Annotated in this window: 237 protein-coding genes, 6 pseudogenes and 1 riboswitch (2 of these 244 cut by a window edge); of the genes and pseudogenes, 105 read left to right on the forward strand and 138 right to left on the reverse strand. The window is 67.5% G+C overall.

Annotated features, from left to right (window positions below; translation table 11 throughout):
- The 31 genes from AQ610_RS29070 to AQ610_RS29210 all read right to left on the reverse strand — a co-directional run.
- Positions 1 to 501: the 5' end (the start) of a DUF3383 domain-containing protein gene (locus tag AQ610_RS29070; RefSeq protein WP_006027843.1), read on the reverse strand. Its footprint begins 975 nt before the window's first position; only the first 501 of its 1,476 coding nucleotides appear in the window; the start codon lies at positions 499 to 501; the stop codon falls past the left edge of the window.
- 9 nt (positions 502 to 510) lie between these two features.
- Entirely contained in the window at positions 511 to 1,101 is a 591-nt protein-coding gene (locus tag AQ610_RS29075; protein ID WP_006027844.1) for a phage neck terminator protein, read from the reverse strand.
- Positions 1,102 to 1,105: 4 nt separating this feature from the next.
- Positions 1,106 to 1,477 carry a hypothetical protein gene (locus tag AQ610_RS29080; protein ID WP_009917277.1) on the reverse strand — a complete coding sequence of 124 codons (372 nt, stop codon included), beginning with the start codon at positions 1,475 to 1,477 and terminating at the stop codon, positions 1,106 to 1,108.
- 61 nt (positions 1,478 to 1,538) lie between these two features.
- Positions 1,539 to 2,018, reverse strand: a complete 480-nt coding sequence (locus tag AQ610_RS29085; RefSeq protein WP_006027846.1) for a hypothetical protein — start codon at positions 2,016 to 2,018, stop codon at positions 1,539 to 1,541.
- Positions 2,019 to 2,046: 28 nt separating this feature from the next.
- Complete coding sequence (locus AQ610_RS29090; RefSeq protein WP_009917276.1) at positions 2,047 to 2,430, reverse strand: DUF4054 domain-containing protein; 384 nt, start codon at positions 2,428 to 2,430, stop codon at positions 2,047 to 2,049.
- Between the two features lie 63 nt (positions 2,431 to 2,493).
- Positions 2,494 to 2,970 carry an STY1053 family phage-associated protein gene (locus AQ610_RS29095; RefSeq protein ID WP_006027848.1) on the reverse strand — a complete coding sequence of 159 codons (477 nt, stop codon included), beginning with the start codon at positions 2,968 to 2,970 and terminating at the stop codon, positions 2,494 to 2,496.
- A gap of 1 nt (position 2,971) precedes the next feature.
- Positions 2,972 to 4,063: a DUF2184 domain-containing protein gene (locus AQ610_RS29100; protein WP_009917275.1), complete on the reverse strand. Its 1,092-nt coding sequence runs from the start codon at positions 4,061 to 4,063 to the stop codon at positions 2,972 to 2,974.
- Between the two features lie 69 nt (positions 4,064 to 4,132).
- Positions 4,133 to 4,639: a structural cement protein Gp24 gene (locus tag AQ610_RS29105; RefSeq protein ID WP_009917274.1), complete on the reverse strand. Its 507-nt coding sequence runs from the start codon at positions 4,637 to 4,639 to the stop codon at positions 4,133 to 4,135.
- A 9-nt stretch (positions 4,640 to 4,648) separates the two neighbouring features.
- Positions 4,649 to 6,013, reverse strand: a complete 1,365-nt coding sequence (locus AQ610_RS29110) for a DUF2213 domain-containing protein (RefSeq protein WP_231749016.1) — start codon at positions 6,011 to 6,013, stop codon at positions 4,649 to 4,651.
- A gap of 273 nt (positions 6,014 to 6,286) precedes the next feature.
- On the reverse strand, positions 6,287 to 6,571 hold the full coding sequence (locus AQ610_RS29115) for a ubiquitination-like system serine protease family protein (protein ID WP_006027852.1): 285 nt from the start codon (positions 6,569 to 6,571) through the stop codon (positions 6,287 to 6,289).
- Between the two features lies 1 nt (position 6,572).
- Complete coding sequence (locus AQ610_RS29120) at positions 6,573 to 7,328, reverse strand: phage head morphogenesis protein (RefSeq protein ID WP_006027853.1); 756 nt, start codon at positions 7,326 to 7,328, stop codon at positions 6,573 to 6,575.
- A complete protein-coding gene (locus AQ610_RS29125; protein ID WP_006027854.1) occupies positions 7,325 to 8,794 on the reverse strand; it encodes a DUF1073 domain-containing protein in 1,470 nt (489 codons plus the stop codon). Before AQ610_RS29125 ends, AQ610_RS29120 begins: the two co-directional genes overlap by 4 nt.
- A 20-nt stretch (positions 8,795 to 8,814) precedes the next feature.
- On the reverse strand, positions 8,815 to 10,368 hold the full coding sequence (gene terL / locus AQ610_RS29130) for a phage terminase large subunit (protein ID WP_009917273.1): 1,554 nt from the start codon (positions 10,366 to 10,368) through the stop codon (positions 8,815 to 8,817).
- On the reverse strand, positions 10,319 to 10,798 hold the full coding sequence (locus AQ610_RS29135) for a DUF2280 domain-containing protein (protein WP_006027856.1): 480 nt from the start codon (positions 10,796 to 10,798) through the stop codon (positions 10,319 to 10,321). Before AQ610_RS29135 ends, terL begins: the two co-directional genes overlap by 50 nt.
- 18 nt (positions 10,799 to 10,816) lie before the next feature.
- Positions 10,817 to 11,482, reverse strand: a complete 666-nt coding sequence (locus tag AQ610_RS29140) for a putative metallopeptidase (protein ID WP_006027857.1) — start codon at positions 11,480 to 11,482, stop codon at positions 10,817 to 10,819.
- A 521-nt stretch (positions 11,483 to 12,003) separates the two neighbouring features.
- A complete protein-coding gene (locus AQ610_RS29145) occupies positions 12,004 to 12,597 on the reverse strand; it encodes a hypothetical protein (protein WP_006027858.1) in 594 nt (197 codons plus the stop codon).
- Complete coding sequence (locus AQ610_RS29150; protein ID WP_006027859.1) at positions 12,594 to 12,923, reverse strand: hypothetical protein; 330 nt, start codon at positions 12,921 to 12,923, stop codon at positions 12,594 to 12,596. The genes AQ610_RS29145 and AQ610_RS29150 overlap by 4 nt, the downstream gene beginning before the upstream one ends.
- Before the next feature lie 9 nt (positions 12,924 to 12,932).
- Complete coding sequence (locus tag AQ610_RS29155; RefSeq protein WP_006027860.1) at positions 12,933 to 13,112, reverse strand: RusA family crossover junction endodeoxyribonuclease; 180 nt, start codon at positions 13,110 to 13,112, stop codon at positions 12,933 to 12,935.
- Positions 13,113 to 13,146: 34 nt separating this feature from the next.
- Positions 13,147 to 13,617, reverse strand: a complete 471-nt coding sequence (locus AQ610_RS29160; RefSeq protein ID WP_006027861.1) for a RusA family crossover junction endodeoxyribonuclease — start codon at positions 13,615 to 13,617, stop codon at positions 13,147 to 13,149.
- A complete protein-coding gene (locus tag AQ610_RS37085; protein WP_006027862.1) occupies positions 13,614 to 13,790 on the reverse strand; it encodes a hypothetical protein in 177 nt (58 codons plus the stop codon). The genes AQ610_RS29160 and AQ610_RS37085 overlap by 4 nt, the downstream gene beginning before the upstream one ends.
- The gene (locus AQ610_RS29165) at positions 13,787 to 14,047 is read right to left on the reverse strand and encodes a hypothetical protein (RefSeq protein WP_006027863.1); all 261 of its coding nucleotides are present in this window, start codon (positions 14,045 to 14,047) and stop codon (positions 13,787 to 13,789) included. Before AQ610_RS29165 ends, AQ610_RS37085 begins: the two co-directional genes overlap by 4 nt.
- Entirely contained in the window at positions 14,044 to 14,277 is a 234-nt protein-coding gene (locus tag AQ610_RS29170; RefSeq protein ID WP_009917271.1) for a hypothetical protein, read from the reverse strand. The genes AQ610_RS29165 and AQ610_RS29170 overlap by 4 nt, the downstream gene beginning before the upstream one ends.
- A complete protein-coding gene (locus AQ610_RS35330; RefSeq protein WP_043282916.1) occupies positions 14,274 to 15,260 on the reverse strand; it encodes a YdaU family protein in 987 nt (328 codons plus the stop codon). The genes AQ610_RS29170 and AQ610_RS35330 overlap by 4 nt, the downstream gene beginning before the upstream one ends.
- A gap of 40 nt (positions 15,261 to 15,300) precedes the next feature.
- Positions 15,301 to 15,777, reverse strand: coding sequence for an XF1762 family protein (locus tag AQ610_RS29180; protein ID WP_006027866.1), 477 nt, complete (start codon positions 15,775 to 15,777; stop codon positions 15,301 to 15,303).
- The gene (locus AQ610_RS29185; RefSeq protein ID WP_009916892.1) at positions 15,774 to 16,634 is read right to left on the reverse strand and encodes a hypothetical protein; all 861 of its coding nucleotides are present in this window, start codon (positions 16,632 to 16,634) and stop codon (positions 15,774 to 15,776) included. Before AQ610_RS29185 ends, AQ610_RS29180 begins: the two co-directional genes overlap by 4 nt.
- A complete protein-coding gene (locus AQ610_RS29190) occupies positions 16,631 to 16,900 on the reverse strand; it encodes a hypothetical protein (protein WP_006027868.1) in 270 nt (89 codons plus the stop codon). Before AQ610_RS29190 ends, AQ610_RS29185 begins: the two co-directional genes overlap by 4 nt.
- Positions 16,897 to 17,061, reverse strand: coding sequence for a hypothetical protein (locus tag AQ610_RS36610; protein ID WP_006027869.1), 165 nt, complete (start codon positions 17,059 to 17,061; stop codon positions 16,897 to 16,899). The genes AQ610_RS29190 and AQ610_RS36610 overlap by 4 nt, the downstream gene beginning before the upstream one ends.
- Positions 17,062 to 17,114: 53 nt before the next feature.
- Positions 17,115 to 17,336, reverse strand: a complete 222-nt coding sequence (locus AQ610_RS29195) for a hypothetical protein (RefSeq protein WP_006027870.1) — start codon at positions 17,334 to 17,336, stop codon at positions 17,115 to 17,117.
- Positions 17,333 to 17,707, reverse strand: coding sequence for a hypothetical protein (locus tag AQ610_RS29200; protein ID WP_009916891.1), 375 nt, complete (start codon positions 17,705 to 17,707; stop codon positions 17,333 to 17,335). The genes AQ610_RS29195 and AQ610_RS29200 overlap by 4 nt, the downstream gene beginning before the upstream one ends.
- A gap of 308 nt (positions 17,708 to 18,015) precedes the next feature.
- Positions 18,016 to 18,468, reverse strand: coding sequence for a hypothetical protein (locus AQ610_RS36615; RefSeq protein WP_156436744.1), 453 nt, complete (start codon positions 18,466 to 18,468; stop codon positions 18,016 to 18,018).
- Positions 18,465 to 18,719 carry a transcriptional regulator gene (locus tag AQ610_RS29210; RefSeq protein WP_009916890.1) on the reverse strand — a complete coding sequence of 85 codons (255 nt, stop codon included), beginning with the start codon at positions 18,717 to 18,719 and terminating at the stop codon, positions 18,465 to 18,467. Before AQ610_RS29210 ends, AQ610_RS36615 begins: the two co-directional genes overlap by 4 nt.
- Positions 18,720 to 18,803: 84 nt before the next feature.
- Between AQ610_RS29210 and AQ610_RS35335 the strand changes: the two genes are divergently transcribed.
- The 32 genes from AQ610_RS35335 (at position 18,804) to AQ610_RS36640 (ending at position 37,449) form a co-directional block, all read left to right on the forward strand.
- Positions 18,804 to 19,148 carry a helix-turn-helix transcriptional regulator gene (locus AQ610_RS35335; RefSeq protein WP_009916889.1) on the forward strand — a complete coding sequence of 115 codons (345 nt, stop codon included), beginning with the start codon at positions 18,804 to 18,806 and terminating at the stop codon, positions 19,146 to 19,148.
- Positions 19,149 to 19,988: 840 nt separating this feature from the next.
- Positions 19,989 to 20,369 (forward strand): Lcl C-terminal domain-containing protein, encoded by a 381-nt coding sequence (locus AQ610_RS29220; protein ID WP_006027873.1) that lies wholly within the window; start codon positions 19,989 to 19,991, stop codon positions 20,367 to 20,369.
- Positions 20,370 to 20,402: 33 nt separating this feature from the next.
- Entirely contained in the window at positions 20,403 to 20,825 is a 423-nt protein-coding gene (locus AQ610_RS29225; RefSeq protein WP_009916886.1) for a hypothetical protein, read from the forward strand.
- A 29-nt stretch (positions 20,826 to 20,854) separates the two neighbouring features.
- A complete protein-coding gene (locus tag AQ610_RS36620) occupies positions 20,855 to 21,043 on the forward strand; it encodes a hypothetical protein (RefSeq protein ID WP_009916885.1) in 189 nt (62 codons plus the stop codon).
- A 28-nt stretch (positions 21,044 to 21,071) separates the two neighbouring features.
- The gene (locus tag AQ610_RS29230) at positions 21,072 to 21,278 is read left to right on the forward strand and encodes a hypothetical protein (RefSeq protein ID WP_006027875.1); all 207 of its coding nucleotides are present in this window, start codon (positions 21,072 to 21,074) and stop codon (positions 21,276 to 21,278) included.
- A gap of 15 nt (positions 21,279 to 21,293) precedes the next feature.
- Positions 21,294 to 21,506, forward strand: coding sequence for a hypothetical protein (locus tag AQ610_RS29235; protein WP_009916883.1), 213 nt, complete (start codon positions 21,294 to 21,296; stop codon positions 21,504 to 21,506).
- 47 nt (positions 21,507 to 21,553) lie between these two features.
- Positions 21,554 to 21,871 (forward strand): XkdD/Y8K6 family phage-associated protein, encoded by a 318-nt coding sequence (locus AQ610_RS29240; protein WP_006027877.1) that lies wholly within the window; start codon positions 21,554 to 21,556, stop codon positions 21,869 to 21,871.
- Entirely contained in the window at positions 21,868 to 22,074 is a 207-nt protein-coding gene (locus AQ610_RS29245; RefSeq protein WP_006027878.1) for a hypothetical protein, read from the forward strand. The genes AQ610_RS29240 and AQ610_RS29245 overlap by 4 nt, the downstream gene beginning before the upstream one ends.
- Before the next feature lies 1 nt (position 22,075).
- Positions 22,076 to 22,321, forward strand: coding sequence for a hypothetical protein (locus tag AQ610_RS29250; RefSeq protein ID WP_009916882.1), 246 nt, complete (start codon positions 22,076 to 22,078; stop codon positions 22,319 to 22,321).
- Entirely contained in the window at positions 22,321 to 22,503 is a 183-nt protein-coding gene (locus AQ610_RS29255; RefSeq protein WP_006027880.1) for a hypothetical protein, read from the forward strand. Before AQ610_RS29250 ends, AQ610_RS29255 begins: the two co-directional genes overlap by 1 nt.
- A complete protein-coding gene (locus AQ610_RS29260) occupies positions 22,500 to 22,856 on the forward strand; it encodes a hypothetical protein (protein ID WP_006027881.1) in 357 nt (118 codons plus the stop codon). The genes AQ610_RS29255 and AQ610_RS29260 overlap by 4 nt, the downstream gene beginning before the upstream one ends.
- Positions 22,853 to 23,020: a hypothetical protein gene (locus AQ610_RS29265; protein WP_009916881.1), complete on the forward strand. Its 168-nt coding sequence runs from the start codon at positions 22,853 to 22,855 to the stop codon at positions 23,018 to 23,020. Before AQ610_RS29260 ends, AQ610_RS29265 begins: the two co-directional genes overlap by 4 nt.
- Positions 23,017 to 23,160, forward strand: coding sequence for a hypothetical protein (locus tag AQ610_RS37090; protein WP_006027883.1), 144 nt, complete (start codon positions 23,017 to 23,019; stop codon positions 23,158 to 23,160). The genes AQ610_RS29265 and AQ610_RS37090 overlap by 4 nt, the downstream gene beginning before the upstream one ends.
- Before the next feature lie 132 nt (positions 23,161 to 23,292).
- Entirely contained in the window at positions 23,293 to 23,589 is a 297-nt protein-coding gene (locus tag AQ610_RS29270) for a KTSC domain-containing protein (protein ID WP_006027884.1), read from the forward strand.
- Complete coding sequence (locus tag AQ610_RS29275; protein WP_043282918.1) at positions 23,586 to 24,395, forward strand: RecB family exonuclease; 810 nt, start codon at positions 23,586 to 23,588, stop codon at positions 24,393 to 24,395. The genes AQ610_RS29270 and AQ610_RS29275 overlap by 4 nt, the downstream gene beginning before the upstream one ends.
- Before the next feature lie 15 nt (positions 24,396 to 24,410).
- The gene (locus tag AQ610_RS29280) at positions 24,411 to 25,691 is read left to right on the forward strand and encodes a hypothetical protein (RefSeq protein WP_009916879.1); all 1,281 of its coding nucleotides are present in this window, start codon (positions 24,411 to 24,413) and stop codon (positions 25,689 to 25,691) included.
- A gap of 30 nt (positions 25,692 to 25,721) precedes the next feature.
- Complete coding sequence (locus AQ610_RS29285; protein ID WP_009916878.1) at positions 25,722 to 26,606, forward strand: DNA translocase FtsK; 885 nt, start codon at positions 25,722 to 25,724, stop codon at positions 26,604 to 26,606.
- Positions 26,603 to 28,369: an AAA family ATPase gene (locus AQ610_RS29290; RefSeq protein ID WP_006027888.1), complete on the forward strand. Its 1,767-nt coding sequence runs from the start codon at positions 26,603 to 26,605 to the stop codon at positions 28,367 to 28,369. The genes AQ610_RS29285 and AQ610_RS29290 overlap by 4 nt, the downstream gene beginning before the upstream one ends.
- Before the next feature lie 53 nt (positions 28,370 to 28,422).
- Positions 28,423 to 28,989, forward strand: a complete 567-nt coding sequence (locus AQ610_RS29295; protein WP_231749018.1) for a 1-pyrroline-5-carboxylate dehydrogenase — start codon at positions 28,423 to 28,425, stop codon at positions 28,987 to 28,989.
- An 89-nt stretch (positions 28,990 to 29,078) separates the two neighbouring features.
- Positions 29,079 to 29,441: an Lcl C-terminal domain-containing protein gene (locus tag AQ610_RS29300; RefSeq protein ID WP_006027890.1), complete on the forward strand. Its 363-nt coding sequence runs from the start codon at positions 29,079 to 29,081 to the stop codon at positions 29,439 to 29,441.
- A 30-nt stretch (positions 29,442 to 29,471) separates the two neighbouring features.
- Positions 29,472 to 29,936: an Lcl C-terminal domain-containing protein gene (locus tag AQ610_RS29305; RefSeq protein ID WP_006027891.1), complete on the forward strand. Its 465-nt coding sequence runs from the start codon at positions 29,472 to 29,474 to the stop codon at positions 29,934 to 29,936.
- A gap of 14 nt (positions 29,937 to 29,950) precedes the next feature.
- A complete protein-coding gene (locus tag AQ610_RS29310; protein ID WP_009916876.1) occupies positions 29,951 to 30,325 on the forward strand; it encodes a four helix bundle protein in 375 nt (124 codons plus the stop codon).
- Complete coding sequence (locus AQ610_RS29315; RefSeq protein WP_445222979.1) at positions 30,300 to 31,658, forward strand: RNA-directed DNA polymerase; 1,359 nt, start codon at positions 30,300 to 30,302, stop codon at positions 31,656 to 31,658. Before AQ610_RS29310 ends, AQ610_RS29315 begins: the two co-directional genes overlap by 26 nt.
- On the forward strand, positions 31,655 to 33,418 hold the full coding sequence (locus AQ610_RS29320) for a DNA cytosine methyltransferase (protein WP_006027894.1): 1,764 nt from the start codon (positions 31,655 to 31,657) through the stop codon (positions 33,416 to 33,418). Before AQ610_RS29315 ends, AQ610_RS29320 begins: the two co-directional genes overlap by 4 nt.
- 18 nt (positions 33,419 to 33,436) lie before the next feature.
- The gene (locus AQ610_RS37770; RefSeq protein WP_006027895.1) at positions 33,437 to 34,936 is read left to right on the forward strand and encodes a hypothetical protein; all 1,500 of its coding nucleotides are present in this window, start codon (positions 33,437 to 33,439) and stop codon (positions 34,934 to 34,936) included.
- Entirely contained in the window at positions 34,929 to 35,162 is a 234-nt protein-coding gene (locus tag AQ610_RS29330) for a hypothetical protein (protein ID WP_009916873.1), read from the forward strand. Before AQ610_RS37770 ends, AQ610_RS29330 begins: the two co-directional genes overlap by 8 nt.
- Before the next feature lie 7 nt (positions 35,163 to 35,169).
- Positions 35,170 to 35,964, forward strand: coding sequence for a DUF551 domain-containing protein (locus tag AQ610_RS37095; RefSeq protein ID WP_009916872.1), 795 nt, complete (start codon positions 35,170 to 35,172; stop codon positions 35,962 to 35,964).
- Positions 35,961 to 36,239 carry a hypothetical protein gene (locus AQ610_RS36635; RefSeq protein WP_144411865.1) on the forward strand — a complete coding sequence of 93 codons (279 nt, stop codon included), beginning with the start codon at positions 35,961 to 35,963 and terminating at the stop codon, positions 36,237 to 36,239. Before AQ610_RS37095 ends, AQ610_RS36635 begins: the two co-directional genes overlap by 4 nt.
- The gene (locus tag AQ610_RS29340) at positions 36,236 to 36,463 is read left to right on the forward strand and encodes a hypothetical protein (protein ID WP_006027898.1); all 228 of its coding nucleotides are present in this window, start codon (positions 36,236 to 36,238) and stop codon (positions 36,461 to 36,463) included. Before AQ610_RS36635 ends, AQ610_RS29340 begins: the two co-directional genes overlap by 4 nt.
- Positions 36,460 to 36,783, forward strand: a complete 324-nt coding sequence (locus AQ610_RS29345; RefSeq protein WP_006027899.1) for a hypothetical protein — start codon at positions 36,460 to 36,462, stop codon at positions 36,781 to 36,783. Before AQ610_RS29340 ends, AQ610_RS29345 begins: the two co-directional genes overlap by 4 nt.
- Positions 36,776 to 37,180, forward strand: coding sequence for an ead/Ea22-like family protein (locus AQ610_RS29350; protein WP_009916871.1), 405 nt, complete (start codon positions 36,776 to 36,778; stop codon positions 37,178 to 37,180). The genes AQ610_RS29345 and AQ610_RS29350 overlap by 8 nt, the downstream gene beginning before the upstream one ends.
- Before the next feature lie 113 nt (positions 37,181 to 37,293).
- The gene (locus AQ610_RS36640; protein ID WP_156436745.1) at positions 37,294 to 37,449 is read left to right on the forward strand and encodes a hypothetical protein; all 156 of its coding nucleotides are present in this window, start codon (positions 37,294 to 37,296) and stop codon (positions 37,447 to 37,449) included.
- Positions 37,450 to 37,502: 53 nt separating this feature from the next.
- Here the strand turns inward: AQ610_RS36640 and AQ610_RS36645 are convergent, their stop codons facing one another.
- Together AQ610_RS36645 and AQ610_RS29355 are read right to left on the reverse strand one after the other, a co-directional pair.
- Complete coding sequence (locus tag AQ610_RS36645; RefSeq protein ID WP_144411864.1) at positions 37,503 to 37,727, reverse strand: hypothetical protein; 225 nt, start codon at positions 37,725 to 37,727, stop codon at positions 37,503 to 37,505.
- 52 nt (positions 37,728 to 37,779) lie between these two features.
- The gene (locus AQ610_RS29355; protein ID WP_006027900.1) at positions 37,780 to 37,989 is read right to left on the reverse strand and encodes a hypothetical protein; all 210 of its coding nucleotides are present in this window, start codon (positions 37,987 to 37,989) and stop codon (positions 37,780 to 37,782) included.
- A gap of 72 nt (positions 37,990 to 38,061) precedes the next feature.
- Here AQ610_RS29355 and AQ610_RS35345 point away from each other — a divergent pair, with 72 nt between their 5' ends.
- Positions 38,062 to 38,295 carry a DUF4224 domain-containing protein gene (locus AQ610_RS35345; protein WP_080595148.1) on the forward strand — a complete coding sequence of 78 codons (234 nt, stop codon included), beginning with the start codon at positions 38,062 to 38,064 and terminating at the stop codon, positions 38,293 to 38,295.
- Positions 38,285 to 39,391 (forward strand): tyrosine-type recombinase/integrase, encoded by a 1,107-nt coding sequence (locus AQ610_RS37775; protein ID WP_009916870.1) that lies wholly within the window; start codon positions 38,285 to 38,287, stop codon positions 39,389 to 39,391. Before AQ610_RS35345 ends, AQ610_RS37775 begins: the two co-directional genes overlap by 11 nt.
- Before the next feature lie 68 nt (positions 39,392 to 39,459).
- Here AQ610_RS37775 and AQ610_RS29365 read toward each other — a convergent pair whose 3' ends face one another.
- Entirely contained in the window at positions 39,460 to 40,986 is a 1,527-nt protein-coding gene (locus AQ610_RS29365) for an AMP nucleosidase (protein WP_006027902.1), read from the reverse strand.
- Between the two features lie 155 nt (positions 40,987 to 41,141).
- On the opposite strand from AQ610_RS29365, the gene AQ610_RS29370 reads away from it, so the two are divergent.
- The 5 genes from AQ610_RS29370 to AQ610_RS29390 all read left to right on the forward strand — a co-directional run bounded on the left by AQ610_RS29370 (position 41,142) and on the right by AQ610_RS29390 (position 44,934).
- On the forward strand, positions 41,142 to 41,540 hold the full coding sequence (locus tag AQ610_RS29370; protein WP_009916869.1) for a hypothetical protein: 399 nt from the start codon (positions 41,142 to 41,144) through the stop codon (positions 41,538 to 41,540).
- A 94-nt stretch (positions 41,541 to 41,634) separates the two neighbouring features.
- On the forward strand, positions 41,635 to 42,630 hold the full coding sequence (locus AQ610_RS29375; protein ID WP_009916868.1) for a homoserine kinase: 996 nt from the start codon (positions 41,635 to 41,637) through the stop codon (positions 42,628 to 42,630).
- On the forward strand, positions 42,621 to 43,433 hold the full coding sequence (locus tag AQ610_RS29380; protein WP_006027905.1) for a BPSS1780 family membrane protein: 813 nt from the start codon (positions 42,621 to 42,623) through the stop codon (positions 43,431 to 43,433). Before AQ610_RS29375 ends, AQ610_RS29380 begins: the two co-directional genes overlap by 10 nt.
- 491 nt (positions 43,434 to 43,924) lie before the next feature.
- Positions 43,925 to 44,377 carry a MarR family winged helix-turn-helix transcriptional regulator gene (locus AQ610_RS29385; RefSeq protein ID WP_006027906.1) on the forward strand — a complete coding sequence of 151 codons (453 nt, stop codon included), beginning with the start codon at positions 43,925 to 43,927 and terminating at the stop codon, positions 44,375 to 44,377.
- 137 nt (positions 44,378 to 44,514) lie between these two features.
- The gene (locus tag AQ610_RS29390) at positions 44,515 to 44,934 is read left to right on the forward strand and encodes an organic hydroperoxide resistance protein (protein WP_006027907.1); all 420 of its coding nucleotides are present in this window, start codon (positions 44,515 to 44,517) and stop codon (positions 44,932 to 44,934) included.
- Positions 44,935 to 45,057: 123 nt separating this feature from the next.
- Here AQ610_RS29390 and AQ610_RS32055 read toward each other — a convergent pair whose 3' ends face one another.
- Together AQ610_RS32055 and AQ610_RS29395 are read right to left on the reverse strand one after the other, a co-directional pair.
- Positions 45,058 to 45,216 carry a DUF3563 family protein gene (locus AQ610_RS32055; protein ID WP_004190391.1) on the reverse strand — a complete coding sequence of 53 codons (159 nt, stop codon included), beginning with the start codon at positions 45,214 to 45,216 and terminating at the stop codon, positions 45,058 to 45,060.
- A 96-nt stretch (positions 45,217 to 45,312) separates the two neighbouring features.
- The gene (locus AQ610_RS29395; protein WP_043282919.1) at positions 45,313 to 46,437 is read right to left on the reverse strand and encodes an extracellular catalytic domain type 1 short-chain-length polyhydroxyalkanoate depolymerase; all 1,125 of its coding nucleotides are present in this window, start codon (positions 46,435 to 46,437) and stop codon (positions 45,313 to 45,315) included.
- Positions 46,438 to 46,686: 249 nt separating this feature from the next.
- On the opposite strand from AQ610_RS29395, the gene AQ610_RS29400 reads away from it, so the two are divergent.
- Entirely contained in the window at positions 46,687 to 47,385 is a 699-nt protein-coding gene (locus tag AQ610_RS29400; protein WP_006027909.1) for a phosphatase PAP2 family protein, read from the forward strand.
- 179 nt (positions 47,386 to 47,564) lie between these two features.
- Here the strand turns inward: AQ610_RS29400 and AQ610_RS29405 are convergent, their stop codons facing one another.
- Complete coding sequence (locus AQ610_RS29405; protein ID WP_006029871.1) at positions 47,565 to 48,680, reverse strand: ISAs1 family transposase; 1,116 nt, start codon at positions 48,678 to 48,680, stop codon at positions 47,565 to 47,567.
- Positions 48,681 to 48,864: 184 nt separating this feature from the next.
- Between AQ610_RS29405 and modA the strand changes: the two genes are divergently transcribed.
- From modA to AQ610_RS29420, 3 genes are read left to right on the forward strand one after another with little or no spacing between them, the layout of a single operon-like run.
- Positions 48,865 to 49,674 (forward strand): molybdate ABC transporter substrate-binding protein, encoded by an 810-nt coding sequence (modA, locus tag AQ610_RS29410; RefSeq protein WP_006027910.1) that lies wholly within the window; start codon positions 48,865 to 48,867, stop codon positions 49,672 to 49,674.
- 12 nt (positions 49,675 to 49,686) lie between these two features.
- On the forward strand, positions 49,687 to 50,361 hold the full coding sequence (gene modB / locus AQ610_RS29415) for a molybdate ABC transporter permease subunit (RefSeq protein WP_006027911.1): 675 nt from the start codon (positions 49,687 to 49,689) through the stop codon (positions 50,359 to 50,361).
- A gap of 1 nt (position 50,362) precedes the next feature.
- Positions 50,363 to 51,064, forward strand: a complete 702-nt coding sequence (locus AQ610_RS29420) for an ATP-binding cassette domain-containing protein (RefSeq protein ID WP_006027912.1) — start codon at positions 50,363 to 50,365, stop codon at positions 51,062 to 51,064.
- A 112-nt stretch (positions 51,065 to 51,176) separates the two neighbouring features.
- Here AQ610_RS29420 and AQ610_RS29425 read toward each other — a convergent pair whose 3' ends face one another.
- From AQ610_RS29425 to AQ610_RS29435, 3 genes are all read right to left on the reverse strand, one after another.
- A complete protein-coding gene (locus tag AQ610_RS29425) occupies positions 51,177 to 52,025 on the reverse strand; it encodes a TOBE domain-containing protein (protein ID WP_006027913.1) in 849 nt (282 codons plus the stop codon).
- A 34-nt stretch (positions 52,026 to 52,059) separates the two neighbouring features.
- On the reverse strand, positions 52,060 to 53,724 hold the full coding sequence (locus tag AQ610_RS29430; protein WP_009915710.1) for a CHAD domain-containing protein: 1,665 nt from the start codon (positions 53,722 to 53,724) through the stop codon (positions 52,060 to 52,062).
- A gap of 214 nt (positions 53,725 to 53,938) precedes the next feature.
- Positions 53,939 to 54,322 (reverse strand): tautomerase family protein, encoded by a 384-nt coding sequence (locus AQ610_RS29435; protein WP_006027915.1) that lies wholly within the window; start codon positions 54,320 to 54,322, stop codon positions 53,939 to 53,941.
- A gap of 97 nt (positions 54,323 to 54,419) precedes the next feature.
- On the opposite strand from AQ610_RS29435, the gene AQ610_RS29440 reads away from it, so the two are divergent.
- From AQ610_RS29440 to AQ610_RS29460, 5 genes are all read left to right on the forward strand, one after another.
- Entirely contained in the window at positions 54,420 to 55,295 is an 876-nt protein-coding gene (locus tag AQ610_RS29440; protein ID WP_006027916.1) for a LysR family transcriptional regulator, read from the forward strand.
- 64 nt (positions 55,296 to 55,359) lie between these two features.
- Positions 55,360 to 56,283: a DMT family transporter gene (locus AQ610_RS29445; protein ID WP_015603218.1), complete on the forward strand. Its 924-nt coding sequence runs from the start codon at positions 55,360 to 55,362 to the stop codon at positions 56,281 to 56,283.
- Positions 56,284 to 56,364: 81 nt separating this feature from the next.
- Entirely contained in the window at positions 56,365 to 57,147 is a 783-nt protein-coding gene (locus tag AQ610_RS29450; protein WP_006027918.1) for a sensor histidine kinase, read from the forward strand.
- A gap of 107 nt (positions 57,148 to 57,254) precedes the next feature.
- Positions 57,255 to 58,595: a hemolysin family protein gene (locus AQ610_RS29455; RefSeq protein WP_006027919.1), complete on the forward strand. Its 1,341-nt coding sequence runs from the start codon at positions 57,255 to 57,257 to the stop codon at positions 58,593 to 58,595.
- A 37-nt stretch (positions 58,596 to 58,632) separates the two neighbouring features.
- Positions 58,633 to 59,238 (forward strand): thiamine phosphate synthase, encoded by a 606-nt coding sequence (locus tag AQ610_RS29460; protein WP_006027920.1) that lies wholly within the window; start codon positions 58,633 to 58,635, stop codon positions 59,236 to 59,238.
- A gap of 154 nt (positions 59,239 to 59,392) precedes the next feature.
- On the opposite strand, the gene AQ610_RS29465 is transcribed toward AQ610_RS29460, so the two are convergent.
- Complete coding sequence (locus AQ610_RS29465; protein ID WP_006027921.1) at positions 59,393 to 61,042, reverse strand: DUF3459 domain-containing protein; 1,650 nt, start codon at positions 61,040 to 61,042, stop codon at positions 59,393 to 59,395.
- Between the two features lie 274 nt (positions 61,043 to 61,316).
- Here AQ610_RS29465 and AQ610_RS29470 point away from each other — a divergent pair, with 274 nt between their 5' ends.
- From AQ610_RS29470 to AQ610_RS37780, 4 genes and pseudogenes are all read left to right on the forward strand, one after another.
- On the forward strand, positions 61,317 to 62,030 hold the full coding sequence (locus AQ610_RS29470) for a class I SAM-dependent methyltransferase (protein ID WP_006027922.1): 714 nt from the start codon (positions 61,317 to 61,319) through the stop codon (positions 62,028 to 62,030).
- 311 nt (positions 62,031 to 62,341) lie between these two features.
- Positions 62,342 to 62,797 (forward strand): YbaK/EbsC family protein, encoded by a 456-nt coding sequence (locus AQ610_RS29475; RefSeq protein WP_006027923.1) that lies wholly within the window; start codon positions 62,342 to 62,344, stop codon positions 62,795 to 62,797.
- A gap of 343 nt (positions 62,798 to 63,140) precedes the next feature.
- Entirely contained in the window at positions 63,141 to 63,995 is an 855-nt protein-coding gene (locus AQ610_RS29480) for an AraC family transcriptional regulator (RefSeq protein WP_006027924.1), read from the forward strand.
- A 39-nt stretch (positions 63,996 to 64,034) separates the two neighbouring features.
- Positions 64,035 to 64,208: pseudogene (locus AQ610_RS37780) on the forward strand (autoinducer binding domain-containing protein); the annotation flags it as partial.
- Between the two features lie 73 nt (positions 64,209 to 64,281).
- Here AQ610_RS37780 and AQ610_RS29485 read toward each other — a convergent pair.
- The 14 genes from AQ610_RS29485 to AQ610_RS29555 all read right to left on the reverse strand — a co-directional run bounded on the left by AQ610_RS29485 (position 64,282) and on the right by AQ610_RS29555 (position 75,934).
- Positions 64,282 to 64,884, reverse strand: coding sequence for a LysE family translocator (locus AQ610_RS29485; protein ID WP_006027925.1), 603 nt, complete (start codon positions 64,882 to 64,884; stop codon positions 64,282 to 64,284).
- Positions 64,885 to 64,921: 37 nt separating this feature from the next.
- Entirely contained in the window at positions 64,922 to 65,329 is a 408-nt protein-coding gene (locus AQ610_RS29490; RefSeq protein ID WP_006027926.1) for a cupin domain-containing protein, read from the reverse strand.
- Between the two features lie 48 nt (positions 65,330 to 65,377).
- Positions 65,378 to 66,421 carry a 4-hydroxy-2-oxovalerate aldolase gene (gene dmpG, locus AQ610_RS29495; protein WP_009915722.1) on the reverse strand — a complete coding sequence of 348 codons (1,044 nt, stop codon included), beginning with the start codon at positions 66,419 to 66,421 and terminating at the stop codon, positions 65,378 to 65,380.
- A complete protein-coding gene (locus AQ610_RS29500; protein ID WP_009915723.1) occupies positions 66,418 to 67,311 on the reverse strand; it encodes an acetaldehyde dehydrogenase (acetylating) in 894 nt (297 codons plus the stop codon). Before AQ610_RS29500 ends, dmpG begins: the two co-directional genes overlap by 4 nt.
- Positions 67,308 to 68,150: a thioesterase II family protein gene (locus AQ610_RS29505; RefSeq protein ID WP_006027929.1), complete on the reverse strand. Its 843-nt coding sequence runs from the start codon at positions 68,148 to 68,150 to the stop codon at positions 67,308 to 67,310. Before AQ610_RS29505 ends, AQ610_RS29500 begins: the two co-directional genes overlap by 4 nt.
- Entirely contained in the window at positions 68,147 to 69,091 is a 945-nt protein-coding gene (locus AQ610_RS29510) for a branched-chain amino acid transaminase (protein WP_006027930.1), read from the reverse strand. Before AQ610_RS29510 ends, AQ610_RS29505 begins: the two co-directional genes overlap by 4 nt.
- Positions 69,092 to 69,105: 14 nt before the next feature.
- Positions 69,106 to 69,789 carry an RraA family protein gene (locus tag AQ610_RS29515; protein ID WP_006027931.1) on the reverse strand — a complete coding sequence of 228 codons (684 nt, stop codon included), beginning with the start codon at positions 69,787 to 69,789 and terminating at the stop codon, positions 69,106 to 69,108.
- A gap of 7 nt (positions 69,790 to 69,796) precedes the next feature.
- Complete coding sequence (locus tag AQ610_RS29520) at positions 69,797 to 70,594, reverse strand: thioesterase II family protein (protein ID WP_006027932.1); 798 nt, start codon at positions 70,592 to 70,594, stop codon at positions 69,797 to 69,799.
- 3 nt (positions 70,595 to 70,597) lie between these two features.
- Positions 70,598 to 71,503: a chlorinating enzyme gene (locus AQ610_RS29525; protein ID WP_006027933.1), complete on the reverse strand. Its 906-nt coding sequence runs from the start codon at positions 71,501 to 71,503 to the stop codon at positions 70,598 to 70,600.
- Positions 71,504 to 71,597: 94 nt separating this feature from the next.
- A complete protein-coding gene (locus tag AQ610_RS29530) occupies positions 71,598 to 71,858 on the reverse strand; it encodes an acyl carrier protein (protein ID WP_006027934.1) in 261 nt (86 codons plus the stop codon).
- On the reverse strand, positions 71,855 to 73,444 hold the full coding sequence (locus AQ610_RS29535) for an amino acid adenylation domain-containing protein (protein WP_006027935.1): 1,590 nt from the start codon (positions 73,442 to 73,444) through the stop codon (positions 71,855 to 71,857). Before AQ610_RS29535 ends, AQ610_RS29530 begins: the two co-directional genes overlap by 4 nt.
- A gap of 882 nt (positions 73,445 to 74,326) precedes the next feature.
- The gene (locus tag AQ610_RS29545; protein WP_006027937.1) at positions 74,327 to 74,692 is read right to left on the reverse strand and encodes an ArsR/SmtB family transcription factor; all 366 of its coding nucleotides are present in this window, start codon (positions 74,690 to 74,692) and stop codon (positions 74,327 to 74,329) included.
- Positions 74,676 to 75,137, reverse strand: coding sequence for an SRPBCC family protein (locus AQ610_RS29550; protein ID WP_006027938.1), 462 nt, complete (start codon positions 75,135 to 75,137; stop codon positions 74,676 to 74,678). Before AQ610_RS29550 ends, AQ610_RS29545 begins: the two co-directional genes overlap by 17 nt.
- 143 nt (positions 75,138 to 75,280) lie before the next feature.
- Entirely contained in the window at positions 75,281 to 75,934 is a 654-nt protein-coding gene (locus AQ610_RS29555; RefSeq protein ID WP_006027939.1) for a DUF1345 domain-containing protein, read from the reverse strand.
- Positions 75,935 to 76,055: 121 nt separating this feature from the next.
- Here AQ610_RS29555 and AQ610_RS29560 point away from each other — a divergent pair, with 121 nt between their 5' ends.
- Positions 76,056 to 76,790: a metallophosphoesterase gene (locus AQ610_RS29560; RefSeq protein ID WP_006027940.1), complete on the forward strand. Its 735-nt coding sequence runs from the start codon at positions 76,056 to 76,058 to the stop codon at positions 76,788 to 76,790.
- 63 nt (positions 76,791 to 76,853) lie between these two features.
- Here AQ610_RS29560 and AQ610_RS29565 read toward each other — a convergent pair whose 3' ends face one another.
- From AQ610_RS29565 to AQ610_RS29575, 3 genes are all read right to left on the reverse strand, one after another.
- On the reverse strand, positions 76,854 to 77,561 hold the full coding sequence (locus AQ610_RS29565) for an RES family NAD+ phosphorylase (protein ID WP_006027941.1): 708 nt from the start codon (positions 77,559 to 77,561) through the stop codon (positions 76,854 to 76,856).
- Positions 77,552 to 77,971, reverse strand: coding sequence for an MbcA/ParS/Xre antitoxin family protein (locus AQ610_RS29570; RefSeq protein ID WP_006027942.1), 420 nt, complete (start codon positions 77,969 to 77,971; stop codon positions 77,552 to 77,554). Before AQ610_RS29570 ends, AQ610_RS29565 begins: the two co-directional genes overlap by 10 nt.
- 284 nt (positions 77,972 to 78,255) lie before the next feature.
- On the reverse strand, positions 78,256 to 79,164 hold the full coding sequence (locus AQ610_RS29575; protein WP_006027943.1) for a metal-dependent hydrolase: 909 nt from the start codon (positions 79,162 to 79,164) through the stop codon (positions 78,256 to 78,258).
- A gap of 330 nt (positions 79,165 to 79,494) precedes the next feature.
- On the opposite strand from AQ610_RS29575, the gene AQ610_RS29580 reads away from it, so the two are divergent.
- Together AQ610_RS29580 and AQ610_RS29585 are read left to right on the forward strand one after the other, a co-directional pair.
- The gene (locus AQ610_RS29580) at positions 79,495 to 79,836 is read left to right on the forward strand and encodes an FKBP-type peptidyl-prolyl cis-trans isomerase (RefSeq protein WP_006027944.1); all 342 of its coding nucleotides are present in this window, start codon (positions 79,495 to 79,497) and stop codon (positions 79,834 to 79,836) included.
- A gap of 45 nt (positions 79,837 to 79,881) precedes the next feature.
- Complete coding sequence (locus tag AQ610_RS29585) at positions 79,882 to 80,670, forward strand: AraC family transcriptional regulator (RefSeq protein ID WP_006027945.1); 789 nt, start codon at positions 79,882 to 79,884, stop codon at positions 80,668 to 80,670.
- Here the strand turns inward: AQ610_RS29585 and AQ610_RS29590 are convergent.
- Genes AQ610_RS29590 through AQ610_RS29635 form a run of 10 tightly spaced genes read right to left on the reverse strand, consistent with a single transcriptional unit; the run spans position 80,640 to position 93,384 of the window.
- Positions 80,640 to 81,806, reverse strand: coding sequence for a glycosyltransferase family 4 protein (locus tag AQ610_RS29590; RefSeq protein ID WP_009915725.1), 1,167 nt, complete (start codon positions 81,804 to 81,806; stop codon positions 80,640 to 80,642). The two genes, AQ610_RS29585 and AQ610_RS29590, sit on opposite strands and share 31 nt — an antisense overlap.
- Entirely contained in the window at positions 81,806 to 82,990 is a 1,185-nt protein-coding gene (locus AQ610_RS29595) for a glycosyltransferase family 4 protein (RefSeq protein ID WP_006027947.1), read from the reverse strand. The genes AQ610_RS29590 and AQ610_RS29595 overlap by 1 nt, the downstream gene beginning before the upstream one ends.
- Complete coding sequence (locus tag AQ610_RS29600) at positions 82,987 to 84,462, reverse strand: glucose-6-phosphate isomerase (RefSeq protein ID WP_009915726.1); 1,476 nt, start codon at positions 84,460 to 84,462, stop codon at positions 82,987 to 82,989. The genes AQ610_RS29595 and AQ610_RS29600 overlap by 4 nt, the downstream gene beginning before the upstream one ends.
- Positions 84,463 to 84,473: 11 nt before the next feature.
- Positions 84,474 to 85,613: a glycosyltransferase gene (locus AQ610_RS29605; RefSeq protein ID WP_043282920.1), complete on the reverse strand. Its 1,140-nt coding sequence runs from the start codon at positions 85,611 to 85,613 to the stop codon at positions 84,474 to 84,476.
- A gap of 43 nt (positions 85,614 to 85,656) precedes the next feature.
- Positions 85,657 to 86,604, reverse strand: coding sequence for a glycosyltransferase family 2 protein (locus tag AQ610_RS29610; RefSeq protein ID WP_009915731.1), 948 nt, complete (start codon positions 86,602 to 86,604; stop codon positions 85,657 to 85,659).
- A 31-nt stretch (positions 86,605 to 86,635) separates the two neighbouring features.
- On the reverse strand, positions 86,636 to 88,855 hold the full coding sequence (locus AQ610_RS29615; protein ID WP_006027951.1) for a polysaccharide biosynthesis tyrosine autokinase: 2,220 nt from the start codon (positions 88,853 to 88,855) through the stop codon (positions 86,636 to 86,638).
- A 50-nt stretch (positions 88,856 to 88,905) separates the two neighbouring features.
- Complete coding sequence (locus tag AQ610_RS29620) at positions 88,906 to 90,084, reverse strand: polysaccharide biosynthesis/export family protein (protein WP_043282921.1); 1,179 nt, start codon at positions 90,082 to 90,084, stop codon at positions 88,906 to 88,908.
- Complete coding sequence (locus AQ610_RS29625) at positions 90,078 to 90,512, reverse strand: low molecular weight protein-tyrosine-phosphatase (RefSeq protein ID WP_006027953.1); 435 nt, start codon at positions 90,510 to 90,512, stop codon at positions 90,078 to 90,080. The genes AQ610_RS29620 and AQ610_RS29625 overlap by 7 nt, the downstream gene beginning before the upstream one ends.
- A 21-nt stretch (positions 90,513 to 90,533) precedes the next feature.
- Positions 90,534 to 91,955, reverse strand: a complete 1,422-nt coding sequence (locus tag AQ610_RS29630; protein ID WP_006027954.1) for a UDP-glucose dehydrogenase family protein — start codon at positions 91,953 to 91,955, stop codon at positions 90,534 to 90,536.
- A gap of 46 nt (positions 91,956 to 92,001) precedes the next feature.
- Positions 92,002 to 93,384 carry an undecaprenyl-phosphate glucose phosphotransferase gene (locus AQ610_RS29635; RefSeq protein WP_009915732.1) on the reverse strand — a complete coding sequence of 461 codons (1,383 nt, stop codon included), beginning with the start codon at positions 93,382 to 93,384 and terminating at the stop codon, positions 92,002 to 92,004.
- On the opposite strand from AQ610_RS29635, the gene AQ610_RS37100 reads away from it, so the two are divergent.
- Complete coding sequence (locus tag AQ610_RS37100) at positions 93,317 to 93,508, forward strand: hypothetical protein (protein ID WP_162486726.1); 192 nt, start codon at positions 93,317 to 93,319, stop codon at positions 93,506 to 93,508. The genes AQ610_RS29635 and AQ610_RS37100 overlap by 68 nt on opposite strands.
- A 302-nt stretch (positions 93,509 to 93,810) precedes the next feature.
- Positions 93,811 to 95,325, forward strand: a complete 1,515-nt coding sequence (locus AQ610_RS29640; protein ID WP_009915734.1) for a mannose-1-phosphate guanylyltransferase/mannose-6-phosphate isomerase — start codon at positions 93,811 to 93,813, stop codon at positions 95,323 to 95,325.
- Positions 95,326 to 95,397: 72 nt separating this feature from the next.
- Here the strand turns inward: AQ610_RS29640 and AQ610_RS29645 are convergent, their stop codons facing one another.
- From AQ610_RS29645 to AQ610_RS29685, 9 genes are all read right to left on the reverse strand, one after another.
- On the reverse strand, positions 95,398 to 96,402 hold the full coding sequence (locus tag AQ610_RS29645) for a DUF6566 family protein (protein WP_006027957.1): 1,005 nt from the start codon (positions 96,400 to 96,402) through the stop codon (positions 95,398 to 95,400).
- Between the two features lie 586 nt (positions 96,403 to 96,988).
- Positions 96,989 to 97,570, reverse strand: a complete 582-nt coding sequence (locus AQ610_RS29650; protein WP_006027958.1) for a DUF3501 family protein — start codon at positions 97,568 to 97,570, stop codon at positions 96,989 to 96,991.
- Between the two features lie 23 nt (positions 97,571 to 97,593).
- Positions 97,594 to 98,934 (reverse strand): heterodisulfide reductase-related iron-sulfur binding cluster, encoded by a 1,341-nt coding sequence (locus tag AQ610_RS29655; RefSeq protein WP_006027959.1) that lies wholly within the window; start codon positions 98,932 to 98,934, stop codon positions 97,594 to 97,596.
- Positions 98,935 to 99,044: 110 nt separating this feature from the next.
- The gene (locus AQ610_RS29660; RefSeq protein ID WP_009915736.1) at positions 99,045 to 99,467 is read right to left on the reverse strand and encodes a rubrerythrin family protein; all 423 of its coding nucleotides are present in this window, start codon (positions 99,465 to 99,467) and stop codon (positions 99,045 to 99,047) included.
- A gap of 253 nt (positions 99,468 to 99,720) precedes the next feature.
- On the reverse strand, positions 99,721 to 100,755 hold the full coding sequence (locus AQ610_RS29665) for an N-acetylmuramoyl-L-alanine amidase (protein WP_006027961.1): 1,035 nt from the start codon (positions 100,753 to 100,755) through the stop codon (positions 99,721 to 99,723).
- A 345-nt stretch (positions 100,756 to 101,100) separates the two neighbouring features.
- On the reverse strand, positions 101,101 to 102,369 hold the full coding sequence (locus AQ610_RS29670) for an RNA polymerase sigma factor (RefSeq protein WP_006027962.1): 1,269 nt from the start codon (positions 102,367 to 102,369) through the stop codon (positions 101,101 to 101,103).
- Positions 102,366 to 102,905 carry an SRPBCC family protein gene (locus AQ610_RS29675; protein WP_006027963.1) on the reverse strand — a complete coding sequence of 180 codons (540 nt, stop codon included), beginning with the start codon at positions 102,903 to 102,905 and terminating at the stop codon, positions 102,366 to 102,368. The genes AQ610_RS29670 and AQ610_RS29675 overlap by 4 nt, the downstream gene beginning before the upstream one ends.
- A gap of 30 nt (positions 102,906 to 102,935) precedes the next feature.
- Positions 102,936 to 103,349: a YciI family protein gene (locus AQ610_RS29680; protein WP_009915738.1), complete on the reverse strand. Its 414-nt coding sequence runs from the start codon at positions 103,347 to 103,349 to the stop codon at positions 102,936 to 102,938.
- Positions 103,350 to 103,514: 165 nt separating this feature from the next.
- A complete protein-coding gene (locus tag AQ610_RS29685) occupies positions 103,515 to 103,868 on the reverse strand; it encodes a YciI family protein (protein ID WP_009915739.1) in 354 nt (117 codons plus the stop codon).
- Positions 103,869 to 104,238: 370 nt separating this feature from the next.
- Here AQ610_RS29685 and AQ610_RS29690 point away from each other — a divergent pair, with 370 nt between their 5' ends.
- The 4 genes from AQ610_RS29690 to AQ610_RS29705 all read left to right on the forward strand — a co-directional run bounded on the left by AQ610_RS29690 (position 104,239) and on the right by AQ610_RS29705 (position 108,782).
- Positions 104,239 to 106,113 carry an ExeM/NucH family extracellular endonuclease gene (locus AQ610_RS29690; protein ID WP_009915740.1) on the forward strand — a complete coding sequence of 625 codons (1,875 nt, stop codon included), beginning with the start codon at positions 104,239 to 104,241 and terminating at the stop codon, positions 106,111 to 106,113.
- Positions 106,114 to 106,501: 388 nt separating this feature from the next.
- Positions 106,502 to 106,882 (forward strand): ElaB/YgaM/YqjD family protein, encoded by a 381-nt coding sequence (locus AQ610_RS29695; RefSeq protein ID WP_006027967.1) that lies wholly within the window; start codon positions 106,502 to 106,504, stop codon positions 106,880 to 106,882.
- A 48-nt stretch (positions 106,883 to 106,930) separates the two neighbouring features.
- The gene (locus tag AQ610_RS29700) at positions 106,931 to 107,515 is read left to right on the forward strand and encodes a BPSL1445 family SYLF domain-containing lipoprotein (RefSeq protein ID WP_006027968.1); all 585 of its coding nucleotides are present in this window, start codon (positions 106,931 to 106,933) and stop codon (positions 107,513 to 107,515) included.
- Positions 107,516 to 107,723: 208 nt separating this feature from the next.
- Positions 107,724 to 108,782, forward strand: a complete 1,059-nt coding sequence (locus tag AQ610_RS29705) for an AI-2E family transporter (protein WP_006027969.1) — start codon at positions 107,724 to 107,726, stop codon at positions 108,780 to 108,782.
- A 60-nt stretch (positions 108,783 to 108,842) separates the two neighbouring features.
- Here the strand turns inward: AQ610_RS29705 and AQ610_RS29710 are convergent, their stop codons facing one another.
- Together AQ610_RS29710 and AQ610_RS29715 are read right to left on the reverse strand one after the other, a co-directional pair.
- Positions 108,843 to 109,271, reverse strand: a complete 429-nt coding sequence (locus AQ610_RS29710; protein ID WP_006027970.1) for a hypothetical protein — start codon at positions 109,269 to 109,271, stop codon at positions 108,843 to 108,845.
- 159 nt (positions 109,272 to 109,430) lie between these two features.
- Positions 109,431 to 111,527 carry a TonB-dependent receptor gene (locus AQ610_RS29715; protein WP_006027971.1) on the reverse strand — a complete coding sequence of 699 codons (2,097 nt, stop codon included), beginning with the start codon at positions 111,525 to 111,527 and terminating at the stop codon, positions 109,431 to 109,433.
- 495 nt (positions 111,528 to 112,022) lie between these two features.
- Here AQ610_RS29715 and AQ610_RS29720 point away from each other — a divergent pair, with 495 nt between their 5' ends.
- Positions 112,023 to 113,228: an MFS transporter gene (locus AQ610_RS29720; protein WP_043282924.1), complete on the forward strand. Its 1,206-nt coding sequence runs from the start codon at positions 112,023 to 112,025 to the stop codon at positions 113,226 to 113,228.
- Positions 113,229 to 113,264: 36 nt separating this feature from the next.
- Here the strand turns inward: AQ610_RS29720 and AQ610_RS29725 are convergent, their stop codons facing one another.
- The 6 genes from AQ610_RS29725 to AQ610_RS29750 form a co-directional block, all read right to left on the reverse strand.
- Positions 113,265 to 114,281: an NADP-dependent oxidoreductase gene (locus AQ610_RS29725; RefSeq protein WP_006027973.1), complete on the reverse strand. Its 1,017-nt coding sequence runs from the start codon at positions 114,279 to 114,281 to the stop codon at positions 113,265 to 113,267.
- Positions 114,282 to 114,371: 90 nt separating this feature from the next.
- On the reverse strand, positions 114,372 to 115,163 hold the full coding sequence (locus AQ610_RS29730; RefSeq protein ID WP_009915743.1) for an SDR family oxidoreductase: 792 nt from the start codon (positions 115,161 to 115,163) through the stop codon (positions 114,372 to 114,374).
- A gap of 139 nt (positions 115,164 to 115,302) precedes the next feature.
- Entirely contained in the window at positions 115,303 to 116,073 is a 771-nt protein-coding gene (locus AQ610_RS29735; protein WP_006027975.1) for an SDR family oxidoreductase, read from the reverse strand.
- Between the two features lie 33 nt (positions 116,074 to 116,106).
- Positions 116,107 to 116,796 (reverse strand): histidine phosphatase family protein, encoded by a 690-nt coding sequence (locus tag AQ610_RS29740; RefSeq protein ID WP_006027976.1) that lies wholly within the window; start codon positions 116,794 to 116,796, stop codon positions 116,107 to 116,109.
- Positions 116,793 to 117,869: a phosphotransferase family protein gene (locus tag AQ610_RS29745; RefSeq protein WP_006027977.1), complete on the reverse strand. Its 1,077-nt coding sequence runs from the start codon at positions 117,867 to 117,869 to the stop codon at positions 116,793 to 116,795. The genes AQ610_RS29740 and AQ610_RS29745 overlap by 4 nt, the downstream gene beginning before the upstream one ends.
- Positions 117,866 to 119,101: an acyl-CoA dehydrogenase family protein gene (locus AQ610_RS29750; protein WP_006027978.1), complete on the reverse strand. Its 1,236-nt coding sequence runs from the start codon at positions 119,099 to 119,101 to the stop codon at positions 117,866 to 117,868. The genes AQ610_RS29745 and AQ610_RS29750 overlap by 4 nt, the downstream gene beginning before the upstream one ends.
- Before the next feature lie 169 nt (positions 119,102 to 119,270).
- Between AQ610_RS29750 and AQ610_RS29755 the strand changes: the two genes are divergently transcribed.
- Entirely contained in the window at positions 119,271 to 120,197 is a 927-nt protein-coding gene (locus AQ610_RS29755) for a LysR family transcriptional regulator (RefSeq protein ID WP_006027979.1), read from the forward strand.
- 97 nt (positions 120,198 to 120,294) lie between these two features.
- Entirely contained in the window at positions 120,295 to 120,696 is a 402-nt protein-coding gene (locus AQ610_RS29760; protein WP_006027980.1) for an OsmC family protein, read from the forward strand.
- Between the two features lie 39 nt (positions 120,697 to 120,735).
- Here the strand turns inward: AQ610_RS29760 and AQ610_RS29765 are convergent, their stop codons facing one another.
- On the reverse strand, positions 120,736 to 121,617 hold the full coding sequence (locus AQ610_RS29765; RefSeq protein ID WP_009915750.1) for a Dyp-type peroxidase: 882 nt from the start codon (positions 121,615 to 121,617) through the stop codon (positions 120,736 to 120,738).
- A 496-nt stretch (positions 121,618 to 122,113) separates the two neighbouring features.
- Between AQ610_RS29765 and AQ610_RS29770 the strand changes: the two genes are divergently transcribed.
- Positions 122,114 to 124,078: an ABC transporter ATP-binding protein gene (locus tag AQ610_RS29770; RefSeq protein ID WP_009915751.1), complete on the forward strand. Its 1,965-nt coding sequence runs from the start codon at positions 122,114 to 122,116 to the stop codon at positions 124,076 to 124,078.
- Positions 124,079 to 124,279: 201 nt separating this feature from the next.
- Here AQ610_RS29770 and AQ610_RS29775 read toward each other — a convergent pair whose 3' ends face one another.
- A complete protein-coding gene (locus AQ610_RS29775; RefSeq protein ID WP_009915752.1) occupies positions 124,280 to 124,957 on the reverse strand; it encodes a DJ-1/PfpI family protein in 678 nt (225 codons plus the stop codon).
- Positions 124,958 to 125,053: 96 nt separating this feature from the next.
- Between AQ610_RS29775 and AQ610_RS29780 the strand changes: the two genes are divergently transcribed.
- The 8 genes from AQ610_RS29780 to AQ610_RS29810 all read left to right on the forward strand — a co-directional run bounded on the left by AQ610_RS29780 (position 125,054) and on the right by AQ610_RS29810 (position 132,182).
- On the forward strand, positions 125,054 to 126,148 hold the full coding sequence (locus AQ610_RS29780; protein WP_045554719.1) for a GlxA family transcriptional regulator: 1,095 nt from the start codon (positions 125,054 to 125,056) through the stop codon (positions 126,146 to 126,148).
- Positions 126,149 to 126,356: 208 nt separating this feature from the next.
- A complete protein-coding gene (trpS, locus tag AQ610_RS29785) occupies positions 126,357 to 127,397 on the forward strand; it encodes a tryptophan--tRNA ligase (RefSeq protein WP_009915753.1) in 1,041 nt (346 codons plus the stop codon).
- A gap of 302 nt (positions 127,398 to 127,699) precedes the next feature.
- A complete protein-coding gene (locus tag AQ610_RS29790) occupies positions 127,700 to 128,317 on the forward strand; it encodes an outer membrane lipoprotein (protein ID WP_006027986.1) in 618 nt (205 codons plus the stop codon).
- A gap of 272 nt (positions 128,318 to 128,589) precedes the next feature.
- Entirely contained in the window at positions 128,590 to 128,730 is a 141-nt protein-coding gene (locus AQ610_RS38465; protein ID WP_009915755.1) for a hypothetical protein, read from the forward strand.
- An 85-nt stretch (positions 128,731 to 128,815) separates the two neighbouring features.
- Positions 128,816 to 130,054 (forward strand): metal-dependent hydrolase family protein, encoded by a 1,239-nt coding sequence (locus AQ610_RS29795; RefSeq protein WP_006027987.1) that lies wholly within the window; start codon positions 128,816 to 128,818, stop codon positions 130,052 to 130,054.
- 94 nt (positions 130,055 to 130,148) lie between these two features.
- Positions 130,149 to 130,574, forward strand: coding sequence for a helix-turn-helix domain-containing protein (locus AQ610_RS29800; protein WP_006027988.1), 426 nt, complete (start codon positions 130,149 to 130,151; stop codon positions 130,572 to 130,574).
- 144 nt (positions 130,575 to 130,718) lie between these two features.
- The gene (locus AQ610_RS29805) at positions 130,719 to 131,033 is read left to right on the forward strand and encodes a DUF4180 domain-containing protein (protein WP_231749020.1); all 315 of its coding nucleotides are present in this window, start codon (positions 130,719 to 130,721) and stop codon (positions 131,031 to 131,033) included.
- Between the two features lie 201 nt (positions 131,034 to 131,234).
- Positions 131,235 to 132,182 (forward strand): CPBP family intramembrane glutamic endopeptidase, encoded by a 948-nt coding sequence (locus AQ610_RS29810; RefSeq protein ID WP_009915757.1) that lies wholly within the window; start codon positions 131,235 to 131,237, stop codon positions 132,180 to 132,182.
- Positions 132,183 to 132,339: 157 nt separating this feature from the next.
- Here the strand turns inward: AQ610_RS29810 and AQ610_RS29815 are convergent, their stop codons facing one another.
- From AQ610_RS29815 to AQ610_RS29855, 9 genes are all read right to left on the reverse strand, one after another.
- Positions 132,340 to 133,623, reverse strand: a complete 1,284-nt coding sequence (locus AQ610_RS29815) for a voltage-gated chloride channel family protein (protein WP_006027991.1) — start codon at positions 133,621 to 133,623, stop codon at positions 132,340 to 132,342.
- Positions 133,624 to 133,705: 82 nt separating this feature from the next.
- Positions 133,706 to 133,772, reverse strand: a riboswitch (Fluoride riboswitch).
- A 98-nt stretch (positions 133,773 to 133,870) separates the two neighbouring features.
- Entirely contained in the window at positions 133,871 to 134,593 is a 723-nt protein-coding gene (locus tag AQ610_RS29820; protein ID WP_006027992.1) for a haloacid dehalogenase type II, read from the reverse strand.
- Between the two features lie 358 nt (positions 134,594 to 134,951).
- Positions 134,952 to 135,980, reverse strand: coding sequence for a chemotaxis response regulator protein-glutamate methylesterase (locus AQ610_RS29825; protein ID WP_006027994.1), 1,029 nt, complete (start codon positions 135,978 to 135,980; stop codon positions 134,952 to 134,954).
- Positions 135,981 to 135,986: 6 nt separating this feature from the next.
- Positions 135,987 to 138,323, reverse strand: coding sequence for a hybrid sensor histidine kinase/response regulator (locus tag AQ610_RS29830; RefSeq protein ID WP_006027995.1), 2,337 nt, complete (start codon positions 138,321 to 138,323; stop codon positions 135,987 to 135,989).
- Positions 138,320 to 139,045 carry a chemotaxis protein CheW gene (locus tag AQ610_RS29835; protein WP_006027996.1) on the reverse strand — a complete coding sequence of 242 codons (726 nt, stop codon included), beginning with the start codon at positions 139,043 to 139,045 and terminating at the stop codon, positions 138,320 to 138,322. Before AQ610_RS29835 ends, AQ610_RS29830 begins: the two co-directional genes overlap by 4 nt.
- Positions 139,026 to 140,630, reverse strand: a complete 1,605-nt coding sequence (locus AQ610_RS29840; RefSeq protein ID WP_006027997.1) for a CheR family methyltransferase — start codon at positions 140,628 to 140,630, stop codon at positions 139,026 to 139,028. The genes AQ610_RS29835 and AQ610_RS29840 overlap by 20 nt, the downstream gene beginning before the upstream one ends.
- A complete protein-coding gene (locus AQ610_RS29845; RefSeq protein WP_006027998.1) occupies positions 140,627 to 141,145 on the reverse strand; it encodes a chemotaxis protein CheW in 519 nt (172 codons plus the stop codon). Before AQ610_RS29845 ends, AQ610_RS29840 begins: the two co-directional genes overlap by 4 nt.
- Positions 141,146 to 141,175: 30 nt before the next feature.
- Entirely contained in the window at positions 141,176 to 142,852 is a 1,677-nt protein-coding gene (locus AQ610_RS29850) for a methyl-accepting chemotaxis protein (protein WP_009915775.1), read from the reverse strand.
- A 170-nt stretch (positions 142,853 to 143,022) separates the two neighbouring features.
- Positions 143,023 to 144,120: a hybrid sensor histidine kinase/response regulator gene (locus AQ610_RS29855; protein ID WP_006028000.1), complete on the reverse strand. Its 1,098-nt coding sequence runs from the start codon at positions 144,118 to 144,120 to the stop codon at positions 143,023 to 143,025.
- A gap of 508 nt (positions 144,121 to 144,628) precedes the next feature.
- On the opposite strand from AQ610_RS29855, the gene AQ610_RS37790 reads away from it, so the two are divergent.
- Entirely contained in the window at positions 144,629 to 144,856 is a 228-nt protein-coding gene (locus AQ610_RS37790; protein WP_009915777.1) for a hypothetical protein, read from the forward strand.
- A 435-nt stretch (positions 144,857 to 145,291) separates the two neighbouring features.
- On the opposite strand, the gene AQ610_RS29865 is transcribed toward AQ610_RS37790, so the two are convergent.
- The 6 genes and pseudogenes from AQ610_RS29865 to AQ610_RS37795 form a co-directional block, all read right to left on the reverse strand.
- The gene (locus AQ610_RS29865) at positions 145,292 to 146,725 is read right to left on the reverse strand and encodes an aldehyde dehydrogenase family protein (protein WP_006028001.1); all 1,434 of its coding nucleotides are present in this window, start codon (positions 146,723 to 146,725) and stop codon (positions 145,292 to 145,294) included.
- A 54-nt stretch (positions 146,726 to 146,779) separates the two neighbouring features.
- Positions 146,780 to 148,420, reverse strand: a complete 1,641-nt coding sequence (locus AQ610_RS29870) for an acetolactate synthase large subunit (protein ID WP_006028002.1) — start codon at positions 148,418 to 148,420, stop codon at positions 146,780 to 146,782.
- A gap of 293 nt (positions 148,421 to 148,713) precedes the next feature.
- Positions 148,714 to 150,294, reverse strand: coding sequence for a Na+/H+ antiporter (locus tag AQ610_RS29875; RefSeq protein WP_009915778.1), 1,581 nt, complete (start codon positions 150,292 to 150,294; stop codon positions 148,714 to 148,716).
- 162 nt (positions 150,295 to 150,456) lie between these two features.
- Positions 150,457 to 151,743: a DUF445 domain-containing protein gene (locus AQ610_RS29880; protein ID WP_009915779.1), complete on the reverse strand. Its 1,287-nt coding sequence runs from the start codon at positions 151,741 to 151,743 to the stop codon at positions 150,457 to 150,459.
- Positions 151,744 to 151,771: 28 nt separating this feature from the next.
- Positions 151,772 to 152,305 (reverse strand): GNAT family N-acetyltransferase, encoded by a 534-nt coding sequence (locus AQ610_RS37115; RefSeq protein ID WP_043283007.1) that lies wholly within the window; start codon positions 152,303 to 152,305, stop codon positions 151,772 to 151,774.
- Between the two features lie 87 nt (positions 152,306 to 152,392).
- A pseudogene (locus tag AQ610_RS37795) lies at positions 152,393 to 152,516 on the reverse strand (ubiquinol oxidase subunit II); the annotation flags it as partial.
- Between AQ610_RS37795 and AQ610_RS29890 the strand changes: the two are divergent.
- Positions 152,478 to 154,106: a phospholipase D family protein gene (locus AQ610_RS29890; RefSeq protein WP_043283008.1), complete on the forward strand. Its 1,629-nt coding sequence runs from the start codon at positions 152,478 to 152,480 to the stop codon at positions 154,104 to 154,106. The pseudogene AQ610_RS37795 and the gene AQ610_RS29890 sit on opposite strands and share 39 nt — an antisense overlap.
- A gap of 36 nt (positions 154,107 to 154,142) precedes the next feature.
- On the opposite strand, the gene AQ610_RS29895 is transcribed toward AQ610_RS29890, so the two are convergent.
- From AQ610_RS29895 to andAc, 5 genes are all read right to left on the reverse strand, one after another.
- A complete protein-coding gene (locus AQ610_RS29895; protein ID WP_006028007.1) occupies positions 154,143 to 154,559 on the reverse strand; it encodes an HIT family protein in 417 nt (138 codons plus the stop codon).
- 207 nt (positions 154,560 to 154,766) lie between these two features.
- Complete coding sequence (gene andAa / locus AQ610_RS29900) at positions 154,767 to 156,011, reverse strand: anthranilate 1,2-dioxygenase system ferredoxin--NAD(+) reductase (protein WP_006028008.1); 1,245 nt, start codon at positions 156,009 to 156,011, stop codon at positions 154,767 to 154,769.
- Positions 155,998 to 156,327 (reverse strand): anthranilate 1,2-dioxygenase ferredoxin subunit AndAb, encoded by a 330-nt coding sequence (gene andAb / locus AQ610_RS29905; RefSeq protein ID WP_006028009.1) that lies wholly within the window; start codon positions 156,325 to 156,327, stop codon positions 155,998 to 156,000. The genes andAa and andAb overlap by 14 nt, the downstream gene beginning before the upstream one ends.
- A 20-nt stretch (positions 156,328 to 156,347) precedes the next feature.
- Positions 156,348 to 156,845, reverse strand: coding sequence for an anthranilate 1,2-dioxygenase small subunit AndAd (gene andAd, locus AQ610_RS29910; RefSeq protein ID WP_006028010.1), 498 nt, complete (start codon positions 156,843 to 156,845; stop codon positions 156,348 to 156,350).
- 14 nt (positions 156,846 to 156,859) lie between these two features.
- On the reverse strand, positions 156,860 to 158,137 hold the full coding sequence (andAc, locus tag AQ610_RS29915) for an anthranilate 1,2-dioxygenase large subunit AndAc (RefSeq protein ID WP_006028011.1): 1,278 nt from the start codon (positions 158,135 to 158,137) through the stop codon (positions 156,860 to 156,862).
- A 394-nt stretch (positions 158,138 to 158,531) separates the two neighbouring features.
- Here andAc and AQ610_RS35420 point away from each other — a divergent pair.
- Together AQ610_RS35420 and andR are read left to right on the forward strand one after the other, a co-directional pair.
- Positions 158,532 to 159,349, forward strand: a protein-coding gene (locus tag AQ610_RS35420) for an IS5 family transposase (protein ID WP_085954781.1) whose coding sequence is annotated in 2 segments (ribosomal slippage) — positions 158,532 to 158,880 and positions 158,880 to 159,349 — 819 coding nt in all. Because the reading frame shifts where the segments join, the coding sequence is not laid out codon by codon here.
- A gap of 182 nt (positions 159,350 to 159,531) precedes the next feature.
- The gene (gene andR, locus AQ610_RS29920) at positions 159,532 to 160,557 is read left to right on the forward strand and encodes an anthranilate 1,2-dioxygenase regulatory protein AndR (RefSeq protein ID WP_041862155.1); all 1,026 of its coding nucleotides are present in this window, start codon (positions 159,532 to 159,534) and stop codon (positions 160,555 to 160,557) included.
- 72 nt (positions 160,558 to 160,629) lie between these two features.
- Here the strand turns inward: andR and AQ610_RS29925 are convergent, their stop codons facing one another.
- The gene (locus tag AQ610_RS29925) at positions 160,630 to 161,517 is read right to left on the reverse strand and encodes a LysR family transcriptional regulator (protein WP_006028013.1); all 888 of its coding nucleotides are present in this window, start codon (positions 161,515 to 161,517) and stop codon (positions 160,630 to 160,632) included.
- 89 nt (positions 161,518 to 161,606) lie between these two features.
- Here AQ610_RS29925 and AQ610_RS29930 point away from each other — a divergent pair, with 89 nt between their 5' ends.
- The 4 genes from AQ610_RS29930 (at position 161,607) to catC (ending at position 165,462) form a co-directional block, all read left to right on the forward strand.
- Positions 161,607 to 162,770, forward strand: coding sequence for a muconate/chloromuconate family cycloisomerase (locus AQ610_RS29930; RefSeq protein ID WP_006028014.1), 1,164 nt, complete (start codon positions 161,607 to 161,609; stop codon positions 162,768 to 162,770).
- A 31-nt stretch (positions 162,771 to 162,801) separates the two neighbouring features.
- Positions 162,802 to 163,704, forward strand: a complete 903-nt coding sequence (catA, locus tag AQ610_RS29935) for a catechol 1,2-dioxygenase (RefSeq protein ID WP_006028015.1) — start codon at positions 162,802 to 162,804, stop codon at positions 163,702 to 163,704.
- Between the two features lie 158 nt (positions 163,705 to 163,862).
- Complete coding sequence (locus AQ610_RS29940; RefSeq protein ID WP_045554718.1) at positions 163,863 to 164,882, forward strand: IS110 family RNA-guided transposase; 1,020 nt, start codon at positions 163,863 to 163,865, stop codon at positions 164,880 to 164,882.
- 289 nt (positions 164,883 to 165,171) lie between these two features.
- Positions 165,172 to 165,462: a muconolactone Delta-isomerase gene (catC, locus tag AQ610_RS29945; protein ID WP_015603854.1), complete on the forward strand. Its 291-nt coding sequence runs from the start codon at positions 165,172 to 165,174 to the stop codon at positions 165,460 to 165,462.
- A 47-nt stretch (positions 165,463 to 165,509) separates the two neighbouring features.
- Here catC and cyoD read toward each other — a convergent pair whose 3' ends face one another.
- The 5 genes from cyoD to AQ610_RS29970 form a co-directional block, all read right to left on the reverse strand.
- A complete protein-coding gene (cyoD, locus tag AQ610_RS29950; RefSeq protein ID WP_006028018.1) occupies positions 165,510 to 165,842 on the reverse strand; it encodes a cytochrome o ubiquinol oxidase subunit IV in 333 nt (110 codons plus the stop codon).
- Positions 165,843 to 166,451 (reverse strand): cytochrome o ubiquinol oxidase subunit III, encoded by a 609-nt coding sequence (cyoC, locus tag AQ610_RS29955; protein WP_006028019.1) that lies wholly within the window; start codon positions 166,449 to 166,451, stop codon positions 165,843 to 165,845.
- Positions 166,451 to 168,457, reverse strand: coding sequence for a cytochrome o ubiquinol oxidase subunit I (gene cyoB / locus AQ610_RS29960; RefSeq protein WP_006028020.1), 2,007 nt, complete (start codon positions 168,455 to 168,457; stop codon positions 166,451 to 166,453). Before cyoB ends, cyoC begins: the two co-directional genes overlap by 1 nt.
- Positions 168,458 to 168,460: 3 nt before the next feature.
- Positions 168,461 to 169,348 carry a ubiquinol oxidase subunit II gene (gene cyoA / locus AQ610_RS29965; protein WP_045554717.1) on the reverse strand — a complete coding sequence of 296 codons (888 nt, stop codon included), beginning with the start codon at positions 169,346 to 169,348 and terminating at the stop codon, positions 168,461 to 168,463.
- Between the two features lie 427 nt (positions 169,349 to 169,775).
- Positions 169,776 to 171,809 (reverse strand): NADPH-dependent 2,4-dienoyl-CoA reductase, encoded by a 2,034-nt coding sequence (locus tag AQ610_RS29970; RefSeq protein WP_006028021.1) that lies wholly within the window; start codon positions 171,807 to 171,809, stop codon positions 169,776 to 169,778.
- 96 nt (positions 171,810 to 171,905) lie between these two features.
- Between AQ610_RS29970 and AQ610_RS29975 the strand changes: the two genes are divergently transcribed.
- The 3 genes and pseudogenes from AQ610_RS29975 (at position 171,906) to AQ610_RS37800 (ending at position 173,692) form a co-directional block, all read left to right on the forward strand.
- Positions 171,906 to 172,997, forward strand: a complete 1,092-nt coding sequence (locus tag AQ610_RS29975) for an AraC family transcriptional regulator (RefSeq protein ID WP_006028022.1) — start codon at positions 171,906 to 171,908, stop codon at positions 172,995 to 172,997.
- Between the two features lie 76 nt (positions 172,998 to 173,073).
- Positions 173,074 to 173,274, forward strand: a pseudogene (locus tag AQ610_RS29980) (hypothetical protein); the annotation flags it as partial.
- Positions 173,275 to 173,337: 63 nt separating this feature from the next.
- Positions 173,338 to 173,692: pseudogene (locus tag AQ610_RS37800) on the forward strand (nuclear transport factor 2 family protein).
- A 198-nt stretch (positions 173,693 to 173,890) separates the two neighbouring features.
- Here the strand turns inward: AQ610_RS37800 and AQ610_RS29985 are convergent.
- Positions 173,891 to 174,103: a DUF1059 domain-containing protein gene (locus tag AQ610_RS29985; RefSeq protein WP_009915794.1), complete on the reverse strand. Its 213-nt coding sequence runs from the start codon at positions 174,101 to 174,103 to the stop codon at positions 173,891 to 173,893.
- 174 nt (positions 174,104 to 174,277) lie between these two features.
- Complete coding sequence (locus AQ610_RS29990; protein ID WP_043283009.1) at positions 174,278 to 175,192, reverse strand: LysR family transcriptional regulator; 915 nt, start codon at positions 175,190 to 175,192, stop codon at positions 174,278 to 174,280.
- 182 nt (positions 175,193 to 175,374) lie between these two features.
- On the opposite strand from AQ610_RS29990, the gene benA reads away from it, so the two are divergent.
- From benA to AQ610_RS30010, 4 genes are read left to right on the forward strand one after another with little or no spacing between them, the layout of a single operon-like run.
- Positions 175,375 to 176,742 (forward strand): benzoate 1,2-dioxygenase large subunit, encoded by a 1,368-nt coding sequence (gene benA / locus AQ610_RS29995; protein ID WP_006028027.1) that lies wholly within the window; start codon positions 175,375 to 175,377, stop codon positions 176,740 to 176,742.
- The gene (gene benB, locus AQ610_RS30000; protein WP_006028028.1) at positions 176,739 to 177,230 is read left to right on the forward strand and encodes a benzoate 1,2-dioxygenase small subunit; all 492 of its coding nucleotides are present in this window, start codon (positions 176,739 to 176,741) and stop codon (positions 177,228 to 177,230) included. Before benA ends, benB begins: the two co-directional genes overlap by 4 nt.
- A gap of 43 nt (positions 177,231 to 177,273) precedes the next feature.
- A complete protein-coding gene (gene benC / locus AQ610_RS30005) occupies positions 177,274 to 178,293 on the forward strand; it encodes a benzoate 1,2-dioxygenase electron transfer component BenC (protein ID WP_006028029.1) in 1,020 nt (339 codons plus the stop codon).
- Positions 178,290 to 179,084, forward strand: coding sequence for a 1,6-dihydroxycyclohexa-2,4-diene-1-carboxylate dehydrogenase (locus AQ610_RS30010; RefSeq protein WP_006028030.1), 795 nt, complete (start codon positions 178,290 to 178,292; stop codon positions 179,082 to 179,084). Before benC ends, AQ610_RS30010 begins: the two co-directional genes overlap by 4 nt.
- 73 nt (positions 179,085 to 179,157) lie before the next feature.
- On the opposite strand, the gene AQ610_RS36655 is transcribed toward AQ610_RS30010, so the two are convergent.
- On the reverse strand, positions 179,158 to 179,307 hold the full coding sequence (locus tag AQ610_RS36655; RefSeq protein WP_156436746.1) for a hypothetical protein: 150 nt from the start codon (positions 179,305 to 179,307) through the stop codon (positions 179,158 to 179,160).
- A gap of 56 nt (positions 179,308 to 179,363) precedes the next feature.
- On the opposite strand from AQ610_RS36655, the gene AQ610_RS30015 reads away from it, so the two are divergent.
- The 4 genes from AQ610_RS30015 (at position 179,364) to AQ610_RS30030 (ending at position 183,582) form a co-directional block, all read left to right on the forward strand.
- Complete coding sequence (locus tag AQ610_RS30015; protein ID WP_009915797.1) at positions 179,364 to 179,849, forward strand: MarR family winged helix-turn-helix transcriptional regulator; 486 nt, start codon at positions 179,364 to 179,366, stop codon at positions 179,847 to 179,849.
- Positions 179,846 to 180,418: a cysteine hydrolase family protein gene (locus AQ610_RS30020; protein WP_009915799.1), complete on the forward strand. Its 573-nt coding sequence runs from the start codon at positions 179,846 to 179,848 to the stop codon at positions 180,416 to 180,418. Before AQ610_RS30015 ends, AQ610_RS30020 begins: the two co-directional genes overlap by 4 nt.
- A 22-nt stretch (positions 180,419 to 180,440) precedes the next feature.
- A complete protein-coding gene (locus AQ610_RS30025; RefSeq protein WP_006028033.1) occupies positions 180,441 to 181,493 on the forward strand; it encodes an FUSC family protein in 1,053 nt (350 codons plus the stop codon).
- A gap of 649 nt (positions 181,494 to 182,142) precedes the next feature.
- Positions 182,143 to 183,582 carry a sialidase family protein gene (locus tag AQ610_RS30030; protein ID WP_015602625.1) on the forward strand — a complete coding sequence of 480 codons (1,440 nt, stop codon included), beginning with the start codon at positions 182,143 to 182,145 and terminating at the stop codon, positions 183,580 to 183,582.
- Positions 183,583 to 183,729: 147 nt separating this feature from the next.
- On the opposite strand, the gene AQ610_RS30035 is transcribed toward AQ610_RS30030, so the two are convergent.
- Positions 183,730 to 185,292, reverse strand: a complete 1,563-nt coding sequence (locus AQ610_RS30035) for an amino acid permease (protein ID WP_009915804.1) — start codon at positions 185,290 to 185,292, stop codon at positions 183,730 to 183,732.
- A gap of 177 nt (positions 185,293 to 185,469) precedes the next feature.
- On the opposite strand from AQ610_RS30035, the pseudogene AQ610_RS37805 reads away from it, so the two are divergent.
- A pseudogene (locus AQ610_RS37805) lies at positions 185,470 to 185,690 on the forward strand (hypothetical protein).
- Positions 185,691 to 185,807: 117 nt separating this feature from the next.
- Here AQ610_RS37805 and AQ610_RS30040 read toward each other — a convergent pair.
- Positions 185,808 to 186,698: a metal-dependent hydrolase gene (locus tag AQ610_RS30040; RefSeq protein WP_006028036.1), complete on the reverse strand. Its 891-nt coding sequence runs from the start codon at positions 186,696 to 186,698 to the stop codon at positions 185,808 to 185,810.
- Between the two features lie 433 nt (positions 186,699 to 187,131).
- On the opposite strand from AQ610_RS30040, the gene AQ610_RS30045 reads away from it, so the two are divergent.
- A complete protein-coding gene (locus AQ610_RS30045; RefSeq protein ID WP_006028037.1) occupies positions 187,132 to 188,511 on the forward strand; it encodes an MBL fold metallo-hydrolase RNA specificity domain-containing protein in 1,380 nt (459 codons plus the stop codon).
- Positions 188,512 to 188,773: 262 nt separating this feature from the next.
- On the opposite strand, the gene AQ610_RS30050 is transcribed toward AQ610_RS30045, so the two are convergent.
- The gene (locus tag AQ610_RS30050) at positions 188,774 to 189,520 is read right to left on the reverse strand and encodes a beta-ketoacyl-ACP reductase (RefSeq protein ID WP_006028038.1); all 747 of its coding nucleotides are present in this window, start codon (positions 189,518 to 189,520) and stop codon (positions 188,774 to 188,776) included.
- A 664-nt stretch (positions 189,521 to 190,184) separates the two neighbouring features.
- Between AQ610_RS30050 and AQ610_RS30055 the strand changes: the two genes are divergently transcribed.
- On the forward strand, positions 190,185 to 190,967 hold the full coding sequence (locus AQ610_RS30055; RefSeq protein ID WP_006028039.1) for a helix-turn-helix domain-containing protein: 783 nt from the start codon (positions 190,185 to 190,187) through the stop codon (positions 190,965 to 190,967).
- Between the two features lie 148 nt (positions 190,968 to 191,115).
- Here AQ610_RS30055 and AQ610_RS30060 read toward each other — a convergent pair whose 3' ends face one another.
- Positions 191,116 to 192,102, reverse strand: coding sequence for a zinc-dependent alcohol dehydrogenase family protein (locus AQ610_RS30060; RefSeq protein ID WP_015603136.1), 987 nt, complete (start codon positions 192,100 to 192,102; stop codon positions 191,116 to 191,118).
- Entirely contained in the window at positions 192,102 to 192,329 is a 228-nt protein-coding gene (locus AQ610_RS30065; protein ID WP_009915813.1) for a DUF3562 domain-containing protein, read from the reverse strand. Before AQ610_RS30065 ends, AQ610_RS30060 begins: the two co-directional genes overlap by 1 nt.
- A gap of 225 nt (positions 192,330 to 192,554) precedes the next feature.
- On the opposite strand from AQ610_RS30065, the gene AQ610_RS30070 reads away from it, so the two are divergent.
- Positions 192,555 to 192,902 (forward strand): c-type cytochrome, encoded by a 348-nt coding sequence (locus tag AQ610_RS30070; RefSeq protein ID WP_006028042.1) that lies wholly within the window; start codon positions 192,555 to 192,557, stop codon positions 192,900 to 192,902.
- On the forward strand, positions 192,884 to 193,318 hold the full coding sequence (locus AQ610_RS30075; RefSeq protein WP_006028043.1) for a DUF3564 domain-containing protein: 435 nt from the start codon (positions 192,884 to 192,886) through the stop codon (positions 193,316 to 193,318). Before AQ610_RS30070 ends, AQ610_RS30075 begins: the two co-directional genes overlap by 19 nt.
- Before the next feature lie 208 nt (positions 193,319 to 193,526).
- On the opposite strand, the gene AQ610_RS30085 is transcribed toward AQ610_RS30075, so the two are convergent.
- Positions 193,527 to 193,814, reverse strand: a complete 288-nt coding sequence (locus AQ610_RS30085; RefSeq protein ID WP_006028044.1) for a hypothetical protein — start codon at positions 193,812 to 193,814, stop codon at positions 193,527 to 193,529.
- Between the two features lie 328 nt (positions 193,815 to 194,142).
- Here AQ610_RS30085 and AQ610_RS30090 point away from each other — a divergent pair, with 328 nt between their 5' ends.
- Both AQ610_RS30090 and AQ610_RS30095 read left to right on the forward strand, forming a co-directional pair.
- Positions 194,143 to 195,099 carry an LOG family protein gene (locus AQ610_RS30090; RefSeq protein ID WP_006028045.1) on the forward strand — a complete coding sequence of 319 codons (957 nt, stop codon included), beginning with the start codon at positions 194,143 to 194,145 and terminating at the stop codon, positions 195,097 to 195,099.
- A 255-nt stretch (positions 195,100 to 195,354) separates the two neighbouring features.
- Positions 195,355 to 195,627 carry a hypothetical protein gene (locus tag AQ610_RS30095; protein ID WP_006028046.1) on the forward strand — a complete coding sequence of 91 codons (273 nt, stop codon included), beginning with the start codon at positions 195,355 to 195,357 and terminating at the stop codon, positions 195,625 to 195,627.
- A 253-nt stretch (positions 195,628 to 195,880) separates the two neighbouring features.
- On the opposite strand, the gene AQ610_RS30100 is transcribed toward AQ610_RS30095, so the two are convergent.
- The 3 genes and pseudogenes from AQ610_RS30100 to AQ610_RS36665 form a co-directional block, all read right to left on the reverse strand.
- Positions 195,881 to 196,531: a BON domain-containing protein gene (locus AQ610_RS30100; protein ID WP_006028047.1), complete on the reverse strand. Its 651-nt coding sequence runs from the start codon at positions 196,529 to 196,531 to the stop codon at positions 195,881 to 195,883.
- Between the two features lie 195 nt (positions 196,532 to 196,726).
- Positions 196,727 to 197,234: pseudogene (locus AQ610_RS30105) on the reverse strand (sulfotransferase); the annotation flags it as partial.
- 11 nt (positions 197,235 to 197,245) lie between these two features.
- The gene (locus AQ610_RS36665) at positions 197,246 to 197,491 is read right to left on the reverse strand and encodes a hypothetical protein (protein WP_009915818.1); all 246 of its coding nucleotides are present in this window, start codon (positions 197,489 to 197,491) and stop codon (positions 197,246 to 197,248) included.
- Positions 197,492 to 197,834: 343 nt separating this feature from the next.
- Between AQ610_RS36665 and AQ610_RS30110 the strand changes: the two genes are divergently transcribed.
- The gene (locus AQ610_RS30110; protein ID WP_043283010.1) at positions 197,835 to 198,656 is read left to right on the forward strand and encodes a polysaccharide deacetylase family protein; all 822 of its coding nucleotides are present in this window, start codon (positions 197,835 to 197,837) and stop codon (positions 198,654 to 198,656) included.
- Positions 198,657 to 198,677: 21 nt separating this feature from the next.
- Here the strand turns inward: AQ610_RS30110 and AQ610_RS30115 are convergent, their stop codons facing one another.
- The 7 genes from AQ610_RS30115 to AQ610_RS30145 all read right to left on the reverse strand — a co-directional run bounded on the left by AQ610_RS30115 (position 198,678) and on the right by AQ610_RS30145 (position 204,736).
- Positions 198,678 to 200,162: an efflux transporter outer membrane subunit gene (locus AQ610_RS30115; protein WP_006028050.1), complete on the reverse strand. Its 1,485-nt coding sequence runs from the start codon at positions 200,160 to 200,162 to the stop codon at positions 198,678 to 198,680.
- Positions 200,140 to 201,225, reverse strand: coding sequence for an HlyD family secretion protein (locus AQ610_RS30120; protein ID WP_006028051.1), 1,086 nt, complete (start codon positions 201,223 to 201,225; stop codon positions 200,140 to 200,142). Before AQ610_RS30120 ends, AQ610_RS30115 begins: the two co-directional genes overlap by 23 nt.
- On the reverse strand, positions 201,222 to 201,926 hold the full coding sequence (locus AQ610_RS30125; RefSeq protein WP_006028052.1) for an ABC transporter ATP-binding protein: 705 nt from the start codon (positions 201,924 to 201,926) through the stop codon (positions 201,222 to 201,224). The genes AQ610_RS30120 and AQ610_RS30125 overlap by 4 nt, the downstream gene beginning before the upstream one ends.
- Positions 201,923 to 203,059, reverse strand: a complete 1,137-nt coding sequence (locus tag AQ610_RS30130) for an ABC transporter permease (RefSeq protein ID WP_006028053.1) — start codon at positions 203,057 to 203,059, stop codon at positions 201,923 to 201,925. Before AQ610_RS30130 ends, AQ610_RS30125 begins: the two co-directional genes overlap by 4 nt.
- Positions 203,056 to 203,307: a DUF2964 family protein gene (locus AQ610_RS30135; RefSeq protein WP_009915824.1), complete on the reverse strand. Its 252-nt coding sequence runs from the start codon at positions 203,305 to 203,307 to the stop codon at positions 203,056 to 203,058. Before AQ610_RS30135 ends, AQ610_RS30130 begins: the two co-directional genes overlap by 4 nt.
- 36 nt (positions 203,308 to 203,343) lie before the next feature.
- Entirely contained in the window at positions 203,344 to 203,814 is a 471-nt protein-coding gene (locus AQ610_RS30140) for a universal stress protein (protein ID WP_009915825.1), read from the reverse strand.
- 226 nt (positions 203,815 to 204,040) lie between these two features.
- The gene (locus AQ610_RS30145; RefSeq protein ID WP_006028056.1) at positions 204,041 to 204,736 is read right to left on the reverse strand and encodes a TetR family transcriptional regulator; all 696 of its coding nucleotides are present in this window, start codon (positions 204,734 to 204,736) and stop codon (positions 204,041 to 204,043) included.
- Between the two features lie 266 nt (positions 204,737 to 205,002).
- Here AQ610_RS30145 and AQ610_RS30150 point away from each other — a divergent pair, with 266 nt between their 5' ends.
- The 5 genes from AQ610_RS30150 to AQ610_RS30170 all read left to right on the forward strand — a co-directional run bounded on the left by AQ610_RS30150 (position 205,003) and on the right by AQ610_RS30170 (position 212,741).
- The gene (locus AQ610_RS30150) at positions 205,003 to 206,532 is read left to right on the forward strand and encodes an efflux transporter outer membrane subunit (RefSeq protein ID WP_006028057.1); all 1,530 of its coding nucleotides are present in this window, start codon (positions 205,003 to 205,005) and stop codon (positions 206,530 to 206,532) included.
- On the forward strand, positions 206,529 to 207,602 hold the full coding sequence (locus AQ610_RS30155) for an HlyD family secretion protein (RefSeq protein ID WP_006028058.1): 1,074 nt from the start codon (positions 206,529 to 206,531) through the stop codon (positions 207,600 to 207,602). Before AQ610_RS30150 ends, AQ610_RS30155 begins: the two co-directional genes overlap by 4 nt.
- On the forward strand, positions 207,599 to 210,568 hold the full coding sequence (gene rbbA, locus AQ610_RS30160; RefSeq protein ID WP_006028059.1) for a ribosome-associated ATPase/putative transporter RbbA: 2,970 nt from the start codon (positions 207,599 to 207,601) through the stop codon (positions 210,566 to 210,568). Before AQ610_RS30155 ends, rbbA begins: the two co-directional genes overlap by 4 nt.
- A 2-nt stretch (positions 210,569 to 210,570) precedes the next feature.
- The gene (locus AQ610_RS30165; protein WP_006028060.1) at positions 210,571 to 211,695 is read left to right on the forward strand and encodes an ABC transporter permease; all 1,125 of its coding nucleotides are present in this window, start codon (positions 210,571 to 210,573) and stop codon (positions 211,693 to 211,695) included.
- A gap of 536 nt (positions 211,696 to 212,231) precedes the next feature.
- Positions 212,232 to 212,741: a hypothetical protein gene (locus AQ610_RS30170; protein WP_006028061.1), complete on the forward strand. Its 510-nt coding sequence runs from the start codon at positions 212,232 to 212,234 to the stop codon at positions 212,739 to 212,741.
- Positions 212,742 to 212,814: 73 nt separating this feature from the next.
- Here AQ610_RS30170 and adhP read toward each other — a convergent pair whose 3' ends face one another.
- From adhP to AQ610_RS30200, 6 genes are all read right to left on the reverse strand, one after another.
- Positions 212,815 to 213,840, reverse strand: a complete 1,026-nt coding sequence (gene adhP, locus AQ610_RS30175; protein ID WP_009915831.1) for an alcohol dehydrogenase AdhP — start codon at positions 213,838 to 213,840, stop codon at positions 212,815 to 212,817.
- 85 nt (positions 213,841 to 213,925) lie between these two features.
- Positions 213,926 to 214,780: a F0F1 ATP synthase subunit gamma gene (locus AQ610_RS30180; RefSeq protein WP_006028063.1), complete on the reverse strand. Its 855-nt coding sequence runs from the start codon at positions 214,778 to 214,780 to the stop codon at positions 213,926 to 213,928.
- Positions 214,777 to 216,483: a F0F1 ATP synthase subunit alpha gene (locus AQ610_RS30185; RefSeq protein WP_006028064.1), complete on the reverse strand. Its 1,707-nt coding sequence runs from the start codon at positions 216,481 to 216,483 to the stop codon at positions 214,777 to 214,779. Before AQ610_RS30185 ends, AQ610_RS30180 begins: the two co-directional genes overlap by 4 nt.
- Positions 216,467 to 217,216 (reverse strand): F0F1 ATP synthase subunit delta, encoded by a 750-nt coding sequence (locus AQ610_RS30190; protein ID WP_006028065.1) that lies wholly within the window; start codon positions 217,214 to 217,216, stop codon positions 216,467 to 216,469. The genes AQ610_RS30185 and AQ610_RS30190 overlap by 17 nt, the downstream gene beginning before the upstream one ends.
- 13 nt (positions 217,217 to 217,229) lie before the next feature.
- Positions 217,230 to 217,478 carry a F0F1 ATP synthase subunit C gene (locus AQ610_RS30195; protein WP_004187193.1) on the reverse strand — a complete coding sequence of 83 codons (249 nt, stop codon included), beginning with the start codon at positions 217,476 to 217,478 and terminating at the stop codon, positions 217,230 to 217,232.
- Positions 217,475 to 218,127: the 3' portion of a F0F1 ATP synthase subunit A gene (locus AQ610_RS30200; RefSeq protein ID WP_006028066.1), read on the reverse strand. 49 nt of this gene lie beyond the right edge of the window; only the last 653 of its 702 coding nucleotides appear in the window; its start codon lies beyond the right edge, outside the window; its stop codon occupies positions 217,475 to 217,477. The genes AQ610_RS30195 and AQ610_RS30200 overlap by 4 nt, the downstream gene beginning before the upstream one ends.

Genomic DNA, 218,127 nt, shown 5'->3' on the forward strand with positions numbered 1-218,127 from the left:
CGACGTAATCACGAACTGCGATCCGTTCCACGCGATCGTCGCACCGGTCAACTTCGCGTTGATCACCGTCGCGACGCCATTCAGGTTCGTCTGCGCGGAAAAATCGAGTGCCGTGACCGTCTTCGCGGTACCGTCGATGGTGATGTTGAACGCGCCCGCTGTCACGGCTTTCCAGACCGTCATGTCCTGCTGCGCGGTCGACAACACGCCGCCGCGCAACGAACCGGACGTCGCGGTCTTCGCCCAGCGACCGATCATCAGCTGCTGCGGTTGCGGCACCTGGTTAAAGTACAACGCGGCCGCGAAGTACTCGGGCGTGTTCGTGCCGAAGTCGGCCGTCACATCATTGATACTGCCGTACGAGCGCGCACGCTCGTTGGTGTCGATCACGGCCGACGGGCCGAGAATCAGCCCTGTGTTCATGTTCGCGCCCTGCGCCGCGAGAGCGGCGAGGTTGATCGTCACGTTGATCAGACGCGATACCGGCAATCCGTTGGACATGCTGGTCCCCTACGAGTGGATGTTCGAAACGCCGACCACCGGCGTCGACGCGTCAGTCGTCGTCGCCACGGTGGCCGATTTGAGGTTGAGGACCGCGTAGGTCCGGGTGATCTTGCGGCGCAGCGTTACCGTCATGTCGTACCGGCGCACCCACTGCTGGTTGACCAGGTCCGGCGCCGCGCGAATCGCGCCGACGCCGACGAACGCCATCTCCTGCAGCTGCAACTGCTCGCGGTTCTGCGGAATCGCGAGGCCGTCGGCGAGCCGCTGCGCATATCCCTTCGCGAGCGGCCCGTAGAACGTGCACATCACATCGATGTCCTGATGTCGGATATACGTGTCGTGGCCGTCGCCGGTGCCGTCGTGCTGGATCACCGGGCCGGCGTCCGGCTCTTGCTCCTGCAGGCCGAACGCACACCAGTTCACGGACGGCTCGGGCTGCTTCGGTACGGTGGACTGCCAGCGCGGCCGCACAAGGTCAGGAGGCAATGCCGTGATGCCCGCGATGAGGTCATGGACCAGATCGTCGAGTTCATCGTCCTCGGCCGGCGGCGCATCGACGGCTGGTGCCAGGTAACCGCCGGTCGAGCTGTCGTTCATGAGGTCATCCCGAGAGGGGTTTCAGGTCACACGTCGCGCAGACGAAGCCGCGGCCGAAGTGCGAGTAGTCGTTCACGTTGACGACGGTGTAGGTGCGGCCCGCCCACACGACTTCGTCGGCGTCGTGGCCGGCGCTGCCGTCGGTCAGCCGGAATATCGTGTGCAGGGTGATCGAGCCGATGATTCGGCTGCCGTCCGCGTTCCGATGCAGGATGTCGCCCTTGTCGCTCGTTACGACGGCGGCGAACGGCGTCGATGCCGCGGCGTTCTGCGCGCGGCCGTGGCTGTCGACCGTCTGCGTCATGCGATTGCAGATCAGGCCGGTGTCCATGAAATCCGGGTCGAGCAGGACCTCGGTTACGTCGAGGAAGGCCATAGCGAGCGCACCAACGAAAAAAGGCCGCACACGGCGGCCCTTGGATCGGGGAGACTGGAAACTATTTCTTGCGGACCACGTACGTGATCGCGTTGCGATACTGGCCGGTGTCGACCAGCGTGTTCTCCCGCGTGACGCCGCGGCGCCGGCGCGCGGCCAGCGTCGAATCGGCCAGTTCGGGAGCGATGTTGCCGTTGATCTTCGCGCGCACGCCGTTTTGCCCGGCGAGACCGGCCAGCTTCAGCCGGCGCTCGACCTGTTCGAGATCGCCGTCGAGCGCCGCTTCGACGCCCTTCAGCAGCTGCGGCTCGAACGTCGGCCGGGCATCCTGCACGCCGGGCACCAGGTGCGGGCGCGCCGGGATGTTGTTCGCCGGCGAGCCGTTTTCCATGATGTAGCCGATCTCGGCGTTGCTGAGCGGCTCGCCCTCGTCCTTCCGGCCGGCGGTGCTGTCGGGCACGCCGACGAGCACCTCCTTCTGCACGAGCCCGCTGATCGACTTCAGCACCTCATCGAGGCGGTCGATTTTCATGCCGTCCATGGGATTCTCCCGACGGGCGGCGACAGCGTTACAGCTGAATACCGCCCGAGCCCATCATCTGCGCGAGGCTGAGATAGCGAACGCCGTACATCGTGGCGTTCCAGAAGCCGCCGTCCTTTATGGCGACAGCCGCGGTGTCGTAGCTCGCGCTCACCTTGTCGACGGCCTTCGACGACTGCGGCCCGGTCACCTGCCCGGGCACGCCGCCGACGGCGGCCGTCTTCTGGTCCTTCAGCGCGAGCGCGAGATGGTGCGCGGTGACCAGCGCGACACCCAGATCCGTCAGCTCGCGCCACCGGTCAGCGTTGACGAGCGACACCGCGACGGTCATCCAGAACTGGACGAGAGGGTCGGGGTACGTCGTTGTATCGTCGAACTCGGGAAACGACTGTCGGAACTGGGCGATGTCCACGTGTCACCTTGCAAAAATGCGGATGCCCGGCGCGCGCCTGCATGGTGCAGCGCCGGGAGGCCATTATGCCTTCTTCCCGCTGCCGGCCTTCTGGGTTGCGCCGTCGGCCGTGCCATCCTTTGCCGCCGCCGCGGCGTCCTTCTGCGCTGCCTCGAACGCGGCGACCCGCGCGGCGAGATCCTGCTCGCCCGCCGCGACCGCAGCTTCGCGCGTGTCGAGTGCCGCCGCACGTTCGTCCAGCCCCTTGCTGAACGTGTCGAGCTCGACCCGCAACTTGTCGAGGCGGTCCGACTCGGCTTGGAGATCGGCCTTCGTCGCGGCCAGCGTGTCAGCCTGATCCGGCGTGCCCCCTTGCGAGCCATCCGAATCGGCGGATTTCTCCGGCAGCGGACCCGTGTGCGCCTTCGCGTACCAGTGGTCGGCGATGAAATGCTCGACCTCCTGCACGCCGGCCTCGACGCGGCGGACGACCTCCTCGCCCTCGTGGAGCAGCCGGATCGTGAACGCCGTCAGAACGTTGATCTTCACCATCTTCGCCATTTCAGATCCCGTCCCGGTAAGCAGCCGTCGTGCCATAGCGCCATTCGACGCGGCCGATACGCGACCAGTAGGTCGTAATCTGGAACAGCGAGCGGTACTCGAGCGGCGTGCGCTGCAGGTCCGTCATCGGGAACTGAACGTACTTCTTGTCGCTGTTGTACGCGACCATCCGGTCCACGGTGTTGAGCTGGCCCTGCGTGCCGCCGGCGCCGGCGCCGATCAGCCACTTCAGCTCGAGGATTTCGAGCGGCGTGCCCTGCTGCGTGCAGATATTGTTCTCGAGCAGGTATGTCAGGATCGACTTGCTGCCGGCCGTGCTGATGAGGCGCGACGCGATGCCGCCGAGCGTGGCCGGCGGCAGCATCAGGCGGTTCGGCTTCACCTTCCAGCCGGACGCTTGCCATGCCGACGTCAGGATCTCGTTGACGTCCTTCAGGATTTCGTCCGGCGTCTTCGTGTTCCACTGCGGCGTGCCGGCCGCGCCGTTCGCGACGTTCGAAACGCTCCCGACGGCGCCGATCGAGTTCACCAGGCCGGTGAAGCTCATCTGCGGATCGCCGTAGTAGACGATCTGGTCGAGGTCCATGTTGCGCTTCATGTTCATCGCCTCGACCTTCTGCGAGTCGATGGGCATGCCGAGCGCCTGCGACTTCACGAGCTCGGGCACCGTGTACTTGACCTCGGCACCCCAGAGCAGCATCGGCTGTGCGGTCTTGCCGATGTCGACCGACGGGCCCGCGAGCGCATTGCCCTCGTTCGAGATCCAGTTCAGGCCGTTCGGGTTGATGCCGCCGCTCATGCCGAACGCCGAGTTCGTGAACGACGCGACTTCGTCGGCCGCCGACACGTCGCTGCGGATGTAGATGTCGCGCGACCAGGTGTACTCGACGAGCGGCTCGTTCAGCGTCTGATCGAGGCGTTCGAGCTGGCCGACGAGGAATGCGCCGGTCGAGTCGATCGTCTGGCGATCGTACGTGTACTGCTGGTCCTGCGTACGCGCGCGGATCAGCCGGCGCGTCGCGTCCGCGACGGCCGCCGACATCGGGATCGAGGCCCCGGCCCGGCGCAGGTGCTTCAGTTCGGACATGTCCATGTAATGGCTCCAGAAATGCAAAAGCCCCGCGATTGCGGGGCTTCGGGTGAAGCGCTGTTCAGCGCCGGATCAGATGTTGACGGCGATTTCGACGATGCCGTATGCGTCGGCCGGGCCGGTGAAGTACCAGTTCGCCGGCATCGCGACGGTGTTCGTGCCGTCGACTGCCGCTTCGAAACCACCGAGCGGCTTGCCGGCGGCCGCTGCCGCGACGCGCACGTACACCGTACCGTTCTTCGTGGCCGGCGCGGTGCCGCCCAGCGCGGCGTTGAAGTAGCCACGCTTCAGGATGTCGGTCGGGCCGCTCGTCGGCGGCGTCGAAGTCCCGAGCGGATCGGTGCCGTTACCCTGAATCGGATACGCGCGCAAGTTCACTCCGTAGACGAGCGCCGCGGTGTCGGCCGCGTTGTTGATCGGCTGAATCTTGCCGTTCACCATCTTCACCGGCACGCCGAACGCCGTCGGCGGTGCAGCCGGATCGATCAGCTGCGTCTCGATCGTGGCGACTTCGGCGCGCTGGAGATCGCCGGCAAAGCCCGCCGGCATGCGGTACTGATAGGCTTGATACGAGGGCATGTCGGCTCCTTACTTGCGGTTCTTCCAGAAATCCGCATGGATTTGGTTGATATCCTTCCGCTCGGTCTGAGTGGAATCGTTCGTCCGGCGCAGCGTGACGCCGGAGTTCTTGCTGCGCACGACCTCCGACGCTGCGTTGAAGAACGCCGCGACGGAATCGCAAGTCATGCTGGCCACGTTCGCGCCGCCGACCACCGACTTGACCAGTTCGGCGTTCTCGTTGTCCAGCGCGGCGCGCAGCGCGCGGCGGCGCAGCACACACATGGCGTCGACCGTCTTCTTGCGGACCGCCTTCGCATCGAACGTCGGCAGCCGCACGCCGGGCGCGAGGATCTCGGCGCGCGAGAGCGCGTCCTGAAACTGGTCGCGCAGCGCGGCGCTGTCGCCGGTACGCGCACCGGACTTGTCGTCGCCTTCGCCGGCACCGCCGTTGTCCATCGTGCCGGTGCCGTCCAGATCGTCGTCGAGGTCATCATCACTGGTCGGCGTCGTGCCGCCGCCTTCGAGCTTCGTCACGCGATCGGCGAGTGCGTCGATCTTCCCGTTGGTGGCTTGGATCGCGTCGAGCACCTGCTTGAGCGGATCGCCTTCACCACCGCCCGTGCCTTCGTCGCCCGTCGTGGAGACACCCGCCTTCGGATCGGCGCCGGTGCCGGGCATGTGGATGTGGATCTGGGGTTGGCCGTCGCCACCCTCGCCGCCTTCGTCGCCGGTCATCTCGCTCGCGACCTTCTCGAACGCTTCGGAATCGCGCGTCATGAACGCCTTGCGCAACGCGTCGACGAACTTGGAGCCTTTCTTGGTTGCCATGCTTGCATCTCCTGTCGGGAGTAGGTTGGAACTGCTATCCCCGATCGAACACACGGGGCCACAGCGGGCGCTTTTCACGAGGGCGACGTGGTTGCCCACGATCACCACCTGTCGCGCCCGCCCAGGCGCAATCTGTTCGTAATCGGCGTCGTAGCCGTTGCTGACCTGCGTGAGCGCGTCCGCACCCTTGCTCTGGACACGGCGGATCGCCTCGGCGTCAGTGATCAGCAGGTCGGCGAGCATCAGCTCGGCCTGGTCGCCTTCGCCTTGCCGCACGTTGCGGACCGTGCCGCGCGCCACCGACATGTAGTTCGCCGGCGTCACGAAATCCGGCGGATGGTCGATCGTGATCGGCTTGCCTTCGAAGCTGGCGAGCGTCTCGGGGCTGAACAGCACGTCGGCCGTGCGTTCGGCGACGATGACGCCGTCCTTCGCCTCGATCTCCGGCAGCTCGAAGTAGGCGTAGTCCTGCGCGCCGACGCGCGCGATCGGCACGGCCTCGCAGAGCAAGAAGCCTTCAGGCGTGATCGACTGCCGCTCGCCGAGCTGCTCGGTCGCGTACACGCCGGACGCCGTGATGCCGTCGCGGGTATGCGCGCGAGCGCGCGCCGCGTGCGAGCCGCAGGTGCACGCGTGGTCAGTGGTGAAAATGCGCATATCAGTCTTCGATGCTGGTTCGGACGCCGCGCGCGATGACGCCGCGGACTCGCTCGTAGTCGGGTTCGGTGCGCGCGAGCCGGCACCAGACGGCCAGGGACCGGACGTACAGCGGCAACCACCATGCGGTGCGCACTCGCAAGCGCAATGTCGTTCGATGTGTCGGCATGCTCAGTCCACTCACTCAGGAATCTCGACGGTCTGTCCGGCGAGTTCGTGTGTGCAGTCGCCGCAGAACTGGATCCGACCGTCCGTGATGAACGAATGGCAGACGTTCTGTCGATCGCCAGGCCCGGGCCACGACACGAGGATCGACGGCGACAACGTCGGGGTTTCGACGCTGCCGTTCCAGCTCCATCGCGCCGGGTTCGGAGAATCGCAACCGTGCGGATAGACGACGTGCAGCTCACCGCATGGGCACTCGAACAGCAGCGATCCGCTGCTGTCCCGCTTCATCTTCGCCATATCACCCCTTCGGAAGCACGACTTCGGCCCAGCATCGGCAGTTGTAGATGCAGCCCGGGTGCGCCCGTGCCCCCGACCGCTTATCCGCGACCGGCGGCTTGTCCCACGTGAAAAACTTGCCTTCCAGCTCGCGATGGTCCTCGCGGACGTCCGAGTCGCCGGACGTCCGCCAGAAGTAGCCGGGGCTGCCGACGTCAAGCGCACGCGCCTCGGTGAGGGTCGCGGCGGTGCGACTGACCTCGGTTCTCGCGATCGTGTCGGCTCGGCTTTTCGCGACCTGCCCGGACTCCTGAATCGCCTTCGAGATCTGCGCGGCGCGCGCGCCGTCGACGATTCCTTCAAGCGTGAGCCGGTGGACGCGCTCGGCTGCATCGAGCGGGATCGACTTGATCAGCCGCACCTGCTCGGACAGGAGCGCACGCATCGTCTCGCCGGTGGCCGCCCCGCGGATTTCGTCGCGAAGCGCGCGCGACATGTCGGCGGCCTGCTTCATCCACATTTGCTCGTCGCGACGATTCAGGTCGGCGATCATGCGCGCCGCGGTCGCTTCGGCCCACGGGGCGAGCGCCTCGGCATACCGACGAAGCAGTTCCTCGATCGTGGGCGCGTACGATGGGTCATCGGGCGGAAAGCCGCTCACCAGCACGCCGACCTGATGGGCGATTTTTCGCAACTGGCTGCCGTACTTCCGCTCGGCGCCGCTCAGCCGGACGGGGTTCTTGCGCCGGTCTCGCTTTCGATCGAGGGTGAGGATCATCGACGTCGGAAAAGCCTGCGAATAAGAGAATCGTTCGTCCGCGCGGGCGTCCCCGGCGCGGCCTGGCCAAGCGGCAGCACCGGATCAATTCCCGGCGGATCCTCGCCCTCTTCGTCGCGCTCGGCCTGCTCGATCGCTTCGTCAGGGATGTCGCCGAACATGCCGGTGTCGGGCGACGATGCCTTCAGCTCGCGCATACCCTGGCTGCGCGGAATCAGGTCCGCGTCGACGGCCTTCGTCACCGAGTCGACCGTCTTGTTGCCGATCTCCGCCTTCTCGGCGGCCGACATCTCCTGCAGCGGGTTGAACTCGTACGAAAAATCCTCGGGCAACGGCTGCCCGATCTCCGACCGGCACATCACGTCGAGCAGGCTGTGCAACGGGTTGCGCAGCCGACGCTCCTGCCGCGTGTGCACCTTCTCGTGATACAGCAGGCGCGACCCTTCGCCGGTGTCGCTCAGGCCGGCCGGCTGCTGGCCGAACAGGCGATCAAGCGGAATTCCGGTCGCGCCGCTAAGCTGCATCGCGAACTGGAGCATGACGTCGGACAGACCGCTGAACGTGTACTGGTGCGTCTCGAACTTGTCGGTCGCATCGATGAGGGTGATGCCCTCGTTCGACTGCCCCAGCCGAATCATTTCGACCTGCTTCAGCAGGCCGTTGAGCGCCGGACCGCCGGCCGCGATGATCTCGCGCAGCTTCTCGACGCTCAGCGTGCGCAGATGTGCCTTGTAGACGAGCTGGCCGGCGCCGACCGTCGCGCTGTCGAACGCGATCAGCCGGTCCCACATCGGCTCGAGGATCGACAGGCCCCAACCGTTCTCGCTGATGCGCTGGTAGAACGGCAGCGCTTCGCCGTCCATTCGCAGCACGCGCGAGTGGTGAATGCGTCCCTGGGGCAAGCCGATCGCCGTCGGCAGCACGTCGTAGAACTTCGGCATGCCGAGATCGGGACCGAACTCGGTCACGACCTCGCCGACCGGCGGCGCAACCATCCAGCGATCGAGCACGAGCAGGCCCTTGAACTGGCCTTTCCCTATGGTCTCGCGCCGAAGCGGCTGCGACATGTCCTGTCCGTCGATCAGCATCACCGCGATCGCGCCGCCGTACAGCTGCGCCCACTTGCCGGTGTCGCAGAGCTGATCCCAGATCGCCTTGCGCGTCAGTGCCGTCTCCATCTTCGACACGTCGGTAGGATCGAGGCCGGACATTTCGATGCCCTTGCGGGTCATGTCCTCCGGGATCGCGTCCACCGCGGCGCGCACAATCCACGATCCGCGATAGGCGGCTTCCAGCCAGACGCGGTTGCGGCTCTGGTACGTCAGCGTGTACTGCGCCGCCGACGCCTGGTTGTCGGCGCCCCATCCGAGCCGCGCTTCGAAGTTGGCGAACGAGTCGACCGTGCGATGGGCGTGCGTCGCCGCCGGCGCGCGCGGCGGCCGGGTCTGCTGTTTCCGTTTCGACATTCCGGGAAATCCTGTCGTGCTCAACCGGCAAGCCGCTCCCAGACCGACAGGTCTTTCGCGCCTCCCAGCATGTCGTTGATCGCGTCGACCATCGGGTCAATCTGGTCGTCGTGCATGTGCGTGTCGTCAGCCGTGAACGAGTCGCACTCGGTCAAGAAGTCGCTGACCCAAGGGGCATCCAGCGGGACGCCGACGTTTCCGGCGTCGATATGGCTGACGACGTCCATGACGCGCGTCAGCTTGTCCTTCACGCGCTCGATGCCCTCGATCGGGATGCCGCCCTCGGCTTGAATATCCTGAATCAGACCCGTGCCGCTGGACTTGTCCTCGACCTTCATCTGGCGCAGCACCGGCGCGCCTGGGTCGTCGGCGCCGATGGCCGCGTGCTTGTTCCAGAAGTCGATCGCGCGGCGCTTCAGCTCGGGCGCCTTCCACTTCCCGCGCACCAGATCGATCAGGTACAGACGGTTGTCGTACCCAAGGCCCCAGCACTCGAACACGCTGTAGTCGTTCCGCTCAGCGGTCTTCTGCGCAGTGTCCGCGAAGATCTTGCGGTACTGGAGCTGCGGCAGCGCGCCGTAGCGCAGGAACTTGCCGCTCTGGATGATTCCGCCGCCCAGCGGCGACGGGCGCTGCATGTACTGGCCGTTGAACACGTACGCGTCGGCCTTCTCGGATGCGAACAGCTCGTGCAGCGGTTCCTTGTACGGCCAGTAGCTGTACCGGCCGTCGGCGTCCCGCTCGTCGCACTCGACACGATCGCGGATGTGCGCCGGCAGCTTCGCGACGTACTCGTCGGTGATCAGCGCCGGGATCTCGATGAACTCCCAGTCGCCCGGCAGTTTGCCGGCCTTGATGAAGCCCGTCGGGTCTTCCTCGGCGAGCCGCTGCATGATTACGATGATCGGCGTGTCCGGATTCGCCTTCCGGCTCTTCACGGTCGACAACAGCTTGCGGTTCGCCTTGTCCCGCGCGGTCTTGCTATATGCGTCGTCGACCTTCAGCGGGTCGTCGATGATGATCGCGCCCTGCCAACCGTCGGTCATGTGCCCGGCACGGAAGCCGGTGATCTGGCCGCCGAGCGAGACCGCGTATACGCCGCCGGCCTTGCGGCCGTCGATCATCACGTTCCACCGCTTCTTCGACTTCGCGTCGTCGGCGATTGCGAGCGGCCAGAGCGCCTGGTATTCGCCGGACGCAACGATGTCGCGTGCCGTCTCGCTGTTCAGCAGAGCCAGGTCGTCCGAGTAGCTGATATGAAGGAACCGCGCGCGCGGGTTCAGCGCGAGGCCGCGCGCGATCAGGTTGATCGCGACCAGCTCGGTCTTCGACGAGCCCGGCGGCACATTGATGACGACGTTCTTCAGCGTACCGTCGATCACGCGCTGCACTGTGTCGGCGATCAGCACGTGGTGCCAGTTGACGCGGAACTTGATCGCCTGCCGGTGCTTGAAGAAGTACCGGCTGAAAAACAGGTGGTCCCGCTCGCACTTCGCCTTCAGGACGGCCCGCTCGATGGCGGGGTCAATACTCGTCTTCGAGCTTGGCGACGGCGGCTGCGACCTGGCTTTCATCGACGACGACCGTCCTGTTCTCGATCGGGCCGCCGTTCTCCCCAGTGAGTTCGTGGCGGCGCTTGTTCGTGAACGCGTCGCCGGATTCCTTCGCAGCCTGTTCGAGCAGCTGCGCCATCAGCGGCAAGTTGTTGCGCCGCTCTGCCTCCGCGACGGCTCGGTCGAGCGCGCGCAGGCGCACGGCGCGGTGCGACACGCCGATGCCCGACGTGTCGTTGAGGAACTTCTCGCGCGTGCGCTCGAAGATCTCGCGGTACTTCTTGCTGAGAGTCTGTCCCGCCCGCTTCGTCGGGTCGTAGCGCTCGCATTGCTGCGGCGACACCTCGACGCCGAACTCTTCGCGCACGGCCTTCGCGGTGCGCGAGATCGTGTCGAAGCACGCCAGCGACTGCACGATGAACACCTTGATCGCGTCGGGAAGTGCTGCCATAGCGGGAAAACGTTCGGGTTATGCGGCCCGCAGGATGCAGGTGCCGCAGGCGCGCGCGATGTCGACGTGACCGACCTCCGGCGCGCGCTGCGCCGCAGCGACCAGCTTTGCCGTATCGCCAGCGCCGCCGGCCACGCCGTAGCGCCGGACGATGCCGACGAACTCCTCAACGTCGTGTCCACGGATGCCGAGCTTCGGCATGCCGTCCTTCGTGAATGCCGGCGCGCCGTAATCGTCGAGGCGCTGGCCGATGTGATACAGCTCGTGCTCGACGAGGGCGCACCACTCCAGATCGCTGCACTCGCGCGCATAATGCGCGTCGAGCGTGATCAGGAAGGCCGGCACGCGGCCGAACCATTCGCAGAGCTGCTGCTCCTGCCGCGCGCGCTGCCAGCCGCCGGCGCGGATCATCACCTCTTCGCACTGGCCGACGACGCGCCGCATCTGGCGTACGTTCTCGACGGCCGCCCAGAGGTAGGCCACGTCGGCGTCGATCAGGTGCGCGTGATCAGGGTTGTGCAGCGGCGCGCCCGCGCGCAGCAGCGTCTCGCTCACCCACTCGGCAACGCCGTCGGCAGGCACGATGCGCCTGGTCCAGTTCGAATCGCCGAAGACGATGTCGGGCGGCGCAGGCCGAGACGCGTGCGCTACCTTTGCGACATCGGTTCGCTTCGAACGAGACATGTTTTTCGTGAGCTCGGAAAGGCCATGCAGCCGGCGTAGAATTACCGAGCCGGAGTTCGCCGGCTCACGCTACGGGAGTGAATCTATGGCAGGAATGGAAGCAAAGAATCGAGCGACCGAACTCGTAAAGGCTGCACTCCAAGCTGGCCTTTCAACCGGGTTCGCCGAATGCATGGCTGACCGAACCTGAGAAAAATGGAGACGCGCTCGGAAAACTCATAGCCGCTGCAGTGAAGGCCGCGACAGACGAACTCGACAAGCTGTAACGAAAAAGCCCGCTGGCTTTCGCTCAGCGGGCTCAACGAATCTGGTGCCAGCAGGGCGGCGGAAACCCGTCTGCACCTTTCGGCGCGCTGGCTGATCACCTCGCTGCGTCTTCCCCGCCGGCGCAGCTGAGGCCGAGTCAAGTATAGCGCGCCGCCATGGCAACAAAAAAGCCCGCTTTCGCGGGCTTCTTTGCTTCGGACGCACGTATGACGTGTATCGAATATGGCGGATTATTGTGTGCCAAACACACATTGTCAAGCGGTCGATCGTTCCTGCAGCAATCCGAGCTCGCTGAACCTTCGCTCGATCACGGACCATGCGAGCCCTTCGACGCCCGCCTCGCCGGCCTTCTTGTCGCCCTCGATCCACTTCCGCACCACGGCGTTCTGCTTGCTGACGGTGTTCACGTGCGCTTCGCAGTCTTGTGCGATGTCGACCAGGTCGCACTTCACCCCGAACAGACGCTCGATAATCGCGCGCCGCACGCGGTAGTGCGAGAACCCCGAGCAGTACGCAGCGGACGCCCGTATCAGCCAGCCGATCGCCGCCTGCCATTCAATATTCGGTGTGCGGCCACTGCAGCATGCCGCACCGCACGAGCACGGCAGGTCGTGCGGCGCCGCCCGCGCGACGATCACGGACAGGTGCAGCTCGGGAAGATCCCAGAGGTGCCGCCGAATCTCGCCGGCCTGCCCGGCACCGTCGAGCCCGACCAGGCCCATGCCAGTGCCGATCGACTCGCCGCGCAACCGCTTCGCCAACATCGTCTCGCCGTACTGCTGCGACGAGTAGCAGAGCGCGAAGCGCACCGCGTCGAACGCCGACTTGAACTCGACGACGTCGCTCATCGTGCACCCCGCGTCGTCATGGCCAGCGCCTGCACGCTGCCGAGCCAGCTACCGTACCCCGTGAGGTGGCTCGTGAAGTCCGGCCGGACCCGCGTGTCGACGTGCGCGTCCGGAGCGCGGCAGGTTCCGGCGATCGAGTACTCGCGGCCGCGGCGCGTGCTGCTCGAATCGAGCCGCGCGAGCGCGACGTCGGTCGCCAGCAGCTGCCGCATCGACGACAGCGGCACCTCCAGCTTCTCGGCGAGACGGGTCGCCGTGTACCGGCTGCCCGGCCTCATGGTCTTCAGCACCGCGTTGATGGTCAGCTTTCCGTTTTTCGTTTTCAAGGCCCGCTCCTATGCTCGCTGCAAATTCAATTCGATGGCTTCGATGCGCACGCCGGGCACGCGCGCGTAGCGCTTCGAGATCCAGAGGTCGACGACCGGGCCGTCGTCCGCATACACGCCCCCGTTCATGCCGTCCTTCAACGCCGGGGCAACGTTGTTGACCGCGCCCCTATCCCATTCGATGCTCATTCCACAACCTCCGAATACCGTTTGCGTCAACTTCCTAGGCACGCTGCAAATTCAATTCGATAACCTCGACTCGCACTCCAGGGGTGCGGGTGTAGCGCTTTGACACCCACCCATCGACGATTTGAGCGTCATCGACGTACACGATCCCGTTCAGGCCGTCTTCGATGGATTTCGCAACGTTCGACCAGTCCGGCTTCTTCGTCGCGCCGATCGCGCCGGCGGCTGCCGCGTCCTGGCGCTTCTGCGACCAACTCGCCGGGATCGGCAGGCCGATGTTTACGATCAGGCGCACCGGGCCCTCGTACGGCTGCGTGTCGCGCATCGCCGCGCGTGCGGCCATCTTCACGAGGTTCTCGTAGCGCTCGGTCGCCTCGGGCGTGAACGTGCGGACGTGCGCTCCGTGGCGCGCGAAGCGTGGTCGGCCCTTCGCGACAGGCTTGCCGGGCACGACGAACACGACGCGGCGCGCGATCGGCGATGGCGTGATGAGGGACTGCTGGGTCACCGAAGCACCTCCAACGAGAGCCGGCCGAACCGGTAGACCTTCCTGTGGCCGTAGCGCTGGGAGAAGTAGCACCCGCGATCGATTTCGAAAGCGAGTCCCTTGCCGCGCAGACGGAAAAAGAAGCCTTTTCGGTGGACGACGAAGAATGTGTCGCTCGAGATTCGGATCTTCATGCCGCCACCTCGTCGCTCACGTCGTCGGTCACCGGCACGCCGCTGATCGGGCGCAGCCAAGCATCGGGAATCCATCCGGTCTTGAGCTCGCACGGTCGAAACGTGACAACGTCCGTCCCCGGGATCGGCGTGGGCGCTTCGACGTACCAGCAGAAGCCGAGGTGCAGGTACTCGCCGTATGGCGCCTTCACCTCGACGATGCGGTCGCGGGCTTCGCCACGCGTGATCACGGCCATGTCGCCAATTTTGCAGTTCATCGCGTGCACTCCCGCAGCAACACCTCGTATCCTTTCGGGCCCATCAAGAGCGCTTCGTCACCGACCGACACCATCCGGTTTTCCGTACCGAAAAACTCACGCATCCAGCCGTTCAGGTCGATCACGAATTGCTCGGGCATCAGTTCGGCGAACCGACTCGACACCTGCATCCGCGGGCAGTCATCGAAGATCGAATCGACAACGATTTTTAGCCCCATAAACGTGTTCATCGCCCTTCCCCCAGCAGTGCGCCAGCCGCGACTGGGCCAGCGCTGTTGCGAAACGCGCGGTTGTGGTCGTCCCACCACGGGCCGTCGCCCGCAGCGCGGAACACGCGCAGCTTGAATTCGAATGCGTGCTCGTCGGGGCCTTGCTCGTGGCCGAGCTGGCGCGCGCGCTCAACGATGCCGGCCCACGAGCGCCACCAGTCGCCCGCGACGCGCGGCGCGCCGCCAGCGTTCGAGGAGCGCGCGGCGATGGCGTCGCTGAGAATCCGGTCGAGGAAGCCGACGTTGATCGGCTGCGTCGAGCCGTCCTTCGCGCGCCGCTGGCGCGCCGTGGCGACGGCGGTCAGCACGTCCTCACGCGTTGCGCCGCGCAGCGGCCAGTTGGCGACGCACTCGTCGCTCGCGGCAACGCTCACTCCCGATGTGCGCAGGATCTCGACGAAAGCGGCGGCGGCGTTTTGCGCATCGTCCGCTACTGCCTGTGCTGTGCCGCCGCCGCTATGGTTTACATATTGGTTCTTGGTTCTTGGTTCTTGGTTAGTTTTAGAACCGGTTATGTCTGGGGGGCCGCTGGCAACCGGATCGGAACCCGACGAAAACCCACTGGGTTTTTCTTGGGTTTCAGCTGGGTTCTGTTTGGTACCCGGCTCGCTAGCCGTCCGCTTTTTCGGCCGGCCGCCCTTTTTCCCGTTCTCCTGGGCGGTTTCGGCGCGCAAACGGTAGGCAGCGATCTCGATTTCGCATCGTTCGTGAACGTATCCGGCGTCCGTCTGCGTGAACTTGAAACGCAACAGATTCGCCACGGCGCGGCGCTCTTCCTCGGCGCTTACGCCCACGGCGTAGCACACTGCATCCAGGTCCAGCGGGAGGGGTTTCTCGGTGTCGTAGTAGACGTCGATCAGGTCACGGTAGATCCATCGCTCGACACGGCTCATGTTTACCGTGCCGGACCGGAAATCGCCGATGTGGTGGGGGTAGTAATTCATCAGGATCCCCGAGCTACGGTGAGAGGATTCGGGAGGTCGTTCATCGTGCTTCCCACAGATTCTTTTGCCCGCGCAGGTGCGCCGCGGTGTCGATGCGCGGCCGCGCGGGCGTGTTCCAGTTGCCGCCGCCGCGCGCGCCGACGAGTCGCCAGCCGGCGCCGCGCAGGCTCGCGCCGCCCTCGCCGGCCAGCGTGTAGGTGATCAGGCGCAGATAGCCGAGCGCGCGGGCCGCGCGCCACGCCGCGCCGTACAGCGCCGAGCAGGCGTTCCGTGTGCCATCGGTGCAGCAGCGCGTCACCTCGAGCGTCAGGCCGTCGTCGTTTCCGCGGGCTACCGGTCGGCCGACGATGGCGACGCCGCAGACCTGCGGGTCCTGCGCCACGATGGAATCGAGTGAAAGCGGATCGACGACGGCAATGCTGAACTTGTGCCCGGCGACGGGCCGATGATGTCGATGGTGAGTGGCGACGAAAGCGTTCGCCTCGTCGAGCGAGATCGGGGCAATGATCAGGCTCACGCTGCAGTCCTCCCCGCGATCGCTGGCACCTCGGCGCGCGCGAGCTCAAGCGCGCGGGACACGCTGTCGATCGTGCGCGACAAGCGCGCGATCTCCCGCGATTCGGACAGGCGGTCCGCGGCGTCGCGCGCGGCCCTGATGATTTCGCTCACCGACGCGGCCGGCATAAGGCCGAGTGCCGCAGCGAGCTCGCTGCGCGCTTCGTCGAGCCGCGCAGCGTCGCGCTCGGCGCGCTCGCGCGCGTGCTGCATGTGTTCGCGATACTCCCGATCGGCGTCGGCGGCGGCCGTCTCCAGATTTCTGGTCGCGCGCTCGTACCGCACCCGCGCGAGATCACGGTCGCGGATCAGCTTCGCGACATCGGCACCCACACGCCGCTCGACCTCCAGCGTCACGGCATACTCGGCGCGCCGATGCGCGGAGACGCGCTCGCGCTCCCGCTCCATGCCATCGATCAACAGCTTGATCCACGCGTCGCGCGGCAGGCTGTCGATCGGCCGCAGTGTCGGCGCCTTCAGCGTGCGCCAGCCGTCGTCGGCCCGCGCGAGCAGGCCGCAGCCGTCCGGCACGTCGGCCTTGCCGATCAGGCCGGCCGGCACCGCAAACGTCACGCCGGACGCGTATCGCAAGTAGCTCTGCCACTTCCCGGCCGCGACGTCGCGGCGGAAGTCGGCGACGGACACCTTGACCTCGTACGCGAGCGGCGTGAAGCGCGAGAAGCTGAGCGGCACCGCGTACACGTCTGGCCGCGGCGAGCCGGCCGGACCGAGCTGCATGTTCGTCCAGACGATGCGTTGCGTGCGCTCGCGCACGTAAGAGGCCAGGTCGTCCTGCAGGGTGTCGTGGGCCCAGTTCATGCGACCTCCAGCGGCAGTTCGAGCTGCGCGGCGCCGAAGCGCGCGGCCAGCCATGCGTCGTAGACACCGAAGCTCGTCACGTCGCTCCGGTCGGCCCCCGTCTCGGCGACGAATTCGCGGACCCGCGCGCTGTTCCAACAAATGAAGCCGGCGAAACGACCGCCGGGAAACGCGACGCGGTCTGCCTCACGAACCTGCTCGGGCGTCAGGCCCCGCGACTGCGCGTAGGCAAGGAATCGAGGATTCCAGGTGGTCGGCGTGCTCATGCTGCCGCCCGATACGGCTCAGCCGGCGTCGCGCAGATGCCCAACTCCCAGTCGTAGAAGCTGTACGGCCGTGGGCAGTCGTTCGCCGCCGCCCAGCCACGCCCCCACTGCTGCGCGAAGCCCGCGAGCGGACCGCGCAGCGGGTTTTCGTGGAATGGCACACCGGCGCGGGCTGCGCGCCAGCCAGCGCGGAACGCCGCGCGTTCGAATAGGGTCAGCACTCGCAGCCCTCCCTTATGTCGTCGATCGGCGCCGCCTCGGGACGCACGCGTTCGAGCATCCAGAGCTGGTCCGGACGGAACGCGAGATAGTCCTGTGGGGGCTCGCGGAAGATGAAAAGGTGCTTTTCCTCGACGAGGCCGAGGTACGTCATGGGGCGCCCAAGCTTGCGGGCGAAGTGCTTGCCGACGTCGCGGTTGCTGAGCGTCAACGTCATGCCGCCGCCTGCCGCTGGCTGAAAGCCTGCTGGACGAACTCGCCGATTGCCTGCTGGCTGAGTCGACGATATTCCTCGATCGCCTTGCGCTCCTGTATGGCAAGCCACTGCCGCGGGTAGTCGCAGCCGGTGAACATGCAGAACAGGTGCAGCTTCGTTGCGGGGAACGGCCGGCGGCCGGCGACGAGGTCCGCGAAGTGCGGATAGTGGATGTCGCAATTGCGCGCGAGCGTCTTCCGGTCGAACCGGCGAAGGCCGAGATCGAGAGCGCGCGCGAGACATTCTTCGAACGTCATCGCCTCGATCTCCGCCTCGGGCAGCGTCGCGGCCTGTACCCACGGCGCGAACATCCTGAATTCGGTCTGGTTCATTCGAAAATTCAATCGTTACCCAGTTGAATACCCACTTGCTTACCCAGTTGGCGCCGGGGCGAAATAATGGCCAGGACAACACCTGGCCGACTACAAAAGATGCGAACCGCCGCTATGCGAAAATCGAAGCCTCTGACCTCTTCAACCACCACATCACGGGGTTCGCGTGGACACAAAACTCGAAATCATGGTTATCACTGCACCAGGCGGGACGGCGATCGGCGAGTACAGCTTCGTCGTGCTTCCGAGGGCTGGCGACTGGATCGAATTACCGGACGGACCGGATGCGGCAACCATGTTCGAAGTCGTCAAGGTTGTTCATCCTGTGACCGGCGACTCTCCCGACATCTACGTACGGCGGCTTGGAGACAATCACGAAGCGCTCGATCGTCTTTGTTCGGAGCAATCCGGGACCGAATAATCGACTCGGCCGTTGGCAAATCGTCCGGGCCGAACAGCACAACAGCGACCAATCGGCGCCCGGTCATCGATGCAGACAAACTGACGATCTCGAGGTCTTTCGTAACGGCGAATCCTTCCGGTTTCGCGCCCGAACGAAACTCGACCGGTTTCCCGGTGTCGTTGATCGCATACCGTCTCTCCTCTTCGGGACACGGCTGCTCGCGCACTACCTGCACGTCCGCTGCTGCCTGCTCAGCAAAACGCCGCCATAGCTCGCGCTCGACGCTCGGACGCGAGAGCCAACGCACCGACGGCTTCTGCTCGGCGCGAACCGGTCGGAATTTGCGGGTTTTCTTCACGCCCTCTCCTTCGCCGGCTCGGCGGGCTCAGGCCAGATTAGCTTCCAGTCGTATGGCCGGAAGTCGCGGTAAGGGATGCCGACGGCTGCCCCGACGAGAACGCAGTTCTCGGGACGCATCGCGTTGGGCGAGTGCAGCCATTTGTGGATATGCGGCTGCTTCTTGCCGATCAGGCGAGCCAGCGCCGACTGGGAGCCAGCTTTCTCGATCGCGCGTAGCAGCGCCGGGGCGGAGCAATTGGTCGGTTTCATGCCGCAATACTATAACCAAAGTTATTTATTCGCAAGAACTTTGGTTATTTGCCGGCTTACAACCAAGGTTATAGGATGCCCGCTATGGAAAATCCTGAATTCGGGCGCCGGGCAAAGGAACGTCGCGAGGCACTGGGCTTATCCCAGAAGCACGTCGCGGAACTTGTCGGCGTATCGCAGCCGGCGATCGCCAAGGTTGAAAGAGGCGGCAGCACCACAACCACGAACGGGTTCGCACTCGCGCGGGCACTTCAAACTACCCTGGAGTGGCTCGAATTCGGCGATGAGGCTCAACCGAGACCTCCTGGCTACGATCGGCTCGACGAGATCGGCCGAGCCAAAGTCGAGGCGTACATCAGTGGGCTGCTAGCCCAGTCAACTCCGCATTCCTCGCCTGTTCAGGACGAAGACAGGCCGTTTGGCGACTGATTCGCCGCGCCTCATCAGGAAGCGGCTCCAGCGACGCATCCCAGAACGAAAACTCCCGCGTTAAGACTGGCCGCTTCATCCGGCCCGTGAATCCGAACGCGGGCTTTTCGAGCAGCACATCCCACCTGCCATCAGCCCGCATCCGCTGAATCGCCACAATCGTGCCGATCAGCGCAGGGTTCCTGCTCGCCACCACCTTCGCCAAGTTCCCGGGCCTGCAGCGCAGGCGCGTCTTCGATTCTTCTTCCACTGGCCGCCCTCGTCTTTGGTTCGCCACACAACTGTATATATGTACAGTAGTGTAGCCCTAGTTTCGGAAGTCTTTCAACTGCCGTCAGTAGACGCTTAACAATCCGCCCCCGGATCTGGCTGTTACAAATTTTCACCCCTCTCAATAACTTTGGTTGTTGACATGGTGATAACCTTGGTTATAATTCACTTCAACGCGGCACCGTCGCCGCGCCACCGCCCCAGGCGGATCGCTCTCTAACAACCGAAGGTATGCCGGGACCGCACACGCGGAGCAACCGGCCGACGCGATCTGCGTCGTGAGTCAGGACAGGCGCAGCGCGCTAGGCCGATGTTCGGCTACCGCATGCAGGCTTGAACGGACCTGACACAAGACAGCCAGCAACACGTGACCGATGGCTTGGTAATCGGCGCAAACCTCGCGCGGCCCGGAGCCGGCACGGCCGGGAGTAGCCGGGCGCGCGAGTGACGCAGTTCTGATCGGTGGCGGTTCGTTCTCTCGAGGCGTCACCGATGAGAGCTGCTGCAGCAAGCAATCCGCAACGTCTCACGCCAAAATTTACTTAGTAGTTCTTCATATATGGAGTCTCCATGAGCACGATCAGTATCGCGGCTGCAACCGTTCCCGAGCTCGCCGAGGGCGAGATCTATGTCGGCGTGGTCGCCAATACGGCTGGCCAACTGCATCACGTCATCCTGCTTCCGGGAGACAACGACGACGCCAGCTGGCAAGCCCAGATGGACTGGGCGAAGTCGATCGGCGGCGATCTTCCGACTCGGATCGAGCACCTGTTCTTGCTGGCGAATCACCGCGATCAGTTCGAGCCCGATGCCTACTGGTCGAACGAGCCCGATACCGATCCCAGCTACTCCGGCTGGGCGTGGTACCAGTACTTCACCAACGGCCTCCAGGACGGCTACCACCAGAGCCTCGAGTTGCGCGCCCGCGCCGTCCGCAGATTGTCGATTTAACCCTTCAGCCATTTCGACTGCATGGGGGGTGCGATGCATCTGAACAATTCCGCTGGTGGAAACGTCCGCACCCTCCCGGCACGGAAGGATGCAGCTCCCGATCGCCAGCAAGCGGCAGCCGACGATGCGGCGCAGGCGCGCGACGAGCGCAACGAAGCGATCGCCGACGGCGTCACGTTCGACGTGTTGCCGTTCTCGACCGAGCAGATCGCCGTGCTAGACGCTGCGCTGCGCCGCGGCCGCATCGAGGATGTACACGAGGTCTGGAACACCTGCAAAGACGTCCTCGATGCGGAGATCAAGCGGCGCATCGCTGCAGCCGACCTCGGCGCCGCTGGCCACGCTTCGCACAGGCACCGCTCTGTGTGCGGCGACGAGATCGGCCCGGGCAACGCGGGCGTGAGCAGCTTCGCCGATCACCGCGCACGCGCGCTGCGCGTCGTGCAAGCCGACTGACCGACCCCTCCCGCTACAGGAGAACGACGATGAATGCAGCCCGCGCCCCCGAGCAGATGAACCGCGATAGCGAGGAATACAAAGCCGCCATCGCATCCATCTGCGAGGCATTCGGCTGGCGTGTCAGCAAAGCCGCACTACTGGACAGCGACGACATTTCCCGGGCGCGGACTGATGACGCGGCGGCAATTTGGCTGGCTGCGCGCGCAACCGCCTGACCAACCGCGCCCGCTACAGGAGAACGACATGTTTATCGCCCACGAAATCAATTTTGCAGGTCGCCCGTTCTACTTCAACGGCCTGTACGAAGTCGGCGCGGGTAGCCCGTACATCTGCCACGCCAAACGCTATGAATTGCGCGAGGACGCCGAGCGCGCTGTTGCGCCCTGGAGCCGGATGGGTCGAGCGTTCAAGGTGCGCGAAGAAACTCCTGACGAAGTAGCGCAGGCATAACCACCGGAGCCAGACATGAGCGAAAAAGCCAAGGCGGCAATCACCGCAATGATGCGCAAGTTGAAAGACGATCCGCGTGTCGCGTACTACATCTGCCCGATGACGCACACGTACGACCTGCTCGTCGCGGCGCATTGCGAACTGAACGGGCTCGACGAAACGCAGTTCCGCGACAAGTTCGAACGCACGCTGCGATTCGAAAATCCGGCCGCGCGCGACGACGCCTGACCAACCGCGCCCGCCCTGCGGGCAATCACACCACACCGAGAGACCACATGGGACAGACCATCCACACGCAAGGACCGTGGGAAGCATGCGAGCCCGGCGACTACCTCGACTACGACGGGAACTGCATCGTCGTGCTCGGCGAAGACATTCGCATCTGCGTGGTGCTCGGCACCAGCGACGCATCGAAGGCGAACGCGAAGCTGTGCGCTGCGTCGCCCGATCTCGTGACGGCACTGCGCCTCGTCGCCTCAAAGACTGTGCTCACGTCGGGGATCCGCGCAATCGTCGACGCCGCACTCGCAAAGGCCGGTCACAGCGCGCCGGAGCCCGTGCGGCACATCACCGTCGCGGGGGTGGATCGATGAGCGCGCGGAAGCAAACGCAAGGCACCTTCGACGGCGACGAACGCGTGCTGATCGAAGATGCTCAGGCCGATCGCGACGAATTCGACGCCGACTACCGCGATCGCGGTTGCTCGTGTTTCATCAGCCCGCCGTGCAGCTTCTGCACCCATCCGGGTAATCCACGCAACCAGGACGAAGACGAGTCCTGCTGGAAGGAGGCCTGATATGTCATCCCTCAAGTCCCCCGCCCAATGTGGCGATCTCGCCGAAAAGCTGATCGCCGATTACGTGCGCAACTGCGGCGCATACGGCAACCCTCAGGCACTCGCAAACGTGATCGAGATGTTGATCAGCAAGGCGGCGCTCGGCATCGCAATGGTCGGCAGCGAGACGATCGCCCAGCAGATCCTCGACCGGACGAAGTACAACGTCGCGACGTACGCCGAGCGAAACCTGCGAAGGGGTCATTGATGCATGCCCTCTCCCTCCACCGGTCGGCAGCCGACAACGCACTGCTGCGCGCCGCCGCGCGCGGCCCGCGCATGCGCTACGTGATCGAGGGCGCCGTCTGGGCTGCGGCCTACGGCGCCGCGGTCGGCGCGCTCTGGTTCGGCGCGCACCTCGCCGGGCCTTATCTCCGGAGCCTCGGATGAGCGACTTCTACGTCATCGCAGTCTGCCACACGATCCGCGACCACCACTACATCACGCTTTGGCGCCCGGATGACTGCGGCTACACGCCCGTGCTGCCGCGCGCCGGCATGTACGACCGGCAGCGGATTGAATCGCACCTCGACTACTACAACACCGGCGACCACATCGCGGTACCGGTGAGCGCGGTCGACCAACTGGCGACGTCGATCCCGGCCGGGTTCTTCGACCTCGCGGGAGACGGCGTACCGAACACGAAGGCAAGTTGGGACGCGATCCGCGCCGCGGTGACGTATCCGACCGAATGGCCGATCAAGCCCGAATGGCACGGCAAACGACGCAGGAGAACGCGATGACGCCCTTCGACTATCTCGGCGCGCTGCTCGACCGGATTCACGAATGGAATCCCATAGCCGGGTACCTTGCGGCGCTCGCGATCGCTGCAGTCTGCACGCTCGTGCTGGCGCACCTGAGCGCCGACGGCTCGGCTGTCGCCCCAATCGTCGCGAGGTCTGCATGAGCCGCTTCACTGACCACGCCGAACGCATCGAACGCCGGCACCCGAGCGCCGCACGCGCGCTCGTCGTCGCGATCCTCGTTGCGGTCGCGCTTCTCGCTGTCGCCGCCGACAGCCTCACGAAGCACTGGGGAATTCTGTAGCTCGTCTCCTGTGCCGCACCCGCGTCCAACGAGGGCGCCGCCTCCGCCGCACACATCTAATTCCGACGCTGCAGCGCCACGCGCTCGCTCGCCATTCGCGTCCCACCATCGTCATCCCAGGAGCACCTCGAGATGAAAACCATCGACACACAACCCATCGAGTCGTCGCAGATCCACAGCATCGGCTACGACGCCGAATCCGAAACGCTCGCGATCCGCTTCAAGGGTCGCGCCGGCGAGCCGACGTCGCTGTACCACTACTCGAACTTCACGCAGGCGAACTTCGACGCGCTCAAGGCGGCCGACTCGCTGGGCTCGCATTTCTACAAGCACATCAAGCCGTTTCCCGAGCGCTTCCCGTACGTGTTCGTCGAGAAGATGCCGACGCCGGCCGCGGACGCCGAAGCTGAAACCGCGGGTGCAGCATGACCCCGTCTGTCTACACCGTGCGCGCGTCGAGTTGGGGCGCACTGTTCGAATGCGCTTATCGATGGGAAGCCATCCACCTCTTGAAGATGCGCAACGTCGTCGGCCTGCGTGCCGCGCTCGGCACCGCGATCCACGCAGGCACGGCCACCTATGACCAGAGCGTGCTCGACGGATCTGGCCTGACTGTCGACGATGCAGCCGGGGCGTTCATCGACAAGCTGTATGACCCATCGAACGAGTACAACCCCGCGAGCGACGATCTCAACCTGAAGGAAGCCGAGCGGATCGGCATCTCGCTCACGACGAAGTACTGCCTCGAGATCACGCCGCGGTACGACTTCGTCGCGGTCGAGATGGAGACGAAACCGCTCGACATCGACTGTGGCGGCGGGATCGTGATCCGCCTCACCGGCACTATGGACCGCGCCCGCGTCCGCCGCACGGCACTTGGTCCGGGCATCGCCGACCTGAAGAGCGGCTCGAAGGCTGTCGCCCAGGGCGTCGCCGTCACAAAGGGGCACGGTCCGCAGATCGGCACGTACGAACTGCTGTACGAGCACACGACCGGTGAGCAGATCGCCGATACCGCCGAGATCATCGGCCTGAAAACGAAAGGCACGCCCGAGGTCGCGACCGCGCCGATCGCGAATGCGAAGCGCGTGATGGTCGGCACCGAGGAAACGCCCGGACTGATCCAGTTTGCGGCCGACATGTTCCGCTCAGGTCGCTTCTACCCCAATCCGAAATCGCTGTTGTGCGACAAGAAGTACTGCCCGCGCTACGGCACCTGTCAATTCCACGAATAACGAGAGTTCATCGACATGAGCACCCCCGTTCAATTGAAAGACGTCAAGAGCGCCGGCGGCGTCCCTTCCCTGACACCCGACCAGGCAGTCGACATGTTCACCGAGCGAGGCTTTTCGCTCGCGAACCGTATCGCAAAGGCATATGCAAGCAGCGATGCCGTTCCCGCGCAGTTTCGCTCGCACAACCTGAAAAAGGCTGGAATCGAAGAGCACTGGGTCGAAAACCCGTCTGCCATCGGCAACTGTCTCGTCGCGATCGAGGTCGCGCGCGCCGTTCGCATGTCGATCACCGCCGTGATGCAGAACGCCGACATGATCGAGGGCAAGCTGCGGTGGTCGGGCAAGTTCGTGATCGCCGCCATCAACGCATCGGGCCGCTTCACGCCGCTGCGCTTCCAGATGATCAGCCGCGGCAAGATCACGGCGAAGTACAAGGAAAAGACCGGCTGGAATCAGCAGGCTCGAAAGCCGATCTTCGAGGAGCGCGAGGTCGAGGTCGATGACATCGAGTGCATCGCTTGGGCGCTCCCGCGGGGCACACCGGAACCGCGCCTCGCACCCGAGCAGGTTCGCAAGTACGCGGGCCGCATGCTCGACCTCTACCGGGACATCGGCATGCCCGTGATCGAATCGGCGCCGGTCAGCATGCGAATGGTCGTCGAGGAAGGCTGGTACGGGAAGGCGGGATCGAAGTGGCAAACCGGCCTGCGCACGCTGATGTTCCAGTACCGCGCCGGCAGCTTCTTCGGCAACATCCACGCGCCCGACATCGTCATGGGCATGGGTCGCACGTCGGAGGAAGAAGCCGACATCGTGGACGTCTACCCCGACGGCTCGTTCACCGTGCAGACCACGACGCTGGACACCCTGCGAGCGGGCCCCGCTCAGCCCGCTGAAGAGGTGCAGCGCACCACGGTGGCAGGCCCTTCCGCGCCGGCAGATGAGTCGTCTCCCGAAGGTGACGGCGCAGGTCAAGTCGGAGCGCAGGCGACTGACGACGCACCAGGCGACGCCGACAACGCACCGCAAGGCGGTTTCGATTTCGATGCCGCCGGCCTTGTCCGCGGCATCCGCGAGGACATCGAGTCCGCCAAGACGCCCGAAGACCTCGACCTCGCCCGTAGCGCGATCAGCGGTGTGCCGGACGAAACCGCCAAGGCCGAACTGAACGCCCTCGCCTCGGCACGCATGCGCGCCATCACCGCCGCGGCTGAACAATCGGCCGCCGGCAAGGCGACTGCCCAGACGACCGCGCCGGCCGGCCGCCGCCCGCGCAACCCGATCAACGCTGACTAACGCGCGCCTCCCGCCGCCAAGGATTTCGACATGACCGACAAGAACGTCCTCCATATGACTGCCGAGACGATCGGCAAAGACCTGCTGTCCGCGCTCGTTACCGAGATCAAGCTGTTGCCGGACCTCTGGGTCAAGCTGTCCCAGAACAAGCAGAACGACGTCATCGACCGGCTGCGTGCGCGCGTCGAGCACAACGTCAAGATGGCGACGCACCTGATCGCGAGCGATGGCCGTGTCGTTGTCCAAGGCGACCTCGTGCAGATCACGATCAAGGACGGCGTCAAAGCGGCGGTGGAATTCAGCAGCGCCGCGCCGAATCTCCATGACCTGTATGACGCGCAAGGCAAAGCCGTACTGCTCGTCGTCGCGAACGCTGCCGCGCACACCGGCGGCATGGACGAGGTCCGTGGCGAATCGGATCAGCGCGGCCTCGACCTCGGCCGCGAATATACCGACGATGACGGCGACGGCATGGACGGCCAGCGCCCCGACGGCGACGACGTTGTCGACGCGGAGTTCCGAGAGGTGCCGAAGCTCGGCGATGGCCCGACCCAGGCGCAGCTCGACGAGCAGCATCAAGCCGGCCGGCAGGCGGCCGCCGAAGGGAAGCCGGAAAGCGAATGCCCCGTGATGGCCGGCGAGCTCTGCATCGCATGGGTGAAGGGCTGGAAGGAGTGGCACGAGCAGCAAGCCGCCGCCGGCGACGAGGATCCGCTGTACACCCAAGTCGAAGCGTTCGTGATCGAACAGCAGAAGGTCATGATCTCGAGCGTGCAGCGCCAGTTCAAGATCGGCTACAACCGCGCCGCGCGCCTGGTCGAGCTGCTCGAAACGAAAGGCGTCGTCAGTGCGATGGATTCGGACGGCGGCCGCACGGTGCTGCGGCCGCGCGGACCGCAAGGAGAAGCAGCGTGAAAATCACCGACATCTACGTGGCGAACGTGCTCGGCATCCGCACGGCGGATATCCGGCTCGCGAAGCCTGTCGCCCTCTTCACCGGCCCGAACGGCGCCGGCAAGAGCAGCCTGCAGGAAGCGGTGCGTATGGCGCTCACCGGCGACACCGTGCGCGTCGCGCTGAAGAAGGAATACGGCTCGCTCGTCACCGAGGGGGCTGACGGCGGCCAGATCGTGGTCGCGTGCGGCGAGCAAGCGAATAGCGTCACGCTGCCGTCGGGAAAGCTCAAGCGCGAGTTCGTCGAGGATCCGCGCTTGCCGCTGGTGCTCGACGCGCAGCGGTTCGCTCACCTCGGCGCGACCGAGCGCCGGGCGTTCCTGTACGACCTGATGGGCGTGAAGATCGGCGTCGACGAAATGCGCAGCCGGCTGCTGGAAAAGCTCGGGGTCCGTGGCGATGCGGTGCCCGCCCCCACCGCCGCGCGGCTAGCAGCCATCACACCGATGTTGCGAGCCGGCTTTGAAGCGGCGCAGAAGGAAGCGGCCGACCGCGCGCGCGGCGCGAAGCAGTCGTGGCGCAACGCAACCGGCGAGACGTACGGCAGCCAGAAGGCAGCCACCTGGCGCCCGGCGCCGGTCGAGTTCGACGAAGCAGCATTGCGGAAGCTCACGGGCGATCGTGCGGCGCTCGACGACCGGATCGGCGAACTGCAGCAGCAGATCGGCGCGGCCGACGCGGCGGACACCGCGGCACGTGCGCGCGCGTCGAAAATCGCCGACCTGCGCACCCGCGCCGCCGGTTACGCAAAGGCGGTCGAGCTCGCGCAGCTCGCCGACGAGCAGGTAGCCGAATTCCTGCCCAAGGTCGAAGCGCTTCGTGTCCGCGCCGGTGCGGCGCCGGCCGGCACCGAATGTACGTGCCCGGAATGCGGCGCGCTCCTGCGCTACCTCAACGGCGTCCTGTCTGCGGCGGCCGCAGCCGGCGCACGCGACGCTGACGCGGCCGCAAAGCTGCCTGAGTACGAGCAGGGTCTGAAAACGCTGCAAAACGCGGCCGCGAATCGCAAACGCGACGTCGAAGCGGCGGACGCGGCCGCGACGCAGCTGCGGGCACTCGAAGACGACGTGGAGGACAGCGGCGCGGCCGCCGCACGCGAGAGCGGCGACGCCGCGCGTTCCGAACTGGCCGACCTCCAACGCCGCCGAAAGCAGCTCGACATCGACATCGCTACGCTTCGCGAAATCGAACGGCGCGCCGCCAGCGCTGTCGATCTGGCAAAGCAGGCTGCGGCACTGCACGAAGACGTCGCGGCGTACGAGGCGATCGCCGACGCGCTCACGCCGAACGGAATCCCGGCCGACCTGCTCAGCGAAGCGCTGACGCCGATGAACGAGCGCCTCGTCGCGCTCGCCGAGATGTCCGAATGGGCCGACGTGACGATCACGTCGGAGATGGAGATCTTCGCCGACGGGCGCGCGTACGCCCTGCTGTCCGAATCGGAACGCTGGCGCGTCGACGCACACATCGCCGCAGCGATCAGCCACTTCTCAGGCCTGAAGCTGCTCGTGCTCGATCGCGCCGACGTCCTGGTCGGCCCGGAGCGCGATCGACTGCTCTACTGGCTCGACGATCTGGCCTACGCCGGTCAGATCGACACGGCGCTCGTGTTCATGAGCCTGAAAACGCCGCCCGGTGGCCTGCCGGAGGCCATCGAGGCTTTCTGGGTCGAGGGCGGTCAGGTCGCGCCGGCCGCGCAACATGCAATACGGGAGGCAGCGTGAGAGAGGACATCGAGAAATATCTCGCCGCGACGTCGGAAGCCACGGCGAAGGCCGTGGCGACCGGAACCGGGCTCCCGCAGCTCGACGTGACGAAGGAGCTTAACCGGATGCTCGGCGAGGCGCTGGTCGAACGCGAGAAGCGGGCCGGCGGCGGTAACGAGTACGTGTACTGGCTCGCGCGCGCGGCGGACTGCGCCGCGCCGGCCAGCGACACGCCGCCGCCCGCCACAGCGCCGACGCTCGTATCGGTCGGCCTCGTCGAGAACTCGGTGGACCCGAATTGCAGCGTCATTGACGTCGCGCGGATCATCGCGGACCTGCGCGCCGACGTCGAGCGCCTCACCGCCGAGCGCGACGCCGCGCAGCTGAAGGCCGACACCTGGCGCACAAACGCCGCGACGCTCGAGGCGCGTATCGACGAGCTGACGCTCGGTCCGGTCGGCGCACGTGCGCCGCTGTTTGTGACGGTCGGCCGCAAATGCAAGCCGAAGCGCCATACGTCACTCGAGAAGGCGCAGCAACGAGGTAGCGCACTCGTGCGCAGCGAACAGGAATCCGAGGTGCTCGTGCTCGAACCGGTCGGCCGGATTGTGCGCGGCACGCAGTGGATGCCCCGCTGATTCGACAGAGCCTATCCCGCGCGGCTTACCTCGGTCCGCGCGGCATTCGAAGGGCGCCGATCGGCGCCCTTCTCTTTTCCGGAGAAACCATGCAGATCCAGCTTCCCACGCTCGCCGACGGCGAGATCTACCTCGGTGGCTTTGTCGACAAGAACGGCGACGTCACACACACGGTCCTGCTGCCCGGCGATAACGATCGCGGCACCTGGCAGGAACAGATGGACTGGGCCAAGAGCATCGGAGGTGATTTGCCGACGCGCGCCGAACTCGTGATCGCTTACGAACAGCACCGTGACCTGTTCGAGAAGGCTGCGTATTGGTCGAACACGCCGGACGACGATCCGGATTATGCCGGCTGGGCGTGGTACCAGCACTTCGGCAACGGCAACCAGCACGACCGCCACCAGGTCACCGAGTTGCGCGCCCGCGCCGTCCGCAGATTGTCGATTTAATCCTTCATCCATTCACAATCGGAGCATGCAATGACGATCACTCTCGAACAAATCGAGGCAGATCATGCGCGCATCGGCGCGTTGATCGACGAGTTCAAGAAGCAGCCGCGAGCGACCGAGTATCACGTCGACGCCGTCACGGTCCCGCTCGCGGCCGGCGAGCGCATCGCCGGGCAGATTCTGCTCGAGGACGGCTCGCTGAGCCACTACCTGATTCTCCTGCCGGGCGAAGCCGAAGATCTGGACTGGGAAGCGGCGAAGGCGTGGGCCGCCGAACGCGGGGGCGAACTTCCGACGCGCCGTGAGCAGTCGCTGCTGTTCGCGAACTTGAAGGGCGAGTTCGAGGAACGGGCCTACTGGTCAGCCGAGCGGCACGCGGAAAACTCCGGCTGGGCGTGGTTCCAGGACTTCACCAGCGGCACCCAGAGCACCCACCACCAGGGCAACGAGTTGCGCGCCCGCGCCGTCCGCAGATTCATTCCTTCAGTAATTTGACCATTTAATCCACCGTGGCCCTGCACACACAACTCCCGATCTATCGAGCGGCCTACGGGCTTCTCGATGACGTGACCAACCTGGTCAAGAACATGCCCCGCGACTTCAAGCGCTCCATTGGCGAGAAGATCAGCGCGGAGTGCATCGAGATCATGGTTTTGGTGTTCCGCGCGAACGTTGCGTCGGACAAGTCGTCGCATCTGACAGAGCTGCTCGAACGCCTACAGGTGATCGAACTCCTCCTTCGGCTCAGCATGGACAAGAGACTCATCTCGCGCGACGGCTACGCCGGCGCAGTCGAGAAAACGACGAGCATCGGGAAGCAGGCCAACGGTTGGAAGAACGCCGCGTATCGCCCGCATCGTGGAGGTCAAGGCCGCCATGACTGAGCGATCTCTCAATCTGGTCGTGCCGCTGGCTCACAAGGCCACCGCCATGCGCAATGAGGAAACTGACCGCCGGCGTGCGGAAAGGTCCAGCGCAGTTTCCCGACTGAGCAATCGGCTGGGCGACGTAGATTGCACGATACCTCCGGCTGGGCGTGGTACCAGAACTTCAACAACGGCAACCAGAACAACAACCACCAGAACAACGAGTTGCGCGCCCGCGCCGTCCGCAGATCGAGGGCCGTTATCGTTCGCCGAACTGGTCGAAGCGTATCTCAATTGTCGGCGAACGAAGCGAAACAGCAATGCGGCGCTCGCGTTCGAGATGCGGCTCGAACGGAACCTGCGCCGACTGTACGACGAGCTGGCCGACGGCAGCTACACGCCGGGCCGCTCGAAGTGCTTCGTCATCACGCGACCGAAGCCGCGCGAAGTCTGGGCGGCAGCGTTTCGCGATCGCATCGTGCATCACCTGCTTTACAACCGGATCGGCCCGCGCTTCGAGCGTTCGTTCATCGCCGACTCGTGCGCATGCATCAAGGGACGCGGCACGCTGTATGCCGCCGAACGTCTGGAATCGAAGGTGCGATCGATCACGCAGAACTGGTCGATACGCGCGTTCTATCTAAAGTGCGATCTCGCGAACTTCTTCGTCAGCATCGACAAGTGCATCCTGCTCGACCTGCTGCTCGCGAAGATCTCCGAGCCGTTCTGGCGCGCGCTGACCGAGCGCGTGCTGATGCACGATCCGCGGGACGACTTCGAATACCACGGCGATCCGGTGATGATGCAACTCGTGCCACCGCATAAGCGCCTGATGGAACAAGCCGAGAACCTCGGACTGCCGATCGGAAACCTGTCGAGCCAGTTCTTCGCGAACGTATACCTCGACGTGCTTGACCAGCGCGCGAAGCATATTCTCGGCGCGCGGCATTACATCCGATATGTCGACGATTTCGTGTTCCTGCACGATTCACCGGCGCGCCTGAATGAAATTCTCGCCGACGTGACGACATTCCTTCCGGAACGCCTCGGCGTGCGGATCAATCAGCGAAAGACGATTTTGCAGCCGGTAGACCGCGGCGTCGACTTCGTCGGTCAGGTAATCAAACCATGGCGCCGTGAAACGCGGAAGCGCACACGCAACGAGGCATACCGACGTGTCGCGGCGACGCCGAGCGAGGATCTCATGCCGATGGCGAATTCCTATTTCGGGCTGATGCGGCAGGCGTCGGCCAGTCATTATGACCGCGCGCAGCTCGCGAACGTCGTGCGCTCACGCGGCAAAGCCGTCGATGGCGCGCTCACAAAAACCTATCGGAGTTCGAACGCATGAAGCGCGACCTGATGACGTTACCTCTTGATCTCGGTAGTGAACTGATCATTGACAACTTCGCTGGCGGCGGCGGCGCGAGCACTGGCCTTGAGCGCGCGTTTGGCCGCCCCGTCGACGTCGCGATCAACCACGATCGCGAAGCACTCGCGATGCACGCGGCGAACCATCCGCAGACGGCGCACTACTGCGAAAGCGTGTTCGACGTCGATCCTGTCGCCATCACGGGGAACCAGCCCGTCGGCCTCGTTTGGCTTTCACCAGACTGCAAGCACTTCTCGAAGGCGAAGGGCGGCAAGCCGGTATCGAAGAAGATCCGCGGGCTCGCGTGGATCGCGCTGCGCTGGTGCCTGAAGACGTCCCCGCGAGCATTCATGCTCGAGAATGTCGAGGAATTCGTGACGTGGGCCGACCTGATCGAGATCAGTCCCGGAAAGTGGATTCCCGACCCGGCGAAGAAGGGTGAAACGTTCGAGGCGTTCATCGACATGCTGACCACGGGTGTCCGTCGCGATCACCCGGCGCTGACCGAAGCCTGCGAAGTGCTCGGAATACCGCTCGATGGGCCAGAAGCCGATCGCTTGGCCGCGGGCTTGGGATACGACGTCGAATACCGCATGCTGCGCGCGTGCGACTACGGCGCACCGACGATCCGGAAGCGCCTCTTTGTAGTTGGCCGACGCGACCATCTGCCAATCGTCTGGCCGGCGCCGACGCACGGCGATCCAAAAAGCGCGGCAGTGCGTGCCGGCGCGCTGCAACCGTGGCGCACCGCGGCAGACTGCATCGACTGGTCAATTCCGTGTCCGTCGATCTTCGAGCGCGAGCGGCCTCTGAAAGATGCCACGCTGCGCCGCATCGCACGCGGCATCATGAAATTCGTCGTGAACAGCGCCGATCCATTCATCGTCAAGTTCTCGCAGAACAGCACAGGACAGATGCTTGATGAGCCATTCCATACCGTGATGGCTGGCGCACCGCGATTCGGCCTCGTCGTACCGACACTCGTGCAAACCGGCTACGGCGAACGAGCCGGCCAGTCGCCGCGCGTTCCCGGCCTCGACAAGCCGCTCGGCACGGTTGTCGCGGGCAGCGCAAAGCACGCGCTCGTGTCAGCCTTCCTCGCGAAACACTACGGCGGCCACGAGTCCCCTGGCGCGGCGGCCGGCGCTCCGATCAGCACGATCACGACGCAGGACCATCACCATCTGGTAACTGCGCAGCTCGTCGGATGCGGCGGCCGTGCCGCCCAATCGCGGCCGCGCGACGCCGGTGAGCCGACAGCGACGATCACGGCGAAGGCAGACACGGCAGTAGCCGTCTCTCATCTGGTCAAGCTGCGCGGCACCTGCCGCGACGGCTCGCGCGTCGATGAACCGCTGCACACGATCAGCGCCGGCGGCACTCATCACGCCGAGGTGCGCGCGTTCCTCGTCGCCTATTACGGCAACGACAAGGACGGCGCTGATCTGCGAGATCCGATGCGAACCGTGCCGACACACGACCGGTTCGGCCTTGTCACGATCCACGGCGAGGACTACGCGATCGTCGACATCGGCATGCGCATGCTGACGCCGCGCGAACTCGCGCGCGCGCAGGGGTTCCCCGACAGCTACGTACTCGATCCGATCGTCAATGGCAAGCCGCTCTCGAAGTCCGCACAGGTCCGCATGATCGGCAACAGTGTGGCTCCCGACGTCGCGACCGCACTGATCCGCGCGAACTTCGCCCATGAACAACAGCTCGCGCACGCCGCGGCCTGACCCACAGAGAACACCACCATGAACGACCACCAACAGAGCCGCGCTGATGCACTTCTTTATGAACACGATGACGGGGGCTATGCAGTCGCATCTACCGCAGAAGACGCCGCATTCACGCGAGACGATCCGGCCTGGCATCGTCTTGGCCCTGTGATCGTTTATGGCAATACCACTGCGTCCCCTATCGAGCAGCCCGCACCGCTCACGGCGCAGGCTGAACAGCATGCAGATTGGCGCGGAGATTTCGAGCGTCAGGCGAACGCGGCGGGTTTTGACCTATCCCGCGAGGAATTTGGAGGAGAGTATTGCCATCCCGATTCAGCGGACGCATTCCGTTGGTATTACACCGGTCGTCTCGACGAAGCGTGTTCAGGCACCCCATCTTCGCAGCCCGCAGCAGCGCCGATCGAAGAACGTATCCGCATGCTCGAAACACAGTTGTCCGGCGAGCGCCGACAAGTCGAAATCTGGAAGGCGCGCGCGAAGGAATGGTGCACCAAATTCAACGAACTCGAAGACATGATGTTTCGCATAGGAGATCGCGCCACCTCTGCCAATGAGACAGGTGCGGAAGGGGCGAAGCCGATCGCATGGTTCATCGACTGGCCCGACGAGCCCGAACTCGGGCATTACTTCGCAGAAGAACCATGTGATCCCAAGTATGGACGCAGCCGCGCTCTCGGTTTCATCGAATCCCGCTCCCCCGCTATGGTGGCAGCAGCGCCGGCCGACGAGCGGGCGACTGGATTGCGACGTATCGGCTACGCGACGCTTCAACACGGCGAACCCATTCATGTCCGCCTCAACGGGACGATGCCGGAAACGTTCGCCGAAGGTTACAGCGGCGCACCCGTGTTCATTCCGACCGAAGAAGCCCGCGCGGCAGCATCGCCCGCTGCGGAGACAGTGACGGAAAACCTATGGGGAATCGTTCGCAGACTGGAGCGTGGATACAACGCACAAGCTTGCGCTAATGAACTTCGCGCTCTGCTGGCCGTCCCGCAACCCGCGCAGGCCGACGCTCGGGACGAAGACACATACGTCGCAAAGCGCATGGCCGAAACGCTGGCCACCGTCTACGCAACGATCATCGGAGATGACCCCGTTGACGCCGACGACGACCTCAACGCTATCGAGCGTGTCGTGCGGGCCGCTCAGGTTCTCCGACTCGAAGTCGATCTTTACCGCGCGCAGGCCGACGCACCGGCAGAGGCGCGCGAGCCGGACTGCTGGGCAATCCTCACGCCAAACGGCTCAAGGCTGGTGTCACCTGACGAGGCAAAGGGCCGCAAGGATGCTTATCCACTCTACACCGCCCCGCCCACCGCGAAGGTGGCAAGCCTGACGGACGAGCAGAGAAACGTAATCGAAAACGCGATGAACTGCCTAGATGCCGCTGTCACGCTCACTCAAGATGGATACGACGGCGAACCAGGCCCAGCATCGCAATGGGATGCACACGCACATCAGCTCGTCCGCGAACTGCGCGCACTTCTCAATGGAGCCGACCATGCTTGAAGACCTCATTTCGTGGTCGCTGGCATTCCTGCGTATCCCTCCGGAGCAGCGGCAAGAGAAATGGATCGACCGCTGCGCGAAGCGCTATGAAGAGCGCGGCGGCGTCGATAGCAAGACCGCTCACGCCTTCGCGCTAGCTTGCTGGGAGAACCGGATGGACGACCGAGATTCACCTGAAGACGCAGCCGACGATGACATGTCGTATTGGGAGAACGATGGTGCATAAGCCGACCATGACTGTCAAGCTGACGGCCGACCAGATCGTTGAAATCTGGAATCACGTCGAATGGAAGGATCTCAATCCGTTCACGACTGATTTCCAGCACTCATTGCTGATGCGCTTCGCGCGCGACATTGAGAGCTTCCTTCTCGACCTCGACGCCTCCCGGCAAGTCGAAATCGACGCCTACAAGCGAGAAGTTCGGGAACTTGAGGCTGCGCTCGCGTCGATGAGGTGGCAGCTTCAGGGGGCACAGCATACAAGCGATGAGTGCCCGCATGGCATTGACGATGGAGCATGCAAGCATTGCTATCAAGAGGCGACGAAGCCAATCTATAAAGAACGTCTCACCGCCGCCCCGGCGCAGCAGTGGAGCGGCGAGATGACGAATGCCGATCGCGCCACCCTGATCCAGGCGCTCCAGAAAGCGCTCGCGTATTGGATGCCCAAGGTGTTTGACGAGCGTTCGGCGCACGATGCATATCTCCTCGTCGGCTACGAAGGCGAGATAGAGACGCGCTGCTGGGGCGATGAGATAGCCGCAACAGTCCCGCGATGGACGCCGGTAAGAGAAAGCCTTCCGACTACGTCTGGCTGGTATCTCGTGATGCTCAAGCCCGACAACGATTGGGGTCTGATGAGCGACACGCCACTTCAGGTCGAGTTCGACGCATACACGTATAAGCCGAAGGCTTTCACGTGCCTCTATGACTGGCGCGCGGATGAAGACATTACTGCGGCGGTCACGCACTGGATGCCGATGCCTTGCGCCCCGGTCGATGCCGCCCGCTCAGGAGACGAATCGTGAAAAAGACGCGCGCATCTCGTGAGCGATTCCCGGAAAAGTGCCTCGTCTGCCGGAAACGGTGTCCCGAGAAAACCATGCCAGCCGCCTATGCCTGGGATTGGTTTCACATCTATCTACCCGCTCAGGCACATTTCTGCCCCGAGCATAAAGTCGGCGAATTGCACGACCGACTTTTTCGAATCGGCCAGAAAAAACCGGAGACGTGGACCAGCGATGAGCAGAAGTTCGTCGCCGCATTTTTGTCTGAGCTCCGTGCGATTGGAGGCCAATCATGAAGATCCCCGGAATCGAACTGAGTACGGTCAACCCGAAGTGGCGCATGCGAGTTCGACCGTGGCTCAACATGAAGACGCTCAAGCCGGTGTACTCGGTCGAAGTTCATCACCCTGAGTTCAAGGTGTGGCTGGCGATCTATGCAGCGAAGCGCGGTCTAAAGCGATTCAAAACTGACGAGGATGCCAAGGAATTCATCGACGGCCTGAAGGGACGCCAATCATGAAGATCACCGATGACATGCTGACGGAGATGGAGCCGATCGTCTCGCAGTGGATTCGCGAACGTGGCACCTCAATGGATGGCGCAAGCTATGCGGCTGCGCTGGAACTGGCCGCATACGTTGCCGCCCGCCGCACCACTCCCGACAGGGACGCGGGCCTTGAGGATGCAGCCGTGCTCATGGAACAACGCGCGGCCGAGATTGAGGCGTGCGGAAACATGACCGCACACACGATGGCCCTCATCTATCGCGACGAGGCCGAGAAAATCCGCGCCCTGAAGACCACTCCCACCGCCGCATCGAGGGAAGAAGGGAATGGCTGAAATCGACGTGAAGAAACTGCGGGAGTTGGCGCAGAAGGCGACGCCGGGGCCGTGGGCCGTTGACACTGAATGCCTTGATGGTCATGGCCGTCTTTATGTATCCAAGGGGCGGTCGGACTATCTGCTTGGCCGCATCCTCGAAGTATTCCAAAACTGCCTTGTGCGAAGTAAGCAGCGTATGGCGAATGCTGAATATATTGCTGCCGCTAACCCAGCAACCATCCTCGTCATTTGCGACCGCCTAGAAGCAGCGGAGAAAGATGCGGGGCGGTATCGGACGTTTCTGAAAATCAACCTCCAGCAACTTGCGGAGCTTCGGTATCAGGTCAATCAGGAGGGGAAGTCTATTGATGACTTGCTCGACGCACTCGCGCAACGACAGGGAGAAGGATCGTGAGCGGATGGTGCAGATACATCACGAGCGTGCGAATCATACACGTTCCGACTGGGATCAAGGTGTACGCCGAGGGAGGCTTGAACGCATCAATACGCAAGCTTCGAGATCGTGCGATGGAAGTCCTGCGCGCTCGGATAAATGCCCGAAAAATGGGTATTCAGGAGCCGACCGAAATCACGCACGACTATGAATTCCCGGACGACAACCCGTGGCCTAACGATGTGACGGAATACCGCCGCACCCCTGCTAGCGAGGGAGAACAGAAATGAGCATCGGCCTCGTAATTGAGGCGGCTGCCGAAGGCTAGGAACGTCGGATAGTCCTACGAAGTGGATCCGCGAGCACTGATAATTGCGATCTGCAGCACGCGCTGCAGGGCTTCATGTTCGCTTAGACCGGCATCAAGAAACGGTCGAATGCTTACCTTATCGGGATGAGATGGCCGGCCTGCAGGACCGACCGTGATAACCGCCTCAGCAGTTCCAGCCAGCAAAGCAACTATAACCACCTTGCCATTTACAAACTCTTGCACAGTTGGTTGCTGCATAACGCCTCCTTGATATAGTGTCGCGGACCCAAACCCGAGGGCAGACGAATGGTCAGCCGTAACGGCTAAGCCACTCTTCTGAAAATTTTCTCGCATATTCCACTGATTCGGTTTCTGTGTCGAACTTGCCAAGATTCCGGAATGCAGCATCCTGGCTGAATCCCAACTTCGTTACCTCGACCTGCGCGGCATACCCGCCGTCCTCGGTCACGCGCAGATCGCAGTTCATCGCGTAGCCGCGCATCACAAATACCTTTTTCATTAGTTCACGGCAAATTGTGATGCGAACAATCGTAGCACAAGCACTTGTCGTATTCTGAATGTGAGTCGCACAATGGAATCCCTCACCCTGACTGAGCAAGAAATCGTAGAGGCGACGGGCTATAAGCAACCGTGCCGGCAATTGATCGCATTGCAGCGAGCAGGCATTCCGGCGGATCGCCGCCCCGATGGCAGCGTCCGGGTATGGCGCCATCACCTTGCCGGGCAACCCGAGGCGGATCGCAAGGCGTCTCGGCGACGCCCGCAGCTCACGTCCGATATGAAGGCGGCACGACATGATCGGTAGACGCAAAACCCCATCTCACCTTCCGGCCCGCGTCTACGAAAAACACGGGACATGGTGGTTCGTCGATAAGGACAGGAAGTGGCATAAGCTCTGCCGCGTCAAAGAAGGTATCGTGCGACTTTATGAATCGCTCGCCGAGTACACGCGTGATTCTGATGGCAAGGCTGCCCTCGAGAACACCATGCCGACCCTTCTGGATGACTGGATCAAAAGGAAGTTGCCCACATACGCGCCGAAGACTCGGTCGAACTACCTCAAGATGATCGGGTTAATCCGCAGAGAATTCGGACCGCAATGGCTAATCGAAGACGTCCGCCCAACAGATGTCGCGCGTTTCCTGGACAAGCATTTTCACGACAAGCCAAGTAGCAGTAACAAGTACAAGGCATTGCTGTCGCTGATCTTCATGCACGCTGTTCGTCGAGGCTTGCGCGATCGCAATCCAGCACGCGAAATCGGTGCCGCTAGGGAAAAGAAGCGCGACCGCTATATTACGGATGCAGAATTGGATGCGGTGCGCGCGGCCGTTATCGCAAGTGCTGATTACAAGACATCGTCAGCACGGTCGATTCTATGCCTGATCGATTTGGCCTACCAAACCGCCCAACGCATCGGCGATCTTCTGGCGCTAAACTGGCAGAACGTATCCGACGAGGGAATTTCGTTTCATCCAAGCAAAACGGTCAACAGTAGTGGCGTGCGCCTCCTGATCGAGATGACGGATGATCTTCGAGCAACACTCGACCAGGCACGCGGAGGAAAGGTGATGGCCATCGGACCGGTGATTTGTACGCACACTGGCGGCCGCTTCACGTACATCGGCGCGTACTCCGGATGGAAGCGCGCCTGCGATCGCGCACGCGCAGCATACGAGAAAGCATGTGCAGAGAAAGGGATCGCGCCAGATCCGAAGCACCTGATCGGGATGCACTTCCACGATCTGCGAGCAAAGGCACTGACCGATCTGAAGCGGCAGCGTGGAGCGGCGGCGGCCCAATCATTGGCCGGCCATACAACCGAAGGCATGACCGCGCACTATACGAAGGCTCGAGAGGTGGAGCGCGTCCAACCGGTGCCAATGAAGCATGCAAGTTAGACACTGGCGGCCATGTTAGACACGAAGGCTTCCCAGACCAGCCGGGGAGCCTTATACCGTAAGGGTCGTTACTGAAACGCCACTTCCGCAAAGCTGCGCAGCTTGCGGCTATGCAGCCGGTCGAGCCCGTTCGTGCGGAGTATCTCCATCGCCTTCACGCCGATCTGCAGATGCTGATCGACTTGCCCACGATAGAACTGATCGGCCATCCCGGGCAGCTTCAGCTCGCCGTGCAGCGGCTTGTCCGACACGCACAGCAGCGTGCCGTACGGCACGCGGAAGCGAAAGCCGTTCGCGGCGATCGTCGCGCTTTCCATGTCGAGCGCGATCGCGCGGCTCTGCGACAGCCGCTGCACCGGCTCGCGATGGTCGCGCAACTCCCAGTTGCGGTTGTCGACGCTCGCCACCGTGCCCGTGCGCATCACGCGCTTGAGCTCGACGCCTTCGAGCTGCGTGACCTGCGCGACCGCGCGCTCGAGCGCGACCTGCACTTCGGCGAGCGCCGGAATCGGCACCCATAGCGGCAGATCCGCGTCGAGCACGTGATCCTCACGAACGTAGCCATGCGCGAGCACGTAGTCGCCGAGGCGCTGCGTATTGCGCAGCCCCGCGCAGTGGCCGAGCATCACCCACGCGTGCGGACGCAGCACCGCGATGTGATCGGTGATCGTCTTCGCGTTCGACGGCCCGACGCCGATGTTGACCATCGTGATCCCGCTGCCGTCCGCGCGCTTCAGGTGATACGCGGGCATCTGCGGCGCGCGCGGCGGCGGCATGCCTTCGCTCTCCTCGTCGCCGAGGTTCGCGTTGTACGTGATCACGTCGCCCGGCTCCACGAACGCCGTATATTCGCTGCGGTACGCACGCACGTCGGGATCGTCGCTCGCCGACATCATCGTGCGGCCGAGCTTCACGAATTCGTCGATGTAGAACTGGTAGTTCGTGTAAAGCACGTAATTCTGGAAATGCGTCGGCAGCGTCGCCGTGTAGTGGCGCAGCCGATGCAGCGAAAAATCGACGCGCGCCGCCGTGAAGAGCGCGAGCGGATGCGGCTCGCCCGGCGCGGGCTCGTATGTGCCGTTGACGATCCGGTCGTCGAGGTACGCGAGATCCGGCGTATCGAACACGTCGCGCATCGCGACGAGGCGGTCGCGGTCGAGATCGCCTTCGAGATGGATTCCTTCGGAGAACGCGAAGTGAACCGGAATCGGCTGCGCCGACACGCCGACTTCGATCCGCACGTGATGGTTCTTCGCGAGCAGGCGCAATTGCTCGCGGTAGTAGTTCGCGAACAGGTCCGGGCGCGTGACGGTCGTCTCGAACACGCCGGGGCCGGCGACGAAGCCGTACGAGCGGCGCGAATCGATGTGCGTGTTGACGTCGGTGCGGATGCGCACGAACGGATAGCACGCGCGCACGCGCTCGTCGAACGAATCGTTGCGGCGATAGCGCGCGAACGCGTCGCGCAGGAACGCGGTGTTCGTCTCGTAGATCTCGGAGAGCCGCGCGACGGCGGCGATCGGGTCGTCGAACGCTTCGACGGATGGACTGCCCGGCGTATGCGTCCGGAAACGGCGGTTGGGATCGTTCTTCATGGAGCTGTGCCTCTTCTGGTCTTTTCGACATTATCACGGAACCCGCTCGCGCGGCCGATGCCCATCGCGACGGCAAGGCCGCCCGCGCATCGCCGAACGGCATCGGCATGACGCCGGTATTTGCTAAAATCGAATGGTTCAATGGGAGAAACACGATGAAGCCGCTCCTTTTCGCCGCCGCCCTGACGGCACTCGCTCTCGGCGGCCCCGCCTGCGCCGCCGACGCCGCCCAGGCAGCCGCCGACGCAAAGGCCCAGGCCGCGGCCAACGAGGCGGCCGGGCTGCCCGATCTCACGAAGATCAACCGCCCCGGCGCCGAAGTGACGTCGAAGGTCGATTTCAACGACGTGCGGCGCACGCCGAGCTTTCACGAAAAAAGCAAGAACGGCACCGAAGTCACCGAATTCCGGGATCGCGGCAAGCCGGTCGAGATCAACGTGAAGTCGAACTTCGGCACCCGCTATCAGATGAGCGCGTCGCCCGACACGTCGCCGCGCCCGCATGACGCCGGCGTGCCGGTCACCCGCCTTCCGTCCGTCAACCTGCACTATTGACGCACCGCCGGCGCCGCGCGGCGCCGGCTCCCTTCCGCCCTTTTTGCGACACCGGCGCGCCGCCGGCGCGCCAACCCGAACCGATGTTTCCTGCATGGCCGTTTTCACCGCAGTTTCCGACGCTGACCTCGCACTCTGGATGCGCCACTACGATCTCGGCGACGTTGTCGCGTTCCGCGGCATCCCGTCCGGCATCGAGAACAGCAACTTCTTCCTGACGACGACGCGCGGCGAATACGTGCTCACGATCTTCGAGAACCTGACGGCCGGGCAACTGCCGTTCTACATCGATCTGATGAGCCATCTCGCGAAGCACGGCGTGCCCGTGCCCGCGCCCGTCGCGCGCGACGACGGCACGCTGTTCGGCGAGCTGCACAGCAAGCCGGCCGCGATCGTCACGAAGCTCGAAGGCGCAGCGGAGCTCGCGCCCGGCGTCGAGCACTGCGTCGAAGTCGGCCAGATGCTCGCGCGCATGCACCTCGCGGGCCGCGACTATCCGCGTCATCAGCCGAACCTGCGCAGCCTGCCGTGGTGGCGCGACACGGTGCCTGCGATCGCGCCGCTCATCACGGGCGAGCAGCGCGCGCTGCTGGAAAGCGAGCTCGCGCACCAGGCCGCGTTCTTCGCATCGGACGACTACGCGGCGCTGCCGGAAGGCCCGTGCCATTGCGACCTGTTCCGCGACAACGCGCTCTTCGCGCACGCGGCCCCGGACACCGGCCACTCGGTGCGGCTCGGCGGCTTCTTCGATTTCTACTTCGCCGGTTGCGACAAATGGCTGTTCGACGTCGCGGTGACGGTCAACGACTGGTGCGTCGATCTGCCGACGGGCGCGCTCGACGCCGCGCGCGCCGACGCGCTGCTGCGTGCGTACCAGACGGTGCGCCCGTTCACCGCGGACGAGCGCCGCCACTGGGGCGACATGCTGCGCGCGGGCGCGTACCGCTTCTGGGTATCGCGCCTGTATGATTTCCACCTCCCCCGCGCCGCGCAGATGCTGAAGCCGCACGACCCGGGCCATTTCGAACGCATCCTGCGCGAACGCATCGCGCACGCGGGCGCGCTCCCCGAGACCCACGCATGCAACTGATCGAAGTCTCCGCCAAGACCGGCTACGTGTGGTTCCGCCAGGGCATCTGGCTATTCCGGCGCAATCCGCTCGCGTTCGTCACGCTGTTCTTCACGTACCTGCTCGCGATGATGCTGGTGTCGCTCGTGCCCGTGATCGGCGCCGCGCTGCCGCTCTTGTTCATTCCCGGCATCGCGGTCGGCTTCATGGCGGCGTGCCGCGACACGATCGCCGGCAAGCAGGTGCTGCCGACGATCCTGATCGACGGCTTCCGCTCGTACGGGCCGATCGTCACGCAGCGGCTGTTCACGCTCGGCGGGCTTTACATCGTATCGATGGCGGCCGTGTTCGCGTGCTCGGCGCTCGGCGACGGCGGCACGCTGCTGAAGATCATGTTCGGCCTCGGCGCCGAAAACCTCGGGCCGGAAGCGCTCGATTCGCCGGGCGTCAAGATTGCGGTGCTGATCGCGGCCGCGCTGTACGCGCCGGTCGCGATGATGTTCTGGTTCGCGCCGGTGCTGACCGCGTGGCACGACATTCCGCCCGTGAAGGCGCTGTTCTTCAGCGTCGTGAGCTGCTGGCGCAACAAGGGCGCGTTCACTGTCTACGGGCTGCTGTGGTTCGGGCTCGCGCTCGGCGTGTCGTTCGGGCTCGCCGCGCTGATGCAGGCGCTCGGCGCCGGCGCGTACGCGCTCGCGGTGATGATGCCGGCATCGATCGTCATCACCGCGATGCTTTACTGCTCGTTCTACGCGACCTATCGCGGCTGCTTCGGCGTGCAGGAGCCCGGGGCGTCGAAGCTGCCGAACGCCCCCGATCGGTGAGCGCCCCGGCGGGAAGCGGGATGGCCGCGCGAAAGCGTGGGCGTCCCGCGCAGGTCATCGTCCGGCGCCGATTGGCCGGCAGGGCCGCGATGCTGCTTTAGCGAGGAAAACGGCACGAACGCGGCGTCAAATGAGGGAATCGACGAATCGCCCGACGGCGACGCCGCATCGCAACGAAAACGCCCCTCCCGCGAAACGGCATCGCCATAGCGTCCTCTCGCCCTCTTTCCACACGCTCCCGCACTCGACACGCATTCCGTCGCCGCCCGCTGCGGCGCATTCGCGCCCGCCGGCTTTCGCCGTCCGCCAGGTCCGGCGCCGTCGGCCTCGCTGCCATTGAGCTCGACGATACCGCTGCCGCTGCCGCCGTGGCGGCGATCACCCGATTCGCCGGCTCCCCTTTTGATCGATCCTCGCCTCTCGCCAATCGGCATGGTTAGGCGCAAAATCGTTAGCACACGAATCTTTTGCACCTTATCGAAACTTTCGCCATGAACGACTCGCCGACTTTCCCGCTCACGCTCGACGACCAGCTCTGCTTCGCGCTCTATTCGACGTCGCTCGCGATGACGAAAGCGTACAAGCCGCTACTCGACAAGCTCGCGCTCACCTATCCGCAATACCTCGCAATGCTCGTGCTGTGGGAATCCGACGACATGGCCGTCAAGGACATCGCCGCGCGGCTCAGCCTCGATCCCGCGACGGTCACGCCGCTCCTGAAGCGCCTGGAGGCGCTCGGCTACATCGAGCGGGTGCGCGACACGAACGACGAGCGGATCGTCCACGCCCGGCTCACCGCCGAAGGCGCAGCGCTCAAGCACAAGGCCCGGTCCGTGCCCGCCGAGCTGTTTTGCGCGATGCGCCAGACGCCCGATTTCCTGATCCGGCTGCGCGAGGATCTGACGCGACTGCGTCAAGCGCTGGCGGACGCCGACGACGCCTGACCACCCTCGCCTTCGCCTATCGGATCACACCCTCAAAAATTAATTTGCACACTAATGATTAGCTAGCTATATTTCTGTCGTGGCCCGAGCATTGCGATTCGTCGAGGCCCATTCCTCTCACGAAACAGGAGTCCAGCATGAACATTCTGTACAAAACGGCAGCAACCAGCACCGGTGGCCGCGACGGCCGCGCGACGTCCCACGATCAGAAGCTCGACGTGAAGCTCGCCGCGCCGCGCGAGCTGGGCGGCGCGGGCGCCGAAGGCACGAACCCCGAGCAGCTCTTCGCCGCCGGCTATTCGGCATGCTTCCTGAGCGCGATGAAGTTTGTCGCGGGCCAGAACAAGCAGACGCTGCCCGCGGACACGACTGTCACCGCAGAAGTGGGCATCGGCCCGAACGAGGAAGGGGGATTTGCGCTCGACGTCGAGCTGCGCGTCGCGCTGCCCGGGCTCGACGTGGCGGCCGCGAAGGCGCTCATCGATCGTGCGCACCAGGTCTGCCCGTACTCGAATGCGACGCGCAACAACGTCGCGGTGCGCCTCGTCGTTGCGTAACGACAGTAAGGGCAGCGCGCGAGCACCGGCATGACAAAAAGGGCGCGCAGGCCAGAGCCGGCGCGCCCTTTTTTCGCTTTGGCGACTTTATGCGTATAAATTCAGTATGCGTTTAACGCGAAATTACGCACGATCGAGTGCGGCTTCGCGATCGAGCTTGCGCATCCGGAATTCGAGATCGTACAGATCGGATGCGCCGGCGAGATACGCATCGGCGCGTTCCTTCGCGCGTTGCTCGGGCGACTTCGTCAGGAACAGGAACAGGCGGCTCAGCAGATACATGATCGGTCACTCCAATCCAAGGGTTTTCTCTTAGGTATTTACCCGCATTATAGGGAAAACCCTGAACTGGTGCCAGCCGTTCCCGTGCGTGCGTCGTTACGACGCGACAGTCGCCCGCGCGCGAGACGCGAAGAAAGACCAGATCAATTCGCTCGCGTCGGGACCGGCCGCCGAATGGAACGGCACGCTGTCGTCGCCGCCCGCCCACGCGTGCGCGAGACCGTGGACCCGGCAGAGGCGCACGACCGATTCGCCGTCGCAACGGTAGTCGATCGTGCGCACGTCGGCTGCGCGCGTCTCGAAGCGCTCGACGCCCGCCGGTTCGCCGTCGGGATTGGCGAGGCCGTTCAGCCGCAGGAACTGTACAGCAAGTTCGTCCGCGTTCTTCGGCACGACGACGCGATCGTCATCGCCATGCACGATGAGGGCCGGCATCCCCGGATGCGAGCCCGGCTCGACGAGCGCGTCGACGACGACGGCGGGATTGCGGTGCAGGCCGCGGCGCATCACGTCCATTGCGGTGATCCCGGAATGCGCATCGCCGAACGCCGGCCCCGAATGGAGCGCCACGGCCGCGAAATGCTGCGGAAAGTGCAGCGCGAGCAGCGTCACGAGCCCCGCTCCCGCCGACAGGCCGGCCGCATAGACGCGCGACGCGTCGAAGCCGCGTTCGGCGACGAGCGCGTCGACGAGCGCAACGACCGCCTGCGCTTCGCCGCGCCCGCCATGCACGGTGTCTTCGTACCAATGCCAGCAACCGTGCGCGTGCGCGCTGAGCGACTGCTCAGGATAGAGCACGGCAAAGCCGTATCGGTCCGCGAGCAGGTTCATCCGCGTGCCTTGCGAGAACTGATCCATGTCCTGCTTGCAGCCGTGCAGCATCACGACGAGCGGCAGGCCGTCTGTCTTCACGCCGGGCGGCACGTACAGCCCGTATTCGAGATGCTTGACGAAGCGCCCGAACGCAGGCGGCAGCGGGTGATCGGCACGAATCCATTCGCCGCCCGCCCATGCGGCGGCGCGCGGCCGCACGCGCGACTCGCGCGCGACGGGCGGGGCCGGCTCGGCGGGCGTCGCGACAGCGGCCGTGGTTTCGGAGAACGGCCAGTCGGCCGCCATCTTTTGGGCAGCCTTCAGAGCGGACTTCGACGTCCGCGCGTTCGGCATGTGCAGCAAGCGTTTCACACCGCCCAGCCAGAATTTCGTCAGACTTTTGGTCATCGGTCGGGGCTCGCAGTCAGAAAATTGGGACACCGCAATGGGTTCAATCGTTTTGGTTTGTGCAATGCACAATACCACTGTTTCTGGGATTTATCCTGACACCCGATAGTTCCCTGCCGGCTTACGATCGGAGCGCGGCCCGCGACGACCGGTATACTGGGCGCTCGCGCTTGTCTTCGTTGTAGTCGCTATTTCCGGCTCATGCGTTAAGCAAGTATCCCGCATTCTCCGTACCTGCCCGCAGCCCCGATGTTCGATTTGCCGCCCCGTCTGTGGATCTCGATCACCGCCCTAGGCGGTGTCGGCCTGACCTTGCCCCTCGCCGTCACGATCGCCGTCTGGCTTGCGCTCGGCTATTCGCTTCGCCGCGCCGCCGCATGGCTCGCCGTGCTCGGCGTTGCGATCGGCGCCGTCGCGCTCACGAAAATCGCGTTCCTCGGCTGGGGCATCGGCGTGCGCGCGTGGGATTTCACGGGCTTCAGCGGCCACGCGATGCTGTCGACATCAGTCTATCCGGTCGCGATGTTTCTCGCGCTCGCCCGCGCGAAGCCGGCCGTGCGTATCGCGGGAATCGTCGTCGGGCTTGCGGCGGGAGTGGCCGTCGGGCTGTCGCGCGTCGCGCTCGACGCGCATTCGCCGTCCGAGGCGGTCACGGGCTGCGTGATCGGCGCACTCGCCGCGCTGTCGTTCATCGCCGGCTCCTGGCGCGCGACGCCGCACCGCTGGTCGGCGCCCGCCGTCGTGACGAGTCTCGTGGCCGTCACGATCGCGCTGCACGGCGTCACAGTGCCGTCGCACCGCTGGGTCACTGCGGTCGCACTGCAACTCTCCGGTCACGAACGGCCGTACGTGCGGGCGCGCTGGAAGGCGAATCCGAACTACCGGCCCGCGTCGCGGCCGGCTCAGCAGCAGACGTTCGGCATGCCCGCCGCCGTCGAGCACGCGTAAGGATCACCGACAGCCCGCTGGAGGGGCCGCAGGCCCGTGGGGGCGCCGATCGGCCTTTCTGCCTCGCTGATCCTCCGATCAGCCGCTCCGCCAATCCCCACGCCGAATCCCCCGCCCCCCGCCTCGCTGCGGCGTCATGCAGCAGCACAGTCCGCAGGGCTTCCGCATGAAGAGGCATGTCAGGCAAGGCCGAGGATGGAGTCACGCATAGCGGTATCCCATGCGGCGAGGTTACGGATGTTCTTCAGGCTCACCTTCTTGGGCTGCCGACTCTGAGCCAGCCGGGCGAGATTGAGTGTGATCTTGCGCAGACTGGCCATGTTGCGGGCGGCCAGGGTGTCGCGGATCAGGCTGGCATCCTCGCCCCACGAGACATCGAGGACCCAGTGCAGTTGGTTTTCGATGCCCCAATGAGCACGGATGATCGGAGCCATCTCAGTTGCTTTCACCGCTTTCGAGCTGATGTAGTAACAGCGCTCGGTCGTCACTTTCTCGCCAATCTGGCGTGTGCGCTCAAGCATCACCAGCCGCTGGAGACCCGCCCAGTGCTGTCCTGTCCCGCTCAGCCACGCCACATCATCGCTGACCCGGCAAACCCGGGTCTCCAGCCGCCCGTGGCCTTTGTCATGTTCGGTGTGCTCCCAGTACGAGCTTTCGAGCTTGCCGTCCTGGGCAGCCGCAAACCACTGGCGCACGCCTTCGGCCAGTCGCGGCTGATTGTCCTTGACCGCCAGAACGTAGTCGGCCCCGGCCTCCACGATCGTGCGTGCGATCTCGTGCTGCGTGCCGATCGCGTCGATCGTTATCGTCGCGCCCTGCAAATCGAGCGCGGCCAGCAATTCCGGGATCGCCGTGATCTCATTGCTCTTATCGGCCGTGCTCACTTGCCCGAGGCTCAAGCCGTTGTTCGAGCACCATGCCGACACCAAATGCAGCGCCGCATGCGTGCCGCTACGGTTGCCGCGCACCGCCTTGCCGTCAATCGCCACATGCTGGCCAGCCAGCGCCGGACACAGTTGCCCGACCCAGTCGATGAAGCAGCGCTCAAACGCTTTCGCACTGAGCGCGCCGAATACCCGCCGGAACGTATCGGGCGACGGCACGCCGTTCTCATACGCCAGATGGCTACGCAGCCAAGCAAGCTGCGTGCGGCCCCACAGTGTCATCGTTTCCCAGTCCTCGACGCCGCATAAAACCGCGCACAGGGCGGCAAACAGGATTTCCTGCAACGGATAACGGCAGGCGCGGCAGCGCGGGTCTCGCAGTTCGGCAAACGCGTCCATGATCGTTGGCATCTCTCGTCCGGCAAAAATCGAGAGTAAACCTGAGACGCCAAATGTTTACAACAACCTTTTCCGCTCTCAGCCTTGATTCATGGGGGCCTTCATGCGGAAGCCCTGGCACAGTCCGGCAATCCGATCCGCTATCACCTCGCGTATATTACGATTACGGTTTCCGTCCACCTCATCGTTTCCCGCCATGTCCGCTCCCGCCTGTTCTGCCCGCCGCCTGTTCCTGCTTGTCGCCACGCTGTTCGCGCTCGCCGCCGGCTTCGCCGCGCCGGCCGCGCATGCCGCCGACGAGCTCGTCGTGTCGGCCGCGGCGAGCCTCACCAATGCGTTCAAGGCAGTCGGCGATGCCTACGAGAAGCAGCATCCGGGTACGAAGATCCTGTTCAACTTCGGCGCGTCCGACGTCCTGATGCAGCAGATCGCGAAGGGCGCGCCGGCCGACGTGTTCGCGTCGGCCGACCAGAAGGCGATGGATCGCGCGACCGCCGAGCGCGTGATCGCCGACGGCACGCGCCGCGACTTCGCCGCGAACTCGCTCGTGCTGATCGTGCCCGCCGACAGCCGCGCGACGTTCGGCTCGCTGCGCGATCTGGCCGCGCCCGCCGTGAAGCGCGTCGCGTTCGGCGATCCTGCGTCGGTGCCCGTCGGCCGCTACACCGAGGGCGCGCTGAAGGCGGCCGGCGTGTGGAACGACGTCAGCGCCAAGGGCGTGCTCGCCGCGAACGTGCGCCAGAGCCTCGACTACGTCGCGCGCGGCGAAGTCGACGCGGGCTTCGTGTTCGGCACCGACGCGGCCGTGATGCCCGAGCGCGTGAAAGTCGCGCTGACCGTCCCGACGCAAACGTCGATCACCTATCCGATCGCCGTCGTCAAGGACAGCCGGCACGCGGCCGCCGCGCAGGGCTTCGTCGCGTTCGTGCTGTCGCCCGCGGGCCAGGCGGTGCTCGCGAAGTACGGCTTCAAGCCGGCCGCGAACGGCGCGAGCGCCTCGAACTGACCGGAATGCGCGATGCACGACGCCTGGGTTCCGCTGCTGCTGTCGCTGAAGGTTGCCGGCTGGGCGACGGCGCTCGATCTCGTGCTCGGCGTCGCGACGGGCTATGCGCTCGCGCGCTGGCGCTCCGGCGCGCGCGACGTGATCGATTCGCTGCTGACGCTGCCGCTCGTGCTGCCTCCGACAGTGCTCGGCTACTACCTGCTCGTGCTGCTCGGCCGCCGCGGCGTGCTCGGCGCGTGGCTCGACCGGCTCGGCATCCAGCTCGTGTTTACGTGGCAAGGCGCGGTGATCGCGTCGATGGTCGTCGCGTTTCCGCTGATCCTGAAATCCGCGCGCGCCGCGTTCGAGGCGGTCGACCCGCAGCTCGAGCGCGCGGCCCGCACGCTCGGCATCAGCGAAGCCGGAATTTTCTTTCGCGTGACGCTGCCGCTCGCCGCGCGCGGCATTCTCGCGGGCGCGCTGCTCGCGTTCGCGCGTGCGCTCGGCGAATTCGGCGCGACGCTGATGATCGCGGGCAATCTGCCCGGACGCACGCAGACGCTGTCGGTCGCGGTCTACGCGGCCGTGCAGGCGGGCGACGACACGACCGCGAACTTCCTCGTGCTCGTCACGTCCGCGACCTGCGTGCTGATTCTGCTCGTCGCGGGGCGGCTCGTGCCGCAGCGCGCGCTCGTCGGAGCGAGATGAGATGAGCCTCGTCGTCGACATCCGCAAGACGCTCGTCACACCGGAGCGGCGCTTCACGCTCGACGTGTCGTTCGTGTCGAACGCGCAGCGCATCGTGCTGTTCGGGCCGTCCGGCGCGGGCAAGAGCCTCACGCTGCAGGCGATCGCCGGCCTGCTCGCGCCCGATCGGGGCACGATCTCGATCGGCAGCGACACGCTGTTCGACGATACGCGCGGTATCGACGTGCCGACGCAGGCGCGCCGCGTCGCGTACCTGTTCCAGGACTACGCGCTGTTTCCGCATCTGAATGTCCGGCAGAACCTCGCATTCGGGCTGAAGCGCGGCTGGCGCAATCCGCGCGCGAAGGAACTGCCGGACGCCGCCGCGTACTGGCTGCGCGCGTTCGAGCTCGAAGCGCTGGCGGGACACTATCCTGCGCAGTTGTCGGGCGGGCAGAAGCAGCGCGTCGCGCTCGCGCGCGCGCTGATCGCGCAGCCGCGAATCCTGCTGCTCGACGAGCCGTTCTCGGCGCTCGACGTCGCGATGCGCCAGCGGATGCGCCGCGAGCTGACCGACTTGCAGATGCGGCTCGACATTCCGATGGTGCTGATCACGCACGATCCGGACGACGTCGCCGCGTTCGGCGATCAGGTCGTGCGGCTCCAGGAGGGGCGCGTGCTGCCCGATACGCCGGTCGCCGAATGGGTGACGAGCATGCGGTGACGGCGGCGTCGATCGTCGCCCCGAATCGGCCCGCGGATTCGGAAGGCCGGCAGCGATGAGCCGGCTCTGCGGGCGTGCCGCCGTTCGCCGCCCGGCCGGCGCGGCCGCGACGTCATCCGTTGACCGCGAGGATCACGCTCGACGCCTTGAATGTCGCCACCGCGCTCGCGCCCTTCGCAAGCCCGAGCGCGTCGACGCTGTCGTTCGTGACGATCGCCGCGAGCGTCATGCCGCCGTCGAGCGAAAGCAGCACCTCGCTGTTCACGGCGCCGCGCGTGACCGTCTCGACGACGCCGTGCAATTGATTGCGCGCCGACAGCCTGAGCGGCGAGCCGTTTTCGACCGCGAGCACGACCCACGACGCCTTCACGAGCGCGCAGGCCTCGACGCCCGGCGCGAGCCCCAACTCCTGCGTGCTCTCGTGCGTCACCACGGCCGTGATCGTGTGTTCGCCCGGCAGCGCGAGCACCACTTCGTCGTTCACCGCGCCGTGCTTGACCGCCAGGACCTTGCCGAACAACTGGTTGCGTGCGCTCGTCTTCATGCCGATTCTCCCGATAAGTTCCCAATTGACCTCGAAGCCTTCGACCGCCGCGCTCGCCGCGTCGATGAAGCGCCGATGCTCGCGCTCGATCGCGCGAAACGCCGCGATCAGCGCGGTCGCGCGCGGCGTGAGCGTCGTGCCGCCGCCGCCCTTGCCGCCCGTCGAGCGCAGCACGAGCGGCTCGCCCGCGAGGTTGTTCATCGTGTCGATCGCGTCCCACGCGCCTTTGTAGCTGAGGCCGACCGCCTTCGCCGCGCGCGTGATCGAGCCGGTCTCGCCGATCGCGGCGAGCAGCGCGATACGGGCCGCGCCGCCGAGCGTCTGCCCGCCCGCGCGCAACCACAGCTCGCCGCGCAGCGCGAGCGGCTCGCGCGCGGCGCGCGCATCGGGACGGGAAGAGGACGAATCGGCGGTCATCGGCGCGGCGAAGCAAGACGGGAGGCCATTATAGTCACGCCTTCCTGCCGCCGATCTTCGGCGCGCGCATCCCGCGCAGCATCTGCTCGGCCGCCTCCGCGGCATAGCGCTGCGCCGCTGCGCCGTAGCCGCGCGCGGAGCCGAGCTGGTACGGCGGCGCGGACAGCCGCTCGAGGCAGCGCAGCGCGACGGCCGCGTCGTTCGCTTCGCCGAGCGCGTTCTGCACGCGCGCGAGCAGCCGCACCGTGCCCTCGCGCGTGCGGCGCGACGCGAGCGACGAGAAGAACTCCAGCGCGTAGCGCAGCCGCTTCGCGTCGATCCGCACGCGGTGACGCGCGGCCGCGTCGAGCGCCGTCAGGCGCCCCGCGCCGTACAGATGGCCGAACAGCCGGCTCACGCGCTTCGCCGCGTACCGCTTGAGCGACAGCGCCTTGCCGTGCGCCGGATCGGCCTCCCCGAGCGGAAACAGGCTCAGCCATTCGAGCCACGCGAGCACGAGCCGCGTGTAGCGCGCGGTGCCGAGCGCCTGCCGCAACTCGGCGCGCGCCGCGTCGCCCTGCGCGCAGGCGGCATCGAGCGTGCCCGCCCACGCGGCCTCGTCGCCGTCGGCGGCGGCGAGAGCGGGCAGTGTCGACGTCACGCACACGTCCCAGTCGCGCACCGCGCCGAGCATCCCGCCGAGCCAGCCGATATCGCCGGAGAACGCGTCCTTCCACGCTGCATCGGCATAGCGCGGGAAGAGTCGCGCGAGCGTGCGCAGCCGGCGCAGCGCGACGCGCATCTGATGGACGTATTCCGGGTCCGCCTTGTCGCGCACGCCGGCCTCGTTGCCGAGCCACTGCCCGGTCACGCCGCAGCCGAGCGCGAAGAACGCCGCGCGCTGCGTGCGCACGTTCGACAAGTCGACCGACTGCGCCTTCGCCGGCGCGCCGATCGCGTCCGGCGCGTCGCCCGTGCACGCGCGGTCGAGAACGCTCGTCGGCGACAGCGACGCCGGCCACGCGCCGCTCAGCTCGCGGGCCGCATTGAAGAGCGCGCGCAGCGCGGCGGCGCGCGCGGCGGGATCGTCAGGATCGGCAACGGCGAGACGCAATTCGCAGATGCGCGAAGGGACGGCACGGGTGGTCTCGGACAACGCGGCGGCCGGCGCAAACGCGATGTCGTCGAGCGTCAGCTCGACCTCGATGCCGTCCGCGTCGAGCCAGCGCCCGTGTCGGCGCTCGGCGACGAAGCCATGCGCGGGCTGGTCGGCGGATCGAAGTTCGGGGGGCGCGGCGCCGTGCTCGGCGGCATCGGCATCGGCATCGCGCGAATCCGACGCCGATGGGGCCGCCCTCGACGCATGATGCTCCGCGACCGGCGTCGCGACCCGCACGTCGCCGCGGTAGTCGTCGAAACGCTCGCGCACCGTCACGCCCGGCACGAACGGATGGGAGCGCACCGCAATCACGCGCCGCGCCTGCGCGGTCGCCTCGATCCAGGTCTGCCAGCGACCGCCGTCGTCGGGCTGCGCCTCGACGAACCGGCACGGCTCGATCGTCACGCGCTCGTGCCCGCGGCGCATTTTCACCGGCGGACAGATCCGCCATGCCCGCGCAAGCTCCGCGCCGAGATCGCGCGCCGTGCGCGCCCGCGACCCGCGCCCGGCTTGCCAGCCCTGCAGCGGAAAGTCCAATACGATTTCCAGAACGCGCGCCATGGAAGCTCCGGCGTAGGTCAGGCCGCCCGCTGCGCGTCTCGCGCGCGTCGACGGACTCCGACGTTCTCCATAGTACACGGCCCTTTTTACAGCCAATGAGGCGGAACGCCGCGTGCGGACGAGCGAATCGCCTGCGCGCCGGCGCACCGCGTTTCAACTTGTCATGTCAGCTCGTCGGCCTTCAGCCGTCCGACCGGCCCGAGCGCGCCGAGTTTCAGCTCACATACTGCGCGATGCCGTTGCCGAACGACCAATCCTCCTTCAGCACCTCGACGAGGCTGATGAACACGTCCTCGCGGCGCACGCCCGGGCGTTCGGCGAGATGGTCGGCGATCAGCCGGTACAGCTCGCGCTTCTGCTCGAGCGTGCGCGTGTTGTTCGCGGTGATCTGGATCATCACCAGATCGTCGCTGCGCGCGATCCCGAGATAGTCGCGACCATAAAAGAAATTATCGGCGCTGTGCTCGGTCACGGTCATGAAAATATCGTCGACGGGCACGTCGAACGCGCGTTGCAACGCGCGATGAACGCCCTCCGACAGCGCCCGGCGGTATTCGGCGGACTTGCCTTCGCGCAATGCGATACGGGTGAACGGCATCGTGTTTCTCCTTGACGGTTGGGATACGCATGCAGCTTAGGCCTCGTCATCTATAATAAACAGACATCAATGAATATTTCATCCATTTTCATTTGAAATGAAACCGCTCGATCTCGACGCCGTTCGCGCGTTCGTTCTCGTCGCCGACCTCGCGAGCTTCACGCGCGCCGCCGACGCGCTCGGCACCACCCAATCGGCCGTCAGCCTGAAGCTCAAGCGGCTCGAAGCACAGCTCGGCAAGCCGCTCCTCGAACGCACGCCGCGGCGCGTGACGCTCGCCGCCGTCGGCGCCGCGTTCCTGCCCGCCGCGCGCGACCTGCTCGACGCGCACGAGCGCGCGCTCGCCGCGCTGTCGGCCGGGCAGCGCAGGCTCGTGATCGGCGTCAGCGAACACGTCGCGGTGCCGGATCTGCCCGCCGTCCTCGCCGGCCTGAACCGGCACGATCCGGGGCTCGCGCTCGAGATGCACGTCGGGATGTCAGCCGGGTTGCTCGCGCAATACGACGAGCGCCGGCTCGACGCGGCGTTCGTGCGCCACGAGCCGGGCGAGGACCCGCCGCGCGACGACGCGACGCCGCTCTTCACCGAGCCGCTCGCGTGGCTTGCCGCACCCGGCTGGGCGCCGCGCGCGGACGAGCCGCTGCCGCTCGCGGTGCTGGCGGGCCCGTGCGGCGTGCGCGCGGCCGCGCTGCGCGCGCTCGAGCGCGCCGGCGTGCGGTGGCGCGAGCGCTTCACGGGCGGCGGCATCGCGGCCGTCGCGGCCGCCGCCGCCGCGGGTCTTGCGGTGTGTCCGCTGGCGCGCCGTGTCGCGCCGCGCTCGCTCGTCGACGTCGGTGCGCGCCTCGGCCTGCCGGCGCTGCCCGACTCGCAAGTCGCGCTGTATTCGCGGGTGCGCGACGCGCGCTCGGTCGACACGCTGCGGCGCTTCGCCGACAGCCTGGCCGGGCCGGCGCAATCGGCCGGACGCGAGTAGACTGTCAGGTTTTCGTTTGCCGATTTGCCGCCTTTCGCACGGCTTTCGCCCGCTCTTCCGCCGCATGAAACACGACGCCCGCAAGCACCTCCGCGCCAATTTGCTGATGCTCACCGCCGCCGCGATCTGGGGATCGGCGTTCGTCGCGCAGCGGCTGAGCCTCGCCGTGATCGGCCCATTCCTGTTCACCGGGCTGCGCTTCCTGCTCGGCGCGGCGGTGCTCGTGCCGCTGCTGCGCCTGAACGGCGCAGCGCGCGCGCATTGCGCGGCCGTCGCGCGCGACCGGACGCTGCTGCTGCCGGGGCTCGCGCTGGGCGGGCTGCTCGCGGTGTCGATCTCGCTGCAGCAGATCGGGCTGCAGTACACGAAGATCGCGAACGCGGGCTTCATCAGCTCGCTCTACGTGGTGCTCGTGCCGATCATCGGCGTGTTCTTCCGGCATCGCACGGGCGCCGGCACGTGGCTCGGCGCGCTGCTCGCGGCGATCGGCCTGTATTTCCTCAGCGTCGACGAGCACTTCTCGATGCTGTACGGCGACTGGTTCCAGCTCGCGGGCGCGATCGTGATCGCGGTCCACGTGATCGCGGTCGGGCACCTCGTGCGCCGGCACGACCCGCTCGCGCTGTCGTTCATGCAGTTCGTCGTCTGCGGCGCGCTGTGTCTCGCGCTCGGGCTCGCGACCGAGCCCCTCGACCGCGCGACGCTCGTGCGCGCGCTGCCGACGCTGCTGTACGGCGGGCTGCTGTCGGTCGGCGTCGGCTACACGCTGCAGGTCGTCGCGCAACGCGACGCCGCCCCCGCGCACGCGGCCGTGATCTTCAGCATGGAAGGCGTGTTCGCCGCGATCGCCGGCTGGGCCGCGCTCGGCGAGACGCTGTCGCTGCGCGCGCTCGCGGGCTGCGCGCTGATGCTCGCCGGGCTCCTCGTCTGCCAGTTGCTGCCGGGCCACGCGAGGCGCGCGGACGACAACGACGCGCTTCCCGCCTGACGCGCGCCGGAGGCCACGCGCCTGTCCGGTCCCTATAATGTCGATTCGACCGTCATCACGATTTCACACAAGGGAAACACTGTGATTCCGTCCGCCGCCGATCCGGCCGCCGCGCTGCTGCGCGAACGCGCCGCGCGCTATGCAGCCGAGGTGGCGCTGTTCGTCCGCGACCACGCGCTGTCGATCGCGTCGCACGATCTGCGCAGCCCGCTCAACGCGATGCATAGCTGGGCCTACGTGCTCGAGCGCCGGCTCGCGGCGAGCGACGAGAGCCTCGCGCGCGCGCTCGACGGGGTCCGGACCGGCATTGAGCAGCAGACGAAGTTGCTGGAGGCGGTCGTCGACGCACCGCGCGCCGAGACGCGCACGCTGCCGATCGCGCGCGCCGACGTCCCGCTCGACGCGCTCGCCGACGAATGCGCGGCGCTCGCACGCATCGCGCTCGGCGACGCGCGCGGCACCGCGGTGACGGTCGCGTCGCACGCGCGGCCCGCGTCGCTCGATTGCGACCGCGAGCGCGTCGCGCAAGCACTGTGGTCGATGCTGACGTTCGCGATCGAGGCGAGCGCGCCGGGCGGCGACGTCGCGCTGGACTGCGTCGAATCGGCGAACGCGACGCGCCTGACCGTGACGTTCCGCGCGCAGCCGTCGGCGCTGACCGACGCGGCGCTGCCACACGCGTTCGAAACGTTCGCGCGGCGCGACGCGCTCGCCGAGCGCCACGGCGAACGTCCTGCGTCGGTGTTCGCGCTCGCGCAGCGCGTCGCGCGCGCGCACGGCGGCGCGTTCGCGCAAGACCCGAACCCACTCGCGGACGGCGCGCGCGCAACGCTCGCGCTGACGATTCCCGCCGCGCGCGCGTAATCGGCCGCGCGCATCGCGCCGCAAAACCGCCGCAAAACCGCCGCAAAACATTACGCCTTCCTTTCCAACCTTATACTGTCGCTTCGTTCATTTCCGGAGTCCCTTCGTTGATACAGATCTTCGCGCTCGTCGGCGCGTTGCTCCTCGTGGCCCTCAACGGCTTTTTCGTCGCCGCCGAATTCGGTCTCGTCAAACTGCGCGCGACGCGCGTCAAGACCCTCGCCCGCCAGCACGGCCTGCGCGGACGTATCCTGCGGATCGTCCATTCGCGGCTCGATGCGTATCTGTCCGCCTGCCAGCTCGGCATCACGCTCGCGTCGCTCGGCCTCGGCTGGATCGGCGAGCCGGCGTTCGCCGCGCTGCTGTCGCCCGTCCTCGCGTTCGCGGGCGTCGAGTCGGAAAAGCTCGTGCATCTGATTTCGCTCGTGTTCGCGTTCTCGGTGATCTCGTTCCTGCACATCGTCGTCGGCGAGCTCGCGCCGAAGTCGATGGCGATCCGCCAGGCCGAGAAGACGGGCCTGTGGGTCGCACTCCCGCTCTATGCGTTCTACTGGACGATGTATCCGGCGATCTGGGTGCTCAACACGAGCGCGAACGCGGTGCTGCGGCTCGCGGGGCTGTCCGCCGATCATGGCGGCGACGCGCACTACTCGACCGACGAACTGAAGCTGATCCTGCGCAGCCGCCGCAACGCGGCCGACGCCGCGAAAACGCCGAAGAACGCATACAGCAGCGACGAATGGAACACGCTCGCGCATTCGCTCGATTTTTCGTCGATGACCGTATCGGACCTGATGCGGCCCGCGCACGAGATGGTCGGCCTGCGCCGCGACGTGCCGCTCGCGGACAACATGGAAGTCGTCGCGCGCCACCGCTTCAGCCGCTACCCCCTCTTCGACGACAAGACGCGCGAAACCGTGAACGGCCTCATCCATCTGAAGGATCTGCTGCTCGCGCGGCACGCGGGCGCGGCGCTCGCCGACCTGTCCGACTACGTGCGCCCGGTGCAGTACGTGAAGCCGGACACGCCAGCGCTCGATCTGTTCCGGCGCTTCCGCAAGGGCGCGCCGCACTTCGCGCTCGTCGGCAAGAAGGGCGAGAAGCCGATCGGCTTCCTGACGCTCGACAACCTGCTCGGCGCGCTCGTCGGCCAGATCCACGACGAATTCCGGCAGGGCGATTCGGACTGGAGCCGCCTCGACGACGGCACGCTGATCGGCAAGGGCAGCCTGCCTGTCGTGTCGCTCGAGCAGGCGCTCGGGATCGACATCGACGAAGGCCGCGCGGAATCGGTCGGCGGCCTCGTCATTCAGGCGCTCAACGATCTGCCGACGGAAGGCCAGCGCGTGTCGTTCGAGCGCTTCGACGTCGTCGTGAAGAAGATGATCGGGCCGCGGATCGTGCTCGTGCGCGTGTATCCGAAGGCGTTCAAGGAGGCGGACGAGTGAGCGTGCGTACCGGACGGCGATCGATCAGGATGACGACATGACCGGCCCGCTCGCCCTGCCGCCGTACTACCTGATCACGCCGGAGCCGGACTCGGGCTCCGACGCGGATCTCGCGGCGTTTCTCGACCGGCTGTCGGCCACGCTCGCGACGGGGCTCACGCTCGTCCAGCTCCGCGTGAAAACGCTCGACGCGCCCGCCTACGCGGCGCTCGCCGCCGAAGCGATCGCGCGTTGCCGCGCGCGAAGCGCGCGCATGATCGTCAACGGACCGATCGGCGCGGAGACCGCGCTCGCGCTCGGCGCGAGCGGCGTGCACTTCGGCAGCGCGGCATTGCGCGCCGCGGCCGTGCGCCCGCTTGCTTCGGACTGCCTGCTGTCGGCCGCGTGCCACTCTCTCGACGAGCTGCTGCATGCGCAACGCATCGGCGCGGATCTCGCGACGCTGTCGCCCGTCCTGCCGACCCTCACGCATCCGGGCGCGCCGACGCTCGGCTGGGCGCGCTTCGCCGAATGCGCGGCGCAAACGCGCGTGCCCGTCTACGCGCTGGGCGGCATGACGCGCGCGCATCTGGCGACGGCGCGCGCGCATCACGCGCACGGCATCGCGAGCATTCGCGGATTCTGGCAGGAAACGATGCGATGATGGGCGCAACGCGCCCGTCGTCGCGTCACGCCGTTTTCCGCCGTCTTCGTCAAACGGCCCTCGCCCGGCATTTCGTCAGGCATCCCGATCGAACAAAGCGAAGCGGAACGGACGCCGCCCGTCGGCGCGACGCCCGCCGAATGACTTCCCCCGCTCAAACGCCGCCCAACGAGCGCGGCGCGACATCCGCATAACGACGCACGTCGTGCGTCAGCGCGTATTGATTGACGTCGCCCGTCAGCCACGCGACGAGCGCATACGGCGGCAACTCGCCCGCGTCGACGCGATCCCGCGCGCGCGCCGGCGTCTCGAACACGACCGTCCCGTCCGGCGCGCCACGGAACGGCAGCGCTTGCGGCGACAGGTTCAGCGCGATGCTGAGCGTCTCGCCGTCGCCGAGCCGCCACGCGGCGACGAGCGCATCGGCTTCGACGCCGTCGATCGTGCGCAGCATCTCGGCGCTGCGCGGCCGCACGTCGACGAGACGCGGCGCAATCAGCTTCGCGCGCACCGCGAGCGCCGATTGCAGGAAATGGCGCCGCGACGCGTCGCCCGCGGCTTCATCGAAGATCAGCGGAATCTGCGGCGTCAGCAGCGACAGCGCGAGCGCCGCGAGGTCCGCCTCGCGCGCGTCGCGCAAGACGCCGTCGGACAGCACGAGCGACGTCAGCGGCAAGCCGACGTCGGCCATCCCGCCGTCGCCGATCGGATGCGCGCGCTGGAACACCGCGCCGTCCGCGGTCAACGCGCGCGCGAGCGCGTGAATCGACTGATGCGTCGACACGCCGTCGCCTTGCGCGCGATCGCGGCGCCCCGTCAGCCGGTACAGTGCGCGCTCGCCGCAGCCGTTCCATTGCGCGTCGAAATGCGTATCGGCAAGGTGCGACGGGTGCCGCTCGCTGCCGAGCACGAGGTGCACGATCCGGTCGGTCGGCAGCGCCGCGTGCACGCGGTCGGCAATCTCGCACAGCCATACGCTGTCGATGCGGTCCGCCTCGCGAATCCGCAATCCGTCGCATCGATATTCTTCGAGCCAGTACAACGCGTTGTCGCAGAAGAAATCGCAGACCTGCGGATGATCGAGCGCGAGCGGCGGCGCCTGCAGCGGATCGTCGCGGGTGTGGAAGAACGGTTGCGCGTAGCGCCGCATCTCGTCGGTGCCGCAGCCGAAGCGCGCGTAGTCGAGATCGAGCAGCACCGCGAGGCCGAAGCCGTGCGCTTCGTCGATCAGGCGCTTCAGCGCGTCCGTGCCGCCGTATGCGGCAATCGGCGCGAACGGCAGGCTGTCGTCGCGCGCCTGCGGCGCCGCGAGCAATTCGAGCGCGGTGACGCCGAGCTGCGCCAGTTGCGGCAAGCGCTCGCGGATGCCGTCGTAGCCGCCCGCCGCGCCGGGCTGGATCGCGTAGAGCGCGATCTCCTCCCACGGCCGGCCGCGCCAGAACGTATGGCGCCACATGAACGCGCGCGGATCGACCACTTCGCTCGGCCCGTCGACACCTTCCGGCTGCGAGCGCGACGCGGGATCGGGAATCGTCAGCGCATCGTCGAGCCGATACCGGTAGCGCGCGTGCGCGCCGCAATCGGCGAACGCCTCGAACCAGCCGTCTCCCGCGGGCGCCATCGGCAGTTCGAGGGGGCCGCCCGCGATGTCGAGCACGAGCACCGCGCTCGCATGCGCGGGCGCCCAGACGCGGAAGTGAAAGTGGGTGCGCGTCGTCGCGCCGGCGGCGCCGCAGGGTTGGGCGCCGAACGGCAGGCAATGCGAATAGTGATGCGCATACGGATCGTGAGGACATTCGGACATGATGCGCTCCTCCGGCGTTCAGAGGCATGACGATGCGCCGCTTGCGGCGCGCATGCATGACACGCGTGGCCCGACGAAGAGGGGGCAATCAGTATGCGCCGATTCATGCCGCGATGCGAGTATCGGCGCGGGGTTTTAAACGTGAAGCGACCCTGAAAATAGCCGGTAGCGGCGATACCATGATCGCCACTCGTCTTGTTGCGCGCCGCGCCGACGCCTACGCTGCGGTTTCGCGCGCGATCCCGGCGCGCGATTCTTCAGGAGTCCGACCGCCATGTCCACGCCATCCGGCGCAGCCAAATTCGACCCGTCGCGCGCCGCCGAATACGCGGAGCAAAGCCGCATTGCGCTCGCGGGCTATGACGCGTGCCACGATCTCGCCGCATGCATGCTCGCATCGTCGGTCGCCTCGGAAGCGGGCGCCGCGCAGATCCTCGTCGCGGGCGCGGGCGGCACCGCGCGCGAAATCGTCGCGCTCGCGGGCCTCGAGCCCGGCTGGCGCTTCACCGCGATCGATCCGTCACAGCCGATGCTCGACCTCGCCCGCGCGAACGTCGCGGCGGCCGCTCTCGACGCGCGCGTGCACCTGCATCACGGCTACGTGGACGACCTGCCCGCCCACGCCCGCTTCGACGGCGCGACGCTGATCGGCGTGCTGCACCACCTGCCCGGCGACGACGCGAAGGCCGCGCTGCTCGGCTCGATCGCGCGACGCCTGAAGCCCGGCGCGCCGCTCGTCGTTGCGTGCAACCATCGTCGCTACGCCGAGCATCCGCGCCTGCTGGGCGCGTGGGCACAGCGCTGGCGGATGCATGGGGCGCCGCCCGACGAAGTCGCGCAGAAGCTTGCGACGATCCTGCGCGGCGCCGATCCGCCCGCGTCCGAGGACGCCGTGCATGCGCTGCTCGACGCCGCCGGGTTCCGCGAGCCGGTGCGTTTTTTTGCGAGCCTGTTCTGGGGCGCGTGGATCGCGACGCGCGACGCGTGAGCGCGGGCATGCCGGCGGCCCGAGATGCGGCGTCGGCTTCGTTTTCGCGCGCCCGATGCATGAACGCTCGGCCCGAGGGCGGGGCGCGTTGCGCCCGCCCAACGTTTCCGCCGCTTGCCCGTCTCGATCCGCTCCGCGAATGACCGCCACGGCCGCTCGCTGCACAATCGTTCAATACATCGCGCGCCGCATGCGCTAGCCTGTCTGCTCCGCGGGTTCATCAACGACGCGGTAGTGACGGTCGTCGAGTTGCCTTTGCGCTCGCCGACCATGCGAAGACAGGCAAGCCGGCCGAATGGAGGGCCAAGAACGTGAGTGTTGAATCGGTTCGCCAGTTTCTGGCGGAAAAGGCGCCGGACATCGACGTCGTTCCCTTGGACGAAAGCAGCTCCACGATGACGCTGTCGGCGGCCTGGGACATCAAGCCGGCGCAGATCGCCAAGACGCTCGCGATGAAGGTCGGCGACACCCATTTGCTGCTCGTATCCTGCGGCGATTCCCGTCTCGACAACCAGAAAGTCAAGGCCGCGCTGGGCGGCAAGGCAAAAATGCTCTCCGCGGAGGAAACGGTCGCCGTCACCGGCCATCCGGTGGGCGGAGTGTGTCCGTTCGGTCTCTCGACTCCGCTGCCCGTTTATTGCGACGTGATGTTGAAATCGTACGACTTCGTCGTGCCGGCCGCCGGCTCGACGCACGCCGCGCTGCGCATCGATCCGGTCCGGCTGGCCGAACTGGTCGAGGCCGAGTGGGTCGACGTCTGTAAATAGCCCGCGCGACGGGCCCACCGCCATTGATAGGCCGCTCGACGCGGCGCCAATGCTCCCGTTGCCCATCCTCGCTCCATTCGGCATCGATATCACGAATGCCGCCACTCTCGTCGATGCGAGAAGCAATACGGCGATCGCGCCGACAACGAGACCCCAGGCCTCTTTGAGCACCCGACGCACCTGATGAAACGCGCGCATCGCCACGGCCACCGCAACGAGCCGAGCCGAGCCGGAAGAAAGCGCAACGCATCCGGAACAAGCTCGGCTTGGTTTACCATCGAAGCTCCAATGCGCCATTTTCTGTTTTGAACAGGTAGCTTATGGAAGCATCACGGAGGCTGTCTTGAACGATCGTGAATGCGACACCGTTCCCTGCGGGAACCATATTCGGATCGGATTCGGCGCCGCGGGCATCGAGCGCGTGGAGGTCCACTTCCTCGATCACGCGTTCTCGCTCCATCGTCACGACACATACGCGATCGGCATCACGCTCTCGGGCGTGCAAACCTTCCGCTATCTCGGCGCAACCCACCACTGCCTGCCGGGTCAGTGTCATATCCTGCATCCGGACGAACTGCACGACGGCTGCGCGGGAACCGACGAAGGCTTCGGCTACCGGATCGTCTATGTGGACCCCGCGCTCGTCCAGGAAGCCCTCGGCGGCCGCATGCTTCCGTTCGTCCGCTCGCCGGTCGTCGAGACGCCTGCCGTCGCCGAAGGGCTCGCGGCCGGCATCTGGAAGCTGGACGAAGAAATCGACACCCTGTCCCGCATCGAGATCGCAGTCGCCGTCGCGAACCTGCTGACGGCCGCCGCCGCGACAAGCGACGCACACAAGACCGGTGCGCTCGCCGTGACCGAATTGACGCGCATACGCGATATCATCGCGTCCCGTCCGCACGAGCCGATCTCGATGGACACGCTCGAACACGTCTCGGGACTCGACCGCTGGACGATCGCTCGCCAGTTCCGCAAGCTGTTCGGCACGAGCCCGAGCCGCTTTCGCACGCAACGGCAGCTCAATCTCGTGCGTCGGCAGTTGATGGAAGGCGAATCGCTGTCGACCGCGTCCGCCGATGCCGGCTTTTCCGACCAGAGCCACATGTCGCGACACTTCAAGAGCACTTACGGCATCACGCCGGGCTCATGGATTGCCGCGGTGCACGCCCGGCGTTCGCGGCAGCGGACAGGCCGCTGAAAACATCCGGCCGACCGCAGCCGTCCGCACGCCCCGTCACTTTCGGGCCGGGGCGGCAATGCGCGCCGCGCCGCCGAGGCGCTGAAGCTGGAGGAGCATGCTGTCCATCAATTGTTCACGTCGATCGACAAGCGGACGAACAGCGGCCACATCAGGACGAGCGCGAACAAGGCGAAGCCGTCCGGTTTTCTGGCGCCAGGCTACCGCTCCGAATCTGCGCGGCGCAGCGCCCGCCCGTGCGCTCCATCGTCGGTGGCCGCTCGCGGGCATTCGGCCCGCGAGGGATTCAGTGCCCCAACACCGAGTACGCGAGCGACCCCGAAAATGTCGCGAGCACGAGCGACGCGCAACGCATGAACGTCGACGTATGCGCAGCCAACGAACGCTGCGACGTCAGCAGCCCGCCGAGGCTCGACCAGCCGACGCCGATCGGCGCGAGCACGATCAGGAACACGACGACCGCCCATCCAAAGTAGCTGAGCGAGCGAAACGCCTCGAGCGGGAACATCGTGCTCGCGAACAGCAGCGCCTTCGGGTTCATCAGCGTTGCGACGAACAAATCGCCGAAACTGATCGGCCCCGCGGACAGTTCGTGCAGCGCGCGGCTCTTCGTCCACATCTTGACCGCGAGCCACAGGATGTACGCGGCGCTCAACAGCTTGATCGTGCTGAAGAGCCAGGGCCGGCTCGCCGCCACGGAGAGCAGGAAGAATCCCCATAGCGAGATCGCGACGACATAGCCCAGGGCCTCTGCGATCACGAGGTGCCAGGTGCCGCGCAGGCCGACCTTCAGGCCCGACGACAGCAGCAGCGTGTTCGTCGGCCCCGGCACGATCAGCACGAGCGACACGTAGAACGACATCTTGAGCAATGCATCCTGAATGAGCACGGCGCCTCCTCGGTTCGTCGGCTTCGGTTGAGCGTCGTCATCGGCTCGCCGAAGGCGCGGGCGAAGCCGCGGCCGACGTGCCGGCGAAATAGCGATTTCCGCCGGGCGCGAGCCAGTCCGCCCGCACCGGCGTGAACACGTCGAGATCGACTGCGTCTTCGAGACACAGCGCGTTGTGCGGCACGTTCGCCGGAAGATGCAGGATCTCGCCGGGCCCGACCTCGGCCTCGTGCTCGAGATGCTCGCCATAACGGAACAGCAGGCGCCCCTCGAGGATGTAGGTGAACTGCTCGTTCGGATGCGAATGCGTCCCGACGAACGCGCCTTTCTTCAGGTACAGCTTCGCCATCGTCAGCGCCTCGCCCGAGACGACTTGCCGCTCGATCCGCTCGGTCAGCGTCTCGCGCTCGACCCGATTCCATGCGCCGAAACCTCGTTCATTCAAACCGGTCACGATTTCCTCCTCGCTCGATCATGTGACGCGCGTCCGCGCTCACGCGGACAGCTCGCGAACCCGCTCGCCGCCGGTCGCGCGCTGCACGTCCCGTTCGCGTGCGAGACGGCTCGCCTCTTCGATGATGATGTCCTCCTGTCCGGCGACGAGCTTGCGCTCCGCAAGCCGCTTGTACAGCTCGAATTCGTTGACGCCGAATTCCTGCGCGGCTTTCTGGATGTGCGGCACATAGCCGGAAAAGAGGCCGTACAGTCCGCTCGCGATGTTCGCCGGCTGAATGTGCGGCGTCTTCGGATTGAGAAACGCCTCGGTGCCGCGCGCGAGCGCCATCACGCGCTCGAACGTCGTGCGCGTGTCGTGCCCTTCGCGCTCCATCGCGGCGACGAGCGTTTCGAGCTGCGTATTGCCCGCCCCGGCGCCGAAGCCTTTCACGCATGCATCGACGATGCGCGCCCCCGCTTCGAGCGCGACAAGGCTGTTCGCAACCGCGAGACCGAGGTTGTTGTGCGCATGAAAGCCGACGTCGATGTCAAGACCGTCGACAAGACGCTCGACCTTCGCGCGCACGAGCGACGGCGTCGAATAGCCGGCGCTGTCCATCAGCACCACCGCCTGCGCGCCATAGCGCTCCATCAGCTTCGCCTGCGCGAGCAGCACGTCGGGCGGCGCCATGTGCGACATCATCAGCACGCCGAACGCCGTGCGGCCGGCCGAGCGCGTCTGCTCGATGAAGCGCGCGGACACGTTCGCCTCGGTGCAATGCGTCGCGACGCGCACGACGTCGACGCCGATCTCGAGCGCGAGCGCGATGTCCGCCGCCTTGCCGAGCCCCGGAATGAAATGCACGCCGAGCCGGCTCGTACCCAGCGCGGCGCGCGCGGTCTCGAGCATCACGCGATCGCCGATCGGCGTCTGCCCGAGCAGGCACGACGAGCCGCCGAGGCCGTTGCCGTGGCCGACTTCGACGATGTCGATGCCGGCTTCGTCGGCCGCGCGCGCATAGACATGTATCTGCGCGGCGCTCAGTTGGTGACGAATCGCGTGGTTGCCGTCGCGCAAGGTCGCATCGCTGATCAGTATCATTGTGTGGCTCCTAGTCTGGCGGTTGCGTGCCGATGCGAGGCGACCGCGAGCGCCGCGCAATTGATGATGTCGAGATTGCCCGCGTACTCGGGCAGATAGTCTCCGCGCCCGCGCACGGTGAGGCTGATCGTGATCCTTCCCTGGCTCTCGATCGGCTCGACGACGAGCCGGTAGCCGGGCACGTATTCGCGGACCTTCTCGACCATGTCGGCGACGCACGCGCGCACGCGGTCGAAATCGCGATAGCGCGCGTACGCATAGAGCGTCGTCTGCATCCGCACGCCGGGCTCGGCCGGATTGATGTTGAGGATCGCCTTCGTCTTCTTCGCACCGCTGAACTTCGCGAGCGCGTACTCGGTCGTCGTCATGTATTCGTCGATGTTCTCGCGCGTCGCGATGCCGGCGCTGCGCGACGCGATCGCCGACACCACCTCCAGGTATTCGATCTCGTCGACCGCCTGCTTCAGCGCATACGCGAGCGGCAGGCTCGCCTGCCCGCCGCAGGTGATCAGGTTCACGTTCTGCTCGGCGCCGATGTCGTCCAGATTGATGCACGGCACGCACAGGCGGCCGAGCTTCGCGGGCGTCAGATCGATCACGAACTTGCCCGCGTCGGAGAAGAAGCGATTGTTGACCTTGTGCGCGGCGGCCGAGGTCGCGTCGAACACGAGGTCATACGCATCCTCGTGCGCCTTCAGGAAGTCGAGGCCGTCGCTCGACGTCTCGACGTTGCAGCTACGTGCGAGCTTCAGCCCCTCGCTGTTCGCATGGCGTCCGACGACGAATTTCAGATCGAATTGTTCGGATGCCTTGACTTTGAACATCAGGTCGAGCCCGATGCTGCCCGACCCGAGGATCGCCACCCGCGTGCGCGATGACTTGTTCTTCATGTTCCGCTCTCCTGCGTCAAATGACCCATGCGCGCCGCCGGCTCGCGCATGCCGTTCGGCCCGTTCCGCGCGGCGCGCGCGAGCACGCGCTCCAGCTCGCGGCCGACTTCGGCGAGCACGCCGCTTTCCTCTGCGTGCATAAAGAAATGGCCGCCGGAAAATCCGACATAGCGCACGGCCCCGAGCGTTTCCGCGAGCCAGCCGGACAGCCCGGCGTCGCTCACGAGACCGTCGTTCGAGCCGTGCAGCACCAGCATCGGACAATCGAGCGGCGTCGACTCGACGTAGCGGTACGTCGCCGAAATCGTCAGGTCCGCGCGCAGCCGCGGCAGCCAGAGATCGCGCAGCGCGGGATCGGCGATCAGCGCATCGGGCGTGCCGTTGTAATCGCGCACCGCGGCGATGAACGCGTCGTCGGGCAGCGTCTGAATGCCCGCGTCCCGCCACCTGAAGCGCGGCGCGCTGCGGCCCGACGCGACGAACAGCAAAGGCTGCGCGAAGCCGCGTGCGCGCAGCAGGTGCGCGAGATCGAAGGCGATCAGCGCGCCCATGCTGTGGCCGAAGAACGCATACGGCAGATCGAGCAGCGGCGGCACGATGTCCGCGAGCGCCTCGACGACCGGCTCCGCTTGCTCGATCAGCGGCTCGCCGAGCCGATACTCGCGGCCGGGCAATTGCACCGCGACGACTTCGACCCAATCCGGCAAGCCGCCCGGCCAGCTCCGGAAGATCGACGCGGTCGCGCCCGCATAGTGGAAGCAGAAGAGCCGCATGCGCGCGTTTTGCGCTTCGTGAACGATCAGCCACGGCGAATCGACTGCGGCTTCGCGCGCGCTCATGCCCGTGCTCCGTCGCGCGACGGCACCGGCACGGGCGTGAGCCAGTTCCACTTGTCCGCGTGTGTGCCGCGCACGATGCCGAAGTACTGATCCTGGATCGCCTTCGTCACGGGGCCGCGCTTGCCGCTGCCGACCGGCATCCGATCGACCGAGCGCACCGGGCAGATCTCGACTGCGGTGCCCGTGAAGAAGATTTCGTCGGCAAGATAGAGCATTTCGCGCGGGATGCTCGTTTCCGTCACGGTGTAGCCGAGGTCGCGCGCGATCCGGATCACGCAGTTGCGCGTGATGCCGCTCAGGATGCTGCTGCCGATCGACGGCGTGAAGATCTCGTTCTTGTGGACGAGAAACACGTTCTCGCCGCTGCCTTCGCTGACAAAGCCGTTCGTATCGAGCGCGATGCCTTCGCTCATCCCGTTCTCATGCGCCTCCATCACGATCGCCTGGCCATTGACGTACTGGCCGCCGATCTTCGCGAGCGTGCTAGCCGCCCCCGCGCCGTTGCGGCGCCAACTGCTGACCTGCACGTCGACGCCCTGCTGCAACGCCTCGTCGCCGAGATACGCGCCCCACGGCGTGGTGATGAGCAGCGCCTCGGCCGGACATTGACGTGCGTCGAGCCCGAGCGACTCGCCCGCGCCGCGATAGACGAGCGGCCGGATGTACGCGCTGCGCTGGCCGTTCGCGCGCAGCGTCTCGACCGTCGCTTCCATCCACTGCCCGACGCTCATCGGCGACGGAATCCGCGCGACCTTGCAACTGAACAGCAGGCGCTCGAAGTGCTCGCGGCCGCAGAGGATCGCCGCCTTGTCACCGATCTCGTACGCGCGCACGCCCTCGAACACGCTCGTCCCGTAATGCAGCGCATGGCTCATCACATGCACCTGCGCGCGCTCCCACGGCACCAGTTCGCCGTTCTTCCACACGTAGCTCGCTTTCATCGTTGTTGCGCTCCTCACATGACGTTGTATTGGTTGAATGCATCGACGACACTGCGCCCCTCGGCGATCGCGCCGCGAACCTTGCGCTCGAGCCGGTTCTTCGCGATCGCACGCGTGATCACCTCCTGCTCGGCTTCGCGTGGAATCACGCAGACGCCGTCGCCGTCGCCGAAAATCAGATCGCCCGGACGAATCCGCACGTGGCCGACGGTGATCGAGCAGCGATAGTCGACGACGTTGTGGCGGCCCTGCAGCCCGTATGCGTACGTGCCGTGCGCGAATGCCGGCAGATTCAGATCGAGGATCGTGTTCGCGTCGCGGACGTGCGCGTTGAGCACGACGCCTGCCGCACCGAGATTGCGCGCGCGCGTGACGAGCAGGTCGCCGAGCCGCGCAACCGCCGTCGGGCCGCCGCCCGCGATGTAGACCTCACCGGGGCGCAGCGCCTCGACCGATTCGAACAGCAATCCGAACGGTTTCGCGTCGTAGCGCTTGAGGCCGCCGTGCGGCACGGGCGGCTCGTCCTGCACCGGCATCGCGCGGCCGATCATCACCATGTCCCGCCGCAACGGCCGGATCTCCGGCGGCAGCATCGGGTAGGCGAACCCGAGCAGTTCCATCACGTCGCTGACGGGGCAGGTAGAGAGCTCGGCGCGCATCAGCGCGAACAGCTCGTCATCTGAATTCCACTGCGCCATTTGTCTGTCATCCGATTAGAGTGGAGCTCGCGTCGCTCAGGAGCGGCTCGAGCTCGCGGTTGATGTGGTCGAGCACCGACGCCTCTTCGTCGTGGATGAAGAAGTGGTCGCCGGCAAACCGGTACCGCGCGAAGCTGTGCTGCGTCTCGCCCGCCCAGCGGGCGAGACCCGCGTCATGCACGAGACCGTCGGCGGTGCCGTGGAAGACGACGATCCGGCAATCGAGCGGCGCCTGCCGCTCATACCGATACGTCTCGAACACCGCGCCGTCCGCGCGTATCCGCGGCAGCAGCAGCTCGAGCAGCGCCGGGTCCTGCAGAATCGCGTCGGGCGTGCCGTTGCAGCCGCGCAGCACTTCGACGAACTCCGCGTCCGACAATCGATGCCGAATCACTTCCGGCTTCACGTCGGGCGCGTTCTGCGCGGACGCGATCAGCAAGCGCGGCTGCGGATAACCGCGCGCGCGCAGCACCCGCGCAACCTCGAAACCGATCAGCGCGCCCGTGCTGTGCCCGAAGAACGCGAACGGGCGGTCGAGCAGCGGAGCGAGCGCATCGACGAGCGGGGACGCGACGTCGTCCATCGCGTACAGCAGCGGCTCGTTCAGGCGATTCTCGCGGCCGGGCATCTGCACCGCGACGAGCTCGACGTCGTCCGGCAGCGCCTCCTCCCAGTGCCGGAAGATCGAGCCGCCGCTGCCCGCGTAGTGAAAGCAGAACAGCCGGATTCGCGCATCGGGTTTCCGTTCGTCGGCGCCGAACAGGAACCAGCGGGCCTCGCGTGCATTCATGTCGGCGCCGTCCATCGCTTACGCGACCGCCGCGACGGCGGCAAGCGGCTTCGTCACGCGGTTATGGCCGTAACGGTCCTCGCCCGCCACCAGCACCGTCGAGTAGCGCTCGAGCGGCAGCACTTCGCCGAAGTGGTGGAACGAGTCCTGCCCCGCGTAGACCTTCACGTGCGTCGGCACGAAGCGCGTCGCCCAGCCGAAGCGCACCGAGTCCTTGCTCGTGTTCGGGTTCGAGCCGTGCATGCAGCGCGACGTGAAGATGAAGAACTGGCCCGGCTTCACCTCCATGTGCACCGCGCGCGACTCGTCCGGCTTCCAGCTCGGGTCGAGCTTCAGCTTTTCGTAGTCGTAGCCGTAGAAGCCCGATTTCTGGCCGTCGTCGAGCACGCGCTTGTTGAAGTTCTCCGGCTCGAACGGGATGTTGCGCTTCTCGTCGAAGTACCAGGTGCGATGGCTGCCGGGCATCAGCTTCAGGCAGCCGTTCTCCTTGGTCGCCTCGCTCATCGCGATCCAGGCGGTCAGTTCCCACGGCCGCCCTTCTTCCTCCGCCGTCGGCTCGAGCTTCTCGGTGCCTTCGAACTCGACGAAGCTCTGGGCCTGGTGCCAGTCGGTGCCTTCGTCCCCCGGGTATTTCGGGAACCACTCGGTGCGCCAGCTCAGCACGTCCGGCCCGAGGATGCTCGAGATCCGGTCGACAATCTTCGGATGGCTGATGATCTGGTTCAGCGAGAGCATGTCGAGATGGCGGTCGTAGTTGAGCTTGCTGTCCGGGAACGCCGCCTTCGCCGTGTCGAGCAGGTCCATCCGCACTTCTTCCCAGACGCGGCTCATCTCCTCCGGTTCGTACAGCGTGAAAGGGCCGGCGTAGCCGTTCTCGTAGAAGAATTTCTTCTCGGCTTCCGACAGATGAAAACGCTTTTGCATATCAGTTCTCCTAAATATGGCGTAAAGAGCCATGTCCTGAAAAATCCGCTTGTCGCGGCCGCCGCTTGCGCGGCCCTTGCAATGCCCTGCGGGATCAGCCCGCGACCGGGGCCGCTGCGCTGCTCATTTCGCGCAGCGTATCGATCTCGGCGCTCAACGCCGCCACCGTCGAGCGCGTCTTGTCGAAAAACAGCCTCGGTGACGGCGCGACGCCCGTCTGCGCCTTGATCTGCTTGAGCACTTCGACGAGATTGAGCGAATTGCCGCCGACGTCCAGAAAACGGGTATCGCCCGTCACCTTCTTGACGCCGACCACGCTCTCCAGAATCTGAATCAACATCGTTTCGGTATTCATGAATTCACTTCCTCCTGGTTACTTTCGTTGATGCGGTGTTGCAATATCGACAGAAGCGCTTTGCGATCCGTCTTTCCCGACGACAACTGCGGAAACTGCTCGAGAACCGTGACGTGGCGGGGCACCATGTAGGCGGGCAGTTCCGCCGCGAGGCGCTGCCTGATTTCGTCGACCTTGCGGCCGGCGTCGAGCGACGCGCCGCGATCGAACAGCACGCCGGCGGCGAGCAGCGTCTCGCCGTAGCGCGATTCGAGCAGCACCACCTCCGATCCGTACACGTGCGGCACGCTGTTGATGACCCGCTGGATTTCGCTCAAATGAATCCGGTAGCCGCCGATCTTCACTTCGTTGTCCTTGCGGCCCATGTAGTACAGGCTGCCGTCGGCGAGATACGTGCAGACGTCGCCCGTCCGGTAGAACGGCACGCCGTCGAGGCGCACGAGCCGCGCCGCCGTTTCCTCCGGCAGATTCCAGTAGCCCTGCATCACCTGCGTGCCGCCGATCATCAGCTCGCCAGGCACGCCCGGCGCCGTGATTCGGCCGCCGCCTTCGTCGACGAGCAGCGCTCGCACATGCTCGAGCGGCTTGCCGATCGGATAGAGCGTGCGCCGCTCCGGCTCGATCTCCCGGATCACGTGTGCGGTCGCCGCGCAGGTCGCCTCGGTCGGACCGTATGCGTTGATCACCTGCACGCCCGCGTTCTTCCTGAGCCAGCGCTGGATCGTCTTCACGTCGGGCACGTCGGTGCCGGTGAGGATCGTCTTCAGATGCGGCAGCGGCGCGGATTCGAATTCTTCCGCCTGCGCGATCAGGCCGAGCATCATCCCCCACGCGGAAAAGTGCGTGACGTCGTGCGCGCGGATCGCGTCGAACAGCAGATCGGGCGCGTTCACGTCGTCGTGCACGTACAGCGAGGCGCCCTGCGCAAGCGGAAACAGCATGTCCATCAGGTACACGTCGAAATTCAGCGGCGAGAAGCTCGCGCAGCGCGATTGCGACGTGACGTCGTAGACGGAGCGCGTCCCCTCGAAGAAGTCCACGATGCTGCGATGGTTGATCAGCACGCCCTTCGGGCGGCCGGTCGAGCCCGACGTGTAGATGCAGTACGCGATCGCGCTCTCGTCGAGCCGCGGCAGCGGCAACGGCTGCACGAGCGCGTCGAGCCGCGGCGAATCGTCGTCGGCGAGGAGCCGATCGAGCTCGCTCAGCGGCACGATCGGCGCGGCGCACGGCAGCGCGTGCTCGATCGCGTCGATCAGATCTTCGTCGGCGATCACGAGCGCCGGCGCGACGTCGTGCAGGATGTAGCGAAGGCGGTCGGCCGGCATGCGCGGATCGAGCGGCACGTGCACGCAGCCCGCCTTGAACACGCCGACGATCGCCGCGACGAGCAGCGCGCGGCGGCTCGCGAGCATCACGATGCGCTCGCCGGGGCGGCAGCCCAGATCCTGCAGGCGCAACGCGAAGCGAGTGCTGAAACGGTCGAGATCGGCGTAGCCGAGATCGCCGCGAGAATCGGACAGCGCGCATTTGTACGGCGTCGCGAACGCATGAGACTGGATTGCTTGAATGATGTGTCTGGCCATCTGGCTGAATCCTCTTTGCGATGTCTCTTCACGGGCACCTTCGAGATTCAGGCGGCATTGCGCACCGGCAGACGGCTGAACGACACGGCATGCGCGCTCGCGCTGCACGTTCGTTCGTCAACGACTACCGGCCCCTCGTCGTTTCACTGCTTGCTGCTTTCTCTCTGACTGCTGGCTGCTTTTTTCGAATCGCTCGCCGATGTGCCGTCGATTTCGCCCAAGGAGCGGATTCACGTGTGCGCGGCGTCGCATCGAATGCGTGTCGTTCGTCGCCGCATTCAATGGTTGATAGGCTAGATGAAATTCCCTGAGGAAATACTTAGATTACTTCCGGAATATATGCATGCCATTTCATCGCAATTGGAGAATAAGCATCGAGGCAGATATTTAAGCGCTTATTGATTTTTATTTTTGGTCGCACAATCATTTTCGGCGACTCAATCAATTGGCCGGCGTGAAGCCACTGCGCGCGCCAAGTGCGCATTGCGATGAATGAAAGGCCGTGTCGCGCTACGTTTTACGCGTGCCCAAAGCTGTCGAAATGGAGATCGATGCGAGCCAGGCGTATTCGCCGATTGGTTGGCCGCCATTTCGGCTGTGCTCGCGATGCAATCGAAAGCGTTCTATTTCACCGGCCAATAATCGACGAGCGATGACGATGCGATATGCGGCAAAGCTCCCGTGTGGCGGCAATGGACAGCATGTGCGCGCTGCGCGCGCTTCGCATGTCTTGCGCGGAAGCGCCCGCGCGGATTCGGCAGCATGCGTCGTGACGTGGGCATCGGCGCGACGCGTTGCTCGACGACGGGCATTCGTTCGACCGCCCCTATCGGCCGACGAAGCCGACCATTCGTGTCCGAAGGCGGCGAGGCCATGCCGCCGTCATCCTTCGACGGCCTGCTTGAGCCGCAGCAGCGCCTGATCCCACTGTCGGCCGATCGTCTCCAGCGCCGCGCGCGCGACGTCGATCCGCGCGGGATCGAAGCTCCACAGCCGCTCGCGCCCGACCTTCGCGTCGCGCACGAGCCCCGCTTGCGCGAGCACCAGCAGATGCTGCGTGACCGACTGGCGCGTGATGTCGGTGCCCGCGGTGATCTGCGCGATCGACAGCGCCGTGCCGGCGCACAACGCGGCGACGATCCGCAGGCGAGTTTCGTCGCCGAGCGCAGCGAACACCGCCGCGCAATCGCGCAACTGCGCACGCTTGAGCGGTGCGCGCGACGGCCGGCCGTCAGCGCGCGTCGACATGCGCGGCGATGTTCGTCATCTGCTCGTCCCAGCCGCCGCTGTTCATCCGGAATGCGTCGGCGCGGCGCTCGATCGGCAGCTTGTCGAAGCCCGATTCGACGACGGTGAGCAACGTGCCGCCTTCGACGTCGGCAAGCTTGAACGTGACGAGCGTCGGCGCCTCCTGCGAGTAGTCGACGGCCGGATCGACCGCGGCGGGATGCCAGCGATACGAGAAACGATGCTCCGGCTCGATCCGCTCGATCCACATCTGCAACACCAGATGCTCATAGCCGGGGTACATGATGCGGCCTTCCACGCGCCGCCCCGCTTCGAACGCCTGCCCTGTCAGATCGACGCGAAACCACGCGCCGAATTCGTCGGCGTTCGTCAGTGCGCGCCAGACCCGCGAGCGCGGCGCATTCAGCACGATCCGCCTTTCGATACGATCGGTCGATGTGTTCATATGCAGCCTCCTGGCTGCATATTAGGCAGCGCCTCCGTGAAATGCAAGGAAATGGCTGCATACCCGAGGCTCGCGCGCCGGCTCGTTCCGCCCGTGCGTACGCGCCGGCCGACGCGCGACATGCAACGTCCGCGCATTCGGGCTCAGCTCAGCAAGCCAGCCGCGACGTTGACCGACAGCCCGAGCACGGCCATGTTGAAGTAGAACGACAGGATCGATTGTGCGAGCGCCGCGCGCCGGATCGATCGCCCGCGCAGCGATACGTCCGACGTCTGCGACGCAACCGCGATCGTGAACGAGAAGTAGAGGAAATCCCAGTAATCGGGCTCGAGTTCGCGATCGGGAAACGCCATCGCGCGCGCCTGCGTCGGCGAGAGATAGTAGAGCCGCGCATAGTGCAGCGTGAAGATCGTCGGAATCAGGAACCATGCGCCGAACATCGTCGCGCCCGTCACCGCGTAATGGCCGAGGCCGGAGCGGAACCCGACGCTCTTCACGCTGACGAGCTCGAGCACGATCGCCGCGATGCTCGCGACCGTTGCAAAACAGATGATGGTCAACACGATCGTCGCGTTCTCGTCCTCGCGCATCGCGATCTCGCGCACCTTGCGATGATGCGCGCGCACCATCCTCACCCACATCAGCGCGAGATACAGCCAGATCGTGCAATCCCAGCCGATCAATGCGCGCGCGAACGGCCGCAGCGGATACGGGAACAGCAGGCCGAACGCGACGCCGGCAGCAGCCGCGATCACCATGCGCGGACGATTGCGCAGCACTTGCGGGTAGAACGTCATGGTTGTTCGTCGAAACGATCGAAAGTCGGGTGAAAGACAGCGCCGCGGCAGCGGCGCGTCGCAGCGATTATCGTCATGTTCTCCCGCTGCGCCAAGCGCGGCTGTGTCCTAAGATGGGCGAATGGACACCGCTCCCCTGATCCGTCGCCATACCGCGAACCATGCCGGCCGCGATTTCGTCGTCGGCGATCTGCACGGCTGCGTCGACCCGCTGCGCGCGCTGCTGCACACCGTGCGCTTCGATCCGGCACGCGACCGGCTGTTCTCGGTCGGCGACCTCGTCGACCGCGGCGCGCAGTCGGAGGCAGCGCTCGCGCTGCTCGATCGCCCGTGGTTTCATTGCGTGCTTGGCAATCACGAGGACGCGCTCTGCTCGGTCGCGGACGGCAAGCTGCCGATGAGCGTGTGGAAGCGCATCGGCGGCGAATGGGCGGCCGACCTCCCCGCAGGGACGCTCGAGCGCTACGCCCGGCGGCTGCGCGAGTTGCCGCTCGTGCGCGTCGTCGGCGAAGGCGACGAGCGCTTCAACGTGCTGCACGCGGAATTCTTCGGCAGCGACGCCGACCTCGACCGCGGCGACTACGCGCCCGACGTGATCACGCGGCTGCTGTGGGGCCGCGAGCTTGCGTACGGGCGCACCGACCCGGCCGCGCGGCAGATCGGTCTGTCGACCACCTACTGCGGCCATACGCCGATGCACGACGTCGTGCGCATCGGCGCGCAGACGTTCGTCGACACGGGCGCGTTCGATCCGTCGGGCCGGCTCACGCTGCTCGATGCGAAGAGCGGCGAAAGCTGGTCGATGTCGGTCGCGGCCGCGCGCCATCAGGGCGCCGCCGACGTGCCGCTGCCGTGACGCGCGGCGGCTGAGCCGGCCCTCGACGTCGCGACGCAACCACACCGCATGCCGCGCGCGGGCTCAGCCGACCTGATTCAGCTCGAACACCGCATCGATCGCCGCGCCGCTCCAGTTGTATTCGAGATACGCCGCGTGGCGGCAATCGTGCAGCAACGTCGTCCTGAACGCGGCGAGACATTCGCCGCCCGGGTCCCGCACCGACGGATACGCGACGCCCGCGACGCCCGCGTCGCGCACCGCGCGGCCGAACGCCTGGCCGGCCGAGTAGTCGACGAGATCGAGGAGCGCCGGATCGCGCTCGCGCCACATGCGCACGTCGGCGACCTCGCCCTGCGCGGCCACCGTGTAGAGACGCATCTGCTGGCGCATCGGCGGCTCCTTCGTCGCGGCGAGGAACAGCGACGTGTGATAGCGCGTCTCCGCGATCGCCGTATTGCGCGCGCGGGCGCAATAGAACACGCCATAGCTGCCGTCCGAGAAACGGCTGCCGTTCGGATTCAGGTGCGTGAACGCCGCCATGATCGGCCCGTAACCGGGCCCGAAGCGCCGCTCTTGCGGCGGCACGAGCTCGAGCATGCCGACCTCGGTCCGCACGCGATCGTTGGTCAGCGCCTCGAGTGCGTAGAGCGCGTCGAAATCCTCGGCCGATGCGACGCGGTCGAACAGGTTGATCGCGGGAAAGCGCGTGGGGATCACGCGGTAGGCGGGCGTCCAGTCGAGCGCCGCGGTGGGCCAGTTCGTCTGCCGTTCCGGAGAATTCACGCCCATCCGCCTCGCGCCGCGTCGAGATATTGCCGCACCGCGACGAGATCGCTGACGTTCCCCGCGAGCATCCGGTCGAGCGCGCGCCGGCCGTTGAACGGCGCGGCGTCGTTCGGCCGCTTGACCCACGCATCCGCCGCGGCCGGCTGCGGCAGCAGGATCTGCAGCGCCTTGTAGATGCCGAGCACGAGCGACAGGCGCTCGAGCGTATCGTGCGTGAGGCGCGCGGTTTGCGGCGACGCCTTCCATTTGAAGAACGTCGAACGGCCGGGCGAGCCCAGCAGGACGAGCTGCTCGTCGGTCGACAGATCCCAGTCGCGCGCGATGTTGAAGAACGCGCGCAGACCGGCCGCCGACATTTGCTCGACTGTCGCCGCCGGCGGATTCGGAAACGGCTTCAGGGCGGGACGGGACATGGCGGTTAGTCTCGAAATGAATCTACTAACAAGATTAGTCCATTTCGGGATCTTTGCAAGAAAAATGATGGCGGAACCGAATAAGCTGCGGATTGGGGTTTGATGGGGTCAGAGTTGAATGGCCGCTGTCCGGGCCGCGTTGTCCGGGTCGTTGTCGGCCGCTGCACAGCGGCTGCCTGCCTCCGCCCGCACGCCTTCCGTGCTGGTTCTCTATCCGTCTCTCGCGCAATCGCCCCGCCTACGGTCCCACGAATTCGCGGCGACGGCGAATCGCCGGCATTTGCTCACGCCGGCTTGGCGCCGTCGAGGTCAACGGGCGGCAGCGTCTGCGCGGCGCGCGCCTGCGTCGCCTCGACGATGCCGTCGACGCGCGCGAGATGGTGCCGATTGTCGTGGTCCCACGGATGGAAGCCCGGCCGGAAGAAGCTCAGCCACTCGCGCGCGATTCCCGGAAACATTCCCCGCCGCGGACCGTACAACAGGCAGACCACGCGCCAGAGGCCGCGCACGCTCTTGTCCGACGTCCGGTCCCAGCGGATCAGTTGCGAATGGATCAGGAACACGTTCGGCCAGAACGTCATCGTCGTCAGCAAATACACGCCGACGCGAATCAGGTAGCGTTTCGGCCCCGGCTTCATCACCGTGTTCCAGACGTCGAACGACACCGCCTTGTGCTCGGTCTCCTCGAGCGCGTGCCACAGCCACATCTGCCTGTAGCCTTCGTGCGAGCCGGCGAGCGCGGCGGGCTCGGTCAGCAGCCAGTTGGCCAGCATCGCCGTATAGTGCTCGGCCGCAACCGTATGCGCGAGCTGCACCGAATGCGGCAGCACCTTCTTCATCCAGCCCGTCACCTTCCATACGCGCCTGTCGACCGTGCGCGCCGGCAACCGGTTCGCCTGCATCAGTTCGTTGTACTCGACGTGCTCTCGCGTGTGCATCGCCTCCTGGCCGATGAAGCCGAGCACCTGTTGCTTCAGCACGGGATCGTCGATCCGGTCGCGATAGTTGCGCACCGAATCCATGAAGAAGCGCTCGCCCGCCGGAAACAGCAGCGACAGCGCGTTGAAGAAGTGCGAGACTTGCGAGCCCTGTCCGTGCCAATTCGTCGCGCGCTCGACCGGCAGATTGAAGCGCAGGTCGCGACGCACGGGCATGACGAACACCGGGTCCGTCGACTTCGCGGGTCGATTCATCCACGTCTCCTCATATCTTCGATTTGTCGGGCCGGCGGCGGCGCGCAAGCCGATCGTATGGCCGCTCGCCCCAAACGATTCGCCGTCGATACGCCCGCCCGGGGATCGCGCGCCGAAAACTGCCGCCGACCTTTACATTAATAACTGAAACAATATGGCGAGGAGCCGTGGATAAGCAAGGCGCGAGTTAGTGGCGGTCTTCCAAACGCGCAGGCGCGCGGCAAGCTCCTGGCCGCGAAACCTGCGCGAAGCCGGCCCGCCGGGAAATTCGGTCGAGATCGTGCGGCTCCCCTACAATAGCGGATCATTTCGATCCTTCAGGAGCAATTCATGGCAGTCGTCACCACCGAATCGGGCCTCAAATACGAAGACCTGACCGAAGGCGCGGGCGCCGAGGCGCGCGCGGGCCAGACGGTGAGCGTGCACTACACGGGCTGGCTCACCGACGGCCAGAAGTTCGATTCGAGCAGGGACCGCAACGATCCGTTCGCATTCGTGCTCGGCGGCGGCATGGTCATCAAGGGCTGGGACGAAGGCGTGCAAGGGATGAAGGTGGGCGGCGTGCGCCGCCTGACGATCCCGCCGCAGCTCGGCTACGGCTCGCGCGGCGCGGGCGGCGTGATTCCGCCCAACGCGACGCTCGTGTTCGAAGTCGAACTGCTCGGCGTCTGACGCCGGCATCGCCCGTCGCCAGCGTTCGCCGGCCGTCGCTCGATCATGACCCGCCCCGCTTCGCCCACCCTGTCGCTGCGCCGTTACGGCGTCGTGCAGGAGTCGGACGTGCACGACTTCCATCAGATCGTGCTCGGTGTCGACGGCGCGATGACGATGACGGTCGACGGCGTCGACGAGCGGATCGACTGCCGCTCCGCGTGGCTGATTCCGGCCGGCTCGCGGCACGACTACGCGGGGCTCGCCCACAACAGCCAACTGGTGCTCGACTTGCCGCCCGGCTCGCTCGCGGTGCCCGAGCGGCTGTTCGAACGCCCCAAGACGATGGCGATCGCCCCGGGCCTCACGATGCTCGTCGGCGAATTCGCGTCGCGACTCGCGCGCGGGCCGCGCGTCGACACCGCATCGGCCCGGCGCCTGCACTGGCAAGCAGCCGCACGGCTATGCGACGCGCTCGTCGGCGAACTGGGCGGCGCGCCGGCGCAGCCCGCCGTCGGGCTCGACTTCGCGCGCATCGATCGCTGGCTGCGCGCGCATCTCGCTCAGCCGCTGCGCATCGCCGATCTCGCCGCGCATTGCGGATTCGGCATGCGCCGCTTCCATCAGCTCTTCTGCGAAGCGTTCGGCGAGACGCCGCATCGCTATCTGCAGCGGCTGCGGCTCGACGCCGCCGTCGTATTGATGGGGAATCCGAAACGTTCGCTGACCGACATCGCGAGCGAAGTCGGTTTCGCCGATCAGAGCGCATTCACGCACGCGTTCACCAAACGGTTCGGACTCGCGCCCGGCCGGTGGCGCAGCGATCAACCCGCCGCCCGAATCGCCTCCTCGTAGACCTCCGCGACACGGCGCGCAATCACCGTGTTGTCGAAATGCGCGCGCGCGTATTGCCGGCATGCGTCCGCATCCGGCAGCACGAGCGAGCCGGACAGCGCAGCCGTCAACCCGTCCGCGATCGCGGCCGCGCCGATCTCCGGCAGCACGAGCGCCTCGGACAGGCCCGCGACCGCCTCCGGCAGCCCGCCGACGGGTGTCACGAGCACCGGCGTGCCGGACGCGAGCGACTCGACGGTGATGAGCCCGAAGCCTTCGAGCGCGACGGTCGGCACGACGCTCAGCGTCGCCGCGCGGTACAGCGCGGCCAGATGATGGTCGGGCACGAAGCCGAGCAGCTTCACGTTGTCGCCGAGCTCGGCATCGTCGATCCGTTCCTGCAATTCGCCTTCGAGCCGCCCCTTGCCGGCAATCAGCAGCAGCACGTCCGGATGCCGACGGCGCACGGTCTTCACCGCGTCGATCAGATCCTCGAGCCCCATGCGCCGCACGAGCCGCCGTACCGCGAGCACGATCGGCCGGTCCTGCGGCAGTTGCAGCTTGCGACGCGCGTCGGCGGACGTCATCGGCAGATCGAATTGCGTGGTGTCGACGCAACCGGGCACGACGCGCACGCGCGCCGGATCGACGTTGTAGCGCGACGTGAGAATCTGCCCGAACGCGCGCGACAGCACGATGAGCCGCGACGAGCGCGCGTAGACCGCCTGCTCGAGCCGGTGCTTGACCTTCTGCCCGATCGAATCCGCGCCCTCGACGTGGCTCTCGTCGGCCCACGGGCCCTGGAAATGCGACACCTGCGGGATGCCGCGCGTCACGTCGAGCCCGGGGAACGTGTACAGCGCGAAATGCGACGACACGACATCGGGCCGCTCGATGCGGACCACGTCGCGCAGCGCGTGACGCGCGGCGATCATCCGGCGCGGCAGCGACGACGTCGCAGGTCCGAAGCCGCGGATCGCGCCGCCCGTATCGGCCGCGACGCGCTCGGAGCCCGCGACGACGCCGCGCACCGCAACACCCGCGCCCGGCAATGCGCCGACGAGCGAGTAGTACATGCGATCGAGCCCGCCCGCCCGCTCGGGAAACCAGTGCATGCCGATTTGCAGCGACTTGATCGACGTTCCGGTGTGCTTCATCACGATGGCTCCTGCGTCACGACATGCTCGGCGCCGGCGAGCGACGGCGACTGCGACGACTGGCGCAGCCGCCGATACAGCGCGATGTACTGCGCGCCCATGCGCGCCCAGCCGAATCCCTCCATCAGCCTGCGCGCCGCGTCGCCCATCGCGCGGCACGCGTCGCGCGAGCGCGCGAGGCGTTCGATCGCGTGCGCGAGCGCGGCCGGATCGTCCGGATCGTCGAGCACGATCCCGCACTCCGGCGTGATGATCTCCGCGCCGCCCGCGGTGCGCGCGGTCACGACAGGCAGCCCCGCCGCCATCGCCTCGAGCAGCGACAGGCTCATCGCTTCGTAGCGCGAAGGAAACACGTACGCATCGACCGACGACATCAGCGTCGGCATGTTCTTCACGAGCCCGAGGAAATGCACGCGCGAGTCGATCTTCAGCGCGCGCGCCTCGCCCGGATACGGACTGCCGGGCAAATAGCCCGCGACCGCGAGATGCACGCTCGGCGGCAGATGCGCGAGCGCCTTCAGCACGGTGCCGAGATTCTTGCGCGGCGTGCGCAGATCGCCGACGAACAGCAGCATGAACGGCTCGGCCGGCAGGCCGAACGCGCTGCGATCGGGCGCCGCGTTCGCGAACGCCTGTGCGTCGACGCCGTTGTAGATGACGCCGATCCGCTCGCCGTCGATACCGATCTGCCGGATCTCGTCGGCGACCTTCTGCGACACGGCCGTGATCGCGCGCGCGCGCCGGTACGCCCAGCGTTCGAGCAGCGTGTTGGCGCGCGTATAGACGTACTGATACGCGGACCACATCCCCTTCGACAGGCCGAACGGGTAATAGCGGCTCGCGAACCAGCCGCTATGGACGAAGTGGGCGGTGTTCACGTCGGCGCGCACCCACGAGATGAAGCCGTTGACGTGCAGCACGTCGTATGCGTCGCGATGACGGCGCAGCCACCATGCGCTCTTGATCGCGAACACCTGCTGCTTGACGAGGTTCGACGGCCAGAAGCGGCCCGCCTTCACGGCGATCCAGCGCACGCGCGCATCCGCGAGCAGCTCGGGCGCGACGTGCGACGCGACGAGCGTCACCTGGTAGTTTTCCGCGAGCGCCGCTCGCGCGATCTCGTAATTGACGCGTCCCTGGCCGTCGTTATGGCGCACGACGTGCGTGACGATGGCGATTCTCACTGGTCGGCTCCCGGAAAACGCGCGGCGCTCGCGCGTTGCAGCTTTTGCCAATGCGCCGCGGACAAGATCGAAAATATGCTCATGAACAGCAACAGCCCTCCCGTGCCGATGAACGAATTGGTAAAGACGAGCATCGCGAAGACAGACAAACTGAGACTCAGGCACGCGGCGGCGAACTTGTCGCGCCGCAGCCGCAACGATGCGCGCAGCGCGCGGCCGAGCAGCCAGACGAGCCCGAGCAGATAGAGCAGCGTGCCGGGCCAGCCGAGCACGAACGGCACGTTCATCACGCCGCTGTCGAAGCTGCCGTACTTGCCAAGGCTGCCGCCGTCGCTCGACAGCTTCGTCGACGCGCCGGTCGCGCCGAGGCCCTCGCCCGCGACGTCGGTAAACGCAGTCTGCGCGAACGTCGCGTAGAACTTGTTGCGGTCGTCGTAGCTGCGGTCGTCCTTCAGGTTCGTGATCGACTGCAGGCGCTGGCCGAGACGGTCCGCCACCGGCCCGACGGTCAGGAGCGGCACGCACAGCGCGGCCAGCACGACCGCGCTGCCGATGATCCGCACGCGCACGCGATTGCTCGATTTCGCGAGCTGGATCGCGAGCGCGATCACCCAGCCGCCCCACGTCGAGCGCACGAGACACAGGCAGAACGAAATGAAGCCCGCGGCGCCCGCGATCCAGCGCACGCGCTCCGTCGCGGCGATCATGAACACGAGCGCGCCCATCATCGCGAACGCGAACGGCCCCGACGAATTCATCGTGCTGAACACGCGCACGCCGTACGGCACCGGATCGCCCTGCGAATTCATCTGCGAGCCGATCATCCACAGCGCATCCCATTTCGGCATCGCGAAAAACTGCACGATTCCATAGACGCCCATCACGAGCATCCCCCAGACGAACGTCGACAGGATCACCTTCCGGTACTCGGGGTAGTCCCGCGAATGAACGGCGATGTGAAAGCCGATCAGCACCGGGTAGAGCCAGTTCGCGAGGTCGTAGGTGGCGGCGAGCGGCCCGCTCGACACGACGCCGACGAGAAACGCGTATATCAGGCCGAACAGGATCAACAGCACCGGCAGCCCGCGTCGCTCGGCGAGCACACGGTAATGGCGCAGCAAGCCGAGCCCCGCGATCATCGTGACCGCGAGCGGCGCGATCTGGATCAGGCTCGTCGGCGTATAGGCGCCCTTCGACCAGTCGGCGAGGCGGCGCACCTCCGGGCTCAGGAACCACATCCACCACATGAAGCCGACATAGCGCGCCGGGCTCATGAAATACAGCCACAAGCCGGCCGCGACCGCGAGACATGGAAAGCCGTACGTCAGCAGCGTGCCCTGATGCGCGGCGATCAGCAGCGCCGTGACGGTCCACAAGCCTGCCTGCGCGACCCAATGCTTCGGATCGCTCAGCAGTTTGCTGCGGCGCGCGCCGCCGCCGGATGCGGGAACGGGCAGGGTCGTCGCGCTCATCGCAGCCGTCCTCAACCGTTCGAGCGCGAACGCGAATCGGCGAACGACAGCGCCGCCTCGGCCGCCTGTTGCGCGCGGCGGCGCGTGAGCAGATCGCGCGTGATCCGCACGTGCTGCGCGGCGAACTGCTGCGTCGTCAGATCGCGTTCCCGCAACCGGCGCGCGGCCGCCTGCGCGCGCGCGAGCGCCTGGTCGGGCCGCGCGGCGAGCGCGTCGGCCGCGCGCCGCAGCGCGGGCGCGTCGAACGGCTGCACGTAGGTCGCGGTGCCGTGCGGGAAATAGTCGCGCAGCCCGCCGACGTCGGTGACGATCATCGGCTTGCCGACGGCCGCCGCCTCGAGCATCACCGTGATGCCCGACGCGTGATGGTTCGGCCGCAGCGGCACGACGATCAGATCCGCCCAGTCGTACAGCTCGCGCTGCTTGACGATGCCCGATGCGGGCGCGATCTCGACGTTCGGCGCATGCAGCGCGCGCGGAATCCGGCGGCGCGTCGCGAGCCGCACGTCGTAGCGCGAATCGCCGCCGAACGCGCCGACGAACGTCTTCCAGTCGCGATCGCGATCGTTGCCGATCGCGGCGATGCGCAGCGGCCGGTGCGGCGACCAGGCATCCGGCGCGCCAATCGGGAAATCCTGCGTGTTCAGCCCGTAGTACACCTGCAATGCGTCGCGCCGCAGGTAGCGGCGGCACAGCTCGGCGTTGTTGCGCGCGAGCGTCGTCAGCACGTCCGCGCGGCCGATCAGCTTCCGGTACGCCCAGCGGCGCACGAAGCCATAGCCGGGCCATTTGTCGAGCAGCCAGACGCTTTGCGCGAGCAGCAGCGGCCTCGCGCCGCGCGCGCCGGACAGCTTCAGCACGAACGCGGCCGCAAGATGCTCCTGCTCGGTGTGCGTCCAGATCACGTCGGATTCCAGCAGCTCGGCGCGATTGCGCCATGCATGCATCAGATCGAAGCCGAGCGCGTACTTCAGCGCGCGGCGGCCGATGCCGACGAGCCGACCCTCGCGCGCGTCGCGCGAATACGTCAATGTGAACTCTTCGGACTCCGCATGGTGATAGCCGTACAGGCAGCCGATATCGTCGCCCTTGCGATAGGTGCGTGGATCGGCGCCGTAAAACAGATGAACGTGAACCTTCGTGACGGTCATGCGAAAACTCCAGCCCGAATCGATTGAATCTGCAACGTGTCGCTCATTGCGCAACGCCGGCGTGAGGCGCGGGCGCCATGCGTCGCGCGTCGTGCGCGCCTTGCCGCACCGCGCGCCAGCGCGCGCGCATGCTCGCGCCGTTCTTCGCCGCGGCGGTCAGCACGACGTGCACGAGCCCCGGATACGCACGGGTGCCGACGAACGTCCACCACCACCATGCGATCTCGCGCCGCATGGGCGGCAGATGCTCGCGCAACGTCAGATGCAGGTTGTACGCGGCGTTCGACAGCGCGGCCATCGACGCGGCGTCGCGGCGGTCGTCGTCGAAGCGCTCGGCCGGGTAATGGTCGACCGCGACGGCCGGGTCGTAGACGAGCTTCCAGCCCGCGCGCTTCACGCCCATGCTGAACGACGTGTCGTTGTGCGTCTGCGCGCCCGCGCCGCGAAGGCGCGTGTCGAAGCGCAGGCCCTCGATCGCCGCGCGGCGGTAGCTCATGTTCGCGCCTTTCAGCGTATCGACTTCGCGCGCGCCGCCGACGCCGAGATGATGATTGCCGATGATCTTGCCCGACATCGTGAGCCTGCCGACGAGCGACTGCTCGCCGTCGAGCAGCCGGCCTTTCTCGTGCACCCAGTCGCGGCCGCCCACGGCGCCGACGCGCGAATCGGCCGCGAAAATCGTGCCGATCCGCTCGATCCAGTCGGCGCGCGGCGCGGCGTCGTCGTCGGTAATCGCTACCACGTCGCCGCGCGCGGCGTCGAGCCCGCGATTGAGCGCAGCCACCTGTCCCGGCACGTCGACCGTCACGATCCGCAGCGCGAGCGCGCCGCATACGCCCGGATCGGCGAGCCGCTCGTGCGTCGCGTCGTCGTCGGGGCGCGCGACGACGATCACCTCGTCGGGCGCGACGCGCTGCCGCTGCAGCGCGACCAGACAGCGCGCAAGATCCGCGGGACGCCGGTAGGTCGGCACGAGTACGGAAATTTTCATCGTCACCTCGTCGATCGCAGAAGAGCCCGCGTCATGCGTTCAGATATTCGTGCACGGCCGCATAGCCGCGGCCGTAGCCGCGCGTGCGCGCCGGCACGCCGTTGAAGATCCCGCCTTGCAACTGCACGCCCGCGGTGCGCAACCGCTTGATCGCGTCGCCGATCTCGCCCTCGGTGTGCATGCCCGAGCGCAGCACGAGGAACGTCGAGCCGGCAAGCTCGCCGAAGATCGTCGCATCGGTGACGGCGAGAATCGGCGGCGAATCGACGATCACCATGTCGTAGCGCTTCGCGAGGCCGTCGAGGTATTGCGACAGACGCGGCGACATCAGCAGCTCCGACGGATTCGGCGGGCGCGCGCCCGACGGAATGAACGACAGCCCCGGCACCGACGTTTCGCGAATCGCCTCTTCGAGCGCGACCTGGTCGCTCAGCAGCTCCGACAGGCCGCTTCTCCCACCCGTTCCGAAATGGCGGTCGAGCGTGCCGCGCCGCATGTCCGCGTCGATCAGCAGCACACGCTTGCCCGAATGCGCGACGAGCGCGGCGAGATTGATCGCGAGAAAGCTCTTGCCGATGCCGGGCGTCGGGCCCGTCAGCACGATCACGCGGTTCCTCGCGTCCATCAGCGCGAACTGCATCGCGGTGCGCAGGCTGCGCAGGCTCTCGACGCTCAGATCCTTCGGCCGCGCGCACGCGAGAATCGGCCGCACGCGGTTGCCCTTGTCCGCAGCATCGAATCGCGTCTGCTCCGCGCTCATCGGCACGAGGCCGTACAGCGGCAGGTTGAACACGCGCTCGACGCGATCCGGATCCTCGATCCCATGAAACAGGTTGCGGCGCAGGAACACGACGCTCGTGCCGAGAATCAGGCCGAGCAGCGTCGCCGCCGACAGGATCAGCACCTTCTTCGGCTTGACCGGCACGCCCGGGCGCAGCGCCGCATCGACGAGGCGGATGCTGCCGCCCGTGCCGGCCTTCTGCACCGATAGCTCCTGCACGCGGTTGAGCAGCAGCACGTAGATGTCTTCCGCGACCTTCGCGTTGCGCTGCAGCGCGACCGCCTTCACTTCGGTCGCCGGCAGCCCGCGGAACTTGCCGTCGTACTTCGCGCGCTCCGCCTCGAGTTGTCCGAGCTGCTGCTTCGCCGCGACGACGAGCGGATGCTCGTCCGTGTAGCGCTGCGCGAGCGCCGCGAGCTGCAGCCGCTGCGCGGCGATCTGCTGCTCGTACTGGACGCTGCCTTCGAGATAGACCTTCGCTTCGTCGCTCGCGTTGATCGAGCCCGACGTGCGCTGATACTGGGTGAGCTCCGCCTCCGCGCGCTCGAGGTCCGATTTCAGGCGCGGCTCTTCGTTCTTCAGGAACTCGAGCATCTTCGTCGCTTCGGCCTGCTTGCTCGTCACGTGCTGATGCAGATACGACTGCGCGAGCGCGTTCGCGATCTGCGCGGTCTGTTCGGGGTCCTTGCCTTCGAGCGAGATCTGGATCACGCCCGTCTGCTTGCCCTGCTCCGTCACCTGGATCGCAGACTGGAACGCGGTGATCGCATCGAGATCGTTCTGCCGGATCACCGTGAACCGCGTGCCGGGCCGCGCGACGAGCTTCGACACGCTGATCGTCACGCCGCCGCCCTGCTCGCTCTCGCCGACCTTGCCGCGCACGAGCAGGGCTCCGTCCGGATCGGCGAGCGTGTAGGCGCCGTCCGCGCCGGCCGTGAGCGTCAGCTTCTTGCCTTCGAGCGCGGGCGTCACGTCGATCGAATCGACGTTCGCCTCCTCGCCGCCCCACGCGTACGAGGACAGCCCGAGCCACGGCTTGGCCGGATGGCCCGGCGTCGCGAGCCGCGCCGCGATCGCGCCGAGAATCGGGAACGTGTTCGGGCTCACCGACGAGTTCAGCTTGAACTGCTCGACGACCGGCGCGACGACGCCGCGGCTCTTGATGATCTCGATTTCGGCATCGGTGGGCGGCGTCGGCGGCCCGCTGTTGATCATCGCGCCCGTCTGCGTCTGCGTGAGCGCTTGCGACGTGTTGTCGCTCGCCTCGACCCGCACCTGCGCATCGGCCGAATAGATCGGCTTCGCGACGTAGCAGTAGAGCCCGGCGAGCGCGATCACGACCAACGCGATGCCGAGGAGCAGCCAGATATCGTCGAGAATCACCTGGATCATCTGACCCAGGACGACGTCTTCCTCGTCGGTCTTCACCGCGAGGTCGGCATAAGGATGTTTCGCTTGCGTATTCACCATGCATTCCCGCTTGAGGTTGAGGCGGGCCGCGCGCGACGGCCCGGGACCGATCAGCGCGTGATCTGCTTCATGTAGTAAATCGACTGGATCGTCGGGAAAATCTGCTGCAGCAGGCGGTTGAAGCGCACCGATCCCGCCGTGCCGACGTACACGACGTCGAGCGGCTTCAGCCGGAAGCGGCTCGACAGCATCAGCGCGTCGGGCTGCGTCATGTCGAGGCGGAAGATGTCGGGCGTGTTCGGCTTGTCCTGCAGATCGCGCAGCACGTACACCTGGCGCGGATTCGCATCGGTGTCGAGGATGCCGCCGCCCGCCGTGAGCGCGTCGGCGATCGAGAGGCGTCCCTTGAGCATCGGCACCGTCGCGGGCGTCTTCACCTCGCCCATCACGAACACGCGGCTGTCGCCGCGGTCCGGCACGTTGACGATGTCGCCCGGCTGCAGCATCACGTTCTGCGAAACATCGCCGCGATCGAGCATGCCGTTCGCGTCGAGCTGGTAGAACTTGCCTTCGCGCGTCAAGCGCACGCGCTGCAGATCGGCCTCGTTCGTCGAGCCGCCCGAGCGCGTGATCGCATCGACGAGCGTGAGCGGCACGTCGGTGATCGCGAGCGGGCCGGGCGTCTTCACTTCGCCCGTCACCTGCACTTTCTGGCTGCGATACGACAGCACGCGCACGTCGACCTGCGGATTCTTCACGTAACGCGCAAGCCGCGCCGCAAGCTCGTCGCGCACCTGGCCGACCGTCTTGCCCGCCGCACGCAGGCGGCCGACGAACGGAAAATAGATCGTGCCGTCGGACATCACCGTCTGCCCGTACGGATCGGCCTGGCCGGGCAGCGCGTTCGCATATGGTTGCTGCAGCGCGCCCGCGACCGTCTGCGTCGTGTTGCCGCCGCTCGAGAACGACTGGCCCTGCGGCGTCGTGAGCTCCGGGTGATCCCAGACTGTCACGCCGAGAATGTCCTGCGGCGCGATCCGGTACACGTACTGCGTCGGATCGACGAAGCGCGCGGGCGGCAGCGGCTGCTGCTCCTTGCGCTGCGCGTCGGCCTGCGATGCGACCAGTTGCGCGGTGATGAGCTGCACGTTGTAATGCTCGGCAGACTGCGCATCCTTGTCGTCGAGACGCGACGTGTCGAGATAGTTGCCGGGCGCCGTCGCGCACGCCTGCAACAGCGTGGCGGCCGCGACGGCGAGCATCAGGGGTCTAAGCGAACGATTCAGCATATCTTTTGCAACCATCCTTGAACGAGACGTTCGATCAATGTGTAGCTCTCCCGATAATCGGCCTCGGGACCGCCGTACGGATCGGCGATCTCCGCGCCCTCCCATTTGCCGAGCAAATGCACCTTGCCGCGCGCGAACGGATCGATCGTCTCGACCTCGGCGATTTGCCGGCGCTCGGTGACGAGCACGAGATCCGCGGCGCGCACGAGCGCGCGGCTCAGCCGCTGCGAACGATGCGGCGCCGCGTCGACGCCGCGCTCGGCGAGCAGGCGCGACATCGTCGGATCGATGCCGTCGCCGTCGTTCGCGGCGATGCCCGCCGAGTGGAACGAAAGCGGCTTGCGCAGCGCCATCGACCTGAACAGCAGCTCCGCGGCCGGACTTCGGCACACGTTCGCGCGGCATACGATCAGAATGTGACGAAACATGCTCGAACCCGTGCCGATCGCTCACGCGCCCGCGCGCGCTGCGCGCGCATCGTTCCGGTCGCCCGACGCCGCGCGCTGCGCGGTGCCGGGCCGCCCGATCGGGTAGTACTCAATGCCGAGCTCGCGCATCGCGATTGGCTCGTACAGATTGCGTCCGTCGAAAATCACGGGCGTCTTCCAGCGCTTGCCGAGCGCGACGAAATCCGGACTCTTGAACGCCTTCCATTCGGTGACGATCACGAGCGCGTCCGCGTCCTGCGCGACCTGCGCTTCGTCCTCGGCGAATGCGAGTCGCCCGAGCACGTGCTCGCGGTCGCCCAGATCGAGCGCGAGCACGCGCTGCGCCTCGGCCTGCGCGACCGGATCGTAGGCAACAACGTGCGCGCCGCGCGACAGCAGCTCCGCGATCAGCGCGCGGCTCGGCGCCTCGCGCATGTCGTCGGTGTTCGGCTTGAACGCGAGGCCCCACACGCCGAAGCGGCGGCCCGTCAGATCCTCGCCGAAGCGCGCGACGACCTTCCGCGCGAGCACGTGCTTCTGCTCGTCGTTGACGGCGGACACCGCCTGCAGCACGCGCAGCGCCTGCCCGTGCTCGGCCGCCGTGCGGATCAACGCTTCGACGTCCTTCGGAAAGCACGAGCCGCCGTAGCCGCAGCCCGCGTACAGAAAGTGATAGCCGATGCGCGGATCGGAGCCGATCCCGCGCCGCACCGCTTCGATGTCAGCGCCGAAGCGGTCCGCGAGATTCGCGAGCTCGTTCATGAACGAGATGCGCGTCGCGAGCATCGCGTTCGCCGCGTACTTCGTGAACTCGGCCGAGCGCACGTCCATGTAGAGCGTGCGCTCGTGATTGCGATTGAACGGCGCGTAGAGCTTCTTCATCAGCTCGCGCGCGCGCTCGCCGGGCACGTCGTCGTCGCAGCCGATCACGATCCGGTCCGGCCGCGTGAAATCCTCGACCGCCGCGCCCTCCTTCAGGAACTCCGGATTCGACACGATCGAAAACATCGAGTCGTCGCCGCGCGCCTTCAGCTCGTCAGCGACGGCCGCGCGCACGCGCTCGGCCGTGCCGACGGGCACCGTCGACTTGTCGACGATCACCTTGAAGCCCTTCATGTGGCGGCCGATGTTGCGCGCCGCGGCGAGCACGTACTGCAGGTCCGCGGAGCCGTCCTCGTCGGGCGGCGTGCCGACCGCGATGAACTGCACGTCGCCGTGCGCGACGGCCGCTTCGACATCGGTCGAGAACTGCAGGCGGCCCGCCGAGCGGTTGCGCGCGATGATCTCCTTGAGGCCCGGCTCGTGAATCGGCACGCCGCCGCCGTTCAGGATGTCGATCTTTTTCCGATCGACGTCGAGACAGAACACGTCGTGGCCGATGTCGGCGAGACACGCGCCCGTGACGAGCCCTACATAACCGCTGCCGATGATAGTCAGATTCATCTGTCGAACCTCTTTACCCAGTGAGTCGTAAAACGCGTTGCCGCGCTCAGTACGCGTTGCTGCCGGTGAAGCCTTTCCACAGCGTCAGCGCGACGATCTTGATGTCGAGCCAGAACGACCAGTTCTGCATGTAGTACAGATCGAGCTTCACGCGGCCCATCATCTTCTCGATGCGGTCGGTCTCGCCGCGAAAGCCGTTGATTTGCGCCCAGCCGGTGATGCCCGGCTTGATCCGGTAGCGGAACATGTAGCCCTTGACGAGATCCTTGTAGATGTCGTCGTGCTCGAGCGCGTGCGGACGCGGGCCGACCACCGACATCTCGCCCTTGAGCACGTTGATGAACTGCGGCAGCTCGTCGAGGCTCGTGCGGCGCAGAAAGCGGCCGAAGGGCGTCACGCGCGAATCGTTCTTCTTCGCCTGCGTGACCTTCCCCGCCGCCTCCTGATGCATCTTCATCGAGCGGAACTTGTAGATCTCGAACTCGTTGCCGTCGATGCCCTTGCGCTTCTGCCGGAAGAACACCGGGCCGGGCGACGTGAGCTTCACGAGCATCGCGATCACGAGCATCGCGGGCGACAGCATCATGAGCGCGCCGAGCGCGAACAGCCGGTCGAACACGAACTTCGGCAGGATCCGCACGTCGGTGATCGGCGAAGCGGCGAGATTGATCGCGGGCACGCCGAGCAGCTCGATGACTTCCTGATTGAAGAACGACAGGCTGCGTACGTCCGGCACGAAACGAATGTTGACGAAATCGTTTCGGAACTCGGTGACGATCCGATGAATCTGCGGCTCTTCGGACAGCGGCAGCACGAGCCACAGTTCGCCGATCTCGCGGCCGCGCACGCGGCGCACGAGGTCTGCGAAGCGGCGCTCGATCGCGATGCCGTCGGCGCCCGCCATCGACGCGTCGCCATGCTCGTCGTAGATGCACACCGGATTGAAGCCCGCATCCGGACGCGCCCGCATGTGGGCGACGAGACGCTTCGTCGCGCCGGCCTGCGCGCTGCCGACGATCGCAACCGACTTGTGGTTGTAGCCGCCGCGCCGCAGTTGCCGCAGCACCGCGTACACGCAGGCCTTCGAAGCGACGAGCAGCGTGATCGCCGCCATCGCCCAGTAGCCGAGCCACAAGCGCGACAGTTCGCCCGCATGGTGAACGCTGAAGCTCATCAGGATGCCCGCGCCCTCGACGACGAGCCATGCGACCGACACGCGCCACATGAGCCCGAACACCGGCTTGCCGCGCCACGACTGATAAATGCCGAACGCCGGAAAGAACACGACGACGAGCATGCAGTCGAACACGACGACCGTGCGTTGCAGTTCGTCGAGCCACACGAAGCCGCCGCGATGGATCATGGCGGCGATCATTGCACCCGCCACTGCCATCGCGATATCGATCATCCTGGCCAGCACGCTCAACATGGTTATTCCTCGTGAGACGGAAACCGGCCGCACCCATCCCGTCGACGTGCATCCGATTCAAACATTGCATGCCGTTATTGAACCGGGAAGAAAATTCCTCCCGCAAGCGCACAAGTATTTCTAAAAATAATCGGAAATTTTTTCGTCGGCATGCCGATTTTCGACCAGCATGTTTTTCCGAATCAATCGTCCCGATAGACAACCAGAAGATATGAAAATCGGCCCGATCGCCTTTGCCTGAGCGGCTTCCTCCGGTTGGCACCCAATATTTTTCTAATTTTTTATTCATTTGTTCGTGCGCATCCCGTGCAATTTTTATGCACCGCACGATAGTCATCCGACAATCTTTCCGATCCGCGCGATTCTTTTATTGTCGATTTACGTCGTGCTACAACGTCGGGACAGTCTTGTACTCGAGGAGTGATCATGAACGCCACGCTCGCCGCGGACGCCCGGTCCGCTTGCGCCGCCGGCACGCGCGTCGCCGTGCAACCCGTCATATTGGCCGGAGGCTCGGGCACGCGCCTCTGGCCGATGTCGCGCGAGCGTCATCCGAAGCAGCTAATCAATCTGCTCGGCGACGAATCGCTGCTGCAATCGACCGCGCGCCGCCTCGACGGCCTGGCGGGCGCTCATCCGGTGTCCGAACGAATGATCGTCGTATGCGGCGAGGAGCATCGCTTCACGACCGCCGAACAATTACGGCTCGCGGGCAAGGACGCGACGCTCGTGCTCGAGCCGCTCGGCCGCGACACCGCGCCGGCGCTGACGATCGCCGCGCTGCGCGCGGTCGCGGGCGGCGACGACGTGGTCCTGACCGTGATGCCCGCCGATCACGCGGTCGCCGACGTCGCGCGCTTCCAGCAGGCGGTCGCCGCAGGCGTGCGCTACGCCGAGCAAGGAATGATCGCGACGCTCGGCATCGTGCCGACGCGCGCGGAGACGGGCTACGGCTACATCCGCGTCGGCGCGCACGCGAGCGCGAGCGACGCCGAGCTCGGCGTCGCGGCAAGGAAGCTCGACCGCTTCGTCGAAAAGCCGCATCTCGAACTCGCCCGGCAATATGTCGCGTCAGGCGAATATTGGTGGAACAGCGGCATCTTCATCGTCCGCGCATCGGTATGGCTGAAGGCGATTCGCCACTTCCAGCCCGCGATCCACGACGCATGCGCGCGCGCAGTCGCGCTCGGCAGCGACGACGGTCCGTTCTTCCGCGTCGATCGCGACAGCTTCGCCGCGTCGCCGTCGAACTCGATCGACTACGCGGTGATGGAGCCGCTGTCGAACCTGCCCGCGGTGTGCGAGGGCGCCGTCGTGCCGCTCGACGCCGGCTGGTCCGACGTCGGGTCGTGGGACGCGCTCTGGCAGATCAGCGACAAGGACGCCGAAGGCAACGTCGCGCGCGGCCGCGTGTGCTTCGAGCAGGCATCGTCGACGTTCGCGCATTCGGAAGGACGCCTGATCGCCTGCGTCGGCACGCAGGATCTCGTCGTCGTCGAGACGCCCGATGCGATCCTCGTCGCCGATCGCGCGCACGTGCAGGACGTGAAGAAAATCGTCGGTCGCCTGAAGGCGGAATCCGGCACGGAAGCGTCCGATCACCGGAAAGTGCATCGCCCGTGGGGACATTACGACTCGGTCGACAGCGGCGAGCGCTTCCAGGTGAAACGGATCGTCGTCAAGCCGGGCGCGCGCCTGTCGCTGCAGATGCATCACCATCGCGCGGAGCACTGGATCGTCGTGCGCGGCACCGCGCGCATCACGCGCGGCGACGAAACTTTCCTGCTGTCCGAGAACGAATCGACCTACATTCCGCTCGGCGTGTCGCATCGGCTCGAGAATCCCGGCAAGATGCCGCTCGAACTGATCGAGGTGCAATCGGGCTCGTATCTCGGGGAAGACGACATCGTCCGCTTCGAAGACAACTATGGACGGCACTGACGGAACGGCCGCGCCGAAGCGACCGCGCGGCCCGCGTGCGAGCGGGCCGCGCGGCGAGAGGCGCTGCCTCGTTCAACCGACGCGATAGGCGTACTCGTGCCGGTCGATCTGCGCTTGCGACGCATCGCCGCGGCCTTCCGCCAGCGCGCGGCGGCGCTCGGCCGCGAAGTGCTTGATGTTGGTTTCGGCCATCGCGAGCGCGGACAGCCCGGCGATCGTCGGCACCGATTTGCTGGCCTGCCCGGCAACGGGCGCCGACGCCTCGCGCGCATTCGGCGCGCCCGCGCATTGACGATCGATCCATTGACGCGCCCAATCGAGCGCATACTGCTCCGCCGATTCGGCATCGGTGAAACGCGGACCGATGAGACCCGAGCGCTCGACGCGCCGATCGTCCCGCACGATCTCCGCCCACGCGCGATACATCAGGTTCTGCACGGGCTGCGCAATGCCGTACACGGTATAGCCGCGATAGGTTTCGGTTTGCGGCGCGTGCGTGGCGAAGCTGAACGACGCGGCATGCGCGCGGCCGTGCCCATGATCGCGCACGGGCGCGCCCGGCACGGCGAAGCCGTGATGATCCGGCGCCTCGGCGTCGCGCGCCCCGTCTTCATCGTCGTCGCTCGCGAAGCGGTGGACATTCACGCCCGCGCCCGGACGGCAGACATCCGCCTGAGCGACAGGCAATTGCCACGACTCGGGGTTCTGCCAGAACACGCCGCGCAGGCGATCGCAATCGGCGGCCGGCTCCGCGCGCCGCACGGGCGCGACGGGCTCGGGCGGCGGCGGCACGTAGGCGAACGCGCGACCGCTCTCTTCCGACAGCACTCTCACCATCTCGCCGAGCGTGCCGCTCGCAAGCCATTCTTCGAAGCGGCGCCGGCACGTCGGGCCTGACGGATAGCGGCCGGGCAGTTTCGACCACGGCTCGCCCGTGGTGAGAATCCACAGCACCGCGTTCGCGACGACCCGATTCTCCGCGCGCGGACGGCCCCGTCGGTTCAGTCGGATGGGTTCATCGGCGATCAACGTCGACAGACGGGCCCACTCTTCATCGTTTAGCTCATCGAAGAACATAGATCTCTCCACGCAGCCAGGCCGGGCTGCGATTGGCGGCACGGCCGCGAGCAAATCGCGCTCGTGACCGCGGCCAGGTTGCACATGGACGCTATTCGGTTGTGCACGTCGGCGCACTAGGCACAAACAAGGTGCCGCGGCTCCCGACGATGACGCACGAACCACTGTCTCACTCGTATGCGATATTTTTTGTGCATGAAGCATACCATCATCAGGGTTTATCTCAATATGACAACAGCGTCATGTTACGCACTGAAACAAGAAAGTCGCCAAGCAGGGTCAGCTTTTCTTTTCAATTTTTATGACGTTTTTATCTCTGCCGGCTCGAGAGTCCCGTCCAGCAAGGCTGAAGGGAAGATGAAAACTACCTTGAAGACGGGTTCCCGCACTAGCTCCCACGCTTAGCGGAAGCATTTTCCGATGCCGTTGCAACATCGGTAAATTAAGGGAAAATACGTGACAAATTGTTTATGAATCGGTAAGTAAATCCTTTTTCGATCGTTATACTTTTCATTACGCGCAATCTCATAATTGATTGAATGCGGTCGATGCCAGCCCCGTCGACGCTTGCCGCGCGCTCGCGCGCTCAGTCCAGATCGCGGGCGAGCGAGGCGGCAACGTCCGGATCAATTCTCGTCGTTTGTACCGGATAGTTAGGATGGTCGCAGCCGATCGATAGCGGCGCGCCCGCCTTGAGCCTCGCCTTCAGCGCATCGCCGAACTCGAAGCGCAGGAAGTGCACGGCGGACGTCTTCTCCGCGGTGTCGCGTTCGAGGTCCTCGTCGGCGACCGCATAGACGGGCGTCTCATCGTCGACGACGAGGAACACGCGATCCTCGATGCCGATCAGGCGCGTGAGCGCCGCGCGTCGCTGCGTTTCGTTTTCGTATTCGATCTGCAGCGTCGCCTTGAAATTGCTGCCGTCCGGAACGAGCGGCAGATACGCGTCGAGCTCGGCCTGGATGCCGTCCTCGTCGAAGATCTTCTCGATGTGCAGCATCTCGTGGATCTGATAGCGGATCGTCGTCTCGTCCTCGAACAGCAGGCGCAGATGATTGCCGATCGATACCGCACGGCGCTTCTTGTGCTCGATCACGCGCGCATGCTCGTGGCGGCGCACTTTCGCGTACGCTTCGAGCGTCAACAGCGAATCGCGGGTGAGCGTCATGTGATGGCCCTCGTCCGGTACGCTCAGACGCCGTAAGCCTTGCGCAGCAGCGTGAGCGGATGCGCGAAGGGCGGCGGCTCGACGCCTTTCGCGCCGATGCCCTCTTCGATGTGGTGTCCCGCGAGCGCGCAATCGGACGACATGTAGTCGGGCGTCTGCTCCGCGATCGACTTGAACACGGGCGCGCCGATCTTCAGCGCCTGCTCGTGGAATTCCTGCTTCACGCCGAACGTGCCCGCGTGGCCCGAGCAGCGCTCGACGACGTTCACCTTCGTGCCCGGCACGAGCGACAGCGCGTCGGCCGTCTTGCGCCCGATGTTCTGCACCCGCGCATGGCAGGGCACGTGATATGACACGGTGCCGAGCTCATGCCTGAAATCGGTCTTCAGCAGCCCGTCGCGGTGGCGCGCGATCACGTACTCGAACGGATCCCAGAACGCGTCGGCGACCGCGCGCACGTCGGGATCGTCGGGAAACATCAGCGGCAGCTCGCTCTTGTACATCAGCACGCAGCTCGGAATCGCGCCGAGCAGCGCATAGCCTTCTCGCGCGTAGCGGGCGAGCACGGGGATGTTCACCGCCTTCTTCGCGGCGACGCCGTCGAGATTGCCCTGTTCGAGCAGCGGCATCCCACAGCACGCCTCGCTCGCGACGAGCTCGTACGGGATGCCGTTGTGCGCGAGCACCGCGAGCAGGTCATGGCCGATGCCGGGCTCGTTGTAGTTCACGTAGCAGGTCGCGTAGATCGCGACGCGCCCCGGCGTGCGCTCGCCGTCGCCCGACGGCGGCGAGACGGGCGAGCGCTGCGCGGCGCGACGGAACTTGCGCGACGCGAACGGCGGCAGCCACGCGCGCCGGTCGACGCCGAACGTCGCTTCGAGCGCGCTGCGCATCGCAGGCGTGCGGTTCGCCGCATTGACTGTCTGCGTGACGATCGGGATGCCGGCGAAGTGGCCGAGCATGTCGGTGTTCGACAGCAGCTTGTCGCGCAGCTTCACGTCGTTGCGCTTGTAGCGCGCTGCCTTCGCGCGCAGCATCAGATGCGGAAAGTCGACGTTCCACGGATGCGGCGGCACGTATGGGCATTTCGTCATGTAGCAGAGGTCGCACAGGTAGCACTGGTCGACGACCTTGCCGAAAGACTTCGGATCGACCGCATGGGCTTCGCCCGTATCGGTCTCGTCGACGAGATCGAACAGCGTCGGAAACGCGCCGCATAGCGACACGCAGCGCCGGCAGCCGGCGCAGATCTCGAACACGCGTGTGAGCTCGCCGTCGATCGCGGCCTGATCGTAGAACGCGTCCGAGCGCCAATCGAGCGGGTGCCGGGTCGGGGCCTCCAGACTGCCTTCTCGGTGGGACATGGGGCGGCTCCATCACGTTGTGCGCGGCCGCGCGCGTTGCGCCGGAACTCGCGGCGACGCGCGCTCGCGCGGCCGCGTCCGCTGGCCGGGGGCGCCCGCGCGCGCCGCGCTCAGTCGACGAGCCCTTCGAGCGCTTTCGTATACCGGTTCGCGTGGCTGCGTTCCGCCTTCGCGAGCGTCTCGAACCAGTTCGCGATTTCGTCGAAGCCTTCTTCGCGCGCGGTCTTCGCCATGCCCGGGTACATGTCGGTGTACTCGTGCGTCTCGCCCGCGATCGCCGATTGCAGGTTCTGGCGGGACGAGCCGAACGGCAAGCCCGTCGCCGGATCGCCGACCGCTTCCAGATATTCGAGGTGGCCGTGCGCGTGGCCGGTTTCGCCCTCGGCGGTCGAGCGGAACAGCGCGGCGATGTCGTTCTGTCCCTCGACGTCCGCCTTCGATGCGAAATACAGGTAGCGGCGATTCGCCTGCGACTCTCCGGCGAACGCGTATTTCAGGTTCTCTTCGGTCTTGCTGCCCTTGAGCTGTGCCATCTGCGCCTCCGTGTCCGATGCCGGCGCGCGCGGCGCCGGACCGGATGAACGATTGTGGGGAACGATGCGCAGCTCGGCTGCCGCCGCTGAGGCACCGTGCATTTCAATCTAGGCGCTCGCGCGCGACTCACCCAATAGGCTTTTTCAATGTCGTCGATAGTCGTCGCGGCGACGCAGGCGGGAGCGGCGGGGCCGAACGATGGCCGTGCTGCGTCGCGTCGCGGCGCAGCACGGCATGCAGGCGTGAGCCGCGTCAGCGCGACGACGCGGGCGCGAGCGGCCACACGTCGCTGCCCTTCTCGCCCTCCGGCGCGGTCGTGGCCGGCCGCGCCTGCTTGTTGATCGCTCGGCCGCGGCTGAAGTACTTCTCGAGCAGCGCATCGAGAATCGCGACGGTTTCGACGTCCGGCACGCCGTCGTAGCGCGACGGCCGAAAGTGCATTTGAAACGCCGACACGACGTCGACGGTCCGCGCGTCGAGCGTGCCCGTCTGCGGCGCGTCGTAGCCGTATGCGAGCAGCCTCGACTGCAGGCTCGCGACGTCGCCCGCGAACGGCCGGTTGGTACGGTAGTAATCGACGGCTTCCGTCTCCGGCCACGCGCCGATCCTGTATTGATCGTAGAGCGTCTTCCACGGGAACAGCGGCCCCGGATCGGTCTTGCGGCCGGGCGCGACGTCCGAGTGCCCGACGACCTTGTGCGGCAGCACCTGATGCCGCGCGACGACGTCGGCCGCGAGCGCGCCGAACACCGCAACCTGCGCGTCCGGATACGGATACCAGCGCCGGTTCATCAGCGGCAGGTTTTCGTCCTCCGGCGGAAAACCAAGATTGACGATCTCGATGCCGACCGAGCCCGCATTGAGCATCCGGTCGCCCTGCCAGTAGCTGACGCCCGCGTGCCATGCGCGGCGTGCTTCGGGCACGAGCTCGAAGACCTTGAAGCGCTGGCCGCCGTCGGCCGCATCGGGCACCAGATAGTGCGAGCTGACCTGCCGCTGCGGGCTCGTCAGCGAGACGATCGAATCCGCGAGCGTCTGCGCGGTGTAATGCAGCACGAGCGTGCGCACCCGCGAATCCTGATTCGGCGACTGGATCGAGCGATCGATCGTATAGCCCGCGCCTGACGGCTGCGGCGCATCCTGCGCGTGCGCGGACGACACGATGCCATCGCCGTCGCCGCAACCGGCAAGCGGCATCATCAGCATCCCCACCGGCCATGCCGACGAACGCGCGAGAAACCCGCGCCTGCCCTCGTTGATGATTTTCGCTTGTTGTTCTTCAGCCATACCCTTTTCCGTTCGAGTCGTAACTTGCAATTGAGAATCGGCGCGATGCGCCGAGCGAGTAGGTTGTGCGATGACGCGACGCGCGACCGTGGGAGTCGACGGCGTCGCGCAAGTTCCGATTCGGAGTGCGATGTATTTTTGGGAGACGGGAGAGCTTCGATGCGAACGCGACGTTGCGGCGGGGGCGCGGTGATGATGTGCCGCGTGTCGATGTTTCGCGTGAGGGGGTGGTGGTTTGCGGAAGGCTACGTGAATCGGCTCGACATGTATCGGGAACCTGTCCGCATTTTTGTGGGCGAGGCGGTTGAACAACAGATTATCCGCGCGCCGCCCGCACGCGCCGCCTCACCGCTCCGTTGCGCGCGCAAGCAGCATCTCGCGCTCGCGCGCATTGAGCGTCATGTCGGCCGCGCGCCGGAACTCCGCCTGCGCCTCGTCGCGCCGCCCGAGCTTCGCGAGCAGATCGCCGCGCACGCTCGGCAGCCAGTGATAGCGCGCAAGCGCCGGATCGGCCGCAAGCGCATCGGCGATCTCGAGCCCCGCCGCCGGCCCGAACGCCATGCCGACCGCAACCGCGCGATTCAGCTCGACGACGGGCGAAGGCGCGACCTGCGCGAGCGCGTCGTAGAGCGCGACGATCTGCGCCCAGTCGGTATCGTCGGCGCTGCGCGCCCGTGCATGGCACGCGGCGAGCGCCGCCTGCAGCGCATACGGCCCGCTCGCGCCGCCGAGCGCCTCGGAGCGCGCGAGCGCGGCGAGCCCGCGCCGGATCAGCAGCGGGTCCCAGCGGCCGCGGTCCTGGTCGAGCAGCAACACGGGGCGCCCTTGCGCGTCGACGCGCGCGTGCATCCTCGACGCCTGGATCTCCATCAGCGCGACGAGCCCGTGCACCTCGCTCTCGTCGGGCGCAAGCTCGGCGAGCACGCGGCCGAGCCGCAGTGCTTCGTCGGTCAGAGCGGGGCGCATCCAGTCGTCGCCCGCCGTCGCCGAATAGCCTTCGTTGAAGACCAGGTAAATCACTTCGAGCACCGAAGCAAGCCGCGCCGCGCGCTCCGGCGCGCGCGGCACCTCGAACGGCACCTTCGCCGCCGACAGCGTGCGCTTCGCGCGCACGATTCGCTGCGCGATCGTCGGCTCGGGCGCGAGAAACGCGCGCGCGATCTCGCCCGTCGTCAGCCCGCCGAGCAGCCGCAGCGTCAGCGCGACGCGCGCATCGGTCGACAGCACCGGATGGCACGCGGTGAACACGAGCCGCAGCAGATCGTCGCCGATGTCGTCGTCGCGCGCCGCCTCGAACACGTCGGCGACGTCCGGCGCGACGTGCGCGCCGATCGCCTCGAGATCGAGGCCGATCTGCTCGCGCTTGCGCGCATGCAGCACGTTCTGCCGCAGATGATCGAGCGCGCGGCGCTTCGCGGCCGTCATCAGCCACGCGCCCGGATTGTCCGGCACGCCGCCGTCCGGCCAGTGCTCGAGCGCGGCGACGAGCGCGTCCTGCGCGAGCTCTTCGGCAACGCCGACGTCGCGCACGAGCCGCGCGACATGCGCGATGATTCTCGCGGCCTCGATCCGCCAGACGGCGTCGATCGCTCGGTGAACGGCGGCGTCCGTCATGCGCGCCCTTCGGCGAGCGCCTTCAGGTTCGCGAGCCCCGCGGAGAAGTCCGTGCCGACCATCTTGTCGATGCTGAAGAACACCTGCATCAGCTTCGACAGAAACGGCGACGGCCCGTGCATCGCCCACGTGACGACCGTCGCGTCGCCGTCCGGGCGCAGCGTGAATTCGGCGACGTTGTGCGCGTCGAACGGCTTCACGAAATCGAGCCGCATCGTCAGGTGCGACGGCTCGGTGAGCTCGGTGATCTCGAAGCGACCGACGCCGACCTTCTCGCTCGTCCACGCATAGCTCGCGCCGACGCCCGACGTCACCGCGCCGTACTCGCCGTGCAGCGTCGGATCCTTGCGCTCGTAGGGATTCCACGCGTTGAAGCGGCGCAGGTCCGCCAGATAAGGAAAGATGCGCGCGGCGCTCGCATCGATCCGCGCGCTGCGCTCGACGCGAAACGTACCCGGGCGCGATGCCGCATACAGCATCAGCAGCAGCGCCAGCGCGAACACCACTGCGCCTGCGATCACCACGATCTGGACCATTGCCGTCTCCTGTCGCTCCCGCCGCTATCGTCAGCCGAGCTTGCTCTCGAGCTCGCGGAACCGGTCAACCGCGTCGCCCGGCTCGAAATCGTCGAGCTCGAACAGTTGCCGCACTTCGATCTCGCCGTCCTCGCGCTCGCCGAACGGCGCGGGAAAGCGGCGGGCCCACTCGAGCGCCTCGTCGCGCGAGCGCACCTGGATCAGCGTGTAGCCGGCGATCAACTCCTTCGTTTCGGCGAACGGGCCGTCGATGACGGCGCGCTTGCCGCCCGAGTAGCGCACGCGCCAGCCTTTCGACGACGGTTGCAGGCCGGCCGCGTCGAGCAGCACGCCCGCCTTCGCCAGTTCTTCGTGATAGGTCGCCATCGCGACGATCAGTGACGCATCGGGCATCGCGCCTGACTCGCTCGTCGCATTGGCCTTCACCATGATCATGAAACGCATCGCTCTCTCCTTTCGAAGATGACAGGACGCGCGATCCGGCGTCCTGTCCCTACGACGGGCGACGCGATCCCCGCTCGACACGGGGCGCGCGGAATCAGGGGAAACCCCTACCCTCGCCGGGCATGCGATGTCCGGCTGCCGCCGCTCGCGTCGATTCGCGAGCGCTTACCGGAAGCACGGCCCGATCTCGCGAACCTCCACCGAGCACCATTCGGCGGCGGGGCAACCCTTCGCAATCGCGAGCGCCTCGCCTTGCGTCTCGACATCGAGCAGGAAGAAGCCGCCGACCATTTCCTTCGCCTCGGCGTACGGCCCGTCGACAAGGCGCACCTCGCCGTTGCGCACCAGCACGCGCGTGGATTTGTCGTCGGACACGAGCGATTCGGCGCCGATCAGCACGCCGCGCGACTGAAGCTCGCCGGCGAAATGACGCATCCGCTCGTACAGGGCCTCGCCTTCGGCTCGCGTGCGCGCCGCGCGTTGGCCCCGCGGTTCGACGATCAACAACATGTAACTCATTTGCGTCACCTCCTATGACGACGCCTTCCGGAATCGCGCGGTGCGGCCGCGCCGCGCCGCCGATCGTGGAACGGCTGCGCTTCTATTTTGAGCGGGCCGCGGGCGGCGGTCCATCAGAATCGGCGGCCGCGCGGGCATCGCGAAGCCGCGCGGCCGATCGCACAGATTGCGCACGGGCCGCGCTCACGAAGACGTTCCGCGCGGCCGGTGGAAACGGTTCTGTCACGCTCCGCTCGATCCGCCTCGATGATGCGCCGCCGGCGCGTCCGAAAAAAACCTGGCCAGATTACATATCCCCATCCATTCTTTACGCAAAACTGTCAACATGCATCACTAAGCTTTCAGGATTCCCACACAACGGACCATCCTCATGCGCACGCCAACGCCCTTGCTCGCCTTACTGCCGCTCCTGTCCTCCATCGCCGCCGCACCTGCGTTCGCGGCCACCGCCGCCCCCGTCAGCACGAACTGCGGCGGCAGCGCGACGCCGATCTCCGAGATTCAGGGCGCCGGCGCGCCTTCCCCGCTCGCCGGCCAGAACGTGTCGATCGAGGCTGTCGTCACCGCCGATTTCGGCGGCGCCGACGGCTTCGGCGGCTTTTTCGTCCAGCAGGCCGATGCGCAGCGCCGCAACCAGCCCGGCGTGTCCGAGGGGCTGTTCGTCTACTCGCCGAAAGCGCGCGCACAGGCGGGCGACCTCGTGCACGTGACGGGCAAGGTCGAGGAGAAATACGGGCAGACGCAGCTCACGCAGTCGGGCGCCATCGCGGTCTGCGCGAGCGGCCAGTCGGTCACGCCCGCGACGCTCGCGCTGCCCGTCGACAGCCCGAGCGCGTTCGCCGCGTATGAAGGCATGCTCGTGCGGCTGCCGCAGACGCTGACCGTCACCGAGGTCTACGAACTCGGCCGCTACGGCAGCGTGCTGCTCAGCAACGGGCGCCTGCGCACGCCGACGAGCGTCGTGCCGCCCGCGCAGGCGAAGACGGTGGCCGACGCGAACGCGCGCAACCGGCTGATCCTCGACGACGGCTCGAACAAGCAGAATCCCGCGACCGTCCCGTATCCGGCGCCGGCGCTCTCCGCCGCGAACACGCTGCGCGCGGGCTACACCGTCGCCAACGTCGAAGGCGTGCTCGAGATGCGCTACGGCGCATGGCGTCTGCAACCGGTGCCGGGCGCGCGCGCGCCGGCGTTCGGCGCGAGCGCGAATCCGCGCACGAGCGCGCCCGCACGCGATGCGCGCGCGAACCTGCGGGTCGCTTCGTTCAACGTACTGAACTACTTCAACGGCGACGGCGCGGGCAACGGCTTCGACGATCCGAACAACCGCGGCGCGAAGAGCTACGAAGAGTTCGTCCGGCAGGACGCGAAGATCGTCAGCGCGCTGAAGGCGCTCGATGCCGACGTGATCGGCCTGATGGAAATCGAGAACGACGGCTACGGCCCGCTGAGCGCGGTGCGCCAGCTCGCGGCGAAGCTCGGCGACAACTGGCGCGTCGTCGATCCGGGCAGCGCGCGGCTCGGCGGCGACGCGATCGCGGTCGCGCTGATCTACGACAGCCGCAAGGTGAAGCCGGTCGGCAACGCGGCGACGCTCGCGATCGACGACAGGAACCGCCAGCCGCTCGCGCAGACGTTCCGGCCGATCGGCGGCTCGCGCGCGGTGACGGTCGCCGTGAATCACCTGAAATCGAAGAACTGCCCGGACGCGACAGGCGACGACCTCGATCAGGGCGACGGCCAGGGCTGCTGGAACGCGACGCGCTCGCGCGCGGCGGCGAAGGTCGCCGACTGGCTCGCGCGCAATCCGACCGGCGCGCACAGCGAAGGCGTGCTGCTGATCGGCGACCTCAACAGCCACACGTACGAGGACCCGGTTCGCGCGCTCGAATCGCGCGGCTACGTGAATCTCGTGTCGAGCAAGATCGGCGCGGGCGCGTACAGCTACGTCTACAACGGCGAGGCCGGCTATCTCGACCACGCGCTCGCGACGAACGCGCTCGCATGGCGCGTGAAGGCGGTGCACGACTGGCACATCAACGCGGACGAGCCGATCGCCCTGCAATACACGCTCGCGTACAAGACCGCCGAGCAGCAGCGCACGTATTACGCGCCCGACGCGTATCGCTCGTCCGATCACGATCCGGTGCTGATCGACATCGCGCTCGCCGACGAATATGCGGCCGCGGCGTCGCGCCAGGGCGCGGAGATGGCGGCCGCGCACAGCCGTCGCCCGTGGCAGTGACGCGTCCGCTCGCCCTCGGCGCGAGCGCGCCTGGACATCCATGCAACGACGGAAAAACGGCGGCATCGTCGCCACGATGTAGAAAACGACGTGGACAAGAAGAAAAAGGAAAGGCCCGACGCCCGTCGACACATGAAGAAAGTCACATTTACCGAACGACGGCGCAATAAAACGTAAAAAATTCCGCCGCCGATTCGGGCAAGCGGCCGCTCCCGCGCCGGCCTGCCGCACAAACTGTTGCATTTTCCGCCGCCCCCCGCCCCGCAACGGCTTCGGCTCCGCGGCGACGGCTTGCCGCCGTCGCCGCGCGAAACTCAGGGCCGGATAACGGATCACACATGAGCAACGTCCGCACACCTTCCCTTCAACCATCAGGAGAACGACCATCATGGCTCTTTCCGACACTGTCGAATACAAGCTCGACCGCGGCCTCTCCGAAGCACGACGCGCCGGCCGCCGGTTCGCGCGCGATGCGCGTTCCGCGGCGCGCGACCTGAACGGCGACGTAAAGGACAACATGCGCTCGCTCGTCGACGAGCTCGACGCGCTGCTGAAGGAAGACGTCGACGTCGACGCGCTCCGCAAGCGCCTGCACGGGCGGCTCGAAGCCGCGCGCGACACGCTCGACGACGCGTCGTGGCACGCGTCGCGCCGGCTGCGGCAATCGGCCGAGCGCGTGTCGCAGGCCGTCCACGACAACCCGTGGCAGACGGTCGGCATCGTCGCGGGCCTCGCGTTCGCAGCAGGCATCCTCCTTGCGCGTCGATAAGCGCGGCGCTCTCGCCCGACGTTCAACCATCAAGATGGAGGAAGCATCATGCGCAAGACGCTCGTTATGAAGGTCGCGATCGCGACCGTGCTCGGCAGCCTGGCGCTCGCAGGCTGCACCACCACGCCCGACAAGCCGTCGACCGCATCGTCCAATGCGTCGACCCGTGAGGCGATCGATGCGCGCGTGAACGCGACGCTGTCGCGCCTCTACTCGACGGTGCCGGGCTCGCGCGAACTCGTCTCGAAGTCGCGCGGCGCGCTCGTGTTCCCGAACGTGCTGCAGGCGGGCTTCATCGTCGGCGGCCAGAGCGGCAATGGCGCGCTGCGCGTCGGCGGCGCGACGCTCGGCTACTACAACACGTCGTCGCTGTCGGTCGGCCTGCAGGCGGGCGCGCAATCGAAGGCGCTCATCTTCCTGTTCATGACGCAGGACTCGCTCGACAAATTCCGCAACTCGGACGGCTGGGCCGCCGGCGCCGACGCGTCGATCGCGCTCGTCAAGATGGGCGCGAACGGCGCGGTCGACACGACGACGGCCACCGCGCCCGTGGAAGTCATCGTGCTGACCAACGCCGGCCTGATGGGCGATCTGTCGGTCAACGGCACGAAAGTCACGCGCCTGAAGCTCTGAGCTGAAACGCCGGCGGAAGCGGCGCGGCGCCTCGCGCGTGCGCGCCGCCTGCGCCGCGGCATTTTCAATCGCAGCCCGAACGATATCCGCTCGGGGCGGGGCAACGCACGGTCGCCGCGCCGCACGCGTCAGGCATAATCGATGCGTTACGGCGGGCCGCCGCGGCGCGGCTTGCCCGTCCGATCAACCATCCTCCCCCGAGCACATCATGGATAGCGGGAACGATCACCAAAAATTCTTCCACCTGCTGCTTCTCGTCGTCACCGTCGGCCTTTGCTGGATATTGACGCCGTTCTTCGGCGCAATCTTCTGGGGAACCATTCTCGCGATCCTGTTCCAGCCCGTGCAGCGCTGGCTCGCCGCGCGCTTCGGCAAGCGCCGTAATCTCGCCGCGCTCGTCACGCTGTCGCTCATCATCCTGATCGTGATCCTGCCGCTCGCGTTCGTGACTGCGACGCTCGTGCAGGAAATCGCGTACGCGTATCAGCAGATCAAGACGCTGCAGCCGAACATGACGCAATACTTCCAGGAGTTCATGCACGCGCTGCCGAGCTCCGTGCATCGCGTGCTGCACAACTACGGGCTCACCGACATCGCCGGCATCCAGAAGAAGCTGACCGACGGCGCGGCCGCGATCAGCCAGTTCGTCGCCGCGCAGGCGCTCAGCATCGGACAGAACACGTTCCAGTTCGTCGTGAGCTTCGGCGTGATGCTGTATCTCGTGTTCTTCCTGTTGCGCGACGGCGGCGAGATCGGCCGCCGCGTGCGGCGCGCGCTGCCGCTCAACGAAGCGCACAAGCAGCATCTGCTGACGAAGTTCACGACCGTCGTGCGCGCGACCGTCAAGGGCAACATCGCGGTCGCGGCCGTGCAGGGCGCGCTCGGCGGCCTGATCTTCTGGATTCTCGGGATCGAGGGCGTGATTCTGTGGGGCGCGCTGATGGCGTTCCTGTCGCTGCTGCCCGCGATCGGCGCGGGCCTCGTCTGGGTGCCCGCCGCCGGCTATTTCGCGGTGACGGGGCAGGTCTGGAAATGCGTGATCCTCGTCGCGTTCTGCGTCGGCGTGATCGGGCTCGTCGACAATCTGCTGCGGCCGATCCTCGTCGGCAAGGACACGAAGATGCCCGACTGGGTCGTGCTGATCTCGACGCTCGGCGGCATGGCGCTCTTCGGCATCAACGGCTTCGTGATCGGCCCGCTCGTCGCCGCGCTGTTCATGGCGAGCTGGGACCTCTTCGCGCGCACCGAGCAGACCGACTGGGAATGACGCGGCGATCGAATGCGGCGGGCAACGCCGCGCATCGCCCGCCGCATCGCGTCGCGCCGCTTACTCGAAGCTGAAGCGCAGATCCTTGACGACGGGCTCCTTGCCCCAGTCGAACGAGCACACGCGCCCGGTCTCGAGGCTCACCGCGTCCGCGCCCTTGCCCTGCGTCTCGCTGACGGGCGCGCAACCGCCCGAAATCGTCACGGTGGGCGTGCCCTGCTTCGACAGCGGAAACTCGATCGCGCCGTCCTCCGGCACCGTGTGCGTGAGCGCGACCTTCTCGACGTAGTCGTCGGGCAGCATGAAGATCGGCGAATCGTCGACCCACAGCGTGTAGTAGTCGTGCTTGAACGGCGTCTGCTCGACGCACATCTTCGACGTGTGCGCGCCGAGCTTCTGGGTCTGGCACAGCGGCGCGGCGACGCAGACCGAGCCTGCGGCGAGCAGCGGCACGAGCGCCGCCCAGCTTTTCTGGATTGTTCTTTTCATTCTTGACTCGAAAAGAAATGGCGGAAGGGGGTCATGCCGTTTCGCACGACGCCGCGCGCGCTCTCAGGGCCGCGCGCGGCGATCGCTATATTACAAACGAACGCCGGCGAACAGAAGAGGGGCGCGGACGGGCGGCGGATGTGCCCGCGCGGCGCGCGCTCAGAACGTCGTGCGCATCCCGACGGTCACGCTGCGCCCGCCCTGCGGCGCGATGTTGCGCACGACCGAGCTCGCGTAGCGGATGTCCTGGTTCGTCAGGTTGTCGCCGCGCAGATACGCGAGCCAGTTTGTCGCGCCAACGCGGAACCTGTACGTCAGCGCGACGCCGAGCGACGTATAGCCGTCGGTCGCGAGATCGTTCTCGGGCACGCGATGCTGCGCCCACGCATGCGTGACCTGCGCGCGCGCGCCGAACGGGCCGTAGCCGTAATCGGCCGCGAGCGTCGCGCGCAGCGGCGCGATCCGCGGCAGCGGCTCGCCCGTGTCCGCGTTGCGCGCATGCGTATAGTCGGCGCTCAGCTCGAGATCGACGCGATGCCCGCGCTTCTCGAACGCGCGCCACTTGCCTTCGAGCTCGACGCCGTAGAACTCCGCGCGCACGCCGCGATAGACGGCCTCGCGCAGCGCGTCGCCGGCGCCCGCCGCCACGGGCGCGCCTTCGTCGTCGACGAGCCGTCCGGTGTCGTATTCGGCCAGATAGTTCCGAAAGCGGCTGTAGAACACGCCGACGCTGCCGCGGTTCGGCCCGCTCGCGTAGCGCAGCGCGAGATCGGTCGACACCGCCTTCTCCTTCGGCGCGTCCGGCAGGCCGATCAGGTATTGCCCCGTCGCGCCGTGCGGGCCGTTCGCGTACAGCTCGTAGAACGTCGGCGCGCGCTCCGTGTACGACACGTTGCCCGCGAGCGACCACGCGGGCGCGAGCTGGTACAGCGCGCCCGCCGACACGCTGCCCGCATTGAAATCGCGCGAGCGCGCGAAGCTGAACTTGTCGTCGCCGTTCGCGCTCGGGTCGAGCCGCACGTGCTCGATCCGCGCGCCGGCGGACAGCTTCAGCGCATCGGTGGCCTGCCACTCCTCGAGGCCGAACAGCGCGACGCTCGTCGTGCGCGTCGTCGGCGCGAGCGCCTCGCCGCCGAGCGCGGAAAACGTGTTCTGGCCGACCTGCACGCCGAGCGCGCCGTCGAGCGGGCCAAGCTTGCGGTGACGCGCCTCGACGCGCGCCTCGTAGCCGTGGTTGCGGAACGTCGTGCCCGTCACGCCGTCCTCGATTTCACGGTGCAGATAGTTCGTGTAGCCGAAGTCGAATTTCAACTGCGAGAACGGCCCGCGCAAATTGCGCACTTCCGATGCGACCGCGACGCGCTCCTGCCGCATCTGCAGCCGCGCGTCGGTTTCGGCGACCGAGCCGTAGTTCGATTCGTAGCCGCTGTACGACGCGCCGACGTAGCCGTCGGCCCACGTGTACGAGCCGCCCGCCGCGCCGCCGTAGCGGCGGCCGTCGCTGTTCGGCAGCTTGCCGTACGGCTGGCTTGCGTCTTCGCCGTCGAGCGCGCGCTGGCGCGCCGAATGCGCATAGCCCGGGATACGCAGCGCGTCGGTCTCGCGGCTGAACGCATCGAGATGGAACGCGAAGCGGCCGTTGCCGCCTTCGACGAGCGCCGCGCCCGCGCGCGCGTTGTTCGCGCCGCCGTAGCTCGCGTCGACCGCGCCCGTGACGCCCGTGACCGCTTCGCGCGGAATCCGGTTGTCGACCGTGTTGACGACGCCGCCGACCGCGTTGCCGCCGTACAGCAGCGCCGCCGGCCCGCGCACGATCTCGACGCGCTCGACGGTCAGCGGGTCCTGCGGCACCGCGTGGTCGTACGACAGCGACGACGCGTCGTACGCGGCGACGCCGTTCTGCAAAAGCCGGATGCGGTCGCCGTCCATCCCGCGGATGATCGGGCGGCCGACGAGCGGACCGTAGGTCGTCGTCGACACGCCGGGCAGGCCGTTCAGCGTGTCGCCGAGCGAGTCGGCGCGACGCAGCGTCAGCTCTGCGCCGGACAGCGACGCGGTCGGCGAAGTCAGCGCCGATGCGCCAAGCGGGTTCGCGGTGACGAAGATCGGCGCGAGCGCCGTCTCGGGCGGCGCGTTCGGCGAACGGTCGGCTGGCGGCGCGCCCGTCTCGCCATGCGCAAGACTCGCGGCGAGCAGCAGCGATAAGGGATGCAGCCTGCGGGCGAAGGGCGGCGCGATACGTCGGTGGTCATCCATTGCGGTAATCGGTGTAGTGGTGTCGAGGTCGACGGAATCACGGGTCGAATCGCGCGACGATAGAGAAACGATATAACGTATCAATTTCGGCGCGCATGGAGGCCCGTGGCGGAGCACATCGGCGGCCGGTTCGTCGGGTGCTGCGGTGTGCGCCCGGCTCGAGTCGGCCTGCGATGGGCTTGATATGTTATATCATTTCAAATTATGTAACAAATTGCTTACGGCGGCGTTGGCACTGATGCTGATGCCGGCGTCAGCGCCGCGAGCCATGCTGATGCGTCGCCGCGCGATTGCCGGGACGGCATCGGTCGGGCACGCGCGGCGACGAATCGGCGTTTCGACCAAAATGCGAATTCGTGCGGGTCGCGCGCCATGTGCCCGCGCCGTGACGCCGTTCGCGAACCAGCATCGTCACGACACGCGCCGCCCGGCCGCGCGCATCGGCGTGATATCGTCGGGCGCTCGCAAACCGGCAAAGTCCTTTCAGTTTCACGCATGCATCCTCTCCGATCGATCCTCCCGCTCGCCCTGTTGACCGCCGTCGGGCTCCTCGCCACCGACCTGTATCTCCCCGCCGTGCCGTCGCTGCCGCAGCAGCTCGGCGGCTCGATCGAAAGCGCACAGGCGACGCTCGCCGCGTTCTCGGCCGCGCTCGCCGTGTCGCAGCTCGTCTGGGGCGCCGCCGCCGACCGCTTCGGGCACCGCCGCACGCTCGCGTTCGCGGTGCTGCTGCAACTCATCGCGGGCGCCGCGTGCGCGCTCGCGCCGTCGATGGGCGCGCTGATCGGCGCGCGCGTCGCGCAGGGCTTCGGGGTGGGCGCGGCGACGGTCATCGTCCCCGCGCTCGTCCGGCAGTCGTTCGGCGACGGCGGCGCGGTCCGCGCGCTCGCATGGCTCGGCATCGTCGAAAGCGCGGTGCCGGGACTCGCGCCCGTCGTCGGCGCGGCGCTCCTCGTCGTCGCCGACTGGCGGATGAGCTTCTGGATCATCGTCGCGCTGTCCGCTGTCGCGGCGCCGCTCGTGTTCCGCGCGATTCCCGCGGCTCGCGCGACGCGCGCGCCCGCGCATGCGAGCGCCAACGCGCGCGCGGGCGGCTATCGACGGTTGCTGCGCTCGCCCGTCTATCTCGGCTACGCGCTCGGTCACGCGCTCTGCTTCGCCGCGCTGCTCGCGTTCGTCGCGAGCGCGCCGCAGGTCGTCGAGATCTGGCTCGGCGCGGGGCCGTCGACGTTCAGCCTGATGCAGGCGTGCGGCGTCGCCGCGTTCATGCTGACCGCCGCGCGCAGCGGCAAATGGTCCGACGCGCTCGGCCTCGACCGGATCATCTCGCTCGGCGCGCTGCTGCAGTTCGCGGCGTCGGCCGCGTTCCTGCTGCTCGCGTACGCCGATTGGCGTTCGACGGCGCTCGTCGTCGCATCGTGGATGCTGTTCTGCGGCTCGCTCGGCTTGCGCGGGCCGGCGTCGATGGCGCGCGCGCTCGCGGCCGAGCCCGCCGTCGCAGGACGCGCGGCCGGACTGCTGATGTTCTTCGGGCTCGGCGGCGCGGCGCTCGCGACGCAGGCCGTCGCGCCGTTCCTGCCTCTCGGGCTCGCGCCCGTCGCGTGGATGTGCGCGGGCTTCACGCTCGCGAGCGGCGCGGTCGTGCTGTGGGGAATCGCGATGCGCGACAGGCATCGCGCAGCGGCGACGGAAGTTGCGTGAGCCGGCCGGAGGCGCGCGCCGGCGCTGCCCGCCCGATCACGCCTGCGGATCGACCCGCAGCACGAGCTTGCCGCGATGGCTGCCGTCGAACAGACGATTCAGCACGTCGGGCGCGTTGGTCAGCCCGTCGGCGACGGTTTCCTCGGCCTTCAGCCGGCCGTCGCGCAGCCAGCCCGCGAGCGTCGCGATCGCTTCGCGGCTCTTCCGGTAATCGAGGATCAGGAAGCCGCGCATCGTCAGCCGCTTCGCGATCAGCACGCTGACGTCGTCGGACGGCCGCCCGCTGTTGTAGTTCGCGATCACGCCGCACAGCGCGACGCGTCCGCCGATCGCCATCCGCGAGAGCACCGCGCGCATGATCTCGCCGCCGACGTTCTCGAAGTTCACGTGCACGCCGTCGGGCGTCGCGTCCTTCAGCGCGCGCTTCCAGTCGTCGGACTTGTAATCGACGGCCGCGTCGAAGCCGAGCTCGTCGGTCAGATAGCGGCACTTGTCCGCGCCGCCCGCGATGCCGACGACGCGCGCGCCATGAATCTTGCCGATCTGCCCGGCAACGGAGCCGACCGAGCCCGCGGCCGCCGACACGACGAGCGTCTCGCCCGGCTGCACCGGCGCGATCTCGGTGAGCCCGTAGTACGCGGTGAGCCCGCTCATCCCGCACGCGCCGAGCAGGCGCGGCAGCGGCAGACCGAGCGCGGCGGGCAGCTTCGTGTAGTGCGCGGCTTCGTCGGCGCGCACGTGCGCGTAGTCCTGCCAGCCGACGAGCCCTTGCACGAGATCGCCCTCGGCGAACCCCGGCGCGTTCGACGCGACGACGCGGCCGATGCCGAGCGCGCGCATCACGTCGCCGATCGCCACCGGCGGCAGATATTGCGGGATGTCGCTCATCCAGACGCGATTGGTCGGGTCCATCGACAGATACAGCACGCGCACGAGCAGCTCGCCCGGCCCGAGCGCGGGCAGCGGCGCTTCGACGAGCGTGAAGTGCTCCTGGCCGACGCGCCCGTCGGGGCGCGCCTTCAGACGCAGTTGGCGATTGACGGGGGTGGACATGGGCATCACCTTCGAGGGTGGGAATGGAAACGGACGGCGTGCGCCCGCATCGGCGACCGCCGCGAGTGCGCCGCCAACGCATGCGCGGCGTCAGACCGCGCACATCCCGCCGTCGATCACGAGCTCCGCGCCCGTCACGTAGCGGCTCTCGTCGGACGCGAGATAAACGGCCGCATACGCGACGTCGTCCGGCTCGCCGAGCCGGCGCATCGGCACGCCGCGCGCGAGCTTGCGCGCCGCCTCCTTCTCGCCGACCTGCCGGACGATCGGCGCGACGATGCCGGTCATGATGAACGACGGATGGATCGAGTTGCAGCGCACCTCGGTCTGCCGGCGCGCGCAGTCGACCGCGATCGACTTCGTCAGCGACGCGACCGCCGCCTTCGACGCGTTGTACGCGGTGTAGTCGGGCTCCTGCTTGAACGCGGCGACCGACGAGATGTTGACGATCGACGCGGGCGCGCCCGCCTCCAGATACGGCAGCGCGTGCTTCGTGCCGAGCACGATGCTCTCGACGTTGATCGCCATCACGCGCCGCCATTCGTCGCGCTCGATCTGCCCGACCGCACCGAACGAGCCGACGCCCGCGTTGTGCACGAGCACCGACAGCCCGCCCATCGCGTCGCTCGCCTGCGAAAGCCGCGCCGCCCACTGCGCTTCGTCGGTGACGTCCTGACCGGCCGCCCACGCGACGCGCTCGCCCGCCGCGCCGTTCAGCTCGGCGGCGAACGCATCGAGCACGGCCGCGTCGACGATGTCGGTCAGGAACACCTTCGCGCCCTGCTCGGCCATCCGACGCGCGATCGCGCGCCCGAGGCCGCCCGCCGCGCCGGTGATGAATGCGCGCTTGCCGGCAAGACGCGGCGCCAGATTCTTCGTCATGAACACTCCCTGTCGTTTTCGATGTGCGCTCGTCGCATGCGCGCTTCGCGCGCGTGCATGAAATCAGCCGCTCGGTCATCGGGCAATCGGCCGCCGGTCGCGAGGAGTCAACCATCGCCCCTATCGCCCCTATCGCCCATCAAACCGACAAATACCCGCCGTCGACGTTCAGCACCGTCCCCGTCGTATAGCTCGACGCCGCCGATGCAAGATACAGCACCGCGCCCGCCATCTCCGTCGGCTGCGCGGCGCGCCGCATCGGCACGTGCGCGAGCACCTGCTTGAGCACGTCTGGCGTCTGCGTGAGCGCCGACGCGAACTTCGTGTCGGTCAGCCCCGGCAGCAGCGCGTTGCAGCGCACGCCGCTCGCCGCGCATTCGATCGCGAACGCCTTCGTCATCGAGATCACCGCCGCCTTCGTGATCGAGTAGATGCCCTGCCAGTAGCCGGGAATCACGCCGTTCACCGACGCGACGTTGACGATCGATCCGCCGCCGCCCTTGCTCATCAGCTTCGCGCCGCGGCTCGACATGAAGAAGTAGCCGCGGATGTTCACGTCGACGGTCTTCTGGAACGCGCCGAGATCCGTATCGACGATCGGCCCGTAGTACGGATTCGTCGCCGCGTTGTTGACGAGCACGTCGAGGCGCCCGTGCCTGCCTTCGAGCGACGCGAAGAGCGCATCGATCTGGCCGAGCTCGCCGATGTGGCACACGGCCGCCTCGGCCGAGCCGCCCGCCTCGACGATCTCGCTCGCGACCGCGCGGCAATCGTCGATGCGCCGGCTCGTGACGACGACGTGCGCGCCGAATGCGCCGAGCAGCTTCGCGGCTTCCGCGCCGATGCCGCGGCTGCCGCCGGTGACGACGGCGATCTTGCCGGACAGGTCGAACAGGTTGGGTGCGGTCATGGAGGATATCCTGAATCGATGAAGGAAACGGAATCAGCGATGCGTGACGAGCCGCTCGCCATCCGCTCCGTCGAGGTGCGGCCAGCCGTTGTACGTCGTCACGCGCGCGCCGCCGCGGCCGATCCTGATCCGGGTCACGCTCGTGTTGACGAGCGGCCACGCGAGCTCGAAGCTGCGCTCGATCGGCACGCCGAACAGCGCCGCGACGATCACGCCGATCGGCCCGCCCGACGTGAACGCCCAGATCTCGCGCGCCGGCTGCCCCGCGAGCGCGTCCCACGCGGCGAGCGTGCGCGCGCGGAATTCGGGCCACGCGCAGCCGTAATCGCCGTCGTGCGCGCCGCCCGTCCAGCGCGCGACGGCCGCCGCGAACAGCGCCTGGAACGCGCGGCGCGGATCGGCTTGCGTCCCCATCGCGCGCAGCAGTGCGTCGCGCGACGCGAGCGCCGGCCGATGGCGCGCGATCAGTTCGTCCGCGTCGAGCTCGTCGAGGCCCGCGAGCGCGAGCCGCGGCGCGTCGACGCCCGCCGCGCGCGCGCAGCCGTCGGCCGTCTGCGCGTGGCGGCGCAGCGTGCCGGTGGCGATCAGGCCGGGCCGCCGCGCGCCGCGCGCCATCCACGCGCCGAGCCGCGCCGATTGCTCGTCGCCGAGCAGCGACAGGCAATCGTAGTCGGCCGCATCGAAGCTCGCCTGCGCGTGGCGGATCAGGAACAGCTCGGTCATCGGGCGCCCCCGGCCGCCTCGATCACGCGCCGGCAGCGCTCGCCGAGATAGCGCACGACCGCGCCGAGGCCCGCGAACTGCGCGTTCGTCGTGTGGCCGAGCACGAAGCGCCGGTAGATCTGCTGCGCGATCACCATCAGCCGGAACAGGCCGAACACTTCGTAGAACACGAAGCCGCCGATGTCGAGCCCCGTGCGCGCGCCGTAGTACTCGATGAGCTCGCGGCGCGTCATCATCCCGTCGGCGTGCGTCGGCTGACGGCGCATCGCGACGAACGCGGGATCGTCGTCGGCCTGCGCCCAGTACGCGAGCGAGCCGCCGAGATCCATCAGCGGATCGCCGAGCGTCGCCATCTCCCAGTCGAGCACGCCGACGATCGACAGCGGATCGGCCGGATCGAGCACGACGTTGTCGAAGCGATAGTCGTTGTGGATCACGCAGATGCGGCGCTCGCCCGCCGGGCGATGGCGTTCGAGCCACGCGAGCACGTCGTCGCACGGGTTCGTGCCGTCGGTGAGCGCCTTGCGCCAGCGCTCGCCCCAGCCGCTCAACTGGCGCGCGACGTAGCCTTCGCCCTTGCCGAGCGCCGCGATCTCCGGGCGCGACGCATCGATCGCGTGCAACTCGATCAGCCGATCGACGAAGCGCTCGCACAGCTTGCGCACACCCGCGCGGTCGAGCTTCAGCTCGGCGGGCAGCTCGCGCCGCAGGATCACGCCGGCGATGCGCTCCATCACGTAGAACTCGCTGCCGAGCACCGCAGGATCGTCGCAGCGCGCGAGAATCGCCGGCACGTGGCGGTAGTCGGGCGCGAGCGCCGCCATCACCGCCGCCTCCCGCAGCATGTCGTGCGCGGTGCCGGCCTTCGCACCCGCGGGCGGGCGCCTGAGCACCATCTCGCGATCGCCATAGCCGATCAGATAGGTCAGGTTCGACGCGCCGCCGTGGAACTGCCGGATGCGCGGCTCGCCGCTCAATCCCGGAACGCGCGGCTTCAGGTATGCATCGAGCTTCGCCGCGTCGAGCCGGTCTTCGTCTCGCACGTCGCGCGCGTCGTCGAGGCGCACGCTCATGCGGCGGCCTCCGCCGCGGCGAGCTGCCGCTTCACCTCGAGCCTCGCGACGACCGCGCGATGCACCTCGTCCGGCCCGTCCGCGATCCGCAGCACGCGCGCATACGCGTAGAGCGCGGCGAGCGGAAAGTCGTTCGACAGGCCCGCGCCGCCGTGGATCTGGATCGCCGCGTCGGCCGCCTGCTGCGCGACCGCAGGCACGACGACCTTGATCTGCGAGATCAGCGACAGCGCCGCCTTCACGCCCTGCGTGTCGATCGTCCACGCGGCCTTCAGCGTCAGCAGGCGCGCCTGCTCGATCGCCATGCGCAGGTTCGCGACGATGTCGCCGTTGCCGCCGAGCTTCACGAGCGGCTTGCCGAACGCGGTGCGCGCCGTCGCGCGCGCACACAGCAGCGTGAGCGCCTTCTCCGCCGCGCCGAGCGCGCGCATGCAGTGGTGGATGCGGCCCGGGCCGAGCCGGCCCTGCGCGATCTCGAAGCCGCGCCCCGGCCCGAGGATCACGTTCGACGCCGGCAGCCGCACGTTCGTGAAGCTGACTTCGCCGTGGCCCGAGGGCTCGTCGTACGCATTGAACACCGGCAGCATCCGCTCGATCTTCACGCCAGGCGCGTCGAGCGGGCACAGCACCATCGTGTGCCGGCGATGCGGCTCCGCCTCCGGATCGGTGAGCCCCATGAAGATCACGACGCGCGCGAGCGGATGGCCGATGCCGGTCGACCACCACTTGCGGCCATTCAGCACGACTTCGTCGCCCTCGATCCTGGCCGTCGCCCGCATGTTCGTCGCGTCCGAGGACGCCACCTCCGGCTCCGTCATGCAGAACGCCGAGCGGATCTCGCCCGCGAGCAGCGGCTCGAGCCAGCGGCGGCGCTGCTCGGGCGAGCCGTAGCGCGCGAGCACCTCCATGTTGCCGGTGTCGGGCGCGTTGCAGTTGAACACCTCGGGCGCGATGAACGAGTGCCCCATCAGCTCGGCGAGCGGCGCGTACTCGGCGTTCGACAGCCCCGCGCCGCCGTGCCCGACCTCGGGTAGGAACAGGTTCCAGAGGCCGGCCGCGCGCGCCTTCGCCTTCAGCGTTTCCATCACGTCGGGCTGCCGCCAGCGGCGCCAGTCGGCGCTGCCCGTCAATTGCTCGACATAGCGCGCCTCGACGGGCGCGATCTCGTCGCGCATGAAGCCCGCGATGCGCTCGCTCAGTTCGCGGCCGCGGGCCGAAGGGGAGAAATCCACGGCGTCTCCGGATAGTCGGTTCGAATGCAAACGAGCGTACGCGATCCTCGACAATCGATGAAATGAATATTTATTATGCAAGGACATAGACGTCATTGATGGGCTTTCGCGATCGCGCAAGCCGCGCCGATACGTCGGAACGCCAACGCCTCGAAACGCCGGAACGCCGATGCAGCCCGACCACCGACTCGACCTGAACCTGTTCCGCGTGCTCGACGCGGTCTACGCGCAGGGCGGCATCAGCGCCGCCGCCCGCGCGCTGCACCTGACGCAGCCGGCCGTCACGCACGCGCTGAACCGGCTGCGCGCGCACTTCGGCGATCCGCTGTTCGTGCGGCAGGGCAACAAGGTCGTGCCGACCGAGCGCACGCGCGCGGTGATCGCGGACGTCCAGCTCCATCTGAAAGGTCTGCAGGGCGCGGCGCGCGCGCAGACGCGCTTCAGCCCGGACGCGCTCGACATGCGCTTCGTCGTCGGCGTGCGCGACGTGCTCGAATCGATCGCGCTGCCGCAGCTCGTCGAGGCGCTCGCGCGCGACGCGCCCGGCGTGCGGCTCGTGAGCCGCCGCGTGCCGGTTGCCGACATCGAGCGCGAGCTCGGCAGCGGCAACCTCGATCTCGCGATCGAGCGCCGCGTGCCCGCCGGGCCGCGAATGGCCGCCGAATACGTGGCGGATGACACGCTCGTCGTCGCGATGCGGCGCGACCATCCGCTCGCGGGCGCGCCGCTGCGCCGCGCCGACTATTTCGCCGCGCGGCACGTGACGGTGTCGCCGCTCGGCGAGCCGCACACGCTCGACGTGCTGCTCGGCGCCGACGGGCGCTTCCGGCAGATCCAGCTCGTCTGCCAGCACTACTTCGCCGCGTGCCAGATCGCGGCGTCGGGCGACCTGCTGCTGACGCTGCCGCGCTCTTACGCGCTGCGCATGACGCGGCTGCTGCCGATCGCGGTGCTGCCGCTGCCGCTGCGGCTCAAGCCCTACCCGATCCTCGCGTACTGGCACGAGTCGCGCGAGCTCGACCGCGCGCACCAGTGGTTCCGGCAGCGCGTGATCGACGTCGTGCGCGCCGCGTCGTCGCATCCCGCCGGCGCGTAGGCATCGCTGCAGGCGCGCGCGAAGCCGTTTATGCTCGCCTATCGTGACCGTGGCCGGCGCGCCGGCCCGCTCCTTCCCCTTACCTCGAGAACACGCCATGCCGCTCATTCACGCCACCGCCGAAATGGCCCCCGACGCGCCGAACTACGTCGTCGACCTCGAAGCCGGAAAGCACCGCCTGCAAGGCGACGAGAACGAGCACGAGGGCGGCGGCAACGTCGGCCCCGCGCCGTACGAGCTCGTGCTGTCGGGGCTCGCCGCGTGCACGGTCGCGACGCTGCGGATGTACATGCGGCGCAAGGCCTGGCCGGCCGCGCGCCTCGCCGCGCGCGCCGAGCTGCATGTCGACCGCGAGGGTGCGCAATACGTGCGGCGCACGATCGCCGTCGACGGCGCGCTCGACGACGCGCAGCGCACGCGGCTCGCGGAAATCGCCGAGAAGACGCCGGTCACGCTGTTCATCAAGCGCGGGACGCGGATCGAGACGACGTTGAAGTGACGGGCGCGCGGACACCCGCGCGACGCCGCCGCACCGCCGTTACAGTCCGAGCGCGGACAGATCGAGCTTGCCGTCCTTGACGGGCGGACACCAGAAGAACGAGCCGGTGATCGGCTGCGTGAAGCGAAACAGGCCGTCGTGCACGCCGTCGGTCGCGCCGATCATCCTGCGCATCTGCACTTCGAATGCGCGGAACGAATGGCCGAACGCGACGAAGTACAGACCGGCGCGGCGCTCGTCCGCCCACGGCGACGAGCGGCGCAGCACCTTCGCCTCCGGCTCGAAGCTCTCCTGCTCGGTGCGCTTCACGTGCGCGTACGCGGGCGCGTCTTCGAGCTCCTCGTTGTCTTCCTTGCGGCGGCCGATGACCCGGTCCATCTCGTCGCCCGGAATCTCGCGCATCTTGCCGAAGTCGTGCACCCATTGCTGGACCGCGACGAAGCTCGCGCCGTCGAGCCCCGCGCCCTTGCCGGACACGAACGCGGCTTCGAGCGCCTCGTCGCCTTCCGGGTTCTCGGTGCCGTCCTCGTAGCCGGACAGGTCGCGGTCGTCCGCGTAGCGGAACGCGTTCGCCGCGGCGTCGAGCTCGAACGCGGGCGCGACGAGCTGCTCGATGTCGCGCGAGCGCACGGTGGCCGCGCCGAGATCGTCGGCGCGCAGCCAGACCCACAGCGCCGCGGGCGTCGACGGCACCGGCGCGCCCGGCACCGACAGTTCGGGAAACTCCTTCAGGCCGTCGATCTTCTTGTCGAGCGCCTGCACGAGCGACGGCCCGATGCCGATCACCGTGCCGGCGCCGTCGAGCGCGTCGCGCAACGCGGCAAGCACGCTCGCCGCATGCTCCGGATGCGCGATCCGGAAGGACAGGTAGCGGCTCGCGGCCGGAATCGGAGCCAGAATGCCTGGTTGAAAGTCGCTCATCGTTTCCTCGGTCATTGGTCGGTTCTACAGGGGGACGCCGGATTGTCCCATAACGTCGGGACATGTTCGGGACGTGCCCGCGCGATGCAATCGCGACGCTCGCCGAGACCCGATGTCCCCCCCGCCTTCCAACCCCGGCGTCGCGGCGCGCCGCGACGCCGCGTGTCGAATCAGCAACATCCATTCGTCTGACATTGCAGCAACGCGAAACGGCCGCTAGAATCGCTTCACGAGCTGAACTTCGCTCGCTTTCATTCCACTCACTCAACGCTCGAAGGAGGTGCCAGATGTCGCAAATGCATGTTGCCTCCTCGATGGCAGTTCCACGGCGCGCATCTTAAGTCGTCGTCTTCGCGGGCCACGCTCCGGCCCGCCCAGCTTCCGGACAGTTTTTCGCCTTCGCTTCGCGCGCTGACGCGCAGCGGCGTCCGTCCGGCTTTTGTTTCGAACAACAATCGACAAGTCCCGTCCGCCACGAGCGGCCGGGCCCCGACAAATGGCCCAGAAAACTCCTCATCCGGGCGGACGCGCGTTTACCGACGTGCTCGCGTTCACCTTCCGGCACTGGCGCGCGCAACCCGCGCGCATCGCCGCCATCGCCTTCTTCGCACTCGCCACCGCGCTCGGCGACGTGCTGACGCCGCTCTTCGCGGGACGCCTCATCGACGCGCTGTCGCACGGCGTCGCCGCCGCCGACAAGGCCGGCGCATGGAGCCGCGCGCTGCACGCGTTCGGCGTGCTGATCGGCATCGGCGCAGCATGCACGCTGCTGCGGCAGGCGGCGTTCCGCAACATCATCGTGCTGACGCTCGAGATGATGAGCGAAATCGCGGCGAACGCGTTTCATCGCGTGCAGCGCTTTTCGACCGACTGGCACGCGAACAGCTTCGCCGGCTCGACCGTGCGCAAGATCACGCGCGGCATGTGGGCGATCGACCTGCTCAACGACACGCTGCTCGTCGCGCTGCTGCCGTCCGTCGTGATGCTGACGGGCGCGACGCTGCTGCTCGGCCTGCACTGGCCGGTGATGGGCGCGGTGGTCGGCGGCGGCTCCGTCGTCTTCATCGCGGTGACGGTCACGATGTCGCTGCGCTACGTCGCGCCCGCCGCGCGGCTCGGCAACCTGTGGGACACGCGCATGGGCGGCGCGCTCGCCGACGCGGTGAGCTGCAACCCGGTCGTCAAGGCGTTCGGCGCGGAGACGCGCGAAGAGGCGCGGCTCGACGGCGTCGTGTCGAAGTGGCGCGCGCGCACCCGCCGCGCGTGGCGGCGCGGCACGCTGAACGGCGGCGTGCAGGGCGCGATGCTCGTCGCGATGCAGGCGGCGATCCTCGGCGCCGCGCTGTGGCTATGGGCGCACGATCGCGCGAGCATCGGCGACATCACGTTCGCGCTGACGACGTTCCTCGTGCTGCAAGGCTACCTGCGCGACATCGGCATGCACATCCGCAACCTGCAGCGCTCGGTCAACGACATGGAAGAGCTCGTGTCGCTCGAGCGGCAGCCGCTCGGGATCGACGACAAGCCGGGCGCGAAGCCGATCTCGATCACGCGCGGCGAGATCCGCTTCGAGCGCGTAACGTTCGGCTACAGCGGCGCGCACGCGAAGCCGCTGTACGACGACTTCTCGATCCGGATCGCGCCGGGCGAGCGGATCGGGCTCGTCGGGCATTCCGGGTCGGGCAAGACGTCGTTCATCAAGCTGATCCAGCGGCTTTACGATGTCGACGGCGGGTGCGTCACGATCGACGGGCAGAACATCGCGGACGTCACGCAGGCTTCGCTGCGCAGCCAGATCGCGATCGTCCAGCAGGAGCCGCTGCTGTTCCACCGCACGCTTGCCGAGAACATCGCGTACGCGCGGCCCGGCGCGACCCGCGCCGAGATCGAGCGCGCCGCGCGGCTCGCGAGCGCGCACGACTTCATCGACGCGCTGCCGCAGGGCTACGACACGCTCGTCGGCGAGCGCGGGATCAAGCTGTCGGGCGGCGAGCGGCAGCGCGTCGCGATCGCGCGCGCGTTCCTCGCCGATGCGCCGGTGCTGATCCTCGACGAAGCGACGTCGAGCCTCGACAGCGAAAGCGAAGTGCTGATCCAGCAGGCGATGGAGCGGCTGATGGTGGGGCGCACGACACTCGTCGTCGCGCACCGGCTGTCGACGGTGCGCGCGCTCGATCGGCTGATCGTGCTCGACAAGGGGCGCGTGATCGAGGAAGGCAGCCACGATGAGCTGATCCGGCTCGAAGGCGGCGTCTACCGGCGGCTGTTCGAGCGGCAGGCGCTCGAGCTCGCGAAGGGGCTGATCGAGCAGACGGGCGGCGACATCGCCGACTGGCTGCGCGACGAGCATGACGGACGCGACGAGCGCAACGAGCGTGGCGAACGCGACAAGCCCGGCGTGCTCGACGGGAACCGCGACGGCGGGCAGGTCGACGATTCGGCCGTGGCGGTCGAGAAGTAGCGGCGGTTGGGACCGGGCGCGACGCGCCCGGCACGCGCCGAGACAACCGAAGTCGCGACGCCCGTTCAATCGATCGACACGCGGCTCGACTGGAGCGCCCGCAACCCGGCCCCCAGCCGAGACGCGGAGGATCGCATCGCGTCGAGGCCCCCGCGTCGATCGGTCAACACGCGATGCGCATCACCCGTCGGCCCGTTGCAGCTACAGCGCCGCCGCGACGCGCCCGACCACCTGCTCGCGCCACGCGAGCGCCGGCTTCGACCGCTCGCGCACGCGCTCGACGATCCGCGCCGGCGCGGTATCCGGATCGCCCGCGTCGAACGGCGGCGCCGGCGCATATTCGAGCTGCAACTGCACCGCCTGCGCGTCGTCCTCGCCGACGAGCTCCGCCGCGAGCGTCAACGCAAAATCGATCCCCGCCGTCACGCCGCCGCCCGTCACGAGATTGCCGTCGCGCACGACGCGCTCGCGCACCGGCGTCGCGCCGAGCGGCGCGAGCAGCGAATGGAACGCCCAGTGCGTCGTCGCGCGCCGCCCGCGCAGCAGCCCCGCCGCGCCGAGCACGAGCGCGCCCGTACACACCGAGCTCACGTAGCGCGCGTGCGCCGCGTGCCGGCGAATGAACGCGAGCGTGTCCGCATCCTCCATCAGTTCGGCGACGCCGACGCCGCCCGGCACGCAGATCACGTCGAGCGGCGGACAGTCGTCGAACGTCGCGTTCGGCGCAAGCACGAGCCCGCTGCTCGCCGTCACCGGCTCGCGCGTTTTCCAGACGAGCCGCACCGTGACGCCGGGCAGCGACGCGAACACGTCGTGCGGCCCGGTCAGGTCGAGTTGCTGCACCTGCGGAAACAACAGTAATCCCACTTCGATGGCCATGCGGAACCTCCTCCTTTTCATGAGCGTCATGCGTGTCACGCCGGCCCGGCCCAGCGCACCGGCATCGTGGACAAACCGACTGTACGCAAGTACCGTATGGCGGATATGCCAAAGTCCCCACGTTTCCCGCCAACCTCGCCGCCAACCTCGCCGCCAGCCTCGCCGCCGGCCGCGCTGCCCGCGCCCGAACCTGCCGCCGCGCGCCGCACGGTGCACGTGCTCGCGTTCGACGACGTGCAGTTGCTCGACGTCACCGGGCCGCTGCAGGTGTTCTCGACTGCGAACGACTTCGCCGCGCGCCGCGGGCTCGCGATTCCGTACGCGCCGAGCGTCGTCACCGCAGGCGCGCCTTCGGTCATGTCGTCGGCCGGGCTCGCGTTCGTCGCCGCGCCGCTGCCCGCCGCGCGCGAGCCGTCCGACACGCTGATCGTCGCGGGCGGCTGGGGCGTCTACGACGCCGCGCGCAATCCGCGGCTCGTCGACTGGGTGCGCCGCCGCGCGGCGCAAACGCGGCGCGTCGCGTCGGTGTGCTCGGGCGCGTTCGTGCTCGCCGCGGCCGGGCTGCTCGACGGCCGCCGCGCCGTCACGCACTGGTCGCGCTGCGACGAGCTCGCGCAACGCTATCCCGACGTGCGCGTCGAGCCCGATCCCATTTTCATCCGCGACGGCAACGTCTGGACGTCGGCGGGCGTCACGGCCGGCATCGATCTGGCGCTCGCGCTCGTCGAGGACGATCTCGGCCGCGCGCTCGCGCTCGTCGTCGCGCGGCATCTCGTCGTATTTCTGAAGCGGCCGGGCGGCCAGGCGCAATTCAGCACCGCGCTGTCGCTGCAGCACGAGGGCGGCCGCTTCGGCGAACTGCACGCGTGGGCAGCCGCGAATCTCGGCGCGGACCTGTCGGTCGCGACGCTCGCCGCGCGCGCCGGCATGAGCGAGCGCAGCTTCATGCGCCGCTACCGCGAGACGACCGGCAAGACGCCCGCGCGGGCGATCGAGCAGATGCGCGTCGAAGTCGCGCGCAACCTGCTCGCCGACGCGCCGCTGCCGATCAAGCGGATCGCCGCGCGCTGCGGATTCGGCAGCGAGGAAACGATGCGCCGCAGCTTCCTGCGCATGCTCGGCGTGACGCCGCAGGCCTATCGCGAACGGTTCGCCTCGCATGGCGAGAAAAACGAAAATGTGCGACCCTAGGGTCTATTCACGCTCATGACGGGCTTGCCCTGGCCCTGACCACATGTCGACTCAACGGCTTTCCCGCTCGCATTTCTGGCGCCGCTCCTGAAGGAGCGGCATCGTCACGTCCCCACCACGACCATGCCGCCGCATCCGGCCGGCATTGCGTCGATCGCGCCCCTTCGTTCGGCCCGGATTGCGGCGGTTCTTCCCGGAGAAACCGTTCATGCAAGACGACATCTCGACCCCGCCCCGACCGCCGGTCGCATTGACGGGCGATCGCCCGACGGGCGCGCTGCACCTCGGCCATTACATCGGCTCGCTGAAGACGCGCATCGCGCTGCAGGACACGCACCGGCAATTCATCCTCGTCGCCGACACGCAAGCGCTGACCGACAACGCGCACGACCCCGACAAGGTCCGCCGCAACGTGATCGAAGTCGCGCTCGACTATCTGGCCGTCGGCATCGATCCGCGCAGGAGCACGATCGCCGTGCAGTCGGGCCTGCCCGCGCTTGCCGAGCTGACGCTCTTCTATCTGAACTTCGTCACCGTCGCGCGCCTCGAGCGCAATCCGACGATCAAGGATGAGATCCACGCGCGCGGCTTCGGCCGCGACATTCCCGCCGGCTTTCTCTGCTACCCGGTCGCGCAGGCGGCCGACATCACCGCGTTCAAGGCCGACACGGTGCCCGTCGGCGACGATCAGTTGCCGCTCGTCGAGCAGACGAACGAGATCGTCCGCCGCATCAACCGGCAGGCGGGCGTGGACGTGCTGCCCGAGGCGAGCGCGCTGATCTCGCCGACGGGACGGCTGCCGGGCGTCGACGGCCGGGCGAAGATGAGCAAATCGCAGGGCAATGCGATTGCGCTGTCGTCGCCGCCGTCGGCGATCGCCGATGCGGTCAAGCGGATGTACACCGATCCGAAGCACTTGCGCGTGTCCGATCCGGGCACGGTCGAGGGCAACGTCGTGTTCACGTATCTCGACGCGTTCGACGACGAGCCGGACGAAGTCGAGCGGCTGAAGGCCGCGTATCGCGCGGGCGGCCTCGGCGACATGGCGCTCAAGCGCCGGCTCGAAGACAGGCTGCAGGCGTTGATCGCGCCGATCCGCGAGCGGCGCGCGCAGTTCGCGCGCGAGCCGGGCTATATCGTCGACGTGCTGAAGGAAGGCACCGCGCGCGCGAACGACGTCACGCAGCGCACGCTCGACGAGGTGCGCGATGCGCTGGGCGCGTTTTCGTTCCGGAGATTTGTCGGTTGACGCGCGCGGCGCGGCGGGTGGCCGGAGCGCTCGGGCATGGGAGCCACGGGAAGATGGTAACGGGGTGGACTCGCGACTTCGACTGGCGATTTCGAATGCCGGATGTTTTCAGGAGCACCGTTCGAGATGCTCGAAGCATCCGGCGCACGCGCCCGACGACACCGTGTTTTCATCGGACGGATCGCTTCGCCGCCCCGACCGACCGCGCGGCAACAGACTTTACACACTGTTACGCGCGACGCTCATCCAACGATGGGCGCATTCCCTATACTGCCGGCGTGCAACAGCAACCACCCGCTACCATGAACACGAAGCCCACCCGAACAACGACAACGAAGCGCCCGGCTTTCACGAAGACCACCCTGCTCGTTTCGCTCGCCGCGACAGCCGCGCTGTCGCTGAGCGCATGTGTCGCGCCGAATGGGTACGGACCGTATGGTTCACAGCCGCAGTACGGCGCGCCCGCCTATGCGCAGCCGTCGTACGCGCAGCCGGCCTACACGCAACCGTCATACGCGCAGCCCGATTACTCGCAGCCCGGCTATCCGCAACAGGGCTATCAGTCCGGCTATTCGGGCTACTCGACGCAGTACGGCACGATCGCCGGCATCCGCCCGATCGGCGGCGCGACGGGCCCGTCGGGCGTCGCGGGCACCGTCGTCGGCGCGCTCGTGGGCGGCGTGCTCGGCAACCAGATCGGCCGCGGACACGGCCGCGACGCCGCGACGGTCATCGGCGCGCTCGGCGGCGCGGTCGCGGGCAACCAGATCGGCCAGCAGATGGGCGCGCAGCCGAGCGCCTATCGCGTCGACGTGCAACTGAGCGACGGCTCGATGCGCTCGCTCGACCTGCAAACGCCGGGCGATCTGCGTCCGGGCGATCGCGTGCGCATCGACGGCAACCAGATCTCGCGGTACTGAATCGCAGGTATCGAACGGCGACGGCGTGCCACGTACGCGTCGCACGCGCGTGCTACAGCCGCGCGCCTGCCGCGCATGAACCCGGCGACGGAAAGCGCGCGCCGGCCCCCTGCCCGAGCGCCTGCGCGCCGGCCGCCCGACGACAGGCGCACGAAGGGCAAACACCGCTCCCCGCCGCGCACGCTGCGCACTACCATGACGCTTTGTTCGCGCGCCTGTCGCATTCGGCCCGTGCGCGCTCGTCATCCCGAAGCCGAATCCGGGCACTCATCATGCGCATCACGCCTCTCCTTCCGTCGCACTGTCCCGTCGCAGACAACTTCGCCGCCACGCTGTTCGGCGGATTCGCGCCGTTCCTGACCGCGTGGCCGGTCGCGAAGACAGGCAGCGACATGGCGCCCGCCCTCATGTGATGGCCGCCGCGGCCATCAGCCGCGCCGGCGCCTTCCACGTGAAGGACGCGCGCGCGACGACTTTCATTCCACAAGGACAAACGCAATGACGCTCAAGGTGATTCAAGGCGGCAACGTACTCGATCTCGAACGCGGGATCGTGCTGAAACGGCATCATGTCGTGATCGACGGCGAACGCATCGTCGACGTCACCGATCGCGAGCCCGATCTCCCCGGCGCACGCGTGATCGACGCGCACGGCAAGACGGTGATGCCGGGCTTCATCGATTGCCACGTTCACGTGCTCGCGTCGAACGCGAACCTCGGCGCGAACGCGGCGCAGCCGAACATCCTCGCGGTGATCCGCGCGCTGCCGATCCTCGACGCGATGCTCTCGCGCGGCTTCACGAGCGTGCGCGACGCGGGCGGCGCCGACTGGTCTCTGATGCACGCGATCGACACGGGCCTCGTGCCGGGGCCGCGAATCTTTCCGTCGGGCAAGGCGCTGTCGCAAACGGGCGGACACGGCGACTTCCGGCCGCGCGGCGACTCGCTCGAACCGTGCTCGTGCTGCTTCCGCGCGGGCGCGATCGCGCGCGTCGCCGACGGCGTCGACGCAGTGCGGCTCGCGGTGCGCGAGGAGATCCAGAAAGGCGCGACGCAGATCAAGATCATGGCGTCGGGCGGCGTCGCGTCGCCGTCCGATCCGATCGCGAACACGCAATATTCGGAGGACGAGATTCGCGCGATCGTCGCCGAGGCGCAAGCGGCGAACACCTATGTGATGGCGCATGCGTACACGGCGCGGGCGATCGCGCGCGCCGTGCGCTGCGGCGTGCGCACGATCGAGCACGGCAACCTCGTCGACGCAGCGGCGGCGGACGTGATGCGCGAACACGGCGCGTTCGTCGTTCCGACGCTCGTCACCTACGATGCGCTCGAGCAGCACGGCGCGCAATTCGGGATGCCGGCCGATTCGATCGCGAAGGTCGCATCCGTTCGGCAGGCGGGCCGGGCTTCGCTCGACATCTACGCGCGCGCCGGCGTGCGGATGGGCTTCGGCTCCGATCTGCTCGGCGAAATGCACGCGTTCCAGTGCAGCGAGTTCCGCATTCGCGCGGACGCGCTCGGCACGCTCGAAGCGCTGCGATCGGCGACGACCGTCGCCGCCGACATCGTCGGCATGTCAGGCGAGCTCGGCACGATTGCCGCCGGCGCGATCGCGGACGTGCTCGTGATCGACGGCGATCCGCTCGCCGACATCGAAGTCGTCGCCGGCCAGGGCGAGCGGATCGAGTACGTGCTGCAGCGAGGCCGGATCGTCAAGGAGCGGCGCGCCGCCTGAACTGCCACTCACGAATATTCCCCAATATTCCTAAAAATCCTCGACTCAAGTCACAATAGGGAACATTTTCATTGAATGTCTCCGTGCCGCCGCCATGCTCGAACCGTTCCACACCGTCGACGAAGCCGCCGAACGCTTGCGCCTGCATCCGAAGACGGTGCTGCGCTTCATCCGCGAAGGCCGCCTGCGCGCGACGCGCATCGGCAAGGCCTACCGGATCGCGCGCGCCGATCTCGACGCGTTCGCCGGCGCGCCGCCCGATGCGGCGAAACAGCCGCCGCCCGCGCGCGTCACCTGCGTCGCGGACCTGCAGGACGCGTCACCCGAGTTGCACGGCCATGTCGCGCGGAGCCTGCAGGCGATGCTGTCGACGCACGAAACACGCGCCCATCCGGTTCATCTCGAAACGATCTTCGATCCGGCCGAGCGGCGGCTGAAGGTCGTGATCGTCGCCTCCGCCGGCGACGCGGCGGCGCTGCTCGGCATGCTCGACACGCTCGCCGCATCGTTCGCGCGATGATCACGCGCTATCGTCACGGCGCGACGCGTGCGACGGTTGCCGCCGCATGCGCACGTGCGCCGGCCGCCGACCAGCCGCACTTCGTCCGCGGGCAGCGCGACGTGATGCTCGATCTTCTCGTCGGCCACATGAAAGGTTCACGCGATGAAACATGAGATGCTGACCGTCGGCGACGTGCGCGTATTGCGTTTCGACGCGGCGAGCGCCGCGCCGCTGCGCGACGGAGCCGCCGAAACCTTGCTCGCCGCCGCGTGGGAGCACGACGCGGCGTGGGTCGCGGTGGCGGCCGAGCATCTGCACGACGACTTCTTTCGCCTCGACACGCGCGTCGCCGGGCATCTCGTGCAGAAGCTGATCAACTATCGCGTCAAGCTCGCCGTCGTGGGCAACATCGACGCGGCGCTCGCGCGCAGCCGCGCTGCTCAGCGCGCGCGACGCCGCGCGTTAGGCGATGCGTGAGACGACGCGGCGCAACCCGACACATCGCCCGCCGCGCGCCGCCAGACACATCGTCACCATTCTCCACAATCGGCGACACCACATTTTCTCGCGCGGGATGTACCATTCGGCCCCGTACGCGCCGCATTCCGAGACCTGGCCGAGCGCCGTACGCGAAGGCATTTCGTAAGCCTGATCATCGAAAAATCCAGGGACGCGCAAATGGGAGATGTGAACAAAACCGGCTGGCCGCCCCCGTTACCGCCTCGACTCAAACGCATCTGGCACGGCGCCGATGGCCTGCGCGCCGGCTGGGCCGTGCTGCTTTACGCGGCGATCGTCGCGGCGGTCCTGCTCGCGCTCGGCGTCGCGGCGCGCATCGCGCATCATCCGTTCCGGCCGCGCAGCGATCTGAGCGCGGCCGGACAGATTCCGTTCGAGCTCGCGCTGTGCGCGGCCGCGCTGATCGCAACGCGCGTGATGAGCCGCCTCGATCGCCGCTCGTGGCTCGATTACGGCCTGCGCGCGCCGCGCGGCGCGGCGCATTTCGCCTGGGGCGCGTTCTGCGGTCTCGTCGCGGTGTCGGCGATCATGGGCCTGCTCGTCGCGACGGGCGGCGCGACGATCGAATACTCGGGCGTGAGCGGAGCGGCCGCATCCGAATCGGCCGTTGCGTGGGCGGCCGCGTTCGTGCTCGTCGCGCTCGCCGAGGAAGTCGCGTTTCGCGGCTATGCGTTCATGAAGCTCGCGCAGCGCACGCACCCCGTCGTCGCGGCGGCGCTCACGTCACTCGCCTTCGGCATCTCGCACGTGTCGAATCGCAACGAGAACATCGCGGGCATCGTGCCCGTCGTGATCTACGGGCTCGTCGCGTGTCTCGCGATCTGGCGCACCGGCTCGCTGTGGTGGGTGCTCGGCGAGCATGCGATGTGGAACTGGAGCGAATCGTTCCTGTTCGGCGCGGCCGACAGCGGGCTCACCGCGCCCGGCGCGCTGTTCAGGAGCCACGCGATCGGCCCCGTCTGGCTGAGCGGCGGCACGGTCGGCCCCGAGGCGAGCGTGCTCGTGTTTCCGGCGCTCGCGGCGCTCGCGTATGTCGCCTGGCGTCTGCCGTCGCGCGCGGCGTCGAGCGGCCCGACGCTCGCGCGTGGACGCCGGCAGCCGGTGTGAGTCGGCTCCGCCGCTCGGTCCGCGATCCATCGGTTCGCAACCAGTTCGCCATCCGGTCAGTTCGCCGTCAGCGCGCAATTGACGCGCGCGCCGCGCATTCGACGCGCGCGCCGACAATCGCGCCCGCCCCGCTTCGTCGCCGCGCCGCGACGCGCGATCACCTCGGCGCCGATTCCCCCGCCACCGCGTTCGCGAGGCTCGCCTCGCCGCGCGGCCCCGGCAGCTTCGCGTGACCGATCCGTTGCGCGCGATAGATGCCCGCGTGCCCGGAGAACAGATACGCGACAACGCAAGCCAGCGCCGCATACGCGCCGATCGGCGCGCCGAACAACTCGATCGCCATGATCGTCGATGCGATCGGCGTATTCGCCGCGCCGGCGAACACCGCGACGAAGCCGAGCCCGGCGAGCACCGGAACCGGCAGCGCGAGCAGATGCGACAGCGCGTTGCCGAGCGTCGCGCCGATGTAGAAGAGCGGCGTCACTTCGCCGCCCTTGAAGCCCGACGCGAGCGTGACGACCGTGAACGCGAACTTGCCCGCGAAATCGTAGACGGGCAGCGGCCCGCGAAACGCGGCCTCGATCGTCGGGATGCCGAGGCCGAGATACTGCGGCGCATGCAGCAGCGTCGCCGCGAGCGCGACGAGCGCGCCGCCCGCGACGGGCCGCAGCGGCGGATACGCGATCCGGCGCTTCGCGAGCGCGCCGAGCGCGTGCGTCGCGGCGGCGAACAGCCGGCCGACGACGCCGAACGCGACGCCCGCCGCCACCGCCGACGCAACGCCCGCCGCGCTCAGCGCGGGCACGAACGGCACGACGTAGACGGTGTGATGGATGCCCCATTGCCGGCACACCGCATCCGCGACGATCGACGCCGCGACGCACGCGAAGAGCGCGTCGTAACGCAGCCGGCCGATCGCGAGCACTTCGAGGCCGAACACCGCGCCCGCGAGCGGCGTGCCGAACACCGAGGAGAAGCCCGCGGCGATCCCGCTCATCAGCATGATCCGGCGATCGTCGCGATCGAGCCCGACGAGCTGCGTGACGCGATCGGCGAGCGCGCCGCCCATCTGCACCGCGGTGCCTTCGCGCCCGGCGGAGCCGCCGAACAGATGCGTGACGACGGTCGCGACGAGCACGAGCGGCGCCATCCGCTTCGGCACGATCGTCTGCGGATCGTGGATCTCGTCGATCAGCAGGTTGTTGCCGCGCTCGACGGACCGGCCGACGCGCTGATAGACCCAGCCGGTCGCGAAGCCCGCCGCGGGCAGCAGCCACAGCAGCCACGGATGCGCGACGCGCGTGCCGGTGGCGAGATCGAGCGCCCAAAGGAAGAGCGCGGACGCCGATCCGGCGAGCGCGCCGACGGCGGCCGACAGCGCGAGCCAGCGGCACAGATGCGCGAGCGCCGCGACGGGCTCGAGGGTGTGCAGACGTTTCATGAATTTCCAGATTCGACAGGACATCAAACCCGGGCGGCAGGACGCTGCTTGCTACGGATGGCCTACGACCTCCTGCACCCAGGAACGCGTAGGCATCATCAGCCGGCTCGCCGGCGGTTGTACGGAGGCATGCCATCTCCGGTCGCCGCGGATTGTACGCGATGCCGCGCGCACGCGGCAACCGGCGCGGTGACGGCGGGCGCGCGGACGGAGACGGGCGCGAAAGCAAACGTGGACGTGAATGCCGTCACGCGCCGAAGCGCTCCGCGAGCTCGACGAAATCCGCCGCGACGACGTCCCAATCCTGCTCCGCGCGCAGATCTGCCGTCTGCGCGGGACCGTGCTCGCGCGGGCGCGCGACGAACGCGGTCCGATAGCCGCAGCGCCGCGCGGCCGCAAGGTCGCCGTTGTGCGCGGCGACGAGGCACACCTCGTCGGGACGCAGCGCGAGGATGTCGGCCGTGCGCAGGTACGCCTCGGGCGTCGGCTTGTACGCCTGCGCCACTTCGGCGCCGAGGATCGCGTCCCACGGCAATCCCGCGCGCTTCGCCATGTCGATCATCAGGATCACGTTGCCGTTCGACAGCGGCGCGATGATGTAGCGCGCCTTCAGCCGCGCGAGCCCCGCGACCGAATCGGGCCACGGATCGAGCCGGTGCCACGCGAGATTCAGTGCGTCGAGATCGGCGTCGGCCACGCCCGCGCGATCGATGCCGAACGCGGGCAGGATCGCTTCGAGATTCTCCCGATGCAGCACGTCGAGCCGCGTGAACGGCCGGCGGCCGCTGCGCACGTGCTCCATCGCGGGCGAATAGCGCGCGCGCCACGCATCCGCGAAAGCGGCCGGATCGGCTCCCGCGCCGCCGTACTTCGCAAGAAACGGCGTCGCGTCGCGAATGACGCCGGAACGCCAGTCGACCACGGTGCCGAACACGTCGAATACCAATGCCTTCACGCCAAGCGCCTGCATGATGCTCTCCTGAGTCGTGGAATGACGTTTCAGGATGCAGCGGGCCCGTCGGCGGCTCGAACCGGGCCCGTCGCCATGCGCGCGCAATCGGCCGGGACCGCGGCAAACGGCTCGCCGGCCGGCGAAGCGCGCGCATACGACGAACGCAGGACCGCCCCGCACGGTCCGCCGAACGCGGGCCGCCGCTCCTGCACGTCTGGAAGAAACGCACATCTGCCGCTCGACATTATCGGCGATCGCATGCAGGCGTTCTTGGCAAAGAAATCGAGGCCGACGTCGAAATCGAAACCAGATTCGGCGGGCGAATCGCAGCGAGAGACCAGCGCCGCATGAGGGCGCGCGACGAACGCGCGCGGCCTCAGCGCCAGCGCTGCTTGTTGCGCTGAACGAGCGAGATCAGTTGATCGGCGATCCGCTCGAGCGGCAGCACCGCGCTCGCCGCGCCGATCGCGGCGGCCGCCTTCGGCATTCCGTACACCGCGCTCGTCGCTTCGTCCTGCGCGATCGTGTAATGCCCCTTCGTGCGCATCGCCTTCAGACCGAGCGCGCCGTCGCGTCCCATGCCCGTCAGCAGCACGCCGATCGCCTCGCCCTTCCAGTGATCGACGACGCTGTGAAAGAACACGTCGACCGATGGCCGGTAAGGCGTCTCTTCCGGACGCCGCGTATACGCGAGCAATCCGCGCGACGTCAGGTGCAGGTGGTCGTTCGTCGCCGCGAGCAGCACCTCGCCCGCCTGCGGCACGCTGCCCTGCCGCGCGATGCGCACCGGCAACTGCGAGTAGCCGTCGAGCCACTGCGCCATGCCGATCGCGAACGCCTGGTCGACATGCTGGACGATCACGATCGCCGCCGGAAAATCGCCCGGCAGCCGCCGCAGCAGCGCGGTCAACGCAGTCGGCCCGCCCGCCGACGCGCCGATCGCGACGAGCGGCGGCAGCGCGCCCTGCGGCGCGGGCGCGGCGGCGGCGGGCGCGGCCACGGGCGAGCGCGTCGCGAGCAGCCGGCCGATCTGGTCGATCTTCACGAGCAGCGGCTGCGACGGATCGGCGCTGCCGCCCTGCTCGAGCGTCGGCGTGTCGACCGCGTCGAGCGCGCCCGCGCCCATCGCCTCGTAGACGTACGACGCGTTCGCGCCGACGTTCGCGGTGACGATCAGGATCGCGCACGGCGAGCGCGCCATGATGCTGCGCGTCGCCGACACGCCGTCGATCCGCGGCATCACGAGGTCCATCAGGACGAGGTCCGGCGACTGCGCGACGCAGAAATCGACGGCCTGCGCGCCGTCCGTCGCGACCCACAGCACGCGGTGCTCGGGCCGCAGCGCGATCGCGCGGCGCAGCGCCTCGACGGCGAGCGGCAAGTCGTTGACGATGCCGATGTTCATGGCTTCTTACGCGTCCCCAATCAGGTCTTGCACGGCATCGAGCAACGCCTCGTCGTGGAAGCCGCCCTTCGCCAGGTAATAGTCGGCGCCCGCTTCGAGCCCGCGCCGCCGGTCCTCGTCGCGATCCTTGTACGACACGATCATCACCGGCACCGCTTTGAGCAGCGGATCGCCCTTGATCAGCGTGACGAGCTCGATGCCGTCCATCCGCGGCATGTCGATGTCGGTGACGACGAGATCGAAGCTGTCGCCGCGAATCGCGTTCCAGCCGTCCATGCCGTCGATCGCGATCGTCACGTCGTAGCCGCGCTTCTCGAGCAGCTTGCGCTCGAGCTCGCGCACGGTCAGCGAATCGTCGACGACGAGCACGCGCTTCGCGCGCCGCGCGAGCGCATCCTGATCGCCGCGGCGCACCGTCGCGAGCTGGCCGCCGCGAATCAGCTTGTCGATCGAGCGGATCAGATCCTCGACGTCGACGATCAGCACCGGATCGCCATTTTCCAGCAAAGCGCCCGCCGCAATGTTCTGAATTTTGTTGAGGCGTCCGTCTAACGGTTGCACGACGAGCATCCGCTCGCCGAGGAAACGGTCGACCGCGACGCCGTAAGTCTCCGGCTCGCCTCCGACGACGACGACGGCCGTCGTCGGCCGGCTCTCGTCGAGCTCGCTCGCATCGAACAACTGATGCGCGGTGACGAGGCCGACGCGGCGATCGTCGAGCGGAAAATGCGGCTGGCCCTCGAGCACGTCGAGGTCCGCGCGGTCGAGCTCGAGCGTGCGGCGCACCTGCACGAGCGGGAACGCGTACGGCTCGCCGCCGACGTCGACGATCAGGCTGCGGATCACCGACAGCGTGAGCGGCAACTGCAGCACGAAGCGCATGCCGAGGCCCGGCTCGTTGAAGATCCGCACCGCGCCGCGCACCGATTTCACCATCTCCTGCACCGCGTCGAGGCCGACGCCGCGGCCCGACACGTCGGTCACCTGCTCGCGCATCGAGAAGCCCGGCAGCAGCAGGAATTCGAGCAGCTCCGGGTCGGACAGGCGCGCGGCCGTGTCCTCGTCGGTCAGGTTGTGGCGGACGATCGCCGCGCGCACCGCGGCCAGATCGGCGCCGGGGCCGTCGTCGCTCACGCTGACGAGGAGCGACCCGGCGCTGTGCCGCGCCTCGAGCGTGATGGTCGCTTCAGCCGGCTTGCCGCGCGCGAGCCGCGCATCGGGCGGCTCGACGCCGTGGTCGATCGCGTTGCGCAGCAGGTGGCCGAGCGGCGCGTCGAGCATGTCGAGGATGTCGCGGTCGACCTGCGTCGCCTCGCCGACGATCGAGAAGCGCACACGTTTGCCGAGCGAGCGTGCGAGATCGCGCACGACGCGCGGGTACGCGCGCGTCGCGTCGCCGAACGGACGCATCCGGCATTGCAGCGCCTCGTCGTACAACTGCTCGGCGATGTGCGAGCTGCGGCGCTCGAAGCGGTCGAGCTCGTCGAGCCGCGCCGCGAACGTGCGCTGCAAGTCGGTGAACATCTGCCGCACCTCGTTGAGCGCGGCGCGCACGCGCGGGTCCGCATCGTCGGCGAGCACTTCGAAGGCCGAATCGAGCGAGCGCGCCGCATCGCGCTGCGCGCGCTTCACGCGCAGCATCGATTCGGCGAACGGCTTCAGCCAGCGCGACTCGACGAGCGACTCGCCGGACAGGCTCAACAACCGGTTCAGCGTGTCGGCGCGCACGCGGCGCACCTGGCTCGACGCGCGGTCCGCGTCCTGCGCGCGGGAGGACGGCCGGGGGGCGTCGTGGGGCAGGGCGTCGCGCGGCATGTCGGCCGCAGTCGCATCGTGCGCATCGTGCGCATCGCCAGTTTGCCGCGCATCACGCGCATCACGCGCGTCGCGTGCGTCGCGTGCGTCGCGTGCGTCGCCGGCGTCCGCGTCCGCGCTCGCTGCGCTCGCCCCCGCCTCCGCCGCCGCGAGCGCCGCCGCGAACGCGTCGATCTCGTGCGGCGCGACCGACGCCGCCGTCTGCGGATCGCCGACGCGCACGAGCAGATCGACGCCCGTCAGCAGCGCGTCGACGTGGCACGGCGTCAGCGGCTGCCGGCCGTGCTGCGCGGCGACGAAGCAATCCTCCATCCGCCCCGCGATGTCGACGCCCTGCGGCACGCCGACGATCCGCGCCGCGCCCTTGAGCGAATGCGCGGCGCGCATGCACGCCTCGAGCGTCGCCGCGTCCTGTGCGCCGCGATCGAGCGCGAGCAGCCGCTCGGACAGCGCCTGCGTCTGCGTGTGCGTCTCCTCGCGGAACAGCTCGAGCAGAGACGCGCGGCCGAGATCGTCGTCGGCGCTCATCGCAGGCTCCGCGTCAGCGAATCGAACAGGCGGTCCTCGTCGAGCAGGCCGATCGTCTTGCCGCGCCACGCGAACACGCCGCGCGAATGCACGGCGCCCGCGCGCGCGACGGTGGCCGGCACCGGCATCCAGTCGGCGGGCGTGAAGCGCAGCACGCCTTCGACTGCGTCGACCGGAAACACGACCGGATCGCCGCGATGCGCGACGACGAGCATCCGCGTGAAGCTCGTGCGCGACGCGGCGCGATCGGCGCGCGCATCGAGGCTCAGCAGCTCGGCGAGCGACACCGCGACGCGCAGCATCCCGCGCACGTTGACGATGCCGAGCACCGCGCGGTTGCGCCGATGCGGCAGCGGATGGATCGAGCGCGTATCGGTGATCTCGCGCAGTGCGCGAACCGGCAGCGCGAGCCATTCGTCGGCGACGCGAAACGCGAGCGCCGAATGACCGGACTCGGCTTCGCCGTCGCCGTCGCGCGCCGCCGGCGCCGCGTTCGAGCGCGGCGCGCGCTCGGCGGCAAGACGCGCCGCCTCGGCGAGATCCGCGTCGGTCAGCGGCCGGTCGAGCAGCAGCGCCGCGTGCCGCTCGTACACCGGGCAGTTCAGGCAGCGTCGACAGGTATCGAGCCGCTCGCACGAGCGGTCGCCGCGCGTGCCGATGCGATTCCAGCAGGCATCGATGTCGAATGCGATCTTCGGTCGCTCAACGACGTCGCGTTCCATGGGTTCCTCTCGGTTCGCCGTCGTCCGTGTCGGTCACGGACGCGGCCGATTCGTACTGGGCCGCGCGTCGTGCCCGTTGCATCAGCCATTGTGCGCTGTCCCGATCGCCCGCGATGTCGAGCAGCGTCGCCAGATGAGTCAGCGCTTCGTAATGCGACGGATCGAGGTACAGCGTCTTCCGATAGCAGTCCGTCGCTTCGTCGCCGCGGCCTCGCGCGTCGGCGATCAGGCCGAGCAGGTAGAACGCTCCGGCGCTCGGGCCGGACTGCTCGATCGACGCGTGCACCGCCTGCTGCGCGGCGTCGAGCGCGCCGGCGTCGGCGAGGCGGCGGGCGGCGTCGAGCGGCGCTTCGGCGAGCGCGCCCGCATGCGAAGCGTCGGTCGCGCGCGGCGCCGCGCCGGCATTGCGCGTGGCCGCCGCCGATGCGAGCCGGCCGGCATCGGCCGACGCGTCGGGCAGCGTATCGAATGCCGGACGCGCGGCGAACGATTCGAACGCGGGCGGCCCACCGTCGATCGCGCGCGCGATCGGCTCGGGCGTCGGCCAGCCGGCATCGAAGAGCCATTCCTGCGCGATCGCGCGCAGCGTGCCGCCGAGCGTCGGCGTGCGATCGCCGCCCGCAGCGCCTGCACTTCCCGCGATGCCTGCACTTCCCGTCGCCGCCGCGCCGCGCCGCGCGCCGCCCGCCCCTTGCGCGCCGACGCCGCTCGCGCCGGGCCGCGTCGACGCATCGGCAGCCGGCTTGCGAAACGCGAACGCGAGCGGAATCTGCGCGGACGCAAGCCCCTGCCGCATCACGACGCCCGTCTCGGCCGGCCCGACGAACAGGATGCCGCGCTCGTCGAGCCGCTCTTCGACGATCCGCACGACGCGATCCTGCGCGCCCCGATCGAAATAGATCAGCACGTTGCGGCAGAACACGAAGTCGTACGGCTCGCCCGCGCAGCCGGGCAGATCGAGCAGATTCGCCTGCCGGAACCGCACGCACGCGCGCACCCGCTCGTCGAGCACCCAGCCGTCGGCCGCCGCCTTGAAATGCCGGTCGCGAAAGCCGAGCGCGTGGCCGCGAAACGAGTTGCGGCCGTAGCGCGCGCGCTCCGCGTGCGCGATCGCGCGCGCGCTGATGTCGAGCGCGTCGATCTCGAAGCGCGCCGCATCGATGCCCGCGTCGAGCAGCGCCATCGCCGCCGAATACGGCTCCTCGCCCGTCGAGCACGGCGCGCTCAGGATTCGCAGCACGCGCGCGGGCTGCGCGAAGAGACGCTGCGCGCCGAGCCGCGCGAGCGCGCCGAACGCCTCGCACTCGCGGAAGAACCAGGTCTCAGGCACGACGAACAACTCGATCAGCGCGCGCCGCTCGTCGGTCGATGCGTTCAGGCGCCGCCAGTACGCGTCGAGCGCCTCGTCGGTGATCGGCTGCTGCGGGTGGCCCGCCTGCGCGGCCGCGCCGTCGCCCGCGCCGGGCTGCGTCGCGGCGATCCGCTCGCCGAGCGCGCGCGCGACGAAATCGTTGCCGAGCGACGCGGGATCGATGCCGGTCTCGCGCGAGAGCCACGCATGAAAACGCGGATCGAAGACGTTCATTGCCCGCCTCCCGCCGGCGCGCCGTGCGCATCGAGCGACGCTGCGTAGTCGAACAGCAACGCGCGCGCGTCGCCGTCGACGATATGCTGGACCGCGACCCACTGCACGACGCCGTCAGCATCGCTCGCGATCGGTCCGAGCCAGCGCGCGTGCGGCGTCGCGAATCCGCTGTCGCGAAACGCGGCGCGCGCAATCCGCGCGGTCTGCGTCGCGCGTTCGACGATGAGCCCGAGCAGGCGCGCGCGCGGCGGCGCGAACGCCTGCTCGGCGTACGCGGGCGGCCGGTAGCGCACGAGCACGAGCCGCGTCGAGCGCAGCGGCTGCGCGGGGCGCCCGAGCGCGAGCCGCGGCACGTCGATCACCGGCACCGGCTCGCCTCGATGCATCAGGATCCCGGCCGCCCATGCGGGCGCGCCGGGAATCGTCTTCGTCGCGGCGAGCGGCAGCACTTCGGCGATCTCCGCCGCATCGAGCGCGTAGCGCTCGCCGTCGAGGTGGAACAGCAGGAACAGCATGTCGGCTCCGCCTTTCCCGTCACGCGCGCATCATGCGTCGACCTTGAAGCGCGACACGCCGGTGCGCAACTGGTTCGCGACGAGCGTCAGGTCGTCGATCGCCTGCGACGACTGCCGCAGCGATTCCGCTGTCTGCTGCGCGGCCTCGGACAGTTGCGCGAGCGCCTGCGTGATCTGCTCGGCGCCGCTCGCCTGCGTCTGCATCCCTTCGTTGACCATCTGGAAGCGCGGCGCGAGCGTCTGCACTTCGGCGATGATCTGCGACAACTGCCCGCCCACTTGCTGGACATCGCGCATCCCGCGGCGCACCTCCTCCGAGAACTTGTCCATTCCCATCACGCCCGCCGACACCGCCGACTGGATCTCCTTCACCGTCTGCTCGATGTCGTACGTCGCGACGGCCGTCTGATCGGCGAGGCGGCGGATCTCGGTCGCGACGACCGCGAAGCCGCGCCCGTATTCGCCCGCCTTCTCCGCCTCGATCGCCGCGTTCAGCGACAGCAGGTTGGTCTGGTCGGCGACCTTCGTGATCGTCGCGACAACCTGATTGATGTTGATCGCCTTCTCGTTGAGGATCGCGAGCTTCGCGTTCACCGAGCCCGCCGCGTCCATCACGCTGCGCATCGTCTCGCCCATCCGCGTGAGGCCGCTCTGGCCGACGCCCGCGAGCGTCGCCGACTGCTCGGCCACCCCCGACACTTCGTTCATCGTACGCAGCAGATCGCGCGACGTCGCGAAGATCTCGCGCGACGTCGCACCGATCTCGGTCGTCGTCGCCGCGGTTTCGTTCGCGGTCGCCTGCTGCTCGCGCGAGGTCGCCGCGATCTCGGCGACCGACGTCGTCACCTGCAGCGACGACTGCTGCGCCTGCGCGACGAGCGCGGTCAGCTCGTCGGCCATCCGGTTGAAGCCGCTCTCGAGCGTGCCGAATTCGTCGCTGCGGCCGAGGTTCAGGCGCTGCGTCAGGTTGCCGGTGCGCATCACGTCGTGCACGTCGATGAGCCGTGCCATCGGCACCGTCACCGCGCGATGCAGCAGATAGCCGAGCGCAAGCGCGGTCACGAGCACGACGCCGAGCGCCACCGCGAGCGTGATCTCGGTGCCGTGCACCGATTCGCGGATCAGCGTCGCCGACTGATCGGCGAAGCGCCGGTTCTCCTGCACGAGAATGTTCGCATGACGAATCACCTCTTCCCACGCGGGCGTCATCTTCGCGTACGCGGCGAGCGCGTCGGGCTTCGCGCCATGCGCTTTCTGCACGGTGTCGTTCAACAGCGGCAGGTAGCGGTCATACGCCGCGCGGAACGTGTTGAAGCGCTCCTGGTCGTCGCCGCGAAACGTCGACGCCTGATACGCGGACGACAGCTTGTCGAACTCTTCGAGCAAGCCCGGCACCTTCGCGAGATCGCGCCGGGTCGCGTCGGCATCGGCGTCGACGAACACCGCGCGCTGCAGCGTGATGTACGACTCGTTCGCCGCCGCGCGCAGCGACGACGCGAGATAGACGCCCGGCAGCGAATCGCGCTCGATGCTGACCGCCTCGTCGTTGATCGCGCGCAGGCGCTGGTAGGACAGCGCCGCCATGAACAGCATCAGCACGAACAGCACGCCGAAGCTGAACAGGATCCGGTTGCCCAACGTGAGCCGGCTGCCGGCGGCGGGTTTGCGGAGTGTCTCGTTGCTGGCGCGAGGCGTCACAGTGGGCATGTCGTTCTATCCGGCTGGCGGAAATCAGGTGAATGAAGCGGCGCGCGGCGCGCCGGGCGAATCGCATCGATCCCGGCGCGACGCGCAACCCGGGCCTCGCGAGTGTAACTTGAACCACCGCAAACGAGATGTGCCCGCGCGCGAACGCTGCGCGCATTGCGCGCCACGCGTCACACGGCGCTCACATCCTTCGGAATCCGAAGTCCCGCGAGAAAGCCGCGCGGCGTGTAGCGCATCAGGATCTGCCCGCGATGCTTCGCGGCCGTCGCGCGCACGAACGCGAGACCGAGCCCGAAGCCGCCGCGCTGCGCGCCGCCCGCCGGCACGAGCCGCACGAACGATTCGGTCGCGGCCGCGCGCTGCTCGGGCGCGATGCCCGCGCCTTCGTCCTCGACGCCGATCAGCCAGCCGTCGCCGTCCTCGACGAGCGTGCAGCGCACCTCGGAGCCCGCGGGGCCGTACTTCAGCGCATTATCGACGAGGTTCGCGACCGCGCGCGTGAGCATCATCCGGTCGCCGATGCACAGGCACTCTGTCGGCGGCACGTCCGCGCGCACGCGGCTGCCGACGCTGCCCGCCTTCTCCCAGAGTTGGTCGACGGCGTCGAGCACGACCTCGTTCAGGCTCACGGTGTCGCTCGGCCGTTTCTCCGATTGCGCGCGCGTCAGATGAATGAAGCCGTCGGCGAGCGCGAGCGCGCGGCGCGCATGCATCTCGATCCGCTCGAGGATCGGCGGCATCGCGCCGTGCTCGTTGCGATAGACGTCGAGGAGCGCGAGGATCGACGTCTGCGGCGTGCGCATGTCGTGCGACAGGAAGTCGAGCACCTCGTCGCGCTGCCGCAGCATCAGATACGAATTCGAGTGGTAGCGGATGCGCGCGATCAGCTCGATCGTGTCGGGCAGCTTGACGAGATAGTCGTTCGCGCCGGCGACGAACGCCGCGCGCTTGACGACGGGCTCCTCCTTCGCCGACAGCACGATGATCGGCACGCGGGCCGTCTGCGCGTCGGCGCGCCACGCGCGCACGAGGTCGAGGCCGTCGATGTCGGGCATCACGAGATCCTGCAGGATCACGGTCGGCTTCACTTCCTTCGCCATCGCGAGCGCGCGCTGCGCGTCGGTGCATGTGTGCAGCACGATGTCGCTCTCCGGGACGAGCGAGCGGCGAATCACTTCGCCGACGAACGCCTGGTCGTCGACCAGCAGCACCGAGATCCCCGATTCGAGCGAATCCGGAGCATTATCCCTGCTCGTTTTGTTCATCATGTCTTAGCACTACACAATCGTTGCCTTGTCGCCTGTTCCGCCAGCCCCGTTCGTCGCTCGCTTGCCCGGCATGGTGAGGCATGCGACCGCGTGAGCGCGAGCCCGCCGTTCCTCGCAGGACGGCAATGAAACGGGCCCTCATTCTTTCTCAAAACGGATATAAAGCACCGATATTAAATGAAATTAAGTCGGCTCGCCGATCTCGCGCGATAATCGCAGCGCATTTCACTTCCTTTTACGATCGAATCTTCGGTCGATCAGGCAAAAACGCGTATCGGAACGATCCGGTTGATTCGATAGCCACAATGCGCCGGATACGCCCGGCACGCAATTGCATCCGTGCAGTGTGTTATCTGCCAGCCACAGTCTGATTTATCAATTGCGCCTGCAACACTGCAAGATGTGGAAGCGCAAACGTTTTCGTCGATGCGGATCGCCGAACATGCGTCGAATGTGCGCCGGCGGGCGGGAAACGGTCCGCGACGCTTGCCGGACAGGCGTTTGCGGCATGCGCGCGACGCGCGCCGCCGTCGCGCCCGGCCGTGCGCGCGAACATGCGAAACCACGGCGCCCGGATGCGCGGGACGTCGGTTTGACCGTCTGGTCGGTGGGCGATAGCATGCCGAACGTTGTGCAGCCGCGCGCGTCGCAGGCGAGCCCCGGCGCCATCGCGAACGTTCCGCGCATCACGCGTCACTATCCGTTTTTTCGAGATATCGGCGATCGAGGCCGCTGATTCCTTATCTCAATATTCCCGCAATTTTCGTTTAAAACGAGCGCAGCACTTTCTTATCCAATTATTCACGGTATCCTCATGAAACCGAGTTACCGCGTTGGTGAAACTATCTCGAAAATGGCCACATTCGACGTGGATTCCGTGCGCCGGATCGACGCGATTCGGCGGACTGATCGTCAGCGGTACGCATTATTCGGCGCTGATGATGGGCATGGTCGCGACCTTTCTCAGCGAGCGGCGGGCGACACGGTGACGAGGGCATGACGGATCGTCGCGATCGCGGCAGCCTGGCTGCGATCGCCCGCCCGTGCCAGCCGCTCCGGTCGCCGCGTCCGATTCGGATGGCGAAAGAACAAGTCCGACGAATCCCGCGGACATCTCGCGGCGAGACCGCGCAGGCGCGGGCGAACGCGGCGCCGAACCGCCCCGCCGCGTTCAGCGCCGGCGCACGACCATCAAGCGCAGCTCGGTCATGTCCTCGATCGCGTAGCGGATTCCTTCGCGGCCGAGCCCCGAGTCCTTCACGCCGCCGTATGGCATGTTGTCGACGCGGAATGACGGCACGTCGTTGATCACGACGCCGCCCACTTCGAGTTCGTCCCATGCGCGCTGCGCATGCGACAGCGAATCGGTGAACACGCCCGCCTGCAGGCCGAAGTCGCTGTCGTTCACGCGCGCGAGCGCGTCGTCGAAATCGGAGTACCGCTCGAGCAGCGCGACCGGGCCGAACGCCTCCTTCCGATACAGATCCTGATCGCGGCGCACCTCTTCGAGCAGCGTCGCCTCGAACATCGCGCCATCGACCTTGCCGCCCGCGACGATCTTCGCGCCCGCCGCCACCGCCGCGTCCATCCAGCCCGCGAGCCGCCGCGCCTCGGATTCGGAGATCATCGGGCCGACGAACGTGGCCGGGTCCTTCGGATCCCCCATCTTCAGCGAGCGCGTCTTCGCGATCAGCCGCTCGCGCAGCGCATCATAAACATCCGCGTGCGCGATGATCCGCTGCACGCCGATGCAACTCTGCCCGGATTGGTAGTACGCGCCGAACGCGAGACGATCGACGACGTAGTCGAGCCGTTCGCGCTGGTCGGCGTCGACGATCGCCGCCGCGTTGCCGCCCAGCTCGAGCACGACCTTCTTCTTGCCCGCCTTCTCCTTCAGCGCCCAGCCGACGGCGGGCGAGCCCGTGAACGACAGCAGCTTGAAGCGCTCGTCGGTCGTGAAAAGATCAGCGCCGTCGCGGTGCGCGGGCAGGATCGAGAACGCGCCCTTCGGCAAATCGGTTTCCGCGAGCACCTCGCCGATGATCAGCGCGCCGATCGGCGTGCGGCTCGCGGGCTTCAGCACGAACGGGCAGCCGGCGGCGAGCGCGGGCGCAACCTTGTGCGCGGCGAGGTTCAGCGGGAAATTGAACGGCGAGATGAACGAGCACGGGCCGATCGGCACGCGCTTGTAATAGCCGCTGTAGCCCTGGGCGCGCGGCGAGATTTCGAGATTGACGAGGCCGCCCTCGATGCGCACCGATTCCTCGGCCGCGACGCGGAACGTATCGATGAGGCGCGTCACTTCGCCCTTCGAATCGTTGATCGGCTTGCCCGCCTCGATGCACAGCGCCTCGGCGAGCTCGTCGAAGCGTTCGCGAAAGCGCGCGACGCAGTGTTCGAGGATCGCCTGCCGCTTGAACGCGGGCAGCGCGCGCAACGGCTTCTGCGCGTCGACGGCCGCCGCGATCGCGGCGTCGATCGCCTTCGCATCGGCAAGCGCGACGCGCGTCGCGACCGTGCCGCTGTACTTGTCGGTGACGTCGAGATCGGTGTTCGCGTACACCGCCTCGTTTGCGAGGTAATACGGATAGGTTTCCTTCAGCATGTCGAATGACTCCGTCCGGTTGATGTCCGGTTGATCCGCGGTCCGCCTGCTGCGTCACAGTTGCGCCGACAGGCGCTTGATTTCGCGATTGAGCACGCGCTCGTTGTCCGAGTAGTCGATCGGCACGTCGATCAGATGCACGCCCGGCGACGCGAAGCACTCGCGCACGAGCGGCTCGAGCGCGTCGGCCGACGCGATCCGGTGCCCGTGCGCGCCGTAGCTCTGCGCATACGCGACGAAATCCGGGTTCGCGAGCGTCATCGCGTAATCGGGGAAGTTCATGTTCTCCTGCTTCCAGCGGATCATGCCGAACGCGTCGTCGCGCAGGATCATCACGACGAGATCGAGCTTGAGCCGCACCGCCGTTTCGAGCTCCTGAGAATTCATCATGAAGCCGCCGTCGCCGCACACGGCGATCACCTTGCGCTGCGGATGCACGATCTTCGTCGCGATCGCCGACGGCAGCCCCGCGCCCATCGACGCGAGCGCGTTGTCGAGCAGCAGCGAGTTCGGCTCGTGCGCGCGCCAGTAGCGTGCGAACCAGATCTTGTACATGCCGTTGTCGAGACACACGATGCCATCTTCCGGCAGCGACCGGTACAGATCGTTGACGATGCGCACCGGATACATCGGAAAGCGCGGATCGTCCTGCCCCTTCTTCAGGTGCGCCTCGAAGTGCTCCTTGATCAGCATGAAGCGCGAGAAATCCCAGTGCGGCTGCCGCGTGAGCTTCTCCTTCATCTGCCACACCGCGTTCGCGATGTCGCCGACGACCTCGATCTGCGGGAAGTAGACGGGATCGACCTGCGCGCCGAGGAAATTCACGTGGATCACGGTCTTGTCGTCGGCGCGCATGAAGAACGGCGGCTTCTCGATCACGTCGTGGCCGACGTTGATGATGCAGTCAGCGTGCTCGATCGCGCGGTGAACGAAATCGCCGTCCGACAGCGTCGCGTTGCCGAGCCACAGCGGATGCGTCTCGTCGATCACGCCCTTGCCCATCTGCGTCGTGAAGAACGGAATGCCCGTCGTGTCGACGAACTCCTTGAGCATCTTGCAGGTGGTCTTGCGATTGCCGCCCGCGCCGATCATCAGGAGCGGATGGCGCGCCGCCTGGATCGCGTCGATCGCGCGCGCGAGCGCCTTCTCCTCGGCGATCGGCCGGCGGCTGTAGCTCGCCGGAATCGGCTCGCCGTCGCCCTCCTCATGCGCGATGTCCTCGGGCAATTCGAGATGCGTCGCGCCCGGGCGCTCTTCCTCCGCGCGCCGGAACGCCTCGCGCACCGCCGACGGAATGTTGCCGATCGACACGATCTGCCGCGTGAGCTTCGTGAGCGGCTGCATCATCCCGACGACGTCGACGATCTGGAAGTGCCCCTGCTTGCTCGACTTGATCGGCTTTTGCCCGGTGATCATCAGCATCGGCATGCCGCCCAGTTGCGCATACGCGGCCGCGGTGACGAAGTTCGTCGCGCCGGGCCCGAGCGTCGCGAGACATACGCCCGTCTTGCCGGTCAGCCGCCCGTAGGTGGCCGCCATGAAGCCCGCCGCCTGCTCATGCCGGGTCAACACGAGCTTGATCCGGGATCGCCGCAGCGATTCGAGCAGATCGAGGTTTTCCTCGCCGGGAATGCCGAACACATACTGGACGCCTTCCGCCTCCAGCGCCTTCACGAACAGATCGGATGCTTTCATGGGGACTCTCGGTTGGTGCCGCGCATCCGGTCTACGGTCCGCGCGGCGTTGAGCGACGCGCGCGCCGGCCTACGGCGCGCGCGACCCTTTCCTTCGACAGACAAAAGCAACAGCAAGCCATGCGAAACAGCCGCGGCGATGCACGGCGCGGCCCGCTTCAGCCCAATTCAGCCGGCGCGCGCTCGACGGCGCGCCAGTGGCGGGGGCGCTTTCCGATTGTAGGTGATCGACGAAAAAGTCGCTTCGGGCCGCACGGTTTACGAAACGATGACAGACGCGCCAGGCGCGCGCCGCTACCCCTTCGCATGCTCGGCCGCAATCTCCTGCAGATCGAGATCGCGTTCGAGCAGATACAGCATCTCGTCGTGAATCTGCCCGCCGCGATGCAGCCGCAGCAGCTCCGCGCGGCCGGCCGCGATCGCCGCGAGCACGACGTCATAGTGCGCTTCACGCTCGCTCTGCGCAAACGCGGGCTCGTTCTGATGGCGCGCGGTCATGTTCGCGCGGTACGTATATTGCTCGAGCAGCCGCGGGTGGATCACGTTGCCGTCGGCGTCGCGCACGAGCGGCTGGATCGCCGCGAGTTGCGCGGCCTCGACGCGCGCCCACGTCTGCGGCTCCGTCAGATGATGCGCGGCTCGCCCCGGATCGCGCAGCTTCAGCAGCCGGATCAGCGGCCCGATCGTCGTGCCCTGCAGCAGCACGGTGACGAGAATCACCGCGAACGCGGCGACGAGGATCAGGTCGCGGCCCGGCATCGCGTCCGGCAGCGACAGCGCGATCGCGAGCGTCACGACGCCGCGCATCCCGGCCCAGCTCATCACGGCCGCCGCCTTCCAGTCGCCGCGCAAGCCGCGCCCGCGCACACGCGCGACGGGCGCCTTCAGCAGCTCGACAGCGAACACCCAGACGAAACGCGACGCGACGACGGCGACGAGCACCGCGACCACCGCGGGCGTCATCGTCGCGAACACCTCGCCGAGCCCGCCGAGCCGCTCGATCACGCCGCGCAGCGACAGCCCGATCAGCACGAACACGAGCGCCTCGAGCAGGAACACGATCACCTGCCAGAACGCGGTGCCGCGATTGCGCACCGACGCCGAGAACACCTCGTGCTGATGCCAGCCGAGCATCATCCCGGTCGTCACGGTCGCGATCACGCCGGACACCTCGAACATCTCGCCCGCGATATAGCTGATCCATGCGGCGAGAACGGCCACCGTGATCACCAGATAGTCGTCTTCGATGAGCTTCAGGAGCCGCACGATCAGCCAGCCGACGACGCCGCCGACCGCGACGCCGCCGACGCCGAGCTCCGCGAAGCGCACGACGGCGTCGCCCGCGCTGAACGCGCCCGTCAGCGCGGCGGCGACCGCGAAGCGAAACAGCACGAGCCCTGCGGCGTCGTTCAGGAGGCTCTCGCCTTCGAGCAGCACCATCAGCCGGCGCGGCAGCGCGACGCGCTCGAGCACGGCCTTCGCGGCGACCGCGTCGGGCGGCGACACGATCGCGCCGAGCGCGAAGCACGCGGCCCACGGCAGCCCCGGCGCGACGAGATGCACGGCAACGCCAACGGCGAGCGTCGTGAAGGCGACCGCGCCGATCGCAAGCATCATGATGCCGCCGACGTTGCGCTTGAATTCCTCCCACACCGAGAAGTACGCGCCGTCCATCAGCAGCGGAGGCAGGAACACGATCAGCACGAGATCGGGATCGAGATTGACGGGCGGCAGCCCAGGCAGGAACGCGATGCCCGCGCCGCCGACGAGCAGCGCGGCCGCGGGCGGCAGCTTGAGCCGCTTCGCGAGCAGCTCGAGCGCGACGATCGCGAGAAAGGACAGCAAAACGAGCTTGAATGCCGAGACCGGGGACATGACGCGCCTTCCACGCTGGGATTGAACGGCCGAACCCGAACGAACGGTCGGCCCGGTCGCGCGATTACAGCATGAGCATGCATCCCGCGTCGAGCGCGCGAATGTCAAATCCGTTCAGGGCGCCGATGTTTGCGCGCGGCGATGCGGCGGCGCGCGAGCGCCTCAGTAGGGCAGCGCGCCCACCCACCGTGCGATGCTCGACACCGCGTAGAGCCCGAGCCCGATCAGCCCGCCGACCAGCGTGCCGTTGATCCGGATGTACTGCAGGTCCTTGCCGATGTTCAACTCGATCTGCCGCGACATCTCGCGCGCGTCCCAGTTCTTCACGGTGTCGCTGATGTGCCGCGTCAGGAATTCGGCGAACTCGGGCGCCATCTCGCTCGCCGCGCGCTCGACGTGCTCGTTCATCGAATCGCGCAGTTGCGGGCTCTGCGCGAGGCGCTCGCCGAGCCAGCCGCCGAGCGCCGTCGCGCGCTGGTGGACGACCGAATCGTCGCGCGCGAGGTCGGCCTTCAGCCACGCGCGCAACTGGTCCCACAGGTCCTTCATGTAGCGGTTGAACGCGTCGCCGTCGCGCAGATAGCGCTTGATCTCCTCGCCCTTTCCGATGAACGCCGGGTCGCCCTTCAGCCGCGCGACGAGGCGCGCGGCCGCGTCGTCGAAGCTGCGCCGCAGCCGGTGCTCCGGGTCCTCGGCGATCTGCGTGAGCACCCGCGTGACGACGTTCGAGATCAGCTCCGCGCCGTGCTCGCCGAGCCAGTTCGTCGGCAGCAGCTTCTCCATCTTCGGGAACTGGTATTTGAGCCAGTCGACGATGTACGTCGCGATCGACGCGCGATTGTCGGGATCGCGAAGGAATCCGACGATCTGCGCGATTCCGTCGTCGAGGAGCGCCTGGTGGCGGCCGTCCTTCGTCAGCGTGTCGAGGATCGCGCCCGCCGATTGCGACAGGTCGATCCGGTCGAGCACCGCATGGAACGCGTCCTTCATGAACGACTGGATGCGCACGTCGTCGGTCATGTCGAGCCCGAACGCGATGAGGCGCGCCGCGTAGCCGCCGAGCACGTCCGCGTTGCGCGGCGTCGCGAGCCACTGCGCGAGCCGGGCGGCCGGATCGTGCCGCTTGATCAGCGCGACGATCGACGCCGGATCGAGAAACTTCTCGTGCACGAATGCGGCGAGATTGTCGGCGATTTTTTCCTTGTTCTGCGGAATGATCTCCGTATGCCGCGACACGAACGGGATCGGCACGCGGCGAAACAGCGCGACGACCGCGAACCAGTCGGCGAGCGCGCCCACCATCGACGCCTCCGCGACCGCCTTGACGCCGTCGATCCAGAAACCGCGCGGCGCGAACAGCGTCGCCGCGAACACGCCGGCCGCGGCGAGCAGCAGCGCGAGCGCGCGCCGCTTGCTGTTCCGGAGTTCCCGTTCCTTGTCGTCGAGCATCGCGATCCGGCCGTATCGATTCCGCACGTCAGCCGCGCGGCGGCGCGGACGGCAGGAACCTCATCATCAGCAGCTCGTCCGCGTAGCCGTTCGCGCCCTTGAGCGCGCGCGGCTCGACGCCGTACGCGACGAAGCCGTGCCGCTCGTAGAACGCGCGCGCCGCGCCGTTGCCGTCGATGACGGCAAGCGTCACCTGCTCGACCGTCTGCGCCGCGGCCGCGAGCGCCGCGTCGAGCAGCGCCGCGCCGACGCCGAGCCGCCGCGCGGCGGGCGCGACGTACACGCCCCACAGGAAGCCCTTGTGGCGCTCCTTCGCGCCGTCCAGCCGCTTGAAGCCGGCCATGCCGGCGATCGCGCCGTCCACGTATGCGCCGAACACGATCGAGCTGTCGAGCCGCTGCGCGAACGCGGCGAGGGAACGCTCGGCCTCCGCGTCGTAGGTCGAGCCGAACGCCTCCGGCGCGTCGCGCAGCGCGGCGAGACGGATCGCGCGGTAGTCGGCCGCGTGCGCGGCGAAGAGCCGCCTGATTTCGACGGACGGGGCGGATGCCGGATGAGTCATGACGGGCTTCGCGAGCGGGAGAAATGGACTCGTCAGATGGTACACCGGCCGGCGCGCGGCTCGGTTGACCCGCGTCGTCGGCGCCACTTAGAATGCCTTCGCGCGGTGCACCGGCCTGCCGCGCCGTCGATTCGACGTTTCGTTCCGACAGATGCCCGAAGGAGTCCCCAACGTGCCGGATCGCCCCGCCCGCCGCCGCCTTGCGCCGCGCCGTCCGCTGCGCATCGTGACGGCCGCCGCGCGCGCGCTCGCCCTGTGCGCGGCGCTCGGGCTCGCCGGCTGCGCGACGCACCCGCCCGCCACCGCGCTCGACCGCACGGTCTCTCGCGCGCTGCCGCCCGATGCGCCGACCCCGCTCGCCGACGCGCTCGCCGCGCAGGCGCGCGTGCATCCGGGCGAATCGGGCTTCGTCGTGCTGCCGCGCGGCGACGAGGCGCTGCAGATGCGGATCGCGGTCGCGCGCGCGGCGGCGAAGACGCTCGACATCCAGTACTACATCGCCGCCGAGGACACGACGGGCAAGCTGCTGCTCGGCGCCGCGCTGTATGCGGCCGATCGCGGCGTGCGCGTGCGGATGCTCGTCGACGATCTGAACTTCAAGGACGTCGACAGGCTGATGGCCGCGCTCGATGCGCACGCGAACCTCGAAGTCCGCGTGTTCAACCCGTTCGGCGCCGCGCGCCTCGGGATGTTCGCGCGCACCGCGAACGTCTTCACGCGGATCGACAATTTCACGCGCCGGATGCACAACAAGGCGATGATCGCGGACAACCAGATCGCGATCGTCGGCGGGCGCAATCTCGGCGACGAGTATTTCAACGCGAGCCCGACGCTGCAGTTCCGCGACCTCGACGTGCTCGCGGCCGGCCCCGTCACGCGCGACGTTTCCACGAGCTTCGACGCATACTGGTCGAGCGCGCTCACGTATCCGCTGCCGGCGCTGAATCAACGGCGCTACGACGCGAAGGATCTGGATGCGGCGCGCGACGCGCTGCGCGCGCACTGGCGCGCGAATGCGACGCCGTTCAACGCGAAGCCGCTGAACGCGACGCCGCTCGCCGCGCAGATCGCGCGCAACGAGCTCGGCCTCGTCTGGGCGAGCGCGGAATTCACGGCCGATTCGCCCGACAAGATCGCCGCGCCCGACGACAGCTACAAGAGCCCGCCGATGCAGCGGCTCTTCGAACTGACGCGCGACGCGCAGCGCGAATTCCTCGTGCTGTCGCCGTATTTCGTTCCGCACGACGCGGGCGTGAAGGCCCTCGGCCGGCTGACCACGCGCGGCGTGCGCGTCGCGATCCTGACGAATTCGCTCGCCGCGACGGACGCGGTCGCCGTGCAGGCGGGCTACGCGCCGTATCGCGCGGCGATGCTGAAACACGGCGTCGAGCTGTACGAATACAAGCCGGATCAGGGCCGATCGCGCATCGGCATGCTGGGTTCGCGCTCGCGCGCGAGCCTGCATGCGAAGGCGTACGTGATCGACCGGAAGATTCTCGTGATCGGCTCGATGAATCTCGACCCGCGTTCCGCGCACCTGAACACGGAGCTCGCGCTCGTGATCCACAGTCCGCAACTCGCGAACGAAGTCGCGAATCTGTTCGACGAAGTGACGAAGCCGACGATCAGCTACCGCGTGACGCTCGCACCCGATGCGCCGCACGCGCCCGCCTGGCCGCTCGTGTGGACCGAAGTCGCCGACGGCCGCGTGCGCACGTACAGCGTCGATCCGAACGCGGGCTTCTATCGGAACCTGCTCGCGGGATTTTGCCTGCTGCTGCCGATCGACGATCAGCTTTGACGCAAGACGCGGCGCGCGATGTCGCCTCCGTCGCGCTTACAGCGCCGTGCGAATCCTCACGGCGAGCGCCTCCAGCTCGGCCGCATCGGCCATTTCGCGCGCGTGCATCTTGAGCGGCTCGTCGGCCCAGCGCGGGATCACGTGGAAATGCACGTGCGGCACCGTCTGGCCCGCCGCCGCGCCGTTGAACTGGCCGATGAAGAGCCCTTCCGGCTCGAGCGCGCTGCGCAGCGCGAGCGCGACACGCTTCGTCATCTTCATCGCCTCGGCCGCGGCCGCCTCGGACAGCTCGTAGAACGTCTGCGCCGCCTCTTTCGGCACGACGAGCGCGTGCCCCTTCGATTGCGGCATGATGTCCATGAACGCGAGCGTCGTGTCCGTTTCGCACAAACGGATGCACGGCACCTCGCCACGCAGGATCTTCGCAAAAATGTTCGATTGATCGTAGGCCATCAAAGTCTCCCGGCTCGCGAGCCTGTCTGTCGGATGTCAGTCAACACGCGATTCTTACCGGTCGCGCGCGAACGCGCAAGCGATACGGCGCACGATCGCGCCTGCGCGCGAGCATCGGCCGCGTGCGCGTGCGCGGGCGCGATCGGCGTCGATCCGGGAGCGATTGCGCGAAACGCACGCCGGCGCGTAACGGCCGGCGCGCGCCGGTCATTGCGCGCCGCCCCGCAGCATCGAGCGCAACGCGACCGACGGGTCCGCGAGACACGCGGGATCGAGCGCGACGTTCGCCGTCATCAAGCGCCGGCACCCGGCGATCTCGCGCCCCGCGTTGACGGCCGCGACCGCCCGCAGCTCCCGGCGCGCGTTCAGCCCGAACACGCAAAATGCGCGGTCGCGCTCGGGCGAGCCGCGCAACACGAGCGTCTGCCCGCCGTCGAAGAGCCCGAGCGTCTGCAGGTTGCAGTCGTACTGATCGGACCACAGCCACGGCCATTGCGCGTAGGCCTCGTCGCCGCCGAGCATGTTCGCCGCGGCGACGGCCGGCTGATTCTCGGCGATCTGCCATGACTCGATCCGCAAATGCCGGCCGACGAGCGGGTTGAAATGCCGCGTGACCTCGCCCGCCGCGAAGATTGCCGCATCGGCGGTGCGGCACCGCTCGTCGACGCGGATGCCGTCGTCGACATGAAGGCCCGCCGCCTGCGCGAGCTCGACGTTCGGCACGATGCCGATGCCGGCCACGACGACGTCGGCCGCGATCCCGCCCGCGCTCGTTTCGACGACGGCCATGCCGTTCGCGCCGCGGCGGATGCGCTCCGGCAGCGCGCCGAGCCGCACGTCGACGCCGTGCCGCGCATGCAGCGCGAGCGCGAACGCGCCGACGGCCTCGGGCATTGCGCGCTGAAGCAGCCGTGGTGCGGGCTCGACAATCGTCGCGCGGCAGCCGAGCCGCACCGCCGACGCGGCGACCTCGAGCCCGATGAAGCCGCCGCCCAGCACCGCGACGCGCTTGCCCGGCGCGAGCGCCGCGCGCAGCGCGCGGGCGTCGGCGACCGTGCGCACGTAGTGGACGGCCACGCCGGCGTCGACCGGTCCGGCGAAGCGCCGCACGCGCGAACCGGTCGCGATCAACAGCCGCGCGTAGCCGAGGCTCGCGCCGTCGCTCAGGCGCACCCGCTGCGCGCGGCGCTCGATCGCCTCGACGCGCACGCCGAGCCGCAGCGCGATGTCGCGCTCGCGATACCACGCGGCGTCGCGCACGAACGCGCGGCGCTCGCCTTCGTCGCCGCCGACGAGCGCGTCCTTCGACAACGCGGGCCGGTCGTACGGCAGCTCGGGCTCCGCGCCGATCATCACGATGCGCGCGGCAGGATCGCGCTCGCGCAGCGTCTCGGCCGCGCGGCGCGCCGCGTGCCCGCCGCCCGCGATCAGATACGGATCATTCGTCGACATGGATCTCGACCCGACCGTCGACGATGCGAACCGGATACACGCGCACGGGCTCCGTCACCGGCGCGCATTTCGGCGCGCCGGTGCGGATGTCGAAGAGCCCCTGATGCAGCGGACACTCGACGCAGCCGTTCTCGGCGAATCCTTCGGACAGCCGTGCGTGTCCGTGCGTGCACAGGTCATGCAGCGCGAACACGTCGTCGCCCAACCGGAACACCGCGATCGGCCTGCTGCCGACGACGCGCGCGGCCGGCTCGCCCTCGGAGAATTCGTCGAGTGCGCCGAGCGGATGCCATGCGGCGACGGTTTCCTGGCTCATGCTTCGAACTCCTTGTCGAATCAGATCGGCGTCGCGAGCAGCGTCTGCACGCGCGACGTGTCGTAAATCACGCGCTTCTTCCTGTAGCGCAACCCTGCGGCCGTGCGCACGACCGTGTCGTAATACTTGCCCGCCTGGTAGACGTTCGATTCGCCGTCGCTGCGCGTCTGCACGACGACGTAGCTGCTCTCGGTCTCGATCTCGCCGTCCTGGCCGCCGACGATCGCGAGCCCGGACGTCAGGTGCCGGTACGTGTGCGCCTCGTAGATGTTCGCGTGGCGCAGCGACACGACGCGATCGCGCAGCATTCGCCGGTTCGTGCAGTGGACGATGCCGATCGGCAGCCCCAGGTCCGCGTTTTCCTTCGGGACGATCTCGTACAGGCAGTCTTCGGTGAAGAGCTCCGGCCAGCGCTCGAGGCGGTCGTTGTCGAGATGGCCGATGTAGCGGTCCTGCAGCAGGTGCAGCTCGTACCACGTGCGAATGTCGTCGGTGATGTCGTCGGTGATGCCGGTCATGTTCGCCTCCCGCTTCAATAGCCCATCAACTGCTGGTAGCCGACCCAGAACTTGCGGATCAGGCTTTCGGTGATCGCCGTGTCCTGCTGGTCCGGATTGCCGCGCGACATCTCGATCACCGACGCCGCGTGCGCATCGCGCACGGTGCCGCGCTGGACGAGCTCGGTCGCCTCGGTGTCCTCCATCGAGATATAGCCGGCGGGCCCGACGAGGTTTGCCTGCCTGATCCGCAAATCGCGCAGCTCGGGCGTGTCGTCCGCGTAGCCGAAGAAGTGGAAGATCAGCTCGAAGTTCTTCGGCCCCTTCGGCAGCAGTTGGCGCGCGACGAGCGTGTTGTGGATCTGCTGGATCACGAGCTGCGGGAAGATCGGCTGGATATGATTCGTCGTGTCCTCGTCGTATTCGGATACCAGCGCGAGGATCGAATCGTCCTCGAGCGAAAAACCTTCGTCGAACGAACGGATGTTCTGCTGCTTGTACGCGGTCGCGGTGTCCGCGTCGTCGCGCGTCTTCGTCATCGTGATGATGCTGTGCAGCCCGTGCGTCGCGTCCGGGATCGAACGCGCCTTCATCCCGACGCGGAAGATGTTGAACGTCGTATGGAACAGATGCAGCATGCTCGCGTGATACGGGTCCTTCACGTTCTCGAAGTACAGCTTCCAGTTCGATTTCGAGAACTGCCGTGTGCAGCCGAGATACTCGATCGGCTTGTGGAAGATCCGGTCGATCCACGGCCGCATCTGCGCGCCGAGGTAATCGGGTAGCGGCGCGACGGCGTCGCTGAACGTCGCGAACACGAGGCCCTTGTAGCTGTCGACTTGCAGCTTGCGCAGCCCGTGGTTTTTCGGATCGAAATCCGCGGGCATTCCGGCCATGCCCTTCTGGCCGCGCCGGAACGGCACGCCGAGCAGGTTGCCTTGGCTGTCGAAGCTCCATTGGTGATATACGCACGTGTGCGAGCTTGCGTTGCCGCGCGCCTTGCGGCACACCTGCGCGCCGCGATGCGCGCAGCGGTTCACCCACGCGGCGAGTGTGCCGTCCTCGCGGCGCGTGACGACGACGGGCGTATCGCCGACGAACGTGCTCTTGAAGTCGCCCGGCTTCGGGATTTCCGCTTCGAGCGCGACGAAATTCCACGTCTGCCCGCGGAAGATTCGCTCCTGCTCGCGGTCGTACACCGCTTGCGAGCTGAACACCTTGTACGGCACGCGCGAGCCGTCGTCGTGCGGGAATCGCACGTCGGACGAATCGGTGTGATCGATCAGTATCACTGGAGATTCGGTCGGGTCCATTGTTGTCTCCTGTCGATCGGAGTTAGCGCTTCAGCGCTTACTCCGATCCCATGCCGTGGTTGACCAGAGTTAGCGCTTCAGCGCTTACTCTGGTCCCTCGGCGGTCGATCGGAGTTAGCGCTTCAGCGCTTGCTCCGATCCCATGCCGTGGTTGACCAGAGTTAGCGCTTCAGCGCTTACTCTGGTCCCTCGGCGGTCGACCGCAGTTAGCGCTTCAGCGCTTGCTCCGATCCCATGCCGTGGTTGACCAGAGCTGGCGCTTCAGCGCTTACTCTGGTCCCTCGGCGGTCGACCGCAGTTAGCGCTAAGAGACGGTTTCAAAAAGAGTCCAAGGGGCTGTTAACTTTTTCAGCATCCTGTTAACCTTGGCCGTCGTGACAGACGGGCCAAGGAGATGGGTAAGCCAATCATTGATGACGAACTGTGGGCACTGATCGAAGCACTGCTACCTCCGCCAAAGCCGCGCCGCTTCAAGTACCCCGGTCGCAAGCCGGTAGCGGACCGTGCGGCTTTGACGGGCATACTTTTTGTGCTGAAGACGGGCATTCGTTGGCGCGACTTACCGTCCGAAATGGGATGCGGCTCAGGCGTAAGTTGTTGGCGCAGGCTGCGCGATTGGCAGCAAGCCGGTGTGTGGGATCGACTGCACGCGGTGCTGCTGGCGAAACTGCGAGCAGCCGAGAAGATCGACTTCTCCCGTGTGGTCGTCGACTCATCGTCGATTCGTGCGGTTGGGGCGGGCGAAAAACTGGCCCGAACCCCACCGATCGAGCTCGACCCGGGTCGAAGCACCACATCGCCACCGACGCCAACGGAACGCCGATCGCGGCGATCCTGACCGGCGCCAATCGTAACGACGTCACCCAACTGGTTCCGCTGATCGAGGCCATTGTGCCGATCGGCGGCGTGCGTGGACGGCCTCTGAGCCGTCCTGCCCGCGTCTACGCCGACCGTGGTTACGACCACGACAAATACCGACGCATCCTTCACGAGCGCAACATCCCCACCAGCATCGCGCGGCGCGGTCAGCCGCACGGTAGTGGCCTTGGAAAAGTCCGTTGGGTCGTCGAACGTACTCATGCTTGGCTGCATCATTTCCGCCGTCTACGTATTCGCTTTGAACGTCGCGCCGACATTCACGAAGCGTTCCTCAAACTCGGCTGCTGCCTGATCTGCTGGAATACCCTGCGGCGAGCCCAGCAGTCTTTATGAAACCGTCTCTAAAGCGCTTGCTCCGATCCCATGCAAGATGCTTGCGATTGACGCGATCGACAATCCGCCTGACGACACCGATTTTTGAAACGCTAGAATTCGCCGTCTATCCGGAAAGTGCGATTGCGGCGACGCAGTATCCACTTCCGGCGGATTTCCGCGCTACGATGCGCGCATCAGACATGCCGCCCGGCCGACGAACGATATTCAGGACGCCGGCGCTTTGTGCGAGGCAGACGATCATGCCCCCGACCCCATTCGATCCGCTCGCGCTGCGCGAGCACCGGCTATTCGAATCGCGCGATCTCGACGAGACGCGCGAGCGGATCTCGCGCGTGATGCAGCCGCACGCGCTGCTGCCGGACGGCACGCGTCACGGGCCGTCGCACATGGATTTCGTGCGGCTCGGCGGGCTAGGAATCGGGACCATCGCGTTCGGCGACGCCATGCGGGTGCGCGTGGATGCGGTCGACGGCTACCACCTGCTGATGTTTTGTCTGACGGGTGCCGCGCAGGTTCGCACGATGGGCCGCGCGTTCGACGTCGATGCGCACACGGGCGTGCTGTGCGCGCCCGGCGAGCCGTTCGACGCGCATCTGTCCCGCGATTGCGAGCAGTTCGTCCTCCGTATCGATGCGGCGACGCTCGCCGCGCACGCGGGCGACACGGCGGCGTCGCTCGATCCGGTGATCGGCGTAGACGATTCGGCGCTGAGCGCGTGGATGCAGCAACTGAAGCTCGTCGCGCGCTCGCCGGAACTGCTCGCGAGCGCGAGCGCGAACCCGCGCGTCGCGGCGCGGCTCGAACAGTTGCTGCTCGATCTGCTGATCGACGGGCATCCGCCTGCCGCGGCGCCCGCGCGGCGCGCCGATCCGGCGCCGGGCTTCGTGCGGCGCGCGCAGGAGTTCATCTACGCGCAGCTCGCGCAGCCGCTGCAACTCGCGGACATCGCGCAGGCGGCAGGCGTGCCCGAGCGCACGCTGCGCGATGGTTTCCTGCAGTTTCGCGGAATGAGCCCGATGCAATACCTGCGCAAGCTGCGCCTCGACCGCGCGCGCGACCTGCTGCGCACGGCGGCGCCCGACCGCAGGATCGCCGAGATCGCGCTCGACTGCGGTTTCGCGCACTTCGGCCGCTTCGCGATCGCCTACCGCGAGCGGTTCGGCGAGCTGCCGTCCGCGACGCTGGCCGATCGGCGCGACGCCTGATTCTTGCGCCATCCTTCGCCCGCGCGCGGCATCCGGCGCGGCGCACGCGCACAAGGGAGACGGCGCGCGGCGTCAGCGGCCTGCCATCAACTCGCGCGCGAGCGAGCAGAACAGCCCGGTCGCGCGGCTTTCGTCGTGCAGCCGCCGGCTCAGGATGATCGGCGACGTCGCGACGGGCTCCGGCAGCCGCCGGTAGACGACGCCCTTCACCCGCACCCCTTCGACGCTCTCCGGCACGAGCGACACGCCGACCTGCGCCGCGACGAGCCCGAGCGCCGTCTGCAGCTCGCGCACCTCGTGCACCGCAGCGGGCGCGAGCCCGCCGTCGCGCAGCGCGGACAGTTGCTGATCGGCGAAGCTCGGCCGCGGCGTGCTCGGATACACGATCAGCGTCTGCCCGGCGATGTCCGCGAGCGAGATCGGCGCACCGGGCGCGGCGAGCGGATGCCCGTGCGGCAACGCCGCGATCAGCCGCTCCTCGACGAGCACCTCGCGCACGAGCTGTTCGTCGTCGAAGCGCAGCCGGCCGAAGCCGATGTCGATGCGCCCGCCCTTCAGCGCGCCGAGCTGCTCGAGCGTGAACATTTCGATCAGTGACAGCTCGACGGCCGGAGCCGCCTCGCGAAACGCGCGAATCACGTCGGGCAGCGCGCCGTACAGCGTCGACGGCACGAAGCCGATCACGATCCGCTCGGCCGCCTGCGCGAGCCGCCGCGTGAGCGGCGCGAGCTCGTCGGCCTGCTCGAGCACGCGCCGCGCCTGCGCGTACAGCACCCGCCCGGCGTCGGTCAGCTTGAGCGGCCGCGCGCCGCGCTCGAAGAGCGGCAGGCCGATCTCGTCCTCGATCAGTTGGAGCTGACGGCTCAACGGCGGCTGCGTCATGTGCAGCCGTTGCGCGGCGCGCGTGATGTTCATCTCCTCGGCCACCGCGATGAAGTACCGGAGCTGACGCAGTTCCATGCATACCTCGAAAGTATGGAAGTAGTCGGAAAGGGTGTTGGACGCCGTCGCGCGTTTGTTTCTACCATGTGTGCGACAGGAGGATTCCGATGATAGCAACAGGCATCACGATCGACCGAGTCACGATCGACCGGGTCACGATCGACCGGGTCGACACGCTGCTCGTCGACGTGCCGACGATCCGGCCGCACCGGCTCGCGGTCGCGACGATGAATTGCCAGACGCTCGTGCTCGTCCGCGTTCGATGCTCGGACGGTATCGAGGGCGTCGGCGAAGGCACGACGATCGGCGGTCTCGCATACGGCGAAGAGAGCCCCGAGAGCATCAAGACGAACATCGACGCCTATTTCGCGCCGCTGTTGCAAGGCGCGGACGCAACCCGCCCGGGCGCCGCGATGGCGCGCGTGCGCAAGCTGCTCCAGGGCAACCGCTTCGCGAAGTGCGCGCTAGAGACCGCGCTCTTCGACGCGCACGCGCGCCGGCTCGGCGTGCCGCTGTCCGAGCTGTTCGGCGGCAGGACGACCGATGCGCTCGACGTGGCGTGGACGCTCGCGAGCGGCGATACCGCGCGCGATATTGCGGAGGCCGAAGCGATGCTCGAAGCGCGCCGCCATCGCGCGTTCAAGCTGAAGATCGGCGCGCGGGCGGTGGCCGACGACGTCGCGCACGTCGTCGCGATCAAGCGCGCGCTCGGCGAGCACGGCGACGTGCGCGTCGACGTGAACCAGGCGTGGACCGAGAGCGAGGCCGTGTGGGCCGGCGCGCGGCTCGCGGACGCGGGCGTGAGCCTCGTCGAGCAACCGATCGCCGCGGCGAATCGCGCGGGCCTCAAGCGCCTGACCGCACTCGCGCACATTCCGATCATGGCCGACGAGGCACTGCACGGCCCCGTCGATGCATTCGCGCTCGCCCGCGATCGCGCGGCCGACGTGTTCGCGGTGAAGATCGCACAGTCGGGCGGCCTGCAAGGCGCGGCAGCCGTCGCGGCGATCGCGGCCGCAGCCGGCATCGATCTGTACGGCGGCACGATGCTCGAAGGCGCGGCCGGCACGATCGCGTCCGCGCAACTGTTCAGCACGTTCGGCGCGCTCGAGTGGGGTACCGAGCTGTTCGGCCCGCTGCTGCTGACCGAGGAGATCCTCGTCGAGCCGCTGCGCTACGAGGATTTCAAGCTGCACCTGCCGGCCGCCCCCGGTCTCGGCATCGCTTTCGACTGGGCCCGCATCGAGCGGATGCGACGCAAGGCCCGCTGACCCACGCCACTATTCGATATTGGAGACACTGATGAACAAGGAAGCCATCGACGCCCTGCTGAAATCGTTCGACGACGCCGCGACGAAGCCCGGCAACCCGCGCACGCGCGCGATCGTCAACCGGATCGTGAGGGACCTGTGCTACACGATCGAGGATTTCGACGTGCAGCCGAGCGAGTTCTGGACCGCGCTCAACTACCTGAACGAAGCCGGCAAGGAATTCGGCCTCATCGCAGCCGGCCTCGGCTTCGAGCGCTTCCTCGACGTGCGGATGGACGAGGCCGAAGCGAAGGCGGGCCTGCAAGGCGGTACGCCGCGCACGATCGAAGGGCCGCTGTACGTCGCGGGCGCGCCGGAATCGGTCGGCCATGCGCGGCTCGACGACGGCACCGATCTGGGCCGCACGCTCGTGATGCGCGGCCGCGTGCTCGGCGAGGACGGTGCGCCGCTCGCGAATGCGCTCGTCGAAGTCTGGCATGCGAACCATCTCGGCAATTATTCGTACTTCGATCCGTCGCAGCCCGCGTTCAACCTGCGCCGCTCGATCCGCACCGACGCCGAAGGCCGCTACAGCTTCCGCAGCGTGCTGCCCGTCGGCTACAGCGTGCCGCCCGGCAGCAAGACCGAGCAGTTGCTCGACCAGCTCGGCCGCCACGGCCACCGCCCCGCGCACATTCACTTCTTCGTGTCGGCGTCCGGCCATCGCAAGCTGACGACGCAGATCAACATCGAGGGCGACCCGCACATCTGGGATGACTTCGCGTTCGCGACGCGCGAAGAACTGATTCCGAAGATCGCGCAGGCGGAAGGCGCGCGAGGCAAGCCCTATGGCATCGACGGCCAGTTCGCGCTGATCGACTTCGATTTCACGCTGACGCGCGAGCGCGGCGACGTGCCGGCAAGCGAAGTCGAGCGTGTGCGCGCGCAGGCGTGATCCGCGTCGCCGTCACGTTCGTCGCAAGGAGAATTGAAATGAACGCGTCCCACCCGAAACCGTGAGAGCAGAGGAAGTGGGTGGATCCTCACGGGCCAACGGCATCGAAGTGCCCAAGTGGAAAATGCACGCATTTCCCGGCAACCGGAGGATCCACGATGAACAGTATGGCAGTGGGCGTAGATATCGCCAAGAACGTGTTCCAGGTGCATTACGTCGCTCAGGGCAGCGGAGAGATCGTCAACAAGCCGATCAAGCGGGCGAAGTTTCTGGAGCACTTCGCGAACCGTGCGCGGTGCCTGATTGGGATGGAGGCGTGCGGCGGCGCACACCACTGGGCGCGGGAACTGACGCGGCTGGGTCATGAGGTCAGGCTGATGCCAGCGGAGTTCGTGAAGGCATTCAACATCCGCAACAAGAATGATGCGGCGGACGCGCGGGCGATCTGGCTGGCGGTGCAGCAGCCGTGCAAGCCGGTGGCGATGAAGACGGAAATGCAGCAGGCGATGCTGGCGCTGCACCGGATGCGCGAGCAGTTGGTGAAGTTCCGCACGATGCAGAGCAACGGACTGCGCGGGTTACTGACGGAATACGGCGAGGTGATGAGCCGGGGGCGAGCGAAACTGGACAAGGCCATCCCGGCGGCACTTGACCGGCTCGCGGAGCGCCTGCCGGCGGCGCTGATCGATACGTTGCGGGAGCAGTGGAGCGGGTTGGCGAGGCTGGACGGGCAGATCGCCGAGATCGAACGCCGGATGCGTGAATGGAAGAAGGAGGATGGAGCGGTTGCGGCGATCAGCGAGATTCCCGGCGTGGGGCTGCTGACGGCAACAGCGGCGGTGGCGATGATGGGCGATCCGAAGGCATTCAGTTCGGGGCGCGAGTTTGCGGCGTGGGCCGGCCTGGTACCGAAGCAGACCGGCTCGGGCGGCAAGGTGAACCTGCACGGGATCAGCCGGCGCGGCGACACCTATCTGCGAACACTGCTGATTCACGGCGCGCGAAGCGTGTTGAGTCATGCGAAGGAGCCCGGCCCGTGGGTCGAGCAGATGAAGAAACGGCGGCCAGCGAATGTGGTGATCGTGGCGCTGGCCAACAAGATGGCGCGGACGATCTGGGCGGTGCTCGCTCATGACCGGCCGTACCGGAAGGACTACGTGAGCGTGAAGCCAGCTTGAGTGGCTCACGCAAGAGTAGAAAGATCAACGCTTAACACAGGGTGAACGTCGAAAGGTTGCGCAGCAATCGAGTGTGATGACAAATCAGGTAGGACCGGGACTCGCTAAACCTGAATGGCTTGAAGAGCTCCGAAAGCTCGCCAGGAGAATGAGGTGCGAGTCAGCGTATTTCATAGGGGCCCGCAGCGGCAGGACCGGCTGCAACAAGGCCGGATATAGAGCTGCAGCCCATCCTGTCCGTTAAAACACACGAAAACTGTTGCAAACGGGACGCGTTCATATAGAAGCCATGCTGTTTCATGTGGAAATGATCGTCAACCTGCCCGCCGACATCGATCCGGTGAAGGCCGCGGCCCTGAAGGCGGAAGAAAGGGAGATCGCGCAGCGGCTGCAGCGCGAAGGCGTGTGGCGGCATCTGTGGCGCATCGCGGGCCGCTATGCGAACGTCAGCATCTTCGACGTCGAGAGCCCCGCGCATCTGCACGACGTGCTGAGCCAGCTACCGCTCTTTCCGTACATGCGGATCGACGTGCGCGCATTGTGCCGCCACCCGTCGTCGATCCGCGACGACGATCGCTGAGCCGCGCGGGCATGCGCCGGCCCTCTCGGCGCTTGCAAAACTCATGCTCAACGCGACATCATGTTCATGCCGACGTTGTGCATGACCCAAAGCGTGCCGACGATCAGGATCGCCGCCGTCAGCACCGTGTAGCTGAACGCCATCACGTTCCAGCGCTGGCTCGATGACGTGTTCATGTGCAGGAAGTACACGAGGTGCACGACGATCTGCACGAACGCGAGCACCGCGAGCCCGACGAGCGACGCGTGCGACGACAGCGCGCCGCTCAGCACGAGCCCGAACGATGCGGCCGTCAGCAGCACCGACAGCAGGAAGCCCGCGATATATCCGCCGACGGTGCCGTGCGCTTCGCCGTCGTGAGAGAGATGCGTATCGGCCATTTAGATCACGCTCGCGAGATAGACAAAGGTAAAGACGCAGATCCAGACGATGTCGAGGAAGTGCCAGAAGAGGCTGAGGCACGTAAGGCGCCGGATGTCGCGCTCGGTCAGCGCCGGGCGGCGCATCGCCTGGAACGCGAGCACGGCCATCCACAGGAGGCCGATCGCGACGTGCAGCCCGTGCGTGCCGACGAGCGTGAAGAACGACGACAGGAACGCGCTGCGCTGCGGGCCCGCGCCCTCGGCGATCAGGTGCGAGAACTCGCGCAGCTCGAGGCCGAGGAACGCCGCGCCGAGCGCGAACGTCATCGCGAGCCAGCCGAACAGCACGCCACGGCGGCCGCGCTGCGCGCCGATCATCGCGAAGCCATACGTGATGCTCGAGAGCAGCAGCAGTGCGGTTTCGAGCGCGACGCCCGGAATGTCGAACAGGTCGACCGCGGTCGGGCCGCCCGCGAATTGATGCGCCATCACCGCGAACACGGCGAACAGCGCGGCGAAGATCACGCAGTCGGTCATCAGGTACAGCCAGAAGCCGAACACCGAGTGCGACGGCGGATGATCGTGCGCGGCCTGATGACGAGCGGCGCTCACGGATTGATACGACATCAGTTTGCCTCCAGTTCGACTTCCGCCGGCCGCGCAACGAAGCGCGCGCCGCCGCGTTTTTCCTCGATCTTGCGCACGGCGTCGGCCGGGATGTAATAGCCGTCGTTGTCGCTCGCGCTATACGCGATCACCGTCACGACGATGCCGACAAGCGACGCGATCGCGAGCCACCAGATATGCCACACCGCCGCGAAGCCGAGCACGAGGCTGAACACGCCGACGAAGAGGCCCGCGCTCGTGTTCGACGGCATGTGGATGTCGCGATACTCCGCCTGCTTGCCGAGGCCGAGGCCGCGCCCCTTGCGGTACGCGAACTCGTCGAGCGTGTGCACGGTGGGAATCGTCGCGAAGTTGTACGCGGGCGGCGGCGACGACGTCGCCCATTCGAGCGTGCGGCCGCCCCACGGGTCGCCCGTCAGATCGCGGTTCCCGGGCAGCTTGCGATCGCGCAGGCTGACGACGAGCTGCAACAACTGGCATGCGATGCCGATCGCGATCAGCCCGGCGCCGCACGCGGCGACGATGAGCCACGGATGCCACGCGGGATTGTCGTAATGATTCAGGCGGCGCGTCATCCCCATGAAGCCGAGCACGTACAGCGGCACGAACGCGACATAGAAGCCGACCTGCCAGAACCAGAACGCCGCCTTGCCGAGCTTCTCGTTCAGCTTGAAGCCGAACACCTTCGGGAACCAGTAGTTGAAGCCCGCGAGATAACCAAACAGCACGCCGCCGATGATCACGTTGTGGAAGTGCGCGATCAGGAACAGGCTGTTGTGCAGCACGAAGTCCGCGCCCGGAATCGCCATCATCACGCCCGTCATCCCGCCGAGCGTGAACGTCACCATGAAGCCGATCGTCCAGAGAACCGGCGTCGAGAATTCGAGCCGGCCGCGATAGATCGTGAACAGCCAGTTGAACACCTTCACGCCGGTCGGGATCGCGATCACCATCGTCATGATCCCGAAAAACGCATTCACGTTCGCGCCCGAGCCCATCGTGAAGAAGTGATGCAGCCACACGAGGAACGACAGCACCATGATCGCGCAGCTCGCGTAGACCATCGTCTTGTAGCCGAACAGCGGCTTCTTCGCGTAGGTGGCGACCACTTCCGAGAAGATCCCGAACGCGGGCAGGATCAGGATGTAGACCTCGGGATGGCCCCACGCCCAGATCAGGTTCAGATACAGCATCGCGTTGCCGCCGGCGTCGTTCGTGAAGAAGTGCATGCCGAGGTAGCGGTCGAGGCCGAGCAGCGCGAGCGTGACCGTCAGGATCGGGAACGACGCCATGATCAGCACGTTCGTGCAGAGTGCGGTCCACGTGAACACGGGCATCTTCATCATCGTCATGCCGGGCGCGCGCATCCGCAGGATCGTCACGAAGAAGTTCACGCCCGTGAGCAGCGTGCCGACGCCGGATATCTGCAGCGCCCACAGGTAGTAGTCGACGCCCACGCCCGGACTGAACTGCAACTCCGACAGCGGCGGATACGCGAGCCAGCCCGTCTGCGCGAATTCGCCGACGACGAGCGAGATGTTGATCAGGATCGCCGAGACCGCCGTCATCCAGAAGCTCAGCGAATTGATGAAAGGGAACGCGACGTCGCGCGCGCCGATCTGCAGCGGCACGATGATGTTCATCAGGCCGATCATGAACGCCATCGCCATGAAGAAGATCATGATGACGCCGTGCGCGGTGAAGACCTGATCGTAGTGGTGCGGCGGCAGATAGCCGGGGCCGTTGTACGCGAGCGCGAGCTGCAGGCGCATCATCACCGCGTCCGCGAAGCCGCGCAGCAGCATGATCAGCGCGACGATGATGTACATCACGCCGAGCTTCTTATGGTCGACCGACGTGAGCCACTCCGTCCACAGCCATTTCCAGCGCTTCGTGTAGGTCAGCGCGCCCAGAATTCCGAGCACGACGAGCCCCATGAACGCACCCGCGCCCATGATGATCGGCTGATCGAACGGGATGGCAGAAAGCGTCAATTTACCGAACATGCATTACCCCTTCGTCCGACAGGCGGCGTCCGTCAGGTCGAGGACGTGGCCGTTGTTGTACTTCGCGATGATGTTGTGAAAGAGCCGCGAATCGACCGTCGAGTAGTAGCGCACGGGCTGCTTCTCGCTCGGCTGCGCGAGCTGGCCGTATGCGGTCATGTCGAGCCGGTCGGCCGATGCGCGCACCTTCGCGACCCACGCGTCGAACGCGTCGCGCGATGTCGCGAGCGTGCGGAACTTCATGTCCGAGAAGCCGCGGCCGCTGTAGTTCGCGGAAATGCCGGCGAAATCGCCCGGTTCATCGGCGATCAGGTGCAGGCGCGTCTGCATGCCGGCCATCGCGTAGACCTGCGTGCCGAGCTGCGGAATGAAGAACGAGTTCATCACCGAATCGGACGTGATCCGGAAATTGATCGGCGTGCCGACGGGCACCGCCAGTTGGTTCACCGAAGCAATGCCGAGATCGGGATAGACGAAGAGCCATTTCCAGTCGAGCGCGACGACCTCGACGTTGATCGGCTTCACCGACGATTCGAGCGGCCGGTACGGGTCGAGCGCGTGCGTCGTCTTCCACGTGAGGATGCCGAGAAACAGGATGATCAGCGACGGAACCGTCCAGATCACGATCTCGATCGCGGTGGAATGCGCCCACTTCGGCGCGTAGGTCGCGTTGCGGTTCGATGCGCGGTAGCGCCACGCGAACAGCAGCGTGAGGAGGATCACCGGCACGACCACGATCAGCATCGCCCACGTCGACGTCGCGATCAGCGACTTCTCCGCGGCGCCCACCGCGCCTTTCGGATCGAGCACGTCGAGCCCGCAGCCGGACAGCGAGGCGAGCGCACCGATCGCCCCGAACCACGACACGCCTTTGAAAGCCTTTCTATTCATCACATTTGCCAGCAAGATGTATCACGCTCCAGGCGAGCCGACGGACGACCGACTCACGGAAGCGCTCGCATCATACGGCGAGCGAACGAGATGAAAATCCGTCAATGAGGCAAATCATCTTTGCTGAAAATGACAGTGCGACACGATGTCACAGCATTGGCGACACGTGTTTCGACGAGGCGGGAAGATGACTGCGCATGCGCGATGTCGACGCGAAACGCCCTCGGTTGCTCGGCGCTTTCGAATGCGCCGCCGCATCGGAGCCGCCAACATGACAGAGCGCGAAGCCGGCGATCGCGACCGGTCGCCTCCGCCGCGTCGCCCGCTTCGACGAGCGTGGCGGCCGGACGCGCGGACAAGCGCCGAACGCCGCTCGAACACGCGCGCCGACCGCGCAAGCTTCGCGCCGCCGCACGCCGCGCCGCGCTCAAAGTCGCGCGGCGAGCCTCGCGCCCTGGTCGATCGCGCGCTTCGCGTCGAGCTCCGCGGCCAGCTCCGCGCCGCCGATCAGATGCACGGACACGCCCGCCGCCTTCAACGGCTCGAGCAGCGCGCGCTCGGGCTCCTGCCCCGTGCACAGCACGATCGTATCGGCCTCGATCAAGGTCGGATCGACGCGCTCCTTGCCGAACGTCACGTGCAGCCCCTTGTCGTCGATCAGCTCATAGTTCACGCCGCCGATCATCTCGACCTGCTTCATCTTCAGCGTCGCCCGGTGGATCCAGCCGGTCGTCTTGCCGAGCCCCTTGCCGAGCCCCGTCGCCTTTCGCTGCAGCAGCGTGACGCGGCGCGCGGGCGGCGCCGCCTCGCCGCGCATCACGCCGCCACGCGCGAGCGTGGGGTCGGTCACGCCCCACTCCGCTTTCCATGCGTCGAGATCGAGCGCCGGCGATTCGCCGTCCTGAACGAGAAACTCGGACACGTCGAAGCCGATCCCGCCCGCGCCGACCACCGCCACGCGCTCGCCGACCGGCTTGTTGCGCGCGAGCACATCGATATAGGTCAGCACCTTCGGATGATCCTGGCCCGGAATGTGCGGATTGCGCGGCGCGACGCCCGTCGCGAGCACGACATCGTCGTAGCCGGCCGCGATCAGCTCGGCCGCGCCGACGCGGCGGTTCAGGCGCAGTTGCACGCCCGTCAGCTCGATCTGGCGTGCGAAGTAACGCAGCGCCTCGTGAAACTCATCCTTGCCCGGAATGCGCTTGGCCATGTTGAACTGGCCGCCGATCTCGGCCGCCGCGTCGAACAGCTCGACGCGATGCCCGCGCTGCGCGAGCACCGTCGCGCACGCGAGGCCGGCCGGCCCCGCGCCGATCACCGCCACGCGCTTCGCGTGCGCCGCGCGCGCGTAGTTCAGCTCCGTTTCATGGCATGCGCGCGGATTCAGCAGGCACGACGCGATCTGGTTCTTGAACGCGTGATCGAGGCACGCCTGATTGCAGCCGATGCACGTGTTGATTTCGTCGACGCGGCCCTCGGCCGCCTTCTTCACGAATTCGGCGTCGGCGAGGAGCGGCCGCGCCATCGACACCATGTCCGCGCAGCCGTCCGCGAGAATCTGCTCGGCGACTTCCGGCCGGTTGATCCGGTTCGTCGTCACGAGCGGAATGCCGACTTCGCCCTTCATCTTCTTCGTGACCCACGCGAACGCGCCGCGCGGCACCGACGTCGCGATCGTGGGCACGCGCGCCTCGTGCCAGCCGATGCCCGTGTTGATGATCGTCGCGCCCGCGCGCTCGACCGCCTTCGCGAGCAGCACGACTTCGTCCCAGTTGCTGCCGTCCGGAATCAAATCGAGCATCGACAGCCGATAGACGATGATGAAATCGCGGCCGACCGCCTCGCGCGTGCGCTCGACGATCTCGACCGGCAGCCGCATCCGGTTCGCATACGAGCCGCCCCATTCGTCGGTGCGCTTGTTCGTATGCAGCGAGATGAACTGGTTGATCAGGTAGCCTTCGGAGCCCATGATCTCGACGCCGTCGTAGCCCGCCTCGTGGGCGAGTTGCGCGCAGCGCACGAACGCGCGTATCTGCCGCTCGATGCCGCGCGCGGTCAGCTCATGCGGCGTGAACGGCGAGATCGGCGACTTGAGCCGCGTCGGCGCGACCGCGAACGGATGGTAGCCGTAGCGGCCGGTATGCAGGATCTGCAGCGCGATCTTGCCGCCCTGCGCGTGCACCGCGTCCGGAATCACGCGATGCCGGCGCGCGGCGGCGCCCGTCGACAACGTGCCGCCGAACGGCTTCGTCCAGCCGGCCACGTTCGGCGCGAAGCCGCCCGTGACGATCAGGCCGACGCCGCCGCGCGCGCGCTCGGCAAAATAGTCGGCGAGCCGCGGCAGCGTCTTGCGGCTATCCTCGAGGCCCGTGTGCATCGAGCCCATCAGCACGCGGTTGCGCAGCGTCGTGAAGCCGAGGTCGAGCGGGGCGAGCAGGTGCGGAAAGGGGGTCGTCATGGGTTATCGCGGGAACGGAAATATCGGGATCGTCACATCGTAGGCGCTTGCGCCGCTTGTCCGTAAGGGGTCAAGCAGCCATAATGCTTGTCATTCATGGCCAATTTTGGCCATTCTCATCCGGTTCACGACACCCGCGTGCGACGCTCGACGAAAGACCAGCTTGGCTTGCGCCGGCCGACGATTCCGGTCGCGTACCTGCGGCATCTGCTGAAGGTGTTCGACGAACGCGGCATCGACGCGCGCGACGCCCGCGCGGGCACCGGCCTGCGCGACGCCGTGCTCGGCGAGCCGGACGCGCGCATCGCGCCGTCGCAGTGGGGGCGGCTCGTGCTGAACGCGATCCGGCTGAGCGGCGACGAAGGAATCGGCTTCGAGCTCGGGCTGCGGCTGCGGATGTCGGTGCACGGCTTTCTCGGCTACGCGGCGCTGACGGCTGCCGACCTGCGTGCGTCGCTGCTCGTCAACGCGCGCTATTCCCGGATGCGCAACCGCCAATACCGGCTGCACTACGCGGAGCGCGACGATGGCGCGACACTCGCGCTGCACGGCGTGCAAGCGAGCCCGGTGCTCCAGCATCACGCGATGTTCGAGATCGTGCTGACCGGGATCGCGCAGAACGTCGGCACGGTGACGGGGCGCGCCGATCCGCCGATCGAGCTGCAATTCGCGTGGCCGGAGCCCGACTATTACGCGCGCTATCGCGACCGGCTGCCGCCTGTGCGCTTCGGCTGCGCGGCGAACGCGCTGTGGGTGTCGCACGACGCGCTCGACTGGCCGTTGCCGCTCGCGGATGAAGTCGCGCACCAGCAGGCGCTCGCGCAGGTCGAGCGCGAATACGCGGACGTGCGTCACGAGGAAGGCGACCTCGTCGCGCGCGTGCGCGCGGAGCTCGCGCAGCCGGCGCACGGCTACCCTGGGCCCGACGAACTCGCGCGGCGCCTCTTGATGTCGGCCCGCACGCTGCGCCGGCGGCTGCTCGATGCGGGCTCCGGCTATCGCGCGCTCGTCGACGAAGCGCGGCTGCGCGACGCGCGCCGGCTGCTGCGCGCGTCGGACCTCGATCTGAAGACGATCGCCGAGCGGCTGCAGTTCAACGATCCGGCGAATTTCACGCGCGCGTTCCGCAAGTGGACGGGGCAAACGCCGAGCGCGTACCGGGAAGCGGGCGGCGACGTCGAACGATAGACGGCGTGCGCCGCGTTCGCTTTGATGTTCACGCACGCACTCACTCACGCGTGCGAGCGGGAGCGAATTTGCGTCGATGCGCGAGATGCGCTATCTGTGGCGCGAGGCGCTGCGCATGGACAACGCAAAGCTCGTCACCGCGCTCGGCCGGGAACCGCACACGCCACTCGACGCGGCGGTCGAAACGCTTGTCGGGCGCAGCCGCTGCGCGCGCCGCGTCTCGATCGTGGCGAGCCCCTCGAGCGCGAACGCGACCTGCGCGCTCGACAGCCGATAGTAGCGATGTCGCCCTTCCGACTCGACGGCGAGGAGCCCCCCCGTCCACGACCTCGACGCGCTGATGGCGCTCTACGCACACGACGCGACACTCGAGACGCCGCTGATCGTCGCCGTGCTGCGAGACCGCGCCGAAGGCATTCTTCACGGCGGCGCGGCGATCCGCGCGTTCTTCGAAGCGGGATTCCTGCGGTTGCCGAACGAGCTCGCGCGCTGGCACCGCACCGACACCTTCTTCACGAACCGGCCGTCAATTGATCTGGGCATATCCGCGCGAAACGCCGCAAGGCGATCAGGTCGACCTGAACGAATCGATCGACGTTGCGGGCGGGCGCATCACGCGCCACCGGGTCTACTGGGGTTGGGTCGGATTCAAGACGCTCGTCGCGGCGATGAAGCGCGCCGAACCGGCCACATGACGCGGCGGGCTCCGGCACGAAAGGAAAAAGACCGCACGCCGCGCGGTCGGCGACGCGCGCCGCCGCGTCCGGGTGCAAACGCGCATCCGCTGTCGACTCACCGGCACGGCAACGGATTCGAACGCGCGGCCCGAACGGATGCGACACGCGCGCCCGCGAGCCAACGCGCACCGACACGCATCGGCGGTTCCGTCGACGCTACGCTTGACGCGGTGCGTCGACGGGCGGCGTGCCGTCGTGGAAAAGCGTTCTTAGCTGCGCGCGCAGTTCCGGCGAATCGGCGTGACGATGCACCGAGACCGCGTGCTGGACGGCCGCCTCCAGCAATTCGTCATCCGAATCAGCGGACATTGCGACGGTGCAGTGCATGTCGCTCGGAAACTCCCGGCAATCGATGTATTTGCGAGCCATGATGCCCTCCTCGCACGAAATATGAAGCAACCTGACGATCGATGGTCCCCCGGGACAATCGCTTCGAAAACGACGATGCCCGCACGTCGAACGAAGTGATGGTTGGATTCTAGGTCACGGCGAAACGGTTCGTTAGGCCAACCGACGAAGGGCGCGAACGCGCAGCTCGCCCGCTCATTCGTGCGGCGGCAAGTAGTCCATCTTGAATTCGTCGTACAACCGATAGATGAGTTCGAGCATCGCGCGAATGTCCTCCGATTCGTCGAGCATCCGCGTGCTCATGATGATCGGCGACACAAGGTTCGGATCGTCGAGCTCCTTGTAGCGTACGTCGTCGCGCTTGAGCCCGTACACGCTGTGCGGCACGACCGATACGCCCTCGCCCGCCGCGACGAGCCCGAGCGCGATCTGCAGCTCGCGCGTCTCGTAGATCCGGCGCGGCTTCAGCGCGCGGTCGTGGAACGCGGCGAGCACCTGGTCCGCATAGCTCGGCCGCGGCGACTTCGGAAAGATGATCAGCGTCTCGCTGACGAGGTCGTGCAGCGACAGCACCGGCTTTTCCGCATCGAGCGGATGCGCGTCCGGCAGCGCGACGATCATCCGCTCCTCGCGCAGCACGATGCGCCGCACGCTCGGGTCCTCATGACGAATACGGCCGAAGCCGACGTCGATCCGCCCTTCCTTCAGCGCCCGGATCTGATCCATCGTCGACATCTCGCTCAGGCTCAGCTCGACTTCGCCATGCTCCGCGCGAAAGCGCCGGATGATGCGCGGCAGCATCCCGTACAGCGTCGAGCCGACGTAGCCGACCGACAGCGCCCGCTCGATCTTGCCGATGCGCTTCGTCATCGATTCGAGCTCGGCCGTCTGCGCGAGCAGTTGCATCGCGTGCGAATAGAAGAAGCGGCCCGCATCGGTCATCTTCAGCGGCCGCGCATGACGCTCGAACAGCATCACGCCGAGCGCTTCCTCGAGTTGCTGGATCTGGCGGCTCAACGGCGGCTGCGCGATGTGCAGGCGCTCGGCCGCGCGCGTGAAGTTCTGCTCCTCCGCGACCGCGACGAAGTAGCGTAGATGCCGCAATTCCATCTTCATACCCCGAGGATATCGATCCGATACTCAATCAGTGTTGGACGCCCCGTTTTACCAGCAACTATCCTCAATCTGACCGCGTTGTCGTCGAGCACTATACCTGCGAAGCATCGTAGGTTCACCCGGGGTTTTCCGCACGGCGCGCGCCGGTCCCGATCAGAGCCCATCAGGAGACGCCCATGATCCCGATCTATCCGGATCGTCACCCGACGCTGCGATGCATCGACGATTTCCTCGTCGAAGACAAGGCGCGCGGCGACTACCGGCTGCACCGCAGCGCGTTCACCGACGAAATGCTGTTCGAGCTCGAGATGAAGCACATCTTCGAAGGCAACTGGATCTATCTCGCGCACGAGAGCCAGATCCCGAACGCGAACGATTACTACACGACCACGCTCGGCCGCCAGCCGGTCGTGATCGCTCGCAATCGCCAGGGCGAGCTGAACGCGTTCGTCAACGCATGCACGCATCGCGGCGCGATGCTGTGCAGGCACAAGCACGGCAATCGCGCGAGCTACACGTGCCCGTTCCACGGCTGGACGTTCAGCAACAGCGGCAAGCTGCTCAAAGTGAAGGACCCCGAAGGAGCCGGCTACCCTGACTGCTTCAATCGCGACGGCTCGCACGATCTGAAGAAGATCGCGCGCTTCGAGAACTATCGCGGCTTCCTGTTCGGCAGCGTGAATCCGGACGTCGGGCCGCTCGCCGCGTATCTCGGCGACGCCGCGCGCATCATCGACATGATCGTCGACCAGTCGGCGGACGGCCTCGAAGTGCTGCGCGGCTCGTCGACGTACACGTACGAAGGCAACTGGAAACTCACCGCCGAAAACGGCGCGGACGGCTACCACGTGTCGGCCGTTCACTGGAATTACGCGGCGACCGTCAATCATCGCAAGACGGACACGCAGCACGAAGACACGATCCGCGCGATGGACGCGGGCAACTGGGGCCGCCAGGGCGGCGGCTTCTATGCGTTCGATCACGGCCACATGCTGCTGTGGACGCGCTGGGCGAACCCCGAGGACCGGCCGAACTTCGATCGCCGCGACGAATTCGCCGCGCGCTGCGGCAGCGATGTCGCCGACTGGATGATCCGGAACTCGCGCAACCTGTGCCTGTACCCGAACGTCTACCTGATGGACCAGTTCGGCTCGCAGATCCGCGTGCTGCGGCCGCTCGCCGTCGATCGCACCGAGGTCACGATCCACTGCATCGCGCCGAAGGGCGAAGCGCCCGACGCGCGCGCGCGCCGCATCCGCCAATACGAGGATTTCTTCAACGCGAGCGGGATGGCGACGCCCGACGATCTCGAGGAATTCCGCGCGTGCCAGCAGGGCTACGCGGGCCGCGCGGTCGAATGGAACGACATGTGCCGCGGCGCCGCGCACTGGATCGAAGGCCCCGACGAAGCGGCGCGCAGGATCGGCATCCGGCCGCTGATGAGCGGCGTGAAGACCGAGGACGAGGGGCTGTATACGGTCCAGCACCGCTACTGGATCGCGACGATGAAGCAGGCGCTCGCCGCCGAAAGGAGCCGCGCATGAGCACGATCGACATCGCCCGCATCCAGGCGTTCCTCTATCGCGAAAGCCGGCTGCTCGATGACAAGGCATGGGACGCGTGGCTCGACTGCTATCACCCGCACGTCGTGTTCTGGATGCCGTCGTGGGACGACGCGGACGCGCTCGTCACCGATCCGCAGCGCGAGATCTCGCTGATCTACTACCCGAACCGGCAGGGGCTCGAGGATCGCGTGTTCCGCATCAAGACCGAGCGCTCGAGCGCGACGATGCCCGATACGCGCACGAGCCACAACCTCGCGAACGTCGAGCACGAGAGCGCCGATGGCGACGTGCACGTCGTGCGGTTCAACTGGCACACGCTCAGCTATCGCTACAAGACGGTGTCGAGCTACTTCGGCATGTCGCGCTACGCGATCGATTTCTCCGGCGGCGCGCCGAAGATCGTCAGCAAGTACGTCGTCCTGAAGAACGACTACATCAACCAGTTGATCGACATCTATCACATCTAGCCGGCCGCGCGGCGCGCGCCGCGCCGCGCCCGAGGAACGCATCATGGAACACCGCATCGCCCTGCAGTTCGAAGACGGCGTCACCCGCTTCATCGCGTGCCGCGACGGCGAAACGCTCGCCGACGCCGCCTATCGCCAGCAGATCAACATCCCGCTCGATTGCCGCGACGGCGCGTGCGGCACCTGCCGCTGCCGGTGCGAATCGGGCGACTACGACCTGCCCGAAGCGAGCTACATCGAAGACGCGCTGACGGCCGACGAAGCCGCGCAACGCTATGTGCTCGCATGCCAGACGCGCCCGCGCAGCGATTGCGTGATCCACGTGCCCGCGTCGTCCGCCGCGTGCAAGACAGACGCCGCGCGCCACGAGGGCACGCTCGCGTCGGTCGAGCGGCTGTCCGCGTCCACGATTCATTTTTCGATCGACGTCGACGAGCCCGCGAAGCTCGCGTTTCTCGCCGGGCAGTACGTGAACGTCGAGATTCCCGGCGTGGGCGCGACGCGCTCGTACTCGTTCAGCTCGCGGCCGGGCGGCGCGCGCGTGTCGTTTCTCGTGCGCAACGTGCCGGGCGGGCGGATGAGCCGCTACCTCGCCGGCGAGGCCGCGCCCGGCCAGCGGATCGCGTTCTCCGGCCCGCACGGCAGCTTCTACCTGCGCGACGCCGCGCGGCCCGCGCTCTTTCTCGCGGGCGGCACCGGCATCGCGCCGTTCCTGTCGATGCTCGACGTCTGCGCGTCGCGCGACGGCGCGCCGCCCGTGCGGCTCGTCTACGGCGTCACGCGCGACGACGATCTCGTCGCGCTCGAGCGCCTCGGCGGCGTCGAGCGTCGCCTCGCCGGCTTCGCATACCGGACCTGCGTCGCGGACGACGCGAGCGCGCACCCGCGCAAGGGCTACGTGACCGCGCACGTCGAGCCCGAATGGCTGAACGACGGCGACGTCGACATCTATCTGTGCGGCCCCGCGCCGATGGTCGACGCTGTGCAGACGTGGCTGCGCGAGCGCGGCGTCACGCCGGTCAATCTGTACTTCGAAAAATTCTCGTCGAGCGGCGCGTCATGAACACTCGCCACGCACCCGGCCGCTTCGACGGCAAAGTGACGATCGTCACGGGCGCCGCGCAAGGCATCGGCCGCGGCGTCGCGCTGCGCGCGGCGCGCGAAGGCGCGACGGCGGTGCTCGTCGATCGCGCGGATCTCGTCCACGACGTCGCGGCCGACATCGTCTGCGCAGGCGGCCGCGCGCTCGCCGTCGTCGCCGATCTCGAAACGTACGCGGGCGCCGAAGCGATGGCGCGCGCGGCCGTCGACGCATTCGGCTCGATCGACGTGCTCGTCAACAACGTCGGCGGCACGATCTGGACGAAACCGTTCGACCGCTACGAAATCGCGCAGATCGAGGCGGAAATCCGCCGCTCGCTGTTCCCGACGCTGTGGTGTTGCCGCGCGGTGCTGCCCGGCATGATCGCGCGCGGCGGCGGCGCGATCGTCAACGTATCGTCGATCGCGACGCGCAGCGTTCATCGCGTGCCGTACGCGGCCGCGAAAGGCGGCGTCAACGCGTTGACCGCGAGCCTCGCGTTCGAGCACGCGGCGCACGGCATTCGCGTGAACGCGGTCGCCGCGGGCGGCACCGACGCGCCGCCGCGCAAGGTGCCGCGCAACACGGAACCGCCGGGCGGCGACGATGCGCGCTGGTATCGCGCGATCGTCGACCAGACGCTGTCGTCGAGCCTGATGCATCGCTACGGCACGATCGACGAGCAGGTTGCCGCGATCCTGTTTCTCGCATCGGATGAGGCGTCGTACATCACCGGCTCGGTGCTGCCCGTCGGCGGCGGCGATCAGGGCTGAGCGTCGCGCGCGGGCTCGGGAAGCCGGTAATCGGGATCGCGACGACGCAACCGCGCGACGTGAGCGGCGGCGTTCAGCACGACCAAAGGACTGGATTGCGGCCAGCCCACGCGCCGAGCGTGACGACCGATCCGATCAACGTCATCCCTGTCAGCAGCGCCTGCTCCTCGATGGCCGCGCCCGCCATCGGCATTGCGCCGCGTCCTGCGTCGCGACATCCCATCCACTCCAATCCGCTCCATATTGCTATAAAAATATAGCTATATTAAAGTAGCCAACATGATCACCGCCCTGCACCTCCAGCAAGCCTCCCGCCTGCGCGGCCAAGTCACCGCGCTCACCCGGCGTTTGCGTCGCGAAGCGCAGGCCGATCCCGTACAGTTCTCGCAACTGGTCGTCCTCGGCGCGATCGATCGCCTCGGCGGCGAGCCCACGCCGTCCGAGCTCGCGTCGGCCGAGCGGATGCGCTCATCGAATCTCGCCGCGCTGCTGCGCGAGCTCGAAAGCGGCGGCCTGATCCGGCGCCACGCGGATCCCGCCGACGGCCGCAAGAGCCGCGTATCGCTGAGCGCGAGTGGCAAGCAAATGCTGTACGGCAACCGCGCGAAGCGCGAGGAATGGCTCGTGCGCGCGATGCACGCATGCCTTTGCGCCGACGAACGCGAGGTGCTCGCCGCCGCCGGCCCGCTGCTCGAGCGCCTCGCGCAATTCGACGAAGCGGCCAGCGCCGCGCCGCCCGCCCCCTCACCCAGGAGCTCACGATGAACACTGCCTTGATCGGACTCGACTACATCGTCGACATCATGCACCCCACCGGCAAGATCGCCCGCAGCGCAGCGCACGCCGCGCAGCGCGACGTCGTCGGCCGCTTCAACCGCGCGCTCGCGGCCGCGAAGCAGAAGGACTGGCTGCGGATCGGCGTCAAGGTCGGCTTCGAGCCGGGCTATGCGGACTTGCCCGCGCATTCGCCGATGTTCGGCCGCGCGAAGGAATTCGGCGCGCTGGACCTGAGCGGTCCCGGCACGGCGTTTCATCCGGATCTCGATGCCGACGCCGTGCAGCTCGTCGTCGTCAAGCCGCGCGTGAGCGCGTTCTACGCAACGCGCCTCGAAGCCGCGTTGCGCGCGCGCCGGATCGAACGCGTGATCGTCGCGGGCGTCAGCACGACGTGGGCCGTGCAGGCCGCCGCTCGCGACGCGCACGATCGCGACTACGAAGTGCTCGTGCTGGAAGACGCGTGCGCGGCCGCGACGGAAGACGAGCATCAGCGCTCGATCGACGCGCTGCGCGGCATCGCGCGGATCGTCACGGTCGGCGATCTCGCGGCGCTGTGAGCGCGGCTCGCGCAAGGCCCGCATGATCCGCGCGATCCGCGCCGCGCTCGCCGCCCGGATCGGCCACGCATTCGACTTGCCGACGCTCGGCCGCACGCTCGTCGTTTGCGCACCGACGATCGCGCTGTACGGCGCGACGGGCGATGCGCGCTGGCTGCTCGCATCGATCGCGACGGTGTCGATCGCGATCGCCGTCGAGCGCGTCGGCATTGCGCCGCTCGGCGCGCTCGCGCAAGGCGCGGCGATTGTCGCCGGCTTCCTGTCGCTGTCGCACGCACTGAGCGCGTGGCCGGCATTCGTCGGCGGCTGCGCGGCGCTCGCGGCCGCGGCCGTCGCGCTGTCGCGCTTCGGCGCGCGGCTGCGCTCGCTCGGCAACTTCGTCTTCATCCCGTCGCTGTATCTGACCTGCGAGGCCGCGGCCGCGCAGCATTGCGCGCCGCGGCTCGTCCCCTACCTGTGCGCGGCGATGCTGCCGCCCGTCGCGCTGTCTTGCGTGCAGGCGCTGCGCGGCGCGCCCGCGGCGCAGCGCCTGCACGCGCTCGCGCGCTGGCGCGACGCACGCGATCTCGGCCGGCCCGCCGCATGGAGCGATGCGGCGCAGGCAATCGTCGCGGTCGCGCTCGCGGCGGCCGTCGCCGCGCTGCTCGTCGAATGGCTGCACATCGACAACGGGCAATGGGCGATCTGGTCTGCCGCGAGCGTCGTCACCGGCGATGCAGCCACCGCGCGCCTGAAGCTGCGCGATCGCGGCCTCGGCGCACTCGTCGGCGTGCCGCTCGGTCTCGCGGCCGGCTACGCACTGCCGCACGGCGCGCTCGTCTACACGCTCGCGACGCTCGCATCGGTTCTCACGCTCGTCGCGTTCCGCCATTACGCGACCGGCTTCGGCGCGCGCTGCGCGTGCATCGCGTGCGCATCGTGGATCGCACAGCAGTCGGCGGCGATCGCCGCCGAGCGCGTCGTCAACGTACTGGCCGGCGGCCTGATCGGCGTCGCGTTCGTGCTCGCGACGCACTGGTTCGCGACGCGCCCGCTCGCGCGATGGCGCAACGCGCGCGCGAATCGCCACGCCTGACTGACGCGGCGAGCGCCGCGTTCGCGCGCGCGGCGCGCTCGCCATGCGTCACGCGCGCCGCTCGCAATACATCGGCATCCGAATCGAGCGCGAACGAACGACGATTCGATGACGTACACGCGTGCTCCGCCCGGAACATCGATGCACCGCCGCATTCGAAACACCAGCCAAACGAAGAACGATTGGCATTTCGCTTACGCGCCTTGCGCACGAAAAGCCCGCGCGATCGGCAAATCTTCCGCCCGATTCTTTCAGCATCCTTAAGCCAATTCCGTCTCTTTCCGACGCTACGCTCTGTTACAAAAAAGTTCCTGTCGCCACGCGCGAAGTTGCCTACATTGCAATCCACTTCGAGGCATTCGTCGCCGTGACTTCGCGGCGCGCGCGGCCGACCGTCGCGCACCGCCGCATGACGGCAGCAACAAGAAACGAGAGAGTCGTACCGATGCGCTGGCGGAACCCAGCGATGGCGGATGGCGACAGTCGATAACGGCGAAGCGAAAGCGAGCGCGGCACCCCGCGCGCGTCGATGACCTCATTCGATCGCGCCGACCAAGGGGGCGGCCCGTGACGACGAACGCGACGTCTCGCGCGCTCGCGCCGCTTTGGTTCGGCAGTCGCCGCCGCCGCTCACCGAGGAGAGTTGTCCATGCGACGCATTGCCTTGCCTGTCTCGTTTGTCACCGGAATCTCCGCCGCGGCGGCCCTTGCGATGGCCGCGGCCGCGCACGGCGCGCCCGTGCTCGTCTCCGGTCCGAGTCCGTTCGCCAGTTGCACGATCGGCGGCCCCGGCACCAACTATGTGAACGCGGAAGTCGAGCCGTGGGTTGCGGTGAATCCCGCGAACCCGTCCAACGTGATCGGCGCGTGGCAGCAGGACCGCTGGTCGAACGGCGGCGCGCACGGCCTCGTCGCCGGCTATTCGTTCGACGGCGGCCTCACGTGGAAACAGACGAACCTGCCGTTCAGCGCGTGCGCGGGCGGCCTCGCATACGAACGCGCGTCCGATCCGTGGGTGTCGATCGGGCCCGACGGCACCGCGTACTCGGTGTCGATCTCGTTCAACCAGTCGAACAACAGCAACTCGGTCGCGGCATCGGTCTCGACGGACGGCGGCCAGACCTGGAGCGCGCCGACGCTGCTCATCGCCGACAACGAGCCGACCACGCAGTTCTTCAACGACAAGGAATCGGTGACGGCGAATCCGAAGAAGGCGGGCACCGCATACGCGGTGTGGGACCGGCTCGAGCAGCCGACCGGCAATCCGCACGCGAACCTGCACACGGCCGCGTATCGCGGGCCGACGTTCTTCTCGAAGACGGCCGACGGCGGCAAGACGTGGAGCGCGCCGGCCGTGATCGTCGACGTGCCGTCGCGGCAGCAGACGATCGGCAATCAGATCGTCGTCGATCCGCGCAGCGGCGCGCTATACGATTTCTTCGATCTGATCCAGCCGCCGTTCAGCGCGGCCGCGGGCAAGGTCGCGTTCATCAAGTCGACCGACGACGGCGCGACCTGGACGAAGCCGCAAATCGTGTCCGGCCTGCAGACGGTGTCCGTCACCGATCCGAATACGAACGAACCGGTTCGCACAGGCGACATCATCCCCGAGCCCGCGATCGATCCCGCGACGGGCCAACTGTACGTCGTCTGGCAGGACTCGCGCTTCAACGGCGGCCTGTACGACGAGATCGCGCTGTCGACGTCGTCCGACGGCGGCGCGACGTGGAGCGCGCCGATCCGCGTGAACACGCCGAGCGGGCGGCCCGCGTTCAATCCGTCGGTGCGGGTGAATTCGGCGGGCGTCGTCGCGGTCACGTATTACGACTTCCGCGATCTGCAGGCCGGCAACACGACTACGCTGCCGACCAACTACTGGCGCACGCTGTCGGCCGACGGCGGCCGCACGTTCGGCACCGAGCGCCGGATCGCCGGCCCGTTCGACATGCGGACCGCGCCTGTCGCTGAAGGCTTCTTCATCGGCGATTACGCGGGGCTCGACACGCGCGGCACGTCGTTCCTGCCGTTCTTCGTGCAGACGAACTCGGGCAACACGGCGAACCGCACCGACGTGTTCGCCGCGCCGTAAGCGGGCGCGCCGCACGCACAGCGCGGCGCGACGGCCAAGAAGAAAAAACGACGGGCAACTCAAATAAAAAAGCGGCCGCGCCCGATGCCGGGCCGGCCGCCTGTCGAATTTGCAGCGAAACGAACGAGCGCTGCGGGACGCGATGCGTTACGACGCCGCCTCGGGACTCGACGGCACGCGAATGGCCGCCGCTTCGCGCGCGTCATGCGCCGCCGCGCGCTCGTGCTCGGCCACCCATGACGCGATGTCCATGTCTTCGTAGCGGACCCAGCGCGTCTTGTGAACGAGCCGATAGCCGAGCCACACGACGAGGAAGAGCGGAATGCCGACGTAGGTCGCGAGCACGCCGACCCAGTCGATCCTGTTCGCGAGGAACGCCTGATAGTCCTGGCCGAGCGCGATCACGATGCACAGGGCGAACGCGAAGATCGGGCCGTACGGATACAGGCTCGACTGATACGGCAGTTGGCCGACCGAGAAGCCCTGGCGCACGTAGCCCTTGCGGAAACGGTAGTGGCTGAGCGCGATGCCGAGCCACGCGATGAAGCCCGTCATCCCCGACGTGTTCAGCAGCCACAGATACACCGTCTTGTCGCCGTACAGCGACGACAGGAAGCACAGCGCGCCGACGGCAGTCGTCGCATACAGCGCGTTGCGCGGCACGCCGCCCGCCGAGAGCTTCGCGAACAGTTTCGGCGCGCGGCCCTCGGTCGCGAGGTTGTAGAGCATCCGCGTCGACGCATACATCCCCGAGTTGCCCGCCGACAGCACGGCGGTCAGGATCACCGCGTTCATCACGCCGGCGGCGAACGCAAGGCCCGCGTGGCGGAACACGAGCGTGAACGGGCTCACGCCGACGTCCGTCACGTCGCTCTTCAGCAGGTTCGGATCGGTGTACGGAATCAGCACGCCGATCACGAAGATCGCGAGCACGTAGAACAGCAGAATTCGCCAGAACACCTGACGCACCGCACGCGGAATCGTCGTGCGCGGGTTTTCCGATTCGCCGGCGGCCACGCCGATCAGCTCGGTGCCCTGGAACGAGAAGCCGGCGATCATCGCGACGCCCATCATCGCGGGCAGGCCGCCCGCGAACGGTGCGTCGCCGATCGTGAAGTTGCTCCAGCCGTTGCTCGGGCCGCCCTTCAGGATGCCGAAGATCATCAGCAGGCCGACGCCGATGAACGCGAGCACGGTCACGACCTTGATGAGCGCGAACCAGTATTCGGCCTCGCCGAAGCCGCGCACGGTCAGGACGTTGAGGAGGAACATCACGCCGAGGAACGCGGCGCTCCACCAGACGCCCGGCACGTCCGGAAACCAGTAATGCATGACGAGCTGCGCGGCGACGAGCTCGACCGCGATCGTCACCGCCCAGTTGTACCAGTAGTTCCAGCCGAGCGCGAAGCCGAAGCCTTCCTCGACGTATTTCGCGCCGTACGTCGCGAACGAGCCCGACACCGGCATGAACGCGGCCATCTCGCCGAGACTCATCATCAGGCAGTAAACCATCAGGCCGATCAACAGATAGGCGAGCATCGCGCCGCCGGGGCCCGCCTGCGAGATGGACGCGCCGGACGCGACGAACAGGCCCGTGCCGATCGAGCCGCCGATCGCGATCATCGTCAGGTGGCGGGCTTTCAGGCTGCGGCGCAGCCGAGGAGGATTCGATTGTGCGGTTGAGCTGTCGGAATTCGGGTGTGGTGACATAACGGGCTGGCAAAAGCGGCGGGCGACGGTTCGACGCCGCGCCGGGCAGGACGCCGGATTCGGCGCGTCCCCAGGACGATCCGCGGCGCGCCGCCCGGTGCCGACCGGGCGCGCCGCGCCGCACGCATTTTTTGCGCAGCGCGGATTCTACCCGATTCATCAGAGCTCGCCTGCAACATGACGTGCTGCGACGCGCAAGATCGACGCGGGAAAAACGCTTTGCCGATCAATGGGTTGCGCACCGAGCGCGGCGGCTCGGGGCTCGCCGCGCGCATCGTGGGCCGGCGCTCGTCCGATGCAGCGCGGCATCGAAAAATATGAAGAATGCGAAATCGGCCGATCTTCGCTGCGGCGCGCAATGGTTCGCAACACGAAAACGCCGCGAGACGACGCGATAAGCACGAACACGAGCGGCGGCCGAGCATGCTCCCCCGGCGCAGCGGCGCCCCGAAAAAAACGGAAGGGCCGCTCGTAGCGGCCCTTCTCTTCTCCCTGATTTGCCTGCTTGTCCTGCGTTACACCGCCCGCGGCACCGGATGCAGCGGCACCCGGCGGGGCGCGGCCTTCGCCGCCAGGCGCGCATTGCTCGCGTCGATCTCGGCGATCAGATCGTCGAGGCGCTCCAGATGCGCGCTGTTGTCGTGATCCCACGGATGGAAGCCCGGGCGGAAGTAGTCGATCCATTCGCGCGCGATCAGCGCGAAGATGCCGTTCTTCGGGCCCCACAGATACTTGACCAGCTTGCCGATGCCGAGCCCCTTGCCGATGCGGCGGCGATGCGAGATCAACAGGCGCGTGTTGAAGTCGAACAGCGTCGCCCAGAACACGACCGTGACGAGCAGCATCGCGCCCGTGCGCAGCAGGTAGCTCGCGAGGCTCGGCTTCATCACGGTGCGCCACACGTCGTATGCAACCGCCTTGTGCTCGGTTTCCTCCATCGAGTGCCACATCCACATCTGGCGATAGCCGTCGACTTCGCTCAACGTGATGCGGTTCGCGAGCACGAGGCCCGTGAACATCGCGGTGTAGTGCTCGAGCGCCATCGTGATCGCGAGCTGCATCGAGTGCGGCAGCGCTTTCTTGAACCAGCCGAGCACCGTCCACAGGCGCTTGTCGAGCTTGTGCGCGGGCAGGCCCGCCGACTGCAGCAGATCGTTGAATTCGACGTGCTCGCGCGTATGCATCGCTTCCTGGCCGATGAAGCCGGCGATGTCGCGCTTCAGGCCAGGCTCCTCGACCCGGTCGCGATAGTTGCGCACCGAATCCATGAAGAAGCGCTCGCCCGCCGGGAACAGCAGCGACAGCGCGTTGAACAGGTGCGTCACGCCCACGCCGGCGGCGTGCCAGTCGCAGATGCGGCCGGGCGGCAGGGCGAAGCGGATATCGCGACGAACAATTGCATTCACGGTGTTTGTCTCCATTGGTCCCGTCAGGGGACATCGGTGCGACTCGATGCAACGCCCCGATGAGCCGATTTGGGAATAGGGGCGCGGTCGCCATCACATCAAACCATCAATCAACGTTACATTGATTGATGTAATCATAGGAGACGTTCAAACTCTGCGCAAGAACGACTTCGCGCAAAAAACACATTCTTCGCTGCGGAGTTTCCCCTACTCGCCCGCGCAAGCGTCCGGCGCACGCGGCGCGCGGCGACGCCCGAGCGCGGCCTTCAAACGGCGCGCCGGTGTCTTCGCCGGTTCCCCCCTTTGCCGGTTCGCCCCCTTGTTGCCTCGCGCCCGGGAAGCTCCGCCTCGCAGGTTGATCCACGTCAGCAATGAGCCCGTCGCGTGTAGTGCAATGGGCTCATCGGACATCACACGCTTTTCAGGGGGTCTCATGAAACTGACGTTTCTCGGCGCGACGGAAACCGTCACGGGCTCGAAGTACCTGCTCGAGCACGCCGGAACACGCGTCCTGATCGACTGCGGGCTGTTCCAGGGCACGAAGAAGCTGCGGCTGCGCAACTGGAGCCCGCTGCCCGTGCCCGCCGGCTCGATCGCCGCCGTCGTGCTCACGCACGCGCATCTCGATCACAGCGGCTATCTGCCCGTGCTCGTGCGCGAGGGCTTCCGCGGGCCGGTCTATTGCACGCACGGCACCGCGGCGCTCAGCGAAATCATGCTGATGGACAGCGCGCGGCTCCTCGAGGAAGAAGCCGATTTCGCGAATCGCCACGGCTACTCGAAACACCATCCGGCGTTGCCGCTCTATACGGCCGACGACGCGCAGCGCGCGCTCGAGCGCCTCGCGCCGCGCGATTTCGACGCGCCGACGGCGCTCGCGGGCGGCCTGCACTTCCGCCTGCTGCCCGCCGGCCACATTCTCGGCGCGGCGAGCGTCGTCGTCTGCTGGCGGCACACGCTGCTCGCGTTCTCCGGCGACCTTGGCCGCGCGCACGATCCGATCATGCGCGCGCCCGTGCCGCCCGTTCATGCGGACTATCTCGTCGTCGAATCGACGTACGGCGACCGGCTGCACGACGCGAGCGACCCCGAGACCGAGCTCGCCGACGTGTTCGCGAAGACGTTCGCGCGCGGCGGCGTGGTCGTGATGCCGTGCTTCACGGTCGGGCGCGCGCAGGAGATTCTCCACTACATCGCGCAACTGAAGAAGACCGGGAGGATGCCGCACGTACCCGTCTTTCTCGACAGCCCGATGGCGACGAGCGTCACCGAGCTCTACCGGCGGCGGCTCTCCGATCACCGGCTCACGATGTCCGACGCGGACGCGATCGGCCAAGCGGCGGTGATGGTGCGCACGGTCGAGCAATCGAAGGCGATCGCCGATCACAACGGGCCGATGGTCATCATCGCGGGCAGCGGCATGGCGACGGGCGGCCGCGTGCTGCACCATCTCGAGCGCTACGCGCCCGACAGCCGCAACACGATCCTGCTCGTCGGCTATCAGGCGGCGGGCACGCGCGGCGCGGCGCTCGCCGCGCACGAGCCGACGCTGAAGATTCACGGCGAATACGTGCGCGTGCGCGCGCAGGTCGAGATGATCTCGTCGCTGTCCGCGCACGCGGACTACGGCGAGATCCTCGGATGGCTCGGCGCGCAATCGAGCGCCCCCGCGCGCACGTTCGTCACGCACGGCGAGCCCGCGGCGGCCGACGCGCTGCGGCGGCGGATCGAGGAAACCCTGCATTGGCGCTGCGAAGTGCCGTCGTATCTCGAATCGGTCGAGCTCGAGGATGGGCCTGCTCACACGAAATGATTCCGGCGAGAGGCGCGAAGCGCCGGGCATGCGCCGATGTCCGGCGGCTTCGCTGCGCCGAACGCATCGAACGCATCGCCTGAATCGGCTGGACATTGCGGCATGCGCCGTTTTCGTCATGTGATTTTCGTCATGTGATGCAAGCGCCGCACGACAAGGCAGCGCGACGCCGGCCGCCGCACGCGCATCGTGTCCGGCCGCAGCGCACCGCTCGACCGCCGAAGTGCGCCGAAGCCGTCCGAACGGCGTCGGCGCACTCTGGTCAGGACATGTGCATCCCGCCGTTGATCGCGAGATCGGCGCCGGTGATGAACGCCGCGTCGTCCGAGCACAGGAACGCGATGAACGCGGCCACTTCATCGGGCTGGCCGAGCCGGCCGACCGGGATCTGCGGCAGGATCTTCGCTTCGAGCACGTCCTGCGGCACCGCTTCGACCATCGCGGTCGCGAGATAGCCGGGCGACACCGTGTTGACCGTGATCCCGCGCTTCGCCGTTTCGAGCGCGAGCGTCTTCGTGAAGCCGTGAATGCCCGCCTTCGCCGATGCGTAGTTCGCCTGACCGAATGCGCCGCGCGAGCCGTTCACCGAACCGATGTTGACGATGCGTCCGAAGCGCCGCTCGACCATGCCAGCAATGAACTGTTTCGTCACATTGAACATCGCGTCGAGATCGGTTCGCATCACCGCGTCCCAGTCGCCCTTCGTCATCTTCACGAACGTCGCATCGCGCGTGATCCCCGCATTGTTGATCAGCACGTCGATCTTGCCGAAATCCGCGAGCACCTTCTCCGCGCACCGCTCGCACGATTCGAAATCCGCGACGTCGACCGCATACGCCTTGAAATCGCGTCCGGCATCGCGCTCGTGCATCAGCCACGTCGACACATGATCGTTGTGCTCCGAATGCGACACCGCCACAGCCATGCCGGCGTCGTGCAGCCTCCGGCTGATTGCCGCACCCAATCCGCCCATACCGCCCGTCACGAACGCCACGCGTTTTGCTTCCATCACGGCCTCCCGATGAGGTGCCCGGTGCGGCATCGACGCCGCGCGCCCCGCAAACGGGGTCGCGCGGTCGCCATCCGGGCATGGGTTGAGAAATGTGTTGCTCGCGGCGCGCGGCGAACGCGCGCGCCGATTCGCGTGTGCGGCGACATGCCTTCGCCCGCCGCCGCGACGCGAGGTGAAACCCCTCAAAGCTATCGCGTTTTACTGTAAGCGCGCACTCACGCGATCCGTTGACCTGAGTCAAACGAACAAACAGCAACACTCCGTGCCACTGCTGTAGGAAACGACCTACAGCGCTACGCTGATGCTTACGCCAAGTTCAATGTTTGCCAATTTCGATGCAGCAATCCGCGTTCCATACTGGCAATCACAGGGGCAGTCCGTGGAGGATCGCTCCGACCCGCGTTTCGTCGTCTATGCTCTTAGCGGGCAGCTTGCGTCGGCCGGTTCGGCAATCGCAACGAAATGGCGGATTGCGCACGACGACGTGCGAGCCTGGCCCCGGGCGACCACCCCGGCAGCTTGCAGTCGCCGTCCGGCACGCCGCGCGGCGCGCGTCGATCGCTTCGTCGACGCCGTCGCGCAGAGCGGCACCGCGTGCCGCGCCACGTGTACGCCACGCCCGATCGTGCCAGTCGGGCGTCGCGCATGAAAGGAGTCGATTATGCCAACCGCCTCTGCCAATGAAGCCGCGCCCTGCACCGAGCCGCAGCGGCCGGTGTTCCTGCCGCACCCCGTCATGGCCGACGACGCGCCGAAGCTGCCGGCGACCCGCTGCTCGACCTGCGCGATACGCAACGTGTGCATGCCGGCCTGCCTCACGCCGAGCGAATTGGCCCGGCTCGACGCGATGGTGTGCACGACGCGCCACGTCAAGCGCGGCGACGCACTGTTTCGCACGCACGACACGTTCCAGAGCATCTATGCGGTGCGCACCGGCTCGTTCAAGACGGTCGTCATGCACCGCGACGGCCGCGAGCAGGTGACGGGCTTTCAGATCGTCGGCGAGACGCTCGGCCTCGACGGCGTGTGCAGCGGCCGCCACAACAGCGACGCGATCGCGCTCGAGGACAGCACCGTCTGCATCATCCCGTTCGCGCAGCTCGAGGCCGTGTGCCGCGAAGTGAAGCCGATGCAGCACCACGTGCATCAGTTGATGAGCGGCGAAATCGTCCGCGAATCGAGCCTGATGATGCTGCTCGGCACGATGACGGCCGAGCAGCGCGTCGCCGCCTTCCTGCTCAACATCTCCGAGCGTTTCCAGAAACGCGGCTATTCCGCGTCGGAGTTCAACCTGCGGATGACGCGCGAGGAAATCGGCTGCTATCTCGGGATGAAGCTCGAGACGGTCAGCCGGATGCTGTCGAAGTTCCAGCGCGACAAGCTGATCGCGCCGCGCGGCAAGCAGATCCGCATCACCGATCCGCAGGGGCTCGCGCGCGTGTGACGCATCGCGCGCGGCGGCGCGGCGCCGAGCGGACGCGCCGACGTTTCGGCATGCCGGCATGTCCGCATCTCGACGCGCAGCCGCGCCCGCACGCCGCAGGCGTGTCCGTTCCGGGCGGCTGACGCGGTGCGTTGCGCGCCGCCCCGCCTCAGCGCATCGTCAGCACCGCCGCCCCCGTCAGACGTCCGGCGCGCAGATCGTCGAGCGCCTGGTTCGCCTGCGCGAGCGGATACGGCGTCGCCTCCACGTCGAGCTGCACGTCGTTCGCAATCCGCATGAATTCCGCCGCGTCGTCGCGCGTCAGGTTCGCGACCGACACGATCCGCCGCTCGCCCCACAACAAGTCGTACGAAAATGACGGAATGTCCGACATGTGAATCCCGCCGCACACGACGATGCCGCCCTTGACGACCGCCGCGAGCGCGGCCGGCACGAGCGCGCCGACCGATGCGAAGATCAGCGCCGCGTCGAGCCGCTCGGGCGCGGCTTCGTCGCTGCCGCCCGCCCATGCGGCGCCGAGCCGGCGCGCGAGCTGCTGCGCGGCGGCGTCGCCCGGGCGCGTAAACGCGTAGACGGTGCGCCCCTGAAAGCGCGCGACCTGCGCGACGAGGTGCGCGGCCGCGCCGAAGCCGTACAGGCCGATGCGCCGCGCGGAGCCCGCCATCTTCAGCGTCCGGTAGCCGATGAGGCCCGCGCACAGCAGCGGCGCCGCATGGATATCGTCGTAGCGGCTCGGCACGTGCACGCAGAAGCGCGCGTCGGCGACCGTGCGCTGCGCGTAGCCGCCGTCGATCGTGTAGCCGGTGAAGCCCGGCGCATCGCACAGGTTCTCGCGGCCGCTCGCGCAATACGCGCAGTGGCCGCACGTGCGGCCGAGCCACGGCACGCCGACGCGCTCGCCGATCGCAAAGCCCTTCGCGCCCGCGCCGAGCGCGGCGACCGTGCCGACGATCTCGTGCCCCGGAATCACCGGCCGCTTCGGATCGCGCAGATCGCCGTCGACGACGTGCAGATCGGTGCGGCACACGCCGCACGCGTGCACGTCGATCAACAATTGCCCCGCCGCCGGCACAGGGTCCGGCAGCTCGGTTTCGCGCAGCCGCGGCGCGCCGCCGTCGAACACCATCGCGCGCATCAACGCGCTCCCGGACGACGCGCATGCGCGTCGTCCGCCGCGCGCGCGGGCGACGCGATCCGTTCGCGCACGCGCCTGATCGCGATCACGCGCAGATAGTCGTGAACGCGCGCGCCGTCCGCGAGGCGCGAGATTTCGTCATCGAGCATGTGCATCAGCTCTCCCTCCGTGATCGAACGACGCTGCGCGGCGGCGAGCAGCGAATCGAAAAGCATGTCCTGGCGCATGATGCGTGTTCCCTGTCCGTCATCGAATCCGACGGTTCCAGCGTAGGCCCATCGTCATCGATTGAACCCCCGCGGCGCGGGCGCGGCTTGACTTGCGTCAAGCGTCGCCGGGTCGCGCCTGCGCCCGCCCGCGACGATTTCACCCGAACTGCATTGACCTGCGTCAATCGCCGCTCCCCGCCGCTGCTTAGACTGGAATCGGATCTCCCGAGCGAGGCGCACGCCATGACGAACAGTCTGCAGAATATCGCGCTGGCGTGCACGCTGAGCGCGGTCTGCGTCGGCGCGGCGAGCGGCGCCCACGCGCAGGTGCGCGAGCCGACCGCGCTCGTCGACCAGCAGCATTGCATGTTCTGCCACGCGCCGAACATGCCGTTTCTCGCGCCGTCGTTTCATCAGATCGCGGAACGCTATCGCGACGTGCCGAACGCCGCCGCGATGCTCGAGCAGAAGCTGCGCCGCGGCGGGCGCGCGCACTGGGGCGATACGCCGATGCCGACCGCCCCCGAGCGCGACGGCCCGCTGTCGGAGGAAGACGCGCATACGTTGATTCAATGGGTCATGAGTCAGTAGCGCGGCATCGCCGCGCGTTCGACAAGGAGCGAACCGTGCGCATCACCGTTCATCTCGATACGTTCGCGTCCACCGATCCGGCCGCCTACGCGATCCTGTGGATCGACACGGCGAAGCGCAGGTGGTCGCGCGAAGGCCATGCGGGCGTCGAACTGCCTGCGTGGGGCAACATCGTCTGCCGCGACGGCGCGACGCGCGTGACGGGCGCCGACGACGCGCATTCGCTGTGCGTGCTCGAAGGTCTCGACCTTGGCGCGAAGCGGGGCCCGTTCGAGGGCGAGACGGGCGCGGCGCGCTGGTATCCGCACCCGCACGCGCATCGCGCGCCAGTCGTCGGCGAATGGCATGTGCAGTGCGTCGACGAAGCCGGCGCGCCCGCCGAGCACGAACTGTTCACGGGGCGAGAGACGTCCTGAGCGGACGGCGCCGCGCCGGTGCGCTGGCTCGTCGAGTCACGGAATCGCGATTCCGGCCGGCGATCGTTTCGGCAATTCGCCGGGCAGCGGGATCATCGGATCGCCGTGCGGCAGGATCGCCGGCAACACGCGATCCGCCTTCGGATTCGCGCCGCCCGCTTCGCCGCGCGGCCGCCGCCGGGCGTCAGGTCGCCGGATCGCCGAGCCGTCACGCGAACGCCGCGGCAAGCTCGCGTTCCGCCGCGTCGAATGCCCGCTGGATCGCGTCGAGCGGATCGGCGCCCGTCATGTGCGGAATCGGCTTCAGTTCGTAGTCGCGCGTGATCAGATCGAGACGGACGTCGTACGTCGTGTGCGCGGTGCCGGCGCCGAGCGCCTCGATCGCGAGGTGACAGCCCGCGAGGCGCGCACCGAATCGCTCCAGTCGGATCAATTGGATGCTCGCCTCGGCTTCGAGCTGCGCCGATCCGGCGAAGCCGAAATAAGCGATCTGCATTCCAATTCCCATTGCCCTTTCTCCCCTGGCGCTCATGCGGCAAAGCGGGATGACGTGCCGGAGCGATAAGCATTGCGTCCATCTTCGGGGCGCCTGACTAGCATCTTCCGGCTCCCCGACGGATGTCGCTTGATATGCGTCAAGCGTGAGTCCGATACCGGGCGCGCCGCTCTGCTGCAACGCGGGCGCGCGCCGACTTCGCGGCGGCGCGGGACAGCCGCGCATCGTCGCCCCGGCTTTGTCGGCCGGCGTTGACCGCGATCAAGCGGCGCGCAACGATCCGGCTTAACGTGGTCATCGTCCCGACCTTCCGTATCCGGACAGCGCGATGAACCGACCGCCTCCGCCACGCGTCAAGCGCCGCCGCGCGCAAGCCGCCACGCCCGCCTCCGCGCCTGTCGCCAGAAAGCGCGCGACGCCGCGTCGCGCGCGCATCGCGCCGAAGAAACGCGCGCCGCTGTCGGCCGCCGTCGAGCGGCTCGTATCGAGCCCGACGTACCGGCAGGCCGACGAGGATCTCGCGTTCCTGCAACGCCCCGAAATGTGCGGCGTGCGCTTGCAGCTCGATTACTGGAAGACCGAGGAAACGCTGCAGCGCTTCGGCATCTGCGATACGGTCGTCGTCTACGGCAGCACGCGGATCGTGTCGCCCGCCGTCGCGCGCGCGAGGCTCGCCGACGCGCAGCGCGGGCTCGCCGAGCGTCCGAACGATCCCGAGCGGCGCCATGCGGTCAGCGTCGCGATGCGGCTGCTCGAGCGCAGCCATTACTACGGCGTCGCGCGCGATCTCGGCCGGCTCGTCGGCGAGACCGGCCCCTCGCCGCATCCGCGGCGCCTCACGATCATCACGGGCGGCGGCCCGGGCATCATGGAGGCGGCCAATCGCGGCGCGCACGAAGCGGGCGCGCCGAGCGTCGGGCTCAACATCACGCTGCCGCGCGAGCAGCATCCGAATCCCTACGTGACGCCCGAGCTGTGCTTTCGCTTCCACTACTTCGCGATCCGCAAGCTGCACCTGCTAGAGCGCGCGAAGGCCGCCGTGTTCTTCCCCGGCGGCTACGGCACCTGCGACGAATTGTTCGAAGTGCTGACGCTGTTGCAAACCCGCAAGATCGCGTCGCTGCCCGTCGTGCTGGTGGGCTGCGCGTTCTGGCGCTCGGCGGTCGATTTCGGGTTTCTCGTCGACGAAGGGATGATCGATCCGCGCGACGTGGAACTGTTCCGGTTCTGCGAAACCGCCGACGAGATCTGGGCCGCGATCGGCGGCCAGCATCACCCCGCGTAGCCCCGCAGCGCCGCTCGCGCGCATTCCGCGCTCGTCGTCGCGCTCTTTCCGGGTTCTCCCGTAAGGGGCTTTCCTACATTGGCGAACGCGCGCATCCGATCTGTAGGAAAACGCCGATAAGCCCGCCGCATTTCCTACGGCAAGCTCGGTGCGCGCTGCTTGGAACCGAGCTCGCGCCGCCCGATACTGTCATTGCAGACACGCATTGCGCGACGAATGCAACGAGGATCGCGCCACGGGAATCAGGAGGCCGCCATGTCATACCAGGACGTCTATACGGAATCGGGCTACCTAGCTTATGGCCGCGCCGAAGCGACGCCCGCCCCCGAAGCGGATCGCGCCGCGCAGCCGGCGGCACGCGCCGATCGGGCCGACGCGCTCCTCGCGCTCGCGCGCGAAGCCGGCATGCTCGTCACGCTCGACGGCCAGATCGGCCGCGAACGCTATCAGAGCGTCGCCGGCTCCGTCGCGTCGCTGATGCGCTTCGTGACCGCGCTCGAACATTCGCTACTCGACGCAGACCACTGACATGCTCGCCTGCGAAACCCCGGCCCGCTGCTCGCGGTGCCGCAGCACGCGCACGTCGCGCGCCGTCGCCGCCCGCGCGCGCAGCCGCCGCACCAATTCCGCGTCGCGCCGCTACGCATCCGGCTGCCGCTAGCCGAAGCGGGCGCGCGTGCGCTTCGCGCCGCCGTCCGCGCGCACGTCTTCATTCGTTTTCGTCTCGCGAGCCACGCAACACCATCTCCTCTCGACGGCTCGCGAGCGTCTTTTCCAACCGTCACTCGACGACCAGATCGTCGACCACCGCCCGCACGCCGCGCGTCGACCAGGCGGCGCCGCGCGCGACCGCGCGTTCCGCATACGAGCCGACCTTGCCCGACAGCGTGACGGTGCCGTCCTTGACCGCCACGTCGATATGATTCGCCTCGCGCTCCGCATGGCGTTGCATCGCGCGCCGGATGCCGCCCGCGATCTCGTCGGCGCTCACGTCGCCGAGGACTTCGATCTGGTTCGTCACGCCCGTCACACCGCGCATCTGCGAAATCGCGCGAACCGCGACATGGCTCTGATACGACCAGTCAACCTTGCCCGACAACGTCACCCAGCCCGATTCGACCTGCACCTGCACGGCCGCGTCGTGCAGCCCGACGGTCCAGTGCAGCATCGACCGCACGGCGTCGGCGATCGCCTCGTCGGTGCGCACGTCGTCGCCAGGCAACCGCACCTGCACGTCGATGACGACCGCCCGCACGCCCGCGACCCGGTTCGCCGCCATCTCGGCCGCGAGCTTTTCCGCGTAGCTCGACGGATGGCCGGTCAGCGTGACGATGTGCCCGGCGACGTCGACGCTGAAATGCGCGACGTCGATCATCGGGTCGCCCGTCAGTTCGTCCTCGACTTCCTGCTTGATCTGCCTGTCCGTTTTCATCGCTCGCTCCCCCTGAAAACGCGGCGCGCATCCGCCGCTTCAGGACAGCTTTGCATACGCGCGCCACGGATTTCCTGATGCACGTCAAGTACGGACCGGCGCTTCGCGAGCCGCATGTGCGGAGGATCGAAGATCGATCGTCGACGGGCGCGCACGCGCGGCGTTCCCGCGGCATTCGTCAGTCGGATACGTCGAGCAGTTCGACGCCCACAGCGCGGACATGCGCGAGATGCGCCGCGCCTCGGACGAATTCGCGATGTCGGGCATCCGCGGCAGGAATTCGATGCCGAAGAACGCGCATACGCGCTGCAGCGTGTGCTGCCTGATCCGACAGGAAGTCTTCGTAGCGGATCGTCAGCACGCGCTGCGGATGGCGCGCGATCAGGGCGTCGGCGTAGTGCACGCTGTCGAGCGACTTGTCCATCACGACGCGCGCGCCCTCGCGCTCGCCAGCGCGCAGCGGCAGCGCCCACACGATGCGGTGTACGCTGCGCGGCGCGTGCCGGACCGCATCGAAGATCTCGACCGGATCGAACGCGACGCCGGGACATTTGACCATGCTCGCGGCCTGCAGGCCGACGACGTGCAGCGGATACGGCGAATAGAACTGCGAATTGAGATTCAGCCGCAGCCGCAGCGGAATCATCGGCACGGGGCAGTGGCGGACGGCGTCGGTCGCGCTGCCGGTTGAGGGATGCGTCATGCGATGTTCATTCAGGAATCCTGCCGTGTGTCGGGCGGCGAATCGAGGTCATCGAGCGACGAGAAATGCTCAGGATTCCATTTCGATTTATTCGCGCCATTTCTTGTTGCGCGCGTCGAATAAAAATCGACTTGCGGCATACGTTCGGCTCCGGCAATGGCGCTGTCGATATCCGGAATGCGCTCCGCCCGCGAATCAAGCGAAGCGGACCCGCGCGAACGGCGCATCGCCGCCCCGGCAATCCGCATCGACGACATGCAACATGCAAACGGGCGCGGATTTGACGCACATCAAGAATCCTGCGTGCGGCCACCGGTCACATCGCCGGCATCCGCCTATAGTGGCGCCCTGCATTGGTGCGACTGCGTTGACCTGGCTCAACGCACGCAGGCATGCGCGGCGCATGCTGGTACGCAAATGCTTCGCATGCTGCTCTCGAGGCTCGAAAGTCCGTTCGTCCAGCGCCGCTTGGCAGCATCTGCCGATGCGCCGACAGCGCCATTCGGCGCGCTGCGAAGAACGCTCGCGTCCGGCCTCCGATCGCAGCCTGCATGCCGCCGGCGCGACGCCGGCCCCGACAACCCAGCGACGAACATCACCATGCCATCTCGTTCCCGGTTCACCTGGCGCACGGCCGTTTTCGGCCCCGGCTTGCGGCCCGTCTCGCGGATCGTCGCTGCCGATGCGTCGAGCAGCGCGCCCGCCGACGCGCCGCCGGCCGACGTCGCCGTGCTCGTCTATCACCGCTTCTCGAACGACTCCGGCGCCGATCCGATGACGGTGGGCACCGCGACGTTCGAAGCGCAGCTCGCGTACCTGCGCCGGCTCGGCTACCGGATCGTTCCGTTGCGCGACATCGTCGGCTGGATGCGCGGCGAACCCGTCGTGCTGCCGCCGAAGGCGGTCGCGCTGACGGTCGACGAGGGGCATGCGTCGATCTTCGATTGGGTGCGCACGATCGCGCTGCGCGAGCGAGTGCCGATCACGCTGTTCGTCTATCCGTCCGCGGTCGACGAATCGCCCGGCTCGCTCACGTGGCATCAACTGCGTGTGCTGCACAAGACCGGCTGGTTCGACGTGCAGTCGCATGCGTGGTGGCATCCCGATCTGAACGCCGCGCACCGGTCGTCCGCGGCGTTTCGCGATGCGACGCGCGCGCAGTTCGAACAGGCCCGCGCGCGCATCGAGCGCGAGATCGGCAACACGGTCGATCTGCTCGCCTGGCCGTTCGGCGCGTTCGACGGCGAACTCGGCGCGGCCGCGCGCGAGGCAGGCTACGTCGCGGGCTTCACGCTCGAGCCGAGCAAGATCCGGCACGACACGCCGATGCTCACGCTGCCGCGTTTCCTGATGGTCGAGGAATGCAAGCCGGCCGTGCTGCGGCGGCTGCTCGCGAAAACCGGCGCGGCGCTGACCCGCTGACCCGCGCAGCGCGCGGGAACGTCACCGTTGCCGCGAATCGCCCCACCCGCCGCCGAGCGCCGCATACAGCGCGACCGTGTCCTGCAGCCGCTGCGCGCTCGCCTGCACCCACGCAAGCCGCGCCTGCCGGTATTGCTGATCGGCCGCCAGCACCTGAAGATAGCCGGCCGCGCCCGTCTCGAATTCGATCGTCACGAGCCGCAACGCTTCGCGCGCCGCGTCCGTCGCGCGCGACTGCGCATCGAGCGCCGCCGCGTCGTGATCGAGCGCGCGCAACGTGTCGGCAACCTGCGCGAATGCGCTCAGCACAGTTTGCCGATACGCGGCGCTCGATTCGTCGAACGCGTCGATCGCGGCCTTGCGCTGATACCAGAGCGCGCCGCCATGAAAGAGCGGCGCGGTGATCGACGCGCCCACGCTCCACGTCTTGCCCGCCGCGCCGAACAGCGCGGACGCGCGCGTGGCGTCGAAGCCGCCCGATGCGGACAGCGTGACGCCCGGAAACAGCGCCGCGGTCGCGACGCCGATGTTCGCGCTCGCCGCATGCAGCGCCGCCTCGGCCTGCAGGATGTCGGGCCGGCGGCGCACGAGCTCGGACGGCACCGTCTGCGGCAGCTCCGCCGGCAATGCGATTTCGGCGAGCGACAGCTCAGGCGGCGCGCGCTCGGCCGGATAGCGGCCCGCGAGCGTGGCGAGCAGGTCGTCGGCCTCGCCGGTCTTCTGCTCGAGCGCGGGCAGCGACGCATCGAGCGACGCGCGCGCCGCCTCGAGCGAAAGCACGGCCGAGTATGCGCTCGCGCCCGCGTTCACCTGCGCGCGCGTGAGGCGGATCTGCTCGTCCGTCAGCGCGATCAGCTCGCGCGTGACCGCAATCTCGTCCGCATACGCGGCGCGCGCGATCATCGTGTTGACGACGTTCGCGGCGAGCGTCAGGCGCGCGGCCGCAAGCGCATGGCGCTGCGCGTCGGCCTGCGCGGCGAGCCCTTCGACGTTGCGCCGCTCGCCGCCCCAGATGTCGAGCGCATAGCTGACCGTCGTCGACAACGTGAACAGATTGAAGATCGACGCGGGCAGATTCGCGCCCGTGCGCAACGGCACGTAGCGCTGCCGCGACGCGCCCGCCTGCGCGTCGGCTTGCGGATAGAACACGCCCGCGCCCGCGATCAGCTCGTGCTCGCTGCGCGCGAGCGTCGCCTGCGCGCGCGCGAGCGTCGGGCTGCCGGCGAACGCGTCGTCGACGGCCGCGTCGATCTTGCGCGAGCCGAACAGCCGCCACCACGCATCGGGAAACGGCGCGTCGGGCGCGAGCGTCTGCGTCGCGCCGCTCGCCGCGAAGCGCGTGCGCGCGGCGTCGTCCGGCACGTAGCCCGCGACGGACGGCCGCGCGGGCCGGACGAAGTCGGGCCCCACCGCGCAGCCGGCGACGAGCGCCGCGCAGCCGAGCGCGAGCGCAGCGCCGCGCAGCCGGCCCCGGTGCGCGCGACTAGTCGGACGCGATGTACACATCGACGATCTGCCCGGGAAACAACCGCAGGTCCTTGCGCGGCACGACGCGGAAGATCACGGGCAGGACGCGCACGTCGACGCGCTCGGTCCGCTGGTCGGACAACTGGATCTTCGGCGTCACGTACGGCTGCACGCGCACGAACGCGAGATCCGCCTCGGTCGTCGTGCCGCGCACCGACATGTGCGCGTGCGGCACCTTGCCCGCCGGCAGCCGGCTGATCAGGATTTCGTCGACGTAGCAGCGCACCTGCAGGCGGCTCGCGGGCGAGCCGAGCACGATCGCGGGCGTCGTGCCCTGTGTGTACGTGTCGTACATGCCCTGCGGCGACAGATACGAGCCGAGCGCCGCATTCATCGCGAGCACGACGCCGTCCGCCGGCGCGCGCAGCGTGTAGCGCGCGAGCAGCGCGGCCGACGCGTCCGCCGCCTTGCGCAGCGCGGCGGTCTGCTTCTCCTGGTTGCGAACGTCGTAGGCCCACGCGCCCGCGCGCATGAGCCGGTACTGGCGCGTGACGACAGCGAGGTTCGCACGCGCGACCTTCACGCCGTTCGATGCGTTGTCGAGCGCGTCGCGGCTCACGGCCTTCGGATCGATCGCGAACGCGCGCTGCTGCTTGTCGTACTGATCCTGCGCGGTCTTCAGGCTCGCGGCGGCCGCCTCCACCTGCGCGGCGGCGACGTCGAGCGTCTCGCGGCGCGGCTGCGCCTTCAGCTCGTCGAGCATCGCCTGCGCGGCGTCCGCCTGCGCGGCAAGTTGCGCGGCGGTCGCCTTCTGCACGGAATCGTCGAGCGCGAGGAGCGCGTCGCCCGCCTTCACCGCATCGCCCTCGTGCACGAAGATCCGCGTGACCGGGCCCGTGACGTCCGGATACAGGTTCACGTTCGCGCCGGAGGTCTGATCGCTCTCGACGATGCCCGTCGCGTAGACGCCGCGCGGATACGGGTTCGACGCGGGCTTGAACACGGGCGGCTGCGGCGGCTCCTGGATGCTGTAGACCCACGCGGCGGCGACGCTCGCGAGAAACCCGACGATCGCGGCGACGAAGACGATACGCCGCTTCACAGGCCGCTCCCGTTCTCGATCGCGGTGAGCTTGCCGTCCTCCATTCGCAGGATGCGGTCCGCGTAGTCGAAGATGCGGCTGTCGTGCGTGACGATGACGATGCAGCGCTTGTCGCTGAGCACCTTGTGCTTGACGAAATCGATGATCGTGCGGCCCGTGTCGCCGTCGAGCGACGCCGTCGGCTCGTCGAGAATCAGGATGTCCGGCTGGCTCACGATCGCGCGCGCGATCGCGACGCGCTGCTGCTCGCCGCCCGACAGCTTCACGGGCGGCAGCGACGCGCGGTTCCTCAGGCCGACGACGTCGAGATATTCGTGCGCGTCGGCGAGCGCGCGATTCCAGTCGCGGCGCTTGAGGATCAGTGGAATCGCGACGTTCTCGGCCGTCGTCAGGCGCGGAAACAGATGGTAGTCCTGAAACACGAAGCCGATCCGGTTGAGCCGGAATTCGGCGATCGCGTCGTTGTCCTGCGCCCACAGATCGACGCCGTCGACGATCACGCTGCCCGCGTCCGGCCGCAGGATGCCGGACATCACGCTGAGCAGCGTCGTCTTGCCGCTGCCCGACGGCCCGACGATCAGCAGCATCTCGCCGAAACGCGCCTGCACCGACACGTCAGCGAGCGCGCGCGTGCGCGCGTCGCCCTCACCGAACCACTTGGTGAGCCCGCGCGCGTCGATCGCCAGCCCCGTCATCGTCATCCCCTGAAAATGTCGAACGGCTCGATCTGCAGCACGCGGCGCACGCCGAGATAGCTCGACAGCCCCGCGATCACGACGACCATGCCGAACGCGAGCGCGAGATTGCCGTACGTGATGAGCGCCGCGTAGCTCGGCAGGCGCAGCCGCGCGAAGCTGATGAGCGCGGTGCAGAGGCCGACGCCGAGGCCATAGCCCGTGAGCGCGGTGAACGTCGCCTGGAACAGGATCATCGCGACGAGCTCGCGGTTCTTCGCGCCGATCGCCTTCAGCGCGCCGAATTTTTCGAGGTTCTCGATGATGAACGTATAGAACGTCTGGCCCGAGATCGACAGCCCGACGATGAAGCTGATCGCCGTCATCAGCAGGATGTTCGTGCCGACGCCCGTCTCGTACTTGTAGAAGTCCGAGATGCGCTTCATGAATTCTTCTTTCGTGTACGCGCGATAGCCGAGCGCGGCGACTTCCCGCTTGATGCGCGCGACGTCGCGGTCCGACTTCGGCTCGACGAGGATGTACGACGTCGTGTAGCGCGTCGACGGGATGTAGCGCGTCGCGCGCGCGTAGGTCGTGTAGAGCGTCGGCGTGCCGAACAGGCCGCTGCTCGCGACCTTCGCGATGCCCACGATCACGCCGCGGTTGTCGTTCAGCTCGAACGTCGTGCCGAGCTTCGGGTTCTTCAGCTTCGGGAACTCGGCGTCGTCGATCGCGATGAAGCCGTTTTCCGCGTAGATGTCCTCAATGCGGCCCGCCTTCATCGTCGGCCGGCCGAGCAGGCTCGCGTCGTCGAGGCCGATCACCGTGACGGCCTGATAGGTGCCGTCGGCAAGCTTCACGAGCGCGCCGCCCGAATAGATCGGCACCGCGTACTTGACGCCGTCGACGCTGCGCACCGCATCGAGCACGTAGGCCGGCATGCCGATGCTGCTCGCGATCGTCTGCACGCCGGGGTCCATCACCCACACCTTCGCGCCGACGTTGATGACGGTCGACGACGATTTGTTCAGGATCCCTGCGAACAGCGACGTCATCTCGACCATCAGGAACACGGCGAACGTGATCCCGACGATCAGTGCGGTGAACTTCGCGCTGTCGTTGACGAGCAGCTTGAACGCGAGCCTCAGGATCCCGTTCACGATGCGTCGCGCGTGCCCCCCCGGCGACGGTCGGCGAATGCGACGCGCTGCCGCGCGAACGCGGGGGCGAAGATCGGCCGGCAATACAGGTCGACGAAACCGAGCATGCCCGCCGCGATCGCGAACAGCACGAAATACGGAGCCGAGCCGTCGGCGACGAGCAGCCCGCGCACCGCGCCGATCAGGCCGGCTTGCGAAGCGAACACGGCGACGGTCGAGGCGATTGCCTTGCGGTCAGAATGCATCATGTCGTTCTCCTTGTATCCGGGGCGCGCACGGCGCGCTCATACCTGCACTTGATGCTCGGCTTCCTCGCCGCGCACGAGCAGCACCGGGCAGTGCGACGCGCGCAGGAAACGCTCGGCGACGCTGCCGAGCACGACGCGCCGCACGCCGCGGCGGCCGTGCGTGCCCAGCACGACGAGATCGGCGCCGTGCTGCTTCGCGCAGCGCTCGAGCGCCTGCGCGACTTCCTCGCCGATGCCGGCCGTCTCGAACAGCTCGGCATCGCCCGGCACCTGCGCGGTTTCCATCTCTTTTTCCGCTTCGACGAGCGCCTTGCGGCCGTCGTCGCGGAAACCTTCGAGAAGCGCGTTCGGATCGAAATGGCCCGCGTAGCTGAACACCACCGACTTGTCGACGACGTACACCGCATGGACGCGCCCGCCCGTCGCCTTCGCGATCTTGATCGCCTCGGCCAGGGCGCGCTTCGAGATGTCGCTGCCGTCGAGCGCCACCATGATCTGCTGATACATACCAACCTCCTGATTCAAGTCGATGTCGTTTCGGCGGCCGGCGATCCGGCGGCCGGCGGCCCGGCGCATTCGCGCGCGTCGAAAAGCCGCTTCGCGCACCGGAATCCCTTGCCGTTGCAACGAACCGTTCGGGCTGCCGAAAACATGGGTTCATGATCCGGCGTTCTGCGTATGAAAAGTTGACTTCCGTCAACGTTCCGCCGTGCGGCGCGCGGATTCCCGCCTTTCACCGGGTCAGCAGTTCCTCGATGAAGCGCGCGTAGTCGCGGCGCGACGCGGCAACCTCGCGCCGGGACGGGGGCGCGGCGCGCAGCGCCCGCCGCAGACAGGCTTGCGTGAGGGGCGCGACGAGCAGCAGCGGCGTGCGCGCGGCGATGCCGTCGCGCAACTCGCCCGCATCGACGCCCTGCCGCACGAGCCGGCCGACCGCCGTCGCGAACGCATGCTCGACGTGCTTGCGCCAACGCTCGGCCGCGTGCGGCGCGCGCCGGCTTTCGGCGATCAGCAGACGCAGCATCGCGATCACCGGCTCGCTCGTCGACCACGTGTAGAGATCGCCGGCGAGCAGATCGACGATTGCCGCGAGCGATTCGAATGCGGGCACGGGCGCGGCGGACGCACGAGCGGCGCGCGCCGCGTTCGGTGCGCCCAGCAGCGGCGGCATCAGCGCGCGCTCGAGCAGCGCCTCGAAGATCTCGTCCTTGCTGCCGAAGTGCGTGTAGACGCCGCCCTTCGACATCCCCGCGCGCGCGGCGATGTCATCGATCCGCGCGCCCGCGAAGCCGCTCGCCGAGAACTCGGCGAGCGCCGCGTCGAGGATCTGGTTGATGCGGATATCGGCGGGCAGGCGGCAGCGCGGCGGCCGGGCCGGCGCCTCGTGTCGCGCCGCAGCCGCCCGCTCGTTGCCGTTCCGGTTTCGCATGATCCGCCGCCGCTTCGCCGCCCGACAGGCGGCCGTTCGTTGTGCCGTTCGTTTCGCGATGCGCGACGCCCGCGAACCGGACGCACCTGCACCGTGCATGCCGACATCTTAAAAACTGACCAGTCGGTATCTCACTGACTCAGATCAAGACAGGACACGGTAATCGTCGGATATAAAGGGGACACGAGAGCGCCGCGCGACGGTGAGCATTTTCGGGAGCGCGCGGCTTCCACGAAGCACCGTCGGCTTCATCGACCACCGAGGATATGACCATGCGCAACGATGCGCGTCACGACGAACGGCATCAGCGGCGGCCCGGCATCGCGCGCCGCGCGCCGCGGCACGCCGCCGCGCTCACGCTGTGCGCGGCCGTGTCGGGTTGCCTGTCGCTCGCGCCCGACTACGCGCGCAAGCCGCCGCCCGTGCCCGCTTCCTACCCGGCCTATCCGGGCGACCCGTCAGGCGCCGATGCGCGCGCGCTCGGCCAGCTCGACTGGCGCGCGTATTTCGTCGACCCGCGCTTGCAGGCGCTGATCGAAACCGCGCTCGCGAACAACCGCGATCTGCGGATCGCCGTGCAGCGCGTCGAGGAGGCGCGCGCGACGTACGGCATCCGCCGCGCGGACCAGTTCCCGACGATCGCCGCGAACGCCGCGTACCTGCGCTTTCGCGAGCCGGGCGGCCTGCTGCTGCCGAGCCCGATCATCGGCGAGCTGTATTCGGCGTCGCTCAGCGAAGTGCAATGGGAGATCGACTTCTGGGGCCGCGTGCGCAGCCTGAAGGCGGCCGCGCTCGACACGTTCCTCGCGAGCGACGCGTCGCGCCGCGCGGTGACGGTGAGCCTGATCGGCCAGGTCGCCGACGCGTATCTGGCGCTGTGCGCATACGGCGAGCGCCTTGCGCTCACGAACGAGACGATCGCGAGCCGCCGCGACTCGCTGCGGATCTTCCGCCGGCGCTACGAGGAAGGCGCGATTTCGAAGCTCGATCTGACGCAATCGGAAATCCTGCTGCAGCAGGCGCAAACGCTCGGCTCGCAGCTCCAGCAGGCGCGCGACGTGCAGCAGCACGCGCTCGACCTGCTCGTCGGCACGAGCGCGGCCGCGCCTACGCCCGCGTCGCTCGACGACGCGAGCATCGCGCCCGATCTCGCGCCCGGCCTGCCGTCCGAGCTGCTCGCGAACCGGCCCGACATCGTCGCGGCCGAGTATCAGTTGCGCGCCGCGCACGCGAACATCGGCGCCGCGCGCGCCGCGTTCTTCCCGCGCATCGCGCTGACGGGCTCGATCGGCACCGGCAGCACCGAGCTGCACAACCTGTTCGCGTCCGGCACGACCGCTTGGAACTTCATTCCGAACCTGTCGGTGCCGATCTTCGATGCGGGCCGCAACATCGGCAACCTGAAGCTTGCGAACGCGCGCCGCGATGAAGCGCTCGCGCAATACGAGAAGACGGTCCAGGCGGCGTTTCGCGACGTCGCCGACGCGCTCGCCGCGCGCCACTGGCTCGCCGATCAGGTGCGCATCGCGCAGGAGACGCTCGCGACGCAATCCGAGCGCGCGCGGCTCGCGAAGCTGCGCTACGACAGCGGCGCCGCTCGCTTTCTCGAAGTGCTCGACGCGCAGCGCGACCTGCTGAATGCGCAGCAGCAGCTCGTGCAGACACGCCGCGCGCTGCTGGCGAGCCGCGTCGCGCTGTACGCGGCGCTCGGCGGCCGTCTCGACGAGCCCGCGCGCGACGGCGCCGCGCCGCGCTCATCCTCCGAACCCCCAGCGCAACAAGGTCCGTTGTCATGATCCAAGTCACCAGGAAGCAGATCGCCGCAGCAGCAGCCGTCGTCGTGGTCGCGCTCGGCGGTTACTACGGCTGGACGCTGCTGCGCCACCAGGGCCCGGGCGACGGCTTCGCGAGCGGCAACGGCCGCATCGAGGCCACCGAGATCGACGTCGCGACGAAGCTGCCCGGCCGCATCGACGCGATCCTCGTCGACGAAGGCGATTTCGTGAAGGCCGGCCAGCCGCTCGCGAACATGCAGATCCAGGTGCTGCGCGCGCAGTACGACGAAGCGAACGCGCAGCGGCAGCGCGCGCTGAACACCGCGGCCGGCGTTCAATCGCAGGTCGCGCAGCGAAAGAGCGACAAGGCGGCCGCGCAGGCGATGGTCGTGCTGCGCGACAGCGAACTCGACGCCGCCCAGCGCCGGCTCGCGCGTTCGGAAACGCTGTCGCGCGAAGGCGCATCATCGATGCAGGAGCTCGACGACGATCGCGCGCGCGCGCGCAGCGCGCAGGCGGCCGTATCCGCGGCGGCCGCGCAGGTCGCCGCCGCGCAGGCCGCGATCGAGGCGACCGAGGCGCAACTCGTCGCCGCGCACTCGGCTGTGACGGCGGCCGACGCGACGGTCGCGCGCGTGCAGGCCGACATCGACGACAGCCAGCTCGCGTCGCCGCGCGACGGCCGCGTCCAGTACCGCGTCGCGCAACCGGGCGAGGTGCTGCCGGCGGGCGGCAAGGTGCTCAATCTCGTCGATCTTTCGGATGTCTACATGACGTTCTTCCTGCCGGAGACGGTCGTCGGCAAGGTCGCGCTCGGCGCCGACGCGCGCATCATCCTCGACGCCGCGCCGAACTACGTGATTCCCGCGACCGTGTCGTTCGTGTCGAGCACCGCGCAGTTCACGCCGAAGACCGTCGAGACCGCGAACGAGCGGCAGAAGCTCATGTTCCGCGTGAAGGCGCGGATCGATCGCGAGCTGCTGCAAAAGCACCTGAAGCTCGTGAAGACGGGGCTGCCCGGCGTCGCGTGGGTGCGCGTCGATCAGGGCAAGCCGTGGCCCGCGCAACTGATGGTCAAGGTCCCGCAGTGAACGCGTCGAGCGTCGTTCGCTTCTCGGACGTGAGCCTGCGCTACGGCAAGACCGTCGCGCTCGACCGGATCACGCTCGACGTCCCGGCCGGCCTCACGACCGGGCTGATCGGCCCGGACGGCGTCGGCAAGTCGAGCCTGCTCGCGCTCGCGTCCGGCGCGCGCGCGCTGCAGACGGGCGGCGTCGACGCGCTCGGCGGCGACATGCGTTCGCGCCGCCATCGCGAGCGCGTGTGCCGGCGCATCGCGTACATGCCGCAGGGGCTCGGCAAGAACCTGTATCCGACGCTCTCCGTCGAGGAGAACCTGCAGTTCTTCGCGCGCCTGTTCGGCCACGACGCCGGCGAGCGCCGCCGCCGGATCGACGCGCTCACGCAGAGCACCGGCCTCTTTCCGTTCCTGTCGCGGCCGGCGGGCAAGCTCTCGGGCGGGATGAAGCAGAAGCTCGGCTTATGCTGCGCGCTGATCCACGATCCCGATCTGCTGATCCTCGACGAGCCGACGACGGGCGTCGATCCGCTCGCTCGCGCGCAGTTCTGGGATCTGATCGCGCGCATTCGCGACGAGCGGCCGGCGATGAGCGTGATCGTGGCGACCGCGTACATGGACGAGGCGCAGCGCTTCGACTGGCTGATCGCGATGGACGCGGGCCGCGTGCTCGCGACGGGCGCGCCCGCCGAGCTGCTCGCGCGCACCGGCTGCGATTCGCTCGAAGCGGCGTTCATCGCGCTGCTGCCCGAAAACGAGCGGCGCGGCCACAAGCCGGTGAAGATCGAGCCGCTGCGCGCCGACGCGCGGGCGGGCACCGCGATCGAGGCGCGCGGCCTGACGATGCGCTTCGGCGATTTCACCGCGGTCGATCACGTGAGCTTCCGGATACGGCGCGGCGAGATCTTCGGCTTTCTCGGCTCGAACGGCTGCGGGAAGTCGACGACGATGAAGATGCTCACGGGCCTGCTGCCCGCGACCGAAGGCACCGCGCAACTGTTCGGCAAGGAAGTCGATCCGAAGGACATCAACACGCGCCGGCGCGTAGGCTACATGTCGCAGGCATTCTCGCTGTACAGCGAGCTGACGGTGCGGCAGAACCTCGTGCTGCACGCGCGCCTGTTCGGCGTGCCGGCCGCCGAGATCGACGCGCGCGTCGACGAGATGGCGCGCCGCTTCGGCCTCGCCGACATCTACGGCATGCTGCCGGACAGCCTGCCGCTCGGGATGCGGCAGCGGCTGTCACTCGCGGTCGCGATGGTGCACAAGCCGGAGCTGCTGATCCTCGACGAGCCGACGTCGGGCGTCGATCCCGTCGCGCGCGACAGCTTCTGGCAACTGATGATCGACCTCGCGCGCCGCGATCTGGTGACGATCTTCATCTCGACCCACTTCATGAACGAGGCGCAGCGCTGCGACCGGATCTCGCTGATGCACGCGGGCCGCGTGCTCGCGAGCGATTCGCCGGCGGAGCTCGTGCGCGCGCGCGGCGCGGCGACGCTCGAGGACGCGTTCATCGGCTATCTCGTCGATGCGTCGGCGCAGGACGCGGACGGCGGCGCGGGCGCGGGTGCCGGCGCGGCCGATCGCGCGGCGGGCGGCGCCCCCGCCGGCCGCAACGCGACAGTCGATGCCGATGCCGATGACGCCGCACGCGCGCATCCCGCGGCCGATGTCGCGGCTCGTGCAGGCGACGCACCTGCGGCGCGGGCCGAAGCCGGCAGCGAAGCCGGCGGTGAATCCGTCACCGAAGCCGCCACCACTTCGCATCCCGAACCGAACGCACCGGCCGCCCACGCGCCGCTCGCTGCCGTGCCGCGATCGAGCTCCGCCCCGGCCGAGCCGCCCCATCGCGCATTCAGCGCGCAGCGCACGCTCAGCTACATGTGGCGCGAGATGCTCGAACTGCGCCGCGATCCGGTTCGCGCGACGCTCGCGCTGATCGGCTCGCTCGTGCTGATGTGCGTGATCGGCATCGGCATCAGCCTCGACGTCGAGGACCTGACCTACGCGGTGCTCGACCGCGACCAGACCGAACTGAGCCACGACTACGCGCTGAACCTGTCCGGCTCGCGCTATTTCGTCGAGCGGCCGCCGATCGCCGACTACGCGGAGCTCGACCGCCGGATGCGCGACGGCGAGCTGTCGCTCGCGATCGAGATTCCGCCGAACTTCGCGCGCGACGTCGAGCGCGGCGCGCCCGCGCAGATCGCGATGTGGATCGACGGCGCGATGCCGCAGCGCGCGGAGACGATCCGCGGCTACGCGATCGGCATGCATACGATGTGGCTCGCCGACAAGGCGCAGCACCGCCTCGGCGTGACGCTCGCGCCGCGCGCGGAGGTCGTCACGCGCTACCGCTACAACCCGGACGTGAAAAGCCTGCCGGCGATGATCCCCGCCGTGATGCCGCTGCTGCTGCTGATGCTGCCCGCGATGCTGACGGCGCTCGCCGTCGTCCGCGAGCGCGAGCTCGGCTCGATCCTGAACCTGTACGTGACGCCTGTCACGCGCACCGAATTCCTGATCGGCAAGCAGGTGCCGTACGTCGTGCTCGCGATGCTGAACTTCCTGTTGATGACGATGCTCGCGCGGATCGCGTTCGACGTGCCCGTCAAGGGCAGCTTCATGACGCTGCTGCTCGCCGTGCTGATCTTCAACGTCGTCGCGACCGGCATCGGCCTGCTCGCGTCGACGTTCACGCGCAGCCAGGTCGCCGCGATCGTGATGACGATCATCGGCACAATGATCCCCACCGTGCAGTTCGCGGGGCTGCTCACGCCGCTGTCGTCGCTCGAAGGCACCGGCCGCTTCATCGGCCTCGTCTATCCGGCCACCTACATGCTGTCGATCAGCCGCGGCGTGTTCAACAAGGCGCTGTCGCTGCAGGATCTCCACTCGCAGTTCTGGCCGCTCGCCGCCTCGGTGCCGGTGATCCTCGGCGCGACCATCCTGCTCTTGAAAAAACAGGAACGCTGATCATGCGGCGCCTCGCGATCGTCTACCGTCTCGGCGTGAAGGAATTGTGGAGCCTCGTGCGCGACCCGATCCTGCTCGTGCTGATCGCCTACACGTTCACCGCGTCGATCTACTCGGCCGCGACCGCGCGGCCCGACACGCTGCACATGGCGCCGATCGCGATCGTCGACGAGGACGCGTCGCCGCTGTCCGCGCGGATCGCATCGGCGTTCTTCCCGCCGCAGTTCGCGCTGCCGAAGATGGTGACGCTCGTGCAAGCGGACCGCGGAATGGATGCGGGCGACTTCACGTTCGCGCTCGACATCCCGCCGAACTTCCAGCGCGACGTGCTCGCGGGCCGGCCCGCGCAGATCCAGTTGAACGTCGACGCGACGCGAATGAGCCAGGCGTTCACGGGCAACGGCTACGTGCAGCAGATCGTGAGCGGTGAAATCGACGATTTCGCGCGCCGCTACCGAACGAACGCGGCGCCGCCCGTCGACATCGCGATGCACATGCGCTTCAACCCGAATCTCGATCAGACGTGGTTCGGCTCGCTGATGGAAGTGATCAACAACGTGACGCTGCTGTCGATGGTGCTCACGGGCGCGGCGCTGATACGCGAGCGCGAGCACGGAACGATCGAGCACCTGCTCGTGATGCCGGTGACGCCGGGCGAGATCATGCTGGCGAAGGTGTGGTCGATGGGGCTCGTCGTCGCGTGCGCGGCGGCGTTCTCGCTCGCGTTCGTCGTGCGCGGCGCGCTGCACGTGCCGATCGAGGGGTCGGTCGCGCTCTTCGTCGCGGGGATGGCGATTCACCTGTTCGCGACGACGTCGATGGGCATCTTTCTCGCGACGCTCGTGCGCAGCATGCCGCAGTTCGGGATGCTGCTCGTGCTGGTGCTGCTGCCGCTGCAACTGCTGTCGGGCAGCCTGACGCCGCGCGAGAGCATGCCGTTCGCGGTGCAGAACATCATGCTCGCCGCGCCGACGACGCACTTCGTCGAGATCGGGCAGGCGATTCTTTATCGCGGCGCGGGCATCGAGACGGTCTGGCGGCAATTCCTGATCCTGGCGGTGATCGGGACGGTGCTGTTCCTGCTGTCGTTGAAGCGGTTTCGGAAGACGATCGGGCAGATGGCCTGAAATAGGTCATTGCGACATACCGGGAGAACGCAGCGAAGATCCCGGGCCGCACCCGCACGCTGTCGGCGTCTTGCGCGTGACCATCGACGCCCGAACAGGAAGTCACCGGAGTCGAGCCGACGCCGCGCGGCTTGGCGTCCTCGTCTCGACGCCTCGCGCAGAGCCGGCGTCGCCGGACGGAAGGAACGGCCGCGCTTCAGCGGGCGGCTGAACATCGAGGCGGGACGTGTCTCCCGGCGCAATACGAAGGTGTCAGGTACGAATATCTGTTTCGCTGCGCGCATGGGAACGGGCTCCGCGCCGTCATCGTATTCAATGCGGGGAGCGGGTTGCGTCGCCTGAAACCCCACGTTCCGGCAGCCCGGCGCGCCCGGCAATCGCGCAATGTAATCCTTGTCGAAGACCGCATCTCGCCTAGACTTCGTCATATAGGCCTCGAACAACGCGCCTATCCCGCACGCGGCCTGCCGGACGAGACACCATCGAAGTCATGGGACCCGGCACCAACGCCCGGGCGTCCCCTGACAGAGGTCATCATGAGACGGATCTATTTCCTGCTGCCCGACGCGGACACGGCACGGATGATCGTCGACGAGCTGCTCGTCAAGCGCATCGAATGGCGGCGCATCCACGTCGTCGCGAACGATCAGATTCCGCTGGATAATCTGCCCGAAGCGTCGATCGCGCAAAGCAGCGATCTGCTGCCCGCGCTCGCCCGCGGCACCGCGGCGGGCGGCGTCACCGGCGCGCTCGCCGGATTGGCCGCGATCGCGTTTCCGCCCGCCGGCCTCACGATCGCGGGCGGCGCGGTGGTCGCGTTCGCGATCGCCGGCGCGGGCTTCGGCGCGTGGGTCGGCACGATGATCGGCGTCAGCGTGCCGAATACCCGCCTGAAACACTTCGAGGACGCAGTCGACAAAGGCGAATTGCTGATGATGATCGACGTGCACCGTGACCGGGTGGAAGAAATCGAGGCGCTCGTCAAGCAGCATCATCCGGACGCGCATCTGGAAGGGACCGATCCGACCATTCCCGCGTTTCCTTGATGCCGTTCTTGCGCCAGCCGTTGCCGAATCTCGGGCGAGCGCGGGTGATCCGCACCCGCCCGCGCCCTTCGCCTCACTCCCCGGTCAACACGATCCGCCCGTCGACCTTCCCCTCGCGCAGCGCCGTGAACACGCGATTGATGTTGTCGAGCCTGTCGCGATGGATATGCGCGCGCACGAGCCCTTCGGCCGCGAAGTCGAGCGACTCCTGAAGATCGCGCCGCGTGCCGACGATCGAGCCGCGCACCGTGATCCCGTTGAGCACCGTCGAGAAAATCGGCAGCGGGAAATCCCCCGGCGGCAGCCCGTTCAGCGACACCGTCCCGCCGCGCCGCACCATGCCGAGCGCCTGCGCGAACGCACTGCGCGACACCGCCGTCACGAGCACGCCGTGCACGCCGCCGAGCTCCTTCTGGATCACGGCCGCGGGATCGTCCTGCGACGCGTCGACGACGAACGCCGCGCCCAGCTTGCGCGCGAGCGCGAGCTTCTCCGGCGCGACGTCGACCGCGACGACATGCAGCCCCATCGCCTTCGCGTACTGGACCGCGACGTGCCCGAGCCCGCCGATCCCCGAGATCGCGATCCACTGGCCGGGGCGCGTGTCGGTCATGCGAATGCCCTTGTAGACGGTCACGCCCGCGCACAGGATCGGCGCGATCTCGTCGAACGCCACGTTGCCCGGCAAATGGCCGACGTAGTTCGGATCGGCGAGCACGTATTCCGCGTAGCTGCCGTTCACCGAATAGCCGGTGTTCTGCTGCTCATGGCACAGCGTTTCCCAGCCGGTCTGGCAATACTCGCAATGGCCGCACGCGGTGTAGAGCCAAGGCACGCCGACGCGGTCGCCCTCCTTCACGTGCTTGACGCCATCGCCCACCGCCGCGACGAAGCCGACGCCCTCGTGCCCCGGAATGAACGGCAGCGTCGGCTTGACGGGCCAGTCGCCGTCGGCCGCGTGCAGATCGGTATGGCACACGCCCGACGCCTTGATGTTCACGAGAATCTGGCCCGGGCCAGGCGTCGGCACGGGGACTTCCTCGATGCGCAGCGGTTCGCCGAATGCGTGCACCACCGCGGCCTTCATGTGTTGCGCCATCAGTCGCTCCTGGTTGGTTCGATGCCCGATCGAGTATCGATCACGCATGGCGCACGTCGTTGACGTGCGTCAATCGCGCCCGGTTTCACAGCGCGCTCGCCGCCAGCTCGACGATGTCCGCCGTGATCTCGTCCTGCCGCGCGATCCGGTACGCCTGCAACAGCTCGCCAAGCGCGCGCCCGACCGATTCGCGCGCGGCGATCATCGCGCGCGTGCGCGCCTCGTTTTCCGCGGCGAACGCGAGCATCGCCGCCTCGCACAGCTCGACGAACACGTAGGCCTGCGCAAGCTCCGCGAGCAGCGCAGCGGGCGGCAGGTGCACGAGCGGCGGCTGCGCGCGCGGCGCGGTGTCGAAGCGCGCGTAGTCGAACGGCAACAGCCGGCGCTCGCTCACGTCGAGCCGCTGCGCACCGCCCGGCATCGCATGGACGATCGACACCGGCTGCGCGCCGCGCTTCGCGAGATGCGCGTACAGCGCATCGGTGATGCGGTTCGCGAGATGCACGACGTCGTCCGCGTGCGCCGCCATCGGCGTGCGCCAGACGAGCGGCACGCCGCCCGCGTCGGCCAGCATCGCGCCGCGCGAGCCGACCATCATGTATTCGCGCGCCGCGTCCGCGCCCGGCCTCATCGCGTAGTCGATCAACTGCGCGTTGTATGCGCCGACGAAGCCCTGCTCGCTGCACAGCACGACGACGAGCCGCGCGCGCGGCGCGCCGCCGCGCGACTGGCTCGCGGCTGCTTCGCGCGACGGCGCACCGGCCGCGAGCGCGTCGCCGATCGCCGCGCCGACCGTCGCCGCCGACGCGCGGATGCCCGGCAAGCGCTGCTGCGCCTCGTGCGCGCGCGCGGCGGCAACGCCCTGCATCGCGCCGATCACGGTCTGCAGTTGGCGCGCGGTGTCGGTGCGCGCTTCGATTGCGGCGAGCTTGTCGCTCATCGCTTGCGTCGCGCGCCGGTTTCGGCGCCGCCCGGCGGCGCCGGCTCGATGCGTGCCGCGCGGCCGCTCTCCGGCGCACCGTCGAGCGCGCCGCCGCCCATGTCGCCCGCCGCGTCTTCCGCCGGCGCACCCGCCGTCGCGCGATGCGCGGCATCCGCGACGATCCGCTCGATCAGCTCGCCGACCGATTCCGTGAGCGCCGAAAGCGCCGCGTCGTCCGCGAGCCAGTTGCACGGCGGCGCGCCCGCCGGCGTGAGCGCCGCGATCCTTGCATCGAGCCACGACGGCAGCCTGTCGCGCAGCGGCGCGACGAGATCCGGCGACATCGCATCGAGCGCGCCCGCCGCGAGCGCCTTCAGCAGCACGACTTCGTCGAGCGTGCGCAGCGCGCGAAAGCGCGGCTGCGTGATCAACGCGCGAATCCGCTCGCCGCGCGTGATCTGCGCGCGCAGCCGCGCATCGGTGAGCCCGCCGAAGCGCGTGAACGCCTCCAGCTCGAGAAACTGCGCGTAATCGAGCCGCAGGCGGCCCGATGCCGCGCGCAGCGCCGGATGCTGCGCCTTGCCGCCGACGCGGCTCACGCTCAGCCCGACGTCGACGGCCGGCCGCTGGTTCGCGGCGAACAGCGCCGAATCGAGCACGATCTGCCCGTCGGTGATCGAGATCAGGTTCGTCGGAATGTACGCGGCGAGGTTGCCCGCGTCGGTCTCCGCGATCGGCAGCGCGGACAGCGACCCGCCGCCGAGCTTCGCGCAGAGTTTCGCCGCGCGTTCGAGCAGGCGCGCGTGCACATAGAAGATGTCGCCCGGATACGCCTCGCGGCCGGGCGGCTCGCGCGTGAGCAGCGCGAGCTCGCGATGCGTCGCCGCGTGCTTCGTCAGATCGTCGACGACGACGAGCGCGTGCTGCCCGCGGTCCCGGAAATATTCGGCGATCGAGAACCCCGCGAACGGCGCGATCCATTGCAGCCCCGGCGCGCACGCGGCCGGCGCGACGACGAAGATGCAGCGCTCGGGCGCGCCGTAGCGGCGCACCGCGTCGATCACGCGCCGCACCGCGCTCGCGCGCTGGCCGATCGCGACGTATACGCAGATCACGTCCGAATGCCGCTGGTTGACAATTGCGTCGATCGCGAGCGAGGTCTTGCCGGTCGCGCGATCGCCGATGATCAGCTCGCGCTGGCCGCGCCCGATCGTGAAGAGCGCGTCGGCGATCAGCACGCCAGTGTCGAGCGGCTCGCTGACGAGGTCGCGCTCGATGATCGCGGGCGCGGGGCGCTCGATCGGCAGCGTGCCTGCCGTGCCGAGCGGCGCGCCGTCGTCGAGCGGGCGGCCGAGCGGATCGACGATGCGCCCGAGCAGTTGCGGCCCGACCGGCACCTCGAGCACCGCGCCCGTGCGCATGACCGCCGCTTGCGCCTGAACGCTCGCGTCCGGATCGAGCAGCACGACGCTGATCAGATCCTCGTCGAGCGTGTGCGCGAAGCCGGTGACGCCGCCGTCGAAGCGCAGCACTTCGTTGAGCATCGCGTCTTCGAGGCCGGACACGAACGCGATCCCGTCCGCGACGCGCTCGACCCGCCCGAGCGCCTGCGCGACGGGTGCGAGCGCGACGCGCTCGAGCGCGAAGCGGCGGCGCGCGAGCCAGCCGGCATCGGTTGCGGCATTGGTTGCGGCATCGGTTGCTTCAGGCGTTTGCGTCATCGTCGTTCAGCAGTGCCGCCTCGATGGTCGCGAGATCCTGGCGCAGGCTGTTGCGCACGTTCGCATATTTCGATTCGAGCTCGAGCCCCGCGATCAGCGCGGGATCGACGCGCACGTCGGGCTCGAGCGGCCGGCCGACGCTCGCCGCGAACGCCGCGCGGCACGCGGCCGCCTCCTGCGCGGTCAGCGCGCGCGGCGCGACGAGCCTCACCTGCGCGTCGTCGGCGGCGAGCGCCGCGCGTACGTCGGCCGGCAGCTTCGCGAGCGACGCCGCGACGCCGTCGACGAAGCCCGCGACGCGCGCGCTGTCCGGCAGCCGCGCGAGCAGCTTCGCGGCGATGTCGATCGCGAGGCGCGTCGCGCGCGCGTCGAGCGCCTTCGCGCGCTGAGCGGCGTCGGCGTCCGCCTGCGCGCGCGCCGCGTCGCGCAGCGCCTGCGCATCGGCGCGCGCGGCGTCGATCAGGCGCTCGCGCTCGGCGGCGGCCTGCGCGAGCGCGTCCTTCAGCGCATCGTCGCGCGCCGCGGCGAGCGACGCGCGCTCGGCGCGCACCCGTTCGCGCTCGGCGCGCGCGGCGTCGCGCTCGTGCGCCGCATCGTCGATCAGCTTGCGCGCGGCGGCCTGGCGCTTCGCGATGATCTCGCTCACGGGGCGAAACAGGAAGCGCGACAGCAGCCACACGAGCACGACGACGTTGACCGCCTGCAGCGCGAGCGTGGACCAGTCGATTCGCATCGCCGCCTCCGCGTCACTTGACGAACGGATTCGCGAACAGCAGCAGCAGCGCGACGACGAGGCAGTAGATCGCCATCGTCTCGATCATCGCGAGCCCGACGAACAGCGTGCGCGACACGGTGCCGGACGCGTCCGGCTGGCGTGCGATCGCGTCCATCGCCGCGCCGACCGCGCGCCCTTCCGCGAGCGCGGGACCGATCGCGCCGAACGACACGGCGAGCGCGGCCGCCGCGATGCTGACCACTTCGATGAGATTGTTCATGCGTTCTCCTGCCCGCGCCGCGGCGCGGAAGTTTCGTCACCGGATACGGCCGCGCCGATGAACACCATCGACAGCACCATGAAGATGTACGCCTGCACCGTGCCCGTCAGCAGATCGAGCGCCATCAGCGGAATCGGCACGAACAGGCCGGCGAGCGACAGCACGATGCCGATCACGAACACGCCGCTCATCACGTTGCCGAACAGACGCACGATCAGCGAGAACGTGCGCGTCAGTTGCTCGACGACGTTCAGCGGAATCATCACCCACGTCGGCTCCGCGAACGTCGCGAGATAGCCGCGCACGCCGCGCGCACGCACGCCGTAATAGAGCGTCGCCGCGAACACGACGAGCGCGAGCGCGGCATCGGTCTCGAGATGCGCGGTCGGCGGCTCGACGCCCGGCACGAGCGACGCGCTGTTCGCGCAAAACACGAGCACGAAGATCGTGCCGATCAGCGCGCGATAGCGCGCGGGCGGCGTCTGCATCGTGTCGGCGATCTGCGCGTCGATCGTCGCGACGAACAATTCGAGCACGCTTTGCAGCCGCGACGGCGCGTCGACGCTCAGCCGCCTGCGCGCGGCGAGCGCGAGCGCGACGAGCACGGCCATGATCGCCCACGTCGCGAGCACGGGTTCCGAGATGCCGA

It is taken from the genome of Burkholderia humptydooensis, from assembly GCF_001513745.1.
Classification (GTDB): Bacteria; Pseudomonadota; Gammaproteobacteria; order Burkholderiales; family Burkholderiaceae; genus Burkholderia; species Burkholderia humptydooensis.

Excerpts from the sequence above, each read along its gene's own strand:
- AQ610_RS29075 (WP_006027844.1), bottom strand. The coding sequence starts at position 1,101 with ATGAACGACAGCTCGACCGGCGGTTACCTGGCACCAGCCGTCGATGCG.
- AQ610_RS29080 (WP_009917277.1), bottom strand. The coding sequence starts at position 1,477 with ATGGCCTTCCTCGACGTAACCGAGGTCCTGCTCGACCCGGATTTCATG.
- AQ610_RS29085 (WP_006027846.1), bottom strand. The coding sequence starts at position 2,018 with ATGGACGGCATGAAAATCGACCGCCTCGATGAGGTGCTGAAGTCGATC.
- AQ610_RS29095 (WP_006027848.1), bottom strand. The coding sequence starts at position 2,970 with ATGGCGAAGATGGTGAAGATCAACGTTCTGACGGCGTTCACGATCCGG.
- AQ610_RS29100 (WP_009917275.1), bottom strand. The coding sequence starts at position 4,063 with ATGGACATGTCCGAACTGAAGCACCTGCGCCGGGCCGGGGCCTCGATC.
- AQ610_RS29105 (WP_009917274.1), bottom strand. The coding sequence starts at position 4,639 with ATGCCCTCGTATCAAGCCTATCAGTACCGCATGCCGGCGGGCTTTGCC.
- AQ610_RS29115 (WP_006027852.1), bottom strand. The coding sequence starts at position 6,571 with ATGGCGAAGATGAAGCGGGACAGCAGCGGATCGCTGCTGTTCGAGTGC.
- AQ610_RS29120 (WP_006027853.1), bottom strand. The coding sequence starts at position 7,328 with ATGATCCTCACCCTCGATCGAAAGCGAGACCGGCGCAAGAACCCCGTC.
- AQ610_RS29125 (WP_006027854.1), bottom strand. The coding sequence starts at position 8,794 with ATGTCGAAACGGAAACAGCAGACCCGGCCGCCGCGCGCGCCGGCGGCG.
- terL (WP_009917273.1), bottom strand. The coding sequence starts at position 10,368 with ATGAAAGCCAGGTCGCAGCCGCCGTCGCCAAGCTCGAAGACGAGTATT.
- AQ610_RS29135 (WP_006027856.1), bottom strand. The coding sequence starts at position 10,798 with ATGGCAGCACTTCCCGACGCGATCAAGGTGTTCATCGTGCAGTCGCTG.
- AQ610_RS29140 (WP_006027857.1), bottom strand. The coding sequence starts at position 11,482 with ATGTCTCGTTCGAAGCGAACCGATGTCGCAAAGGTAGCGCACGCGTCT.
- AQ610_RS29145 (WP_006027858.1), bottom strand. The coding sequence starts at position 12,597 with ATGAGCGACGTCGTCGAGTTCAAGTCGGCGTTCGACGCGGTGCGCTTC.
- AQ610_RS29155 (WP_006027860.1), bottom strand. The coding sequence starts at position 13,112 with ATGAGCATCGAATGGGATAGGGGCGCGGTCAACAACGTTGCCCCGGCG.
- AQ610_RS37085 (WP_006027862.1), bottom strand. The coding sequence starts at position 13,790 with ATGAAGATCCGAATCTCGAGCGACACATTCTTCGTCGTCCACCGAAAA.
- AQ610_RS29165 (WP_006027863.1), bottom strand. The coding sequence starts at position 14,047 with ATGAACTGCAAAATTGGCGACATGGCCGTGATCACGCGTGGCGAAGCC.
- AQ610_RS29170 (WP_009917271.1), bottom strand. The coding sequence starts at position 14,277 with ATGAACACGTTTATGGGGCTAAAAATCGTTGTCGATTCGATCTTCGAT.
- AQ610_RS35330 (WP_043282916.1), bottom strand. The coding sequence starts at position 15,260 with ATGAATTACTACCCCCACCACATCGGCGATTTCCGGTCCGGCACGGTA.
- AQ610_RS29185 (WP_009916892.1), bottom strand. The coding sequence starts at position 16,634 with ATGAACTGGGCCCACGACACCCTGCAGGACGACCTGGCCTCTTACGTG.
- AQ610_RS29190 (WP_006027868.1), bottom strand. The coding sequence starts at position 16,900 with ATGAGCACGCCGACCACCTGGAATCCTCGATTCCTTGCCTACGCGCAG.
- AQ610_RS29195 (WP_006027870.1), bottom strand. The coding sequence starts at position 17,336 with ATGACGTTGACGCTCAGCAACCGCGACGTCGGCAAGCACTTCGCCCGC.
- AQ610_RS29200 (WP_009916891.1), bottom strand. The coding sequence starts at position 17,707 with ATGAACCAGACCGAATTCAGGATGTTCGCGCCGTGGGTACAGGCCGCG.
- AQ610_RS29210 (WP_009916890.1), bottom strand. The coding sequence starts at position 18,719 with ATGAAACCGACCAATTGCTCCGCCCCGGCGCTGCTACGCGCGATCGAG.
- AQ610_RS35335 (WP_009916889.1), top strand. The coding sequence starts at position 18,804 with ATGGAAAATCCTGAATTCGGGCGCCGGGCAAAGGAACGTCGCGAGGCA.
- AQ610_RS29220 (WP_006027873.1), top strand. The coding sequence starts at position 19,989 with ATGAGCACGATCAGTATCGCGGCTGCAACCGTTCCCGAGCTCGCCGAG.
- AQ610_RS29225 (WP_009916886.1), top strand. The coding sequence starts at position 20,403 with ATGCATCTGAACAATTCCGCTGGTGGAAACGTCCGCACCCTCCCGGCA.
- AQ610_RS36620 (WP_009916885.1), top strand. The coding sequence starts at position 20,855 with ATGAATGCAGCCCGCGCCCCCGAGCAGATGAACCGCGATAGCGAGGAA.
- AQ610_RS29230 (WP_006027875.1), top strand. The coding sequence starts at position 21,072 with ATGTTTATCGCCCACGAAATCAATTTTGCAGGTCGCCCGTTCTACTTC.
- AQ610_RS29235 (WP_009916883.1), top strand. The coding sequence starts at position 21,294 with ATGAGCGAAAAAGCCAAGGCGGCAATCACCGCAATGATGCGCAAGTTG.
- AQ610_RS29240 (WP_006027877.1), top strand. The coding sequence starts at position 21,554 with ATGGGACAGACCATCCACACGCAAGGACCGTGGGAAGCATGCGAGCCC.
- AQ610_RS29245 (WP_006027878.1), top strand. The coding sequence starts at position 21,868 with ATGAGCGCGCGGAAGCAAACGCAAGGCACCTTCGACGGCGACGAACGC.
- AQ610_RS29250 (WP_009916882.1), top strand. The coding sequence starts at position 22,076 with ATGTCATCCCTCAAGTCCCCCGCCCAATGTGGCGATCTCGCCGAAAAG.
- AQ610_RS29255 (WP_006027880.1), top strand. The coding sequence starts at position 22,321 with ATGCATGCCCTCTCCCTCCACCGGTCGGCAGCCGACAACGCACTGCTG.
- AQ610_RS29260 (WP_006027881.1), top strand. The coding sequence starts at position 22,500 with ATGAGCGACTTCTACGTCATCGCAGTCTGCCACACGATCCGCGACCAC.
- AQ610_RS29265 (WP_009916881.1), top strand. The coding sequence starts at position 22,853 with ATGACGCCCTTCGACTATCTCGGCGCGCTGCTCGACCGGATTCACGAA.
- AQ610_RS37090 (WP_006027883.1), top strand. The coding sequence starts at position 23,017 with ATGAGCCGCTTCACTGACCACGCCGAACGCATCGAACGCCGGCACCCG.
- AQ610_RS29270 (WP_006027884.1), top strand. The coding sequence starts at position 23,293 with ATGAAAACCATCGACACACAACCCATCGAGTCGTCGCAGATCCACAGC.
- AQ610_RS29275 (WP_043282918.1), top strand. The coding sequence starts at position 23,586 with ATGACCCCGTCTGTCTACACCGTGCGCGCGTCGAGTTGGGGCGCACTG.
- AQ610_RS29280 (WP_009916879.1), top strand. The coding sequence starts at position 24,411 with ATGAGCACCCCCGTTCAATTGAAAGACGTCAAGAGCGCCGGCGGCGTC.
- AQ610_RS29285 (WP_009916878.1), top strand. The coding sequence starts at position 25,722 with ATGACCGACAAGAACGTCCTCCATATGACTGCCGAGACGATCGGCAAA.
- AQ610_RS29300 (WP_006027890.1), top strand. The coding sequence starts at position 29,079 with ATGCAGATCCAGCTTCCCACGCTCGCCGACGGCGAGATCTACCTCGGT.
- AQ610_RS29305 (WP_006027891.1), top strand. The coding sequence starts at position 29,472 with ATGACGATCACTCTCGAACAAATCGAGGCAGATCATGCGCGCATCGGC.
- AQ610_RS29320 (WP_006027894.1), top strand. The coding sequence starts at position 31,655 with ATGAAGCGCGACCTGATGACGTTACCTCTTGATCTCGGTAGTGAACTG.
- AQ610_RS37770 (WP_006027895.1), top strand. The coding sequence starts at position 33,437 with ATGAACGACCACCAACAGAGCCGCGCTGATGCACTTCTTTATGAACAC.
- AQ610_RS29330 (WP_009916873.1), top strand. The coding sequence starts at position 34,929 with ATGCTTGAAGACCTCATTTCGTGGTCGCTGGCATTCCTGCGTATCCCT.
- AQ610_RS37095 (WP_009916872.1), top strand. The coding sequence starts at position 35,170 with ATGACTGTCAAGCTGACGGCCGACCAGATCGTTGAAATCTGGAATCAC.
- AQ610_RS29340 (WP_006027898.1), top strand. The coding sequence starts at position 36,236 with ATGAAGATCCCCGGAATCGAACTGAGTACGGTCAACCCGAAGTGGCGC.
- AQ610_RS29345 (WP_006027899.1), top strand. The coding sequence starts at position 36,460 with ATGAAGATCACCGATGACATGCTGACGGAGATGGAGCCGATCGTCTCG.
- AQ610_RS29350 (WP_009916871.1), top strand. The coding sequence starts at position 36,776 with ATGGCTGAAATCGACGTGAAGAAACTGCGGGAGTTGGCGCAGAAGGCG.
- AQ610_RS36640 (WP_156436745.1), top strand. The coding sequence starts at position 37,294 with ATGGAAGTCCTGCGCGCTCGGATAAATGCCCGAAAAATGGGTATTCAG.
- AQ610_RS36645 (WP_144411864.1), bottom strand. The coding sequence starts at position 37,727 with ATGCAGCAACCAACTGTGCAAGAGTTTGTAAATGGCAAGGTGGTTATA.
- AQ610_RS29355 (WP_006027900.1), bottom strand. The coding sequence starts at position 37,989 with ATGAAAAAGGTATTTGTGATGCGCGGCTACGCGATGAACTGCGATCTG.
- AQ610_RS35345 (WP_080595148.1), top strand. The coding sequence starts at position 38,062 with ATGGAATCCCTCACCCTGACTGAGCAAGAAATCGTAGAGGCGACGGGC.
- AQ610_RS37775 (WP_009916870.1), top strand. The coding sequence starts at position 38,285 with ATGATCGGTAGACGCAAAACCCCATCTCACCTTCCGGCCCGCGTCTAC.
- AQ610_RS29365 (WP_006027902.1), bottom strand. The coding sequence starts at position 40,986 with ATGAAGAACGATCCCAACCGCCGTTTCCGGACGCATACGCCGGGCAGT.
- AQ610_RS29370 (WP_009916869.1), top strand. The coding sequence starts at position 41,142 with ATGAAGCCGCTCCTTTTCGCCGCCGCCCTGACGGCACTCGCTCTCGGC.
- AQ610_RS29375 (WP_009916868.1), top strand. The coding sequence starts at position 41,635 with ATGGCCGTTTTCACCGCAGTTTCCGACGCTGACCTCGCACTCTGGATG.
- AQ610_RS29380 (WP_006027905.1), top strand. The coding sequence starts at position 42,621 with ATGCAACTGATCGAAGTCTCCGCCAAGACCGGCTACGTGTGGTTCCGC.
- AQ610_RS29385 (WP_006027906.1), top strand. The coding sequence starts at position 43,925 with ATGAACGACTCGCCGACTTTCCCGCTCACGCTCGACGACCAGCTCTGC.
- AQ610_RS29390 (WP_006027907.1), top strand. The coding sequence starts at position 44,515 with ATGAACATTCTGTACAAAACGGCAGCAACCAGCACCGGTGGCCGCGAC.
- AQ610_RS32055 (WP_004190391.1), bottom strand. The coding sequence starts at position 45,216 with ATGTATCTGCTGAGCCGCCTGTTCCTGTTCCTGACGAAGTCGCCCGAG.
- AQ610_RS29395 (WP_043282919.1), bottom strand. The coding sequence starts at position 46,437 with ATGACCAAAAGTCTGACGAAATTCTGGCTGGGCGGTGTGAAACGCTTG.
- AQ610_RS29400 (WP_006027909.1), top strand. The coding sequence starts at position 46,687 with ATGTTCGATTTGCCGCCCCGTCTGTGGATCTCGATCACCGCCCTAGGC.
- AQ610_RS29405 (WP_006029871.1), bottom strand. The coding sequence starts at position 48,680 with ATGCCAACGATCATGGACGCGTTTGCCGAACTGCGAGACCCGCGCTGC.
- modA (WP_006027910.1), top strand. The coding sequence starts at position 48,865 with ATGTCCGCTCCCGCCTGTTCTGCCCGCCGCCTGTTCCTGCTTGTCGCC.
- modB (WP_006027911.1), top strand. The coding sequence starts at position 49,687 with ATGCACGACGCCTGGGTTCCGCTGCTGCTGTCGCTGAAGGTTGCCGGC.
- AQ610_RS29420 (WP_006027912.1), top strand. The coding sequence starts at position 50,363 with ATGAGCCTCGTCGTCGACATCCGCAAGACGCTCGTCACACCGGAGCGG.
- AQ610_RS29425 (WP_006027913.1), bottom strand. The coding sequence starts at position 52,025 with ATGACCGCCGATTCGTCCTCTTCCCGTCCCGATGCGCGCGCCGCGCGC.
- AQ610_RS29430 (WP_009915710.1), bottom strand. The coding sequence starts at position 53,724 with ATGGCGCGCGTTCTGGAAATCGTATTGGACTTTCCGCTGCAGGGCTGG.
- AQ610_RS29435 (WP_006027915.1), bottom strand. The coding sequence starts at position 54,322 with ATGCCGTTCACCCGTATCGCATTGCGCGAAGGCAAGTCCGCCGAATAC.
- AQ610_RS29440 (WP_006027916.1), top strand. The coding sequence starts at position 54,420 with ATGAAACCGCTCGATCTCGACGCCGTTCGCGCGTTCGTTCTCGTCGCC.
- AQ610_RS29445 (WP_015603218.1), top strand. The coding sequence starts at position 55,360 with ATGAAACACGACGCCCGCAAGCACCTCCGCGCCAATTTGCTGATGCTC.
- AQ610_RS29460 (WP_006027920.1), top strand. The coding sequence starts at position 58,633 with ATGACCGGCCCGCTCGCCCTGCCGCCGTACTACCTGATCACGCCGGAG.
- AQ610_RS29465 (WP_006027921.1), bottom strand. The coding sequence starts at position 61,042 with ATGTCCGAATGTCCTCACGATCCGTATGCGCATCACTATTCGCATTGC.
- AQ610_RS29470 (WP_006027922.1), top strand. The coding sequence starts at position 61,317 with ATGTCCACGCCATCCGGCGCAGCCAAATTCGACCCGTCGCGCGCCGCC.
- dmpG (WP_009915722.1), bottom strand. The coding sequence starts at position 66,421 with ATGATACTGATCAGCGATGCGACCTTGCGCGACGGCAACCACGCGATT.
- AQ610_RS29500 (WP_009915723.1), bottom strand. The coding sequence starts at position 67,311 with ATGAAGAACAAGTCATCGCGCACGCGGGTGGCGATCCTCGGGTCGGGC.
- AQ610_RS29505 (WP_006027929.1), bottom strand. The coding sequence starts at position 68,150 with ATGAGCGCGCGCGAAGCCGCAGTCGATTCGCCGTGGCTGATCGTTCAC.
- AQ610_RS29510 (WP_006027930.1), bottom strand. The coding sequence starts at position 69,091 with ATGAAAGCGAGCTACGTGTGGAAGAACGGCGAACTGGTGCCGTGGGAG.
- AQ610_RS29515 (WP_006027931.1), bottom strand. The coding sequence starts at position 69,789 with ATGGCGCAGTGGAATTCAGATGACGAGCTGTTCGCGCTGATGCGCGCC.
- AQ610_RS29520 (WP_006027932.1), bottom strand. The coding sequence starts at position 70,594 with ATGGACGGCGCCGACATGAATGCACGCGAGGCCCGCTGGTTCCTGTTC.
- AQ610_RS29525 (WP_006027933.1), bottom strand. The coding sequence starts at position 71,503 with ATGCAAAAGCGTTTTCATCTGTCGGAAGCCGAGAAGAAATTCTTCTAC.
- AQ610_RS29530 (WP_006027934.1), bottom strand. The coding sequence starts at position 71,858 with ATGAATACCGAAACGATGTTGATTCAGATTCTGGAGAGCGTGGTCGGC.
- AQ610_RS29535 (WP_006027935.1), bottom strand. The coding sequence starts at position 73,444 with ATGGCCAGACACATCATTCAAGCAATCCAGTCTCATGCGTTCGCGACG.
- AQ610_RS29545 (WP_006027937.1), bottom strand. The coding sequence starts at position 74,692 with ATGTCGACGCGCGCTGACGGCCGGCCGTCGCGCGCACCGCTCAAGCGT.
- AQ610_RS29550 (WP_006027938.1), bottom strand. The coding sequence starts at position 75,137 with ATGAACACATCGACCGATCGTATCGAAAGGCGGATCGTGCTGAATGCG.
- AQ610_RS29555 (WP_006027939.1), bottom strand. The coding sequence starts at position 75,934 with ATGACGTTCTACCCGCAAGTGCTGCGCAATCGTCCGCGCATGGTGATC.
- AQ610_RS29560 (WP_006027940.1), top strand. The coding sequence starts at position 76,056 with ATGGACACCGCTCCCCTGATCCGTCGCCATACCGCGAACCATGCCGGC.
- AQ610_RS29565 (WP_006027941.1), bottom strand. The coding sequence starts at position 77,561 with ATGGGCGTGAATTCTCCGGAACGGCAGACGAACTGGCCCACCGCGGCG.
- AQ610_RS29570 (WP_006027942.1), bottom strand. The coding sequence starts at position 77,971 with ATGTCCCGTCCCGCCCTGAAGCCGTTTCCGAATCCGCCGGCGGCGACA.
- AQ610_RS29575 (WP_006027943.1), bottom strand. The coding sequence starts at position 79,164 with ATGAATCGACCCGCGAAGTCGACGGACCCGGTGTTCGTCATGCCCGTG.
- AQ610_RS29580 (WP_006027944.1), top strand. The coding sequence starts at position 79,495 with ATGGCAGTCGTCACCACCGAATCGGGCCTCAAATACGAAGACCTGACC.
- AQ610_RS29585 (WP_006027945.1), top strand. The coding sequence starts at position 79,882 with ATGACCCGCCCCGCTTCGCCCACCCTGTCGCTGCGCCGTTACGGCGTC.
- AQ610_RS29590 (WP_009915725.1), bottom strand. The coding sequence starts at position 81,806 with ATGAAGCACACCGGAACGTCGATCAAGTCGCTGCAAATCGGCATGCAC.
- AQ610_RS29600 (WP_009915726.1), bottom strand. The coding sequence starts at position 84,462 with ATGAGCGCGACGACCCTGCCCGTTCCCGCATCCGGCGGCGGCGCGCGC.
- AQ610_RS29605 (WP_043282920.1), bottom strand. The coding sequence starts at position 85,613 with ATGACCGTCACGAAGGTTCACGTTCATCTGTTTTACGGCGCCGATCCA.
- AQ610_RS29610 (WP_009915731.1), bottom strand. The coding sequence starts at position 86,604 with ATGAAAATTTCCGTACTCGTGCCGACCTACCGGCGTCCCGCGGATCTT.
- AQ610_RS29615 (WP_006027951.1), bottom strand. The coding sequence starts at position 88,855 with ATGGTGAATACGCAAGCGAAACATCCTTATGCCGACCTCGCGGTGAAG.
- AQ610_RS29620 (WP_043282921.1), bottom strand. The coding sequence starts at position 90,084 with ATGCTGAATCGTTCGCTTAGACCCCTGATGCTCGCCGTCGCGGCCGCC.
- AQ610_RS29625 (WP_006027953.1), bottom strand. The coding sequence starts at position 90,512 with ATGTTTCGTCACATTCTGATCGTATGCCGCGCGAACGTGTGCCGAAGT.
- AQ610_RS29630 (WP_006027954.1), bottom strand. The coding sequence starts at position 91,955 with ATGAATCTGACTATCATCGGCAGCGGTTATGTAGGGCTCGTCACGGGC.
- AQ610_RS37100 (WP_162486726.1), top strand. The coding sequence starts at position 93,317 with ATGGCGGCGATCATTGCACCCGCCACTGCCATCGCGATATCGATCATC.
- AQ610_RS29635 (WP_009915732.1), bottom strand. The coding sequence starts at position 93,384 with ATGTTGAGCGTGCTGGCCAGGATGATCGATATCGCGATGGCAGTGGCG.
- AQ610_RS29640 (WP_009915734.1), top strand. The coding sequence starts at position 93,811 with ATGAACGCCACGCTCGCCGCGGACGCCCGGTCCGCTTGCGCCGCCGGC.
- AQ610_RS29645 (WP_006027957.1), bottom strand. The coding sequence starts at position 96,402 with ATGTTCTTCGATGAGCTAAACGATGAAGAGTGGGCCCGTCTGTCGACG.
- AQ610_RS29650 (WP_006027958.1), bottom strand. The coding sequence starts at position 97,570 with ATGACGCTCACCCGCGATTCGCTGTTGACGCTCGAAGCGTACGCGAAA.
- AQ610_RS29655 (WP_006027959.1), bottom strand. The coding sequence starts at position 98,934 with ATGTCCCACCGAGAAGGCAGTCTGGAGGCCCCGACCCGGCACCCGCTC.
- AQ610_RS29660 (WP_009915736.1), bottom strand. The coding sequence starts at position 99,467 with ATGGCACAGCTCAAGGGCAGCAAGACCGAAGAGAACCTGAAATACGCG.
- AQ610_RS29665 (WP_006027961.1), bottom strand. The coding sequence starts at position 100,755 with ATGGCTGAAGAACAACAAGCGAAAATCATCAACGAGGGCAGGCGCGGG.
- AQ610_RS29670 (WP_006027962.1), bottom strand. The coding sequence starts at position 102,369 with ATGACGGACGCCGCCGTTCACCGAGCGATCGACGCCGTCTGGCGGATC.
- AQ610_RS29675 (WP_006027963.1), bottom strand. The coding sequence starts at position 102,905 with ATGGTCCAGATCGTGGTGATCGCAGGCGCAGTGGTGTTCGCGCTGGCG.
- AQ610_RS29680 (WP_009915738.1), bottom strand. The coding sequence starts at position 103,349 with ATGCGTTTCATGATCATGGTGAAGGCCAATGCGACGAGCGAGTCAGGC.
- AQ610_RS29685 (WP_009915739.1), bottom strand. The coding sequence starts at position 103,868 with ATGAGTTACATGTTGTTGATCGTCGAACCGCGGGGCCAACGCGCGGCG.
- AQ610_RS29690 (WP_009915740.1), top strand. The coding sequence starts at position 104,239 with ATGCGCACGCCAACGCCCTTGCTCGCCTTACTGCCGCTCCTGTCCTCC.
- AQ610_RS29695 (WP_006027967.1), top strand. The coding sequence starts at position 106,502 with ATGGCTCTTTCCGACACTGTCGAATACAAGCTCGACCGCGGCCTCTCC.
- AQ610_RS29700 (WP_006027968.1), top strand. The coding sequence starts at position 106,931 with ATGCGCAAGACGCTCGTTATGAAGGTCGCGATCGCGACCGTGCTCGGC.
- AQ610_RS29705 (WP_006027969.1), top strand. The coding sequence starts at position 107,724 with ATGGATAGCGGGAACGATCACCAAAAATTCTTCCACCTGCTGCTTCTC.
- AQ610_RS29710 (WP_006027970.1), bottom strand. The coding sequence starts at position 109,271 with ATGAAAAGAACAATCCAGAAAAGCTGGGCGGCGCTCGTGCCGCTGCTC.
- AQ610_RS29715 (WP_006027971.1), bottom strand. The coding sequence starts at position 111,527 with ATGGATGACCACCGACGTATCGCGCCGCCCTTCGCCCGCAGGCTGCAT.
- AQ610_RS29720 (WP_043282924.1), top strand. The coding sequence starts at position 112,023 with ATGCATCCTCTCCGATCGATCCTCCCGCTCGCCCTGTTGACCGCCGTC.
- AQ610_RS29725 (WP_006027973.1), bottom strand. The coding sequence starts at position 114,281 with ATGTCCACCCCCGTCAATCGCCAACTGCGTCTGAAGGCGCGCCCCGAC.
- AQ610_RS29730 (WP_009915743.1), bottom strand. The coding sequence starts at position 115,163 with ATGACGAAGAATCTGGCGCCGCGTCTTGCCGGCAAGCGCGCATTCATC.
- AQ610_RS29735 (WP_006027975.1), bottom strand. The coding sequence starts at position 116,073 with ATGACCGCACCCAACCTGTTCGACCTGTCCGGCAAGATCGCCGTCGTC.
- AQ610_RS29740 (WP_006027976.1), bottom strand. The coding sequence starts at position 116,796 with ATGACCGAGCTGTTCCTGATCCGCCACGCGCAGGCGAGCTTCGATGCG.
- AQ610_RS29745 (WP_006027977.1), bottom strand. The coding sequence starts at position 117,869 with ATGAGCGTGCGCCTCGACGACGCGCGCGACGTGCGAGACGAAGACCGG.
- AQ610_RS29755 (WP_006027979.1), top strand. The coding sequence starts at position 119,271 with ATGCAGCCCGACCACCGACTCGACCTGAACCTGTTCCGCGTGCTCGAC.
- AQ610_RS29760 (WP_006027980.1), top strand. The coding sequence starts at position 120,295 with ATGCCGCTCATTCACGCCACCGCCGAAATGGCCCCCGACGCGCCGAAC.
- AQ610_RS29765 (WP_009915750.1), bottom strand. The coding sequence starts at position 121,617 with ATGAGCGACTTTCAACCAGGCATTCTGGCTCCGATTCCGGCCGCGAGC.
- AQ610_RS29770 (WP_009915751.1), top strand. The coding sequence starts at position 122,114 with ATGGCCCAGAAAACTCCTCATCCGGGCGGACGCGCGTTTACCGACGTG.
- AQ610_RS29775 (WP_009915752.1), bottom strand. The coding sequence starts at position 124,957 with ATGGCCATCGAAGTGGGATTACTGTTGTTTCCGCAGGTGCAGCAACTC.
- AQ610_RS29780 (WP_045554719.1), top strand. The coding sequence starts at position 125,054 with ATGGCGGATATGCCAAAGTCCCCACGTTTCCCGCCAACCTCGCCGCCA.
- trpS (WP_009915753.1), top strand. The coding sequence starts at position 126,357 with ATGCAAGACGACATCTCGACCCCGCCCCGACCGCCGGTCGCATTGACG.
- AQ610_RS29790 (WP_006027986.1), top strand. The coding sequence starts at position 127,700 with ATGAACACGAAGCCCACCCGAACAACGACAACGAAGCGCCCGGCTTTC.
- AQ610_RS38465 (WP_009915755.1), top strand. The coding sequence starts at position 128,590 with ATGCGCATCACGCCTCTCCTTCCGTCGCACTGTCCCGTCGCAGACAAC.
- AQ610_RS29795 (WP_006027987.1), top strand. The coding sequence starts at position 128,816 with ATGACGCTCAAGGTGATTCAAGGCGGCAACGTACTCGATCTCGAACGC.
- AQ610_RS29800 (WP_006027988.1), top strand. The coding sequence starts at position 130,149 with ATGCTCGAACCGTTCCACACCGTCGACGAAGCCGCCGAACGCTTGCGC.
- AQ610_RS29805 (WP_231749020.1), top strand. The coding sequence starts at position 130,719 with ATGAAACATGAGATGCTGACCGTCGGCGACGTGCGCGTATTGCGTTTC.
- AQ610_RS29810 (WP_009915757.1), top strand. The coding sequence starts at position 131,235 with ATGGGAGATGTGAACAAAACCGGCTGGCCGCCCCCGTTACCGCCTCGA.
- AQ610_RS29815 (WP_006027991.1), bottom strand. The coding sequence starts at position 133,623 with ATGAAACGTCTGCACACCCTCGAGCCCGTCGCGGCGCTCGCGCATCTG.
- AQ610_RS29820 (WP_006027992.1), bottom strand. The coding sequence starts at position 134,593 with ATGCAGGCGCTTGGCGTGAAGGCATTGGTATTCGACGTGTTCGGCACC.
- AQ610_RS29825 (WP_006027994.1), bottom strand. The coding sequence starts at position 135,980 with ATGAACATCGGCATCGTCAACGACTTGCCGCTCGCCGTCGAGGCGCTG.
- AQ610_RS29830 (WP_006027995.1), bottom strand. The coding sequence starts at position 138,323 with ATGAGCGCCGACGACGATCTCGGCCGCGCGTCTCTGCTCGAGCTGTTC.
- AQ610_RS29835 (WP_006027996.1), bottom strand. The coding sequence starts at position 139,045 with ATGGAACGCGACGTCGTTGAGCGACCGAAGATCGCATTCGACATCGAT.
- AQ610_RS29840 (WP_006027997.1), bottom strand. The coding sequence starts at position 140,630 with ATGAACGTCTTCGATCCGCGTTTTCATGCGTGGCTCTCGCGCGAGACC.
- AQ610_RS29845 (WP_006027998.1), bottom strand. The coding sequence starts at position 141,145 with ATGCTGTTCCTGCTGTTCCACCTCGACGGCGAGCGCTACGCGCTCGAT.
- AQ610_RS29850 (WP_009915775.1), bottom strand. The coding sequence starts at position 142,852 with ATGCCCACTGTGACGCCTCGCGCCAGCAACGAGACACTCCGCAAACCC.
- AQ610_RS29855 (WP_006028000.1), bottom strand. The coding sequence starts at position 144,120 with ATGATGAACAAAACGAGCAGGGATAATGCTCCGGATTCGCTCGAATCG.
- AQ610_RS37790 (WP_009915777.1), top strand. The coding sequence starts at position 144,629 with ATGCGCGCGACGCGCGCCGCCGTCGCGCCCGGCCGTGCGCGCGAACAT.
- AQ610_RS29865 (WP_006028001.1), bottom strand. The coding sequence starts at position 146,725 with ATGCTGAAGGAAACCTATCCGTATTACCTCGCAAACGAGGCGGTGTAC.
- AQ610_RS29870 (WP_006028002.1), bottom strand. The coding sequence starts at position 148,420 with ATGAAAGCATCCGATCTGTTCGTGAAGGCGCTGGAGGCGGAAGGCGTC.
- AQ610_RS29875 (WP_009915778.1), bottom strand. The coding sequence starts at position 150,294 with ATGTCCCCGGTCTCGGCATTCAAGCTCGTTTTGCTGTCCTTTCTCGCG.
- AQ610_RS29880 (WP_009915779.1), bottom strand. The coding sequence starts at position 151,743 with ATGCTCGACGACAAGGAACGGGAACTCCGGAACAGCAAGCGGCGCGCG.
- AQ610_RS37115 (WP_043283007.1), bottom strand. The coding sequence starts at position 152,305 with ATGACTCATCCGGCATCCGCCCCGTCCGTCGAAATCAGGCGGCTCTTC.
- AQ610_RS29895 (WP_006028007.1), bottom strand. The coding sequence starts at position 154,559 with ATGGCCTACGATCAATCGAACATTTTTGCGAAGATCCTGCGTGGCGAG.
- andAa (WP_006028008.1), bottom strand. The coding sequence starts at position 156,011 with ATGTCGACGAATGATCCGTATCTGATCGCGGGCGGCGGGCACGCGGCG.
- andAb (WP_006028009.1), bottom strand. The coding sequence starts at position 156,327 with ATGAGCCAGGAAACCGTCGCCGCATGGCATCCGCTCGGCGCACTCGAC.
- andAd (WP_006028010.1), bottom strand. The coding sequence starts at position 156,845 with ATGACCGGCATCACCGACGACATCACCGACGACATTCGCACGTGGTAC.
- andAc (WP_006028011.1), bottom strand. The coding sequence starts at position 158,137 with ATGGACCCGACCGAATCTCCAGTGATACTGATCGATCACACCGATTCG.
- andR (WP_041862155.1), top strand. The coding sequence starts at position 159,532 with ATGCCGCCCGGCCGACGAACGATATTCAGGACGCCGGCGCTTTGTGCG.
- AQ610_RS29925 (WP_006028013.1), bottom strand. The coding sequence starts at position 161,517 with ATGGAACTGCGTCAGCTCCGGTACTTCATCGCGGTGGCCGAGGAGATG.
- AQ610_RS29930 (WP_006028014.1), top strand. The coding sequence starts at position 161,607 with ATGATAGCAACAGGCATCACGATCGACCGAGTCACGATCGACCGGGTC.
- catA (WP_006028015.1), top strand. The coding sequence starts at position 162,802 with ATGAACAAGGAAGCCATCGACGCCCTGCTGAAATCGTTCGACGACGCC.
- AQ610_RS29940 (WP_045554718.1), top strand. The coding sequence starts at position 163,863 with ATGAACAGTATGGCAGTGGGCGTAGATATCGCCAAGAACGTGTTCCAG.
- catC (WP_015603854.1), top strand. The coding sequence starts at position 165,172 with ATGCTGTTTCATGTGGAAATGATCGTCAACCTGCCCGCCGACATCGAT.
- cyoD (WP_006028018.1), bottom strand. The coding sequence starts at position 165,842 with ATGGCCGATACGCATCTCTCTCACGACGGCGAAGCGCACGGCACCGTC.
- cyoC (WP_006028019.1), bottom strand. The coding sequence starts at position 166,451 with ATGTCGTATCAATCCGTGAGCGCCGCTCGTCATCAGGCCGCGCACGAT.
- cyoB (WP_006028020.1), bottom strand. The coding sequence starts at position 168,457 with ATGTTCGGTAAATTGACGCTTTCTGCCATCCCGTTCGATCAGCCGATC.
- cyoA (WP_045554717.1), bottom strand. The coding sequence starts at position 169,348 with ATGAATAGAAAGGCTTTCAAAGGCGTGTCGTGGTTCGGGGCGATCGGT.
- AQ610_RS29970 (WP_006028021.1), bottom strand. The coding sequence starts at position 171,809 with ATGACGACCCCCTTTCCGCACCTGCTCGCCCCGCTCGACCTCGGCTTC.
- AQ610_RS29975 (WP_006028022.1), top strand. The coding sequence starts at position 171,906 with ATGGCCAATTTTGGCCATTCTCATCCGGTTCACGACACCCGCGTGCGA.
- AQ610_RS29985 (WP_009915794.1), bottom strand. The coding sequence starts at position 174,103 with ATGGCTCGCAAATACATCGATTGCCGGGAGTTTCCGAGCGACATGCAC.
- AQ610_RS29990 (WP_043283009.1), bottom strand. The coding sequence starts at position 175,192 with ATGGAATTGCGGCATCTACGCTACTTCGTCGCGGTCGCGGAGGAGCAG.
- benA (WP_006028027.1), top strand. The coding sequence starts at position 175,375 with ATGATCCCGATCTATCCGGATCGTCACCCGACGCTGCGATGCATCGAC.
- benB (WP_006028028.1), top strand. The coding sequence starts at position 176,739 with ATGAGCACGATCGACATCGCCCGCATCCAGGCGTTCCTCTATCGCGAA.
- benC (WP_006028029.1), top strand. The coding sequence starts at position 177,274 with ATGGAACACCGCATCGCCCTGCAGTTCGAAGACGGCGTCACCCGCTTC.
- AQ610_RS30010 (WP_006028030.1), top strand. The coding sequence starts at position 178,290 with ATGAACACTCGCCACGCACCCGGCCGCTTCGACGGCAAAGTGACGATC.
- AQ610_RS36655 (WP_156436746.1), bottom strand. The coding sequence starts at position 179,307 with ATGGGATGTCGCGACGCAGGACGCGGCGCAATGCCGATGGCGGGCGCG.
- AQ610_RS30015 (WP_009915797.1), top strand. The coding sequence starts at position 179,364 with ATGATCACCGCCCTGCACCTCCAGCAAGCCTCCCGCCTGCGCGGCCAA.
- AQ610_RS30020 (WP_009915799.1), top strand. The coding sequence starts at position 179,846 with ATGAACACTGCCTTGATCGGACTCGACTACATCGTCGACATCATGCAC.
- AQ610_RS30025 (WP_006028033.1), top strand. The coding sequence starts at position 180,441 with ATGATCCGCGCGATCCGCGCCGCGCTCGCCGCCCGGATCGGCCACGCA.
- AQ610_RS30030 (WP_015602625.1), top strand. The coding sequence starts at position 182,143 with ATGCGACGCATTGCCTTGCCTGTCTCGTTTGTCACCGGAATCTCCGCC.
- AQ610_RS30035 (WP_009915804.1), bottom strand. The coding sequence starts at position 185,292 with ATGTCACCACACCCGAATTCCGACAGCTCAACCGCACAATCGAATCCT.
- AQ610_RS30045 (WP_006028037.1), top strand. The coding sequence starts at position 187,132 with ATGAAACTGACGTTTCTCGGCGCGACGGAAACCGTCACGGGCTCGAAG.
- AQ610_RS30050 (WP_006028038.1), bottom strand. The coding sequence starts at position 189,520 with ATGGAAGCAAAACGCGTGGCGTTCGTGACGGGCGGTATGGGCGGATTG.
- AQ610_RS30055 (WP_006028039.1), top strand. The coding sequence starts at position 190,185 with ATGCCAACCGCCTCTGCCAATGAAGCCGCGCCCTGCACCGAGCCGCAG.
- AQ610_RS30060 (WP_015603136.1), bottom strand. The coding sequence starts at position 192,102 with ATGCGCGCGATGGTGTTCGACGGCGGCGCGCCGCGGCTGCGCGAAACC.
- AQ610_RS30065 (WP_009915813.1), bottom strand. The coding sequence starts at position 192,329 with ATGCGCCAGGACATGCTTTTCGATTCGCTGCTCGCCGCCGCGCAGCGT.
- AQ610_RS30070 (WP_006028042.1), top strand. The coding sequence starts at position 192,555 with ATGACGAACAGTCTGCAGAATATCGCGCTGGCGTGCACGCTGAGCGCG.
- AQ610_RS30075 (WP_006028043.1), top strand. The coding sequence starts at position 192,884 with ATGGGTCATGAGTCAGTAGCGCGGCATCGCCGCGCGTTCGACAAGGAG.
- AQ610_RS30085 (WP_006028044.1), bottom strand. The coding sequence starts at position 193,814 with ATGCAGATCGCTTATTTCGGCTTCGCCGGATCGGCGCAGCTCGAAGCC.
- AQ610_RS30090 (WP_006028045.1), top strand. The coding sequence starts at position 194,143 with ATGAACCGACCGCCTCCGCCACGCGTCAAGCGCCGCCGCGCGCAAGCC.
- AQ610_RS30095 (WP_006028046.1), top strand. The coding sequence starts at position 195,355 with ATGTCATACCAGGACGTCTATACGGAATCGGGCTACCTAGCTTATGGC.
- AQ610_RS30100 (WP_006028047.1), bottom strand. The coding sequence starts at position 196,531 with ATGAAAACGGACAGGCAGATCAAGCAGGAAGTCGAGGACGAACTGACG.
- AQ610_RS36665 (WP_009915818.1), bottom strand. The coding sequence starts at position 197,491 with ATGTCGTCGATGCGGATTGCCGGGGCGGCGATGCGCCGTTCGCGCGGG.
- AQ610_RS30110 (WP_043283010.1), top strand. The coding sequence starts at position 197,835 with ATGCCATCTCGTTCCCGGTTCACCTGGCGCACGGCCGTTTTCGGCCCC.
- AQ610_RS30115 (WP_006028050.1), bottom strand. The coding sequence starts at position 200,162 with ATGTGTACATCGCGTCCGACTAGTCGCGCGCACCGGGGCCGGCTGCGC.
- AQ610_RS30125 (WP_006028052.1), bottom strand. The coding sequence starts at position 201,926 with ATGACGATGACGGGGCTGGCGATCGACGCGCGCGGGCTCACCAAGTGG.
- AQ610_RS30135 (WP_009915824.1), bottom strand. The coding sequence starts at position 203,307 with ATGATGCATTCTGACCGCAAGGCAATCGCCTCGACCGTCGCCGTGTTC.
- AQ610_RS30140 (WP_009915825.1), bottom strand. The coding sequence starts at position 203,814 with ATGTATCAGCAGATCATGGTGGCGCTCGACGGCAGCGACATCTCGAAG.
- AQ610_RS30145 (WP_006028056.1), bottom strand. The coding sequence starts at position 204,736 with ATGCGAAACCGGAACGGCAACGAGCGGGCGGCTGCGGCGCGACACGAG.
- AQ610_RS30150 (WP_006028057.1), top strand. The coding sequence starts at position 205,003 with ATGACCATGCGCAACGATGCGCGTCACGACGAACGGCATCAGCGGCGG.
- AQ610_RS30155 (WP_006028058.1), top strand. The coding sequence starts at position 206,529 with ATGATCCAAGTCACCAGGAAGCAGATCGCCGCAGCAGCAGCCGTCGTC.
- AQ610_RS30165 (WP_006028060.1), top strand. The coding sequence starts at position 210,571 with ATGCGGCGCCTCGCGATCGTCTACCGTCTCGGCGTGAAGGAATTGTGG.
- AQ610_RS30170 (WP_006028061.1), top strand. The coding sequence starts at position 212,232 with ATGAGACGGATCTATTTCCTGCTGCCCGACGCGGACACGGCACGGATG.
- adhP (WP_009915831.1), bottom strand. The coding sequence starts at position 213,840 with ATGGCGCAACACATGAAGGCCGCGGTGGTGCACGCATTCGGCGAACCG.
- AQ610_RS30180 (WP_006028063.1), bottom strand. The coding sequence starts at position 214,780 with ATGAGCGACAAGCTCGCCGCAATCGAAGCGCGCACCGACACCGCGCGC.
- AQ610_RS30185 (WP_006028064.1), bottom strand. The coding sequence starts at position 216,483 with ATGACGCAAACGCCTGAAGCAACCGATGCCGCAACCAATGCCGCAACC.
- AQ610_RS30190 (WP_006028065.1), bottom strand. The coding sequence starts at position 217,216 with ATGCGAATCGACTGGTCCACGCTCGCGCTGCAGGCGGTCAACGTCGTC.
- AQ610_RS30195 (WP_004187193.1), bottom strand. The coding sequence starts at position 217,478 with ATGAACAATCTCATCGAAGTGGTCAGCATCGCGGCGGCCGCGCTCGCC.